This is a genomic window from Massilia sp. R2A-15, from assembly GCF_030704305.1.
Classification (GTDB): Bacteria; Pseudomonadota; Gammaproteobacteria; order Burkholderiales; family Burkholderiaceae_D; genus JAFCUW01.
In genome coordinates this window covers 854,692-1,080,141 of record NZ_CP131935.1, presented here as the reverse complement: position 1 = coordinate 1,080,141, position 225,450 = coordinate 854,692, and the positions used below count along the sequence as shown (strand labels likewise).

Annotated in this window: 209 protein-coding genes, 2 tRNA genes, 1 other RNA gene and 1 riboswitch (2 of these 213 cut by a window edge); of the genes, 94 read left to right on the top strand and 118 right to left on the bottom strand. The window is 64.4% G+C overall.

Annotation, left to right across the window (positions count from 1 at the left end; genetic code table 11):
• A protein-coding gene (locus tag Q4S45_RS04900) for a hypothetical protein (RefSeq protein ID WP_305509684.1) crosses the window boundary here: on the top strand, positions 1–400 show its 3' portion. It extends 86 nt beyond the left edge of the window; only the last 400 of its 486 coding nucleotides appear in the window; its start codon lies beyond the left edge, outside the window; it ends in the stop codon at positions 398–400.
• A gap of 201 nt (positions 401–601) precedes the next feature.
• Positions 602–964 (top strand): TraR/DksA family transcriptional regulator, encoded by a 363-nt coding sequence (locus tag Q4S45_RS04895; RefSeq protein WP_305509682.1) that lies wholly within the window; start codon positions 602–604, stop codon positions 962–964.
• A gap of 143 nt (positions 965–1,107) precedes the next feature.
• On the opposite strand, the gene phbB is transcribed toward Q4S45_RS04895, so the two are convergent.
• From phbB to Q4S45_RS04875, 4 genes are all read right to left on the bottom strand, one after another.
• Positions 1,108–1,854: an acetoacetyl-CoA reductase gene (phbB, locus tag Q4S45_RS04890; protein WP_305509680.1), complete on the bottom strand. Its 747-nt coding sequence runs from the start codon at positions 1,852–1,854 to the stop codon at positions 1,108–1,110.
• Between the two features lie 132 nt (positions 1,855–1,986).
• Complete coding sequence (locus tag Q4S45_RS04885; protein ID WP_305509679.1) at positions 1,987–2,538, bottom strand: hypothetical protein; 552 nt, start codon at positions 2,536–2,538, stop codon at positions 1,987–1,989.
• A 71-nt stretch (positions 2,539–2,609) separates the two neighbouring features.
• Positions 2,610–3,473: a zinc-dependent peptidase gene (locus Q4S45_RS04880; protein ID WP_305509678.1), complete on the bottom strand. Its 864-nt coding sequence runs from the start codon at positions 3,471–3,473 to the stop codon at positions 2,610–2,612.
• Between the two features lie 214 nt (positions 3,474–3,687).
• Complete coding sequence (locus Q4S45_RS04875; RefSeq protein ID WP_305509677.1) at positions 3,688–4,299, bottom strand: ArsR family transcriptional regulator; 612 nt, start codon at positions 4,297–4,299, stop codon at positions 3,688–3,690.
• Between the two features lie 308 nt (positions 4,300–4,607).
• Here Q4S45_RS04875 and Q4S45_RS04870 point away from each other — a divergent pair, with 308 nt between their 5' ends.
• The 4 genes from Q4S45_RS04870 (at position 4,608) to Q4S45_RS04855 (ending at position 8,550) form a co-directional block, all read left to right on the top strand.
• Positions 4,608–4,862, top strand: a complete 255-nt coding sequence (locus Q4S45_RS04870; RefSeq protein WP_305509676.1) for a hypothetical protein — start codon at positions 4,608–4,610, stop codon at positions 4,860–4,862.
• A 121-nt stretch (positions 4,863–4,983) separates the two neighbouring features.
• Complete coding sequence (locus Q4S45_RS04865; protein WP_305509674.1) at positions 4,984–6,351, top strand: MipA/OmpV family protein; 1,368 nt, start codon at positions 4,984–4,986, stop codon at positions 6,349–6,351.
• 134 nt (positions 6,352–6,485) lie between these two features.
• A complete protein-coding gene (locus Q4S45_RS04860; RefSeq protein WP_305509673.1) occupies positions 6,486–7,517 on the top strand; it encodes an OmpA family protein in 1,032 nt (343 codons plus the stop codon).
• 79 nt (positions 7,518–7,596) lie between these two features.
• Entirely contained in the window at positions 7,597–8,550 is a 954-nt protein-coding gene (locus tag Q4S45_RS04855; RefSeq protein ID WP_305509671.1) for a YihY/virulence factor BrkB family protein, read from the top strand.
• A gap of 83 nt (positions 8,551–8,633) precedes the next feature.
• On the opposite strand, the gene Q4S45_RS04850 is transcribed toward Q4S45_RS04855, so the two are convergent.
• The 8 genes from Q4S45_RS04850 to Q4S45_RS04815 form a co-directional block, all read right to left on the bottom strand.
• Positions 8,634–8,822, bottom strand: a complete 189-nt coding sequence (locus Q4S45_RS04850) for a PAAR domain-containing protein (RefSeq protein ID WP_374046097.1) — start codon at positions 8,820–8,822, stop codon at positions 8,634–8,636.
• Between the two features lie 146 nt (positions 8,823–8,968).
• The gene (locus tag Q4S45_RS04845) at positions 8,969–10,216 is read right to left on the bottom strand and encodes a DUF2875 family protein (RefSeq protein WP_305512049.1); all 1,248 of its coding nucleotides are present in this window, start codon (positions 10,214–10,216) and stop codon (positions 8,969–8,971) included.
• A gap of 248 nt (positions 10,217–10,464) precedes the next feature.
• The gene (locus Q4S45_RS04840) at positions 10,465–11,916 is read right to left on the bottom strand and encodes a DUF2875 family protein (RefSeq protein WP_305509667.1); all 1,452 of its coding nucleotides are present in this window, start codon (positions 11,914–11,916) and stop codon (positions 10,465–10,467) included.
• 10 nt (positions 11,917–11,926) lie between these two features.
• Positions 11,927–14,170, bottom strand: a complete 2,244-nt coding sequence (locus Q4S45_RS04835; protein WP_305509665.1) for a DUF3274 domain-containing protein — start codon at positions 14,168–14,170, stop codon at positions 11,927–11,929.
• Positions 14,167–16,668 carry a type VI secretion system Vgr family protein gene (locus tag Q4S45_RS04830; RefSeq protein WP_305509663.1) on the bottom strand — a complete coding sequence of 834 codons (2,502 nt, stop codon included), beginning with the start codon at positions 16,666–16,668 and terminating at the stop codon, positions 14,167–14,169. The genes Q4S45_RS04835 and Q4S45_RS04830 overlap by 4 nt, the downstream gene beginning before the upstream one ends.
• 251 nt (positions 16,669–16,919) lie before the next feature.
• Entirely contained in the window at positions 16,920–18,134 is a 1,215-nt protein-coding gene (locus Q4S45_RS04825; protein ID WP_305509661.1) for an AI-2E family transporter, read from the bottom strand.
• Between the two features lie 72 nt (positions 18,135–18,206).
• Positions 18,207–18,521, bottom strand: a complete 315-nt coding sequence (locus Q4S45_RS04820; RefSeq protein WP_305509659.1) for a BON domain-containing protein — start codon at positions 18,519–18,521, stop codon at positions 18,207–18,209.
• Positions 18,522–18,575: 54 nt separating this feature from the next.
• A complete protein-coding gene (locus Q4S45_RS04815; protein ID WP_305509658.1) occupies positions 18,576–19,118 on the bottom strand; it encodes a hypothetical protein in 543 nt (180 codons plus the stop codon).
• A 202-nt stretch (positions 19,119–19,320) separates the two neighbouring features.
• Between Q4S45_RS04815 and Q4S45_RS04810 the strand changes: the two genes are divergently transcribed.
• The 4 genes from Q4S45_RS04810 (at position 19,321) to Q4S45_RS04795 (ending at position 20,783) form a co-directional block, all read left to right on the top strand.
• Positions 19,321–19,803, top strand: a complete 483-nt coding sequence (locus Q4S45_RS04810; protein ID WP_305509656.1) for a glycine zipper 2TM domain-containing protein — start codon at positions 19,321–19,323, stop codon at positions 19,801–19,803.
• A 76-nt stretch (positions 19,804–19,879) separates the two neighbouring features.
• Positions 19,880–20,032 carry a DUF3309 family protein gene (locus tag Q4S45_RS04805; RefSeq protein ID WP_305509655.1) on the top strand — a complete coding sequence of 51 codons (153 nt, stop codon included), beginning with the start codon at positions 19,880–19,882 and terminating at the stop codon, positions 20,030–20,032.
• Positions 20,033–20,099: 67 nt separating this feature from the next.
• Positions 20,100–20,477, top strand: coding sequence for a hypothetical protein (locus tag Q4S45_RS04800; RefSeq protein ID WP_305509653.1), 378 nt, complete (start codon positions 20,100–20,102; stop codon positions 20,475–20,477).
• A gap of 48 nt (positions 20,478–20,525) precedes the next feature.
• Positions 20,526–20,783, top strand: a complete 258-nt coding sequence (locus Q4S45_RS04795; protein WP_305509651.1) for a DUF6582 domain-containing protein — start codon at positions 20,526–20,528, stop codon at positions 20,781–20,783.
• A 22-nt stretch (positions 20,784–20,805) separates the two neighbouring features.
• Here the strand turns inward: Q4S45_RS04795 and Q4S45_RS04790 are convergent, their stop codons facing one another.
• From Q4S45_RS04790 to Q4S45_RS04750, 9 genes are all read right to left on the bottom strand, one after another.
• Positions 20,806–21,333, bottom strand: coding sequence for a DUF3592 domain-containing protein (locus Q4S45_RS04790; RefSeq protein WP_305509649.1), 528 nt, complete (start codon positions 21,331–21,333; stop codon positions 20,806–20,808).
• Between the two features lie 83 nt (positions 21,334–21,416).
• Positions 21,417–21,842, bottom strand: a complete 426-nt coding sequence (locus tag Q4S45_RS04785; RefSeq protein ID WP_305509648.1) for a hypothetical protein — start codon at positions 21,840–21,842, stop codon at positions 21,417–21,419.
• Positions 21,843–22,289: 447 nt separating this feature from the next.
• Entirely contained in the window at positions 22,290–23,438 is a 1,149-nt protein-coding gene (locus tag Q4S45_RS04780; RefSeq protein ID WP_305509647.1) for a patatin-like phospholipase family protein, read from the bottom strand.
• A gap of 211 nt (positions 23,439–23,649) precedes the next feature.
• On the bottom strand, positions 23,650–24,024 hold the full coding sequence (locus tag Q4S45_RS04775; RefSeq protein WP_305509646.1) for a hypothetical protein: 375 nt from the start codon (positions 24,022–24,024) through the stop codon (positions 23,650–23,652).
• Between the two features lie 24 nt (positions 24,025–24,048).
• Entirely contained in the window at positions 24,049–24,435 is a 387-nt protein-coding gene (locus Q4S45_RS04770) for a phage holin family protein (RefSeq protein ID WP_305509644.1), read from the bottom strand.
• 18 nt (positions 24,436–24,453) lie between these two features.
• Positions 24,454–24,807 (bottom strand): YqjD family protein, encoded by a 354-nt coding sequence (locus Q4S45_RS04765; RefSeq protein WP_374046096.1) that lies wholly within the window; start codon positions 24,805–24,807, stop codon positions 24,454–24,456.
• Between the two features lie 42 nt (positions 24,808–24,849).
• Positions 24,850–25,389, bottom strand: coding sequence for a bacterioferritin (locus tag Q4S45_RS04760; RefSeq protein ID WP_305509640.1), 540 nt, complete (start codon positions 25,387–25,389; stop codon positions 24,850–24,852).
• A 30-nt stretch (positions 25,390–25,419) separates the two neighbouring features.
• Positions 25,420–26,334 (bottom strand): OmpA family protein, encoded by a 915-nt coding sequence (locus Q4S45_RS04755; RefSeq protein WP_305509638.1) that lies wholly within the window; start codon positions 26,332–26,334, stop codon positions 25,420–25,422.
• Between the two features lie 82 nt (positions 26,335–26,416).
• Positions 26,417–26,803 carry a DUF4398 domain-containing protein gene (locus Q4S45_RS04750; protein ID WP_305509636.1) on the bottom strand — a complete coding sequence of 129 codons (387 nt, stop codon included), beginning with the start codon at positions 26,801–26,803 and terminating at the stop codon, positions 26,417–26,419.
• A 190-nt stretch (positions 26,804–26,993) separates the two neighbouring features.
• On the opposite strand from Q4S45_RS04750, the gene Q4S45_RS04745 reads away from it, so the two are divergent.
• From Q4S45_RS04745 to Q4S45_RS04735, 3 genes are all read left to right on the top strand, one after another.
• Positions 26,994–29,069 carry an AsmA family protein gene (locus Q4S45_RS04745; RefSeq protein WP_305509631.1) on the top strand — a complete coding sequence of 692 codons (2,076 nt, stop codon included), beginning with the start codon at positions 26,994–26,996 and terminating at the stop codon, positions 29,067–29,069.
• A gap of 160 nt (positions 29,070–29,229) precedes the next feature.
• A complete protein-coding gene (locus Q4S45_RS04740) occupies positions 29,230–29,547 on the top strand; it encodes a BON domain-containing protein (RefSeq protein ID WP_305509629.1) in 318 nt (105 codons plus the stop codon).
• A 25-nt stretch (positions 29,548–29,572) separates the two neighbouring features.
• Entirely contained in the window at positions 29,573–29,794 is a 222-nt protein-coding gene (locus tag Q4S45_RS04735) for a glycine zipper 2TM domain-containing protein (protein ID WP_305509627.1), read from the top strand.
• A 233-nt stretch (positions 29,795–30,027) separates the two neighbouring features.
• On the opposite strand, the gene Q4S45_RS04730 is transcribed toward Q4S45_RS04735, so the two are convergent.
• Positions 30,028–30,759 carry a Crp/Fnr family transcriptional regulator gene (locus Q4S45_RS04730; RefSeq protein WP_305509625.1) on the bottom strand — a complete coding sequence of 244 codons (732 nt, stop codon included), beginning with the start codon at positions 30,757–30,759 and terminating at the stop codon, positions 30,028–30,030.
• 226 nt (positions 30,760–30,985) lie between these two features.
• Between Q4S45_RS04730 and Q4S45_RS04725 the strand changes: the two genes are divergently transcribed.
• The 4 genes from Q4S45_RS04725 (at position 30,986) to Q4S45_RS04710 (ending at position 33,132) form a co-directional block, all read left to right on the top strand.
• Positions 30,986–31,726, top strand: a complete 741-nt coding sequence (locus Q4S45_RS04725) for a glycine zipper 2TM domain-containing protein (protein WP_305509623.1) — start codon at positions 30,986–30,988, stop codon at positions 31,724–31,726.
• A 165-nt stretch (positions 31,727–31,891) separates the two neighbouring features.
• Positions 31,892–32,107: a hypothetical protein gene (locus Q4S45_RS04720; RefSeq protein WP_305509621.1), complete on the top strand. Its 216-nt coding sequence runs from the start codon at positions 31,892–31,894 to the stop codon at positions 32,105–32,107.
• 90 nt (positions 32,108–32,197) lie between these two features.
• Entirely contained in the window at positions 32,198–32,344 is a 147-nt protein-coding gene (locus Q4S45_RS04715) for a lmo0937 family membrane protein (protein WP_305509619.1), read from the top strand.
• A gap of 110 nt (positions 32,345–32,454) precedes the next feature.
• On the top strand, positions 32,455–33,132 hold the full coding sequence (locus tag Q4S45_RS04710) for an OmpA family protein (RefSeq protein WP_305509617.1): 678 nt from the start codon (positions 32,455–32,457) through the stop codon (positions 33,130–33,132).
• A gap of 71 nt (positions 33,133–33,203) precedes the next feature.
• Here the strand turns inward: Q4S45_RS04710 and Q4S45_RS04705 are convergent, their stop codons facing one another.
• Together Q4S45_RS04705 and Q4S45_RS04700 are read right to left on the bottom strand one after the other, a co-directional pair.
• Positions 33,204–33,809: a response regulator gene (locus tag Q4S45_RS04705; protein WP_305509615.1), complete on the bottom strand. Its 606-nt coding sequence runs from the start codon at positions 33,807–33,809 to the stop codon at positions 33,204–33,206.
• Positions 33,806–34,930: a sensor histidine kinase gene (locus Q4S45_RS04700; protein WP_305509613.1), complete on the bottom strand. Its 1,125-nt coding sequence runs from the start codon at positions 34,928–34,930 to the stop codon at positions 33,806–33,808. The genes Q4S45_RS04705 and Q4S45_RS04700 overlap by 4 nt, the downstream gene beginning before the upstream one ends.
• Before the next feature lie 160 nt (positions 34,931–35,090).
• Between Q4S45_RS04700 and Q4S45_RS04695 the strand changes: the two genes are divergently transcribed.
• From Q4S45_RS04695 to cls, 3 genes are all read left to right on the top strand, one after another.
• Entirely contained in the window at positions 35,091–35,624 is a 534-nt protein-coding gene (locus tag Q4S45_RS04695; RefSeq protein ID WP_305509611.1) for a DUF3617 domain-containing protein, read from the top strand.
• A 279-nt stretch (positions 35,625–35,903) separates the two neighbouring features.
• Positions 35,904–37,994: a site-specific recombinase gene (locus tag Q4S45_RS04690; protein WP_305509610.1), complete on the top strand. Its 2,091-nt coding sequence runs from the start codon at positions 35,904–35,906 to the stop codon at positions 37,992–37,994.
• Complete coding sequence (gene cls / locus Q4S45_RS04685; RefSeq protein WP_305509609.1) at positions 37,991–39,379, top strand: cardiolipin synthase; 1,389 nt, start codon at positions 37,991–37,993, stop codon at positions 39,377–39,379. Before Q4S45_RS04690 ends, cls begins: the two co-directional genes overlap by 4 nt.
• A 104-nt stretch (positions 39,380–39,483) precedes the next feature.
• On the opposite strand, the gene Q4S45_RS04680 is transcribed toward cls, so the two are convergent.
• From Q4S45_RS04680 to Q4S45_RS04670, 3 genes are read right to left on the bottom strand one after another with little or no spacing between them, the layout of a single operon-like run.
• Positions 39,484–40,320 (bottom strand): metallophosphoesterase, encoded by an 837-nt coding sequence (locus Q4S45_RS04680; RefSeq protein ID WP_305509607.1) that lies wholly within the window; start codon positions 40,318–40,320, stop codon positions 39,484–39,486.
• Positions 40,321–40,336: 16 nt separating this feature from the next.
• A complete protein-coding gene (locus Q4S45_RS04675) occupies positions 40,337–41,218 on the bottom strand; it encodes a diacylglycerol kinase family protein (protein ID WP_374046095.1) in 882 nt (293 codons plus the stop codon).
• A 5-nt stretch (positions 41,219–41,223) separates the two neighbouring features.
• Positions 41,224–41,958, bottom strand: coding sequence for a phosphatase PAP2 family protein (locus Q4S45_RS04670; protein WP_305509605.1), 735 nt, complete (start codon positions 41,956–41,958; stop codon positions 41,224–41,226).
• 127 nt (positions 41,959–42,085) lie between these two features.
• Between Q4S45_RS04670 and Q4S45_RS04665 the strand changes: the two genes are divergently transcribed.
• Both Q4S45_RS04665 and Q4S45_RS04660 read left to right on the top strand, forming a co-directional pair.
• The gene (locus Q4S45_RS04665; protein ID WP_305509603.1) at positions 42,086–42,298 is read left to right on the top strand and encodes a hypothetical protein; all 213 of its coding nucleotides are present in this window, start codon (positions 42,086–42,088) and stop codon (positions 42,296–42,298) included.
• A 113-nt stretch (positions 42,299–42,411) separates the two neighbouring features.
• On the top strand, positions 42,412–43,419 hold the full coding sequence (locus Q4S45_RS04660; protein ID WP_305509601.1) for a sulfate ABC transporter substrate-binding protein: 1,008 nt from the start codon (positions 42,412–42,414) through the stop codon (positions 43,417–43,419).
• Between the two features lie 79 nt (positions 43,420–43,498).
• Here the strand turns inward: Q4S45_RS04660 and Q4S45_RS04655 are convergent, their stop codons facing one another.
• A complete protein-coding gene (locus Q4S45_RS04655) occupies positions 43,499–44,071 on the bottom strand; it encodes a hypothetical protein (protein ID WP_305509599.1) in 573 nt (190 codons plus the stop codon).
• A 154-nt stretch (positions 44,072–44,225) separates the two neighbouring features.
• On the opposite strand from Q4S45_RS04655, the gene Q4S45_RS04650 reads away from it, so the two are divergent.
• Complete coding sequence (locus Q4S45_RS04650) at positions 44,226–45,116, top strand: dienelactone hydrolase family protein (RefSeq protein WP_305509597.1); 891 nt, start codon at positions 44,226–44,228, stop codon at positions 45,114–45,116.
• Between the two features lie 230 nt (positions 45,117–45,346).
• Here the strand turns inward: Q4S45_RS04650 and Q4S45_RS04645 are convergent, their stop codons facing one another.
• On the bottom strand, positions 45,347–45,793 hold the full coding sequence (locus Q4S45_RS04645; RefSeq protein WP_305509595.1) for a hypothetical protein: 447 nt from the start codon (positions 45,791–45,793) through the stop codon (positions 45,347–45,349).
• Between the two features lie 85 nt (positions 45,794–45,878).
• Entirely contained in the window at positions 45,879–46,955 is a 1,077-nt protein-coding gene (locus Q4S45_RS04640) for a porin (protein ID WP_305509593.1), read from the bottom strand.
• Between the two features lie 258 nt (positions 46,956–47,213).
• On the opposite strand from Q4S45_RS04640, the gene Q4S45_RS04635 reads away from it, so the two are divergent.
• Positions 47,214–47,603, top strand: coding sequence for a hypothetical protein (locus Q4S45_RS04635; protein WP_305509591.1), 390 nt, complete (start codon positions 47,214–47,216; stop codon positions 47,601–47,603).
• Positions 47,600–48,361, top strand: coding sequence for an MGMT family protein (locus Q4S45_RS04630; protein ID WP_305509589.1), 762 nt, complete (start codon positions 47,600–47,602; stop codon positions 48,359–48,361). The genes Q4S45_RS04635 and Q4S45_RS04630 overlap by 4 nt, the downstream gene beginning before the upstream one ends.
• A gap of 204 nt (positions 48,362–48,565) precedes the next feature.
• Here Q4S45_RS04630 and Q4S45_RS04625 read toward each other — a convergent pair whose 3' ends face one another.
• From Q4S45_RS04625 to ilvD, 4 genes are all read right to left on the bottom strand, one after another.
• On the bottom strand, positions 48,566–50,572 hold the full coding sequence (locus tag Q4S45_RS04625) for a DUF262 domain-containing HNH endonuclease family protein (protein ID WP_305509587.1): 2,007 nt from the start codon (positions 50,570–50,572) through the stop codon (positions 48,566–48,568).
• Positions 50,573–50,662: 90 nt separating this feature from the next.
• A complete protein-coding gene (locus Q4S45_RS04620; protein ID WP_305509585.1) occupies positions 50,663–51,031 on the bottom strand; it encodes a hypothetical protein in 369 nt (122 codons plus the stop codon).
• 147 nt (positions 51,032–51,178) lie between these two features.
• Entirely contained in the window at positions 51,179–52,198 is a 1,020-nt protein-coding gene (locus Q4S45_RS04615) for a sulfurtransferase (protein ID WP_305509583.1), read from the bottom strand.
• A gap of 140 nt (positions 52,199–52,338) precedes the next feature.
• Positions 52,339–54,201: a dihydroxy-acid dehydratase gene (ilvD, locus tag Q4S45_RS04610; protein ID WP_305509581.1), complete on the bottom strand. Its 1,863-nt coding sequence runs from the start codon at positions 54,199–54,201 to the stop codon at positions 52,339–52,341.
• Positions 54,202–54,404: 203 nt separating this feature from the next.
• Between ilvD and Q4S45_RS04605 the strand changes: the two genes are divergently transcribed.
• Together Q4S45_RS04605 and Q4S45_RS04600 are read left to right on the top strand one after the other, a co-directional pair.
• Positions 54,405–56,600, top strand: coding sequence for a tetratricopeptide repeat protein (locus Q4S45_RS04605; RefSeq protein ID WP_305509580.1), 2,196 nt, complete (start codon positions 54,405–54,407; stop codon positions 56,598–56,600).
• A 395-nt stretch (positions 56,601–56,995) separates the two neighbouring features.
• A complete protein-coding gene (locus Q4S45_RS04600) occupies positions 56,996–57,304 on the top strand; it encodes a YdhR family protein (protein WP_305509578.1) in 309 nt (102 codons plus the stop codon).
• A gap of 278 nt (positions 57,305–57,582) precedes the next feature.
• Here the strand turns inward: Q4S45_RS04600 and Q4S45_RS04595 are convergent, their stop codons facing one another.
• The 5 genes from Q4S45_RS04595 to Q4S45_RS04575 all read right to left on the bottom strand — a co-directional run bounded on the left by Q4S45_RS04595 (position 57,583) and on the right by Q4S45_RS04575 (position 63,049).
• The gene (locus tag Q4S45_RS04595; protein WP_374046077.1) at positions 57,583–58,077 is read right to left on the bottom strand and encodes a phospholipase D family protein; all 495 of its coding nucleotides are present in this window, start codon (positions 58,075–58,077) and stop codon (positions 57,583–57,585) included.
• A 377-nt stretch (positions 58,078–58,454) separates the two neighbouring features.
• On the bottom strand, positions 58,455–59,135 hold the full coding sequence (locus Q4S45_RS04590; RefSeq protein WP_305509576.1) for a hypothetical protein: 681 nt from the start codon (positions 59,133–59,135) through the stop codon (positions 58,455–58,457).
• The gene (locus tag Q4S45_RS04585; RefSeq protein ID WP_305509574.1) at positions 59,132–60,772 is read right to left on the bottom strand and encodes a PspA/IM30 family protein; all 1,641 of its coding nucleotides are present in this window, start codon (positions 60,770–60,772) and stop codon (positions 59,132–59,134) included. Before Q4S45_RS04585 ends, Q4S45_RS04590 begins: the two co-directional genes overlap by 4 nt.
• On the bottom strand, positions 60,769–61,584 hold the full coding sequence (locus Q4S45_RS04580) for a hypothetical protein (RefSeq protein ID WP_305509572.1): 816 nt from the start codon (positions 61,582–61,584) through the stop codon (positions 60,769–60,771). The genes Q4S45_RS04585 and Q4S45_RS04580 overlap by 4 nt, the downstream gene beginning before the upstream one ends.
• Complete coding sequence (locus Q4S45_RS04575) at positions 61,577–63,049, bottom strand: hypothetical protein (protein ID WP_305509570.1); 1,473 nt, start codon at positions 63,047–63,049, stop codon at positions 61,577–61,579. The genes Q4S45_RS04580 and Q4S45_RS04575 overlap by 8 nt, the downstream gene beginning before the upstream one ends.
• Positions 63,050–63,862: 813 nt before the next feature.
• Between Q4S45_RS04575 and Q4S45_RS04570 the strand changes: the two genes are divergently transcribed.
• The gene (locus Q4S45_RS04570; protein WP_305509569.1) at positions 63,863–65,707 is read left to right on the top strand and encodes a bifunctional 2-polyprenyl-6-hydroxyphenol methylase/3-demethylubiquinol 3-O-methyltransferase UbiG; all 1,845 of its coding nucleotides are present in this window, start codon (positions 63,863–63,865) and stop codon (positions 65,705–65,707) included.
• Positions 65,708–65,953: 246 nt separating this feature from the next.
• On the opposite strand, the gene Q4S45_RS04565 is transcribed toward Q4S45_RS04570, so the two are convergent.
• The 5 genes from Q4S45_RS04565 to Q4S45_RS04545 all read right to left on the bottom strand — a co-directional run bounded on the left by Q4S45_RS04565 (position 65,954) and on the right by Q4S45_RS04545 (position 70,736).
• Positions 65,954–66,043 (bottom strand) — tRNA-Ser (locus Q4S45_RS04565).
• Between the two features lie 56 nt (positions 66,044–66,099).
• Entirely contained in the window at positions 66,100–68,133 is a 2,034-nt protein-coding gene (locus tag Q4S45_RS04560) for a bifunctional diguanylate cyclase/phosphodiesterase (RefSeq protein WP_305509567.1), read from the bottom strand.
• Entirely contained in the window at positions 68,134–69,270 is a 1,137-nt protein-coding gene (locus Q4S45_RS04555) for an HDOD domain-containing protein (protein WP_305509565.1), read from the bottom strand.
• Between the two features lie 288 nt (positions 69,271–69,558).
• Entirely contained in the window at positions 69,559–70,407 is an 849-nt protein-coding gene (locus Q4S45_RS04550) for an IS3 family transposase (RefSeq protein WP_305512046.1), read from the bottom strand.
• 17 nt (positions 70,408–70,424) lie between these two features.
• Entirely contained in the window at positions 70,425–70,736 is a 312-nt protein-coding gene (locus tag Q4S45_RS04545; RefSeq protein WP_305505222.1) for a transposase, read from the bottom strand.
• 382 nt (positions 70,737–71,118) lie between these two features.
• Here Q4S45_RS04545 and Q4S45_RS04540 point away from each other — a divergent pair, with 382 nt between their 5' ends.
• Positions 71,119–74,022, top strand: a complete 2,904-nt coding sequence (locus tag Q4S45_RS04540; protein WP_305509563.1) for a response regulator — start codon at positions 71,119–71,121, stop codon at positions 74,020–74,022.
• Between the two features lies 1 nt (position 74,023).
• Positions 74,024–76,165: a bifunctional diguanylate cyclase/phosphodiesterase gene (locus Q4S45_RS04535; RefSeq protein WP_305509561.1), complete on the top strand. Its 2,142-nt coding sequence runs from the start codon at positions 74,024–74,026 to the stop codon at positions 76,163–76,165.
• Here the strand turns inward: Q4S45_RS04535 and Q4S45_RS04530 are convergent.
• Positions 76,158–78,479, bottom strand: coding sequence for a penicillin acylase family protein (locus tag Q4S45_RS04530; RefSeq protein WP_305509559.1), 2,322 nt, complete (start codon positions 78,477–78,479; stop codon positions 76,158–76,160). The two genes, Q4S45_RS04535 and Q4S45_RS04530, sit on opposite strands and share 8 nt — an antisense overlap.
• 196 nt (positions 78,480–78,675) lie before the next feature.
• On the opposite strand from Q4S45_RS04530, the gene Q4S45_RS04525 reads away from it, so the two are divergent.
• Positions 78,676–78,957: a hypothetical protein gene (locus Q4S45_RS04525; RefSeq protein WP_305509558.1), complete on the top strand. Its 282-nt coding sequence runs from the start codon at positions 78,676–78,678 to the stop codon at positions 78,955–78,957.
• Here Q4S45_RS04525 and Q4S45_RS04520 read toward each other — a convergent pair.
• From Q4S45_RS04520 to ubiD, 8 genes are all read right to left on the bottom strand, one after another.
• On the bottom strand, positions 78,875–79,702 hold the full coding sequence (locus tag Q4S45_RS04520; protein ID WP_305509556.1) for a polysaccharide deacetylase family protein: 828 nt from the start codon (positions 79,700–79,702) through the stop codon (positions 78,875–78,877). The genes Q4S45_RS04525 and Q4S45_RS04520 overlap by 83 nt on opposite strands.
• On the bottom strand, positions 79,689–80,822 hold the full coding sequence (locus Q4S45_RS04515; protein WP_305509555.1) for a glycosyltransferase: 1,134 nt from the start codon (positions 80,820–80,822) through the stop codon (positions 79,689–79,691). The genes Q4S45_RS04520 and Q4S45_RS04515 overlap by 14 nt, the downstream gene beginning before the upstream one ends.
• A gap of 208 nt (positions 80,823–81,030) precedes the next feature.
• Positions 81,031–81,621, bottom strand: coding sequence for a recombination mediator RecR (gene recR, locus Q4S45_RS04510; RefSeq protein ID WP_305509553.1), 591 nt, complete (start codon positions 81,619–81,621; stop codon positions 81,031–81,033).
• 2 nt (positions 81,622–81,623) lie between these two features.
• On the bottom strand, positions 81,624–81,914 hold the full coding sequence (locus tag Q4S45_RS04505) for a YciI family protein (protein WP_305509551.1): 291 nt from the start codon (positions 81,912–81,914) through the stop codon (positions 81,624–81,626).
• A 1-nt stretch (position 81,915) separates the two neighbouring features.
• Positions 81,916–82,242: a YbaB/EbfC family nucleoid-associated protein gene (locus Q4S45_RS04500; protein ID WP_305509549.1), complete on the bottom strand. Its 327-nt coding sequence runs from the start codon at positions 82,240–82,242 to the stop codon at positions 81,916–81,918.
• A gap of 43 nt (positions 82,243–82,285) precedes the next feature.
• Positions 82,286–84,415, bottom strand: a complete 2,130-nt coding sequence (locus Q4S45_RS04495) for a DNA polymerase III subunit gamma/tau (RefSeq protein WP_305509547.1) — start codon at positions 84,413–84,415, stop codon at positions 82,286–82,288.
• Between the two features lie 107 nt (positions 84,416–84,522).
• Positions 84,523–84,621: signal recognition particle sRNA small type (gene ffs / locus Q4S45_RS04490), an RNA gene on the bottom strand.
• A gap of 154 nt (positions 84,622–84,775) precedes the next feature.
• Positions 84,776–86,260, bottom strand: coding sequence for a 4-hydroxy-3-polyprenylbenzoate decarboxylase (ubiD, locus tag Q4S45_RS04485; protein WP_305509545.1), 1,485 nt, complete (start codon positions 86,258–86,260; stop codon positions 84,776–84,778).
• Positions 86,261–86,728: 468 nt separating this feature from the next.
• On the opposite strand from ubiD, the gene Q4S45_RS04480 reads away from it, so the two are divergent.
• Positions 86,729–87,625 (top strand): transglycosylase SLT domain-containing protein, encoded by an 897-nt coding sequence (locus tag Q4S45_RS04480; protein ID WP_374046076.1) that lies wholly within the window; start codon positions 86,729–86,731, stop codon positions 87,623–87,625.
• Between the two features lie 185 nt (positions 87,626–87,810).
• Here the strand turns inward: Q4S45_RS04480 and nusB are convergent, their stop codons facing one another.
• The 3 genes from nusB to ribBA are packed head-to-tail and all read right to left on the bottom strand — an operon-like array spanning position 87,811 to position 89,939.
• Positions 87,811–88,281 carry a transcription antitermination factor NusB gene (gene nusB / locus Q4S45_RS04475; protein WP_305509543.1) on the bottom strand — a complete coding sequence of 157 codons (471 nt, stop codon included), beginning with the start codon at positions 88,279–88,281 and terminating at the stop codon, positions 87,811–87,813.
• Positions 88,282–88,300: 19 nt separating this feature from the next.
• Complete coding sequence (gene ribH / locus Q4S45_RS04470; RefSeq protein ID WP_305509542.1) at positions 88,301–88,780, bottom strand: 6,7-dimethyl-8-ribityllumazine synthase; 480 nt, start codon at positions 88,778–88,780, stop codon at positions 88,301–88,303.
• A 46-nt stretch (positions 88,781–88,826) separates the two neighbouring features.
• Positions 88,827–89,939 carry a bifunctional 3,4-dihydroxy-2-butanone-4-phosphate synthase/GTP cyclohydrolase II gene (gene ribBA, locus Q4S45_RS04465; protein WP_305509541.1) on the bottom strand — a complete coding sequence of 371 codons (1,113 nt, stop codon included), beginning with the start codon at positions 89,937–89,939 and terminating at the stop codon, positions 88,827–88,829.
• A gap of 172 nt (positions 89,940–90,111) precedes the next feature.
• Here ribBA and Q4S45_RS04460 point away from each other — a divergent pair, with 172 nt between their 5' ends.
• Positions 90,112–92,928: a pitrilysin family protein gene (locus tag Q4S45_RS04460; RefSeq protein ID WP_305509540.1), complete on the top strand. Its 2,817-nt coding sequence runs from the start codon at positions 90,112–90,114 to the stop codon at positions 92,926–92,928.
• Positions 92,929–93,077: 149 nt separating this feature from the next.
• On the opposite strand, the gene Q4S45_RS04455 is transcribed toward Q4S45_RS04460, so the two are convergent.
• Positions 93,078–95,030 carry a S9 family peptidase gene (locus Q4S45_RS04455; protein WP_305509538.1) on the bottom strand — a complete coding sequence of 651 codons (1,953 nt, stop codon included), beginning with the start codon at positions 95,028–95,030 and terminating at the stop codon, positions 93,078–93,080.
• Positions 95,031–95,155: 125 nt separating this feature from the next.
• Between Q4S45_RS04455 and Q4S45_RS04450 the strand changes: the two genes are divergently transcribed.
• Complete coding sequence (locus Q4S45_RS04450) at positions 95,156–95,638, top strand: GNAT family N-acetyltransferase (RefSeq protein WP_305509537.1); 483 nt, start codon at positions 95,156–95,158, stop codon at positions 95,636–95,638.
• A 4-nt stretch (positions 95,639–95,642) separates the two neighbouring features.
• Here the strand turns inward: Q4S45_RS04450 and Q4S45_RS04445 are convergent, their stop codons facing one another.
• The 10 genes from Q4S45_RS04445 to glyA all read right to left on the bottom strand — a co-directional run bounded on the left by Q4S45_RS04445 (position 95,643) and on the right by glyA (position 103,128).
• Positions 95,643–96,290, bottom strand: coding sequence for a hypothetical protein (locus Q4S45_RS04445; protein WP_305509536.1), 648 nt, complete (start codon positions 96,288–96,290; stop codon positions 95,643–95,645).
• Positions 96,291–96,462: 172 nt separating this feature from the next.
• Complete coding sequence (locus Q4S45_RS04440) at positions 96,463–97,080, bottom strand: riboflavin synthase (RefSeq protein WP_305509534.1); 618 nt, start codon at positions 97,078–97,080, stop codon at positions 96,463–96,465.
• Positions 97,081–97,096: 16 nt separating this feature from the next.
• Positions 97,097–98,164, bottom strand: a complete 1,068-nt coding sequence (gene ribD / locus Q4S45_RS04435; protein WP_374046094.1) for a bifunctional diaminohydroxyphosphoribosylaminopyrimidine deaminase/5-amino-6-(5-phosphoribosylamino)uracil reductase RibD — start codon at positions 98,162–98,164, stop codon at positions 97,097–97,099.
• Between the two features lie 53 nt (positions 98,165–98,217).
• Positions 98,218–98,781: a GspH/FimT family pseudopilin gene (locus Q4S45_RS04430; RefSeq protein WP_305509530.1), complete on the bottom strand. Its 564-nt coding sequence runs from the start codon at positions 98,779–98,781 to the stop codon at positions 98,218–98,220.
• On the bottom strand, positions 98,769–99,218 hold the full coding sequence (locus tag Q4S45_RS04425; protein WP_305509528.1) for a type IV pilin protein: 450 nt from the start codon (positions 99,216–99,218) through the stop codon (positions 98,769–98,771). The genes Q4S45_RS04430 and Q4S45_RS04425 overlap by 13 nt, the downstream gene beginning before the upstream one ends.
• Before the next feature lie 22 nt (positions 99,219–99,240).
• Positions 99,241–99,849, bottom strand: coding sequence for a PilX N-terminal domain-containing pilus assembly protein (locus tag Q4S45_RS04420; protein ID WP_305509526.1), 609 nt, complete (start codon positions 99,847–99,849; stop codon positions 99,241–99,243).
• Entirely contained in the window at positions 99,846–100,712 is an 867-nt protein-coding gene (locus Q4S45_RS04415; RefSeq protein ID WP_305509524.1) for a PilW family protein, read from the bottom strand. Before Q4S45_RS04415 ends, Q4S45_RS04420 begins: the two co-directional genes overlap by 4 nt.
• The gene (gene pilV / locus Q4S45_RS04410) at positions 100,709–101,242 is read right to left on the bottom strand and encodes a type IV pilus modification protein PilV (RefSeq protein ID WP_305509522.1); all 534 of its coding nucleotides are present in this window, start codon (positions 101,240–101,242) and stop codon (positions 100,709–100,711) included. The genes Q4S45_RS04415 and pilV overlap by 4 nt, the downstream gene beginning before the upstream one ends.
• Before the next feature lie 149 nt (positions 101,243–101,391).
• Positions 101,392–101,850: a transcriptional regulator NrdR gene (nrdR, locus tag Q4S45_RS04405; RefSeq protein ID WP_305509520.1), complete on the bottom strand. Its 459-nt coding sequence runs from the start codon at positions 101,848–101,850 to the stop codon at positions 101,392–101,394.
• 30 nt (positions 101,851–101,880) lie between these two features.
• Positions 101,881–103,128 (bottom strand): serine hydroxymethyltransferase, encoded by a 1,248-nt coding sequence (gene glyA / locus Q4S45_RS04400; RefSeq protein WP_305509518.1) that lies wholly within the window; start codon positions 103,126–103,128, stop codon positions 101,881–101,883.
• A 100-nt stretch (positions 103,129–103,228) separates the two neighbouring features.
• Positions 103,229–103,336: riboswitch (ZMP/ZTP riboswitch) on the bottom strand.
• A gap of 126 nt (positions 103,337–103,462) precedes the next feature.
• On the opposite strand from glyA, the gene Q4S45_RS04395 reads away from it, so the two are divergent.
• From Q4S45_RS04395 to Q4S45_RS04335, 13 genes are all read left to right on the top strand, one after another.
• Positions 103,463–104,209: an SDR family NAD(P)-dependent oxidoreductase gene (locus Q4S45_RS04395; RefSeq protein ID WP_305509516.1), complete on the top strand. Its 747-nt coding sequence runs from the start codon at positions 103,463–103,465 to the stop codon at positions 104,207–104,209.
• A 321-nt stretch (positions 104,210–104,530) separates the two neighbouring features.
• Positions 104,531–104,935, top strand: a complete 405-nt coding sequence (gene ybgC / locus Q4S45_RS04390; protein ID WP_305509514.1) for a tol-pal system-associated acyl-CoA thioesterase — start codon at positions 104,531–104,533, stop codon at positions 104,933–104,935.
• Between the two features lie 32 nt (positions 104,936–104,967).
• The gene (tolQ, locus tag Q4S45_RS04385) at positions 104,968–105,651 is read left to right on the top strand and encodes a protein TolQ (RefSeq protein ID WP_305509512.1); all 684 of its coding nucleotides are present in this window, start codon (positions 104,968–104,970) and stop codon (positions 105,649–105,651) included.
• A gap of 12 nt (positions 105,652–105,663) precedes the next feature.
• On the top strand, positions 105,664–106,098 hold the full coding sequence (locus tag Q4S45_RS04380; RefSeq protein WP_305509510.1) for a biopolymer transporter ExbD: 435 nt from the start codon (positions 105,664–105,666) through the stop codon (positions 106,096–106,098).
• 2 nt (positions 106,099–106,100) lie between these two features.
• Positions 106,101–107,039, top strand: a complete 939-nt coding sequence (gene tolA / locus Q4S45_RS04375; RefSeq protein WP_305509509.1) for a cell envelope integrity protein TolA — start codon at positions 106,101–106,103, stop codon at positions 107,037–107,039.
• 145 nt (positions 107,040–107,184) lie between these two features.
• Positions 107,185–108,447 carry a Tol-Pal system beta propeller repeat protein TolB gene (gene tolB / locus Q4S45_RS04370; protein ID WP_305509507.1) on the top strand — a complete coding sequence of 421 codons (1,263 nt, stop codon included), beginning with the start codon at positions 107,185–107,187 and terminating at the stop codon, positions 108,445–108,447.
• A 35-nt stretch (positions 108,448–108,482) separates the two neighbouring features.
• Positions 108,483–109,004 (top strand): peptidoglycan-associated lipoprotein Pal, encoded by a 522-nt coding sequence (gene pal, locus Q4S45_RS04365; protein WP_305509505.1) that lies wholly within the window; start codon positions 108,483–108,485, stop codon positions 109,002–109,004.
• An 85-nt stretch (positions 109,005–109,089) separates the two neighbouring features.
• Positions 109,090–109,851, top strand: coding sequence for a tol-pal system protein YbgF (gene ybgF / locus Q4S45_RS04360; protein WP_305509503.1), 762 nt, complete (start codon positions 109,090–109,092; stop codon positions 109,849–109,851).
• Positions 109,852–110,005: 154 nt separating this feature from the next.
• Positions 110,006–110,081 (top strand) — tRNA-Lys (locus tag Q4S45_RS04355).
• Positions 110,082–110,263: 182 nt separating this feature from the next.
• Positions 110,264–111,757 carry a vanadium-dependent haloperoxidase gene (locus Q4S45_RS04350; protein ID WP_305509502.1) on the top strand — a complete coding sequence of 498 codons (1,494 nt, stop codon included), beginning with the start codon at positions 110,264–110,266 and terminating at the stop codon, positions 111,755–111,757.
• Between the two features lie 247 nt (positions 111,758–112,004).
• Entirely contained in the window at positions 112,005–113,414 is a 1,410-nt protein-coding gene (locus tag Q4S45_RS04345; RefSeq protein ID WP_305509500.1) for a PxKF domain-containing protein, read from the top strand.
• 75 nt (positions 113,415–113,489) lie between these two features.
• Complete coding sequence (locus tag Q4S45_RS04340; RefSeq protein ID WP_305509498.1) at positions 113,490–113,993, top strand: hypothetical protein; 504 nt, start codon at positions 113,490–113,492, stop codon at positions 113,991–113,993.
• Between the two features lie 17 nt (positions 113,994–114,010).
• The gene (locus tag Q4S45_RS04335) at positions 114,011–114,847 is read left to right on the top strand and encodes a hypothetical protein (RefSeq protein ID WP_305509496.1); all 837 of its coding nucleotides are present in this window, start codon (positions 114,011–114,013) and stop codon (positions 114,845–114,847) included.
• Between the two features lie 9 nt (positions 114,848–114,856).
• Here the strand turns inward: Q4S45_RS04335 and Q4S45_RS04330 are convergent, their stop codons facing one another.
• Positions 114,857–115,156 carry a BrnA antitoxin family protein gene (locus tag Q4S45_RS04330; protein ID WP_305509494.1) on the bottom strand — a complete coding sequence of 100 codons (300 nt, stop codon included), beginning with the start codon at positions 115,154–115,156 and terminating at the stop codon, positions 114,857–114,859.
• Positions 115,116–115,388 (bottom strand): BrnT family toxin, encoded by a 273-nt coding sequence (locus tag Q4S45_RS04325; protein WP_305509492.1) that lies wholly within the window; start codon positions 115,386–115,388, stop codon positions 115,116–115,118. Before Q4S45_RS04325 ends, Q4S45_RS04330 begins: the two co-directional genes overlap by 41 nt.
• 187 nt (positions 115,389–115,575) lie before the next feature.
• Here Q4S45_RS04325 and Q4S45_RS04320 point away from each other — a divergent pair, with 187 nt between their 5' ends.
• From Q4S45_RS04320 to Q4S45_RS04300, 5 genes are all read left to right on the top strand, one after another.
• Positions 115,576–116,079 carry an arsinothricin resistance N-acetyltransferase ArsN1 family B gene (locus Q4S45_RS04320; RefSeq protein WP_305509490.1) on the top strand — a complete coding sequence of 168 codons (504 nt, stop codon included), beginning with the start codon at positions 115,576–115,578 and terminating at the stop codon, positions 116,077–116,079.
• A 164-nt stretch (positions 116,080–116,243) separates the two neighbouring features.
• On the top strand, positions 116,244–117,644 hold the full coding sequence (locus Q4S45_RS04315) for an L-cystine transporter (RefSeq protein WP_305509488.1): 1,401 nt from the start codon (positions 116,244–116,246) through the stop codon (positions 117,642–117,644).
• Between the two features lie 75 nt (positions 117,645–117,719).
• Complete coding sequence (locus tag Q4S45_RS04310) at positions 117,720–118,484, top strand: histidine phosphatase family protein (RefSeq protein ID WP_305512044.1); 765 nt, start codon at positions 117,720–117,722, stop codon at positions 118,482–118,484.
• 13 nt (positions 118,485–118,497) lie between these two features.
• Positions 118,498–119,397: an NAD(P)H-hydrate dehydratase gene (locus Q4S45_RS04305; protein ID WP_305509486.1), complete on the top strand. Its 900-nt coding sequence runs from the start codon at positions 118,498–118,500 to the stop codon at positions 119,395–119,397.
• Positions 119,398–119,504: 107 nt separating this feature from the next.
• Complete coding sequence (locus Q4S45_RS04300) at positions 119,505–119,762, top strand: hypothetical protein (protein WP_305509484.1); 258 nt, start codon at positions 119,505–119,507, stop codon at positions 119,760–119,762.
• A 277-nt stretch (positions 119,763–120,039) separates the two neighbouring features.
• Here the strand turns inward: Q4S45_RS04300 and Q4S45_RS04295 are convergent, their stop codons facing one another.
• The 3 genes from Q4S45_RS04295 to Q4S45_RS04285 form a co-directional block, all read right to left on the bottom strand.
• A complete protein-coding gene (locus Q4S45_RS04295; RefSeq protein ID WP_305509482.1) occupies positions 120,040–123,276 on the bottom strand; it encodes an efflux RND transporter permease subunit in 3,237 nt (1,078 codons plus the stop codon).
• 1 nt (position 123,277) lies between these two features.
• On the bottom strand, positions 123,278–124,423 hold the full coding sequence (locus tag Q4S45_RS04290; protein WP_305509480.1) for an efflux RND transporter periplasmic adaptor subunit: 1,146 nt from the start codon (positions 124,421–124,423) through the stop codon (positions 123,278–123,280).
• A gap of 201 nt (positions 124,424–124,624) precedes the next feature.
• Positions 124,625–125,050: a divergent PAP2 family protein gene (locus tag Q4S45_RS04285; RefSeq protein WP_305509478.1), complete on the bottom strand. Its 426-nt coding sequence runs from the start codon at positions 125,048–125,050 to the stop codon at positions 124,625–124,627.
• A gap of 149 nt (positions 125,051–125,199) precedes the next feature.
• Between Q4S45_RS04285 and Q4S45_RS04280 the strand changes: the two genes are divergently transcribed.
• Together Q4S45_RS04280 and Q4S45_RS04275 are read left to right on the top strand one after the other, a co-directional pair.
• Positions 125,200–126,258, top strand: a complete 1,059-nt coding sequence (locus Q4S45_RS04280) for a DUF475 domain-containing protein (RefSeq protein ID WP_305509476.1) — start codon at positions 125,200–125,202, stop codon at positions 126,256–126,258.
• A gap of 36 nt (positions 126,259–126,294) precedes the next feature.
• Complete coding sequence (locus Q4S45_RS04275; RefSeq protein WP_305509474.1) at positions 126,295–126,666, top strand: hypothetical protein; 372 nt, start codon at positions 126,295–126,297, stop codon at positions 126,664–126,666.
• 3 nt (positions 126,667–126,669) lie between these two features.
• Here Q4S45_RS04275 and Q4S45_RS04270 read toward each other — a convergent pair whose 3' ends face one another.
• The 3 genes from Q4S45_RS04270 to Q4S45_RS04260 form a co-directional block, all read right to left on the bottom strand.
• Positions 126,670–127,392 carry an ABC transporter substrate-binding protein gene (locus tag Q4S45_RS04270; protein ID WP_305509472.1) on the bottom strand — a complete coding sequence of 241 codons (723 nt, stop codon included), beginning with the start codon at positions 127,390–127,392 and terminating at the stop codon, positions 126,670–126,672.
• Between the two features lie 193 nt (positions 127,393–127,585).
• A complete protein-coding gene (locus Q4S45_RS04265; protein WP_305509470.1) occupies positions 127,586–129,853 on the bottom strand; it encodes a hypothetical protein in 2,268 nt (755 codons plus the stop codon).
• A 223-nt stretch (positions 129,854–130,076) separates the two neighbouring features.
• Positions 130,077–131,063 carry a serine/threonine protein kinase gene (locus tag Q4S45_RS04260; protein WP_305509469.1) on the bottom strand — a complete coding sequence of 329 codons (987 nt, stop codon included), beginning with the start codon at positions 131,061–131,063 and terminating at the stop codon, positions 130,077–130,079.
• Between the two features lie 235 nt (positions 131,064–131,298).
• On the opposite strand from Q4S45_RS04260, the gene Q4S45_RS04255 reads away from it, so the two are divergent.
• The 3 genes from Q4S45_RS04255 to Q4S45_RS04245 all read left to right on the top strand — a co-directional run bounded on the left by Q4S45_RS04255 (position 131,299) and on the right by Q4S45_RS04245 (position 135,005).
• Positions 131,299–131,994 (top strand): UPF0149 family protein, encoded by a 696-nt coding sequence (locus Q4S45_RS04255; RefSeq protein ID WP_305509467.1) that lies wholly within the window; start codon positions 131,299–131,301, stop codon positions 131,992–131,994.
• 234 nt (positions 131,995–132,228) lie between these two features.
• Positions 132,229–133,761 carry a helicase HerA-like C-terminal domain-containing protein gene (locus Q4S45_RS04250; RefSeq protein ID WP_305509465.1) on the top strand — a complete coding sequence of 511 codons (1,533 nt, stop codon included), beginning with the start codon at positions 132,229–132,231 and terminating at the stop codon, positions 133,759–133,761.
• A 269-nt stretch (positions 133,762–134,030) separates the two neighbouring features.
• Positions 134,031–135,005, top strand: a complete 975-nt coding sequence (locus tag Q4S45_RS04245; RefSeq protein WP_305509463.1) for a VirK/YbjX family protein — start codon at positions 134,031–134,033, stop codon at positions 135,003–135,005.
• 108 nt (positions 135,006–135,113) lie between these two features.
• Here the strand turns inward: Q4S45_RS04245 and Q4S45_RS04240 are convergent, their stop codons facing one another.
• Positions 135,114–136,313 carry an HPP family protein gene (locus Q4S45_RS04240; protein WP_305509461.1) on the bottom strand — a complete coding sequence of 400 codons (1,200 nt, stop codon included), beginning with the start codon at positions 136,311–136,313 and terminating at the stop codon, positions 135,114–135,116.
• Between the two features lie 218 nt (positions 136,314–136,531).
• Here Q4S45_RS04240 and Q4S45_RS04235 point away from each other — a divergent pair, with 218 nt between their 5' ends.
• Positions 136,532–137,476 carry an MBL fold metallo-hydrolase gene (locus Q4S45_RS04235; RefSeq protein ID WP_305509459.1) on the top strand — a complete coding sequence of 315 codons (945 nt, stop codon included), beginning with the start codon at positions 136,532–136,534 and terminating at the stop codon, positions 137,474–137,476.
• 105 nt (positions 137,477–137,581) lie between these two features.
• Here Q4S45_RS04235 and Q4S45_RS04230 read toward each other — a convergent pair whose 3' ends face one another.
• From Q4S45_RS04230 to orn, 6 genes are all read right to left on the bottom strand, one after another.
• Entirely contained in the window at positions 137,582–137,755 is a 174-nt protein-coding gene (locus tag Q4S45_RS04230) for a hypothetical protein (protein WP_305509457.1), read from the bottom strand.
• A gap of 62 nt (positions 137,756–137,817) precedes the next feature.
• On the bottom strand, positions 137,818–139,575 hold the full coding sequence (locus Q4S45_RS04225; protein ID WP_374046075.1) for a chloride channel protein: 1,758 nt from the start codon (positions 139,573–139,575) through the stop codon (positions 137,818–137,820).
• Complete coding sequence (locus Q4S45_RS04220; protein ID WP_305509455.1) at positions 139,568–139,999, bottom strand: MarR family winged helix-turn-helix transcriptional regulator; 432 nt, start codon at positions 139,997–139,999, stop codon at positions 139,568–139,570. The genes Q4S45_RS04225 and Q4S45_RS04220 overlap by 8 nt, the downstream gene beginning before the upstream one ends.
• 108 nt (positions 140,000–140,107) lie before the next feature.
• Positions 140,108–140,524, bottom strand: a complete 417-nt coding sequence (locus Q4S45_RS04215; RefSeq protein ID WP_305509453.1) for a DUF1828 domain-containing protein — start codon at positions 140,522–140,524, stop codon at positions 140,108–140,110.
• A gap of 22 nt (positions 140,525–140,546) precedes the next feature.
• Positions 140,547–140,981 carry a hypothetical protein gene (locus Q4S45_RS04210; protein WP_305509451.1) on the bottom strand — a complete coding sequence of 145 codons (435 nt, stop codon included), beginning with the start codon at positions 140,979–140,981 and terminating at the stop codon, positions 140,547–140,549.
• Positions 140,982–141,094: 113 nt separating this feature from the next.
• The gene (gene orn, locus Q4S45_RS04205) at positions 141,095–141,679 is read right to left on the bottom strand and encodes an oligoribonuclease (RefSeq protein WP_305509449.1); all 585 of its coding nucleotides are present in this window, start codon (positions 141,677–141,679) and stop codon (positions 141,095–141,097) included.
• A gap of 47 nt (positions 141,680–141,726) precedes the next feature.
• On the opposite strand from orn, the gene Q4S45_RS04200 reads away from it, so the two are divergent.
• The 14 genes from Q4S45_RS04200 (at position 141,727) to Q4S45_RS04135 (ending at position 158,892) form a co-directional block, all read left to right on the top strand.
• Positions 141,727–142,983 (top strand): M48 family metallopeptidase, encoded by a 1,257-nt coding sequence (locus tag Q4S45_RS04200; protein ID WP_305509447.1) that lies wholly within the window; start codon positions 141,727–141,729, stop codon positions 142,981–142,983.
• A complete protein-coding gene (locus tag Q4S45_RS04195) occupies positions 142,980–143,312 on the top strand; it encodes a 4a-hydroxytetrahydrobiopterin dehydratase (RefSeq protein WP_305509445.1) in 333 nt (110 codons plus the stop codon). Before Q4S45_RS04200 ends, Q4S45_RS04195 begins: the two co-directional genes overlap by 4 nt.
• Positions 143,309–144,202 carry a ribosome small subunit-dependent GTPase A gene (gene rsgA, locus Q4S45_RS04190; protein ID WP_305509443.1) on the top strand — a complete coding sequence of 298 codons (894 nt, stop codon included), beginning with the start codon at positions 143,309–143,311 and terminating at the stop codon, positions 144,200–144,202. Before Q4S45_RS04195 ends, rsgA begins: the two co-directional genes overlap by 4 nt.
• A gap of 9 nt (positions 144,203–144,211) precedes the next feature.
• On the top strand, positions 144,212–147,043 hold the full coding sequence (locus Q4S45_RS04185) for an ATP-binding protein (protein ID WP_305509442.1): 2,832 nt from the start codon (positions 144,212–144,214) through the stop codon (positions 147,041–147,043).
• A gap of 84 nt (positions 147,044–147,127) precedes the next feature.
• Positions 147,128–147,979 (top strand): hypothetical protein, encoded by an 852-nt coding sequence (locus tag Q4S45_RS04180; protein ID WP_305509440.1) that lies wholly within the window; start codon positions 147,128–147,130, stop codon positions 147,977–147,979.
• Between the two features lie 70 nt (positions 147,980–148,049).
• Positions 148,050–148,976 carry an ornithine carbamoyltransferase gene (argF, locus tag Q4S45_RS04175; RefSeq protein ID WP_305509438.1) on the top strand — a complete coding sequence of 309 codons (927 nt, stop codon included), beginning with the start codon at positions 148,050–148,052 and terminating at the stop codon, positions 148,974–148,976.
• Positions 148,977–149,014: 38 nt separating this feature from the next.
• The gene (locus tag Q4S45_RS04170) at positions 149,015–150,247 is read left to right on the top strand and encodes an argininosuccinate synthase (RefSeq protein ID WP_305509436.1); all 1,233 of its coding nucleotides are present in this window, start codon (positions 149,015–149,017) and stop codon (positions 150,245–150,247) included.
• Between the two features lie 233 nt (positions 150,248–150,480).
• Complete coding sequence (locus Q4S45_RS04165) at positions 150,481–152,295, top strand: methyl-accepting chemotaxis protein (RefSeq protein WP_305509434.1); 1,815 nt, start codon at positions 150,481–150,483, stop codon at positions 152,293–152,295.
• A gap of 7 nt (positions 152,296–152,302) precedes the next feature.
• Positions 152,303–152,743, top strand: coding sequence for a chemotaxis protein CheW (locus Q4S45_RS04160; RefSeq protein WP_305509432.1), 441 nt, complete (start codon positions 152,303–152,305; stop codon positions 152,741–152,743).
• The gene (locus tag Q4S45_RS04155) at positions 152,740–153,972 is read left to right on the top strand and encodes a protein-glutamate O-methyltransferase CheR (RefSeq protein WP_305509426.1); all 1,233 of its coding nucleotides are present in this window, start codon (positions 152,740–152,742) and stop codon (positions 153,970–153,972) included. The genes Q4S45_RS04160 and Q4S45_RS04155 overlap by 4 nt, the downstream gene beginning before the upstream one ends.
• Positions 153,969–154,640, top strand: coding sequence for a chemotaxis protein CheW (locus tag Q4S45_RS04150; RefSeq protein ID WP_305509425.1), 672 nt, complete (start codon positions 153,969–153,971; stop codon positions 154,638–154,640). The genes Q4S45_RS04155 and Q4S45_RS04150 overlap by 4 nt, the downstream gene beginning before the upstream one ends.
• On the top strand, positions 154,637–156,844 hold the full coding sequence (locus Q4S45_RS04145; protein WP_305509424.1) for a hybrid sensor histidine kinase/response regulator: 2,208 nt from the start codon (positions 154,637–154,639) through the stop codon (positions 156,842–156,844). Before Q4S45_RS04150 ends, Q4S45_RS04145 begins: the two co-directional genes overlap by 4 nt.
• On the top strand, positions 156,841–157,845 hold the full coding sequence (cheB, locus tag Q4S45_RS04140; RefSeq protein ID WP_305509422.1) for a chemotaxis-specific protein-glutamate methyltransferase CheB: 1,005 nt from the start codon (positions 156,841–156,843) through the stop codon (positions 157,843–157,845). Before Q4S45_RS04145 ends, cheB begins: the two co-directional genes overlap by 4 nt.
• 30 nt (positions 157,846–157,875) lie before the next feature.
• On the top strand, positions 157,876–158,892 hold the full coding sequence (locus Q4S45_RS04135) for a diguanylate cyclase (protein WP_305509420.1): 1,017 nt from the start codon (positions 157,876–157,878) through the stop codon (positions 158,890–158,892).
• Here Q4S45_RS04135 and murB read toward each other — a convergent pair.
• Entirely contained in the window at positions 158,889–159,917 is a 1,029-nt protein-coding gene (murB, locus tag Q4S45_RS04130; protein ID WP_305509419.1) for a UDP-N-acetylmuramate dehydrogenase, read from the bottom strand. The two genes, Q4S45_RS04135 and murB, sit on opposite strands and share 4 nt — an antisense overlap.
• 107 nt (positions 159,918–160,024) lie before the next feature.
• On the opposite strand from murB, the gene Q4S45_RS04125 reads away from it, so the two are divergent.
• From Q4S45_RS04125 to Q4S45_RS04095, 7 genes are all read left to right on the top strand, one after another.
• Positions 160,025–160,510: a YajQ family cyclic di-GMP-binding protein gene (locus Q4S45_RS04125; RefSeq protein WP_305509417.1), complete on the top strand. Its 486-nt coding sequence runs from the start codon at positions 160,025–160,027 to the stop codon at positions 160,508–160,510.
• Between the two features lie 259 nt (positions 160,511–160,769).
• Positions 160,770–162,035 (top strand): nitronate monooxygenase, encoded by a 1,266-nt coding sequence (locus tag Q4S45_RS04120; protein WP_305509415.1) that lies wholly within the window; start codon positions 160,770–160,772, stop codon positions 162,033–162,035.
• Positions 162,036–162,164: 129 nt separating this feature from the next.
• Positions 162,165–164,558 carry an EAL domain-containing protein gene (locus tag Q4S45_RS04115; RefSeq protein ID WP_305509413.1) on the top strand — a complete coding sequence of 798 codons (2,394 nt, stop codon included), beginning with the start codon at positions 162,165–162,167 and terminating at the stop codon, positions 164,556–164,558.
• Between the two features lie 283 nt (positions 164,559–164,841).
• The gene (locus Q4S45_RS04110) at positions 164,842–166,092 is read left to right on the top strand and encodes a sensor histidine kinase (RefSeq protein ID WP_305509411.1); all 1,251 of its coding nucleotides are present in this window, start codon (positions 164,842–164,844) and stop codon (positions 166,090–166,092) included.
• Between the two features lie 75 nt (positions 166,093–166,167).
• Positions 166,168–166,929, top strand: coding sequence for a LytTR family DNA-binding domain-containing protein (locus Q4S45_RS04105; protein ID WP_305509409.1), 762 nt, complete (start codon positions 166,168–166,170; stop codon positions 166,927–166,929).
• A 119-nt stretch (positions 166,930–167,048) separates the two neighbouring features.
• On the top strand, positions 167,049–167,273 hold the full coding sequence (locus Q4S45_RS04100) for a hypothetical protein (protein ID WP_305509407.1): 225 nt from the start codon (positions 167,049–167,051) through the stop codon (positions 167,271–167,273).
• 45 nt (positions 167,274–167,318) lie between these two features.
• Entirely contained in the window at positions 167,319–168,455 is a 1,137-nt protein-coding gene (locus tag Q4S45_RS04095) for a PAS domain-containing sensor histidine kinase (protein ID WP_308633167.1), read from the top strand.
• 14 nt (positions 168,456–168,469) lie between these two features.
• Here the strand turns inward: Q4S45_RS04095 and Q4S45_RS04090 are convergent, their stop codons facing one another.
• From Q4S45_RS04090 to Q4S45_RS04080, 3 genes are all read right to left on the bottom strand, one after another.
• A complete protein-coding gene (locus Q4S45_RS04090; protein WP_305509405.1) occupies positions 168,470–169,495 on the bottom strand; it encodes a porin in 1,026 nt (341 codons plus the stop codon).
• A 181-nt stretch (positions 169,496–169,676) separates the two neighbouring features.
• Complete coding sequence (locus Q4S45_RS04085; protein WP_305509403.1) at positions 169,677–170,327, bottom strand: class I SAM-dependent methyltransferase; 651 nt, start codon at positions 170,325–170,327, stop codon at positions 169,677–169,679.
• Between the two features lie 14 nt (positions 170,328–170,341).
• Positions 170,342–171,283 (bottom strand): CysB family HTH-type transcriptional regulator, encoded by a 942-nt coding sequence (locus Q4S45_RS04080; RefSeq protein WP_305509401.1) that lies wholly within the window; start codon positions 171,281–171,283, stop codon positions 170,342–170,344.
• Between the two features lie 175 nt (positions 171,284–171,458).
• Here Q4S45_RS04080 and Q4S45_RS04075 point away from each other — a divergent pair, with 175 nt between their 5' ends.
• Genes Q4S45_RS04075 through cobA form a run of 6 tightly spaced genes read left to right on the top strand, consistent with a single transcriptional unit; the run spans position 171,459 to position 177,458 of the window.
• Positions 171,459–173,147, top strand: coding sequence for a nitrite/sulfite reductase (locus Q4S45_RS04075; RefSeq protein ID WP_305509399.1), 1,689 nt, complete (start codon positions 171,459–171,461; stop codon positions 173,145–173,147).
• The gene (locus Q4S45_RS04070; RefSeq protein ID WP_305509397.1) at positions 173,140–173,697 is read left to right on the top strand and encodes a DUF934 domain-containing protein; all 558 of its coding nucleotides are present in this window, start codon (positions 173,140–173,142) and stop codon (positions 173,695–173,697) included. The genes Q4S45_RS04075 and Q4S45_RS04070 overlap by 8 nt, the downstream gene beginning before the upstream one ends.
• A 9-nt stretch (positions 173,698–173,706) precedes the next feature.
• A complete protein-coding gene (locus tag Q4S45_RS04065; RefSeq protein WP_305509395.1) occupies positions 173,707–174,423 on the top strand; it encodes a phosphoadenylyl-sulfate reductase in 717 nt (238 codons plus the stop codon).
• A gap of 33 nt (positions 174,424–174,456) precedes the next feature.
• Positions 174,457–175,395: a sulfate adenylyltransferase subunit CysD gene (gene cysD, locus Q4S45_RS04060; protein ID WP_305509393.1), complete on the top strand. Its 939-nt coding sequence runs from the start codon at positions 174,457–174,459 to the stop codon at positions 175,393–175,395.
• Positions 175,395–176,702 carry a sulfate adenylyltransferase subunit 1 gene (locus tag Q4S45_RS04055; protein WP_305509391.1) on the top strand — a complete coding sequence of 436 codons (1,308 nt, stop codon included), beginning with the start codon at positions 175,395–175,397 and terminating at the stop codon, positions 176,700–176,702. Before cysD ends, Q4S45_RS04055 begins: the two co-directional genes overlap by 1 nt.
• A gap of 9 nt (positions 176,703–176,711) precedes the next feature.
• On the top strand, positions 176,712–177,458 hold the full coding sequence (gene cobA / locus Q4S45_RS04050; RefSeq protein ID WP_305509389.1) for a uroporphyrinogen-III C-methyltransferase: 747 nt from the start codon (positions 176,712–176,714) through the stop codon (positions 177,456–177,458).
• Here cobA and Q4S45_RS04045 read toward each other — a convergent pair.
• Complete coding sequence (locus Q4S45_RS04045; RefSeq protein WP_305509387.1) at positions 177,455–177,913, bottom strand: hypothetical protein; 459 nt, start codon at positions 177,911–177,913, stop codon at positions 177,455–177,457. The two genes, cobA and Q4S45_RS04045, sit on opposite strands and share 4 nt — an antisense overlap.
• A gap of 163 nt (positions 177,914–178,076) precedes the next feature.
• Positions 178,077–178,433 (bottom strand): helix-turn-helix domain-containing protein, encoded by a 357-nt coding sequence (locus Q4S45_RS04040; protein WP_305509385.1) that lies wholly within the window; start codon positions 178,431–178,433, stop codon positions 178,077–178,079.
• Between the two features lie 61 nt (positions 178,434–178,494).
• Between Q4S45_RS04040 and Q4S45_RS04035 the strand changes: the two genes are divergently transcribed.
• Positions 178,495–179,058, top strand: coding sequence for a hypothetical protein (locus Q4S45_RS04035; protein ID WP_305512041.1), 564 nt, complete (start codon positions 178,495–178,497; stop codon positions 179,056–179,058).
• Here the strand turns inward: Q4S45_RS04035 and Q4S45_RS04030 are convergent.
• Genes Q4S45_RS04030 through lptF form a run of 3 tightly spaced genes read right to left on the bottom strand, consistent with a single transcriptional unit; the run spans position 179,034 to position 181,719 of the window.
• Positions 179,034–179,405 carry a sirohydrochlorin chelatase gene (locus Q4S45_RS04030; RefSeq protein WP_305509383.1) on the bottom strand — a complete coding sequence of 124 codons (372 nt, stop codon included), beginning with the start codon at positions 179,403–179,405 and terminating at the stop codon, positions 179,034–179,036. The two genes, Q4S45_RS04035 and Q4S45_RS04030, sit on opposite strands and share 25 nt — an antisense overlap.
• Positions 179,405–180,589, bottom strand: coding sequence for an LPS export ABC transporter permease LptG (lptG, locus tag Q4S45_RS04025; protein WP_305509381.1), 1,185 nt, complete (start codon positions 180,587–180,589; stop codon positions 179,405–179,407). Before lptG ends, Q4S45_RS04030 begins: the two co-directional genes overlap by 1 nt.
• Positions 180,586–181,719 carry an LPS export ABC transporter permease LptF gene (gene lptF, locus Q4S45_RS04020; RefSeq protein WP_305509380.1) on the bottom strand — a complete coding sequence of 378 codons (1,134 nt, stop codon included), beginning with the start codon at positions 181,717–181,719 and terminating at the stop codon, positions 180,586–180,588. The genes lptG and lptF overlap by 4 nt, the downstream gene beginning before the upstream one ends.
• 56 nt (positions 181,720–181,775) lie before the next feature.
• Between lptF and Q4S45_RS04015 the strand changes: the two genes are divergently transcribed.
• Positions 181,776–183,272, top strand: coding sequence for a leucyl aminopeptidase (locus Q4S45_RS04015; RefSeq protein ID WP_305509378.1), 1,497 nt, complete (start codon positions 181,776–181,778; stop codon positions 183,270–183,272).
• A gap of 84 nt (positions 183,273–183,356) precedes the next feature.
• Here the strand turns inward: Q4S45_RS04015 and Q4S45_RS04010 are convergent, their stop codons facing one another.
• From Q4S45_RS04010 to ftsH, 7 genes are all read right to left on the bottom strand, one after another.
• Positions 183,357–183,809, bottom strand: coding sequence for a hypothetical protein (locus tag Q4S45_RS04010; protein WP_305509376.1), 453 nt, complete (start codon positions 183,807–183,809; stop codon positions 183,357–183,359).
• 67 nt (positions 183,810–183,876) lie between these two features.
• The gene (locus tag Q4S45_RS04005; protein WP_305509374.1) at positions 183,877–184,350 is read right to left on the bottom strand and encodes a CreA family protein; all 474 of its coding nucleotides are present in this window, start codon (positions 184,348–184,350) and stop codon (positions 183,877–183,879) included.
• Between the two features lie 26 nt (positions 184,351–184,376).
• The gene (locus Q4S45_RS04000; protein ID WP_305509373.1) at positions 184,377–184,565 is read right to left on the bottom strand and encodes a DUF1653 domain-containing protein; all 189 of its coding nucleotides are present in this window, start codon (positions 184,563–184,565) and stop codon (positions 184,377–184,379) included.
• On the bottom strand, positions 184,565–184,951 hold the full coding sequence (locus Q4S45_RS03995; RefSeq protein WP_305509371.1) for a hypothetical protein: 387 nt from the start codon (positions 184,949–184,951) through the stop codon (positions 184,565–184,567). Before Q4S45_RS03995 ends, Q4S45_RS04000 begins: the two co-directional genes overlap by 1 nt.
• Before the next feature lie 337 nt (positions 184,952–185,288).
• A complete protein-coding gene (locus Q4S45_RS03990) occupies positions 185,289–186,287 on the bottom strand; it encodes a CapA family protein (protein WP_305509369.1) in 999 nt (332 codons plus the stop codon).
• Positions 186,288–186,291: 4 nt separating this feature from the next.
• The gene (locus Q4S45_RS03985; protein WP_305509367.1) at positions 186,292–187,296 is read right to left on the bottom strand and encodes a ribose-phosphate pyrophosphokinase; all 1,005 of its coding nucleotides are present in this window, start codon (positions 187,294–187,296) and stop codon (positions 186,292–186,294) included.
• Positions 187,293–189,179 (bottom strand): ATP-dependent zinc metalloprotease FtsH, encoded by a 1,887-nt coding sequence (gene ftsH / locus Q4S45_RS03980; protein WP_305512040.1) that lies wholly within the window; start codon positions 189,177–189,179, stop codon positions 187,293–187,295. Before ftsH ends, Q4S45_RS03985 begins: the two co-directional genes overlap by 4 nt.
• A gap of 205 nt (positions 189,180–189,384) precedes the next feature.
• Between ftsH and xth the strand changes: the two genes are divergently transcribed.
• The gene (xth, locus tag Q4S45_RS03975; protein WP_305509365.1) at positions 189,385–190,149 is read left to right on the top strand and encodes an exodeoxyribonuclease III; all 765 of its coding nucleotides are present in this window, start codon (positions 189,385–189,387) and stop codon (positions 190,147–190,149) included.
• Positions 190,150–190,444: 295 nt separating this feature from the next.
• Here the strand turns inward: xth and Q4S45_RS03970 are convergent, their stop codons facing one another.
• The 7 genes from Q4S45_RS03970 to Q4S45_RS03940 form a co-directional block, all read right to left on the bottom strand.
• Positions 190,445–193,336: an EAL domain-containing protein gene (locus tag Q4S45_RS03970; protein ID WP_305509363.1), complete on the bottom strand. Its 2,892-nt coding sequence runs from the start codon at positions 193,334–193,336 to the stop codon at positions 190,445–190,447.
• A gap of 121 nt (positions 193,337–193,457) precedes the next feature.
• Positions 193,458–194,900 carry a bifunctional 2-methylcitrate dehydratase/aconitate hydratase gene (locus tag Q4S45_RS03965; RefSeq protein WP_305509362.1) on the bottom strand — a complete coding sequence of 481 codons (1,443 nt, stop codon included), beginning with the start codon at positions 194,898–194,900 and terminating at the stop codon, positions 193,458–193,460.
• A 170-nt stretch (positions 194,901–195,070) separates the two neighbouring features.
• A complete protein-coding gene (gene prpF, locus Q4S45_RS03960; protein WP_305509360.1) occupies positions 195,071–196,261 on the bottom strand; it encodes a 2-methylaconitate cis-trans isomerase PrpF in 1,191 nt (396 codons plus the stop codon).
• Between the two features lie 103 nt (positions 196,262–196,364).
• The gene (acnD, locus tag Q4S45_RS03955) at positions 196,365–198,959 is read right to left on the bottom strand and encodes a Fe/S-dependent 2-methylisocitrate dehydratase AcnD (protein ID WP_305512039.1); all 2,595 of its coding nucleotides are present in this window, start codon (positions 198,957–198,959) and stop codon (positions 196,365–196,367) included.
• Positions 198,960–198,976: 17 nt separating this feature from the next.
• Positions 198,977–200,140 (bottom strand): 2-methylcitrate synthase, encoded by a 1,164-nt coding sequence (gene prpC, locus Q4S45_RS03950; RefSeq protein ID WP_305509358.1) that lies wholly within the window; start codon positions 200,138–200,140, stop codon positions 198,977–198,979.
• Between the two features lie 20 nt (positions 200,141–200,160).
• Entirely contained in the window at positions 200,161–201,045 is an 885-nt protein-coding gene (prpB, locus tag Q4S45_RS03945; RefSeq protein WP_305509356.1) for a methylisocitrate lyase, read from the bottom strand.
• A 233-nt stretch (positions 201,046–201,278) separates the two neighbouring features.
• Positions 201,279–203,072, bottom strand: a complete 1,794-nt coding sequence (locus Q4S45_RS03940; RefSeq protein WP_305509354.1) for a patatin-like phospholipase family protein — start codon at positions 203,070–203,072, stop codon at positions 201,279–201,281.
• Between the two features lie 151 nt (positions 203,073–203,223).
• Here Q4S45_RS03940 and prpR point away from each other — a divergent pair, with 151 nt between their 5' ends.
• Positions 203,224–204,825, top strand: a complete 1,602-nt coding sequence (gene prpR / locus Q4S45_RS03935; protein ID WP_305509352.1) for a propionate catabolism operon regulatory protein PrpR — start codon at positions 203,224–203,226, stop codon at positions 204,823–204,825.
• A 50-nt stretch (positions 204,826–204,875) separates the two neighbouring features.
• Here the strand turns inward: prpR and Q4S45_RS03930 are convergent, their stop codons facing one another.
• The gene (locus Q4S45_RS03930) at positions 204,876–206,399 is read right to left on the bottom strand and encodes a dienelactone hydrolase family protein (protein WP_305509350.1); all 1,524 of its coding nucleotides are present in this window, start codon (positions 206,397–206,399) and stop codon (positions 204,876–204,878) included.
• A 258-nt stretch (positions 206,400–206,657) separates the two neighbouring features.
• Between Q4S45_RS03930 and Q4S45_RS03925 the strand changes: the two genes are divergently transcribed.
• Together Q4S45_RS03925 and Q4S45_RS03920 are read left to right on the top strand one after the other, a co-directional pair.
• Entirely contained in the window at positions 206,658–208,034 is a 1,377-nt protein-coding gene (locus tag Q4S45_RS03925) for a cystathionine beta-synthase (protein ID WP_305509348.1), read from the top strand.
• Entirely contained in the window at positions 208,031–209,203 is a 1,173-nt protein-coding gene (locus Q4S45_RS03920; RefSeq protein WP_374046074.1) for a PLP-dependent aspartate aminotransferase family protein, read from the top strand. The genes Q4S45_RS03925 and Q4S45_RS03920 overlap by 4 nt, the downstream gene beginning before the upstream one ends.
• Here Q4S45_RS03920 and Q4S45_RS03915 read toward each other — a convergent pair.
• The 3 genes from Q4S45_RS03915 to clpS form a co-directional block, all read right to left on the bottom strand.
• Positions 209,200–212,460: a S41 family peptidase gene (locus Q4S45_RS03915; protein ID WP_305509346.1), complete on the bottom strand. Its 3,261-nt coding sequence runs from the start codon at positions 212,458–212,460 to the stop codon at positions 209,200–209,202. The two genes, Q4S45_RS03920 and Q4S45_RS03915, sit on opposite strands and share 4 nt — an antisense overlap.
• Before the next feature lie 206 nt (positions 212,461–212,666).
• Positions 212,667–214,967 carry an ATP-dependent Clp protease ATP-binding subunit ClpA gene (gene clpA, locus Q4S45_RS03910; protein WP_305509344.1) on the bottom strand — a complete coding sequence of 767 codons (2,301 nt, stop codon included), beginning with the start codon at positions 214,965–214,967 and terminating at the stop codon, positions 212,667–212,669.
• Positions 214,964–215,266 carry an ATP-dependent Clp protease adapter ClpS gene (gene clpS / locus Q4S45_RS03905; protein ID WP_305509342.1) on the bottom strand — a complete coding sequence of 101 codons (303 nt, stop codon included), beginning with the start codon at positions 215,264–215,266 and terminating at the stop codon, positions 214,964–214,966. Before clpS ends, clpA begins: the two co-directional genes overlap by 4 nt.
• A gap of 320 nt (positions 215,267–215,586) precedes the next feature.
• Between clpS and Q4S45_RS03900 the strand changes: the two genes are divergently transcribed.
• Positions 215,587–215,790 (top strand): cold-shock protein, encoded by a 204-nt coding sequence (locus Q4S45_RS03900; RefSeq protein WP_010395943.1) that lies wholly within the window; start codon positions 215,587–215,589, stop codon positions 215,788–215,790.
• 56 nt (positions 215,791–215,846) lie between these two features.
• Here Q4S45_RS03900 and Q4S45_RS03895 read toward each other — a convergent pair whose 3' ends face one another.
• The 3 genes from Q4S45_RS03895 to icd form a co-directional block, all read right to left on the bottom strand.
• On the bottom strand, positions 215,847–216,122 hold the full coding sequence (locus Q4S45_RS03895; protein ID WP_305509329.1) for a type II toxin-antitoxin system RelE/ParE family toxin: 276 nt from the start codon (positions 216,120–216,122) through the stop codon (positions 215,847–215,849).
• Positions 216,091–216,402: a hypothetical protein gene (locus Q4S45_RS03890; RefSeq protein ID WP_305509327.1), complete on the bottom strand. Its 312-nt coding sequence runs from the start codon at positions 216,400–216,402 to the stop codon at positions 216,091–216,093. Before Q4S45_RS03890 ends, Q4S45_RS03895 begins: the two co-directional genes overlap by 32 nt.
• Before the next feature lie 126 nt (positions 216,403–216,528).
• The gene (icd, locus tag Q4S45_RS03885; RefSeq protein WP_305509326.1) at positions 216,529–217,782 is read right to left on the bottom strand and encodes an NADP-dependent isocitrate dehydrogenase; all 1,254 of its coding nucleotides are present in this window, start codon (positions 217,780–217,782) and stop codon (positions 216,529–216,531) included.
• A gap of 124 nt (positions 217,783–217,906) precedes the next feature.
• Here icd and Q4S45_RS03880 point away from each other — a divergent pair, with 124 nt between their 5' ends.
• Complete coding sequence (locus Q4S45_RS03880; RefSeq protein ID WP_305509324.1) at positions 217,907–218,467, top strand: pseudouridine synthase; 561 nt, start codon at positions 217,907–217,909, stop codon at positions 218,465–218,467.
• 103 nt (positions 218,468–218,570) lie between these two features.
• Here the strand turns inward: Q4S45_RS03880 and Q4S45_RS03875 are convergent, their stop codons facing one another.
• Positions 218,571–220,802 (bottom strand): NADP-dependent isocitrate dehydrogenase, encoded by a 2,232-nt coding sequence (locus Q4S45_RS03875; protein ID WP_305509322.1) that lies wholly within the window; start codon positions 220,800–220,802, stop codon positions 218,571–218,573.
• A gap of 275 nt (positions 220,803–221,077) precedes the next feature.
• Positions 221,078–221,341 (bottom strand): 30S ribosomal protein S20, encoded by a 264-nt coding sequence (gene rpsT / locus Q4S45_RS03870; RefSeq protein WP_305509320.1) that lies wholly within the window; start codon positions 221,339–221,341, stop codon positions 221,078–221,080.
• 239 nt (positions 221,342–221,580) lie between these two features.
• On the opposite strand from rpsT, the gene murJ reads away from it, so the two are divergent.
• Complete coding sequence (murJ, locus tag Q4S45_RS03865) at positions 221,581–223,125, top strand: murein biosynthesis integral membrane protein MurJ (RefSeq protein WP_305509318.1); 1,545 nt, start codon at positions 221,581–221,583, stop codon at positions 223,123–223,125.
• A gap of 7 nt (positions 223,126–223,132) precedes the next feature.
• On the opposite strand, the gene Q4S45_RS03860 is transcribed toward murJ, so the two are convergent.
• The 4 genes in view from Q4S45_RS03860 to Q4S45_RS03845 are tightly spaced (each overlapping or abutting the next) and all read right to left on the bottom strand, a layout consistent with a single transcriptional unit that may run on beyond the window.
• A complete protein-coding gene (locus Q4S45_RS03860; RefSeq protein ID WP_305509317.1) occupies positions 223,133–223,789 on the bottom strand; it encodes a type II secretion system protein in 657 nt (218 codons plus the stop codon).
• Entirely contained in the window at positions 223,776–224,162 is a 387-nt protein-coding gene (locus Q4S45_RS03855; RefSeq protein WP_305509315.1) for a type II secretion system protein, read from the bottom strand. Before Q4S45_RS03855 ends, Q4S45_RS03860 begins: the two co-directional genes overlap by 14 nt.
• On the bottom strand, positions 224,156–224,620 hold the full coding sequence (locus Q4S45_RS03850; RefSeq protein WP_305509313.1) for a type II secretion system protein: 465 nt from the start codon (positions 224,618–224,620) through the stop codon (positions 224,156–224,158). The genes Q4S45_RS03855 and Q4S45_RS03850 overlap by 7 nt, the downstream gene beginning before the upstream one ends.
• Positions 224,617–225,450, bottom strand: partial view of a secretin N-terminal domain-containing protein gene (locus tag Q4S45_RS03845; protein ID WP_305509312.1) — the 3' portion only. The gene runs 1,074 nt beyond the window's last position; only the last 834 of its 1,908 coding nucleotides appear in the window; the start codon falls outside the window, past its right edge — the gene reads right to left on this strand; its stop codon occupies positions 224,617–224,619. Before Q4S45_RS03845 ends, Q4S45_RS03850 begins: the two co-directional genes overlap by 4 nt.

Genomic DNA, 225,450 nt, shown 5'->3' with positions numbered 1-225,450 from the left:
GCTGCACGCGCGCGTGATGAAGTCGATCAAGTCGCACCAGGGCGATTTCAGCGATGCCGAGCAGGCCACCGCCCGCGCGCTGCTCGACGATGAAGTGCTGCTGCGCCAGCGCGCGAACAGCCTGTATGCGGACGCCGCCACTTATGTCGTCAAGACGCTGGGCCAGTCGCAGCAGCACGTGATGGCGCTGACGGCGGACGCGGCCGAAAAGATCCGCAAGATCGCGATGGTGGGCGACGTGGTCGGGCTGGTGGGCGGGCTGCTGTCGCTGGCCGGCGCCGCAGCGACGGGCCAAGCGGCGCCGATCCTGGCTGCGCTGGAAAAAATCCGCACCCACGTCAAGGCCGTGCAGGCCGATATGCCAAAAAAACCAGCGACGGCGCCGCCGCCACCGGCGTAAGCTGTCGCACCTGCGAAGGCAGGTGCCTATTCTGAGCTCGCTTTAGCGCTTCAGTTTGCTCAGCATGGGTACCTGCCTGCGCAGGTACGACACCAATGCGCCGCAAGCGTGCGCCCATATTCATCCCGGCGCGATCGCGCTACACTGGTGACAGCCCAGTGACCACCGTCGACTCCCATCCCGCCCCCGAAAGGTCTTCCGATGAACGGCCTAGACCAGGAGCAACTTGCGCTCCTGAAATCGATGCTCGAACAGCGCCGCGACGCGCTGTCGGGCGCCTTCGATCCCGACCATCCCGGCGTCCACGACCTGGCGGTGGAGGAAGTGGAAACCTCGCCGGCCGACAAGGCCACGGTGCGCCTGCTCAACGACCTGGCCCAGGAAGCGGCCGACCACAACGTCGCCCAGATGGCCGTCGTACGGCACGCGCTGTCCAAGATTGTCGACGGCAGCTACGGCGAATGCGAGGAATGCGGCAACCCGATCGGTTTTTCGCGCCTGCAAGCCCGTCCCGAAGCGCGCCTGTGCATTGGCTGCCAGACGCGCGCCGAGAAATCACGTTGAGTATTGGCGCGGCGCGCAGCACCGGGGTCTGGTCCCGCGGAGCGACGGGGACGCCGAGTCCCCATCTTGATTTCGCCACAAACTATGTAAACAAGGTGTTCGCAACATGGGGTCAGGTCCGCAGGACCAGACCCCGGCAAGCGCTAGCACATGTGCTGCCCGCCGTTGATGGCGATGTTGGCCCCGGTGATATAGCCCGCGGCGTCCGACGCCAGGAAGGCCACCAGCGCGGCCACTTCGTCGGGGCGGCCCAGCCTTCCGGCCGGAATCTGCGGCAGGATGGTCGATTTCAGAATCTCGTCCGGCACCTGGGCCACCATCTTCGTGTCCAGGTAGCCGGGCGACACCGTGTTGACCGTGATCCCGTGGCGCGCCACTTCCAGCGCCAGCGACTTGGTAAAGCCGTGCATGCCGGCCTTGGCCGCAGCATAGTTGACCTGGCCGAAGGCGCCCTTCTGGGCATTGACCGAGGAAATATTAACGATGCGGCCCCAGCGCTGTTCGAGCATCGGCTCGAGCGCCTGCTTGCTCACGTTAAATACGCTGTCGAGATTGGTGCGCAGCACGCCGGCCCAGTCGTCGGGCGACATCTTGCGCAAACTGCGGTCGCGGGTAATGCCGGCGTTGTTGATCAGCACGTCGAGCCGGCCCATTTCGGACAGCAGCTTCTGCATCATCCATTCGACGTCGGCATAGTCGCCCACGTCGACCTTGTAGGCCTTGCAGCGGCAGCCCTCGTCGCGCTGCGCCGCCAGCCAGCCTTCCGGGCTGGTGTTGTACGGCGAATAGGTCGTTGCCACCCTGAACCCGGCCGCGTCCAGTTGCCGGCACAGCGCCGTTCCCAGTCCGCCCATGCCTCCCGTCACCAATGCCACCCTGACTTTTTCCATCGCCCCGCCCCCAAAATAGTTGTCCGTTGCACACCGCAGCCGCGGCGCGAACAACAAGTCTAGGAGTGCTAATGAGGCGCAATATTGAGCAAGATCAAAGCCTGGATGACAGGAAACTAACAGTTGACAAGATCAGGGAATCAGCACAGGCACGCTGAGCGGATCGAAGTCGACCCAGTCGCCGTCGACGATGCTGCCGTCGCCGCGTTCGATATGGTGAGCGCCCAAGTCGCGCAGCACTTCCAGCGCGCGCGCTTCGCGGGCAGGATCGTCGATGGCGACGGCCACCAGCATGCCCGGCTTGCGCGGCTCGACGTTCTCGCCGCCCTCCTCGTCCTCGTCGCCCTCTTTCATTTTGGCAAGACTGTACAGCGAGCCGACGTGGGCGCCGACCAGCCCGCCGACAATCGGGCCGACCGGGCCGGTGACGATCGAGGTCGCCGCGCCCAGCGCCACGCCGACCACGCCGCCGGCCGCCGTGCCTTCGAGCACGCCGATTGGGGTTTCCTTGGCGCCCGGCGACTGCAGGTGGTCGCCGCCGATCGGGGTCATGTCGTGCTGCCCCGGCTGGTTGACGAAGAAGGCGCTGATGGATTGCTCAGGAAAGCCGGCGCCGATCAATTCTTCGCGCGCGCGGTCGATTTCCTCCTGGAGTTGAAAGTGGCCTGCAATGATCATCGACATGGCTGCGCTCCTCCGTTGTTGGTATCACAATCATGCGCCGGCGCCCGGCCGAGTTCTGTACGCCAGCGTACCTAGCGCCACTGGCCGTAGCCCGGCTCCACATACGGCTCGGGCGCCGGCGCGTCCTGCCACTCGCGCGGATCGACCCGATAATATTTGGCAAATTCGTCAAACAGGGCCGGATGGCGCTCCGAAAGCTGCCACGGCTTCTCGAAAAACGTCTCGGTGGCAACCGCAAAGAACTCCGCCGGACTGGAGGCGCCGTAATGGTCCAGGACACTTTGATGATGGAACATCGCATCGGCGCGCAAATCCTCGAAGTGGCGCGACAGCACTTGCGACCAGCTGCGGTAGCTTTCCTGGCTGCCCAGGTAAGGCGCGCCATTGTTGCTGCCCGACTCGCTGTCTAACTGGTGGGCGAATTCGTGCAGCACCACGTTCTGGCCGTCGGTCCAGTCCTGAGCGCCGCGCCGCACGTGGTCCCACGACAGCACCACTCGGCCGTCGCCCCAGGATTCGCCCAGCAGATCCTGGCGCGTCTCGGTGACGACGCCGGCCTCGTCAACATGCTTGCGCGGCACCAGGAAAGCGGTCGGATACACCAGCACCGCGTGCAGGCCCGGGTACACCTTGCTAGGCCGGTTGAGCAGGAGCAGGCAGGCCAGCCCGGCGATCGTCACCCGTACCTCGTCGTCGACGTGCTGCCCTTCGCAGCCGACGAATTTTTTCTGATGGAGAAATTGCTGCACAAGCTTGTGCAGCTGCTGCTGCAAAGGGGGCGCCATGCGCGAATAGATGGGGATGTTGCGTCGAAGGATGGCGCGAAATTCCAGCGGCATCGGCCGCTTGAGGGCGCGTCGCAGGTTCCAGCCGGGATACAGCATGGCTGCGGCGATCAGCGTGGTGATCGCGGTGCTCCAGACCCAGGCTTGCATCGGTAAGACCTTTCTGTCGGCAATTGAAAAGCGCGTGGCCGCGCACTATCCCGAAGGTGGGGATCGTTATTTGCTTTTCAATTGGGGATGCAAAACAGAAAGATGGAGCGGTAAACAGCAGATGGGGTCAGGTCCGCGGGACCAGACCCCGGCTTCGTGCCGCGGCGCCGGCTTTATCGGGGTCTGGTCCTGCGGACCTGACCCCATCTTGCCGTTAAGCGTGTTCCTTGGTCGCCGACGGCGCCGCGCCGAACAGGGCGGCGACCAGCGGATCGCGCGCCACCGGGCTGCGGTTCACGCGAATCGCATAGTGGGTGTCGTCCGCCAGGATGTGGAAGTGGCGGCCGGTGCCGGCCATGCTCTGCTCGCGCAGGCCCGGACGCTCCTTGCGCGGGGCGGCGCCTTCGCGCTTCGGCTGGACAATCGCGGCCAGGAAGGCCTTGACCCGGTCTGGATCCGGCGAAATCTGGTACACCGCCTTGCCCAGGTAGGTGGCCGTGCCCTCGATGTAGCGCGCCAGCTCGATGACGCCCGCTTCGCGCAGGTCGCGGATGTATTTACGTGCGCCGGACGGCGAGAACTTCAGGAACCAGGCGATTTCGTCGGCCAGCATTTCGTGAGTGGACAGTTCGCCGATCAGCTTTTGCATGTTTTCAATGCGGCGCTGGGTGGCCGAGGTGGAGCGTACGCGCTCGATCGGCGCCATCGAAATCGGTGCGCGTTCGGCCGGCTGTGGCGCTACGCGCTCGATCAGTGCCGAATTGCCGGAAGAGTGCATTACGCCCAGGTCGCTTTGCGTTGCGTTTTGCTTGGTCGGTGCATGCATGTTGGTACTCCATGAATGAGATGTCATTGGTCCGGATCGCGTCGTTTTGTCGTGTGTCTGTTTGACCAGTACAACAACTTTGCGGTTCCCCTTAGCTTGATGACAGCTTGCCTGTGTCAAGGACAACGGTCTGTGCGCCATCGAACATTTCCCAAAATTACTTTTATCGCCACAAGAAAGTCTCCGCACGCAACTGTGTGCGTTGGCGTACAGATTGCCTGTAATGACTTCATTAAGCTGGGGCCGTTCGCGTGCAATTGCGTCCGCTTCACGATTGAGAAGTAAAAACTTAACTAAAGGAAACCACCATGAAAACCACCGTGCTCGTAGCAATGCTCGCTGTGATCGGCCTGACCGCCTGCGAAAAAACCACCGTCAACCCGCCTGCGACCACCGTCGTCCAGCCGACCACCACCGTCGAGAAGCCAGTGGCCGTGCCTGGCCCGGCAGTGCCGGTGCCAGTGCCTGTTCCAGGCCCGGCCGGTGCGCCTGGCGAAAAAGGCGAAAAGGGTGAGCCAGGCAAGCCAGGCGACGCCGTGATCGTGGTTCCAGAGAAGCACTAAGCAACTCCTTGCAGCGCCGATCGCGCCGCCCCGGACTTCTTGTCCGCGGCGGCGCGATTTTTTTCGCGGTCGCCTTATTCCCGATAAACTTGCATCTTTGAACAGTATTACCAGGAATTTGATGCGCGCCAGATTTCTCCTCCCTGCCCTGCTGCTGCCTCTGACCGCCATGGCCGGCCCCGCCGGTTCCGACGTGCTGGTCGATCTGCTGGCGGTGCCCGGCAGCGCCGGCTTGGGCGCCCTCCAGCGCCTGGCCTACCAGCCTTATCGCGGCGCCACCGTCAGCCAGGACCTGGTGCCGCTGTACATGTACGAGGGCGAGCAGTTCTACCTGCACGCCACGCGGGTCGGCATGAAGCTGAGCGAGCGGCGCGACCACGACCTTGAGGTGTTCCTCGACTACCGCTTCGAAGGTTTTCCGGCCGAACAGACCCCGGCGGTGCTGGCCGGCATGATGCGGCGCAGTTCGGGCATCGACGCCGGAATCGCCTACCGCAAGCGCGAACCCTGGGGCAACCTGGACGCCGAAGTGCTGCACGACGCCAACAACCTGAGCCACGGCACGGAAATCCGCCTGGGCTACAGCGTGGACGCCCATTCCAGCCGGCTGCACCTGCGTCCCAGCATCGCGCTGGCGCACCGCAATTCCAGCCTGAACAACTATTATTACGGCGTGCGCCCCGGCGAGACGCGCGCGGACCGCCCGGCCTACCAGCCCGGCCCCGGCGTCGATCTCACGCTCGGCCTGTTTGGCTACTACGAGGTGACCGAGCGCTGGCGCCTGCTGGCCGGGGTCGGCGTGACCCTGCTCGACGCCGGCGTGCGCAACAGCCCGATCGTGGACGACAAGTGGCAGCCCAACGGCCTGGTCGGCGCGGCCTACGATTTCGGCAGCCACAAGCCGTATTCCGAGCCGGGCCTGCCGCTGCGCATGAAGGTGTACGGCGGGCGCGCCACCGAATGCAACTTCCTGCCGGCGGCGACGTTCCGCTGCGGCTCGACCCGCACCCCGGACGACACCCGCATCTGGGGCGTCGATTTCGGCCGGCCTCTGATCGAGCAGGTCAACCGCTGGCCGCTTGACTTCGTCGCCTGGGTCGGCCTGCAGGCGCACGACGAACGCGGCCGCAGCCCGGACGCGCTGCAGCTGAACGCCCACATCAAGGCCTACTACTATGGCTTCCCGTGGCGCGAGCGCATGCGCACCCGGGTAGCGTTCGGCGCCGGCTTTTCGATGGCGCAGCGGGTGCCGCTGGTCGAACTGGAAGACCAGGCGCGGCGCGGCCGCGAGACCTCGCGCTTCCTGAACTATCTCGACCCGTCGCTCGACGTCAACGTGGGCGACCTGTTCCGCGCCAGGCGCCTGAAGCAGATCTGGGCCGGCATCGGCGTGTCGCACCGCTCGGGCATCTTCGGCGCCTCGCAAATCCTCGGCAACATCAACGGCGGCTCGAACTACCTGTACGGCTACGTCGAATCGACCTTGTGAGCTGTGGCGCAAACGCGACACCGGGCGGCCCTGGGTGCGCCAACGCACCGACCCACGGAACTCTCGACCTTAATCTTCATCCAACAGCCTCGATAGACGCTTTGATAATCGATTAATAAATTCGGGAGTATTCAGTGAAAAAAGCTAACAAAATCGCCATGGCGGTTGCCGTTTTCTGTTGCGCCGGGGCCACCCTGGCGCAGGAAATCAATCCATCCTGGTACATCCAGCCTAACGTCGTGGGCGTCAAGCCCGACCGGGATTTCGGCACCGACAAGCGCCATGCGGGCGGCGGTCTCAAGTTCGGCAAGGCAATTTCGCCGATGTGGGACCTGCAGTTCGGCGCCAGCCATGTGCGTGACGAAGACGGCGCTTTCAACTACCACCAGACCCTGGTGGGCGCCGACGCCTTGTGGATGCTCTCGCGCAAAAACTTCCGTCCCTTCGTGCTGGTTGGCGTCGGCGCCCAGCGCGACAAGGTCGATAACCCGCTGCGTCACAACAGCGCCACATCGCCGTACGCCAAGGCCGGCGTCGGCTTCCAGCTGGGCTTTAACGACCAGTGGGCAATGCAGGCCGACTTGTCGACCGTGCGCGGGCGCCTGGACCAGGACGAATTTGGCTTTAGCCGCAGCAACAACAAGTACCTGACGGTCGGCCTGAACTACGCGTTCAGCAAGCCGGCGCCGCCGCCACCGCCGCCAGCGCCGCCGCCTCAGGTGATCGAGCAGCCGGCGCCCGCCCCGGTCGCGCCGCCGCCACCGCCTCCGCCGCCACCGGCGCGCTTCGAGAAAGTCACGATGTCGTCGACCGAACTGTTCGAGTTCAACAGCTCGCGCCTGCGCATGCCGCAGCCGAAGCTCGATGACATTGCTGCCGCGCTGACCGCCGACCCGAGCATCACCGACGTCGACATTACCGGCCACGCCGACCGCATCGGTTCGTCCGCCTACAACATGAAGCTGTCGACGGCGCGCGCCAATTCGGTGCGCGACTACCTGGTCTCGAAAGGCATCGACGGCAAGCGCCTGAAAGCCTACGGCAAGGGTGAAACCATGCCGGTCGTCACCTGCAACAACAAGAAGCGCGCCGACTTGATCAAGTGCCTCGAGCCGAACCGCCGCGTGGAAGTCGAGCAGATCACCGTCGAACGCCGCGTGCAGTAACTTCCTGCGCATCGACGTCACTGATCTGACCTGAATGGGCCCCGCGGGGCCCATTTTTTTGCAATCCGAGGAGAGCGGGATGGAAATGAAACAATGGATGCCGTACTCGCGCCAGCTGGTGACGGTGATGCGTTGCGCCGTCACCGAATGGTTCGAGCATCGCTGCGGCAGCAAGGGCGCGGCGCTGGCGTTCTACACCCTGTTTTCGATGGCGCCGATCCTTGTGCTGGTGCTGGCGGTGGCCGGATTCTTCTACGGCGCCGAGGCGGCCCAGGGCCAGCTGTTCGGCCAGCTCAAGGGCTTGCTGGGTGAAAAAGGCGCGGCCGCGATCCAGCTCTTGCTGGCCGGCGCGCGCAGCCACGACAGCGGCCTGAAGGCGACCTTGATCGCCTCCGTGCTGCTGCTGGTGGGCGCCACCACCGTGTTCGCCGAACTGAAGGACAGCCTGGACGAAATCTGGGGCGCGCCCAAGCTGACCGGTTCGACCTGGTGGGACGTGATCCGCACACGGCTGTTCTCGTTCGGCCTGATCCTGGTGCTGGCATTCCTGTTGATCGTCTCGCTGTCGGTCAGCGCCGCGCTCGCCGTACTGGAAAACTATGTCGGCGGATTGTGGAAGGAAGCGACCGTGGTGCTCAGCTGGGTCGCCAAAGCGATCAGCTTCGCGGTCATTGCCGTGCTGTTCGGCGTGATCTACAAGCTGCTGCCGCGCATCAAGCTGGCGTGGCGCGACGTCATGATGGGAGCGCTGGGCACGGCGGCCATGTTCGAGCTGGGCAAATTCGCGATCGGCCTATACATCGGCAACAGCGGCGTGGCCGACAGTTTTGGCGCGGCCGGCTCGACCATCGCGATTTTGCTGTGGGTGTACTACTCGGCGCAGATATTCTTTCTCGGCGCCGAGTTCGCGCGCCAGTACGCGGCGCAGCTGGGCAGCCTGCGCCACAAGTCGGACGCGGAGACGGGTGTCGACACGACAAAGAGCAAGAGCGCTGGCCGCGCCGCGCGCACCGCCTATCCGATCGAGAAGTAGCAGCATGGTGTGTCGGAGTCGCGTGCCATGCCGGGGTCTGGTCCTGCGGACCTGACCCCATCTTCAGACTCTCCGCCACACTATTAGCCGTCTCTCATAACGTTCTCCAGCGCCGAAATGAGGGTCGCGCCGCAACTGACCTTATGCCCATGCAACGCCACTGCCCTGCCGTCGATCGTCCAGTGCGGATCGCCCTCGATGATGACGCAATTCGTGTGCCCGGCTATCGGACAGCTGCACGTATCATTCATTCGCGCCAGTGGTTTCCCCATGACGTCTGTTTGTTCCGCGGCCGAGGTCACCTTGCCGCCGTGACTAGTCGCATCGTCTAAACGTATTGGAGCGGGCATCGGATTACCTCATGCGGTGTTAGCCTCGTCCCGACCTCCAGGGACGGGAGCGAACCGGCAGGCCGGCTTCATCGGGCCGGATTGAAGTCGAACACAAAGAAATTCTTGCGCACCCCGCTGGGCGGGCTCGGCGTGACGACCGTAATCGTGGCCTCGTCGTTCTGGCGCAGGTTCAGCGTCATGCTGGTGTCGTTCTTCTGATAGCCCGCCATGGCCGCCAGGGCCCACTGCACGAACGGGCTGGCCGCGCCGGTATTGCCGATTCGCGCGGAAATGTCATATCCCTGCTCCGGCTTGAACAGGTCGAAGCCTGGAAGGCTGTGGTAGGCCGCGACTGTGAAAGGCACAACATGCCGACCGCTTGCGGGGCCCGCGGTGTCGTAGAACACGCGCGCCGGTTTGCCGCCGGGGACGTCGCGCAATGCGGCGTCGAGCCCAACCTTAAATGCAGCTTGCTGCTCCTGCTCGTGCATCAGGCTGGCCTTTTGCGCCGGGTCGAACGTCGGCTTGCCGTGTTTGTCTTTACGGTACGTGACACGGACCGGCCGGTGCACAACCGCAATCGTAGGCAGCCGATCGAACTGGCTGAGTTGCTCGGCGGTCCAGGGCGTGGGCAGATATTGGCTCGGCTTGAACACCACCTTTGTCGGCTCAGGCTTGCCAGCACCGCGGGCGGCGGCGCGGGCGGCGTTAAGTTGCCGGTCACGTTCGGCGAAGAATTGCGCATTGCGATCTCCATTCGCAGCGGTCGCGTACGGGCGCAACGCGTCGACGCGTTCGCGACGGGCCAGTACTAGGGTAACCATCGACTCAGTCATGCTGTCGAAACGGCGCGGGCCTTCTTCCCAATATTTCTCACGAGTCATGTCGCCAGTCATGGAACGAGTCATATCGCCATCCGCGGCAAAGATCAGCAAGGCCGGCACGTCCGGATTCTGATCGAAGAACTGAAAGGCGCGTTCCAACACCTCTTCCGGTTCGTCGAGGAAGACCGATCCAAGCGAAGCAATCCGGTGATAGTGCATTCCCGCAGGCATCCTCAAATCATTGGCCCGGTCATTAAAATAGTCGAAGTTTGTTTTACCGAAAATACTCGGGACCTCGGGATCATCGCAGTGCGACCACGCGCTGATGCTCGGAATCGGCCACCATTCAACAAAGTGGTTCGCACCTGCTTCAAATGCATCTGCGCTGCGCTTTCCCGTCGCAAGATCTTTAATCGTGACGTTTGTTGGGTAACGACTCAAATCAGAAGGTAATATCGATCCACCCGGATGCTTTTGCATCTCAATCCATACCTGCGCCTGCCGAAACATTTCAACGGATAGCCCGACGCCCATTACATCGAGAGTAGTAACACGGGGATTCGAATTGGTGTCTGAGGCAGTCATAACAGCCGTCATCCTAAAGGGATTGGTTGTCGCCGCGCTGGAGTGGCGAGATGCCGGTTGTACCGCTAGCGCCGTACACGCCGTGAGCGATGCAAGAAATCCAAGAGCAAATCGGGAGCATTCCATGGCGACTCTCGCGTTCCAGTGGTCAACGGCGAGTTGATGGATCGACATCATCGAGTTGGATTGAAGTCGAAGACAAAGAAATTCTTGCGCACCCCGCTGGGCGGGCTCGGCGTGACGACCGTAATCGTGGCCTCGTCGTTCTGGCGCAGGTTCAGCGTCATGCTGGTGTCGTTCTTCTGATAGCCCGCAATGGCCGACAAGGCCCACTGCACGAAGGGGCTGGCCGCGCCGGTGTTGCCGATTCGCGCGGAAATGTCGTATCCCTGCTCCGGCTTGAACAGGTCGAAGCCAGGCAGGCTGTGGTAGGCCGCGACCGTGAACGGCACGACATGCCTGCCCGTTGTCGGGCCGGCGGTATCGTAGAACACGCGTGCCGGTATGCCGCCGGGTACGTCGCGCAGCGCCGCGTCGAGCCCAACCTTGAATGCAGCCTGCTGCTCCTGCTCGTGCATCAGGCTGGCCTTTTGCGCCGGATCGAATGTCGGCTTGCCGTGCTTGTCTTTACGGTACGTGACACGGACGGGCCGGTGCAGGACCGCAATCGTAGGCAGCCGATCGAACTGGCTGAGTTGCTCGGCGGTCCAGGGCTTTGGCACGAACCGGCTGGGCTTGAACTCAAGCTTCGTCGGCTCAGGCTTGCCGGCAGCGCGCGCAGCGGCGCGAGCTGCATTCAGCAGGCGGTCACGTTCGGCGAAGTACTGAGCATTGCGGTCACCCATAGCGTTCGCCACAAATGGGCGAATCGCATCGACGCGATCGCGGCGCGCCAAAACTAGCGCCACCATCGACTCCGTCATGCTACCCACGCGGCGTGGGCCCTCTTCCCAATAAGGACGGCGGCTTACCTCTCCAGTGTATTGGCGGATCATATCGCCATCGGAGGCGTAAAGAAGTAAAGCAGGAACTTCGGGGTTTTGTTCGAAAAACTGAAAGGCGCGCTCAAGAACGTCCTCTGGGTCGTCCAAAAAAATTGAGCCGAGCGACACAATCTGATGATGATGCATGCCCGCCGGCATCCTCAAATCGTTGACACGATCATTGAAGAAACCGAATGAAGTCTTTCCACCAAAGTAGGTTTTAGTGGTTTCTTTTTTGTCGCAATGCGCCCATATACTGATGCTGGGAATCGCCCATTGCTCCACGAAACGGCTCGCGCCCCGCTCCAGCACATCGGCGCTGCGTTTCTCAGAAATCAAGTCCTTCATCGTATAGTTAGACTCAAATGCACTCAAGTTTTCCGGCAAAATCGATCTTCCCGGATGCTTTTGCATCTCCACCCACGCATGTGCTTGCCTGAACATCTCGACGGACAATCCAACTCCCAAGACATCTAGGGTTTCGATGGGTGTCGCCATGCCGGCGTTTGCGGGGACCATAATTGCCTTATCCTTGAATGGGGAAATCGTTACGTTGCTGAATTCAGTTGTTGGCTGTAAGGCGAACGCCGTACACGCGGAAAATGAGGCAATGAATCCAAGAGCAATTCGAAATAGTTTCATAGCGTCTCTCCTACCTCAGTAGCTTGCCGGAAGCCCTTTCTGCAACCGTATGGCTTACCATCAATTTGGGCGGTGGCAAGCTAGCTTTGTCGTTCTTGACGATGTCGTCCGGCAGAACACCGTTTGTGAAATAAGCAAATGTTGCGACGATCAGGGCCTTCGCACTTTCGTCCTTTTCCAGTGAGTAGTGCTTCAGAATATTTTTCGATTTCGGATTGTCTTCGTTCACCTCCATCTTTCTCCAATTGGTCCGCCAGTCAGCCACCGCACATAAATAATCCAGATACGCTTTGTCGTCGTCCGAAACGGGAAACGGCGCGCCGAGCGACAGGTCGTATGCAGTCACCCCAGCCGCGTGTGCGGGATTGCCCGGGACCGCCGAGTGATAAGAGCTGGCGTCCGTCTTCGCCTGCCAGCGTGCTCGCGCCTCGTTCGCCGTTTCGGTGCTGTAGGTGCACTTCATTGCGTCAATGTCCACGTAATCGACGCTGACCACGCGCAACCGGTCATCGTCCGATCTCGCCCCCGCGCGTTGACCAGGAAGGCTGGATTCCAATTGACGGATTTCATCGGGAGTGAGCGGAACCGCCCCTCGCCGCGCGCCCGTGCGGAACTCTTTAGCGCGACAGGTGCTGGTGGGGATCGCATCCGTGCCCGCAGCCGTTGCAATGGCCGCATCGATCGGGCTGACGGCCAACTTGCCCGCGTGCCCGCCCTCCCCCGCGGTGAGGATTGCATGGACTTTCGGATTAAGCTCCTCACCAGTTATCTGCCGCGTCGCGCCGCGCTCGATCTCCGCGACGGATGCGGACATCTTGCCGGTTGTCGAATTATCTTCAGTCACTAACCAGACGCCCGACTTCGAACGCAGTTCGTACCGGCACTCAGGCGCCCCTACCTGCAGGATTTTTCCGTCAACCTGACGCGAGGTGAATACGCGCTGGCGAAATCCCTTGCCCAGCGTCGACAACACCGGGATGCGAATATTTTTCTCGATGGACGTATATTCCGCGCCGCCGTCCATGGAGAAGGAACGCACCAATCGAACATCCTTTACCTTGATTTCGTCGGGAACACCCTGCCAGCCTATTCCCTGGACGCTCTTTAAGGCCACCGTGGAATCGTGCGGACAGAAATAGAGATACACCTTGCCCCGATTGTCGCGTTCGGTGAACGGATGGACCTCGCCCATCGCCCATTGTTTCGCGCCTTGCCCGGACTTCCAGTTCGGCCCCGCCACGGCGCTGCCGCACGCGGGGGGGAACTCCAACTCCTTCAGACTGGGCGTAGAGGATTTTCTACCGTAGATGTAGCCTACGATATTGCTGAGCGTCTTGATGCGCGACTGCGTCGTTTGCTGTTCGTAGCCGGTAACGCCGTCCAAGAATTCGAGGGTGGTCTCCTCGACGCTATACGGGGGATCCTGCACGATGAGGGTGTCTGCTGCGTACTGTCCGCCGTCGGCGTCAAGCAAGGCGTGGGCCGCCAGCGAAACCATGCTTCCCTGGCTGTGACAAACCAGGTTGATCGCGACATTCTTGTACCTGGGGTTGTTGCGAATGATCTTGATCAGCATTGCCAGCCGCTTGGCAGCGAGCAGCATATAGTGGCGCGGACAGGCTTTTCTGAGGTTGTGCAACGGATCGCCGACGAACCTTGCCAATATTTCGGAATCCGCGACCTTGCCGTTGAATCCTTCGCCCCACATCGCGTTAAGGCAGGTGGTGGCGTTGGCAAACGGCCCGCCATTCTTCGCGCCGTTCTTATCCAGGCGGTTGCCATAGCGGTCGGTCCACTGCCCATGCCAGTTGTCCTTCTTGATATACGGCTGCCCGGTCTGCGGGTCGATGCCGCCATTCTCGCGCGAGCCCCAGTAGAACGGCACCACCGGACTGTGGGTGTTCCGGTCGGTCGCACGCCGAAAATAGACCGCATCCGGGTCGCTCACGATGCCCTCTTTCCTTGCTTCCGCTGCCGTCGCGGGCGGCATCTTGTAGGTCGCCGGACGCAAGTCGGGCCGCGCGTTCATTCCAAGCTCATGCGCGCGGTCGAGGCGCGCATTCAAGCCTTGGCACAGCCCGGTCTCCTGCGCCGCGTAAGCTTCGCCGACGTCATTGACGCCGTGAACCAGGATGGTGATGCACGGCAGCGGCATCGGTAGCGGCACGTGCTTGACGTCCTTGCCGGGCGTCGTGGTGGCATAGGCGCACGCATCCACCTTGGGTTGTTTGGCCGGTGCAGTCTTAGCGGTCACGTTGGTTCGTCCTTGAGGAATTCAATCAACGCAACGCGCATCTGGTCGTTTTCGGCGAGCGCGGTGCGGCCCTTCGCATCGGTGACGCCTTCATGGACCTGGCCATCGTCCATCGTGATCTTGTATTTTTTGCCGGCGACCGGATTCTTGCTGTTGCCGTAATTGAGCTGGAAGCGCTTGCCGGTATCGGCCTTGCCAAACGCCGGCAGGTCCGCGCCCATCGAGGTCGGCCCCTTGATGCTGTGCGATGCGCCCTTGATGCTGACGTTGCCCGGGCAGTGGATTTCAATATTGCCGCCGGCGAGCTTGATGTAGGCGCCGCCGCTGGTCAGCGTCACATGCTGGTCGGCGGCGATCATCACATGCTTGTGGCTGGACGTGATCCTCACGCTCTGGTCCGCGGCGATCTCGATGTCGTCGTGCTGCGCCTGGATGATGTGCTTGCCCTGGTGCGCGATGCTCTTGATGCCGCCGCCGAAGGCGAACTGGTTGATGCCCTGCCCGGCGTGCAGATGGATGCGCTGTCCCGCGGTGAGGTGTTGGTTGCGGTCGGCGACCAGGTCAAGATGGCCGCCGGCGGCGAAGGTGCCGCTGTCGGGCGTGCCGAGCGCAATCCCGCCCGGCGAGCTGACCGCGAACAGCGGCGTGCCCCCGTTGCCGCCCTTTTCCGCGTTCGAGCCGTGCCCCCAGTCCTTCACCGCCTTGCTCAATTTGCCCTGCGCGGCCTGGTCGCTGGCGCCGCCCTCATGCTGCGCGGCGCACTCGCCCAGGCTCTTGGCCAAGTTCAGCGCGGCCTCCAGGCATACCACCAGTTCCTCGCGCGAGAGCGCGCCTCCGCTCGCCGCGGTGCGCCCGTCGGTGCTGATCAGCAGGCCCTTGTCGGCGCGCAGCGCGCCCCATGCGTCGGTGCGCAGCTCGAATCCTTCGCCGCGCGGCGCGGCGCTACCGGCGTCGCGCGGGTGGCTCAGGTAGCCCAGATTCAGCTGGGTTTTCGCGTGCTCCGATTCGAGCTGGGTCCGGATCTCGCCGGTCGTGTCGTCGAACAGCAGCTGGTTGTAGCCTCGGCCCTGGTGCTCCTTGCTCTTGATGCCGCCCAGCGCCTGGTTGTCCGGCAGCTTGCCAACATTGCTGAACGCGGTCGGCATCTCGAACTGGTTGTTGACGCGGCCGGTGATCAGCGGCTGGTCCGGGTCGCCGTGCAGATGCTCCACCACCACCTCCTGCCCGATGCGAGGAATCAGCGACTCGCCCCACGTGGCGCCGGCCAAGCTGCTGGCGACCCTGATCCAGCACGAACTGTTCTCGTCGTCCGGCCCGTGCCGGTCCCAGTGGAAGTGGACCTTCACCTGGCCGTACTCATTGGTCCAGACCTCGCGCCCGGCCGGCCCGGTGACCACCGCCGTTTGCGGGCCGCTCGCTTTCGGCCGGCGCGCCCGGCGCGCGGGGCGGTACTGTTCCGCGGCGCGCTTGACGACGAAATCGGTGTTCCAGCGCGTGCCCTCGCCGGTCCCCGACCGTTCGCAGTTCTCCTCGAACAGGTAGTTCGCCTCGATGATCAGGTAGGCGTCGTTGCTGGCCGCGTGCGGATGCCGGCACAGGTCGAAGACATACCCCGGCGCGATGCCGCGCACGTTGGTGCTGGCGCGTACCAGTTGCTGGTCGAGCTGTTGCTGCTGGCGCCGCACCAGGGCCAGGCGCTCGCCCTGTGCGCGCTCGGTGTACGCGCCCGACCATTCATAGACTTGCTGATCGCCGTGCTCATTTCGGCAAAGGGCGTTGTGCCCCGTCAGCTGAGCGCGCGCGCGCCGGAAGTCGTAGGAATCGGTGGCGTAGCGTCCCGGCTTGAGCGTCTGCGCGTCGAGCCAGGCATGCACATACTCGCCGCGCATCCCGGCGCTCTGCCCGGGACACAGGAAAGGTATCGACGCATATTGCGCCAGCTTCTCGTGGCTGTAATCGGTGAACACGATGGTGTGGCGGTCCTCGGCGTGCCGGCAGAAATGGTAGATGCCCGCGTCCTCGCACAGGCGCGTCACAAAATTGAGGTCGCTCTCGCCGTACTGCACCACATACGGCCGCGCCGCGTACTGTTCGGTCAGGTTCAATTCGAACGGAAACGGATAGGCGCTCAGGACTTCCTTGACGATGTCGGGCACGCTCTTGTGCTGGAATATCTTGTAGTCGGCGTTCTGGTCCGCCAGCACCAGCCAGCTGCGCAGGCTGGCGTGGTAGCGGTGCTGCAGCTCGGCGCTGCTGTCGGGGCCGAGATAGGCGAAGCCGGTGACCAGGGCGTGGAAGTAGCGCGTGCCGCCGCCGAAGGTCTCGATTTCGATGACGACTGCGGTGCCGAGCAGTTGGCCGGGGTCGAGGTCGGACGCGGGCGACAGCGCTTCGAGCTCGAATTCGCCCACCTGGGACAGGGCTTCGACGCCGCGCAGCGAAGCGAAGCGAAGCTGCTCGCTGCCCAGCGAACTGTGCAACTCGATCGTGCGAAACATGGATGCTCCAGGATGAAGACCGGCGGCGGACGAAACCAAAATTGCGAATCGTTATTGTTGTCTTCGGTAAATCACAAGACAATCCAAAACCGACGGCGGCATGACCACGGTCAACACAGGCCGAGAAACAAAAAAGGGGACAGGTCTGCAGACCTGTCCCCGGTTTTGTCGGCGCCATTCGCTACTCCACGATGCTGCCGAAGCCGCGTTCAACTGCGGGGTCAGGTCCAAGGGACCTCACCCCAAACTCGTCACTCTCCCAACAATTCGGCCACCACTTCCATCCCCTCTACCCGCTCGGCCACGACCTTGAGGATCACCACCACCGGCACGCCCAGCAGCAAGCCCCACACGCCCCACAGCCAGCCCCAGAACAGCAGGCTGACGAACACCGCTGCCGGATTCATGCGCGCGATGCGCCCCGTCATCCAGGTCGCCACCACCGTGCCCACCAGCGTGGCGATCGCCAGCGAGGCGCCCGACACCAGCAGCACCATGCGCAGCGACTCGAACTGCATGAACGCCACCCCGCCAGTGGCAATCGTGATCAGAAGCGGCCCGAAATACGGCATGATGTGCATCAGGCCGGCGAAGATCGCCCAGGCGCCGGCGTTCTCCAGCCCGATCGCCGACAGCGCCATCCACATCAGCAGCGCCAGCAGGCCGTTGGTCACTAGCAGCATGAACATATAGGCCTGGATCGAGGTGTTGATGTCTTCCAGGATGTGCACGGTGACCTTCTTGCGCGTGAGCGAAGGCCCGGTCAACTTGACCAGCTTGCGCTTGAAGGTGTCGCCCGCCAGCAGCAGGAAGAACACCAGGAAAACCACCATCGTCGCCTGGCTGAGGAAAGTGGCCAGGCCCATCGAGCCGGCCAGCACCCAGTCCATCACCTTGAACGTGCTGCCGGTCGCCGCCGCAGCCGGCGCTGCGCGCCGGGCCGCGGCGCGCGCCGCTTCCGCCCCGCCCGACGAGGCGGCCCGTTCGATCTCGCTGGCCGCCGCCTGCACCTGCTGAATCGTGCTCGGCTGCCCGCCCTTGTTATCGGTCAGCAGCTTGGTCACCTTGTGGGTAATCGTCGGCAGCTCGTCGATGATGTTGACGAACTCGTCCTGCACGCGGTACATCGTGCCCGCCAGCGCCGCCAGGATCAGTACGGTAACGAGGGTGGCGCCGATGGCGCGCTTGATGTGCCAACGCTCCAGCCATTGCACGACCGGGCTGAGTGTGTAGGCGATGAACACGCCCAGCAGCAGCGGCACGAGGAATTTTTCCGACCATTGCAGGGCCCACACGAAAGCGACGGTCGCGACGATGCCGATGGCGGTCCCGCGAGCGTTCACGTGCAGGGGGAATTTGAAGGAATGGCCTGGGGCGACGACTTCATCGTCCGGCGCCGGCGCGGGCGCGGTATTGGCGACTGCGGTTTCAGTGGCGGGCGGCAGGTTTGGATCTGCAAGCTTCATCGGTGATCTTTACAAAAAAAATCGCCGCCCACATCACCGGCCCCGAAACCGGGGCAGGCGCGGACAGCGGGGTTATTTAACGCGGATGTCGTTCTTCACCGATACTACACCTTTGACGCCGCGGGCGATGTTGGCGGCCTTCTGGGCGTCCTCAGGCTGGGCCACGAAGCCCGACAGCTGCACGTCGCCCTTGAACGTCTCGACATTGATTTCGGTTGCTTTCAGGGTCGGCTCGTTGAAGATCGACGCTTTCACCTTGAGGGTGATGGCGGCGTCGTCGATGTACTCGCCGGTGCCCTCCTTGGTCGGGGTGGAGGCACAACCGGCCAGGGTGGCGACGAGCGAAGCGGCAAACAGCATGGTAGCGAAGCGGCGTGCGATGTGCATGATAGAACTCCTGGTGGTGGTGGTGGTCAAAAAAGTTCGATGAAACCGCGCGGCTTATTTGCCGAACTGGGTCTTGGCGGCCGACACGCAGCTGTCCTTTGCCGCACCGGCAAACGCGTCGCATTTTTCGCGCGCGACCTTGTACTCCGCCGTACGCTTGTCCTCACGCGCATCGGCGCGCGCCTCGATCGCGCGCTTGTCGGCCTTGGCGTCGGCCTGCGCCGCCACCAGCGCCGCCTTGGCCTGGCTGATGCACACGTCCTTGTCATTGCCGGCCAGCGCGCCGCACTTGGCCCGGTCGAGGTCGTAGTTGGCCGAGGCGATCTTCAGGCGCGACGCCGTGTACGCCTTCAGCGTGTTCTTGTAATAGGCTTCGGCCTCCTGCTCGGCGCGCACGCGCGCCGCTTTCGCTTCCTCGACGCACACGTCTTTCGGGTTGCCGGTGATGGCGTCGCATTGCGCCCGCGCGGCCTTGTAGGCGACCGCGGCATTGTCCTTTGCCTGAGCGTAGGCTGCCTTCGATTCGGGCGTTGGGGCTGCGGCGTGGGCGCCGCCGCAGAAGGCGGCAAGCATGATGATGGCGTGAATTTTTTTCATTATGGTGTGCTCCGTTGGTGTCGATTAGCTACCGTTTTACGCGGAAAGACGGAGCCCTTCTGTACGCTGCCGAACACTGCAATATGGAATCGGCCGGGTCCGCGGCGGGAATGTCAAATGAACACTTTCTGGGTGCGGCACCGCACAGACCGAGGAAATGTTGCCGACTATTCTGAACCTACACTTTTGCCAGGAGAACAATATGAAATCGACTCACACCATTGCCGCACTGATCGTTGCCAGCACCGCCGTCTTGAGCGGTTGCGCCAGCACCACCTCCACCCCGTACGGCTACAACAACGCCGGCTACAACAGCGGCTACAACTCGGGCTACACCAGCAACGTCTCGTCGGGCTACGGCACGATCGATTCGATCCAGGTAGTGCGCGGCACGGCCAGCACCAGCGGCTCCGGTGCAGTCGTTGGCGGCCTCGTCGGCGCGCTGGTCGGTAACCAGGTCGGCAGCGGCAGCGGCCGTACCGCGGCCACCGTCGCAGGCGGCGTAGCCGGCGCGGCGATCGGCAACAACGTCGAAGCGAACCGCAACGCGAACGGCATGGACATGTACCAGATCAATATTCGCATGGACAACGGCGAATGGCGCAGCGTGACCCAGGACAGCGCCTATGACCTGCGCGTGGGCAACCGCGTGCGCCTGGTCGACGGCCGCGTCTACCGCTATTGATCGTGATGGGCCGGCCTGGCCGGCCCTGTACTTGTTCCCACCACATGAAACACCGCATTTATTTTAGGAGCCTCCCATGGGAACCATTCTGCTGATTATTCTTGTCCTCGCGCTGATCGGCGTGCTGCCAACCTGGAACCACAGCCGCAACTGGGGTTACGCCCCGGTCAGCATCACCGGCATTCTGGTGCTGGTGCTGATTTTCATGCTCGTCACCGGGCGCTTGTAAGCAACACCGATGGCCGGCCTTTGCGCCGGCCTTTTGTTTTCGCATCCAAGAACAATAAGGAGCTGCCATGACACAGCCTCACCTGTTTTCCTTGCGCGCCCTGGCTGGCGCCTGCGCCCTGCTCGCCGCGATCGGCGCCGCACATGCACAAACGAGCCAGGAACCCGTATCGACCGACTCCAACGTGCCGCCCGCCACCGCCGCCAAGCAGGCGCGCGAAATGGCCCAGGGCGACCCGGCCCGCTGGTTCCGCGAGAATCCAAGCATGGGTGCGCGCCTGCGCAACCTTCAAAAGGAAATCGGCGCCGCGCTGCAGGAATCACAGGGCGCCTGCCGCAAGATGGCCGGCAGCGAACGCGCCGCCTGCATGCGCGACGCGCGCGCGACCTATCAGCAAGACATGGCCGGCGCCCGCGCCCAGGTCATGGCCGAATTCCAGCAGTAAGGCACGAGCGAGCCACTTCTTTTCACCAACCGATATCGAGGAGGCCTCATGAGCAAGCTGGATCAGGAAGACAGGAAGGAAGTCTCCACAGAGCACTTCGCGTTTCCCAAACAGCGCAAGGAACCGCTCGAGGACGCAAGCCACGTACGCAACGCCATCGCCCGCTTCAAACAGGTCGAGGACGTGACCGACGCGGAGCGGGACGAAGCGTGGAAGCGCATTCGCGCCGCAGCGCGCAAGTTCAATGTGGAACTGCACGAAGGCGACTGGCGCGAGGTCGGCAGCGGCGCGAAGAGCAAGCGCTGAATTGAGACTTCGTGTTCCGCTGTCAGGAAAGGCCGCTGCCGTCCGCAAGCGCGCCGTCGCTCCGGTGCTTTGTCTTCTTCCGCGCTAACGCCCTTGGGACAAACAGGCCGTAGACGATTAGTCCGAAAGCCAGGACGATATAAAAGACGTCGGTGAAATCTACATCTTCAGGATCGACGAACGACTTCCCCGGATCGGTCGGGTCGTAGCGAATCCGGATCGTGGCGTCTGGCTGAAGCTGTTCCAGCGCCGCATCGACAAGGTGCTTGTCGCGGTTACAGGCGACTCTGCTCTTCAACGTCCACCGGGTGGATGAAAATTCCTTGCCAGCGATCGCGTATTGGTAACGCAGCTGGAAACAATATGCTCCGGCTCTGGTCGACTTGTACGCCTCCGTCTGGATGACTTTTGCGTCCGCGCCCGGCCACGCTTTGGATCTTGCCTTGTCGATGACCGTCATCAGCGAGTAGTAGGCGAGTGGCAGCGCGATGATGATACATAGCCATCCGAAGCGCTGAGTCTTTTTCAAATTGAAAGGCTTAGCGCCCATACGAATTCGATCCTCGCATTTGGAACTTCGATCAATTGGGCTGCTTGCTCAAGGGCCAATATGCATCCGAACCGACGCAGCGTTCAATGCGCTGCCCATATGACTTTGACCTGCCCATCCGCCCCGTAACTTTTCAACTGAGACTTCACACCATCAGCAGCTCTGCTAAACACGATGTCCCCTTCCACTCGGTCGCCGGTCCAGTTGAGGGCGACTAATCCGTCGCATGCCCCAGTAAATATTTCGTTATCCGTGTCGTTCCTGTCGAATTTCGCACGCGCTGGCAAAACGTACACCTGCTTGATACACACCGAACCTGGAGATCCCGCAAGCTGTTCGGTGATGACAATCCGGTAGGGCCCCAGAGGGGAAAACAACTCGGTCTGCTTGTCGGGAGCGCCATTTCGCACTACGTGAAGAATAGATAAAGCGGTCAAATATAGAACCGTTGCGCAGCCGATCAGTGACAACGCAATGAGCAGACTCTTCTTTGCGATTCGCATTTTCATCGTCCAGTATCTTTTAACCTTCTACGTTTGAAACTATTAAAAACAGCACAGCGGCGCACCACCGTGGCTAACCAAACAGCTGATCGGCCGCTGCGACAGCAATGAAGATATAACCACACCACACCGACCAGGTGCGGTAACGCCACCCGGTTGCTGTAAAGCTGTCGCGCTTGCGAGACCACAGCGGCAAAAACCACGGGCCGCTGCTATTGCGGGCCGCGATCATGGATAAGACCGCTCCCACGGATGCTACTGTGATCATCAGAGGAAATGTCAGATGGTAATGAATAGGCAAGGCTATGTCCTCAGTTCGATTTATTGACGATGTAATTCCTCTACGGGGCGCAACTACGCGCGACGCACGTGCCCTTATGGCCGATTGCGGGTCCGCCGAGCAGTGTACGGCTTAGGTTGTTAACATGGCAAGTGGAGGTGTTTTCCGGGTGCTCAATCGGCCTGGCGGCTGCCCACGTCGTGGGTCGGCAATTCATGCACCACCACCGCGGTGTCTTCACTGTAAGAACGCAGCCAGCCCGCGTGCTTCAGCGCGCGCAGCGCATCGCGGTAGCCCTGATCCCAGCGCCACTCGATCGATCCTTTTGAAAAATTCACGTCCTTGGCGGCCATGTGCCAGTCGGTGCCGGCGTACGGCAGGCGCACGATGTGCAAGGTGGCGTCGGCGCCCAGCGCGGCCAGCTCCTGGCGGTCGGCCGCGCTGCGCGCCCCTTCCGGCAGGCGCGCGTACAACTGCCGCAGCTTCTGCTGCATCGTGTAGGTACTGACGTAGTCGTCGATGTGTCGCTGCGTGCGCGAGGCGTACGTCACGTCCTTCTGGCGCGTGCTCACCTCCTCCATCGTTGCCGGCTCGGCGCCGTGTGCGCTCCACAGGTCGACCAGGAAGCACAGCGTGTCGCCCTCGGGCAGTTCGGCCAGCACCGATTCGAGCGGCGTGTTCGAATACAGGCCGCCGTCCCAGTACAGGTCGCCGTCGATACGCACCGGCGGGAAAGCCGGCGGCAGGCTGCCGCTGGCGCGCACGTGGTCGGCCGACAGCTCGCCGTTGATGCTGTCGAAATGCACCAGCTCGCCCGTGCAGACCTTGACCGCATTGACGGTCAGGCGGATCCCGCCAGGCTCGTTCAGGTAGTCGAAATCGACCAGCTCCTCGAGCGTCGCGCGCAGCGGCGTGGTGTCGTAGTAGGACGCGGCCTCCGGCGCCACCGGCAGGCCGGCCGCGAAGCCGCTGAAATAGCGCGGCGTAAAAAAGCCCGGCGCGCCGCGCATCACTGTGTCGAGCGTGTTCATCCAGATGTTGGAGCGGCGCTGCTCGTCGCTCACCTGCGCCATGTCGATCCGGTCGGGATGGGCAACCCGGTCCCAGAACGCCTTGACCCGCGCCAGCCGGTCCGCCGGCTGGTTGCCCGCGATCAGGGCCGCGTTGATGGCGCCGATCGAGGTGCCGACAATCCAGTCGGGCGCCAGGTCGTGCTCGTGCAGCGCCTGGTAGACGCCGGCCTGATAGGCGCCTAGCGCGCCACCGCCCTGCAGCACCAGCACGATGCGCAGCTTGTCCGGATTGAGGGGATTGGTTTTCATGAGGTCCCGATAAGGTTGTCGTACCTGCGCAGGCAGGTGCCCATGCTGAATACGCTTTACCGGCCTTGCCAGCTCAGTATAGGTACCTGCCTGCGCAGGTACGACACACTAACGGTGAGGTCAAAAAAAGCGGCGTCGAATCATTGATCGCGACGCCGCTCAAGCCCCACCATTTTACTAGTTTCCGGTCTGCGCCGGCTGCACCATCAAATCAGTACGCGGTCGTATCCGGATGCGTGCGGCGGTACTGCAGGTAGGCCCCTGCCGCACCGAGCAGCACCGTCACGCCCAGCGCCGCCTTGCCCATCCGCCGATGCCGGACAAACTGGATGATCTTCAGCGCGAACGGCAGCATTGTCGCCACGTTGGCGCCAGACGGCTTGAGCAGGCTGTCGACCTTGGAGCGCAGCGACCAGGTCGCGTGGTCGATGGCCGAATGGAACAGCGCTTCCGGCCGCGCGGCCTGCTTGACCTGCGCCTTCGAGTGCACCACACCGATACGATAGAACTCGCCCTGGCGGATCAGTTCTTCCTTGCGCTCCTTGTCGGTGCGCTGGTCCTTGATTTCTACGGTTTGTGTTTCCATGCCAGCTCCTGGTGTCAATGCCGCTTACAGCAGCATCTCGCGATCGTTCTTCAGTTCGTTCATCGTTTCCGGGAACGCCAGCTTGCCCTGCTTGAGCATCGACATTCCCTTCCAGACCAGGCCGGCGGTGATGACGGCGAACACCCCGAACATGATCAGCAGGATCTTCCATCCCATCGATTCCCACGCCAGCGCCACGATGGTGGCGGTGCCGTAGGCGAGAGCGAACCAGACGGCCAGCGCGGCGCCGGCGAAGATCGCCACCAGTTCGATCACGTGGTTGCGCACCTCCGACAGCTCGAGCGCCGCCAGTTCGACGCGCGACACCAGCAGGCCGAACAGGTTCTTCGCAAGGCCCGTCAGGCCACCCATGAGACCGGGGCCATGAACGATAGTTTCAACTTTTTCCATGGCTGCTCCCGGCGTGGTTTATTTGCGGCCCAGGATCACGCCCACCAGCAGGCCCACGCCCGCAGCGGCGGCCACGGTGCGCCATGGGTTGTCCTGCACGTAGGTGTCGGCGGTCTTGGCCAGTTCCTTGCCCTTGACCAGCGCCTGGCCCTGCACCTCGCCCGCCTTCTTCATTGCCACGTCCAGCAGTTCCATGCCGCGCTTGCGCAGGTCGTCGGCTTTCTCGCCGGTCAGTGCGGCGGCCGCGGTCAGCAGCGACTGGGCGTCCTTGACCAGCGTCTTGACATCGGTCTGGGCGTCGCTCAGGGAGCTCGACACCGACGAGGCGGCCGACGAAGCGGCGTTGGTGGCATTGCGGGTGGTGTTGTCCATCATGATGATTCTCCTTGTGGTGGGTGGTGGGGTTTCGTTCAATTATTTCGGCAGCAGGTCGCGCATGTCGTCGGCATGCTCTTCCTCGACGGCCATGATTTCGATCAGCAGGTTGCGCGTGGTCGGATCCTTGTCGCCGATCGCCGCGATCATCTGGCGGTACGATTCGATCGCCACGCGCTCGGCGATCAGGTTGGCGCGGATCATCGCGTTGACGTCATCCGAATCGTCATATTCGGCATGACTGCGCGCGACCAGCGAGGCCGGATTGAAGTCCGGCGAACCATTGAGCTGGACGATGCGCTCGGCCAGCCAGTCGGCGTGCTCCTGCTCCTGGGTTGCGTGCTCGAGGAATTCGGCCTTGACCTGGCCGTTGCCGCGACCGCTGACGGTGAAGTAGTGACGCTTGTAGCGCAGCACGCACACCAGCTCGGTGGCCAGCGCGTCGTTGAGCATGCGGATCACCGCCTCGCGGTCGGCCTGGTAGCCGTCGGTGACGGCGCCGTCGTCCAGGTTGGCGGCGGCTTTCCGGATAGCCTCTTTGTCGAAGCCATGCGCCAGGTTCGATTGATTCTGTTCCATGATGATTTCCTTGTTCAAAAACTTCAGCCTTTAACGGCGCGGCGGAATTGCCGCACCTTCGTTCGAGAGCACGATTTCCACGCGGCGATTCAGCTGGCGGTTGCTGGCCGAATCGTTGCTGGCCACCGGATACGACTGGCCGTAGCCGCGCATCGCGATGCGGTCGCGCGCAATGCCCATGCCGGACAAGGCGCTGGCGACGGCGCCGGCGCGGCGTTCGGACAAGTCCTGGTTGTGCGCGGCCGTGCCGGTGCTGTCGGTAAACCCTTCGACCAGCACGGTGCGCGCCGGGTTCTGATTCAATACGTCGGCCAGCTTCTGCACGGTGGCCACGCCATTCGGTTTCAGGCGCGCCTGGTCGGTATCGAACAGCACGTCGCCGATCGTGATGATCATGCCGCGCTCGGTTTTCTTCGCCTGCAGGTCGGCCATCTGGGCTTCGAGCTGGGCCGCGCGGGCCTGCGCTTCGCGGGTCTGGGCCTCGGCGTTCATCGCCTTGCGCTGGGCGTCCTCGGCGCTGGCCTGGGCGGCATTGGCGTCGGCCTTGGCGCGGTCGGCCTCGTCCCTGGCTTTGTTGGCCTCGATGGTGCGCGCCTCGAGCTGCAGGCGGTCGCGCTGGCGGCCCGAATTGGCGATGTCGGCTTCGGCCGCCTTCTGGCTGGCCACCTGGCGCGCCGTCGCGATCTTCTGCTTGGCGATGTAGGCCAGGCGGTCGATCGTGTCGAGGCTCTCACGCTTGGCCGCGGCGGCGTTGGCCTGGTCGAGCGCGTCGCTGGCCTGCTTGAATTCGAGCGGCGCGTAGGTCGACACCGCCGGCGTGTTGTTGGCGGCAACGAAGTCGCCGCGCGCCTGGTCCAGCATCGAGGTAGTGGTTGGCGTGGTGCTGCACGCCGCCAGCAATACGGCGCTGGCAAGGACGGCGGTGCGGAAGAATTTCGTGTTCATGGTCTATCCTTTTTCTTGTGGCGCGCGCGCGGCGCGCAGAGATCGATTTCGAATTGTTATCGGGCAGCTCCGGCCGCGCCGCTTAACGGGCGCGGTCGACTTCCTCGCGCAGCACGCGCAGGTCGGCGTCGAGCGCGTTGGCGGCGGCGTTGGCCTTGGCCGAGTTGGCCTTGCTCTGGGCCAGCTTCGCGTCTGCCTGGGCTTCGGTGGCCAGCTGGCGAGCCAGCACATAATCCTTGGCGGCCAGCGCTTCGTTGGCGCGCATCATCTTGGCGCGGGCCGCGGTGATCTCAGCGGGCGCCAGGTCGGCGGCGCCGGCGCTGACGGCGTTGTCGACAGCATTGCGGGACACGGCCACGTCGGCGGTAGCGGGGGCTTTTTGCGACGTGCCGCAGGCAGCCAGCAACGACAGCAAGGCTGCGGCGCAGGCCACTTTGATCGACTGGTGATGTTTCGTTTCCGTGCTCATGTGCTCTCTCCATTCCGTAATAAATGACGTCGTGATAAGGTTATATGCTGATTCTTTGGCAAGTTCGGTACGCTGACGCACATACGCAAAAGTTCCCCGCCCCGGCTTGCGCTGGGTGCGTCAGCGCACATCAAACCATTGCCATTTGCGCTAGGCTGGCCCTTACTTTATATGAAGAGAAGGATCGGCCATGCCCGACAGCCAAGCGCAGCGCAGCGCCCCGCCCAATCCGTCCGCCAGCCCGCGCCGCAAAGCCCGCACCACCAAAATCGTCCTGTGGGTAATCGGCCTGCTGGTTGCGATCCCGGCCATCGCGCTGGTAATCCTGCTCAATTACGACTGGAACAAGGCGCGCCCCTGGCTGAACGCGCGCACCAGCGAAGCGATCGGCCGCCCGTTCGCCATCAATGGCGACCTGTCGCTCACGTGGGAAAAGCAGATCACCGGCCCGGCCGCGACCTGGCGTGACCACATCCCCTGGCCGCACCTGGTCGCAAAGGATGTCCACGTCAGCAATCCCGAAGGCATGCCGGCGCGCGACACCGCCAGCGTCAGCGAGCTGTCGTTCTCGCTCAACCCGTTCGCGCTGCTGCGCCACACCATCCAGGTGCCGGTGCTGCAATTCCAGTCGCCCGCGGTGGACCTGCTGCGCAAGGCCGACGGATCGAACAACTGGACCTTCCACCACCAGGAAAAGCCGTCGCCATGGACGCTCGACCTCGAGCGCGTTGTGTTTACCAAGGGCGTGGTGCATGTGGCCGACGCGCTGGAAAAAGCCGACGTCACCGCCGACATCGACACCCTCGACAGCGATCCCACGTACGGCGTCAGCTGGAAGCTGCGCGGCACCTTCAAGGACGCGCCGGTGGCCGGCGGCGGCAAGGCGGGCGCCGTGCTGTCGCTGAAAAACCAGGACACGCCGTTCCCGATCAAGGCCGAATTTCATTCCGGCGCCACCCACGTCAGCGCCGAGGGCACGGTCACGCGTCCTGCGAAACTGGCGGCGATCGACCTGCGGCTCAAGCTGGGCGCGCCCAGCATGGCGCGGCTGTACAACTTTACCGGCGTGCTGCTGCCGGAGACCCCGGCGTTCACCACCGAAGGGCGCCTGATCGGCACGCTCGACGCGAAAAGCAGCCGCTGGACCTACGACAAGTTCAAGGGCAAGGTCGGCGGCAGCGACATCGCCGGCCATCTCGAGTTCCAGACCGGCAAGCCGCGCGGCATGCTGACCGGTAACGTGGTGTCGCACCTGCTGCGCTTCTCCGACCTCGGCCCGATCATCGGCGCCGATTCGAACGCCAGCAAGACTGCGCGCGGCGTGGCGCCGGTGCAGCCGGCCGGCAAGGTCCTGCCGGTCGAAAAATTCCGCACCGACCGCTGGAAGACGGTGGACGTGGACGTCAAGTATTCGGCCGACCAGATCGTCCGCGACAAGCAGCTGCCGATCACCAAGCTGTCGACCCACCTGGTGATGAATGCCGGCGTGCTGACGCTCAACCCGCTGAACTTCTCCGTCGCCGGCGGCAATATGGTGTCGAACATCAAGCTCGACGGCAGCGGGCGCGAAGGCAAGGATGCGATCAAGGCCACCGCCAAGGTCACCGCGCGCCACCTGCAGATCAAGCAGCTGTTCCCGACCATCGAGAAGATGCAGGCCACCGTCGGCGAAGTGAATGGCGACGCCCAGCTGTCTTCGACCGGCAGCTCGGTGGCGACCCTGCTGGCCGGCTCGAACGGCGAAATCAAGACCCTGATCAACCAGGGTTCGGTGAGCAAGCTGCTGCTGGAAGAAATGGGCCTGAACGTGGGCAACATCATCCTGACCAAGATGTTCGGCGACAAGGACGTCAAGCTCAACTGCATGGCCACCGATTTTGCGGTGACAAACGGACTGATGCAGACGCGCACCTTCGTGGTCGACACCGACGAAGCGGTGATCACCGCCGACGGCACGATCAACCTGGCAGACGAGCAGCTGAACCTGACCTTGCGCCCGGAGACCAAGAGCCTGCGCATCTTCTCGCTGCGCGCGCCGCTGCATGTGACCGGCCCGTTCAACGCGCCGCGCGTGGGCATCGACAAGGGCGTCGTCGCGCTCAAGGCCGGCGGCGCGGTGGCGCTGGCGGCCGTGGCCGCGCCGGCGGCCGCCCTGCTGCCCCTGATCAACGCGGGTCCTGGCGAGAACAGCGAGTGCGGCAAGCTGCTGGCGGCCGCGCGCGTCAAGCCGGTGGCCCCACCGCCGCCGGCCCACGCGAAGCGATGATCTTGGGGAATTTGTAAGGAAATGTATTGCACACAACAAGTGTGCGTTGCCGAACAGACCAGAAACGGGCGGCGCTTTACTGTGTGACTTATCGGTGAGGCAATCACGCTTTGCCGGCTAGCTCAACAACAATAACCTGCCCACCACTGAGGACAACAACATGAAGAACCTGAAAATCGTATCGACCCTGCTGGCTGCGCTGATGCTGACGACCGTGGTCGGCTGCGCGTCCACCACGACCGAGAAGCATGAAACCCCAGGCCAGTACATCGACGATGCGGCCATCACCACCGGCGTCAAGGCGGCAATCCTGAATGCCCCGACGCTCAAAGTTTCGGAAATCAACGTCGAGACCTACAAAGGCGTTGTGCAGCTGAGCGGCTTCGTGAGCTCGGCCGAAAACATCGCGACCGCATCGTCGGTGGCGCGTTCCGTGAACGGCGTGAAATCGGTCAAGAACGACCTGCGCCTGAAGTAACCCAACCACCATAGGAGATACAACCATGAAAACCATCAAACAACTGATCGTTACCGCTTCGCTGGCAACCGTTGCACTGGGCCTGACCGGCTGCGCCGGCATGTCGGGTCAAGACAAGAACACCGCGATCGGCGCTGGCGTCGGCGCGGTAGCCGGTAGCGTCCTGACGGGCGGCTCGACCGTCGGCACCGTTGGCGGCGCAGCTGTCGGCGGCGTGATCGGCAACCAGGTCAAGACCACCAAGTAATTCTCGCTTCCGCGAAACGCAACGCCCCGCTTGCCGGGGCGTTTTTGCGTGTGCACCAAAGAAAAATGGGGTCTGGTCCTGCGGACCTGACCCCATCTTGTTGGCTCCCGCGGGAGTCGACCGCACCCAACGCGCGGCCGCCTGATTGAGACCATCCTGCCCTGGCAAGCAAAGATGGGGTCAGGTCCGCAGGACCAGACCCCGATGCGCATGTGTTGCGTAATGAAACGACGTCAAACGAACGCCGTCGCCAGCGCCGCCTCCCCCGCTTCCTTGACGATCTCGTAGCACTTGCACGAGGCCGCCACCAGGCCCGGCAGGTCGATGATCTCGATATTGCCGCGGCTGTAGTTGATCAGCCCCTGCTGCTGCAGCGCGCTGGCGGCCTTGGTCACGCCGACCCGCCGCACTCCGAGCGCGTGCGCGAGGAATTCGTGGGTCAGGTGGAACTTGTCCGATTGCAGGCGGTCGCGCGTGATCAGCAGCGACCGCGCCAGGCGCGCTTCGAGCACATGGAAGCGGCTGCACACGGCGATCTGGATCGCCTGCGCAAGCAAGGTGTCGGTGTAGCGGTAGAGCACGCGCTGCAAGGCCGCGTTGCGCGCGAACTCGGCGCGAAACAGGGCGCTGTCGATGCGGCTGGCGCGGCCGGCGCGCTGCACCACCGCGCGCACCTGGGCCTGCTCGTGGCCGAGCGCAACCGTCGCGCCCAGCATGCCTTCGCGCCCCACCAGCCCCACTTCGAGCGTCATGCGGCCCTCGGCCACGCCGAGCAGGGACACCAGGCAGTCGTGCGGGAAATAGATCTGGCGAATCTGCTCGCCCGGCTCGAACAGCACGTCGCCGACCTCGACATGGACCGGCTCGAGCAGCGCCGCAAGCCGGGCCAGGTCGGCTTCCGGCAAGGCTGCCAGCAACAAGTTACCGTTCGGTTCTGCCGCCGTCTGGACGGCCGCAAAATTCATCGGCCCCTCGCGGCTCGGTGGCGTGTGTTGAAACATTTTTCTCGTCTGGTGGCGATCATTGGGAGAGGCCATTTGTTAAATGGTGCGTGCTTACATTTGCAAACAATTTAAGTCAGCGTAACGGCTCTAAAACTGAAAGTATGTACGGTGACGCACGGAACACGGGCATGTTCCCAGACAGAATGACTCACATCGAGCACGACCATAACAACCAAAAGGAATCACCATGCAAACTCCCCTCACCCACAAGACCGGCCATCACCCGATGATGATCCTCGCGGCGATCGCCATCATCCTGTTCTGCCTGGTCGGCACCGCCGCCATCATGGGCTGGCTGCCGTCTTCGATCGGCGGCAACAGTGCCGCCTCCCGCAGCGATCTGACCGAAGCCGACCGCGCCGCGCTGGCCATGAAGATGGACGCGCCGAACCAGGCCCTGCAGCCGGGCCAGCAGCCCTACGTGCAGGCGCCGGTGAGCCAGCCGGTGCAGCAGCGCTTCGCCGACGAGCCGGTGCGCCCGCTGCGTGATCCGGCGCCGCGCTACACCGAACCCATGCCAGCGCCGGCGCCAAGCATGCGCGATGCCAATTACCGTCCCGTCCAGGTCGCCGCGGCGGCGCCCGCGAAGAACTGGTGCGACAACTGCGGTAACGTCGAATCGGTGCGCGAAATCACCACCCGCGCCCAGGGCAGCGGCGTCGGCGCGGCCGGCGGCGCGATCCTCGGCGGCCTGCTGGGCAACCAGGTGGGCAGCGGCCACGGCCGCCAGCTGGCCACCGTCGCCGGCGCGGTCGGCGGCGCCGTGGTCGGCAACCAGGTCGAAGGCAACATGAAGGCCAGCCACAGCTACGAGATCCGCGTCCGCATGGACAACGGCAAATACCGCACCTTCCACCAGTCCTCGCCGGGCTGGCACCAGGGCGACCGCGTGCGCGTCGTCAACGGCGCCCTGCACTCGGTACGCTGACGGCGGCGGGGCTCGCCCCGCTGGACCGGTCAAAAGAACGCCATGCCGGCAAATGCCGCATGGCGTTTTTCTTTTGTGCAACGTGCGCTGGCGAACAGAGCTACTGATGAGCTCGGCGACAGAATGATTGCGTGCCCAACATCGGGCGGCCATCAGGAGATTCGCATGAACAGCTTGCACTGGATCGGCATCATCATTTGGGGACTTTTTGTCGCTGGCTGCGGTCTAACCGGAGCAGGCGCCGGGGATTCCGCGCCGCCGCAGGATGTGATGTTGCTGATCGCCGGCGGCCTGGTCACCTGCCTGATCGGCCTGGTCGGGCTGATGGGCTTTGCGGGCTGGATTCCTGGATTGCGAACTGAGCAAAAAAGTTATTCTTAATGTACGGCACCGTACGGATCGATGACGGTCAATTGGGGATACTGAATTCACGACGAACCTGTCGCTATCACAACTAAATGAGGACACATCATGCTCTATACCATCGCAATTATTCTCCTGATCTTGTGGGTGCTTGGCCTGGTAACCTCCTACACTGTAGGCGGCTTCATTCACATTCTGCTGGTCGTCGCCGTCATCATGATCCTGGTCAAGCTGATCAGCGGTCGAGGCATTTAGCACGTCACTGCACTCGGACATCCGCACTGATGCCCGATCCGTTTCGCGGTCGCTCCCGTTTTGACGGATGCGACTACGAAACGGATTTTTTTCAATTGAGGAGACAGAACATGAACAAAATCAACAAACTCACCCGTTCCGTCATCGGCGCCGCCATCGTGGCGCTGGCAGCGAGCGGCTGCGCGGACATGAGCCCGACCCAGCGCGGCACGGCGCAAGGGGCCGGCATCGGCGCGGGCCTGGGCGCGATCCTCGGCGCCAGCACCGGCGGCGGCGGCGGTGACCGTGCGGCCAAAGGCGCGGTCATCGGCGGCGCCGCGGGCGCGCTGATCGGCAACGTCTGGTCCAAGCGCATGGAGCAGCAGAAGCAGCAGATGGAACAGGCCACGCGCGGCACCGGCGTCCAGGTCAGCCAGACCCAGGACAACCGCCTCAAGCTCGAAATTCCGAGCGACGTGTCGTTCGATACCGGGCGCTCGGACATCAAGCCGAATTTCCGTCCCGTGCTCGAACGCTTTGCCGGCACGCTGAACGAAAATCCGGGCACCACCGTGACCATCATCGGGCACACCGACAGCACCGGCAGCAGCGCCGTCAACCAGCCGCTGTCAGTCGACCGCGCGGCGCATACGCGCGACTACCTGACCACGCGCGGCGTGTCGCCGAGCCGCATCGCCATCGACGGGCGCGCCGACCGCGAGCCGATTGCCTCGAACGACGATCCGTCGGGTCGCGCACGCAACCGCCGCGTCGAGATCTTCGTGGCGGAGCGCGATCCTCGCGGCTAAATGGCGGCGGTTTGCGAACCGCTACACCTGGGTCTGACCCCGCAGGTCAGACCCTTTAACGCCTAACTTCCTTACAGCCACCCCGCGTCGCGCGCCAGCCGGAACGCGTCGATCCGGTTCGCCGCATCGCACTTGCTGATCGCCTCCGACAGATAATTGCGCACCGTCCCTTCCGACAAGTGGATCGACTTCGCGATCTCCGCCGAACTCTTGCCCTCGCCCGCCAGCCGCAGCACCTGGCGTTCGCGCTCCGTGAGCGGATCGACGCGCCCGCGCCAGTCTTCCAGCGCCAGCTCCGGCGCCACCGCGCGCCCGCCCGCATGCACGCTGCGGATCGCCGCCGCCAGCGCGTCGGCCGGCGCATCCTTCAGCAAGTAGCCGCGCACCCCGGCGTCCAGCGCGCGCCTCAAATAACCCGAGCGCGCGAACGTGGTCACGATGATGACCCTGCACGCCAGCTTCTGCGCCGCCAGCGCCGCCGCCAGCTCCAGCCCCGTCATCTGCGGCATTTCGATATCGGTCAGCACGATGTCCGGCGCCAGCGACACGCACAGGTCCAGCGCCTCGCGCCCGTTGCGGGCGCAGCCGACCACGTCCAGGTCCGGCTCAAGCTTGAGCAGCGCCGCCAGCGCGCCGAGCACCAGCGCCTGGTCCTCGGCGATCAGCACGCGGATCACGCCGCCGCTCCCGCCGGCAGGCGCAGCTCCAGCGCGAGTCCGCGCTCGACCCGCAGCGCCAGCTTGCCGCCCAGCGCGGCGATGCGCTCCTGCATGCCGGTCAGGCCGTTGCCGGGCCTGACCGCCGCGCCGTCGGCCAGCCGCGCGCCGTTGTCGGCCACGCGCAGCACGATCATGCCGTCCTCCAGCGCCAGGCTGAGCGCGCATTCGGTGGCGCCGGCGTGGCGCACGATGTTGGTGACCGCTTCGCGCAGCGCCAGCGACATCACGTTCTCGCAAGCGGGCGGCAGCGCAAACGCCTGCACCTCAGCGCGCAGCGCGATCCCGGCCGCCGCCAGGCTGGCGCGCGCGCCGGTCAGCTCGTGGGCGAAGCCGGTCTGGCGATAGCCGCTGACCGCGCTGCGCACCTCCGACAGCGCCGCGCGCGCGCTGTGCTCGATGTCGCCGATCTCGCGCCGGCACGCATCCGGGTCGCGCTCGAACAGCTTGCCGGCCAGTTCGGCCTTGAGCGTGATCAGCGACAGCGTGTGCCCCAGCAGATCATGCAGGTCGCGCGAGATGCGCTCGCGTTCGGCGATGGTGGCCATCTGCTCGACCTCTTCCTGCTTGCGCAGCAGCTGGTCGCGCGAGCGCCGCAGTTGCGCCTCCATCACGCCGCTGAAGCCAAGCGTGGTACCGACGATCAGCACCGGCACCAGGAAATTGAAGCCGGCGCCGGGCAGGCGCCAGGCGGTGGCGACGGCCAGCGCCACGATCGCCAGCACGGTGCAATAGGCATTGCGCGGGGTCTTGATGGCCGCGGCCATCGCGCAGGCAAAAATGAAAAAGGTGCTGGCGCCGAAATTGAACGGCGCCCACACGACGCCGAACAGGCAGGTCAGCGCAATCACCAGCGCCTGCGCGGAGCCCAGACACCAGTAGCTGGCGAAATACACCGGAACGAACAGCAGCGCCGTCGCGGCCAGCAATCCGATTTCGATCCAGGTCGGAGCCACGACCATGTACTTCCAGAACAGGAAAGACAGCATCAGGAGCCACAGGTAAGGCGCCTTGCCGCGGCGCGGCGGTATCCAGGGCCGGCCGGCCAGTTGCCGCAGCCGCTGCAACGAATTGATGAGCATATGGTTTTCCCGATAATCGATGAGTCGCACCCCGAACGCTACCATGCGCGCCAAGTCGGGCGCCAGTGACAATCGTCATGCGGCCAGGCCGCTGCGGAACGCTTGGGCGCGGCGTTTTGGTTTATGCTCTTGCCCGAGCCCATCAAAACCCGGAGCGACCATGAAATTGCACTATCTGGCCCTGCCCTTCGCCGTCCTCGCCGTCAGCGCCCACGCGGCCGAGATCATCAAGCCCGGCTTGTGGGAAACCAATAACAAGATCAACTCCGGCAACGGCAAGCTCAAGGATGCGATGGCCATGGCGCAGCAGCAGCTGGCCAGCATGAATCCCGAGCAGCGCGCGAAGATCGAAGGCATGATGGCGCGCCAGGGCGTGGTGTTGAACAACGACGGCGTCGTCGCCAAGGTCTGCATCACGAAGGAAATGGCGGCGAAACAGCAACTGCCGGTGCAGCAGCGCGGCAACTGCAGCTTCCAGAATTCGCCGATGACGGGCAAGACCATGCACTACTCGTTCACCTGCACTAATCCCGATGGCCGCGGGGAAGGCAGCGCCACCTTCACCAGTCCGACTGCCTACACTTCCAGCACGCGCATGACCACCACCGCGACCGGCGCCAGCGAAACGGTCAGCGTCGAATCGACCGGCCGCTGGCTGGCCGCCGACTGCGGCGCCGTCCGTCCGCCACAGTAATCGCCTGTCGTTCCTCCGAAGGCAGGAACCTATGCTGAGGATGCCGAACAGGCGGCCGCTGGCTGGCCGCCGATTGCGGCGCCGTCCGTCCGCCACAGTAATCGCCTGTCGTTCCTGCGAAGGCAGGAACCTATACTGAGGATGCCGGACAGCTAACGCACGCTCAGCATGGGTACCTGCCTTCGCAGGTACGACAACCAAGCTGTTCGTACGCTAGCGTACAAAGAATATTGGCATGCGCCCGGTACACTGTCCTTTTGTACCAGCACCAATATTTCCATGCTTCCCACGCTAGAGCGCATCGCTCCCGACACCGGACGGATCGACCTGCTCGTCGAGCTGGTGGACAAGTTGCGCCCGCCCCATCCGAGCCAGGGCGAGGTTGCCAGCGCCAACGTGCGCGCCCTGACCCGCCTGCTGGCGTCCCACCCGGACCACGCCGCGCGCCTCGGCGCCGCGCTGTGCACCCTGCTCGAACAGCGCCGCCACACCAGCCTGTACACCGACATCGGCATCCTGTCGAACGACGGCTTCGTCGTCGAACTGAAGCGTCGCATCGCCTACCGTTTCCTGCCGCCGGCGCTGGACGACAGCTACCTGGCCGACGCCATCGACGAAGTGCTGTACCTGGAAACCGACTGGCGCTGGATCAACGCCGTGCCGACCGCCGACTGGCTCGCGCTGTTCGACGCGATCGCCGCAGCCACGCCGCGCGAACACGCCGCCGCGGCCCGCCGCACCACCCTGCTCGGCATGCTGGACGCGATCCGCACCCTGTCCTGCCGCGTCTGCGCGCTGGGCCTGGAGCCGCGCCTGATCCGCAGCAATCCCGACATCGAGACCTTCGACTCGCCCTTCCTCATGCAAAACATCGAGGTCAACGACTACCTCGACGGCTACGCGCGCATGCTCACCGAGGGCGAGGCCGCGCCGGAAGACGCCAGGCACCTGCTGGTGATGCTCGACCAGTGCGAGGCGGCGCTCGGCAAGATCCGCAAGAACGCCGCCGCGCAAGGCACCAGCGTGGCGCTAACCTACCTGCTGGTGGCGCTGGCGCAAAGCATCGACCGCCTGCGCAAGCTGCTGTTCCTGGTGGACGTCAGCGGCGAATTGCCGAGCGCGCCCACGGTGGACCTGGAGGCCGTCGCCGCCGAGGCCACGCCGCCGGCCGAGCCGCCCACCAGCCTGCGCCGCGCCGGCGCCATCGCGCTGGCCGAGGAACTGATCGAGGCCCACAACGCCAAGTACGAAATCCGCGGCCTGCTGGCCGACAACGTCGACCTGCTGGCGCGCAACGTGACGGAAAACGCCAGCCGCACCGGCGAGCACTACATCGCCGAGACGCGCGCCGAGCTGCGCGGCATGTTCCTGTCCTCGGCCGGCGCTGGCCTCATCGTCGGCTTCATGGCCATGATCAAGATCCTGCTGGCCTGGTTGCGCAGCGCGCCGTTGGTTGAAGCCTTTCTGTTCAGCATGAACTACTCGTTCGGCTTCATGCTGATCCACCTGCTGCATTTCACAGTCGCGACCAAGCAGCCGGCGATGACGGCCGCGCGCATCGCCTCCGGCCTGTCGTCGAAGGACGGGCGCCACATCGACCTCGACAACATGGCCGAGCTGATCAACAAGGTGTTTCGCACCCAGTGCGTCGCCGTGCTGGGCAACCTGGCCACCGTGCTGCCGACGGCGTGGGCCATCGCGATGGTGTGGAAGAGCGTCAGCGGCGCCCACCTGGTGAACCCGGCCAAGGCGATGCACCTGCTGCACGACATCGACCCGTTCCACAGCCTGGCGCTGATGTATGCGGCCATTGCCGGCGTCTGCCTGTTCGTCGCCGGCCTCATTTCCGGCTACTACGACAACAAGGCGCTCTACACCCGGATGGCCCAGCGGGTGCGCCAGCTGCGCGGCCTGGGCCGCTGGCTCGGGCAGGAGCGCCTGGCGCGCCTGTCGGTGTACCTGGAAAACAACCTCGGCGGCCTGATGGGCAACTTCTACTTCGGCATCCTGCTCGGCTGCATGGGCACCCTCGGCTACCTGCTGGGATTGCCGCTCGACATCCGCCACGTGACCTTTTCCGCCGCCAATTTCTCCACGGCGCTGGTCGCCCTCGATCATCGGGTAAGCTGGCAACTGGCGGCCACATCCATAGCCGGCTTCCTGGCCATCGGCGCGGTCAACCTGCTGGTCAGCTTCTCGCTGGCGCTATGGGTCGCGCTGCGGGCGCGCAATATCCGCTTCGAGCACGGCATCCGCCTGCTGCGCGCGCTGGGACGGCGTTTCATTGCCGCCCCGCTCGACTTTTTTATCGGGCCCAAGGATCTGCCATCCGACCAGCCCACCGTTGAACTACCCAAAGGAATGACATGACAAGAACGCGCAGCGGCAAATGGTGGCTCCCGATGGTGCTGTCCCTGGCGGTAGCCTCGTGCGCCAGCCTGCCCGACGTCGGCGCTGGCGGCGCGGCGTCCGCGAAGGCCACGCCGACCGTCGCCACGCCGAACGGCACGCTGCAGTCGAAGCAGGCCGCCGCCCTGCTGGCCAAGCGCTGGGCGCACGCGACGCCCGACATGAAGGCGCTGGCGGTGCAGGAAGAAGCGGCCACCGGCGTGCCCCTCATCGCCGGCAACAAGGTCACCTTGCTGATCGACGGCCCGGCCACGATGAAGGAAATGATCGCCGCCGCGCGCGACGCCAAATCGACCATCAACCTCGAAACCTACATCTTCGACCAGGATCCGGTCGGCATGGAGTTCGCCGAGCTGCTGATCGAAAAGCGCCGCCAGGGCGTGACCGTCAACGTGCTGTACGACAGCGTCGGCACCATCGGCACGCCGCAGGCCTTCTTCGACCACATGAAGCAAGCCGGCATCACGCTGGTCGCGTTCAACCCGGTCAACCCGGCCAAGGCCACGGGAAAATGGGAGGTCAACAACCGCGACCACCGCAAGCTGATGGTCGTCGACGGCAAGGTCGCCTTCACCGGCGGCATCAACATCAGCAGCGACTACGCCAACAGCTCCTTCTTCGGTTCGCGCCGCAAGCCCAATCCGGCCGAGAAGAAAAAGGTCGGCTGGCGCGACACCCACATCAAGATCGAAGGGCCGGCGGTATCGGCGCTGCAGTGGTCCTTCGTCAACAACTGGGTGCGCCAGGAGGCGGGCGAACTGCCCGAGGCGAACTACTTCCCGCCGTTGGCGCCGGCCGGCGACAAGATCGTACGCGTGCTCGCCAGCGATCCCGAGAAGGGCTTCGAGATCTACAAGTCGCTGGTGCTGGCGATCCAGGAAGCGAAGAAGACCATCCACATCACCTCGGCCTATTTCGTGCCCGATCCGCAGATCGTCGACGCGCTGGTGGCCGCCGCCAGGCGCGGCGTGGACGTGCGCCTGGTGCTGCCCGGCGTGACCGACCATGGCCTGGTGATGCACGCCGGCCGCGCGTTCTACGACCAGCTGCTGGCCGGCGGCGTCAAGATCTTCCACCTGCAGGTCGCGGTACTGCACGCCAAGACCGCGGTGATCGACGGCACGTGGTCCACCATCGGCTCGGCCAATATCGACCGCCGCAGCTTCATTCACAACTACGAGCTGAATGTGATCGTGCTCGACCCGGCCTTCGGGCAGGACATGGAGAACGCCTTCAATGAGGATTTGCGCGACTCGAAGGAAGTGACCCGCGAAGAATGGCGACACCGGCCATTCGCCGACCGCATCAAGGAATGGGCGTCGCGGCTGACCGAATACTGGATCTGACCTAGCTTGTCGTTCCTGCGGAGGCAGGAACCCATACTGAGCTTGAGTTCATCGAGCTGCACGCTCAGCATAGGTTCCTGCCTCCGCAGGAACGACACCCGCCTTTAGATGCCCGCGGCCAGCATCCCGTCGTTATGCGCCGCCCACACGTCGCCGCTGCGCATGAACGCCTCCGTCGTCATCAGCGAGAACGCTGAGCTGAGCACATCCCACCCATAACGGTCCACTTCGATCCGGTCGTGCTCCACGCGCAGCACATTGAACGAATTGACCTCGCCGCGCCCGCGCGTGGACGTCGCCGTGCCGGCCTGCACCACCAGCGCCGCGTACTCGGACATCCCGTAGCGTTCCTCGGTCGTGTCGGCGTGGCTGGTGTGCAGGTGGCCCGCCAGCAGCAGGTCGACGCCCACTTCGGCGAACGCCTTCATCGCCATCGGCGCGCGATCGACCAGGTCGTCCTCGTCGGCGGATTGCGGCAGGTCGAACGGATGATGCGTCACCACGATGCGCGTGACGTGCGGGGCAAGGCCGGCGAATTCTTCCTTCATCTTCGCTACCTGCTCCTCGTTGATCCGCCCATCCTTCCACGTCAGCGAGCGCGCCGTGTTAATCCCCAGCACCGCGATCTCCTCGTCCACGTGGATCGGATCGAGGTCGTCCGTGATGTAGCGCTGGTAGCGCTCGAGCGGTTTGACGAAGCGGCGAAACACGTTGTACAGCGAAATGTCGTGGTTGCCCGGCACGATGATCTGCGGTCCCGGCAAGGTGTCGAGCCAGGCGCGCGCCTGCTCGAACTGCTCGCTCTTGGCGCGCTGGGTCAGGTCGCCCGACACCACCACCACGTCCGGCGCGATGCGTTCGACGGTCTCGCGCAATGGCGCCAGCAAGACGTCGTCGACGCGGCCGAAATGCAGGTCGGATAAATGAACTACTGTGCGCATGATGTCTCCTCGATGCTTATTGCGGCACGATCACCGTCAGCGCGCCCGGACGGATCCGGTAGCGCAGCGGCGTCGCCATGATGTTGACTTCCCCGTCGGTGGCCACGCGCAGGCGCTGATGGCGCGTTTCGATGTCGAACCGGTCCGACAGCATCGCATCGAAATCGCGCTCCTGCGCCAGCCGCCCGAACAGCGCGCGCCAGGCGAAGCGGATCAGGCCCAGCCGGCCCGGACGCTGGGCCACGTACAGGCTCAGCTTGCCGTCGGCCAGGCTGGCGCGCTCGCCGATCGACAGGCCTTGCATGGTGTACTCGTTGTTGCCGATAAAAACGAACGGCGTGCTGCGTGCCAGCTCCTTGCCATCCACGCACAGGTTCACGTGGAGAAACGGATAACGGCGCAGCGCCGCCACGGTCGCCCACACGGCCGCCGGCCACTTGCCGCGGCCGAGACGGTGCTGCTGCCTCTCGCGGTCGCGCACGATGTCCGGATACAGGCCGAGGCTCGAGTTGTTCAGGAAAATCTTGCCGTTCACCTCGCCCACGTCCACCTGCTGGCGCTTGCCTTTGGCGACGGTGCGCACCGCTTCGTCAAGATCGAGCGGCACCCCGACATCCTTGGCAAAGTGATTCAGCGTGCCCATCGGCAGCACGCCGAAGGCCACGCCGCTGTCCGCCAGCACAGACGCCACCGCATTGATGGTGCCGTCGCCGCCGCCGGCCACCACGGCATCGACGCCCTCCCGCACCGCCCGGCGCGCGGCGTCGATCATCTCCGCGCCGCTTTTCGCCAGGGTCACCGACGCCTCGCAGCCATGCGCGGCGAACTTGTTGCGCAGGTCGCTGGCGGCCTGGTCGTCGTGGCCGCTGCCGGCCCCGCCATTGATGATCACTTCGATGCGCTTCAGGTGTCTCTCCCGGGTTGATTCAGCGAATGGCCCTGCCGGCGCCGGCGCAAGGTCGAAATCGCGGTGATGCAAACCGCCAGCCACGCGCAGCCTTCCGCCGCCGCCGCCAGCACGTCGCTCAGATAATGTACCCCCAAATACATGCGGCTGATGCCGACCAGCGCCACCATCGTGCAGGCGCCTGCCACACAGGCCGCACGCGCGCCGATGCTGCGATGGTGCACCCACAGCCAGCACGCCACCAGCCCGTACAGCAAGGCCGCGTTCGCCGTGTGCCCGCTCGGAAAACTGTAGGTCGTCAGGCTCAGCAGCGGATCGTCGAAACTAGGCCGCGCGCGATGGAAAACATACTTTAGCAGCACATTTAGCAACATGCCGCCCGGCACGACAGCGAACAGCGCCATCATCCAGTAATGCTGCCGCCTCCTGTAGAAAAACAGCGCCAGCAGCGCCGCCATGATCGGCGCGCCCACCATCCCGTGCCAGTTCGAAATGAGCAGCATGAAGCGGGTCATCGACGCGGTGGCGTTGACGTGGAACCAGTGCGCCAGCCGCACGTCGAGCAAGGTGATCGACTCGTTGTGGACCACATCCTCGGCGATGTCGCCGAACAGCCAGGCGGCCGCCACCATCAGCAGCACGCCGACGGTCAGGTGCAGGCCGGTTTGCCCTTCGGGCGACAGACGAGCCGCGAGAAAACGCCGCAGGCGGGGAAAAGAAGACGTCGACATGGGCACCTTGGTGAAAAAACCACACTTCTAAAAAATACTGTGAATTCGTACAGTAACTGTAGATTTATACAGTAGTTGTGCTATTCTGGAATCTCTGGACCAACACAACAACATTAAGGAAATCGTCATGACCACCTTGAACAGCTCTTTCGGCATGGAATACGCTCCCACCCCTTTCATGCTGCGCCTCGGCCGCCGCGAAGTGCTGGTAACCCGCGACTTCCGCAAGCGCTTCTATGCGGTCAACCCGGTGATCGAATGCGATACCGGCGTCGAGCCTGGCCATGTTGAAGTGCTGCTGATGCGCCGCTGGTTGCTCATCCTGTCCAAGGCGCACTAAGCGCCTCGCTTGCACCGTTCTTTAAAAATCGCATATCGACAACTGATTTCCTTCGTTCCCTTTCCGATGAGGCCGTTTTAGGCTAGAGCTTCCTCCCCATCGAAAGAAATCAGATGTTGCTCAAAAAAATAAGCCAGGCGCTGGTCGCGCTCGTGCTGTTGGCGCAGGCCGCATCGGCCGCCGACATCACCCTGCTCAATGTGTCCTACGATCCGACGCGCGAGCTGTACCAGGATTTCAATGCGGCGTTCGCGCGCCAGTGGAAAGCAAAGACCGGCGACAGCGTCACCGTCAAGCAATCGCACGGCGGCTCCGGCAAGCAGGCGCGCTCGGTCATCGACGGACTCGAGGCCGACGTCGTCACGCTCGCGCTCGCCAGCGACCTCGATGCTATCAGCGAACGCGGCCTGCTCGCGCACGACTGGCAAAAGCGCTTGCCGCATAACGCATCGCCCTACACCTCGACCATCGTCTTCCTGGTCCGCAAAGGCAACCCCAAAGGCATCAAGGACTGGGGCGACCTGGTCAAGCCCGGCGTGGCGGTGATCACGCCCAACCCCAAGACCTCGGGCGGCGCGCGCTGGAACCATTTGGCGGCATGGGGCTATGCGCTGCGCCAGCCCGGCGGCTCCGAAGCCACCGCGCGCGACTTCATCGGCAAGCTGTACCGCAACGTGCCGGTGCTCGACTCCGGCGCGCGCGGCGCCACCACGACGTTTGTCGAGCGCGGCATCGGCGACGTGCTGATCGCATGGGAAAACGAAGCCTTCCTGGCCATCAAGGAACTGGGCCCGGACAAGGTCGAGATCGTGGCGCCGTCGGTCAGCATCCTGGCCGAACCGCCCGTGTCGGTGGTCGACAAGGTGGTCGACAAGCGCGGCACGCGCAAGGTGGCGCAGGCCTACCTGGAATATTTGTACAGCGACGAAGGCCAGGAAATCGCCGCGAAGCACTACTACCGTCCGGCGGTCGACAAGTTCGCGAAAAAGCACGCGGCACAGTTCCCGAAATTGAAACTGTTCACGATCGAGGAAGTGGCCGGCGGCTGGACCAAGGCCCAAAAAGCGCACTTTGCTGACGGCGGCGTGTTCGACCAGATCTACCAGCCCGGCCGCAAATAATCTCGCCGTATGACTTGCGGCGCCAACAGCACCGGGGTCTGGTCCTGCGGACCTGACCCCATCTTTAAGTGTCGCTGATTTATTTCGCCACGCGCGACGCGGACAATGTTGAATCAAGCTGATCCGCGCTTGCATGAATCGCAGGCCCTATCGACCTCATGTAGGAAAACATCGCCAGTTGAGCGCTCAAAAGGGCAATGGCGATGACTAGCATCCAACCCTTGAGGTTCGATTCCATCGCCTTCATCTCCGCCTTCAGCTCCTTCAGATCTTCTTTCTTTGCACAGTGCGACAGTTCGGTGTTCATACGTGTCATTTCACTGCGAAACAATCCGAACTCTTCCTTAAGTTTCGTCAAATCGCTCTGAAGGGTCGCTACCGCGATTTTCAATAGCGCGACATCTTCCTTCAGAATCGCCACGTCGATTTTCAGTTCCGCAACGTCGATCTTCAATTGCGCCACGTCCTTCTGCAACTGCGTAACATCCTTCTGCAGTTGCGCAACATCGCCCTTCAAAATGGCTATGTCCAATTCCATGCGCGACGTGCGCGCCGTCAGATCGGCAGCGTCGGCGCACTCGCGTCTGATTACCTCAAGTTCGGACTTGATAGTGGCGACATCCCGTTCCAGCACTGCAATGCGATCCTGCATTTCACGCCCTTTCTCGCGGTCGTGAGGTTAGCAATCACAAAGTTTTTTCGCCCTGCCCAACCCGTCCGCAACCGGGTTATCATCATGCCACCGCGCTCTCGCAGGCGAGCGCGACGCCGTCAATACAACCAACCAACCCCAGGAGCCCGACGCGATGACGAAACGCCTGACCGCCAAAGACTTTGACCCAGAAGTGCTGAAACTGTTCGACCAGTATGTGCATGGCCAGCTCGACCGTCGCGGCTTCCTGGCGCAGGCCGGCCGCTACGCCGTCGGCGGCGCCACCGCGGCCAGCCTGCTTTCCGCGCTGTCGCCGACCTTCGCAGCGCAAATCGTGGCGCCGGCCGATCCGCGCATCAAGGCGACGTATGCCGAGTACCCGTCGCCGAATGGTTACGGCAAGTTGCGCGGCTACCTGGTGCAGCCAGCCCACGTCAAAGGCAAGTTACCGGTGGTGCTGGTGGTGCACGAGAACCGCGGCCTCAACCCGCACATCGAAGACATCGCGCGCCGCCTGGCGGTGGACGGATTCATCGCCTTCGCGCCGGACGCCCTGTTCACGTTGGGCGGCTATCCGGGCGACGAAGACAAGGCGCGCGCGCTGTTTGCCAAGCTCGACCAAACCAAAACCCGCGCCGATTTCGTCGAAGCGGCGCACGTCGCCAAGTCCCTGCCGAACAGTAACGGCAAGGTCGGCGTGGTCGGCTTCTGCTGGGGCGGAGGCATCGCCAATTTTCTGGCCACTGCCGTACCCGACCTGGCCGCGTCGGTGCCGTTCTACGGCCAGCAGGCGCCGGCTTCGGAAGTCCCGAAAATCAAGGCGCCGCTGATGATCCACGACGCGGAAAAGGATGAGCGGGTGCGGGCGGGATGGCCGGCCTACGAGGCGGCGCTGAAAGCGGCAGGCGTGAATTACCAGTACTTCGTGTACGCGGGAGCCGAGCACGGCTTCAACAACGACACCACGCCGCGCTACGACGAGGCCGCCGCGAAGCTGGCGTGGCAGCGCACCGTCGACTTCTTCAAGGCGAAGCTGGCCGGCTGAACGGCGGCGGAGCAAGTCATCGGGGTCTGGTCCTGCGGACCTGACCCCATCTTCGATGTTCGGGCGCCACGGTGCGAAGGCGCTACAGGAAAAATCACGCAGCGCCAACAAACCCGGGGTCGGGTCCGTCGGACCTGACCCCAGCCCTTGGGCTGCGGCGCGTTCCCCACTTCACGCTGACCGAGCCATTGAAAATGGGGTCAGGTCCGCAGGACCAGACCCCAGCGCCGCTACTTGCCGCGTGGCGCCTTCTCTGCCTTGTCCGGCGGATTGGTTTGCATGAAGTCGATGTCCTCGTCGCTCAGCGGCACGTCCTCGAACGACTGAATCGAATCAGTGTCGATGTCGGCGCCGTCGCGCGTTGACGAATCGCGTCCCGCACTGGCGCGCTCGCCCGTGCCGCCCGAATCGCTGTCGCTGTCGAGGTTGGCGTCGCCCATGTCCGGGCCGGCGCTGTCGGTGCCGTGGCCGCGTTCGCTGTCCTCGCTGGTGCCGCGGTCCAGGTCCGGCAGCAGGTCGTCATCGACGCCCAGCGCGAAGCCCGGTCCGCCAACGACATCGCTGCCCGAATCGGAATTGTCGCTCGGTCCGAGCGCATCGGTGCCGTGCCCCTTGCCCAGGCTGCGGTCCGGCGGTTCCGGAAAATTGTCCGGATCTAATGTGCTGCTGCCACTCATAGGAACTCCCGAAAGGTTAGACAAATCATGATGGGAGCTTAACGAAATTTCCATTTTCGCGGCGCGCTCCACACGTCCGCCGCGCTCAGAACGCGTGCCGCATGCCCACGTTCAGCGCCGATGATCCATTGCCGTGCGACGAGGCGTTGCCGACCGTATAGCCGGCGCCGTTGCGGTTGGTGATGCGCGAATACGCGGCATAGAAATCGGTGCGGCGCGACATCGCATAGCTGGCGCCGAAGGCGACCTGGTTGGCGTCGAGGTTGGCCGGATCGCGGTCGTTCTTGCGAATGTACGACGCGAGGAAGGTGGTCGCGCCGACGGGCACCGCCAGGCCGACCAGCACGTCGCGGCTGTCGGTCGACGGTACCGATGCGATCGCGGCACTGTAGGGATTGTCCGGATTCCACAGCGGCGAACTGCCGGTCCCGCGGCTGATGCTGTACGCGGCGTAGGCGGTGGCGATCCCCACGCGCAGGTTGGCGGCGATGATCGAATTTTTCGCGTCCATGTTGTTGCCCATCGGCGTGGACGGCGCGATCTTGGTGAAGTTGCGGTTCTGGTGCGCCGCGCGCAGCGTCAACGGTCCCCGCTCGAGCCCGATCGACACGCCCCACGCGCGATTGCCGGACGGATCGCCCACCACCTCGCCGAAGCCATACGAGGCCGCGGCGGACACGCCGTGCACCTGGTTGGTGTAGTAGTGGATGCTGTTGTCGTCGCGGCGCCCGGAGGTGCCGATCAGGTTGGTCGCGCTGCCGGCTGTGCCGCCCTTGAACGGATCGCCGACATCGGTCAGCGCCGCGTGCTCCAGATTATCCTGGCGGCCCAGCGTCACGGTGCCCGCCTTGCCCTTCAGGCCAACGAACGCCTGGCGCAGCAGCCTGCCGTCCGGGCCGGAGCGGCCGGTGTCGGGCTGGACGCCCGCTTCGAGGGTGTAAATTGCCGACAGGCCGTCGCTGATCTGTTCGCTGCCGCGCACTCCGATGCGCGATTCGGTCGCGATACCGCCGTCGATGCGGGTCGTACAGCCGCCGTTGCAGCCGCGTTCGCTGACCACGCCGGCGTCGAGCACGCCGTACACGGTCGGCGGCGAACTTTGAGCCCACGCGCTGCCAAGGCTAGCGCCAAGCAGGGCGGCAACAAGGGCGGATTGTTTCATGCGTATGCTCCAAAACCAGGCAAAGTTGCCTGTACGCTTGCAATATCCGCTTTTATTGTCCCCCCATCTGTCGCCCAGACCACATAGCAGCCTCAAGCTTTCCTGTAAAGATGTCGGCCTTGTCTGACACTATTGCTCCTCAAAAACTCTCCCGGTTCGATGCGCCTCTGGCGCCCGCGCCTACACGTTAGCTGCCGCACAGACCATGGGGACGCGTGGCCGCATGCTGTTCGCATAGATCCAAAGGAGAAGCAATCGATGACAACCGACCCGTCCACCATCGGCGCGGCCAGCCCGGACGACGACAAAGCCCACCTCACCAGGAGCGAGGCGAAGGAAATTACGCGCGACGAAGGCGACACCGAACTGACGGCGTTCGTCGCGGCTTTGCAGATGCAGCGCCCGGTCAGCACCGACAAGGCTGCACTGCTGCTCGAGCACGTCATCAAGGAAACGATGTCGGCGACGGTCGGCTGGCTGGAGGGCCAGATGCGCGCCGATCACTGGGACCAATTCCTGAGCGAGGGTGAAACCCTGACGGATGTGGCGCAGCGCGCGCACAAGTACCTGGAATCGAACCAGGGCGTCGAACTGTTCAACCTGTTCGCCAAGACCTTCGCCAAAACCACCGGCGAGATGTTCGATTGACTGCCCCGGGTTCGCCCCGCGCTCACGGAAAGGTTCGACACCTCTTTGTTAAAACTTTCCATGGCCGGGAAGCGAGCGAATTATCTGGCGGCGAATCTTTGCTGTGCGTCCAAGGCTGGGGCATCGAAGGGGATGTACACGCCAACCGCTTGAGCCCGCGGCAAATTCTGATCGCGCTCGCGTCCGACTTGGAAAAATTCGCGATTGCGCCCGGCTCGCTGCACGAAAACATGGTGGTGTCACTTACGCCGGAACACATGTTTCGGCCCGGCGCCGCAATCCTCACCGACCGTGGTGTCGAGATCCGGCTGACCATGTACTGCGAACCATGCAGTCGCATCTCTCATTTGATTCCCAAGCTTCGCGACCTCGTTCAGCGCCGCGGCATTCTCGGTACGATTGCAAAAGGCGGCTCGATCAGCGCCGGCGATCTCTTCACGCTGCTTCCGGATCGGTACGCCCTGTTACCCGAGTCGCCCACTCGACGGTTCCGGGATTTTGTCGCCGCAATTCCGCCGGGAACAGTTGTTCGCTATGCCGACATAGCGGTCGGAATGGGAGTGGCGCACAGCTTCGTGCGTGCAATGCCTGGATACATCAAAAGGAATATCCACCAGGGTTTGCCCATGCACCGAATCGTCAACGCCAACGGCCAGTTGCTCGCCTACCTTCCAAATCAGGCAGAAAAGCTCACTGCCGAAGGCGTTCAGATTGAACGGGCCAAGGTGGATCTGCGAAGTTTTCTTTGGCAAGGGTGAGTACGACGACGTTCCCGCGCTCACATACGAGGCGGTGGCAACACGGCCAGGATCGCGTAAACCAAGGCGATCACCTCTGCAAAAACCCGCTTGCTGACGCTCGCCTCGACATCGGCAATGCAAAAGGCCGGATACAGCTTGTTGCCGCCGCCGGACCTCCGATCGACAGCTTCGGCGCCGGCCGCGCGAATAATTTCCCGTGCATCACGATGGCAAGGGCCACAAGTTGAGCGCCTGTCCAAACAAGATTTCGGCCCGCTCGGTTATTTCTGCTTCAGTCCATTTTTCCTTGCTTTGCAAATACCAATTCAAATTCAATAGGCTGTGCTTGCCTATTTGGGATCGCTTCCCTTCAACGAACTTAGCGTCCGCGGTCGCCGGCACATCCAGGAAGGGGCCATTGCTGACCGAGCTATTCAACTCTTGCGTGAGCAAGGTCAGATTTCCAAAACATTGGAGCACGTGATTTCGCCGCGCCAGCTCGTCATCTGAATCGATCAGCAATGGGTAGTGGGCCGTGCCCGCCCAGCCCTGCGGCAAGATGTGTTCGACGGTGAGCTTGTCCACGGTCGGGACAAGTATGGACTCGGTTCTGCTGGTGCGGCCGGCGACTTCGAGCGCGCGCAGGATGGCTGCGGTCTTCGCAGGTCGCAGCTCCTTGTATACCGGTCGGCGCATCCAGCTGTCGCGAAATTCGGCGTCGGTCGGCCAGCTCCCGCTGTGTCCCTGCAAACCGGTCAAATAGGTTCGCAATGCCTGGGCCGGGCGATTGGTTCCAGGCTGCGAGATTACCTCGAGCATGCGAAGAAAGATTCGGTTATACCCTTTCGCCGTAAATCCGCAGACATAACGACGGGTCAGATAGGAAGCCAAATCCTTCACCGCCTGCTCGAGCTCAGGATCGTCCGCGGCGTAGTGCTCGCGCAAGAATAAGTAAACAGGGGTTAAGGTGCTCACGTCCAGCACCTTCACCAGCCGGGCGAATTCAGCCAGGTAACCGCCTCCCTCGGGCGAAATTAACTCGCTGAAGTACCTGCTGGTAGTGACGATCTGCGCCAACGCGGTGTCGATGTCGCAGCGCGACGACTGCCACCATTCCTTGAATGCCTGGAATACATGACTCACCTTGGTTTCCTGCTTCCGACGAAGCACCGTATAGTGGAAGAAAAACAGGTCGATGCGCGGATGAGTGATGCGACCCTGCGTCTGTTTCTCTCTCCAGTACTTGTTGGCCGTCACCTTGTCGTTCTGGTCGCGTTGCTCGTCAAAGCCTTTCCAGAATTTCTCGTAGAGCCTCCCCACGTCCAATTCGCGGCGGGCGGCATCGAGGAAGACGAAGTTCCGCACCAGGTCGGACGCTAACAAAGGCTCCCCGCGCGCGTTCAGCGTTTCAAAGATGACCTGCGGATCGTCGTCGCCCTCGAGTGTCAGCGTCATGATCTGCACCGCTTCGAGCAGCGCCATGTACAGCGCCTGGGCCCGCTCGGCAGACAACGGCGGAAGATCGGCGACCGGGAGCCGCGGCGCGTTCTCGCGGCGGATGATGTGAATGACCGCGTCGGACAAAGTATCGTCGCCTTCAGCATCCATCAGGTCATCCAGCGGAACCCCGGCCAGGAAAGCGACGATCGCCTGGTGCAAGTAGAGGTAAGCCTGCACCATCAAGGGCCGATCGAACTTCTGTTTACCCGCTTTCACAGGAAATTCCGCGCAAACGGCGTCGGCCCCTGCTGCCTGGTTCAGGAAACCCATTTCGTCACGGCCAGCCTTGGTAGGCCATACTTTGTGAAAGTCGGACTCAACGGCGAACGGTCCCGAATTACGTACCAGCCCCGACAACATCTGCGAAATTTGAACGCTCCCCAGCTGTTCAGCCGCGTGACGAAACGCCAGCAACAGCAGGTGCAAGGTCGTGGTCCGCTGTTGGCCGTCAATCACCTCGTAAGCGTTGACCCTGCCGAAAGCGCTGGTAATGGGCGTGAGCACCACGGAGCCCAGAAAGTGCTTCCGGAGCGGCGCCAGCTGAGATGGGCTCGAAGATTTCAACAGCTCCTGGCGCTCGAGCCAGGCCGTGGCCCGCTCTTCGATATCCGCCCAAAGCGGCGCTACTTGTTTTTCGAGTGTCCAGACGTATCCGCGTTGGAACACCGGAATCAGGTATTGGCGAGGTGCGCTAAAAAGATTAATGGCTGAGGTTTTATCGGGTTGCAATTGGTTTTTCTCGTTGAAAGCTAAAGGCCGCGCGCTTGCGAATGAGCCCGGGTCCCGGAAGATTTTTTTCGCGTCGAATTTTCTGCAGGATCAGGCAGCCGTCGGGCGTTTCAGCACCGACGGTCTTTTGAAATTGCCGTTCTTGTCGAACATATGCTGATATCTCGCGTCGCACGCCGCCTCGATCTTGGACAACGATTCCGACTTGTTCAGTACGCCGCGCAAAACGCGCGCGGGAGTGCCCTTTTCGTCGAGCTGGTTCGTCTCCTCGGTGAAGCTGTACCAGGAGAAATCGACGACGGTCCGTTCCTTGTCGCCGTATCGAGCCACAATGCAGATATCGCCCGGCTGCAGCTCCAGCGCGAGTGCGGCTTGCGAACCCCTTGCCTCCAGGTCAAAAAATGCACCCGGCCCGAACAGCTTCTGATGGTCCCGGTTCACACAATTATTAAAAAACATCCCGTCTCCGCAATGAATAACCGGCCCAGCCTATCGCCCCGCCGCATTGCTGACAAAGTTACCATACAGATACAAACCGCGCATCCAAAAATGAAGGAACATTTCGCTCGAAAGAAACGAACCGTGATCATTCGCGCCGACGCGCGGTCAACGCTTTGCAGTGGAAAGGGTCGGGCCTGAATCGATCCGGCACAGTGCTGGATTGCCTTCATCGCGACTCCATTCGCACCAGCCGCCGTCATAAACCGCGATGCGGTCCCAGTTCATCAGCCACGCATAAAAGAACGCCAGCGAAGCGCGCCAGCCGGTGCCGCAATAGAACACCGTCTGGCGATCGGCATGGATGCCGGCGGCGTGCCACATCCGGCTGATGTCCGCCGCCGGTTTCATGCGGCCATCGTCATGGTGGAACTCGGTCATGCTATTGACGTCGTCGTCATCGCCGGCGCGGCCCCACAGGGCGCCGGCGATGTCGCCCCTGGCGTCGATGTAGCTGTAGCCTGATGTCTTGCCGATGTATTCGTTCCAGGTGCGGGTGCTGACCAGTGCGCCATCAGGCTGCTCCAGCAGGCTGCGCGCCTGCGCCATGTCGAACAGGTACTCGGGACGCGCGGGAAAGTCCGTGCCGAAATCCGCAGCTGCCGGATAGCGCCGCGGAAGCCCTTGCGAGACTGCCAGCCCTGCTCTGTTCCACCCAGCGAAGCCGCCATCGAGCAAGCGCACGTCGGTAACGCCGGCATACAGCAGCAGGTGCGCGGCGCGCGCAGCCGCCAAAGAATTGCGGCCGTACAGCACCACGGTGACATCGTGGCGAATGCCTTCGTTCAGCAGCAGCTGAAGCAGTTCGCGGTCGGACACCTTGTTCCACAGCGGGCCATGTTCAAGCTGCGCGGTGTCGATGTAGCCGGCGCCGGGGATATGGCCGGCGGCGAACGCGTCCGCCTCGCCGAATCCGATTTCGAACAGGCGCCACTCGCCAGCCGGCGCCGCGGTGATTGGCGCGCCCGCGACCAGTCCGGCCAGCCAGGCAGGCGTGACCAGCTGCCGCCAGCGATGCAGGTCGCGGCGGAAGCCGAAGGGCGCGATGGTGGCGGTGGTGTTCAAATGCGTGGACAGATAGGAAACGGCAGAATTCGCCTGTGGACGGCGGATTATACCGGTGTCCATCGAGGGGTCTGGTCCTGCGGACCTGACCCCATTTTGCTCCGGGCCTCTGAACTGACCGCTGCTGCATCCATACCTGCGACAAAAAACGGGGTCAGGTCCGCAGGACCAGACCCCAAACCCGCTGTTCCGCTGCTAGCCGCCTACCGCTTCAACTGCGACAGATCGCGCACGGCGCCGCGGTCGGCGGAAGTGGTCAGCGCCGCATATGCCTGCAGCGCCTGCGAAACGAAGCGCTGGCGGTTCACCGGCCGCCACGCGTCGTGGCCGCGCGCTTCCATCGCCGCGCGGCGATGCGCCAGGTCTTCGGGCGACACGCGCAAGTTGATCGTGCGCGACGGGATGTCGATGTCGATCATGTCGCCCTCCTCCACCAGCCCGATCGCGCCGCCCTCCGCCGCTTCAGGCGATGCGTGGCCGATCACCAGCCCGGACGAACCGCCGGAGAAGCGCCCGTCCGTGAACAGCGCGCACGCCTTGCCGAGGCCCTTCGACTTGATGTACGAGGTCGGGTACAGCATCTCCTGCATGCCCGGCCCGCCCTTCGGTCCTTCATAGCGGATGATGACGACGTCGCCGGCCTGCACCGCGTCGCCCAGGATCGCGTCCACCGCCGCGTCCTGGCTCTCGAACACGCGCGCCTTGCCGGAGAATGTGAGGATGCTCTCGTCCACGCCGGCTGTCTTCACAATGCAGCCCTTCTCCGCGATGTTCCCGTACAGGACCGCCAGGCCGCCGTCCTGCGAATATGCGTGCTCGCGATCGCGGATGCAGCCGGTCTTGCGGTCGATATCGTTCGCCTCATAACGCGCCGCCTGCGAGAATGCCACCTGCGACGCCACGCCGCCCGGCGCCGCGCGGAACAGCTTGTGGACCGCGGGATCGTCGCTGCGGCGGATGTCGTACTTCTCGATCGCCTCGCCCATCGACTTGCTGTGCACCGTCGGCAACGAGGTGTCGAGCAGGCCGGCGCGCGCCAGTTCGCCCAGGATCGCGATGATGCCGCCGGCGCGATGCACGTCCTCGATGTGGTACTTGTCCGTCATCGGCGCCACTTTGCACAGGCACGGCACCTTGCGCGAGATGCGGTCGATGTCGGCCATCGTAAATTCCACCTGCGCCTCGTGCGCCGCGGCCAGCAGGTGCAGCACCGTGTTGGTGGAGCCGCCCATCGACACATCCAGCACCATCGCGTTTTCGAACGCCGCCTTGGTGGCGATGCTGCGCGGGAGGACGGAATAATCGTCCTGCTCGTAATGGCGCTTGGCCAGTTCGACGATCAGCCGGCCGGCGCCCAGGAACAGCTCCTTGCGGTCGGCGTGGGTGGCGACGATGGTGCCGTTGCCCGGCAGCGCCAGGCCCAGCGCCTCGGTCAGGCAGTTCATCGAATTCGCGGTGAACATGCCGGAGCAGGAGCCGCAGGTGGGGCATGCCGAGCGCTCGATCTCCGCCACGTCCGCATCCGACACGGTGCTGTCGCCGGCCTTGATCATCGCGTCGATCAGGTCCAGCTTGATGATCTTCTTGTCGCCGTTGACGACCTTGACCACCTTGCCCGCCTCCATCGGCCCGCCGGACACGAACACCACGGGGATATTCAGGCGCATGGCGGCCATCAGCATGCCTGGCGTGATCTTGTCGCAGTTCGAGATGCACACCATCGCATCGGCGCAGTGGGCGTTGACCATGTACTCGACCGAGTCGGCGATCAGGTCGCGCGACGGCAGCGAGTACAGCATGCCGCCGTGGCCCATCGCGATGCCATCGTCGACCGCGATCGTGTTGAATTCTTTCGCCACACCGCCCGATGCTTCGATCTCGCGCGCCACCAGCTGGCCCAGGTCCTTCAGGTGCACGTGGCCCGGCACGAACTGCGTGAACGAGTTCACCACCGCGACGATCGGCTTGTCGAAGTCGCCGTCCTTCATGCCGGTGGCGCGCCACAGTGCGCGTGCGCCCGCCATGTTGCGGCCTTGGGTGGTGGTGTGGGAACGGTAGGTGGGCATGTGTATCTCCTGAGTGCTGCGAAAGAATTAAGAACCCAAGGGTGCCAAGTTATCATTGATATGTCCAATATGCGTTTCAGGCATCTGTGAGTCGCTCAACATATCAGCGAGCCTACCGCCCTTATTCGCATTGGCCAATTATTAATGTTTCCGTGTGGACATAGTGTGTTAGAGTCGATTGTCTTTCACCCTCTCGTTCACCGATGACCTTGCCTGCCCCGACTGCCGAAGACGACTTCCGCGCTGCGGTCCTTCATTTACGAGCGAACGATGGCGATGCGGTCGCCGCCCGTGCATTGTTTTCACGGGCAGCCGAGCGGGGACACGGACGTGCCCAGTTCAACCTCGCGCTGATGCTGCAGCGTGCATTGGGCGGCCCCGCAGATGCGGTCGGTGCGCGGCAATGGCTGACGCTCGCTGCTGAAAATGGTCATGCCGCGGCGCTTGAGGCGCTCAACAAACTGGCGCCGGAGACAAGTGCTGAGCACGTGGAGCGCCGCGAATTGTCGGCCAACCCGGAGCCGGCGACCGAAGCACCGGCAGAAAATAATACCGATCACGAAGCAAGTTGCGAACAGCCTGCCCCAGCTCCTTCCGCCACTGTTCCCCCGTCACCGGCGCCGGCCCGACGTTTTCGCACGCCGCTGTTCCTGCTCGCCGCAGCCCTCATCGTCGCAGGCGGCGCCGGCGCCGGCGCGAGCTATGGTTATCGGGCCTGGCGCAATGTCCAGGTTGTCGCTGCCGAAACTGGCCTGCAAGAACTGCTTGCCCAGCCTGTGTCTCTGGCATGGCTGTGGGCTCCGAATTCGCCGCGCGCACTTGCGGGTGTGCTGAGCGAGCCTGCGGTTAGTGAAGACCGCGTCGCTGCCGCAAACCTGTCGGCACTGTTCGCGCAGGTGCCCGCGAAGGCCGCCAACGCCGACTTCGTCCATGAAGCGTTTCTGTTTCCTTATCGCGTCGCGAGGCTGCACGCCTCCCTGGCGCTGAGTGTCGCGGCCGCTACTCCTGACGCGGCAGATGACGCCAGGAAGCAGCTTGCGGCTTTACATACGGGCCTGTCTGCCCTTCAGGGGTTCCGCCCGGAGTGGGTGACTGCGCACTACGACAACACTTGGCAGGGAAATCCCGAATTGCCTGACAGCCAGGCGAATGCCGATTTTCAGCGTCTGCCGAGCCTGGTAGATGAGATCAAGGTCGCGCTGGTCGGCCGCCTCGGCACCTATGGTCCCGCGCTCGAGGCCGACGCGCGGCAGATTGCGTCCGCAACCGCGCGACCGGCCCCGGTCGCATTTGCGACGCTTGCGCCGTCGCTTTTCGCTGGCGCGGATGCGGTCAGCGCGCGTCTGGCGGATACGCCAACCGACGCGGCCCGCATCGCCTCCCGTGACATTGTTTGCGACGTATTATGGTTGGCGCACTGGGTGGCGAGTACCAGGACCCTGGCCGATTCGCGGGTTCCTGCGTCCGATGTCTCCTATCGGCTTAACCGCGTGCGGCAGGCAATTCAAGCCGACACCTCGGGTGTTTACGGCCCCATGCGCGTGCCTGCCATTGCGTTGCTCCAGATGGCCGATGCGCTGTCGGCGCCAGTTGCGCGTACCACTTTCGAAGCAGAACTGGCTCGCAACAGCGCGCTGCTCCAGACGCTCAAGGCAGATCCCACGACCATCGTCTGGCGCCAGCGGCTGCCGGGCACGCCTGTGCGGCCCAACGAGGGTGACGAATATGAGCGTCTCGACGACGCCTTCAATGCGCTTAACGCAGCGCGAGACGGCGACCAGAAGCCAAACGACGCCATCGCACAAAATTTGCGGACCACGGTGGGCGAACTCAAGGTGGCGAATGTCGGCGTGGAAGGCGACGGCCCGTGGCGGGTCACTATCGGAACATCCGCAAGTCCGTTCCGCATGCAATGGCTGGTGCCGAGCGAACTGATCAGTCCGGACGAAATAACGAAGGCCGAGCCAGTTATCCTGTTGAAATACAAGAACGAGCGGCTGTCGATTACTGGTGTTGCACTGGTAACTAAAAATTCGATCGCCTTCCAGACGCTCAACCGCACGCTGCCGCTCGAAATGAACGAAGCGACAGCCCAACGCTGGCGCCAGGATTTTGTCGCGCGCATGAATGCTGAACGCGACCGCATCAAAGCTGAAGAGGAAAAGCTGGCGCGCGAACAGGCGGCGGCTGAGAAGGAGCGCGTCGCAAGACTGCGCAAGGACGAGGTTTACGAGTACGCCTTCCAGATCACGCAGTCCATGAATCGCCATCCCGGCTGCCAAGGCATCGGCCAGCAGTTGCTCTTGCTGGCCGAACCGGATGCGCGCATTCCCGATGATTTGCGCATGAGACGGGTAAACAACACGATCAACCACATGCCGGCGATGTGTGTGCAATGAGGCGATAAGAAGAACGTCTGATCTGACCGGCCGTGGGGCGCGCGTCGACGCCATTCGCGCCCGGCTTGGTGACGGGCATGAAAAAAGCCCGCTGCGTGCGGGCTTTCAAACAGTTTGCTGGCTTGCCAATCAGGCGCGCTTATTCTTCGCCGATTTGCGCCGCGACGCAACCACGCCGAGCAGGCCGAGGCCGAGCAGCGCAACGGATTCGACACACCAACGAAGGCGGCGTAGCATGAAAGCGGGCTATCTCCCGCGCCGCCTCCAGCCCAACAGAAGGGGCTGGGAGCGGCAGCGGGAATAACCCTTCGTCGCATCTCAACATTTATTCAGTAATCGCTAATCCAGGCATGCGGCTCGAGGTTCACCGTCGAGCCACCTCTCACGGAGGAATTATGCAAGCGCAACTTATCACCTATCATTTAAAAGATATCTCGCAAGCAGAATATTTTAAACAAATGGTAGAGCCAGACGCCCCAGTGCTGGCCAAAGTACCTGGTTTGATTTCAAAAGTTTGGCTGGCGGATGAAGAGAAGAATACTTTTGGAGGTTTCTACTTGTGGGAAAGCAAGACTGCAATGGAAGACTTTATGCATTCCGATCTTGTCAAAGCAGTCGTGAGCCGACCGTTCGTGATCAACGTTTCTTCGGTGGACTTCGAAGTAAATCAAAAGGCATCATTAATTACCAGGGGACTCAAATAGGGGCAGCAAAGGCGGCAAACATGAACAATTGCTAACCGCCTCTCTTCTTCCCACTCGATGGAAGGGGAGCTTACTGATGTGCTGACGCCGGAAGCGGTGTCAATAGAATCCTCCTATGAAAAAAGCGCCTCATAAATCATCTACCCAGCTTTCTACCCATGTTTGTCGCAAAGAGAGACTATGGCCGTTTAGGGCCATACTTAACAAATATATGAGTCAATATTTACAACTCATAGTGAAGATGTCCACACATCGACAGCCGTTCTCGAATAGTCGACTTAATATGTAGATCTCACATCCGTACCTTTATCCCACCTCGACTGCCAGTGGCTTAAAAAGGAATTTGCCAATGGCGAATTATTCCAAACGACTAGAACATTTTCACTATTAGACTTAGCGGCCGCACGACTATAGTTAAAACTACCATTTTGCACCGTTCTATCGTCGCAAACTATGAATTTGTCATGATGAATCGGGTACGCGGAAATAGTTCGCGCCGGTATATTCGAGTTCACAAGAAGGTTGAGCGCCGCGATGCTCGCCTTACCTTTATTTCCCTTTTCGTCAACCACTACTTGGACATCGACTCCCCGCCTCTTGGCAGCAATTAAGGCGCTAACAATTGCCGGCGAAGTGAACGAATAGGCAGCCAAACGAAGCCTTTTTTCAGAGGAATCGATTACCTTCACAACCAATTCCTCACTTCCTCCATTTGGAGAGAATGCTGTCTCGATAACGCCTTGCCCCTGAACCTTAACACCTGGGTTTTTCATGCCAGACGCGAGGGCGTTTATCGGATGTGGTGACCCACCGTGCGCCGGAAGAAGTGTAAACAATAAAAGAAGGCTAGCACAGAGGCGTTTCATTACCATTTCAAAGTCGCTTCCAAGGAAAAACAAAAAAACACCCATCCATTCATAGCAGTATCCCATCTACTTTTAGCTGTTGCCACGGAGGAGTCTTGCGAAAAATTCGCGCAGTGTCCCTGCAACGGGCATTTGATGTTCTGATACGCTCGAACGCAATGGAGCGCTGCTCGCTTCCTTCGCGTCAACCTCCCCCTTACTCTGATGAATTTTCGAAATATGAACCGTCATTTCATCAAGCTTGTTGCAAAGCGACGCAAGTCTAGGATCGATCGATTGGGGCATTATGGCTTCTCAATGTTCAAATAAAAAGCAAACCGCGCTGCATCGCGGGCGTCTACAATTCGAGTTCTCTCTAAAAAACGGAGAGTGTAACGACAATCCGATTTATGTTGAATTATGGGAGAAAAGGTCCTTCGGAAATCGCTTAGTGAAAGCTCTCTGACAGCCGAAAATCTGACATTTAGCAGCTCGAGAACTTTCCTTAGCTCATCCCCCTCACTCTGAAACTCAATTGTAGTGTCAGTAGCAACCACGGTGGCAAGGGGTTTAACCACCTTCTTTTCCCCCACGACGTCGAAAAGGCAAGGCGGCTTCCCTAATCCATCCTCCAATTTTTTTAAGCGCATCAAGCCCGCCTTCAAATTTTGCATCCCGCCGGCGTCGCGAACTACTTCGTTAGCATTTTTAATCGCAGATACCCCTCCATTCCGGTTAATAAAATCGGCCATTCCCTTAAGCTGGTCAATGGGAGCCATATTTGTCAAATCATCAGTCAATTCTGTGATTGTCGAAACCCCTGTTGCGTCAAGCAACTTCTTTATCTGGTCGGCAACTTCTTTCTGTTCACGCTCTTTGTTTGCTTGGGTGGACTGGCCCAAAACATATAGAACCAATCCAAAGAAAAAGACCTGAACCAAAAAATCAATTAAAGTGAAGAAAAAGACGTCATCAGACCTTTTCATCGGACCGGCTCCGGTTTAGTTCTATCGATGATATTTTGTGCGACCTGCGAAAGCCTTTCAGTGAACATTGAAGCAGCTTCCGCAGAGCGTTTGATATCCCCTTCGAGAGCAAGGGTCGATCCATGAATCGCAGTTTTTATGCCAGTCGAGGATGTTAAAATTGCGTCTTGGGCGAGTTGGAGTGAGTTAGTAAAGCCATGGAAATCCCTGTGAAGATGCTCAATTAACTTCTGCAATCCATCCGCTGTTTCAAGAAGTTTTGTTGCACCTTCCACTGTTTTAGCGGTCCGCACGGAATTTTCGGATAGTCTTTCACTGTGCGTGGCAGCTACCTCAATAACCTCGAAAATTCGTTGAAGGCCCGCCGCGATTTCATTCGCTGTGTCGTGAAGAAGCGCCGTGCGTGCAGGCAAATCGCCGATACTCCTATCAAATTCACTTGAGATTTTCGTTATTTCAGTGAACCGTAACGCAAGAATATTAGAGCCGGATGCTAATGGTTCCATGGCAGAAGTAACCTTCGACATCCCAACGGCTAATGAATCGGAAGCTACTGCAGCACTTGCGATCTGGTCTAAGGAAGTATTAATTCTTCCAGAAGCCTCGGCTAACGCTTCAAGCTGTTCCGTGGCCTTCTTGGTAAGCGTTCGCATTTGCTTGAAGGTCGGCCCGGTATCGCTCACAGTGCTGACCATTTGGCTCAAGCCCTCTGCGGCGACAGACATCGTTGTGTTGCATTCGGACATGCTAGCCGTAGCTTCCTTAAGCGTTTCCGCAGACTTGATAAAGGCTCCATCGTCGCCACCTAGTGCATCAATTTGAGCGGCCAAAGTTCGCACGGTCTCCTGAAACCCATCTGTCGCGACGACTGATTCCTGAGTCGATTGTGCGCTCACCCGCGCCTTTGATGCCAGATCGGTAAGGGCTGCATTCAAGAGTGAAGTTGCTTCTGAAGTCGATTTGAGGCTACGCGCCAACTCTTCCCGTTCAGCTACGAAAGAGGTTTCGGAAACAAGTCCACGTATTTCCGCAAGACTATCCCGAGCCGATGCCAGAGTATTTTTCATTTCTGCGTCGAACGCTCTTGCCGCATCCATCATCATTCGTTCGGAAGAACTCCTCGTTGATTCCGTCATCTCTACGGTTCGTCTAATAATGTCCTTCGAGAACTCAGCGAGCTGACTAGACGCCATTTCGACATTGCTCACCAATTCGACGGAGCGTTTCACGTATCGGTCCATGAGAGCTTCTGGACTAGCCTCATCCACCATTGATGCAGAGCTAGTAAGATGCATACGGGCTACCACCGCGTAACCAGTCGCGAATAATCCCACTCCGAATTGATAGATAACCGTGTTTAAATTTCCCTCGGACCCTCGAAATGCAATTGAAATCGCGCTAATTCCCAAAGCCGACACCGTGACCAAGAATCCAAAGTAATAGACGCTATCGATCGCCGTCCCACTGAGCCCCTTCGAAGCCTGAGGCCATAAAAATAATAAATGATAGTAAACCAACGGCAGAATACCGCCCAACATAGCCACCCAGGGCGGTAGACGGAAAAAAGTGCTACTAGCAAGCACAACAATAGAAACGACGATACACTTGAATAGCGTTAAGAAATAGTTGCGATTCATTTGGAATGCCTAGGAATAAGCTGAGCGTGGCCGGCTCCGCCGGGAAGGTAACGGATTGAAAGTGCCGCGTCAGCGCCAGGATTGTCACCAAAAAACCATGGCCAGAATTTATCTCTGCATTTTAACGTTCCCGCAGTTTGCCCGAGCCTTGGGATCAGGTTAATATCGATTCGCGCATTTGAAAACTTCGGCCGTTCCATGGCACCGTGACGCGATAGGCGGTAACGATCTATGATATTTGCCGATGATTCGCAACCATACATCGTGAACTTCTCCGTATTTTCCAACATATCTGAAAAGATTAATAAAGTGCTTCGATCGCCTGCTAAATATTCACTGAGGGCAATATCAGTTAGCGTCTGCGCAATTGGAGATTCTTTGCTTTCGGCTGGGTTCTTTTGCAATATCTCTCGGAGAGGCTTTTCAAAAGTTGCGTGGAACCGCTTCTGAATTGTTTGGATTCCCTCGACCATTCTATTTCCATCATTAGGCGGTTTGCAAACCGAGAGTACGGGTCTCAGTGCGCGCTGCGAATCATCCGAAACAGTAAAGATCGAAACACGTTCATTGACCTTTACTTCCCCTATTATCCGAGCCATCGCACGTGCGGCAATTTCACTCTTTGTCTGCTCAGGTATCTCTTCTGAATAATCCAGAACAATCACTGTATTTCCTACCGGCGTACCCACACAATTGTCGCCCCCCGGCTTTGCGTGCTTATCGAAAGCAATTTTTACCGCAAAAATGACAATGAAAATTGCAGAGACCGCAGCGATCAGCCAAATCCCTTTCTTATCTTTTCGGCTAAGCATTGGTCGTCATTTCCAGATTGTCGCGATGAACAGTTGCCACTGCTCGGTTGATTCGTTCCTTGGCTTCGTTCTCCACGTCACGCAAGAAAGCCGAAAATGTAAAACTCAAGATTTTTGCCGAATCGCTCTGTAACGCCTGCAATTTTAGATTTAACGCGTCTTGATTTTCGTCACGCCAGATTTTGACATCCGTCTGAAGCCGTGCGAGTTGATCGAGGAACGGTGTGGCCGGAGAGACATCAATTTTCGCAATCAAATCCGGGATGATTTTAAAATAACCCGGCACAGCTGTCGCGCGGATCGATGCATTTGCGTTGCGATACGTGCTTAAAACCAGTGCAAAATCTCGTTGAATGGCCTGCGCTTGATTAATCAATGTAGATTTGGCGATCTGCAAATCTGATATTCGACGCGACGCGAGATTAATAATCTGCGCCGGTTCGTGAAGAATGGCTTGCGTTTCTGCTTTTCTGTGGTGCAAATATTCTTTTATTTTTTGTCGAAGCATCTCTTGTTGCACGGCTTCGGATTTTAACGCCTCCTTGCGCGTTCGATCCAGCGCACCGTATCCTGGAAATTTATCGTCCAGTGTATAGCCTTTATAAAACGCCAAAAAACTTAAAACTAAACCAAGCCCGAACAGAACAAAACTTGTTAAATCAGAAAAGCCCATTCCCAAATAGAATATCTTTTTTGCTTCGGCAGCGGCAATTGCAAACCCGTGCCTCATCTGAATTCCATCAGACGGATCCAATATTAATTGATATTCTGAACGAAACGCCGCAAATAGTGCGTTGCAATAGATAGCCAGAACCAGAAAAGCAATTAAACATCCGTAACCCACAAACCGATAATCGATCTTTGATAGATTTTTATATCGAAAACCATAACCCAAGATCAACGCGCCTACCATATTAATAAATGAAACGCCCAGCGCTACAGTAAATCCCCCCAATAACCCTTGAGAATTTTCGTAGAAAAATGCATTAACAATGGTTTCAATAAGAGCGAGAGCGAAAATTAAGGCCAGATGCCATATCACACTCTCCGGATAACTGGCTTGAATTGTGATACCATTAATTGCACGAAGGTGGCGCCAGTCCACTTCCGTTTTCATTCGATTTTCGGTCAACAATACTAATGCGTCCCGCTCTGCCGACATGTCGGCCTCGATTGTCGCCAATAGTGTTGTGTCAAGTAGTAGCTGATCTGCCCGACCTTGGAGCTCTACCACTTTTTGCCCCGATTCCGCAATCGCGCGAGAGGATTCCGTCAACACTGCATCGAATAATCGCTGTTCAGACCCGATCCATTTTTCCGCCTCCGCTTGCAGCGTCGTCTCATTCTGGTCCATCTGTAACGCGTCACCAGGCGGTCTATGGTGAGCCGCCTCCTTTTCGCCGCGTTTTCGGTAGGCATCGAGCTCGGTGGAAAGTTCGCCGGCATAATTCGTGTAGGTAGGCATTTATGAATATCTCTGGTGTTGATCGATTGGCAACTTATCGCACTTGGGCAACTGTTCCTGCGTGCAATTTATTATAACGGTTGGTTTATCTTTTAGCATCATCTTGTTTGATATCAATGGAGCTAACACAGCATTCAACTGCAAACTCCTCGCCGTTCCCGCTTATGTCTCGCTAACGAAAGACGAATGTGGTGCGCTATCTTGAGTAGAAGCGCAACGTTCTGCGGACACGTACCGATGCGTCCCAGGCTCGGCTACTGCTGCGGCGTAATCGAAACACAGCCTGTAACGCAGTGCTACATTTCTTCAATGAGCGAGGTGCCATCTAGATGGGGCGCCGCGCTTGCAAGATGAGGACTGCTTCCGCCTGCGGCCAGCGTCCTCAGACAAGTTAGGATTTCGTCACACGGGGCGCACAGATATTTTTGTGCATGCGGTCGCTTCCACGGGCGGCGCCGCCGGAGCGCCAACTCCTTCGACGAGCGTCGCGAAGATGCTAAGCAGCGCTTCGTCGGGGGGTTGATCGAGAGCGCCTTGCAGGGTTATGCGCGGGCCGCGTGTAAGCGTCCAGGTCGATGCTCACTCCGTTCAACCGGAAAATAGCGCCCATGGGGGTGTCGCGCCGTAGTTAAATCGATAAATGCGTCCAATTAAAGTTAGCCTTGCGCGGAGCACGTTCTCCGGCGCCAGCCTATCCCGCATTACGTTGGCGACTCTGCTTTTACTTGATACTGTCAAAGCCGCGTGGGATGAATTTGCGTGCTCGGGACAGAATCATGTAACGCTTTTCCCGGCTGAGAGCGATGTAGCATCGTGCGTGAAGCCGGCGCCGATCACCGACATCCGCGTGCTGTTGCACCAGATAGCGAAACGAATGTTTCAATAAAGACAGAAAAATGGCAACATAGTCGAATGACGCCGATCCCCTACTACGATCAGAACGCACCAGCACTGGTGACTCAATATGAATCGTTGGCGTTCGAGGACGTGCATGCGGCGCTACTCAATCTGCTGCCCCAGCCTGGCGCCACTATTCTGGACATTGGCGCCGGCTCCGGTCGCGACGCTGCCTGGTTTGCGGCCAATGGATACGATGTCGTTGCGGTCGAACCGTCCGACGCAATGCTGCAAAGGGGACGGACGTTGCACCCGTCATCCCAAATTCACTGGTTGTCTGACAGCCTTCCCGAGCTCTCCCAGGTACGGCGCCTTGGACTGACCTTCGACCTCATTCTCCTGTCCGCGGTATGGATGCACATTCCTCCGGCGTCTCGTGCGCGAGCCCTGAGAAAGCTCGCCACGATGTTGGCGCCTGGCGGCCGCATTGCCATCACTCTCAGACTTGGTGCGCCTGATCGCGAACGCGAGATGCACGAAGTCTCGCTGCAGGAACTATCGTCACTCTCGCAGCAGTTCGGACTCAGAGTGGTTCACGCGAGCGAAAGCGCCGATCGATTGGGCCGCGTCGGCATTTCTTGGACCACTGCGGTCCTTGGGCTGCCTGACGACGGACTCGGCGCCTTGCCTCTTCTCCGCAACCTGGTTCTGGTGGACGACAAATCTTCCACATATAAAATCGCCCTATTACGCATACTGGCTCGGATCGCGGACACTGCGAACGGTACGGCACGCCACGAATCCGATTTCGTCGCCGTCCCCATGGGCATGGTCGCACTGTTCTGGATGCGCATGTACAAGCCCCTGATCGAAAGCGATCTGCCGCAGATGCCGCGTACGCGCTTAGGCACACGACCTGGCTTTGTCACGGACAGCTTCAACGCCCTACGGATCATCAATCCCTTCGAACTGCGTGTGGGGGCAACCTTCAGTGGCGACACGGCGAAGCATCTCCAACGCAGTCTTTCCGAGATCTCGCAATTAATTCGCCGGATGCCGGCCACCTATTTGCGCTGGCCGGCGAGTGACCAGCCCATATTCGAAATTCAATCTGGCCGACGCACCACTACCCCATCGCCGCTCTCGATTGACGCGCCCTTCCTCTGGAGCTTCGGCGAACTACGCGTGCCTCCCCAGATCTGGCTGGCCCTCACTCGCTACAACGTTTGGATTGAACCAGTCCTCATATCTGAGTGGGTCAGGCTGATAGAAGTCTATGCGGGGAGCGGCCAGCCGAACGCACGTCAACTAGCCCAAACAAAGTTGGCATGGTCAGATCCTGAGCGCGACACCCGAATCGCGCGCGAAGCCGTTGTGCGTCTCCGTTCGGCGGGGAAGGCTGTCTACTGCGTGTGGTCCGGCCAGCGATTGCGTGACGACTTCGATATTGACCACTGCTTTCCGTTTGCAGCCTGGCCTTGTGGCGACGCATGGAACCTGATGCCCGCGTCAAAACAAATCAACAATCAAAAGTCGAACCGCCTCATTACGCAGGGTGCACTTGAGCGCGCGAGTGATTACATCACCAACTGGTGGGAAGACGCATTCTTAGCCGACGGTCAAACCTCCAAACATTGCTTTTATCTTGAAGCCGCACAAACTCTGCCCCTCCTGATAGAACACCCGGCGCCGGCGGATATCATCGATGCGATGAAGATGCACCGCATCCGTCTCTCCAAAGATCAGGGACTGCGGCCATGGGAGCCTACACCGACGGCCACGCTGAGAGGCCCCAGGGCCAGCATCATCGAGCAGGTTTGATCGGTACTCTCCTCGTGAACAGTGGAGGACATCCGCGCACATTATCCCGATGAAGAGGCGAAAAAAAGCTCCCGTCAGGGAGCACCGATATGCTGCTGGCGGAAGCGGTGAGATTCGCCTACCTTCGGCAGGCCGCTCCACCGCGAGTACGCGGATGGCCTTCGAATCTCACCCGTGAGCCACGCAGGTGGCTCACTCGCTTCCGCCAAAAAATAAAAAAGCCCCATTCGGGGCTCATTTATTTCTTGGCGGAAGCGGTGAGATTCGAACTCACGAACAGGTTCCCCCGTCGCCAGTTTTCAAGACTGGTGCCTTCAACCGCTCGGCCACGCTTCCTGCAAGACCCGCATTATACATAAATCACCTCCCCGCCGGTAGCGCAGGGCCCGCCATCACAGCAGCCAGTTCTCCCGCAGCGCCGTCTCGAACGCCCCCGCCGCCAGCGGCCGCGAGAACAGATACCCCTGCACTTCATCACAACCCGATGCGCGCAGGAATTCCAGCTGCTCGACCGTCTCCACCCCTTCCGCAATCACCTGGTGCCCCAGCTTCTGGGCCATGCCGATGATGGTGGTGGCAATCGCGCAATCGCTGGCGTCATTCGGCACACCGGTGGTGAACGAGCGGTCGATCTTCAGCGTGTGAATCGGAAAGCGCTTCAGGTACGACAGGCTCGAATAGCCGGTGCCGAAATCGTCCAGCGACAAGGTCACGCCCAGCGCGTTGATCTCGCCCATGATGTCGATCACGCGCTCGATGTCGTGCATCAGCGCGCTCTCGGTAATTTCCAGCTCCAACCAGCTTGGCGCCAGCTCATAGCGCCTCAAGGTCGCCGCCAGCCGCCCCGGCAAGGTTGCGGTAAATTCGCGCGCCGACACATTGATCGCAATCCGCAGCGGCGGCAGCCCCGCCCTCTGCCAGATCGCCGCCTGCGCGCACGCCGCTTCCAGCACCCACTCGCCCACCTGCACGATCAGGCCGGTCGTTTCGGCCAGCGGAATGAACTCGGCCGGCGGCACCAGGCCGCGCTCCGGATGCATCCAGCGCACCAGCGCCTCGGCGCCGATGATGCGATGGCCGTCGATCTGGAACTTCGGCTGGAAGTGCAGCAGCAGTTCGCCGTGCCCCAGCGCATGGCGCAGGCCCGACTCGATCCGCATGCGCTCATGCATGCCTTGGTTCATGTCGAGGCTGTAAAACGCCACGCTGTCCTCGGGATTATCGTGATGGCCCTGCTTGGCGCGCGCCATCGCGATGTCGGCCAGCCGCAGCAGGGTTTCGGCATCGCCGCCGTCCTGCGGATACACGCTGATGCCAACGCTGGCGCCCACGCGCAGGTCGTGTCCTTCGATCAGGAACGGCCTCCCGAGCGACGCCTGCAGCTTCTGCGCCACCGTGGTCGCCTCGAAATGCTGGCGGATGTCGAACAGGCCGACGACGAATTCGTCGCCCGACAGCCGCGCCACGATGTCTTCCTCGCGCAGCGCGTCGCGGAAACGCAGCGACACCTGCCGCAGCAGTTCGTCGCCGATGCGCCGCCCGAGCGTGTCGTTGATCCACTTGAAGCGGTCGAGGTCGATGAACAGCACGCAGCCGGTCGCCTCGTTGCGCTGCGCCACCATCAGCGCCTGGTCCAGCAGCTTGGTCAGCAGCGTGCGGTTCGGCAGGCCGGTCAGCGCGTCGTAATAGGCCAAATGGTGCAGGCGTTCCTCTGCCTGCTTGCGCTCGGTGATGTCGCTCAGGTAGGCGATCAGGCCGATCGGGCGCTCGTCGAGGTCCACCAGCGGCGTCAGGGTCATGCTGGCCCAGAACACTTCGCCGGATTTCTTGCGGCGCCGCACTTCCATCAGGCGCCCGCCCTGCTCGGCAAAGCTGTCGTGAAAATTTTCGTCCTCGTCCACATACAGGAACAGGATGTGATTGCCGATCGCTTCCACCGCGCTGTAGCCGAACAGCCGCTCGGCGCCCTTGTTCCAGCTGGTGATGTAGCCGGTCCGGTCGAGCGTGAGCACCGACTCCTGAATCTGGTCGAGCACCTGCAGCTGGTGCGCAAGCTGCGCCTCCACCTGCACGAAGGCGTGCGTCGAGCGCTGCGCCAGCGAATGCACCTGCATCAGGCTGGCCGTCAGCCGCGCCAGGCTGGCGAGGTGATGGCGGTCTTCCGCGTTGTAGCCGAGCCGGCCGAACACGCGGTAGCTGCCGAAGCGGTGGCCGTCGCTCGCGACTTCCTGGCGCAACTGTTCGCCGATCGGCGCAAACGATTCGTGCTCGCCGTCGCCTGCCTCGAACACGCCGTACGGGCAGCCCAGCAGGGTGCGCGCGATGCGGCCCAGTTCTTCGTGCAATACCTTGCCGCGCAGCCGCATCACCGCGTCGCACAAGGCGTCGCTGCTGGTGATGAAATCGGACACTGGCTGCGCGCGCATCTATAGGTTCCTGCTGACCTGGATCGCCCAGTGGTAGGCGTGCAATTGGCTCTGCCACCAGTGCGCCGGCGTGACCCCGGCGGCCAGCAGCGCGTCGCGCGATGGCGCCTCGACCAGCGCCAGCAGGCGGCCCATCGAGCCGTCGCGCGCAATCAGCGCCGCGGCCGGATCGGGCGCCAGGCGCAGGGCGTCGGCGATCTCTTGCATCGAAATGCCGAGCAATACGTCGAGCAGCGAGAACACGCCCACCATGAACGCCAGGTCCTGCGTTTCGCGGTCGCCGCCGCGCTGCTTGCACAGCGACTCCATCTGGGCCGCGCGCAAGGCGGCCACCGGGAGCAAGGGATTGGGCAGACCGTCCGCCCGCTGGCGCACGTACAGCAGCAATTGCAGCCAGCGTTGCAGCTGGCGCCGGCCCAGCAGGCCGATGGCCTGGCTGAAACTGCTGATCGGGGTGCTGGGGGCGAAGGCGGCGGAATTGACCAGCTTGAGCAGATGGTAGGACAGTGTCGGGTCTTGCTTGAGCAGCGCTTCGACCTCGCGCGTGTCGGCGTCGTCCGCCAGCAAGCCCAGCAGGTTCAGCAGGCGCTTGCGCGAACTGCCGTCGTCCTGCTCGTCCGATTGCGGCGGACGGATCGGGTAGTCGCCGCAAAACCAGCTGAAGCCGGCGCGCGCGCATTCGTCGCGGCGCTCGGCACTGTCGACGCCGCGCGCCAGGTGCGGGCCGAACAGCGGCGCCAGCGTGCCGGGGGCCGGCGCCGCGGCGCTGCAATCGAGGGAGATGGCGCGCAGCGTTGGCGCATCTGTCACGCCGTCGCGGTCGGCGCCGTCGAGCAGGACCCGGTAGCCCTGCTGCTGCAGCGCCGCGGCGGCCTGGCGCTCGGCCTGGCCGGCCATCGCCGCGGCGTCGATCGCGAACATCACGCGGGTGGACGGCATCAGGGCCAGCAGCGCCGGGGTGAGCAGGGTTGGCGTCGATATCAGCAGCAGGCAGTCGAGCGGGGCCATTGCCGACAGCAGGTCGCCGGAGGCGAACACGGCGTGCCAGGCGGCGGCCTCGTCATCTTCCGCCTGGCTGGCGTCGATGCGCAAGGTCAATGCAACCCATTGGTTGCCCGCATTGGCAGCAGCTTGCATGTCAACCAACGGGAACGGGAGGGTTTGCAACACGGTGGTTTGAAAGAAGGTAGGAATACCGCCAATACTAGTTCAGCAATTGACGGAAAGCAACATTTTATTACTCCGCGAGCGCGCAATCAGGTCAAAAAACCACGTCGGCGGCGCTCGCTGCTCCTGGGGTCTGGTCCTGCGGACCTGACCCCGTTTTGGACGCGGACGCGTACCACATCGGCGATCGGACTGATTTGCTGGCGCCGACAAAAATGGGGTCAGGTCTGAGATGCACCGGTTTGGTGGACAGGTTAATTAGCAACACATGTGCTGCGCCTGGACCTGCGCCGGCGTTTTGTAGCCGAGCGATTGATGAAGTCGGATTGTATTGTAGTACACCTCAATATGATCTTTGACGGCGGCAACTGCGGCAGCGTGATCTTCATACACGAAGTGATGCGTCAACTCGTTCTTCAGGTTCGAGAAGAAGCTCTCCGCAACCGCGTTATCGTGACAGTTCCCTTTGCGGCTCATGCTCGCAATTGCGCCCTTCGACTCGAGGTAGTCGCGAAACTTCTTCGAGCCGTAAGGCGATCCCTGATCCGTGTGGCAAACGAGCCCTGGCGGCGGGCGATATCGCTCCATGGCCGCTTCGATCGTCTGCACGGCCAGGGCGGCGGTCTGGCTCGTTCCCATCGCCCAGCCAATGACAGCGTGCGTGGACAAATCCAGGAATATCGACAGATGGCTTATCCCCGTCCGCGTGGTGATTTGCGTCATGTCGCCCACCCACACGCGGTTTGGAACGGCGACCTTGAATTTCCGGTTCACCAGATTCGGGGCTGGCGGTTCTTTTTGTTGCGGTGCTGGTTTGCTTTGCAGTCGTTGGGTTCGAAGCGTCTGAATGCCGGCGCAACGTCGTAGACGTGCCACTCGATTTCGCCCGCATGGATTTTTTTCCGCGCGTAGCACCCGCCACATCTTGATGACGCCTGCAGCGCGCCGGTGTTCCGCGTCGATCTCGTGAAGCCTCGCAATCAAGGCGATGTCCGCGCTATCGCGCGGGCTCATAGGGCGACAGCGCGAGGCATGGTAGCCGCTTCGGCTTACGCCAAGTAAGCGGCACATCAGCCCGACCGGATACATCTCGGCATGCTCGCGAATGAAGGCGTACCTCAGCGCTATCGGCGCATGAAGTACGCCTCGGCTTTTTTTAGAATTTCGAGCTCCAGTGCCAGGCGAAGATTCTCCTTGCGAAGCCGAGTCAGCTCGTCTTCCTCGCCAGCTGGCGGGCGCCCAGGCGGTCGAAACGCCAAGTCCGGGCCGACCAAGTCGACCCGCTTCGCCCATTTATAAAGCTGATTTCGACGCACGCCGAGCTCTCGCGCCAGCGCCGCGGCGTTATCGCATTGCTTCAGACGTTCAACCGCTTGGAGCTTGAACTCCGGGCTAAAGACCTGGTTTTCAGATGATTTTACGAGTTTGGTATCCATGGAACGTATTGTCCCCTATTTGGATGTCCACCAAACTCGGTACATCTCAGGTCCGCAGGACCAGACCCCGCCACTTCGTGACGCGGCGCCGGACAAGCGCGGCCGCTGCAGCCAACCAGTCGGAGGCTGGGCCAACGGATCGACGAGGACGCGCCCCATTTCCCTTGCGGCCGCCGTATGCATGAGCGCGCCGCATCCCGCTGCGCTCCATTCGTTTTTCCGCAGTGAAATCCTATCTGTTTCCCAGCGGCCCGGCCTCTTTTGCGACACATCAAGCGCGCGCCGGATCTTTCCTCGTATATTTTTCCAATCGGAATTTGCATTCTTCCGTGCAGCGCGTCGTCCTTTCGCTTTTCAACCGTGTTCCGCCGCCGGGTTAGCCATGCTGAACTTCGAGCGTTCCAGCCTCAACCAGAAACTGACGATCATCTCGTTCCTGTCGACGGGCACCGCCTTGCTGTCGGTGTTCCTCGCTTTCGCGGTGACGTCGGTGCTGAACCACCGCAAGGACGAGGGCATGCAGCTGTCGTCGTTCGCCGGCGTGATCGGCGCCAACAGCGTGGACGCGCTCGTCTTCAACGACCGCAACGGCGCCCAGAACACGCTGTCGGCCCTGAAGGCGAAAGAGGAAATCTCGAACGCGACCCTGTTCGACCGCAACGGCAAGGTGTTCGCGCGCTACGTCGCGCCCGGCCGCGCCGAGGAGGTGTTCGCCAACGTCGATCCGGTCGGTCCCGGCGAGGACGCGCTGGCCGAGGCCAACGCCCAAGGCCGCTCGTTCTGGAGCACGCGCATGCGCCTGTACCGCGAGGTGACGGGCAACAGCCACCAGGTCGGCGTGGTGATGATCGAAGCGGACCTGACCAATATGTGGCTCGACATCTTCAAGAGCCTGGGCGTGATCGCCGCCGCGATGGGCGCCTCGCTGCTGGTGGCGATGATGCTCGCCAGCCGCTTCAAGAGCAGCATCGCCGATCCCGTCACCAAGCTCATCAACGCGGCGCAGAAAGTGTCGGCCAGCCAGAACTACACCTTGCGCATCGCGCACGAGCGCACCGACGAGCTGGGCACCCTGATCGACAGCTTCAACGACATGCTGGCCCAGATCGAAGGCCGCGGCGCCGCCCTCACCCACCATCGCGACGAACTCGAACGCCAGGTCAGCGTGCGCACCGAGCAGCTGGAGAAGGCCAAGAACGCAGCCGAGGCCGCCAGCCGCGCGAAGAGCGCCTTCCTCGCTACCATGAGCCACGAGATCCGCACGCCGATGAACGGCGTGCTGGGCATGACCGAAATGCTGCTGGGCACCAGCCTGTCCGAGACCCAGCGCAAGTACACCAAGCTGGTCAAGAGTTCTGGCGAGCACCTGCTGGTGATCATCAACGACATCCTCGACTTTTCCAAGATCGAGGCGGGCAAGCTGTCGGTCGAGTACATCAATTTCAACCTGTGGGACCTGCTCGACGACATCAACAACGTGTACACGCCGCAAGCCCAGGGCAAGGGCATCGCCCTCGACTTCGATATTGCCAGCAACATTCCGGTGTCGATCTGCGGCGACCCGAACCGGCTGCGCCAGATCATGGCCAACCTGCTCGGCAACGCCCTCAAGTTCACCGACCAGGGCCGCATCATGGCGCGCGTGCAGGTCAACCAGGAGGACGCCCAGGCCGTGGCGCTGCGCTTCGAGGTGCACGACACCGGCATCGGCGTCTCGCGCGAGGCGCGCGGCCGCATCTTCGAGGCCTTCTCGCAGGCCGACGGCTCGACCACGCGCAAGTACGGCGGCACCGGCCTGGGCCTGGCGATCTCGAAACAGCTGGTCGAACTGATGGGCGGCAAGATTGGTGTGGACAATGCTTCAACGCAAGGCTCGATCTTCTGGTTCACGGTAAGTTTCGACAAGCGGCGCGTCGCCCCCGACGAGCCCGGATTCTCACTGACCGCCATCGAGGGACAACGCGTGCTGATCGTCGACGAACATCCGTCCAGCCGGGAAGAACTGGAGCGCCAGATCCTCGCGTGGAACCTGGACTGCGACAGCGTCGCATCGGCCCTGCAGGCTTCCGAGCGGCTGCTGTCGGCCGCGCGCGCCGGCCAGCCCTACGACGTCGCCATCCTCGACATGGAGCTCGAGCGCACCAGCGGCCTGTCGCTGGCGGCGCAGATCAAGGCCGATCCGGCCAGCCGCGCCACCCGCATCCTGCTGCTGAGCGAAGAGCGCCTGGCGGCCGATCCGGTGCAGCGGCGCGAGGCCGGCGTCGCCTACCAGCTGATCAAGCCGGTGCGCGCCGGCGACCTGTTCGAATGCATCGCCGCGCGCCGCCGCAAGCCCATCGCCGCGCCCGTGCCGACAGAGGCGCCGGCGCCGGTGCGCGCTCCCGCCGCCGACCCCGGCGCGGCGCGGCAGCGCAAGGTGCTGCTGGCCGAGGACAATCCGGTGAACGTCGAAGTGGCGACCGCAATGCTCGACAGCCTGGGCCTGGCCGTGAGCTGCGCGCGCAACGGCGAGGAAGCGCTGCAGGCGGTGCGCGAGGGCGGCCAGTACGACATCGTGCTGATGGACTGCCAGATGCCGGTGATGGACGGCTTTGCCGCGACCAAGGAGATCCGCCGCCACGAGCGCGAAGGCGGGCGCGCGCGCAAGCTGCCGGTGATCGCCATCACCGCCAATGCGCTGCAGGGCGACCGCGAGTCCTGCCTGGCCGCCGGCATGGACGATTACCTGAGCAAGCCGTTCACGCAGCAGCAGCTGGCCGCCCTGCTCGGGCGCTGGATCGCGCTGCCGCTGGCCGGCGCAGCGCCGCAGGAGGCGCCGTATGAGCCGGAGCCGCGGGAGGCGCCGCGCGCGTCCGAGCCGCTGGTGGCCATGGTCCACCACGACGACGAGCGCCCGGTGCTGCCTGCCGCGGCGCGCGAGCAGATCGCCCGCGACGTGATCAACCTGCACGCGCTGGAGAACATCCGCGCGCTGTCGGCCGACCGCGGCGGCGCGCTGGTCCAGCGCGTCATCAACGCCTACGTGGACGACACGCCGCAACACCTCGACAAGCTGCGCCAGGCCATCGCCGGCCTCGATACGACCAGCGTGCGCAAGGTCGCGCACAGCCTGAAGTCGAGCAGTGCCAACGTCGGCGCCGAAACGCTGGCGCAGATGTGCAAGGACCTGGAGATCCTCGGCCGCAACGACAGCACCGAAGGCGCGGCCGGCATCCTCACCGACATGGAGCATGAATTCCAGGCAGTCCGGCATTCGCTCAGTGCCATCCTAGAGAAGGAAACTTGACATGGCTTCCCCCAATCCCACCAAGCGCGGCGTGGTCCTGGTCGCAGACGACGACCCGGTGATGCGCCTGTTGATGCTGGAAATGCTGGGCCAGGTCGGCCTGGACGGCATCGAAGCGGAGGATGGCGAGCAGGCCGTCGCCACCTTCCAGGGCATGGCGCCGGACCTGATCCTGCTCGACGTCGAGATGCCCAACATGGACGGCTTCTCGGCCTGCCGCGAGATCCGCCGCATCGAAACGGGCGCGCCGGTGCCGATCATCATGGTCACCGGCGGCGACGACATCGAGGCGGTCACCCACGCCTACGAAGTGGGCGCCACCGATTTCGTCTCCAAGCCGATCAACTGGCCGATCCTCGGCCACCGCGTGCTGTACGTGCTGCGCGCCTCCGACGCCATCGTGCGCCTGCGCATGGCCGACGCCCACAACCGCGCGGTGCTGGCGGCGATCCCCGACACCTTCTTCCGCCTCAACCGCGACGGCTTCTACCTCGATTACGAGCCTGGCCACGAGCGCCATGGCCGCGACGCCAGCGCGCCCTTCCCCACCGAGACCTGCATCGGCAAGCACATCACCGAAGTGCTGCCGCGCGAGATCGCCGAGCGGCTGCTCGAACAGATGCGCGCCGTGCTCGACACCCAGCATATCCGCTCGGTCGACTACGAGCTGGTGCGCTTCGGCGCCGTGCATCACTTCGAAGCGCGCCTGGTGGCCACCGGCGCGAGCGAGGTGCTGGGACTGGTGCGCGACATCAGCGAGCGCAAACGCACCGAGGAACAGATCCGCCGGCTGGCCTATTGCGACAGCCTGACCGGCATCCCGAACCGCCAGGCTTTCCTTGAAACGCTGGAACGCGAACTGCACCGCTCGAAAGCCGGCAACAAGAAGTTCGCCGTGCTGTTCATGGATCTCGACGCCTTCAAGCGCATCAACGACACGCTCGGCCACAACGTCGGCGACAACCTGCTGAAGGTGGTCTCCGAGCGGCTGCGCGAGACCATCCGCCCGAGCGACCTGGTCTCGCGCGGCGACCAGTCCTCGCGCGGCGACCAGTCGCACAACCTGGCGCGCCTGGGCGGCGACGAGTTCACCATCCTGATCCCCGACCTGGAACGCGTCGACCACGCGATGAACGTGGCGCAGCGCGTCAAGGAAGCGATGCGCCGTCCCTTCCTCATTGAAGGCAACGAGATCTTCGTCACCGCCAGCATCGGCATCTCGCTGTTCCCGGAAGACGGCGACGACTGCAATTCACTGCTCAAATTCGCCGACACCGCGATGTACCATGCGAAGAACTGCGGCAAGAACAACGCCAAGCTGTACTCGTCCTCGCTGACGATGCAGATCATGAGCCATGTGAAGCTCGAAGTGGGCCTGCGCAAGGCGCTCAAGAACCAGGAACTGTACCTGCTGTACCAGCCGCAGATCGAGGTGCGCAGCGGCCAGATCGTCGGCGTCGAGGCGCTGGTGCGCTGGCGCCATCCCGAGCGCGGCATCATCTCGCCGACCGAATTCATCCCGCTGGCCGAGGAGACCGGGCTGATCGTGCCGATCGGCGAATGGGTGATCCGCACCGCCTGCAACCAGGCGCGCGCGTGGCAGCGCCTCGCCAAGCGCTCGCTGCGCATGGCGGTGAACCTGTCGGCCAAGCAGTTCAAGGACGAGAACCTGACCCAGATCGTGGTGTCGGCGCTGCACGAGACCGGGCTCGATCCGAAGCTGCTCGAGCTCGAGCTGACCGAGGGCACGCTGATGGACGACGCGCGCGCCACCATGTCGACGCTCGAGCAGCTGCGCGGCATCGGCGTCTACCTGTCGATCGACGACTTCGGCACCGGCTATTCGTCGATGAACTACCTCAAGCGCTTCGACGTGCGCGCGCTCAAGATCGACAAGAGCTTCATCAGCGGCCTGCCGCAGGACTCCGAGAACGCCGCCATCACGCGCGCCATCATCGCGATGGCGCATGGCCTGAAGATGGTGGTGGTGGCCGAAGGCGTCGAGACCGACGAGCAGCTGGTGATGCTCCAGCAGTACGGCTGCGACATGGTGCAGGGCTTCTACCTGGGCCACCCGCTGCCGCACGACGCCATCACCCAGCTGCTGCTGCATCCGGTGGTCGATCCGGCGCCGGCTAAATAGGCTTCTCGAAGCGCAGCGTGTGGATGGCCGGCCCGGGCAGCAGCGGGCCGGGCCTCCCCGCCACCCAGTCTGCGTGCCCGCGCAGGAAAAACGGCGACAGCGGATGCCCGCTCTGCCCGCCCGGCATGTTGAAGACTCCCTGCTCCTCGCGCCCCGGCGCCACCGTCATCCGCTCCGACTGGCCGAATCTGGCGCCCGCCACGCGCGGCATGTTGGCGTCGCCGGCCAGCATGTCGGGCGGCGCCGACAGCCAGGGCCGCAGCGCCGGCACCGCCATGCTGATCGGATGGGCGATGGCGGCGGTATTGCGCGCGCCCCAGGTCGCCGCCGCCAGCGGCTTGCCGTCCTTGGTCAGTTCCAGGATCACCTGGTCGATCGCGGCCAGCTGCACGTCCTGCCAGTTCGAATAGCCGGCCGGTAGCCAGCCCTCCGGCTTCGCATCGAGCAGGCGCGCCAGTACCGCCGGCCAGCGCGTGCTCGCCGAATGCATGGTGGCCTTCTCGTCGAGCGCGGCCATCTCCGTGGCGGCGACGCCGAACAGCATGTCCTGCAGTCCCCACATGAACGCGCGCGCCAGCCGGTAGCCGGCCGAATCCACGCTGGCGCGCCCGCTCCAGCCGTCCTTCAGCAAACGCAGGAATTCGGCGCGCTGCGGCCGGTCCTTCAGCGCCGCGCCGTCCAGCGCGGCCATCGCGCGATCGCGCCATGACTGCATGAATATCGCCCGGTCGTCCATCGTGATCGCATACACGCTTTTCAGGTCGGTCTTCGGGCCCAGCGCCAGCAGGTCGTCGCGCACCTGGCGGGTTCGCGCGCCCAGGTCGAACCCGCCGTCGCCGATCAGTTCCGCGCCGGCGCCCATCAACTGGCGCGAGTTCGCAGTCCATAACTGGCCGCCGGCCGGATTGATCACTTTCGGATAATCGGCCGGCGCCAGCACCCCGTTCCAGCCCGTCGCGCCCTGCCTGGGCAGCGCGCCCGTGATGGTCCAGCCGATGCTGCCCTTGTCGTCGCCGGCGACGAAATTCTGGGCCGGGATGCCAATCGTGGCCGCGATCGTCAGTGCGTCCGCCACCGTGTCGGCGCGCTCCAGTTCGATCTGCCGCAGGTTCACCGCGGCCGGATCGTGCGCGATCCAGTGGACCGCGTAAGCGCGCTCGCCGACCTGCCGCACAGGCCCGAACGCGCTGTCGCGCACCACCATCCTGTATGCCGGACGGCCCTTGACCAGGATGGTCTCCTCGTGACTGGTCAGCGCAGCGTCCGCATCCAGCGGGACCAGGTCGAGGTACTTGCCGTTGCTGTTGGTGTAGCCCCATGCGACGTGGCCGTTGCTGCCGACGATCAGCAGCGGCGCCCCCGGCAAGGTGACGCCCGCCATGCGCCGGGATCCGCCGCGGCCATCGGGGAACTGCAGCGCCAGCCGATACCACGTGGTCGGCAGTTGCATCCCCAGATGCATGTCGTCGCTCACGATGGCGGCGCCGTCGCGCGTGCGGCTGCCTGCGACCGCCCAGTTGTTGCTGCCGACCGAATCGGCGAATTCGTTCAAGGCATATACCTTCAACGCGCCCGAGCCGTGCCCGCCCCACCAAGCGGGCGCGGACGGCGGGATCGGCGCTTCCGGCGCGCCGCCCGCAGCCCCGTCGAGCGGCGCGTCCCATCGCGTCGATTCCGGCAGCAGGAAGGCGCGTTGCGCCGCGTCGCTGTGCTCGGCGATCCACCCGCGCGCCAGTGCCCGCGTCTCCTGGCTGCCCTGCAGGTCGAAGAACATGGCCCACACCACCAGCAGCGAATCGGCGGCGGTCCACGCGCGAGGCGAAGTCCCGGTCAGCACATATTCGAACGGCCGCGCGCCGAGCGCGTTGACGCCATCGTTGACGCCGGCGACGTAGCGGTCGAGCAGCCGGCGTTCGGCAGCGGGCATCGCCGCCAGCACTTGCGCGGCGCGCGCGCGAAAACGATGCAGGCGATGCGCGCGGTCGGCCGGCAGCGCCTTTTCGCCGAACAGTTCGGCCAGCTCGCCGGCGCCGACGCGGCGCAGCAGGTCCATCTGGAAAAACCGGTCCTGGGCGTGAATGAAGCCGGTGGCGTAGGCCAGGTCGAGCCGGTCGGCGCCCTGCAGCAGCGGCACGCCGCGCTCGTCGCGCGCGACCGTAACGGCGCCCGCCAGTCCGCCCACGCGGCGGGTGCCGTCAAGCTGGGGCAGGCTGGCGCGCAGGTACAGCCAGCCTGCCAGCAGCGCCAATGCGAGCAGCGCCAGCAGCGCGAACAGGATCCGCGCCGCCAGGGTTTTCAAGCGACGATCACGCATGCATTTTCCCCGAGTCGATGTGGGGCAAATAGTGCCAGAAAAATACTATTTTCGGGATTTTTTGGCGCGGCGACTCTGCATTTGGTTCCCGGCGCCAGATTGATACGGATCAGTGTTCTCAAGAGGCGCACTCTTAAGCTGGATCAAAGGGCGCTGCCCTGCCGCGCCTGTCCAAGTTCTGCGGAAAGGAATCGACATGCGCCCGTTCATCGTTCTCGCCGCCAGCACGCTCCTGCTGGCCGGCTGCACCACCCCGCAGGAGCGCGCCGCGCGAATGCAGGCCGACATGGACCGCGTCATCGTCGAGTACGGCCCGGCCTGCTCTCGGCTCGGCTACCAGACCAACTCCGACGCCTGGCGCAACTGCCTGCTGCAGCTGAACACCAACGACGAAATCATTCGCTCTGGTTACTCCACCCGCTTTTATGGAGGCTGGGGTCGGTCGCACTGGGGAGGCGGCGGCGTATGGGGACCGTAGCGCCGAACGCGGCGGCGAAGCCGGCCTTGGTGAGCGGCTGCCGGTCGGCCAGCAAGCGCGCCACCAGCCGCTGCGCATGGCGCACCAGCGCCGGGTGGCGCGCGTCGGCCGGATGCAGGCTCAGGCGCACCAGCGGCGCCGCCGCCAGCCAGGCCGCCAGCGCATCGGCCATGCGCGGCGAGACCAGCCGCCCCGCCGTGTTGCGCGCCGTATAGACCAGCGAGGGCGACCACAGCGATGCGCCGGCCTTGAGCAGATGGAAGCGCGTGAAGGTGGTGGTGTAGTCGAAGCCGGCCTCGCGCACCGCGTTCCACGCGCCGCCGCTCAGCAGCCACGCCGGCGGCACGAAGCCGTGCGCCGGCCAGCCGCGCTCGGAGAACCAGGCCAGCCCGAGCGCGATGCGCTGGCGCGCCTCGGCCGCGTCGATGGCGGCGAACTCGCCCTCGCCGGTGGTGTACACATTGCGCAGGAAGCGGCCGCGCCAGCCGCCGCCGGGCGCCGCGCTGTCGAGATGTGTGTAGCCGTGCAGCGCCAGTTCGTGCCCCTGCGCCAGCATGGCGTCGAGCGTGCGCTCCATCGCCGGGGCGGCGACCGCGCTGCCGTGGTAGCGCGGCACCACCAGCCAGGTCAGCGGAATGTCGGCCACCGCCTCGATCGCGCGCTGCAGGCAGGCGCAGTCCGGCCACGTCTCGGGCGCGACGTCGTGGATCGAGACGCACAGCGCCCTGGGCTCAGTCGGTGGCACAGACACGCTCGGCGTCGAAGGCCGCGCGCTGGCCGCTGGCCAGCAGTCCGGCATAGCGGTTCAGCAATTGCGGCATGATCAGGTTCCAGTCGTACAGCTCGCTGGCCTTGCGGCGCGCGTTCGCGCCCAGCGCCGCCAGGTCCTGGCGGAAGATCGCGGCGATGCCCTCGGCCAGGCTGTCGACGCTGTCCGGCCGCACCACCAGCCCGGTATGCTCGTCCACCAGTTCGGCCACGCCGCCGCCGGTGGCCACCACGGGCAGGCCGCAGGCCATCGCCTCGAGCGCGATCAGGCCGAAGGTTTCGCAGTCGCCCGGATGGACCAGCACGTCGCAGCTGGCCAGCAGGCGCGCCAGCACGCGCTGGTCGCGCCGGAACGGGATGCAGGTGAGCTGCGGAAAGGCCGGCAGCGTGGCGCCGCCGCCGACCAGGACCAGGTGGTAAGGCGGCCCCAGCTTGCGCACCGCCTCGATCAACACCGCGAGTTTCTTTTCGGGCGTGAAGCGGCCTGCGTACACCAGCAGGCGCGCGCCGGGCGCCAGCCGCAGGTGCTGGCGCAAGGTCGAGATGCGCCGCTGCGGGCTGAACACGCCGGTATCGATGCCCAGCGGCTGGTGCACCGCATCGGCGATGCCCAGCTGGCCGAGCTGCTGCACCATCAGCCGGCTCGGCGCCATCACCATGTCGAAGCGGCGGTACAGCTGGGCCAGGTAGCGGCGCGCGCCAGGCAGCACGAGCGGGCCAAACCGGTTCGCCAACAGACGCTGCAAGTCGGAATGGTAGAACGCCACGGCGGGAATGCCGAGCTGGTCCTTGGCGCGCAATGCGGCCCACGCGCAGGGGCCGGCGTCGCCCGCCTCGACCAGGTCCGGCCGCAGCGCGGCCAGGATGCGCGCGGCGCCGCCGATCGAGCGCGGCATGCGATAGCCGTTCAAGCCGGGAACCTGCATGGACGGGATCGAGACCAGGGCCGGCAGCGTATCGCCGCTGCGCACGCTCGGGCTGACGATGGTGTGATGGATGCGGCTGCGACTGGCCAGCCAGCGCGATTTGGCGTTCAGGTAGGTGTTGACGCCGCCACCCTCGGGGGCGTAGAACATCGTGATATCGACGAGATGCATGCTGGTAGGCCCCCTGGGTGAGCCCAACAATAGCAGCGCGCCGCCGCCAGCGATTGCGCACACTCAAACGGATACTAACAGGGTGATTTTACGCCGATTGGACGGAAATATTCTGCTGTCGCACCTGCGAAGGCAGGTGCCTATACTGAGTACGTTTTGCCATCTCGCACGCTCAGCATGGGTACCAGCCTCCGCTGGTACGACAAACCTACGTAGCGCGCCGGTCGAGCATGGCGCGGGCGATGGTGCCCGCATCGACGTATTCGAGCTCGCCGCCCACCGGCACGCCGCGCGCCAGGCGCGACACGCGCAAGCCGCGCGCCTTGAGCATCTCGCTGATGTAATGCGCGGTCGCCTCGCCCTCGTTGGTGAAGTTGGTGGCTAGCACCACTTCGGTGACGACGCCATCGGCCGCGCGTCCGATCAGCTTTTCAAGGTGAATATCTTTCGGCCCGATGCCGTCCAGCGGCGACAGCCTGCCCATCAGCACGAAGTACAGCCCCTTGTAGGTCAGGGTCTGCTCGATCATGATCTGGTCGGCCGGCGTTTCCACTACGCACAGCAAGCTGCGGTCGCGCGTGTCGTCCTGGCACAGCTCGCACACCTCGGTCTCGGAAAACGTATTGCACAGCGCGCAGTGGTGCACCGTGTCGACCGCCTGGTATAGCGCGCGCGACAGCATCGCGGCGCCTTCGCGGTCGTGCTGCAGCAGGTGAAACGCCATGCGCTGCGCCGACTTCGGACCGACGCCGGGCAGCCGGCGCAGGGCTTCGGTCAGAAAATCGAGCGACTTGGCCATGATCAGTCCCGGCGCAAGGCGGCCAGCGCATCGCTGGTCATGCTCGGCACGAACTCGGTGATGTCGTAACGGGCCACGCCGGCGACGTGAAACGGATCGCGCCGCACCAGCGCCTCGACCTCGGCGCGGCTGGCGGCGTCGGCGATCAGGATGCCGCCGTCGCGCGGCACCTTGCGTCCCGACATCAGCAGCACGCCCTTGTCGTAGTGCTCGCGCAGGAACGCGCGGTGCGCCGCCAGGTGGGTGTCAACCTGATCGAGCGGCGCCACGTAGCTGAGCGAAATGATGAACATCTCAGAACGGCATCTTGAAGCCTGGCGGCAGCGCCATGCCGGCGGTCAGGCCGCTCATCTTTTCGGCCGAGGTCGCTTCTGCCTTGCGCACCGCATCGTTGAACGCGGCGGCGACCAGGTCTTCGAGCATGTCCTTGTCGTCGGCCAGCAGCGACGGGTCGATCGTCACGCGCTTGACGTCGTTCTTGCAGGTCATCACGACTTTGACCATGCCGGCGCCCGACTGGCCTTCCACTTCGACCAGCGCCAGCGCTTCCTGCGCCTTTTTCATATTGTCCTGCATGGCCTGGGCCTGCTTCATCAAGCCTGCGAGCTGGTTCTTCATCATGGTGGTCTTCTCCGAAAATCTAATTGTTCAATGAAAGGGGAAATCAGTTCAACGCGGGCGGGCGTACCGAGCCGGGCACGACGAAGGCGCCCAGCTGGCGCGCCATCTCCTGCACCCACGGATCGGCGGCGACGGTCTGCTCGGCCTCGACCAGACACTTCTCGCGGTAGGCTTGCAACTCGACGCTGGCCGTGTACCAGACCTGGCCGACGTCGATCTCGACGGCGACGCGGGTGTGCGGGAAGCGGTCCTGCAGCGCGGCCGACAGTTTTTCGGTGTTGCCGCTGGCGCGCAGCGTGTCGATCGGCGCGCGCAGGCGGAACGTGCTCTGGTGGCCGTCGCTGCTGCACTCGACCAGCTCGGTCTGCATCGCCAGTTGCTGGGCGACGCCGCGCAGCGGCAAGGTCGCGGCCAGCGCCGGCCAGTTGCCGTCCCATTCGATTTCGGGGACCGGCGTGATCACGTAGGGCGGCGCGGGGACGCGAACGCGCGTGGCGACGGGCGCCGCGGCGGGCGCTGCGGCAGCTGCGGGCGCGTGCTGGGCGACTGCGGTGTCGTCGGAAAATTCGGTGACCCACGATGGCGGGCCGTCGTCATCCTCTGGTTCCTGCTTAACGGCCTGCACGGCCGGCGCGACGGCTTTCGCCTGCGGCTGGTCCCATGGCGGCGGCGTCGACGGTGCGGCGGCGGGGGCTGGCGGAGCAGGCGCTGGTTCAGGCGCGGCGGGCGCTGGCTGTGCTGCCGCAGCGGCCTGGTTCGACATCGCGGTCGGCCGCTTGGCCGCGCCGGCGCGTCCGCCGCTGGCCGCGCGCGCCGCTTCCAGCGCGGCGTTGATTGCCGCGCGCGCCGAATTCATCGCCGGTGCCGGCGCGGCCGGAGCGGCTGGCGCCGGCGGTGCCGGCGGTGCCGGCGGACGCGCTTGCTGAACCGGTGCTGCCGGCGGCGGCGTCACCGCGGCATGGCTTGCCACCGCCACGCTGGCGGCGCGCGCCGCGGTCGCGGCCGGACGCGCGGGCGCCGCCGCGGCGCGGGCCGCTGCCGGGCCGGCTGGCGCCACGCCCTCGTCCCCGCCCTTGCCGGGGCGGAACGCGAGCATACGCAACAGGGTCATGGTGAAGCCGGCGTACTCGTCCGGCGCCAGGCCGATCTCGTTGCGGCCGTGCACGGCGATCTGGTAGAACAGCTGCACTTCCTGCGGATCGAAGGCGGCGGCCAGGCGCACGATGTCGGCCAGTTCCGGCAGGTCCTGCGGCACCGCGCCCGGCACCGACTGCGCCAGCGCGATCCGGTGCAGCAAGGTGCCCAGGTCCTGCAGCGCGCCGTTGTACGACAGGCTGCGGCTGGCCATCTCGTCGGCCACCGCCATCAGGTCGGCGCCGTCCTGCGCCAGCAGCGCGTCGAGCAGGCGCACCAGGTAGGACTGGTCGAGCGCGCCGAGCATGCCCTGCACCGCTTCGAGTGTCACCTGGCCGGCGGCATACGCGATCGCCTGGTCGGTCAGCGACAGCGCGTCGCGCATCGAACCGTGGGCGCCCTGCGCCAGCAGGCGCAGCGCCGGCTGGTCGAAGGTGATGTCTTCCTGGCCGAGGATATTGTCGAGGTGGCTGATGATATGGCCGGGCGGCATCTGCTTGAGGTTGAACTGCAGGCAGCGCGACAGCACGGTCACGGGAATCTTTTGCGGGTCGGTGGTCGCCAGGATGAACTTGACGTGCTCGGGCGGTTCCTCCAGCGTCTTCAGCATCGAGTTGAAGGCGTGGTTGGTCAGCATGTGCACCTCGTCGATCATATAGACCTTGAAGCGCGCGTTCGATGGGGCGTACACCGCCTGCTCCAGCAGCTGAGCCATCTCGTCGACGCCGCGGTTCGACGCCGCGTCCATCTCTATATAGTCGACGAAGCGGCCGGCGTCGATCGCGGTGCAGGCGTCGCACACGCCGCAGGGGGTGGCGGTGATGCCGCCATTGCCGTCCGGGCCGGTGCAGTTGAGCGACTTGGCCAGGATCCGCGACAGCGTGGTCTTGCCGACGCCGCGCGTGCCGGTAAACAGATACGCGTGGTGAAGGCGGCCGGTTTGCAGCGCGTGCGACAAGGCGCGCACGACGTGCTCCTGGCCAACCAGCGTTTCAAAGTTGCGGGGACGGTATTTGCGGGCGAGTACTTGATAGGACATGCTGGGATTTTACCGTAGATAGCGGGCGCAGCGAAGAATCATGCTGCGAGGGCAGCAATTGTAGCAAGACGGTAAGGGAATGGGGGTGCAGCGGGAGATAAAACGAAGGAGGCGAGCCTGATCTGCGGCACTCATGGTTAATAGCCGTGGCTGCTTCGTTCCCGACCTGACCAGGTTAGCCATGCCACGATGCGCAGGGGCCCGCCAGACTGCATTATAACCGACCCGCCGCGTTTGGGGGAAACTCGACTGGCACCAATCAAGATGGGGTCAGGTCCGCAGGACCAGACCCCGTGCAGCGGCGTGTCACGAAGCGGGGGTCTGGTCCGGCGGAGCGACGGGGACGCCTGGCCCCCATTTTCAGATGCCCAGTTCCTGCCAGATGTTATCGATGCGCGCCTTCACCTCCGGCGTCATCTCGATTGTGGTGCCCCACTCCCGGTTGGTCTCGCCCGGCCACTTGTTGGTCGCGTCGATGCCCATCTTGCTGCCCAACCCGCTCACCGGCGAGGCGAAGTCCAGATAATCGATCGGCGTGTTGTCCACCAGCGTGGTGTCGCGGATCGGATCGACCCGCGTCGTGATCGCCCAGATCACCTCTTTCCAGTCGCGGATATTCACGTCCTCGTCAACCACCACGATGAACTTGGTATACATGAACTGGCGCAGGAAGCTCCACACCCCGAACATCACACGCTTGGCGTGGCCGGCGTACTGCTTCTTCATCTGCACCACCGCCATCCGGTAGCTGCACCCTTCCGGCGGCAGGTAGAAATCGGTGATCTCGCTGAACTGCTTCTGCAGCAGCGGGATGAACACTTCGTTGAGCGCCACGCCCAGTACCGCCGGCTCGTCGGGGGGCTTGCCTGTATACGTGGAGTGATAGATCGGGTCGCGCCGCATCGTGATGCGCTCGATGGTGAACACCGGGAAGCTGTCCTGCTCGTTGTAATAGCCGGTATGGTCGCCGAACGGCCCTTCCATCGCGTGCTCGTAGCCGGACGGATGGTTCGGGTCGGCCAGGATATGCCCTTCCAGCACAATCTCGGCCGAGGCCGGCACCCGCAGCTCGCTGCCCAGGGCCTTGGTCAGCACCGTGCGCTGCCCACGCAGCAGGCCGGCGAACTGGTACTCAGACAGACTGTCGGGCACCGGCGTGACCGCTCCTAATATAGTGGCCGGGTCGGCGCCCAGGGCGACGGCCACCGGATACGGCGCCCCCTTGGTGGCGATCGCATGCTCGCGGAAGTCGAGCGCCCCGCCGCGGTGCGCCAGCCAGCGCATGATCACCTTGTTCGGCCCGATCACCTGCTGACGGTAGATGCCCAAGTTCTGGCGCTTCTTGTTGGGCCCCTTGGTGATCACCAGACCCCAGGTGATCAGCGGCGCGGCGTCGCCCGGCCAGCAGTGCTGGATCGGCAGCTTCGCCAGGTCGACGTCGGCGCCCTCCCACACGATGTCCTGGCAAGGCGCGCCCTTCACCTCCTTGGGCGACATGTCCCACACCGCCTTGACCAGCGAGCCCAGCCCCATCAGGTCCTTGAAGCCCTTGGGCGGCTCCGGCTCCTTCAGGCGCGCCAGCACGTGGCCGATCTTGCGCAGTTCGCTCACGTCCGACGCCCCCATGCCCAGCGCCACCCGGCGCGGCGTGCCGAACAGGTTGCCCAGCACCGGCATGTCGTAACCGGTGGGATGCTCGAACAACAAGGCCGGGCCGCCGGCGCGCAACACGCGGTCGCACACTTCGGTCATCTCCAAATGTGGCGAAACTGGCATGGAAACGTGCTTTAATTCGCCCATTTTTTGCAATTGGGAAATAAAATCACGCAAATCTGAATAGTTCATCGGTTTTTAATTTTTTATTGTTGAGGACAGAGTTGTTGAATATGCCATCCCAAGTGGTTGATTTAACAGGGATTTGCTGCAATGCCGCATAAAAAGCTATATCTAAAAGTAATAAGAGCCGTTCGTGCTAGTATTGACTTGATATATGCGAGCTTCTACAATTTGTTCACTTGATGAGATAGCTGCGTCCAATGACGTGATTCTAGCCTGTCTCATACATTCACGGGGTCGGGGCCCCAATGACATTTTTAAGGAGTGTTTTCAAAAGGCGTCTGCCTTATCCCCCGAAAAAAGTTGTTTAGCCACTGGTTCAATACCACAGGGAACGACCAGCTGAAGCAAGCAATGACGGCGTTTGATCGTACGCAGCAGCGGCGATAGACGATATTTCTGATGCACGGCATTTGAGGTCCGATGTGCGCTGTGAGCGCCGTGGGGACAGCATTTTCCGCGACAAAGGGGAATTCGATGAGTAATCGTTTCAACGGGGCGACAGCAAAGCTCGCCCAAACCATGGCCAGCCAGCCAGTTACGTGGGCTTCCGTAACGAAAACGGCACGTGGCCTTGCCACCACCGCGCAGCACACCCTGACCGTATTTGGTCTGTCCGCAGTCACCATCGCCGCCGTGCTGTATGCCCGCCCGGACGTCGCGAAACAGGTTTCCCAGTTCATCGCACCGGCTGCGGTCGTGGCGCCTGTGGCCGCCGCACCCGCGCCCGCGCTGGCAACCCTGATGGAATCGCATCCGGCGCCGGCTCCTGCGAAAGAAGCGCCTGCAGTTGTCAGCGCCGAAGAAAAGGCCATGCTGGGCAACCAGAAGCAGCAGAAGTTCGTCACCTCCTGGCTGTCGAAGCGCTACCGTGTTGCCGGCGACGCCGCCAACATGCTGGTGTCGACCGCCTACATGACGGCGCACGACATCAAGCTCGACCCGCTGCTGATCCTGGCGGTGATGGCGATCGAATCGGGCCTGAACCCGTTCGCCGAAAGCCCGGTCGGCGCGCAGGGCCTGATGCAGGTGATGTCCAAGGTCCACCATGACAAGTTCCAGCAGATGGGCGGCGTGCAGGCAGCGCTCAATCCGGTGGCCAACATCCGTGTCGGCGCGCTGATCCTCAAGGATTACGTGCAGCGCGGCGGCTCGGTGGAAGCCGGCCTGAAGACCTACGTCGGTGCGGCAGCGTTCGAGACCGACTCGGGCTACGGCTCGAAGGTGCTGGCGGAATATCGCCGCCTGAAGCAGGTTGCGACCGGCAAGAACGTGCCGACCGTGACCCCGGCAGCGCCGGCGCAGCAGGTCGCCAAGGCCGAGAAGAAGGCTGACGACGTGGTCCATCCTGCCGAGGCAATCGCCGGGCTGTAAGCTGAAAATGGGGTCAGGTCCGCAGGACCAGACCCCGATACTAAAAAAGCCACCGGCATTTCCGCGGTGGCTTTTTCGTTGTTGGGGTCGTAAAAAAACCACCGGCATCGCTGCGGTGGCTTTCGGTGTCGGGGTCTGACGGGGACGCCGAGTCCCGCGGGGCAGACCCAGGTGTCACTGTCAAATCAACGGCGCGTATCGGCCGCCACTTCATCGGCGCGGAACTTCGGCGCCAGCTTGTCGAGCACGCCATTGACATACTTGTGCCCGTCGATGCCGCCGAACGACTTGGTCAGCTCGACCGCCTCGTTGATCACGACGCGGTACGGAATCTCCAGGTTGTTCTTCAGCTCGTAGGCGCCGATCAGCAGCACGCCGTGCTCGATCGGCGACAGCTCGGACACGCCGCGGTCGATCAGCGGCGCCAGCGCTTCGCGCAGCGACACCGAATCCTTGATCGCGCCGTACAGCAAGGCGGCGAAATGGTCCGAATCGGCCTTCTCGAAGCCGTGCGCGGCGCGGATATTGTTGACGACGGTGGTCGCGTCTTCATTGTTTAGCAGCCACTGGTACAGCCCCTGCAAGGCGAACTCCCGCGCGCGGTGGCGCGGCGTGCGGTTCTTGCTGGGATTGGCGTGCAAATTCTTCTCGGTCATGATGTTCTTCTGTGCTTGATTAATCTTCGTCGGCTTGCAGCTCTTCGAGCGCGAGCAGCAGGTTGGCCATCTCGACCGCGCAACGCGCCGCCTCGGTGCCCTTCTCTTCCATGCGCGCCTCGGCCTGCTCGTCGTTCTCTGTGGTCAAGACCGCGTTGGCGATCGGCATGCCGTAGTCCAGGCCGATGCGGGTGATGCCCGCGCCCGACTCGTTCGACACCAGCTCGAAATGGTAGGTCTCGCCGCGGATCACCGCGCCGAGCGCCACCAGCGCATCGAACTGCTGGGTTTCGGCCATCTTCTGCAGCGCCAGCGGAATTTCGAGCGCGCCCGGCACGGTCACGTGCAGCACGTCCTCGTCCTGCACGCCCAGGTGCTTGAGCTCGGCCAGGCAGGACGACAGCAGCCCGTGGCCGACGTCGGCGTTGAAGCGCGCCTGGACGATGCCGATCCGCAGTCCGCTGCCGGTCAAATTGCTCTCATAAGTTCCTACGGTCATGGCTGGCCCCTTCGTGTTGTGGTGTTTGTTGGCTCAATAGTACGCTTCAGGCGCCCGGCTTGGCGAGATATCCCGTCACTTCCAGGTCGAAGCCGGTCATCGACGGCATCTTGCGCGGGCTGGCCAGCAATTGCATCTTGCCCACCCCCAGGTCCTTCAGGATCTGGGCGCCGATGCCGTAGGTGCGCAGGTCCATGCTGGCGGCGCGGCCCTGCGGCCGGGCCTGCGGCGTGTCGAGCGCGGCAAATTGTTCGAACAGCTGCTCGGCCGACTCGCCGCAGTTCAGCAGCACCATCACGCCGCGCTCGGACTGCTTGATCGCCTGCATCGCCGACGCCATGGTCCACGAGTGCGTGGTGGCGCGGTTTTCCAGAAGGTCCAGGATCGACACCGGCTGATGCACGCGCACCAGCGATTCGAGGTTCGGCGCCAGTTCGCCGTGCACCATCGCCAGGTGCGCCGAGCCGCTCGGCTTGTCGCGGAAGGCCACCAGGCGGAAATCGCCGAACACGGTGTTCATCTGGCGCTCGGCAACGCGCTCGACCAGCGATTCGTTCTGGCTGCGGTAATGGATCAGGTCGGCGATGGTGCCGATCTTCAGCTTGTGTTCTTCGGCAAACTGCAGCAGGTCCGGCAGGCGCGCCATGGTGCCGTCTTCGTTCATGATCTCGCAGATCACCGACGCCGGCGTCAGGCCGGCCATCTCGGTCAGGTCGCAGCCGGCTTCGGTATGGCCGGCGCGCATCAGCACGCCGCCCTTGACCGCCTTGAGCGGGAAGATGTGGCCTGGCTGCACGATGTCGTTCGGGGTGCTGTTCTTCGCCACCGCCACCTGCACGGTGCGCGCGCGGTCGGCCGCCGAGATGCCGGTGGTGACGCCTTCGGCCGCTTCGATCGACACGGTGAAATTGGTGCCGAACGAGGTGCCGTTACGGGCCGTCATCATGCCGATGTTGAGCTCGTCGCAGCGCTGCTCGGTGAGGGTCAGGCAGATCAGGCCGCGCGCATGGCGGGCCATGAAATTGATGGCTTCGGGCGTGACGAAATCGGCCGCCAGCACCAGGTCGCCTTCGTTCTCGCGATCTTCTTCATCGACCAGGATGACCATGCGCCCCGCGCGCAGTTCGGCAACGATTTCCTGGGTGGTGGAGATAGACATATGGGATTCCTATGGGTCGGGCGAAAGATGCGCAATCCGCTATTTTAAAGGATTTGGCGGCATCCGGCCGCTGCCGCAACGGATTGACTGGCCGAAATTATGCGCGTGGCACGGAAATATTGCTGATAGACTAATCAAATCGACCACTCCCGTCCTTGCGACACCATCCCCGATGAAGCGCACATTCCTGGCCACTGCCTGCTTTGCCCTCCTGCTTGCGCAAGCCCCTGGCGCGCTGGCCGACATCCGGCTGAGCGACACCATCCCCATCGGCCCGCAAGTGAAGGTGGGCAAGCTGCCCAACGGCCTCACTTATTACATCCAGAAGAACGGCCGTCCCGAGAAAAAGCTCGAACTGCGCCTGGTGGTCAAGGCCGGCTCGATCCTGGAAGACGACGACCAGCAGGGACTGGCCCACTTCCTCGAACACCTCGCGTTCAACGGCTCGGCCCATTTCAAGCCGCACGAACTGACCGACTACCTGCAATCGATCGGCGTCAAGATCGGCGCCGACCTGAACGCCACCACCAGCTTCGACGAAACCGTCTACATGCTGCCGATCCCGACCGACAAGCCGGACAACATCGACAAGGGATTCCAGGTGCTGGAAGACTGGGCCCACGGCCTGACGCTGGCCGACGCCGACATCGAAAAGGAGCGCGCCATCGTGCTCGAGGAAGCGCGCCTGGGCAAAGGCGCCGGCGAGCGCATGAACAAGATCGTGATGCCGAAGATGTTCAACGGCTCGCGCTACGCGCAGCGCCTGCCGATCGGCCAGGAAGCGGTCATCAAGACGTTCAAGCCCGACGTGGTGCGGCGCTTCTACCGCGACTGGTACCGGCCGGACCTGATGGCGGTGGTGATCGTCGGCGACATCGAACCGGCGCGCGCCGAGCAGCTGGTCAAGGCGCACTTCGGCGCCATGAAGAATCCTTCGCCGGAGCGGCCGCGCAGCTACGCGCCGATTTCCGCGCGCGCCGCGACCGAGGCGGTGGTCGCCACCGACAAGGAGGCCTCGGGCAACGCGGTGATGATCCGCTATCCGGTGCGCGAGGCGCGCGAGCGCAGCACCTTCGGCGCCTACCGCGAAAAGCTGGTCGACCTGCTGTTCTCGTCGATGCTCAACCAGCGCCTGCAGGAACTGTCGCAGCAGGCCAATCCTCCGTTTATCGGCGGCGGCAGTTCGCTCGGCAAGCTCACGCCGCGCTACAAGTCGTACGGCGCGGCCGCGGCGCTGGGCAAGGACGGCGCCGCGCCGGCCCTTGCCGCGCTGGTGCAGGAAAATGAGCGCGCACGCCAGTTCGGCTTCGGCGAAGCGGAGCTCGAGCGCAGCAAGAAGAACTTCATGCGCATGATGGAACGGCAGTACAACGAGCGCGACAAGACCAACTCGATCTCCTATGTGAACGAATACACGCGCAACTTCCTCGAGCGCGAAGAGATCCCGGGCATCGAGAACGAGTACGCCTACGCGCGCGAACTGGTCCCGGGCATCACGCTGGCCGAGGTGAACCGCTACGCGCGCGCGACCATCCCGTCCAACAGCGCCAGGCTGGTGGTGTACACCGGCTCGAGCAACGGCGCCACGCCGACGCCGTCCCCCGCCGAGCTGCTCGCGTGGGTCGATGCAGCGGCAAAGGCCAAAGTGACGGCGCACGAGGAAAAGCAGGTCGCCTCAAGCCTGATGGCCAAGGCGCCGGCGCCCGGCGCCATCGTCGCCGAGACCGCGGACAAGGCGCTCGGACTGACCACGCTGACGCTGTCGAACGGCGTCAAGGTCATTCTCAAGCCGACCGACTTCAATAACGACCAGGTCTTCCTGAGCGCGTCGCGCCCTGGCGGCCTGACCCAGTTCGCGGAAAAGGACATCGTCAACGCCCGCTACGCCAGTGCGATTGTCGACAGCATGGGCCTGAACGGCCTGTCCCCGCTCGACGTGCAGAAGGCGCTGGCCGGCAAGGTTGCCGGCGCCGGCCTGGCGATCGGACAGTACATCGACAGCGTCGGCGGCAGCGCCGGCAGCAGCGACATCGAACTGATGCTGCAGATGGTGCACCTGCGCTTTACCACCGTACGGCGCGACGAGGACCTGTACAAGTCCTATCTCGGCAAGCACGTGGAAGCGGCGCGCAATGTGATGGCGCAGCCGGCCGCGGTCTTCAGCGACGCCCTGATCGGCACCATGTACAAGGACAGCCCGTGGGTGGCGCGCCCGCCGCGGCCGGCCGACTTCAGCAACCTGGACATGGACCGCGCCATTGCGCTGTACAAGGAACGCTTCGCCAGCGCCAGGGGCATGACTTTCGTCCTGGTCGGCAGCTTCGACGTGGAAAAGGTCAAGCCGCTGGTGGCGACCTACCTGGCTAGCCTGCCGACACCCGACCTGCCGCTGGCGGTCAGGGATGTCGGCGTGCGCCCGGTCCGGGGCGTCGTCAAGAGGGAGGTCTTCAGCGGCACCGAGCAGAAGAGCCAGGTGGCGATCAACTTCAGCGGACCGGCGCCCTTCTCGCCGGACGAGCAGATGCGCGTGCAGGCGCTGATCGATGTAATGAACCTGCGGATCAACGACATCCTGCGCGAGAAGCTGACGCTCATTTACAGCGGCCGCATGAGCGGCTCGCTGGAAAAGGTCCCGTACGAGCACTACGCGATCGGCATGTCGCTGCCGACCGGACCTGCCAATGTGGACAAGACGATCGCCGCGGCGTTCGCCGAAATCGCGCAGATGAAGGAGAGCGGCCCGTCGGCGGCGGACCTGGCCAAGGTCAAGCAGAACTGGATCCAGGTACACCGCAGGGCGCTGCGCGAAAACGCCTACTGGCTGCATGAACTGCAGTCCGCGGTGATGCTGGGCACCGATCCGGCGGCCATCCTGGCGTATGAAGAGAAGGTCGCGGCGATCACCGCGCAGGATGTGCAGGCCGCGGCGGCGCGCTACCTGGACACGAACAACTACGTGCAGGTGGTGCTGTACCCGGAGAAGAAGTAAGTCAAGATGGGGTCAGGTCCGTAGGACCAGACCCCGATGCTGCATGCTGAGGCTGGCCCTGCGGAGCGACGGGGACGCCGAGTCCCCGCCCTTGGGACGCGGCGCATCACGAAGTGGAGGGGTCTGGTCCTGCGGACCTGACCCCATTTTTATTGTTTCAAATAGCGGTCGAACCAAGCCAGCGTGCGCGCGCGCTGGTCGCGCTGGTGTTCGGGCTTGCGGATCGAGTGCCCTTCCCCATCGTAGATCACCAGCGAAGTGGGCACGCCCATCGCCTTCAGTCCATGCCAGAACTCGGCCGATTGCGCCGGCGGGCACTCCACGTCGCGCTCGCCCACGTAGATCATGGTCGGCGTTTTGGCCGACTTGATCGACTCGATCGGCGAGGCCGCGCGGTAGATCGCCGGGTCGTCATACGCCGACGCGCCGAAGAACGGAATCATCCACTGGTCGATGCCGTTCTGGCCGTAATAGCTGATCCAGTTCGCGATGCCCGCGCCGGCCACTGCCGCCTTGAAGCGCTGGCTGTGCGTCACACCCCACATCGTCATGAAGCCGCCGTAGGAATGGCCCATCAGCCCGAGGCGCTGGCCATCCACGGGCGCTACCTTCTCGACCGCGTCAACGCCGGCCAGGATGTCGCGCCAGTCGCCGCCGCCGAAGTCGCGCTTGTTGGCGCCGCTGAAGGCCGTTCCCTGGCCGAAGCTGCCGCGCGGATTCGGCATGAACACGAAGTAGCCCTTGCCGGTCAGCTCGCGCAGCAGCGCGTTGCCGCCCTCGCCCTGCGACACAAAGCGGGGACCGGCCGCGGCGGCAGGTCCGCCATGCACCATCACGATCATCGGATACTTCTTGCCCGCTTCGATCTTCAGTGGCTGCACCAGCCAGCCCTGCACGTTGAAATGATCGCTGGTCCAGCTGATGCTGCGCGCGGACACCTGCGGCGCGTGGCCCTCGTTGTCGTGCGTGATGCGCGCCAGGTTCGGCAGGCGCCCGGCGACGATGCGCGCCGGATGCTGGAAGTCTTCCTGGACCGAGGCAGCGATGGCGCCGTCGGCGCTGAACACGAAGCGGCCGTCGCGCGAGCCGCTGGCCGACACCGGCGCCGACCACAGCGTGCGCTGCGTGCGTGCCGACGGATCGATCGCCACGATCGCCTGGTCGCTGCCGGCCAGCGCCGACGCGACGATCTGCCTGCCCTGCCACGACAGGCCGTTGAACGAGCCCTGGTAGCCTGGCGTCGCGCTGACCGGAACACCACCGGCGGCGGGCACGGTGAAGACGTCGCCGCCGACCGAGCCGAAGTCGCTCATCAGGCCGCCGATGAAGGCGACGGTCTGGCCGTCCTTCGACATGCGCGGCATATTCATCTGCATCTTCGGCGCCGCCAGGATGCGCAGCGCGCCGGTGGCCGCATCGACATGGCCGAGCGTCGCCACCCACCAGTTGTTGTCGCCGTCGCCCTTGGCGCTGGTGACGACGAAGCCCTTGCCGTCCGGCGTCCAGTCGTATTCGTAGATGAAGGTGTCGGCTGGGGACACCAGCTTGATGTCGCCGCCGTTGCGCCCGACGACGGCGATGCGCTGCTCGTCTTCCTCGGCGCCGATTTCGCCGACCAGCGCGGCGCCGGCTTCGGTCGCTCCGGTCATTTTCTTCGCGCCGACCGTCGCCAGCAATGCCAGTCTGGCGCCGTCCGGCGACCAGCGCGCGGTGCTGGCGACGCCCTTCACCGTCGTCAGTGCGGCGACCTTGCCGTCGGCGGCGACATACAGCGTCGCGGTGCCGACCTTGCGGTCGGATCCGATGAACGACAGCGCGTTGCGGTCCGGCGACCAGGATGGGAAATCGTAGGTGCAGCTCGCGCATGGGTCGAAGGTGGCGACGACCTTGCCGCTGGCGGCGTCGCGCACGTTGATGACGCCATGCGGCCGCGTGGCGGAATCGCCCTGCTCCACCGATTCGATCGCAGCCAGGCGGTCGCCGGCGCTGCTGATCGCCAGCGCGCGGTAGCCACGCATCCCTTGCGGCGCCGCGGCCGCCACGCCGGCGCAGAACAAGGCGCCCAGCATCACGATATTTACACCCGATTTCAATTTGCTCATTCCGCTTCCTGTATCCGATTAGGCGAGGCCCGCCTCAGCATTTTTTGCCACCGAGAGTCTACGCCAAAACGGCTGAGAATTGCGTGGTGGTATGCTGGCAAACTATTCTTAGAAAGGACAAACATTTGTTGATCCGCCCTACCACGGAAGAAGACTGGCGCGCGCTGAAAGCGATCCGCCTGGCCGCGCTGATCGATGCGCCGACCGCATTCGGCGTGGACTACGCCTCGGCGGCCGCGAACAGCGACGATCAATGGCGCAATCGCGCATCAGGCCGCGGCCCTGCGCGGTTTTTCATCGCGGTCGAAGAGAATGAAGCGGTGGGGCTGATCGGCGGCGTGGTGGATTGCGCCAATGAGACCGAATTGATCGCCATGTGGGTGCGGCCCGATAGCCGCGGTGGCGGCGTCGCGGACCGCCTGGTCGATGCGGTGAAGGCGCTGGCCGTGGCGAACGGCCATGCGCGGGTCGTGCTGGACGTCTCGCCCGACAACGCACGCGCGGCCAGCTTCTATCGCAAGCAGGGCTTCGAGTTCCTGCCCGAATGGGAAGCGCTGGCCAGCCACCCCGGCATCACGGTGCAGAAGATGGCGTGGCGCGCGCGGTGAGCGCCTACATCGTCCCGGCGGCCTGGGACACCTCTGGCGCCAGCGCGATATTGTTCGACTTTGCAAACTGCGCGGCCGCCTGCAATTCCTGGCGCGCCTGGGCGACCGTGGCCGGCATGGTCTTCGCCGCGTACAGCGCGAGGCGGCCTTTGGCGCCGGCGTCCGACAGCGACTTCTTCACCGCGGCCAGGTCCCCGGTCAATTCCACGTAACCCTTGACCGCCTGCGCCAGGCTGAGCGCGCCCGCCGCAAACGCCGCCTGCTTTTCCGCGCTAAGCACGGGGCCGCCCGCCAGCCGGTCCATCACCTTCTGGTGAGCCGCCGCTGCGGCGCCGACCGTCGTTTCGATCCTGCCTGGCGTGGTCTCGACGGAGAAGCCAGCGGACTGGGACGCGGCCGTGCCCGCATCGCCCTCCAGATCGAGCGCGGCCAGCATCACCGCGTTGGCTCCCAGGTCCGCCCGCGTCAGTTCGACGAACCGGGCCAGGAACTCCGCCGGCGGACGCGTGGTCGGCGCCAGGTCGCTGTACAGCGCGCCTCCATTGCCCTGGTTGGTGCCCATGGCCTGCCCCATCGCCAGTGCCGATGCGGGAATTGTCGCGCAGCCGGCGGCGAAGGCGGCGATAAACCAGAAGTTGCGATGTGTCGTCATTGTCTGCCCCTGAGCGGTGATCGATGGTGTTGCCTGCGCGAGGCAACCTTTTCGAAACGCTAACATAACGCTTTCACTCTGGCAACTTAATTGTTGTCGGGCAGAAAATGAACGCGCCGCCGGCCAAAGCCGGGGCGGGTCGACGGCGCCGATTTTCACGGCGCCGCGTGCGTCAGGCGGTGGTCAGCGACAGCATCCGTTCCACATAGCGCGCGATCAGGTCGATCTCGAGATTGGCCTTGCTGCCGGCGCGCAGGTGCTTGAGCGTGGTGACCGCGATCGTGTGCGGAATCAGGTTGATCGAAAAACGGCACACGTCGCCCACATCCTCCACCCGGTTCACCGTCAGCGACACGCCATTGACCACCACCGAGCCTTTGAAGGCGAGGAACTTGGCCAGTTCGCGCGGGGCGTCGATCACCAGCTCGAACGATTCGCCGATCGGCTCAAAGCGCTGCACCGTGCCCAGTCCATCGACATGGCCCGACACCAGGTGCCCGCCCAGCCGCTCGGCCAGCGTCAGCGCCTTCTCCAGGTTCACTTCGCCGACCGCATCGAGCCCCGCCGTGCAGTTGAGGCTTTCGCGCGACACGTCCACGCTGAAGCCGCTGCCGGACTTTTCGACCACGGTCATGCAGGCGCCGTTGATCGAGATCGAGTCGCCCAGCGCGACATCGGCCAGCGGCAGGCCGCCCGCATCGATGTCGAGGCGCACGCCTGCATCGAGCCCGCCCGGCTGCGGCGTGACCGAATTGATTTTTCCGACGGCGGCGACAATTCCTGTAAACATAAAAACGGTTTCCTAATTATTTGGTGATGCGTGCAAGGATACGCAAGTCGTCGCCGACTTGCTGGATGTGGTGAAAAGCGAGGCGCTGGCGCTGCTCGAGCGACTCGAACGGCCCCAGCGCGAACATGCCCTGGGCCTGGCCGATCAGGCTTGGCGCGAGGTACACCAGCAATTCGTCGACGCAGCCTTCGCGCACCAGCGAGCCGTTCAGCTTGAAGCCGGCTTCGACGTGCACCTCGTTGATCTCGCGCCGGCCAAGCTCGCGCATGAGCGCCGCCAGGTCGACCTTTCCCGCCTCGTTCGGCAGCATGATGATGTCGTGGCCGGCCTCGCGCAGCGCCGCTTCTTTCGCGGGATTGGCGACGGCGGCGACGATCCAGCATGGCTCGCCCGCCAGCACCCGCGCATCGAGTGCGATGTCGAGCCGGCTGTCGACGACGATGCGGCGCGGCTGGCGCGTCGTCTCTACGCCGCGCACTGTCAGTTGCGGATCGTCGGCCTTGACGGTGCCGATGCCGGTCAGGACGGCGCAGGCGCGCGCGCGCCACGCGTGGCCGTCGGCGCGCGCCTCGGGCCCGGTGATCCACTGGCTGGCGCCGTTGTTCAGCGCCGTCATGCCGTCAAGGCTGGCGGCCGCTTTCAGGCGCACCCACGGCAGGCCGCGCCGCATGCGCGAAAAGAAGCCAATGTTCATTTCGTAGGCCGCGTCGGCAAGTACTCCGGACGCGGTTTCGATGCCGTGGGCGGCCAGCCTGGCCATGCCCTGCCCGGCCACCAGCGGGTTCGGGTCTTCGATCGCCGCCACGACGCGGCCAAGGCCGGCGCGCACCAGCGCCTCCGAACATGGCGGCGTGCGGCCGTGATGATTGCACGGCTCGAGCGTGACGTAGGCGGTGGCGCCGCGCACGTCGTGGCCGCGCGCCGCGGCGTCGCGCATCGCCATGATCTCCGCGTGCGCCTGGCCCGCGGGCTGGGTATGCCCGGCGCCGATGACCTGGCCGTCGCGCACGATCACGCAGCCCACGCGCGGGTTCGGGGCGGTGCTGGTCATGCCTTTCGCGGCCCATTCCAGCGCCAGTGTCATGCCATCGATGTCGTTCAGTATTTGCACAGTGTTCCAGTATGGGTGGCGGCGGCTCACGGATCGTCGCCGGCGCAGCTGGCGCCGTCGCGCGCCGGATCGCAGATGCGCGCGCGTCCGAGCATGTTGATCTTGATGCGCCTTATCTGGCCGCCGTGCGCCAGCGATAGCGTGCCGAAGCGCGCCGCCTGGCTGCTGGTGTCCGAGCAGCTGCGGCCCATACTATTATAAGCAAGATACGGCGCCCCCTGCTGGCCGGTGAAGCTGGCGCCGATCTCGATCCCCGCCGCGAGCGGCCCGTGACGCGCGATCACCTCCTCGCCGGCGTCCGGCCGGCGGTTGCCGTCCTGGTCGATGAACACGACCCAGCCGCCGCGCCAGCCCACGTTTGCGTCGGCCGGCGCCAGCAGGACCTTGCGCCCGCGCGCGATCGCCTGCATGCGCGCCAGGCCGATTGCGCCAAACAGGTCGCTGGTTCCCGCCTTGAGCTGCTGCGAGCGCACCAGGTGGTGCAGGCCGGGCATCGCCATGCCCATCATCACCGCCGAAATGGCCAGCACGGCCATCAGTTCGAGCAGCGTCGCGCCGCCCCGCCTCCGCCCCGGTTTCATGGCCAGCATCCCTCCTTGGGACCGGTGGCGCCGCGCTCGCCGGCGCTGTTGAGGCTCAGCGTTTCGCATTCGGCGTCGCGGAACCGCGCGTCCACGTTAGTGGTGCCAGGCAGCGCCTTCACTTCGACGCATTCGTTCAATTCGTGGCCGGGACAGGCGTAGGCGCGCAATTCGTACGCGCTGCGCGCCGCCGCGGAGCCCGACCACCATTTGAAGCGCATTGCCTCCGGGTCGGTCGAGGCGGACGAGAAGGCGATGTAGGTGTGGTGCGCGCTGTAGAAGCGCTCCTGCTGCTGCAGTGCGTCGATCAGCGCCATCTGTCCTTCGATCCGGCGCGACTTGGTGACGTAGCCGGCGTAGGCGGGGTACGCGATCACCGCCAGCACCGACAAGATCGCCAGCACGATCATCACTTCGATCAAGCTAAATCCGCTAGCCCTTTTCATTGGCCCCTCCTCCATCTTATGGTTATGTGGCGGCGTCGTGCAGCTCCTGCCAGTTGGCCACTTCGCGCCAGCTGATGCGCAGGTGCGCCGCGCCGGTCTTGCGGTAAAACGACTGCAGTACGACCTGGGTGCCGGCCCGCATGCCATAGCCGATGGCGGTAATGCGATACAGGTGGCCGGTCGCCGGCGCCGGCTGCGGAATCAGCTCGATGATGTAGCGCGGCGGCCGCCCGGGCAGCGCGGCGCCGGTGAAGGCGCCGTAGGGCACGGCAGCTCCCAGGTCCGCCGCCTGCCAGGCGGGCGGAGCGCCGGCGGCCGCGCATTTGCACAAGCCGAATCCGACGCTGCCCGCGGTCCGGCCGCAACCCTCGGCGAAGCCGGCCGCATCGCCGCTGGCAAACAGCGCCGCGCGCGCCGAAGCGGGGTCGAAGCCGCCGGCGATGTCGCGCTCGGCGTCGGCCAGGGCAGCTTCGGCCGACTGGAAAGCGAGATGGCGGTCGCGTTCGGCGCGCGCCGATTTTTCGGCGTTGAGCGCGGTCTGCGCGGCCGACGCGGCGAGCAGCATCACCGCCACCGTCACCACCAAGGCGGCCAGCAGTGCGGCGCCGGACTGGCTGGGGCAGCGGCTCATGGCGGCGCGTGCAGGTAGATCGTCGTGGCAAACAGCTTGCGCTCGCGCCGGCGCAGTGCGGCCGGCAGGTCCTGTTTCGCCAGGCGCACGCCGCGATCGACGCCGGCAAAGGCGTCGCTGTAAGCGCTGCCGAACAGGTCGAATACCCGAGGCTGGGCATTCGCGTCGTGCGCGGCGTGCAGGACCAGCGCCACGCGGATGCTGGCGACGCGTTTCCAGGCCGCGGCGCCGCGTTCGTCGAGCGCGGTGGCGCTGAGGTATTCGTTGGCCAGGCCGTCCGGCGGTTCGTCGGTGTCCACGCCGTACAGCAGCTGGAAGGAATCGACGCCGGCGACGATTGCATCCGCACCCCAGCTGTGCGCGCCGCGGTACTTGCAGCGCAATTCGGCTTCGCCCCGTGCATCGCGGCCGACGTAGAAAATGCTCCAGCCATCGTCGGCTTCGCCCACGCCAAAGCCGGCGCAGTTGACGGCGCTGCCGTCGCCGCCGCCCGCCGCCCCCGATCCGGCAAAATGCACCGCCAGCACGTCGCTGCCGTTGACCGCTTCGGCGAGCGCGCCATCGAGACCGGAGGTGGCGCGCGGCAGCGAACGCGCATCGAGCCCGGCGATGCGCGCCGGCCCGGCCGATAGCGCCGCGCCGGCGCCGGGCTGCTCCCAGTTGACGTAGCCCGCCTGGCGCACGGCCCGCGCGACCGAGTCGAGCGCAAACCGGCCGCCCTCGTCGAGCGCCACCGCGTCCACCTGCGCCAGGTAGGCGGCGTTGGCGGACACCAGCAGGCCGGCCGCCATCAGCATCGCGCCCATGCCCACGGCGAGCGCCACCAGCAGTTCGGCCAGTGTGGCGCCGTGCTGGCGCTTCATCCGGCCGCTCCGGGCAGCGCGAGCGCCACGCGCGGCTGCGCCGCGGCGCCGGCTTCCTGGCCGCGCCAGCCGATCTTGATGACCACTGGCGCGCCGGCGGCGCCATCGCAGGCCCAGTTCAATTCGGCGGCGGAGTCGCGGCAGACCACCACCCGGCCGCCGGGATATTGCGTGCGCAGCGCATCCTTGATGTGGTAGGCCTCGGCCTCGGCGAGCTGCAATGCGGTGCAGGGAGCGCCGGCGTGGCACAGCGCGCCGGGCGGCTGCGGCGGCCCGTCGGTTTGCGCGTCGTAGCGCAGCTGCAGGTAGGGATTGAGTGCGTCGCCGGCCTGCATGGCCACGCGGTTGGCGCGCATGCTGTCGGCCAGGCTGCCGGCCAGCTGCACCGCGCTCGATGCGAGGCCCGATTGATGGCGGGCGCGCAGTGCCGAGAGCTGCATCGCGGCGGCGCCGAGCGCGCCGATGGTCAGCACGCACAGTGCGACCAGCACTTCGATGAGCGTGAACCCGCCGGCGAGCCGCGATCGCATCACTGACCTCCCCCTTGTTGAGTCGCCCAAGTTATCAGGCGCGACCCGGCCAGCCGTGAGATGGCTCAACAGTGCGGGAGGGGTGCTGGGGAACTAAAAATCAGGGCGCCGCTTGCAACAAAATGGGGGCAGGTCCGCAGGACCAGACCCTACTTGCGCGGCTGGCCGACTTCGGCGATGGCGTCCTGGAATTCGGCCAGGTCCTCGAAATTCTTGTACACCGAGGCGAAGCGGATGTAGGCGATCTTGTCCAGGCGCTTGAGTTCCTGCATCACCAGCTCGCCGACGTAGCCGCTGTCGACTTCACGCCGGCCGCTGGTGAGCAGCTTCTCTTCGATCGTGGCGACCGCGGTGTCGATCGCGTCGGCCGACACCGGCCGCTTGCGCAGCGCCAGCATCAAACTGGCGCGCAGCTTGGCCGAGGCGAACTCGGTGCGGCTGCCGTTCTTCTTGACGATGATCGGCATCGAAAGCTCGATGCGCTCATAGGTGGTGAAGCGCTTGTCGCATTGCGCGCAGCGGCGCCGCCGCCGCACGGCGTCACCCTCCTCCGATACGCGGGTATCGAGGACCTGGGTTTCGTCGTGCTGGCAGAACGGACATTTCATGGCGGCGCCGGTGCGGGGGCTGCGATTGGCTTACGCCGCGTAGACCGGGTACTTGTCGGTCAGCTTCTTGACTTCGGCCTTCACGCGGTCGATGGTCGCTTCGTCGGTCGGATTATCGAGCACGTCGGCGATCAGGTTGCCCACCATCGTTGCGTCTTCTTCCTTGAAGCCGCGCGTGGTGAACGCCGGGCTGCCCAGGCGGATGCCGGAAGTGACGAATGGCTTCTGCGGATCGTTCGGGATGCCGTTCTTGTTGCAGGTCATGTGGGCGCGGCCGAGGATCGCTTCGGCTTCCTTGCCGGTCAGGTTCTTCGAACGCAGGTCCACCAGCATCACGTGCGACTCGGTGCGGCCGGACACGATGCGCAGGCCGCGCGCGATCAGGGCCTTGGCCAGCGCGTCGGCGTTCTTGATCACCTGCGACTGGTATTCCTTGAACGACGGGTCGAGCGCTTCCTTGAACGCGACGGCCTTGCCGGCGATGACGTGCATCAGCGGGCCGCCCTGGATGCCGGGGAAGATCGCCGAGTTGATCTGCTTCTCGAATTCGGCCTTCATCAGGATGATGCCGCCGCGCGGGCCGCGCAGCGACTTGTGCGTAGTCGAGGTGACGAAGTCGGCGTGCGGCACCGGGTTCGGGTACAGGCCGGCGGCGATCAGGCCGGCGTAGTGCGCCATGTCGACCATGAAGTAGGCGCCGACGGCCTTGGCGACCTTGGCGAAGCGCTCGAAATCGATCTTCAGCGAGAACGCCGAGGCGCCGGCGATGATCAGCTTCGGCTTGTGCTCGTGCGCCAGGCGCTCCATCGCCTCGTAGTCGATGTCTTCCTGCTCGGTCAGGCCGTACGAGACGACGTTGAACCATTTGCCCGACATGTTCAGCGCCATGCCGTGGGTCAGGTGGCCGCCTTCGGCCAGCGACATGCCCATGATGGTGTCGCCTGGTTTCAGCATGGCGAAGAACACGCCCTGGTTGGCCTGCGAGCCGGAGTTCGGCTGCACGTTGGCCGCCTCGGCGCCGAACATCTGCTTGACGCGGTCGATCGCCAGTTGCTCGACGACGTCGACGTATTCGCAGCCGCCGTAGTAGCGCTTGCCCGGGTAGCCTTCGGCGTACTTGTTGGTCAGCTGCGAGCCCTGGGCCTGCATCACGGCCGGCGAGGTGTAGTTCTCCGAGGCGATCAGCTCGATGTGGTCCTGCTGGCGCTTGTTTTCCTTCTGAATCGCGTCCCACAGGTCCGGGTCAACGTTGGCGAGCGTGTGATCTTTTGCAAACATGAAAAACTCCAATCGGGTATCGGTGCAAGCACCAGGCAGTATGGAACGAATGAGGGAGAACGGAATAACCGAAGAGGCAGCCTCATCGCGCGCTTCCATCGATGGCTGCCCAGGCGAACGGCTAATGAAATCTCACGTTCCCCGGTGGAAGTCCACCTTTCGCCGAACGGTGGGAGGCCGCGGCTTTTCGCCAGTCACGTGAGACGTAATGGAGCCCAAATTGTAAGTTAAAGCCCAGGAATGGGCAAGGAAGGTGGTGACAAACTATCATCGCCGCCATCGAAACTGGCCAATTCGGCTACAATTTACGACGTTTCCCTTTTCGGACCTCACCATGATCGTATTTATCACCGGCGCATCTTCGGGCTTCGGCGCCGAAATGGCGCGCACCTTCGTCGCCAACGGCCACCAGGTCGTGCTCAGCGGACGCCGCAAGGACCGCCTGGACGCGCTCGCCGCCGAACTGGGCGACCTGGCGCTGCCGCTCGAGATGGACGTGACCGACAAGGCCTCGATCGAGGAAGCGCTGTCGCTGCTGCCCCAATCGTGGCGCCAGGTGGACGTGCTGATCAATAACGCCGGGCTGGCGCTGGGCACCCAGGGCGCGCACGAAGCGTCGCTGGCCGACTGGGAGACCATGATCGCGACCAACTGCACCGGGCTTGTGACGATGACGCGCGCGCTGCTGCCGGCCATGGTCGAGCGCGGCAGCGGGCTGATCATCAACCTCGGCTCGGTGGCCGGCTCCACGCCCTACCCGGGCGGCAATGTGTACGGTGCGACCAAGGCCTTCGTCGACCAGTTCACGCTGAACCTGCGCGCCGACCTGGTCGGCACCGGCGTTCGGGCGACCAACATCGCGCCGGGCCTGTGCGGCGGCACCGAATTTTCGAACGTGCGCTACAAGGGCGACGACGCGGCCGCGGCCAAGGTGTACGAAGGCACTCAGCCGCTGACGGCGCAGGACATCGCCGCCACCGCGTTCTGGATCGCCACCCTGCCGCCGCACATCAACATCAACTTCATCGAGATGATGCCGACCTGCCAGGGCTACGGGCCGCTGGCGATCAAGCGGGTCTGACCATTGGCCGTTGTAGCCGTGCAGGCAGGTTCCATGCCGAGTTTCCGGCCACTTTTGCCCGCTCAGCATGGGTACCAGCCTTCGCTGGTACGACGACCTGAAAGTTACTCGGTCGAAAATAGATTTGTACCAATGTATCGAATGATGTTAACCTGTTAGGAATTGTTTCAGCACTTGGCGCAATTGTGGACATAACGTCTACTACGGACGCGAAACCGCCCCAACCCTGCGGATCGCGCCTTGCCATCACTATGTACGCTGGCGTACTTATGGCAGCCAATTCGGGTAAAATGTTTCCCAATATCATTTATGGCAACAGCAATGCCCTCCGTTTTTAACTGGACAGTCCGTGTGTACTACGAGGATACCGACGCCGGCGGCATTGTCTTCTATGCCAATTACCTGAAATTTTTCGAGCGCGCCCGCACCGAATGGCTGCGTGCGCTGGAAGTGAACCAGCAGCAGATGGCCGAGCAGCACGACGCGATTTTCGTCGTCAAGTCAGCCAGCGTCGACTATCACGCGCCGGCCAGGCTCGATGATGTAATAACATTGACCCTGTCGATCGAGAAGCTCGGCCGGGCCTCGGTCGTATTCATGCAGCACGCTTCCTGCGGCGACGCCCTGCTGGCCAGCGCCCGCGTCAAGGTCGGTTGCGTCGACCGCGCCGGCCTCAAGCCGCGCCCCTTGCCCGACTCCGTGGCCGCCAAGATGCGCGCCGCCTGACTCACCACACATAGAAAAACCCTAGCCGCCCAATGAACGCAGCCCAAGACCTTTCCTTCATCGCCCTCATCGCCAATGCGCACCTGATCGTCAAGCTGATCATGCTGCTGCTGGTGGGAGTCTCCCTCACCAGCTGGACCTACATCTTCCGCAAGATGTTCGCGATCCGCGCCGCGCGCCGCCAGACCGAGCTGTTCGAGCGCAGCTTCTGGGCCGGCGGCAATCTGCACACCCTGCACCAGAGCGCCAGCAGCCAGCGCGACCAGAGCGGCGCCCTGGCCCGCATCTTCGAGTCCGGCATGGGCGAATTCATCAAGGGCAAGCAGGCTTCAAGCCGCGAGCTCGACATGGGCGCCGTGCTCGACAGCTCGCGCCGCGCCATGCGCGCCGCCTTCCAGCGCGAACTCGACGCGCTCGACATCCACCTGAACTTCCTCGCCTCGGTCGGCTCGGTGTCGCCCTACATCGGCCTGCTTGGCACCGTGTGGGGCATCATGAACGCCTTCCGCGGCCTGGCCAACGTGCAGCAGGCCACCCTGGCCGCGGTCGCGCCCGGCATCGCCGAAGCGCTGATCGCCACCGCGATCGGCCTGTTCGCCGCGATTCCGGCCGTGGTCGCGTACAACCGCTTCACCCACGACATCGACCGCCTGGCGATCCGCTTCGAGAGCTTCGTCGAGGAATTCTCGAACATCCTGCAGCGCCAGGCGCGCTGATCGGAGCACCTGATGGCATCCCTTTCGAGCAGCATGCGCGGCGGCCGCGCCCGCAAATTCAAGTCCGACATCAACGTCGTGCCCTACATCGACGTGATGCTGGTGCTGCTGATTATTTTCATGGTGATCCCGCCGGCCAACAGCCCGAGCGTGATCAACCTGCCGAGCGCCGAGAAGTCCGCGCTGCCGCCTGACGACTATATCCAGGTGGTGCTCAAGCCGAATGCGACGCTGTCGATCGGCGTCAACGGCAAGAACAGCCAGCCGGCGCAGGACATGCCTGACCGCGCCGGCGTGCTGCGCGCGCTGCGCACCCTGCACTCGGAGCATCCGGAGTATCCGGTGATGATCGCCGGCGACAAGGACAGCAAGTACGACGACGTGATCCAGCTGATTTCCGAAGCGAAGAAGATGGGCATCAACCGCGTGGGGCTGGCGACTAAGTGAGCATGAAGCCCGTCACCGCCGGCGCGCCGTACATCGTGCCGCCCGAACCGAAGCGCTGGCCGGCGATCGCGCTGGCCGCGGCGATGCACGCCGGCCTGCTGGCGTTCCTGTTCATCGGCGTGAACTGGCAGAACACCGAGCCGGTCGCGGTCGAAGCCGAAGTGTGGGACATGAAGGCCCAGTCCGCGGCGCCGCCGCCACCGCCGCCGCAAGAGACGGTCGAACCGGAACCGGCGCCGCCGCCCGAGCCGGCGCCGAAGGCCGTGGAGCCGCCGCCGGTGGAGCAGCCGGTCGCGCCGAAGCCGCCCGATATTGCGCTGGAAAAGCGCAAGGCCGAGAAGAAGCGGCTGGAAGAGGAGCGCCTCGAAGAGCAGCGCCAGGAAGAAAAGCGCCTCGCCAAGGAAGAAAAAGAGCGCAAGAAGGCCGAGAAGCTGGCAGAGAAAAAGGCAAAGGAAGAAGCCGAGAAGAAGGCGCAGGAACTGGCCGACAAGAAGCTCGAGGAGAAGAAGCTGGCCGAGAAGCTCAAGGCCGACAAGCTCGCCAAGTCCAAGCTGGCGGCCGCCGAACAGGCCAAGCTCGACAAGCTGCGCGCCGAAGAAATGAAGCGCATCACCGGCAGCGGCACGGTGGGCGACGCGGCCAAGTCGACCGCGCCGCGCATCGACAGCGGCTACCTGGCGAGCATCCGCGGCAAGGTCAAGAGCACGACCTCGTATGCGGGCGATACCGACGTTACGGGCAACCCGACGGCGGAATTCAAGATTGAGCAGCTCCCTACCGGCGAGATCATCTCGGCTCGGCTGGTCAAGAGCAGCGGCATCGCCGCGTTCGACGATGCGGTCGAAAAAGGCATTGTCAAAGCGTCACCACTGCCAAAGAAGAAAGATGGTACCGTGGAGCGAACACTTGTGATCGCTTTCAAGATGAAGGATTTGAATTGATTGTTGCAGTTTGTGCTTGTCGTTTCTGCGGAGGCAGGAACCTATACTGCGTCGACTCAGGTTCGGCATGGGTTCCTGCATGCGCAGGAACGACAGCGTTGAATTGATATCGCATTCCGTCACCAACCAAGGACCGAACCGACAAATGAAAAAAACCCTCACCACCCTGATGTTTACCGCCGGCGTGCTCGCCGCCCTGCCCGCCTTCGCGCAAGTGCGCGTGGAGATCGCCGGCGTCGCCAGCAACCAGATTCCGGTCGCCGTGGCCACCTTCGCCGACGAATCGGTCGCGCCGGCGCAGATGTCGGCCATCATCCGCGCCGACCTCGAACGCAGCGGCGTGTTCAAGGTGATCGACGCCGGCACGGTGCTGTCGGAGACCTCCGCGGTCGACTACGGCCAGTGGAAATCGCGCGGCGCCGACGCGCTGGTGGTGGGCAGCGTGCACCACAACGCGGACGGCCGCTACGAAGTGCGCTACAAGCTGTTCGACACGATCAAGTCGGCGCAGCTGTCGACGCTCTCGCCGGTAGTGGGGCCGAAATCGGCCCGCCTGGCGGCGCACCGTATCGCCGACGACGTCTACGAAAAGCTGACCGGCACGCGCGGCGCTTTTGCCACCCGCATCGCCTACGTCACCAAGGCCAGCAACAACCAGTACCGCCTCGAAGTGGCGGACGCCGACGGCGAAGGCATGCAGGTCGCCGCGTTCGGCAAGGAGCCGATCATCTCGCCATCGTGGTCGCCCGACGGCACCAAAGTCGCCTATGTGTCGTTCGAGCTGCGCAAGCCGGTGATCTATGTGCAGGACCTGGTGACCGGCGCGCGCCGCATCGTCTCCAACGAAAAAGGCAGCAACTCGGCGCCGGCCTGGTCTCCTGATGGCACGCGCCTGGCGGTGACTCTGTCGCGCGACGGCCACTCGCAGGTGTACGGCGTGAACGCCGACGGCAGCGGCCTGCGGCGCCTTTCCAACAGCAACGGCATCGACACCGAGCCGCAGTTCTCGGCCGATGGCCAGACGATTTACTTCACGAGCGACCGCAGCGGCGGTCCGCAGATCTACAAGATGAGCGCCAGCGGCGGCGCGGCCAGCCGCGTCACCTTCAACGGCAGCTACAACATCAGCCCGCGCCTGTCCTCGGACGGCAAGACGCTGGCGTGGATCTCGCAGCGCGACGGCGGCTTCTCCCTTTACGCGATGGACCTGGCCAGCGGCCAGGAACTGCGGCTGGCCGATGGCGCCAGCGAACCGAGTTTTTCGCCGAACGGCAAGTACATCATGTACGCGACCAAGGGCAGCGGCTCCGGCCTGGCCGTGGTCTCTGTCGATGGACGTGTCAAGCAGCGACTGACGACCCAATCGGGAAATATACGGGAGCCCAACTGGGGCCCGTTCATGAAGTAAGTAGTAGTCCTTAACTAGACCAGGAGAAGAAAATCATGCGCAATTTTAAGAGTTTAGCTTTCATCGTGTCGAGCGCCGCCCTGCTCTCAGCTTGCAGCTCGCCAGTCAAACTGAACGAAGCGCCGGTCGTCGAGCGTGCCCCTGAAAAAGTCGCGCCGGTGGCCGACACCAACGCCGTGCGCCCAGTCGAAACCGGCACCGCCGATCCGCTGAACGATCCGCAAGGCGCGCTGGCCAAGCGCAGCGTCTACTTCGACTTCGACAGCTACGCCGTGCGCGAAGACGGCAAGCCGGTCGTGGAAAACCACTCCGCCTACCTGAACAAAAACAAGTCGCGCAAGATCCTGATCCAGGGTAACACCGACGAGCGCGGCGGCACCGAGTACAACCTGGCGCTGGGCCAGAAGCGCGCCGAAGCCGTGCGCAAGGCGATGGCCTCGATGGGCGTGGCCGAGTCGCAGATGGAAGCGGTCTCGCTGGGCAAGGAAAAGCCGAAGGCAACCGGCAGCAACGAAGCGGCATGGGCTGAAAACCGCCGCGCCGACATCGTCTATTAATCGATTGGCCTGAACCGGCCGATTGACAAGGGGGCGGCGTGCGGTGCAGACTGCACCCGCCCCGATTTTTTAGAAAGTCACGTCCATGAAACCAATTTCCAAGTCCCGCATTGCAGCGGCCTGTTTCGCGCTCGCCGCCTGGTTCCCGCTGCACGCCGGCGCCGGCATTCTTGACGACGACGAGGCGCGCAAGGCGATTCTCGATTTGCGCTCCAAGGTCGAGAACCTGTCGCGCGAACTGAATGCGCGGATCGACACCAAGTCCGACAAGAGCGCCGCGCTCGACCTGGTGAACCAGCACGAGCAGACCATGCAGGAGATCGCGCGCCTGCGCGGGCAGATCGAAGTGCTGGCCAATGAAGTGGCCACCGCGCAGAAGCGCCAGAAGGACTTCTACGCCGACCTCGACGCGCGCATCGCCAAGCTCGAGCCGCGCAAGGTCAACATCGACGGCAAGGAAGCCGAAGTCGAAGTGAGCGAGCTGAAATCGTACGAGGCCGCGATGGCGCTGTACAAGGCGGGCGACTTCAAGGGCGCATCGACCGCGCTGTCCGAGTTCGTGCGGCGCTTCCCGGAGTCGAGCTACGCCTCGAGCGCGCAGTACTCGCTGGGTAACGCCTACTACGCGCAGAACGACTACAAGAACGCGATCGTGGCGCAGGAAAGCCTGACGTCCAACTACAAGGACAGCCCGCGCGCGCCGGACGCGATGCTCACCATCGCCAGCAGCTACATCGCGCTGAAGGACAAGAAGAACGCCAAGAAGACGCTGCAGCAGGTGGTGGCGAAGTATCCCGGTTCGTCGGCCGCGCTGGCCGCCAAGGACCGTCTGGCGACGCTGAAGTAAGCTACGCCGAGTTCGGGGGTAAGGTCCGCCGGACCTGACCCCGGGTTTGTCGGAGCCGCGCGAGCTTTCCTGGTAGCGCGTTCGCGCGTTGCCAACAATCTGGCCTTGGGCATTTGACAGGATCGCCGATGCCCCCTATAATCTTGCTTCTTTCGGGTCGTTAGCTCAGCTGGTAGAGCAGCGGACTTTTAATCCGTTGGTCGCAGGTTCGAATCCCGCACGGCCTACCACGAATAGCAGCAAGAAATCAGGAAATTACGAGCAATCGTAATTTCCTTTTTTTTCGTCCATGTTTTCGGCCTGGCGAAGCTGAAAAAAGTTGGCCCGGGCGGTATGACGCACCGCAAGCCCGAACAGTTGAGCTCCACGATACTGGTGTCTACCTATGATGCCAGTCGACTTGGAGACAACCATGCAGCGCAGAACATTTTTGAAAATCGGGACCGGTGCGGCGGTCGGAAGTGCGCTCGCCGCGTGCGGCGGCGGCAGCGGTATCGCGCCTCCGCCACCGGAGCAGGCGCCACAGTTCAAGGCGGTGATGGGCTGGAACCAGACAGCGCTGCAGGCGATCCGCACCGTCAAGCCGGGTCCGCCGATGGCGGCGCGCTCGCTCGCCGTGCTTCACACCAGCATGTACAACGCGTGGGCAGCTTATGATCCGGTCGCGCTCGCCTCGCTTCCGTCGGACCTGCGGCGCCCACCTGCGGAGCGCAACGCCGCCAACCGCCTGCAGGCGATGAGCTATGCCGCCCACGTCGCGCTGGTCGATCAGTTCCCAACCCAAAAGGCCGCGTTCGACGCCTACCTGCTCTCGCTGGGCTTCGCCGCCTCCCCCGCTTCGACCGATAGCACGACGCCATCGGGCATCGGCATCGGCGTAGCGAAGGCGATGCTCGACAAATGCCACGCCGACGGAGCCAACCAGCTCGGCACACTGACGCCAGGCGGCGTGCCTTACGCCGACTACACCGGCTACTCCGCAAAGAATCCGCCGATGTCGGTCACCCTGCCGACACCGGTCGCTGCAATCCCGGCCCCGGGCAATTGGCAACCGCTAACCTATACGGACGCCGGCGGCACCGTCAAAACCCCTGGCTATTTGGCCGCCTGCTGGGACCGGGTAGCGCCATTCGCGCTGGCGTCGGCAAGCCAGTTCCGGCCGGCCGCCCCTGCCGCCTTCGGAACCGAGGAATACGCCGCCCAGGCCTACCATGTAGTCGCAGTGCAGCAGGCGCTTACCGAACGACAGAAAGTCATCGCCGAATACTGGGCCGACGGACCCAACTCGGAACTGCCGCCCGGCCATTGGTGCCTGCTCGCCCAGCAAGTCTCGGAACGCGACCGGCACACCGACGACGAGGACGTCAAAATGTTCTTCGCGCTGGCCAATGCGCTGAACGACGCCGCCATCGCCGCGTGGGATGCCAAGCGCGCCTACGACTCGGAGCGCCCGATCACTGCCATCCGCTACCTGATGAACGGTCAGACCATACTGGGCTACGGACCTGAAGGTCCGGCTGGCGGGCTGCGCCAGATTGCGGGCGAGGCGTGGGTGCCTTACCAGCCTACCACCTTCCCCACTCCCCCTTTCCCCGAGCATGTGTCCGGCCACAGCACCTTCAGTGCGGCCGCCGCGGAAGTATTACAGCGCTTCACCGGCAGCGATGCGTTCGGCGCCAGCTACACCAAGGCCGCCAAATCGATGGCGCTCGAGCCAAACCTGCCTGCTGCGGACCTGACGCTGACCTGGCCCACATTCACCGACGCCGCGATCGAGGCCGGCCTGTCGCGAATCTACGGCGGCATCCACTTCGACAACGCCAACACTGCAGGACAGGATCTGGGGCGCAAGGTCGGGGCCACCGTATTCGCGAAGGCACAGCAGTATTGGCAGGGCTCGGCCTGAGCATTCCGGCACGATCAGGTGGTGTGCGCCGCCGGAATGAGCGGCGCACAAACCGCCTGCGAGAAATGCGGGCGCAGCAATTCCCTCGAGACGATTTCTCGCGATCGGCTATTGACCCACATCAGACATCCCGTGGTTCATTCGGTTCGCCATTTCTATCCCGTGACGCGTACCTATACTGCCTTGACGGCGCTGTTCCCGGCTAACCGCCAGTTCGCGGAACCGATCAGCGCTGTTCAAGGAGACTATGATGACGCCCATCTCGAGAGGCAACATCGCGCGCCGGCTATTGCTGTGGACCGCTGCATGGGCGATGTCGGCGGCAATGGGTGCGGCACACGCCCAAATTTCCAGCACCCCGAATTCGATGTATGTGATCGCTGGCGGCACCGAGGGGGCCGGCGATGGCGTCGGCCCGGCCGCCCAGTTCAGCCGCTCCCTGTACGGCGTCAGTGCAAATCCCGACGGCAATCTGTATGTGGTGGACGCGGATGCGTCCACCATCCGCAAGATCACGCCCGCCGGCGTCGTCACCACTCTGGCAGGGTCGCCCGGCGTGGAAGGCAACGCCGATGGGGTCGGCCCGGCCGCCCGCTTTCGCGTCCCGATTTTCAGCGCCACGGACAGCGCGGGCGTGCTGTACATCGCCGATCAATTGAATCACACGATCCGCAAGGTCACGACGGCCGGCGTGGTCACCACCCTCGCCGGCCTCGCCGGCTCATCGGGTCACGTTGACGGCGTCGGGGCCGCGGCGCGATTCGCCTCACCCTGCGGCATCGCGGTCGATGCTTCCGGCAATGTCTTCGTCAGCGATTCGAATTCCTACACGATCCGAAAGATAAGTCCCGCAGGCAGCGTGACGACCGTGGCCGGAACGGCATATGTGTACGGCTACAGCGACGGGCCGGGCGCAAGCGCCCTGTTCTCGGTTCCGCTCGCCCTCGCGACCGATGCGGCCGGCAATGTGTATGTGTCCGACACCCTCAATCGCACCATCCGCAAGATCACGCCCGCCGGCATGGTCAGCACGCTCGCCGGCTCCGCGGGCATGAGCGGCACGGTCGACGCAACCGGCGCGGCGGCCCGCTTCGAAGAGCCGCTCGGGCTGGCCGCCGACGCTGCAGGCAATGTGTACGTTGCCGACAGCAACAACATTCGCAAGATCACCCCCGCCGGCGCGGTCACGTCGGTGGCGTTTTATGCCAGCTCGATGCGCGGCGTGACGCTCATCAGCCAAACCCAGCTGGCGGTCACCACCGCCGGGTTCAACGTCATCGGGATCAATTTCGCCAGCCCGCTCCAGTACACCTTCACCGGCTTCATGCCGCCGGTCGACAACCTGCCCGTCGTCAATACCGTGAGGGCGGGCAGCGCCATCCCCGTCAAGTTCAGCCTGAGCGGCGACAAGGGGCTCAACATCTTCGCACCGGGCTTCCCCGCGTCCCAGGGCGTGGCCTGCGTTTCGGGCGCGCCGACGGATGCCATCACCGAAACCGTCAATCCCGGCAGCAGCACGCTCAGCTACGACGCCGCCGCCGACCAGTATGTCTACGTCTGGAAGACCGAAAAAGCCTGGGCAGATACCTGCCGGCGCCTGACGGTAAAACTGGCGGATGGCAGCGAACACAGCGCCATGTTCAGGTTTGGAAAATAGGACAGCAAAAAAATTCTCGACGGCAACGCAACAAGATGGTCTAATCTGCAATATTTTCCGCTCGCAGAGGACTGTATGGCAAAGCAACGCTTGTTGATGTTGATCCTGGCCGCGTCGTGCTCGCTGACCCAGGCCGAGGAAATCCTCGTCGTCGGTACCGTCGAGCGGATCTTGCTGCTGCCGTTCGGCAGCGAACAATGCCCTCCAGTTTGTCAAATGGCGACCCCGCTGCCTGACGGGGGCACTCGCGTCTGCATTTCCAACGCTTGCGGCTGCGAGGTCACCGAGCTGAAGGTCGACAAGGTTCTGGCCGGTGGCGCCAAGGGAGCAACGCTGCAGGTCAAGTCGCATGTGGGAGAATGGTGCCGGCCGACGTTTCCCATCTCGTCGAAGCCTTTGCTGGTGCAGGTGAAGGACGGCCAGCCGCGCTGGTCGCGCATCGAGGCGCATGACGGACGCGATTACTTCGACGCCAAGCCATTCTCGACGATCGGCGCCGTCGCCGTGGGCTCCCTGCAAGACGCCCAAGGCAAGGTGCGTCTCGATACACTGCTCGAACATCTGTCCCAACAACGCTGATTGCAACAGGACCTTCCTTGATTCCAGATTATTCCAAGTACGATCTCGCGCAGCTGCGCCAGGTGCTTCGTACCATTGACGTCGAACGCTTTCCCGAGCGCGTGGCTGAAGTCCGCGATCGCATCGCCCAGCTCGAACAAGCGCCGCCCGACCTCGAACACGCTCCGCTGCCCCAGGCCGCGCGAACCGCGCTGCGCAACGCCGGCAAGGTTTTGTTGGCGGTGGGCGCCGTCGATGCCATCTACGGCATTGCCAACTTCTTCCTCCACCCGGGGAACGGTTTCTACATCAATTTCACCATGCTGCTCGGCGCAGCAATGCTCTGGTCATGCAACCTGCGGGCCGTCGCGCTGGTGCGCTGGTTCGCCTGCGTCTACCTGCCGATTCCACTGCTCTGGGCGGCGTCGCTGGGCTTTCCGCCGCTCGACCTGACCCTGAGCTACCTGCGCTTGTATCCGCTGGAGGTGCTCGTCATCGTGGGCCTGCAAGCCGGCCACTGGCTCGTTGCGCTGTGGCTGGTGCGGGCCTTGGGCCTGCCGCCTGTTCTTGCCGCCCGCAGCGCCGCCGGCAAGCCTGTGCGCGACATGCGCATTCCGCTCGCGCTTGGCACGCTGGGCGCCGTGGTCAGCATCGTCCTGATGGTCAAACTGCTCGGCAGCGAACGGGCCATCCACGCCGAATCGATGGCGCAGCAGTCTTTGGGCAAGGGCTATCGCGTCTACACCGAGGGCCTTAACATCACGAAGACCGCCTCCTTGAGGGCGGGCGAAAGCGCCACCATCGTCACCGCTTCGGTCGCCGCGTGGAACGACGGCGTGGTGATGCATGTGCCGGTGCGGTGGCGCGAAAACTGAGGGCAATGGCTACTGTTGACGGGACTTGAGCCAGTCCCTCAGCGCGTCGTTCATGCGAGTTTGCCAGCCGTCGCCTTGGGCCTTGAAGGCAGCCAGGATGTCCGCATCGAAGCGGATTGTGGTGCTGATTTTGGTGGTGTCTGCCGCCGGCCGGGCGCGACGTTTTTTGTCCTCGATGCTGGCCTCTTCACGCGTCACCACCCGGTCGCCGATGCGCCAAACTCCTTTTTCGAAGAACTCGTCCGTCAGTTCGGGCGCCTCGTCGGGATCAACCCAGGGCTGCGATGAATTTTTTGATCTCACGCTCATTTGCTTTCCTCATACTGATGATCCTGCGGGCAGGTCCACGAGGCGTCCAGACCACGACAACGATTCGTCCGTCGAGTCGACCGGATGTCACGAAGCGCGGCTCACCATAATCTTTACGCTCATCGCTGCGTGTCACCGTCACGCCTTCAAATACTTCTGCCGCCCTCGCGAAATCAAGGCCTCTCTCGGCACGATTGCTTTCGCGCTTGGCAGCATCGAAGGTAATCTTCATCGTCTTTTTTATTGTAGTAACAAAAAATTGGAACTGCCAGCGCTGTTTCGAATGACGCCAGGGCCCTTACGTGCTTCGCTCCAGGTCGCACCTTCTGCCCAGAAGAGCGCCGGTGTTGCCGGCGAGATGCCACTCGACAAGATCGCGTAATTGCTGCAAGAATGGTTCCATCGTCAAAATTGGGAAAATGTCAGTGAACATACGCGCCGCCAACGTGGAAGACGCCGAGATCATCGCTGCGATCTACAAGCACTATGTCTTGAACACGTCCATCAGTTTTGAGGAAGCCGAAGTAACCGGCATCGAGATGGCTGGCCGCATTGCCGATGTCCACGCGGCGGGCCTGCCATGGCTGGTCGCTGAAGTCGATGGCGTCGTCGCCGGTTACGCTTATGCGACCAAATGGCGAGTGCGGCATGCTTACCGCTTCTCGGTCGAGACCACGGTCTACCTGGCGCCGGATCGCGCCGGACAAGGCATCGGCACGACGCTGTACAGCGCCCTGTTCGATCGGCTGCGCGCCGGCGGCTATCACCTGGCGATCGGCGGCATCGCAATGCCCAATCCGGCCAGCGTCGCGCTGCACGAAAAGCTCGGATTCGAAAAGGTGGCCCAATTCCGCGAGGTCGGATTCAAGTTCGATCGCTGGACCGACGTCGGGTATTGGCAGCTGGCGCTGGCGAAGTCGTAGGCGGCGTCCCAAATGGGGTCAGGTCCGCAGGACCAGACCCCGGCATGCAGATGCCGCGTGTCAGGGGTCTGGTCCCGCGGACCTGACCCCATTTTCAGCAGTTCGCACCGAATGTGGATAGAATGCTGCCAACCATTGCTTGAACGAACCATCCCGGGAAACCCATGAATATGCCCCTGATCCTGAACCTGCTCGTCGCGCTCGCCGTGTGCTTCGCGCTGTATCGCATGCAGGCCGTCCACGTGTCGTTCACCAGGCGCGTGTTCGCCGGCATGGGCGCCGGCGTGCTGCTCGGCGCGGCGTTCCAGGCGCTGTACGGCGCCACCTCGCCGATCGTCAACGACACCGCCGCCTACCTCGACATCGTCGGCTCCGGCTACGTCAAGCTGCTGCAGATGATCATCATGCCGCTGGTTATGGTGTCGATCATCTCGGCCATCCTCAAGCTCAAGGACGCGTCCTCGCTGGGCAAGATCAGCGTACTGACCATCGGCACCCTGATGGCCACCACGCTGGTCGCCGCGCTGGTCGGCATCCTCATGGCCAAGCTGTTCGGCCTGACCGCCGTGGGACTGACCTCGAGCGCGACGGAACTCGCGCGCGGCCAGTATTTGCAGGGCAAACTGCCCGACGCCCAGGCCATCAACCTGCCGTCGATGATCCTGTCCTTCATCCCGGCCAATCCCTTCCTCGACATGACCGGCGCGCGCAAGACCTCGACCATCGCGGTGGTGCTGTTCTCGATCTTCATCGGCATCTCCGCCACCGGCATCGCCGCCAAGAAGCCGGACATCTTCGGCTCGTTCGCCCATTTCATCAAGGTCGCCCACGTGATCGTGATGCGGATGGTGACGCTGGTGCTGCGCCTGACCCCGTTCGGCGTGTTCGCGCTGATGACGCAAGTAGTTGCGCAGTCAAGTATCTCCGACATCCTCAAGCTGATCAGCTTCGTGGGCGCCTCCTACAGCGCGCTGGCGATCATGTTCTGCGTGCACCTGGCGATCATCGCCGCGGTCGGCCTGAACCCGCGCCGTTACCTGCAGAAGATCTTCCCGGTGCTGGCCTTCGCCTTCACTTCGCGCACCAGCGCAGGCGCCATTCCGATGAGCGTGCAGACCCAGACCGGCCGCCTCGGCACGCCGGAAGGCATCGCCAACTTCGCCGCCTCGTTCGGCTCGACCATCGGCCAGAACGGCTGCGCCGGCATCTACCCTGCGATGCTGGCGGTGATGATCGCGCCGACCGTCGGCATCGATCCCTTCACCAGTTCCTTCATCCTGCAGCTGGTGGCGATCGTCACGGTGGGATCGGTCGGCGTGGCCGGCGTCGGCGGCGGCGCCACTTTCGCCGCGCTGATCGTGCTGTCGGCGATGAACCTGCCCGTCGCTCTGGCGGGCCTGCTGATCTCGATCGAGCCGCTGATCGACATGGGCCGCACCGCACTGAACGTGAGCGGCTCGATCACCGCCGGCACCTTCGCCAGCCGGGTGCTGGGCCAGACCGACATGGCGGTCTTCAACAACGCAGAAGAAGTCGAACTCGATAGCGAACAGCTGGTCGCCTGACCGGCCTATCGTGCGCTGAGAGGCCGCCGAATCCGTCTATCATGACGACGTGTCAACATGAGCGGCGGACAATCGATGGAACAGAAGTGGCCTCAGGATATCTGGCTGGTGCGGCACGGCCAGAGCGCCGGCAATGTCGCGCGGGACGCCGCCGAAGCGGCCAAGGGTCTGATGATCGACATCGCCGAGCGCGACGTCGACGTGCCCTTGTCCGACCTGGGCGTGAAGCAGTCGAAGGCGCTGGCCGCCTGGTTTGCCGCGCTGCCGGAGGAGCAGCAGCCCAACGTGATCCTGCACTCCCCTTACCTGCGCGCCGCTGAAACGGCGCGCATCGTCAAGTGCGGCTTCGACCAGGAAAGCCTGTTGATGGCCACCGTCGACGAGCGCCTGCGCGAAAAGGAATTCGGCATCCTCGACCGCCTGACCACCCACGGCATCTCGGCCCGCTACCCCGACCTGTACGAGCAGCGCAAGCACGTCGGCAAATTCTATTTTCGCCCGCCCGGCGGCGAAAGCTGGTGCGACGTGATCCTGCGCCTGCGCAGCGTGGTCGATACCATCACCCGCGAATACGCGCGCGAACGCGTGCTGATCGTCGGCCACCAGGTCACCGTCAACTGCTTCCGCTACCTGCTCGAACGGCTCGACGAATCGACCATCCTCGAATACGACCGCAGCGGCGACGTGCCGAACTGCTCGGTCACCTCGTACCGCTTCGATCCCACCCAGGGCAAGCGCGGCAAGCTGGCGCTCAACCTGGTCAACTTCGTCGCGCCGCTCGAAGCGACAGGAACGCCGGTGACGGTATCCAAAGATGTCCCCACTGCTCCGAAAGCGTAGGCGCCCGGGGCCGATGGAAACGCCATCTTCCAGCACCTATTCCGTCGACGCGACGGCCCTGCGCGCCTGGCCGCTGCCGATGCCGTCCGGCGACGGCGACAAGGAAGCGCGCGGCCACGTCTTGATCCTGGGCGGCTCGCGCGAGATGCCCGGCGCCGTGATCCTGGCCGCCACCGCGGCGCTGCGCGCCGGCGCCGGCAAGCTGACGATTGCCACCGGCGCCAGCGTGGCGCAGCTGGTGGCGCTGGCGCTGCCCGAAGCGCGCGTGATCGGCCTGGCCGAGACCGACCAGGGCGGCTTCACCGAGGCGGCGGTCGGCAAGCTCGATCCGCTGGCAGACAAGGTCAACGCCATCCTGATCGGCCCCGGCATGCAGGACGAGGAAGCGACCGCGGTGCTGGTGCGCGCGCTCTTGCCGCGGCTCGACGGCAGCGACGTCAGCGTGGTGCTCGACGCCTGCGCGATGGGCATCGTGCTGGACGAATCGTTCCGCTTCAGCGTGCCGGTGATCCTCACCCCGCACGCCGGCGAGATGGCGCACCTGACCGGCGCCACCAAGGAAGCAGTCAGCGCCGCGCCCGACGAGCATGCGGCGCAGGCGGCGCGCGACTGGAACGCGGTGGTCGTGCTGAAAGGCGCGCGCACCGTGATCATCGCCCCCGCCGGCGAACGCTGGCAGCATGAAGGGGGCAACGTCGGCCTGGGCACCTCCGGCTCGGGCGACACGCTGGCCGGCATCATCGCCGGGCTGGCCGCGCGCGGCGCCGCCCTGCCCCAGGCCGCCTGCTGGGGCGTCGCCCTGCACGCGCGCGCCGGCGAAGAGCTGGCCGAGCGCTTCGGCGTGCTGGGCTACCTCGCACGCGAAATCCCCGAGCATATTCCCGCGTTGATGGAAAGCTTCGCGCGTCCATAGTTTGAGCTGCATCAAGCGGCGTTTGATTGTCTGGCAATGCATGAACCTGCCCGGCGGTTCTCAGTCTAATTTCTTCATTCCTGTAGACCAGAACGAGGAGTAAAACGATGAAAGCGATTACCGGTGCATCGAAACTGCTGCTGGGCGTGGCCGTGATGGCCGCCATGCTCGGCGCCTGCAAAAAAACCGAAACGACGGTGGTGCCGCCAGCCGGAACCTCCACCACAACCGTGGTGACGCCGCCAGCCGTGCCGCCGGCCGTGTCGCCGGCCGACACCGCACCGGCGACGACCACGACCACGACCACGGTGCCGCCGGCAACCGAGCCGCCACCGGCATCGGCGCCGCCGTCAAAAAATCCCTGATGCGCTGGTGAAAAAATGGGGTCAGGTTCGCGGAACCTGACCCCGATGCTGCCGGAGCCGGGGGTCTGGTCCTGCGGACCTGACCCCATTTTGCGCTGTGCTGCGCAAATGACGCGCTTCATGCGCCGCGGCCAAAGGGCTGGGGTCAGGTCCGCCGGACCTGACCCCGGGCTTGCTGGCGCCGCGGAGTTTTGCCACGCCGGCGCCCTGTTCCCGCGGTGTAAAAAAAAGCGCCAGGCCTGTTCGGGCCTGGCGCTTTTTTGACGCTGAAGTTTGCTTACGCCGCTTTGTCGAGCTGCACGGTCGCCGGACCCACCGCCTTGGCGCGGCCACGGCCGGTCGCGAAACGCACCAGCTTGACGATGCCCCGGTACACCAGACGCACCAGAATCAGGGTCAGGATCGCTTCGATGAAGGTCAGCACGAAGGCGACCAGCGCATTGAAGCGCACCACGCGGCGGCCGAACTTGGCGGCCATGCGGTCGCGCGCGATCTCGATGCTGTCGTAGAAGGTCGGCACCACCAGCAAGGTCAGGATGGTCGAGGTGATCGTGCCGCCGATGATCGAGATCGCCAGCGGACGATAGAACTCGCCGCCCTCGCCCAGCCCCAGCGCCACCGGGAACATGCCGGCGATCAGCGCGAACGTGGTCATCAGGATCGGGCGCAGGCGCATGCGGCCGGCGTCCATCAGCGCGTCCTCGCGACCGAAGCCCTCGGACTCGCGCTTGCGCGCCGCGTCGAGCAGCAGGATCGCGTTCTTGGCCACCAGGCCCATCAGCATGATGATGCCGATGAAGCTCATCAGGTTGAGCGTGCTACCGGTCAGGAGCAGCGCCAGCACCACGCCGATCAGCGACAGCGGCAGCGACATCATCACCGCCAGCGGCGCCGTGAACGAGCCGAACTGCATCACCAGGATCAGGTACATCAGGCCGATGCCCGACAGCAGCGCGATCAGCATCTGCGTAAACAGCTCGGCCTGGTCCTTGCCGGCGCCGCCCAGCGCCAGCCCGTAGCCCGGCGGATAGTCGAACGTCTTGGCCAGCTTCATCGCCTCGGTCGTCACTTCGCCGTTCGAGCGGCCCTGAACGTTGGCCGACACCGTGATGGTGCGCTTGCCGTCAACGTGCTCGATGCCGGACGGTCCCTTGCCCATCGTGACCTTGGCGATCTGGTCGAGCGGCACCATGTCGTTGGTGCCGCTGACGGCGATCGGCAGGCGCTCGATGTTTTCCAGCCCGACCCGGTCGTCCGGATGCAGGCGCACCGCGACGTCGCGCGTCTCGCCGGTCGGATCGACCCAGTCGCCCACTTCCACGCCGGCGAACGCCACCCGCAACGCCTGCGCCGCGTCGTTGACCGAGATGCCCATCGAGTTCGCCAGGCCGCGGTTCAGTTCGATCTTCAGTTCGTTCTTCGGATCCTGCTGCGACAGCCCGACGTCCACCGCGCCCGGCACCTGGCGCAGCTTGTCCATGTAGGCGCTGGTAATTTCCAGCAGCTTGCGCGAATCGGGGCCGGTAAATTCGATCTGCACCGGCTTCTGCGAGCCGCCGTTCACCTCGTCGATGACGACATACTCGGCGCCCACCAGGTGGCTGATCTTCTCGCGCAGTTCGACCGCGATCTGCTTGGCGCTGCGCTTGCGCTCGGCGCGCTTGCCGATGTCCACATACACGCGACCGCCGGCGGCGTTGATGGTGCTCTGGGTATCCTTGGTCTCGGCGATCGAGCGCGCCAGTTCGGCCGCCTTCTCGACCTTCAGGCGCCCGTATTCGACGCTCGACGAGGCCGGGGTGCGCACCGTCACCAGCACGAAGCCGGCATCGGCGGCGGGCAGGAAGGACGAGCCGCCCTTCCAGATGTGCAGGCCGATGGCGCCGGCGAAACTGAGCACGGCGATCGCCGTCATCGAGCGGCGGTGGTGCAGCGCCCAGCCGATCACGCGGCCGTAGCGGTCGGCCTGGTGGTCGAACCAGTCGTTAAAGCGCTGCAGGATACGGCCCAGGCCTTTTTTCGGCGCGTGGTGGTGGTCCGGCGGGTCGCCCCAGTAGGCCGACAGCATCGGGTCGAGCGTAAACGAAATGGCCAGGCTGACGATCACCGAGCACGTCACGGTCAGCGCGAACGGCCGGAACCATTCGCCGGAGATGCCGGGCATGAAGGCGACCGGGACGAACACCGCCATGATCGAGAACGTGGTGGCGGCGACCGCCATGCCGATTTCGGCGGTGCCTTCGAGTGCGGCCTTGCGGCGGTCGGAGCCGTTCTGCATGTGGCGCACGATGTTCTCGCGCACCACGATCGCGTCGTCGATCAGCACGCCGATCGCCAGCGACAGGCCGAGCAGGGTCATGAAGTTGAGCGTGAAACCGCACAGCCACACGGCGATGAAGGCGGCGATCACGGAGGTCGGCAGCGACAGCGCGGTGATCAGGGTCGAGCGCCACGAGTTGAGGAAGGCGTACACCACGAAGATCGTCAGCACGGCGCCGAACACCAGCGACTCGATGACGTTGTTCAGGCTGCGCTGGGACTGGTCGCCGCCATCGCGCGTGACTTCCAGCTTGGTCCCTTGCGGCAGGTCCTTGTTGATCTCCTTGACCATCTCGCGCACCCGCTTGGCCACCGACACCGTGCTGGCGTCGCGCGCGCGGGTGACGTACAAGCCGACGTTCGGCTTGCCGCTGCGTACACTGAGGCTGTTGATCTCGGCAAAGCCGTCCTTGATCTCGGCCACTTGCGACAGGCGCACGATTTCGGAGCCGCGGCGCTTGACGACGATCTGCTGGAACTCCTCCGGCGACTCGATGCGTCCGACCAGGCGGATGCTTTTCTCGTCGAGCGCGGCGGTGACCTTGCCGACCGGGGAGTTGGTGTTCTGGTTGCGCAGCGCGGTGACGACCTCGCCCACCGACACCTTAAATTCGCGCAGCTTCTCGGCGCGCAGCAGCACCGACAGCTCGCGCCGCAGCGAGCCGCTGATGTTGACCTGCGAGACGCCGTCGATGCCGCGCAGGCGGTCGGCCAGCTGGTCTTCGGCGATCCGCGAAATCTCCGCGTGGCTCTGGGTGTTCGACGACAGCGCCAGGTTCATGATCGGGTCGGCCGACATTTCCTGGCGCTGCACGATCGGCTCGCGCATCTCGAGCGGCAGCTTGTAGCGCACGCCCGCGATGGCGTTGCGCACGTCGTCGGACGCTTCGATCAGGTTCTTCTTGAAGTCGAACTGCAGGTAGAAGCTGGCATTGCTCTCGCTCGCGCTGGCGTTCACCTTGGTCACGCCGGCGATCGCCAGCAGCGGCTTCTCGAGCCGGTTGATGATCTCGCGCTCCACCGTTTCGGGCGAGGCGCCGGGGTAGTTGATGTTGACGAACAGGGTCGGGAACTCGACGTCGGGATTCTGGTTGACGCGCAGCTTCGACAAGGCCATCAGGCCGAGCGCCATCATCGCCAGGATCAGCACGATCGTGACGATCGGCCGCTTGATGGAGAAATCGGAAAGGAACATATTATTTCCCCTGCGCGGCCGCGGCCGCCGTGGTTGCCGAAGTGCTGGCCACGCGGGTCGCGGCCAGCGCCACCGGCTGGCCGTCCTTCAGGCTCGAAGTCGGATTGCGCATGACCGTGTCGCCGGCGGCCAGGCCGCCGCGCACCTCGTAGTTGCCGGTGCGCGCGTCGCGCATGCCCAGCGTCAGGTCGACCCGGTTGAGCGTGCGGTCCTTGACGCGCCAGGTATAGGCCTTGTCGCCGGCCTTGACCAGCGCGCCTTCCGGCAGGGTCAGCGCCGCGACATTTTCCGCTTCAACGCGGCCTTCGGCGTACAGGCCCGACACCTTCGGCTGCGTGGCGTTGGCGAAGCTGACCAGCACCTCGACCTGGCGCGTCACGTCGTTGGCGGCAAAGTCGATGCGCTTGATGGTGCCGCGGAATTCCTGGTCGCCGTAGCCGTTGACGCGGAAGCTGACCGGCAGGCCGACCTTGAGCTGGCTGACCTTGTCGCTCGAGACGCGGCCTTCGAAGCGCATGCTCGACGGATCGATCACCTTCAGCATTTCCTTGCCCACGGCGGCGGTGTCGCCGGCCGATACCTTGCGGTCCGACACCACGCCGTCGAACGGCGCCCGCACCTGGGTGCGCGCCAGCTGCTGGCGCGCCTGCACCACGCGGGTGCGCGCGGCCGCCACTTCGCTCTGGGCGCTGTTGCGGCGCACTTCGGCGTCGTCGAGGGCCTGGGCCGAGGTCATGCCCGAGGCGCGCAGCGTCTTGAGGCGCTCGAGCTGGCGCTCGGACTGTTCCAGCGCCTGGGTGGCCGAGCGCGCCGACGCTTCGGCCGAGCTCAGGCTGTCGCGGATTGCTGTTTCATCGAGCTTGACCAGCACGTCGCCGCGCTTGACCGCTTCGCCGTTCTCTTTCAGAACCTGCAGCACGACGGCCGACACTTCGGCGCGCAAGTCGGCCTTGCGCTCGGGCTGGACCGAGCCGGTGATGACCGGGCCCGAGGCCAGCGCGCTGCTCTGCACGGTCAGCAGGTCTTCCGGGGCGACCTGCAACTGGACGGCCTTGGTGTCCTTGGCGTCCTTCGGGTCCTTGCCCTGCTTACTGCAGGCGACGAGCGCCGAGGCGACAGCGAGGACGAGCATGGTTTTGCGCAGCATTGTATTTCTCCGGAAATATAGATTTTTTAGACGTGAAAGCAGCCCGAACGAACGGTCAGCGTGAAAGTATCCTTGAGCGCCAGAGGCCAGTCAATCGGCGAGACTTGTAATGACGATTTGATGGGATGAAATGCAGATAAGCGCGACAGCCTGCATTTCCAGCGGCAAATTGTCGTACCTGCGGAGGCAGGTGCGACATCCTTAAAACAGACGAGTGGAAACGTAGTTGATGGCGAAGCCGACCAGGATGCCGGTGCAGACGCCCCCGCTGATCTCGACCAGGGTGTGGCCCATGCGCTCGCGCAGCGGCTTCACGCCCTCGCCCGCGCCGCCGAGGCGGTTGATCGCCGCAGCCTGGCGCCCGACGTGCTGGCGCAGGCTGTTGGCGTCGATCATCACGATGAAGGCCAGCGTCACCGCCACGCCGAAGGCCGGGTCGGCCATGCCCTCGCGCAGCGCGATCAGGGTCGCCATGCTGGTCACCACCGAGCTGTGGTTGCTCGGGAAGCCGCCGTTGCCGACCAGGTCGAACGCCAGGCGGCGCTGGCGCACGCTGGTGATCAGGAATTTGATCGGCCCGACCAGCATCCAGGTGATGACGGGGGTGACGAGATAGGTGATGTCCATCGAATTCTTCCAGGAATAGTTGCATTAATTAATGCCGTGCAGAATTATCGCAGAAGCAAGCCCCGGCGGCGACCATCAAAACGCCCCGGCCGCCTCAGACGCGTTAAACTTCTGTCCAGTGTGGCGTTTCAGTCAATTAGAGGAGAAGCATGCAATATTTCAAACTATCCATCCTGGTCACCGTGGTGCTGATGGCGCTGGCCGGATGGTGGGGTTATTCGCACGGCGGCCCGGGGACCATGCTGCAGGCGCTGTGGATCGCCGCCGTGCTGGGCGTGCTCGAAGTATCGCTTTCGTTCGACAACGCGGTCGTCAACGCCACCGTGCTACGCCATTGGAACGAGAAGTGGCGCAAATTGTTCCTCACCGTCGGCATCCTGGTCGCGGTGTTCGGCATGCGCCTGCTGTTCCCCCTGGTGATCGTCGCCGCCGCCACCGGCCTGGGCCTGGTCGATGTCTGGAGCATGGCGATCAACACGCCGGCCGAGTATGCGCGCCACCTGGGCGACCACCATGCCGAAGTGTCGGCGTTCGGCGGCGCCTTCCTGCTGCTGGTGTTCCTCAACTTCCTGTTCGACGACGAGAAGGAGCTGCACTGGCTGGGCTGGATCGAGCGCAAGGTCGGCCAGTACGGCACCGAGGGCCTGGCCATCCTGCTGACGGTGGGCGCGGTGTTCGGCTGCATGACGCTGGTGCCCGAGGGCCGCAAGCTGGCCGTGCTCACCGCCGGCATCGTCGGCGTGCTGGTCTATGTCGGCGTGGACTGGATCAGCGGTTTGCTCGAAGAAGAAGAGTCGAACGACCCGGCGGTCGGCAAGCTGATCTCGCAAGGCTCGATCGGCGGCTTCCTCTACCTGGAAGTGCTGGACGCCTCGTTCAGCTTCGACGGCGTGATCGGCGCCTTCGCCATCACCAACGACGTCGTCATCATCATGCTGGGCCTGGCGATCGGCGCCATGTTCGTGCGTTCGCTGACGGTCTACCTAGTCCACCGCGGCACGCTGGACGAATTCGTCTTCCTCGAGCACGGCGCCCATTACGCGATCGGCATCCTCGCGCTGATCATGTTCGCCAGCGTCGAATACGAGATTCCCGAATGGTTCACCGGCCTGTCGGGCGTGGCCTTCATCGTCGTCTCGCTGTGGTCGTCGATCCGCCACAAGCGGCGCGAGGAGCGCGAGCTGGCCGACAAACACCTGCGCGCCTGATGCGCAGTCATCCTCAACCAACCATGAAAGCCCTCCATGCCCACGCCTAAACGCGTATCGCTCATCCTGCTGCTCCTGATCGCCGGCGCCGTGGCGCTGTTCGCCGCCTATACCTGGGTGACCCTGACCATGTCATATGCGGACGGCGAACGGGCCGGCTTCCTGCAGAAATTCTCGCGCAAGGGCTGGATCTGCAAGACCTGGGAAGGCGAGATCCTCCTCACCAGCATGCCGGGCGCGATTCCCGAGAAGTTCGAGTTCTCGGTGCGCGACGACGTGGTGGCCAAACAGCTGATGGATGCGATGGGCAAGCGCGTTAAACTGAGCTACGAGCAGCACAAGGGCGTGCCGAGCGCCTGCTTCGGCGAGACCGAATACTTCGTCGGGAAGGTCGTCGTCACGCCTTGAGGACTAGCGGTAGCGCGCGGCGATCGCCGGGACGGCGCCATCCTTGACGATGCGCGCGATGGCGCGGTTGACGTCGGCGACGCCGACCTTGCTCTTCGGCGACACGGCGCAGCGGGTCATGTAGGTGGTCACCACCAGCGGCGGGTGCAGGGACAGGCCCGGTTCGCTGGTCTTGATGCGATAGTCGGACCAGCTTTTCATCGTCACCATGTGGCGCAGCCGGCCGGCCGCCAGCTTGCGGAAGTTCAGCTCGATGCTGGGCGCGTCGGCGCGCACGAAATCCTTGCCCAGCGCGCGATCGAGTTCCGGATAGCTGAAGCCGAACACGGTGCCAATCTGCTGGCCGGCCAGCTCGGCGACAGAGGACGGGCGCGGGGCGGCGCGGTCGCTGAGCACCACTTCGACCTGCGGGTAAAACGGCTGGCTCCAGCCGAACCGGCCATCCAGCCACTCTGGGACGTACCCGCACAGCACATCGGCCTCGCCCGAATCGAGCGCCAGCGGAATGCGCTTGCGCGGCAGCGCCAGGAACTTCGGCGTGCGTCCCATGGCCCTGGCCAGCGCCTCGCCGATATCCTTGTGGACGCCGGCCACCAGGCGGTAGTGGTCGAAGCGCGCCATCGGCATGTCGGTGCCGGTATCGACCAGCACCACCAGTTCGCCGGACCGGGCGAACAAGGGCGACAGCAGCGCGCAGCAAAGCGCGAATCGACGGAGGGCTGGCATGGAGGCAGTTGGGGAAAAAGCGAAAAAAGAATAAATGGTACGCGATCCGGCCGTGAAGATGGCTGAGATTTCGATACTGTGTGAACAAATTGGGGTCAGGTCCGCGGGACCAGACCCCGGCTTCGTGACGCGGCGCCGGCACATCGGGGTCCGGTCCTGCGGACCTGACCCCATTGTAGCTCAGCGTCGGGTGCTATTTTTCCGGGGTTGACGACGACGGCTGCGTGAGCAGGCGGCCGATGACTTCGCGGGTGATGGTTTCGGAGGCGACGCGCTGCTTCGCTTCGGACGAGCGCTGGGCCACCGCCTCGCCGGTCGCGGCCAGCGCGCGGCGTTCGGCCGCCAGGCGCGAGGTTTCCAGCTCCAGCAACTGCTGCTTGGCGTCGGCCATCGCCTGGGTCGTCATCGCTACCTTGCGCTGCATCGCCGCGTGCGCCTGCGCGCTTTCCAGCAGGATGCGCTGCGCGTTGAGCTTGTCGCTCATCGCTTCGGCCGCCTGCTCTTCCGCGGCCTGCACTTCCAGCGCAATGGCCGCCTTCTGGTGCTCGGCGTCGGCGCGCAGTTGCACCGCTCCGGTCGTCGCGCGCTCCGCTTCCACGCGCGCGGCCATCGCCTCGTTTTCCTTCGCCTGCGCGGCGGCGGTCTCGCGCTGGGCCGCCAGCAGCTGTTCGGCCAGCGCCAGCGCGGCGCGCTCGGCGTCGGCCGCGGCGCGTTCGGCCGCCAGCGCTTCTTCGGCCAGCGCCAGCTTTGCGCGTTCCAGTTCGGCGCGCTGCGCCTGCACTTCGGCCAGTTCGGCCGCGGCCCGCACCTGCGCGGCAACGGCCTCGCCGGCGGCGCTTTGCTGCGCGCTTTCCAGTTCGGCCTGTTCAGCCAACAGGCGCGCCGCTTCGTTCTCGGTCAATTGCGCCTGTTCGGCGCGGCGTTCGGCGTCGGCTTTCTGGCGCAGCAGCGCCGCCTGTTCCTGCTGCGCGGCGGCGCGCGCCTCGGCGGCGGCCGTCAACTCCTGTTCGGCCGCGAGCTTTTCCTGCAGCGCCAGCAAAGCCTGCTGCTCCGCCTCGGCGCGCGCGCGTTCGGCCGCTTCCAGCGCGGCGGCCTGTTCGGCCTTGCGCGCGGCCAGTTCGGCCGTCTCGGCGTGGCGCGCCACCTGGGCGGCCAGCGCTTCGCGTTCCGCCTCGCCCGACGCGTTTTCGGCGGCGGCCAGGTCGGCGGCCTTCTGCGCCAGCGCGGCGCGTTCCTCGGCCAGCACGCGTGCGCGCTCGTGCTCCTGGGCTTCCAGTTGCGCGGCGGCGGCAGCGGCCTGCTCGGCGGCGGCGCGCTGGCGTGCCTGCTCCGCGGCGGCTTTCTCCGCCTCGACCCTGGCCTGCGCCTCCTGGGTTTGTTCTTCCTCGGCCAGCGCGCGGCCCAGCGCCACTTCGCGCAGCTGCCGGTCGACCTGGATGCGCGCCTCGGTGGCGGACATGATGCGCGCCTCGGCATCGCGCCGCGCCTCGGCGGTGGCCAGCGCCATCTGCTCGACGCGTTCGCGGTGCACCGCCGCCTCGCGCAGCTCTTTTTCCGTCTGCAGGCGCAAGTGGATCGCCTTGGCCGCCATCCGCTCGGAATCGGCCTGGGCCTGGGCGATCGCCTCGCGTTCCTGCTCGATGTGAGCCAGCGCGCGGGCTTCCTCCAGCGCGCGCGCCTCCGCCATCGCGCGGGCGAACGCCGCGGCCAGCGCGACCTGGTCGGCCTTTTCGCGCTGCACGGTCAGCTCGAGCGCCTCGGCTTCGGCGTCGGCCAGCTGTTCGGCGGTCTGGCGCGCGCCCTTGGCCTGGCGTTCGCGCTCGCGCGCCAGCGTGGCCATGCGCGCGTCGGCGCTGGCGATCTGCAGCACTTCCTCTTTCGCGGCGTGGACGGCGGCGACGCGTTCGACCGCCTGCAGCCTGGCCTGCTCGGTGTGCGCCTCGAGGTCCTCGGCGGCAAGCGCGGCGCGCCTGGCCATTTCGGCTTCGGCTTCGATCTGTTCGGCGGCGCGGCGGCGCGCTTCTTCCTCGGATTTGGCGCGCGCTTCGGCGGCCAGCTTGATTCGGGTGTCGGCTTCGACGCGGGCGCGCAGTTCGGCGGTCTCCTGGCGCACCGCTTCGAGGCGCTCCATGCTCGCCTGTGCGGCGGCGCGCAGGGTTTCGACGCGGTCGCGGTTGGCCTCGATCGCGTCTTCCGACGCCTGCGCGTGCTCGAGCGCGGCCTGGGCGGCGGCGGCGTCCATCGCGGCGCGCTCCTCGGCCAGGCTGCGCGCGCGCGCTTCGGCGTGGGCCCGGCTTTCGGCCGCGCAGGTTGCCTTCGCTTCGGCTTCGACGCGCGCGATGCCCTCGCGGATGGCGCGCATCTCCGACTGCGCGCGGTCAGCCGGCTCCGGCGCGCCCGGGGCGGCGGGAAGGTCGATGCTGATGTTGGCGTCGTCGTGAGGTGGCAGAAGCGGTTCCATGATCGTGCTCGCAATGTCGTCTTCCAGGACGGAAAACATACACGATTATCACGCGCGGCGGCGCTCGGCCGAGCACCGAGCAGACGGGGGAAAGTGCCCTATTTCGTTATTTCGAAGAGGCCGTGGAGGTTGTGCCTGGGCGCCGACGGCGGCATGTCTCAGCGGCGCCGACAAACCCGGGGTCAGGTCCGGCGGACCTGACCCCAGACCTTGGGTCGCGGCTTCACACAGGCCACAGCGGCGGCTCGTCCATCAGCGCCACCTGCTCGCGCAGTTCGAGGATGCGATCCTGCCAATACCGTTGCGTGTTGAACCACGGAAACGCGACGGGGAACGCCGGGTCGTCCCAGCGCATCGCCAGCCAGGCCGAATAATGGATCAGGCGCAGGGTGCGCAGCGCCTCGACCAGGTACAGCTGGCGCGGATCGAAATCGGCGAAGTCCTCGTAGCCGGCCAGGATGTCGGCCATCTGGCGCACCATGTCGGCGCGCTCGCCCGACAGCAGCATCCACAGGTCCTGCACGGCCGGGCCGGTGCGGCTGTCGTCGAAATCGACGAAATGGGGGCCGTCGGGGGTCCACAGCACGTTGCCGGCGTGGCAGTCGCCATGCAGGCGCAGGGTCGGCTGGCTTCCCGCGCGCTCGAAGCAGCGGGCCACGCCCTCGAGCGCCTGGTCGACCACGCTGGTCCAGGCCGGCGCCAGTTCGGTCGGAATGAAGCCGTTCGCCAGCAGGTAGTTGCGCGGCTCGTAGCCGAAGGTCTCGATGGTCAGCGCCGGACGCTCGCGGTACGGCGCCAGCGCGCCGACGGCGTGGATGCGGCCGATGAAGCGGCCGATCCATTCGAGCGTGGCGGGGTCGCCCAACTCCGGCGCGCGGCCGCCGCGGCTGGGGAAGACGGCGAAGCGGAAGCCGGCGAATTCGTGCAGGGTGCGGCCGTCGACTGTCAGGGCCGGCACGACGGGAATCTCGCGCTCGGCCAGTTCGGCGACGAAAGCGTGCTCCTCGAGGATGGCGGCGTCGGTCCAGCGTTGCGGGCGGTAGAACTTCACGACGACCGGGCCGCCCTCTTCGCGGCCGGCCTGGTACACGCGGTTCTCGTAGCTGTTCAGGGCCAGCAGGCGGCCGTCGCCGAAGAGGCCGACGCTGTCGAGGGCGTCGAGCACGCAGTCGGGGCCGAGGGCGGAAAATGGGTGGGTAGTATCGGTCATCGCCTATTGTAAGTCCTTAAACCGGGGTCAGACCTCAAAAGCCGGGTCAAACCCGCTTATTCGCTTGCCGGATCGGATATCGCAATCGTCTCGTCGCCTGGATCGATCGTGCCGGCGAACTTTTCGTGAAAAATCTCTCCGTTTGACGGTTGTTGACGATTTTAATTGTGGTCTGGCCCCGGTTTTGGGGGCGCAGGCGTTAAACTAGCGCCTTCACTTCAAGAAAGAGCACGCCATGCAATACGATCAGCCCCTGTCGGAAAAAGAATTCGACGAACTCGACAAATTCCTGCTGTCCGACCGCAGCTCCGACGACGCGATGACGATGGATACCCTCCACGGTTTCCTCACCGCCATCATGATCGGCCCGGAAACCATCATGCCGTCCGAGTGGCTGCCGAAGGTCTGGGGCGAAGACGGCGCCAGCGAGCCGAAATGGAAGAACCCGAAGGAAGCCGAGCGCATCTTCGAACTGATCATGCGCTTCATGAACGAAGTCTCCGTCACCTTCGAGGTCGCGCCAAAAGAATTCGAGCCACTGTTCTGCGAACACGAGCACGGCGACCAGACCCTGATCGACGCCGAAGCCTGGTGCTGGGGCTTCTGGGAAGGCATGGAGCTGCGTCCCGGCTCCTGGGATCCGATCTGGGAGTCGGACCTGGCGCCGCTGATGCGCCCGATCTACCTGCTCGGCGCCGACGAGATCGAGGAAGAGGAACTGAAGGAAGTGGACGACCCGGTCAAGGGCCACAAGCTGGCGCTCGAGATCGAGGCGAACCTGCCGGCCATCTACAAGTTCTGGCTGCCGCTGCGCAAATCGGCCGTGCAGACCATCAAGCGCGATGAGCCGAAGGTCGGGCGCAACGACGACTGCCCTTGCGGCAGCGGCAAGAAGTTCAAGAAGTGCTGCGGAGCTGCTGAAGCGGAATAAGCTTTGATTGGGCCGCGGCCCAACACCTGGGGTCAGGTCCGCAGGAGCGACGGGGACGCCGAGTCCCCGATTTTAGCGCCGCCGCGTGCAGCATCGGGGTCTGGTCCCGCGGACCTGACCCCATTTCCAGATCCTCCACAAATCCAAGATGGGGACAGGTCCGCAGGACCAGTCCCCGCCCTCGCTCTCCCGCATAGTAGAATCGTCAACATCGCTATTGCAACGGAGAGCCCCATGCCCACCCTTCTGCCCCTCGCCACCAGCATCGACAAGCAGCCGGCCGTCGTCTACGGCCTGCTGTCGAATCTGGCCAACCGGCACGGCTGCATCACCGGCGCCACCGGCACCGGCAAGTCCGTGACCTTGCAGGTGATGGCGCAGGCCTTGTCGAACATCGGCGTGCCGGTGTTCATGGCCGACGTCAAGGGCGACCTGTCCGGCCTGTCCCAACCCGGCGCGCTTTCCCCGAAAATGGAGGAGCGCCTGAAGATGCTGGGCGTCGAGGCGCCCGCCTGGGCCGCCTGCCCCGTGACGTTCTGGGATGTGTTCGGCGAACTGGGCCACCCCGTGCGCGCAACCATTTCCGATCTCGGCCCGCTGCTGCTGGCGCGCATGCTGAACCTGAACGACACCCAGGAAGGCGTGCTGCAGCTGGTGTTCAAGATCGCCGACGACAACGGCCTGCTGCTGCTCGACACCAAGGACCTGCGCGCGATGCTTCAGCACGTGGGCGACAACGCGGCGGATTTCCGCACCAGCTACGGCAACATCTCGGCCGCCAGCATCGGCGCCATCCAGCGCGGCCTGATCGGCATCGAGGAGCAAGGCGGCGACAAGTTCTTCGGCGAGCCGATGCTCAACATCGACGACCTGCTGCAAACCGACGCCGCCGGCCACGGCGTGGTCAACATCCTCGCCGCCGACAAGCTGATGAATTCGCCGCGCCTGTACGCGGTGTTCCTGCTGTGGATGCTCTCCGAGCTGTTCGAGCACCTGCCCGAAGTGGGCGACGTCGACAAGCCGAAGCTGGTGTTCTTCTTCGACGAGGCGCACCTGCTGTTCGACGACGCGCCCAAGGCGCTGCTCGACAAGATCGAGCAGGTGGTGCGCCTGATCCGCTCGAAAGGCGTGGGCGTGTTCTTCGTCACCCAGAATCCGCTCGACATTCCCGACACCGTGCTCGGCCAGCTGGGCAACCGCGTCCAGCACGCGCTGCGCGCCTACACGCCGCGCGACCAGAAGGCGGTGAAGGCCGCGGCCGACACCTTCCGCCCGAATCCCGCGCTCGACACCGCCCAGGTCATCACCGAGCTGGGCGTGGGCGAGGCGCTGGTGTCCTTTCTCGACGAGAAGGGCCGGCCCAACATCGTCGAGCGCGCCTTCGTGCTGCCGCCGGCCTCGCGCATCGGCCCGGTCGATCCGGCCGAGCGTCAGGCGGTGATCGCCAAGTCGCTGGTGGCCGGCGTGTACGAGCAAGCGGTCGACCGCGAATCGGCCCACGAAAAACTCAGCGGCCGCACCGCCGCCACCGCCCGGCCCGCGGCGCCGGCGCCCACACCTGCCGGCCAACCGGCGCCCGCACCGGCCGGCATACCTGCGCCCGCATCGGACAACTCCCTCGGCGGCCTGCTCGGCGGTTTATTCGGAGGCAGCAGCCGGCGCGACTCGCCGGTGCAGGCGATGGTCAAGTCGGCCGCGCGCAGCATCGGCTCGCAAGTGGGCCGCGAAATCATCCGCGGCGTGCTCGGCTCCATCCTCAAACGTTGACGCAAAGTTACAACACATCGTTTAAGTTTCCCCATCGTATTGACACCCGATACAATGTGATACATTATGTTACACATCGTAGTAGATCAATAAGATAACGAGACTTCCCGCCGGCGCCGCCGCCGTCCCGCACCCACGGACGGCACGCCCCGCTGACCGGGTTATGCGCCCAGCACCACGCGCTGAATTCCGACCGCCACTTCCGATCCCGACTTGCCGCCTCGCCGCGGCCCGGGCTCTGCTATGCCGGTTTTTGTCGAGCAGTATTCATGAATCAACTTATTACCCTCCGCTGCGGTCTGCGCTCCGAACTGTCCGGACTGGCGCTGCTGCGCGAATCGATGAAGCTATCGGCGCGCGCTATGCTGCACCGGCGCCAGACCGGCCGCTGGCTCGAATTGCTCAACTCCCACCCCTTGTTCCGCCAGATGCTGCCTGCCTGCCCGCGCCTGGTCAACAAGATTTACCGCTCCTATTTCAGCACCCGGCTCGGCTGCGATGACCGCCTCGCCGTGCTGCAGGCCCATTACCAGACCGTGATACAGCGCGGCCTGGCGCCGCTGGTGGCGCGCGCCGCCGAAGGCCCCGTCGAACTGTGCCGGCTCGACGGCAAGACCGGCCAGGAATACCGCATCGAACTGCGCGCCGGCGGCGTGCTGTGCCGCGAAGGCGAACTGATCCTGCAACTGGCGCACGGCGATCAGGTCCTGTATTCGATCGCGTTTTCATTTTTGCACCATTTTGGTGCAGTTGCGGTCGGCGTCGGCTGCCTGCAGGGCAAGCACGGCGGCGGCGGCCTCGACCAGGTGCGCGACGCCACCCGCGAGTTGCACGGCATGCGTCCGAAGAATCTGCTGGTGCGGCTGGTGCGCCAGTTCGGCCACGATCATGGCTGCGCACAGATGATCCTGGTCGGCAACGCAAACCGCGTCGTCACGACCTCGATGAAGCAAGGGAAAGTGCACGCCGACTACGACGCGCTGTGGCTGGAACTCGATGCGGCGCGCCAGCCCGATGGCGATTTCAGCCTGGCCTGCGAGCACCTGCCGGAGCCGGACATGGCGCAGATAGCGTCGAAAAAACGCTCCGAAGCGCGCAAGCGCCACGAGATGCTGGCCAACGCCATTGCCGCGATGCGCGCGCAGGTGGTGCGCTCGCAGCGCGCCGCGACGCCGCTGCGGCTGGTGTCGATCCGCGCCACGGCGCCGTCCGGCGTGTCCGCTCCCTTGCTGCAGCTCGGATAAACGCAACGTCGTTCCTGCGCAGGCAGAAACCCATGCTGAGTTGGCATGTCGTCGGCCAGCGTGAAGCAAGCGCCGTATGGGTTCCTGCCTGCGCAGGAACGACGGCCTTCAGACTGCCTGGGCGGACTGCAGCGCCTTGCCCTGCTCGTTGAGCCGGCTTTCATACAGCGCCGCCAGCAGGTCCGACTGGGTGACCATGCCGGCGAAGCGCTCCTCGCTGTCGAGCACCGGGATGTGGTGCAGGCCCGAGTTCGACATCAGCGGCACCAGTTCGACGATCGGTGTGCTGGCCTTGGCCGTCACCACGTTCTCGCTCATGATCTGGCCCACCACTTCCGGCTTTTCCGAATGGCTGTCCGGGCTGCGCCCGAGGAAGCGGCGCAGGCGGTGCGCGAACGACACATATTCGTCGAGCTCGCTGTGCCTGAGGAAATCGCTCTGCGAGACGATGCCGATCACCCGGCGCGCCCGGTTCAGCACCGGCAAGGCATGCACCTTGTGGTGGCGCATCAGACGCCACGCCTCATCGAGGCCGCTGGAGAAGTCGAGCGTGACGGCGTCTTTCGACATGATGTCGCCGCAGGTGATGATGCCGAAGCGCCGCTCGTAGGCCTGCATCTCGGTGGCCAGAATGATGTCCTCGAGGTCGTCGCGGCTAACGTCGAGCACCTGGCCGTAGCGCTTGAGCACCGCGTCGAGGTCGTCGCTGGTAAAGCCCACGCGCGCCGTCGGCGCCAGGTCGCGCGTGTCGTGCGCCGGCGCCAGGCTCGATTGCTGGGTGTGCGGATAGCGCCGGCCGGTCAGGTTGTTGTAGAGCAGCGCGGCCAGCACCATCAGGCCGGTGTTGAGCGCCACCTGCTCGAAGGCGAACTGGTAGCCCGACGCGTGCACGGCCGGGCCGGCCAGCACCGCGGTCAGCGCCACCGCGCCGCCGGGCGGGTGCAGGCAGCGCAGCAGGAACATGCACACGATGGCCGAGCCGCCGGCCACCGGCGCGGCGAGCATCGGATCGGGAATCAGCATGGCGCAGGTGACGCCGACGAAGGCCGACACCACGTTGCCGCCGAAGACAGACCACGGCTGCGCCAGCGGGCTGGCCGGCACGCCGAACAGCAGCACCGACGAGGCGCCCATCGGCGCGACCAGGAAGGCCATGCCGCTGTGGTCGCGCAGCAGCAGGTGCGTGATCAGCGCCGTCAGCAGCAATCCGAAGATCGCGCCGGCGCCGGCGCGGACCTGCTCGGTCCGGCTTGCCGTGTTCGGCTTCGGTAAGAACGATTCCAGCCACTCCCTGCGCAATACCGCCATGCTTGTATCCTGAATTTCACGAGAGCGCAATTATGCGCAAGTTTGCGCAGGAGCGCACTGAACAGGTGCATTTTTGTGGTGCCCCCGCAGCGCCACGGACTAGTTATCAAAATCATGACGCAGGGCATTGACGGACGTTGATGGATGCGATCCATTCCGCGGTCGCCGGATTGATGTAGGATGTACAACACCTTCAACCCGCCCGAAAAGGAAAAACAATGATCAAGCAAACCGCATTGGCCGCACTCGCCGCCGCCCTGTTCGCCGCGCCCGCCTTCGCCGCCGCGCCGATGGTCAAGACCCAGGCGCCGGGCTATTTCCGGATGATGCTGGGCGACTTCGAGATCACCGCCATCAGCGACGGCACCACCGAGCTGCCGGTCGACACGCTGCTGCAAGGGATGAAGAAAGGCGAGATCGACAGCGAACTGAAGAAGCACTTCGTGCAAAGCCCGCTGGAGACGTCGATCAATGCCTTCCTGATCAACACCGGCAGCAAGCTGATCCTGGTCGATTCGGGCGCGGCCGGCGTGTTCGGCCCCAACACGGGCAAGTTCGCGGCGAACCTGAAAGCGGCCGGCTACCAGCCGGAACAGGTCGACGAGGTCTACATCACCCACATGCACGGCGACCATGTGGCCGGCCTGGTGGCCAACGGCCAGCGCGTGTTCACCAACGCCATCGTGCGGGCGCAGAAGCAGGAATCCGACTTCTGGCTGAGCAAAGAAAACATGGAAAAGAACCCGGCCAAGGCCGACTTCTTCAAGGGCGCGATGGCATCGCTGAACCCCTACGTCAGCGCCGGCAAGTACAAGCCGTTCGAAGGCGACGTCGAACTGGCGCCTGGCGTGAGCTCGCACTCGGGCAAGGGACACACGCCGGGACACGCGACCTACGTGGTGCAGAGCAAGGGGCAGAAGCTGGTGCTGATCGGCGACCTGATCCACGTGGCGGCGGTGCAGATGGACCATCCGGAGGTGACGATCAGCTTCGACAGCGACCAGAAGGCGGCGGCGGCCGAGCGGCGCCAGGCGTTTGACGCGGCGGCGCGCGGCGGCTATCTGATTGGCGCCGCGCACCTTCAATTCCCCGGCATCGGCCACCTGGAGAAGGAAGGCAAGGGCTACGAGTTCATTCCGGTCAACTACAGCATTCCGCGCTAACGAAAAATGGGGTCAGGTCCGTCGACCTGACCCCGGTTTGGTCGCCGCAGCTTGAATAATCGAAAGGCAGGGGTCTGGTCCTGCGGACCTGACCCCATCTTGACATTACTGTCCGCGCGGCCCCTTGTCGGCGCCCTTGTGGTCCTTCTGACCATCCTGCCTGTGGCGCCCGGCGACCTCGTTCTCCTCGGCCTTCTGCTGGTTCTTCTGCGCTTCCTGCTGAGCCTGCTGCGTATCGCGCTGCTGCTGCTCGCGTGGATCCTTGCTTGGTTTCGACATGGCAGTCTCCTTGTTTAAAAGCACACAGTACCCGCGCCGCCCGCCCCCGACCGTTCGCCACATCACATAGGCTGGCGATTCGATCCAATCCGGATGCGCCGGAACGCCTGGCGCTGGTGCTCTTCCTCGTGCAGGGTCAGCGACGCCTTGATCAAGTCGCTGCGGCTGACCAGTCCCACCAGCTTGCGCGACTGCCCGTCGTCCACCACCGGCAGGCGTTCGAGCTGATGCACCGCCATGCGCGTGGCCACCGTGCGGCAGGTTTCGCCGGCTAGCGCGAAGACCGGCACATTCACGCCATACAGGTCGCCGACAAAACACTTGCCCTCTGCCGCCACCAGCGCTGCGCGGTCGAGCATCCCCACCAGCGTGCCGTCGCGCGTGACCGGGAAGGCGCGATGCACTTGGCCTTCGCCGAAATGACTGTGCAGCACCGCGTCGATGGCGGCGCCGGCGTCGATGCGCACCGGCTGCGCCGTCATCACCTCCGCCACGCTGTGGCGCTCGAGCGGGTCGATGCCGTATTCGCGGTAGATGTGATAGCCGCGCCGTGCGATCTTCTCGGTCAGGATCGAGCGCTGCATGGTGAGCACCGTGAAGCCGTACGCCACCACCGACGCCGCCAGCACCGGCAGCAAGGCGTTGGTATCCTGCGTGAGTTCGAACGCGAACACCACCGCCATGATGGGCGCGCGCATCATGCCGCCCAGGGTGGCAGCCATGAACACCAGCGGCCACACCGCCGGTTCGCCGCCGGGCAGGTACGGCGCCATCAACGCGCCCAGGCCCGCGCCGAGCATCAGCAGCGGCGCCAGCACGCCGCCCGAGGTGCCCGAGCCCAGCGCGATCAGCCACATCACCATCTTCGCCAGCAGCAGGCCGGCCAGCACGCCGGCGCCGATGTGGTTATGCAGCAGGTCGGCGATGACGTCGTAGCCGACGCCCAGCGCGCGCGGCTGGAAGTAGCCGCCGACGCCCACTGCCAGGCCGCCGATCGCCGGCCACCACATCCAGTGCAGCGGCAGCTTGTGAAACAGGTCCTCGACCTTGTACAGCATGGTCGACATCAGCCAGGCCAGCATTCCGCACAGGAGGCCCGCCAACGCGCACGACGCCAGGCCGAGCGGCTGCAGCGGCATGGTCTGCAGCGGGAACAGCGCGCCGCCTTCCATGATCAATGGCCGCAGCACGCCGGCCACGGCGCACGCCACGGCGACCGGCAGCAGGCTGCGCGGACGCAGTTCGAACAGCAGCAGTTCGACCGCGAGCAGCAGCGCGGCCACCGGGGTGCCGAATACCGCGGTCATGCCGGCCACCGCGCCGGCGACGAGCAGCGTCTTGCGCTCGCTGCCGCTCAGGTGAAAGTGCTGGGCCAGCAGCGAGCCGACCGCGCCGCCGGTCATGATGATCGGGCCTTCGGCGCCGAACGGGCCGCCGCTGCCGATCGCGATCGCCGAGGCGAGCGGCTTGAGCACCGCGACCTTGGGCGACATCGCGCTTTTCTTGAACAGGATCGCCTCGATCGCCTCGGGGATGCCGTGGCCGCGGATCGCCTCGGTGCCGTAGCGCGCGATCAGGCCGATGATCAGGCCGCCGAGCACCGGCACCGCGATCACCCAGGCGCCCAGCGTGTTCAGCGCCGGCGACACCGGCTTGTCGGACAGCGCCTGGAAGAAGAACAGGTTGGTGAAGAAGCTGATCGCGTGCAACAGCAGCCACGCGGTGCAGGTACTGAGCACGCCGATGACGGCGGCCATGCAGGCGATGCGCAGCAGGCGCGCCTCGCCGTTGAAGTCGCGCCGGGTGTCCATCTTACTCATGCGGATCTTCCTTTTCGATGACCGGCACCGCGAAGATGCCGTCGAGGGACGCCAGTTCGGCGCGGTGCAGTGCGGCCAGGTGGGTCAGGATCGCCTCGCCGGCCGGCAGCAGGTGGATCTCGACGCGGCGCCGGTCCACCGTGCTGGGGCGGCGCACCACCAGGGCACTGGCCTCGCAGCGCGACACCAGCGCAACCACGCCGTGCGGCTTGGCTTGCAGGCGCTCGGCCAGTTCGCCGACGGTGGCCCAGTCGCGGCCCTTGAAGCCTTTCAGGTGCAGCAGCAGCAGGTACTGCAGGGGCGTGATGCCCTCGGCCTGCACGGCGTTCTCGGAAAAGCGCTCGAAACGGCGCATCTGGTAGCGGAACTCGGACAGGACGCAGAAATCGTCCTTGGCGAGCGAGCGCTTCGGGGGTGAGGTCATCGGAGGGTTCGAAAATCGGAAAAGCGAGAATATATCACGACATGATATAAATTGTTCGTAAAAAAACCGCGTGCGCAATGTGCGACGCGGCTCAGCGCAAATATCGGCCTATTTGCCGGCAGTGACCAGTCTTAGTTCCACCACTCTCGCTACCCACGCTTTTTCCCAGGTGACAAAGGCCAGCATGGCAGCCATAAACTTGGCGAACGCTGCGGCGGCATCTTGCGGCGTTGCCGCTATCTCAATGATGCATTCGTCGGTGAAGCGAAGGCCGTTGGCCGTTGCAATTTCGGACAGAAACCCGAGGTCGTGATGTTTTCCATAAAACACACCCCGGCCATCGAAGTGGTCGTACACCTCGCCATCGTCGAAGAAGCGCACAAAATCCTGTCCAAATTCAACATAAGCAAAAATGTCATCTCCGTCCTCGTATTTAAACGGAGTCGCAATCTCGGCGACAGTCTCGTCCTCGCTCAGCGGATAGCACTCGTAGCCGGTCATTTCCGAAATCGCGGCGCAGTTCATAATTACCTCGCGAAAAAAATGCTCATGGATGTGAAGGAACGGGATCAAAAGTAATGTTCGTCTGGGCACAAAAATACGCCAACACTTCATGATAGCTCCAACGCCGCCATCGCGCGTGACCGATCGAGCGGAGGTCGCCGATGTGCTCGTGTGATCTTCGATGAACATCCTTGGGGTCGCGCGGCGTCTGCGTTACCTCGAGTTGATAAACCCGTTGCAGGCCATAGCGTTCGCGAATTTTGACCGAAAATACATACTTGGTCGTTGCGGCTTGTGCGCTATGCATATAGCGAAGTTCGACCACCAGCGGGGTTGCGAGGCCCGTTTCGTCGAGCAAGCCGACAGCCAGGATCCGCCCTTTCCGTCCGTCAGCGCGAGGCTCCCACGCGAGATCGCCCTCGCAACGCAAAGGACGACTCAGGAGCAAACGTGCTTCTGCCTCGGAAATATCGGACATGGAAAGGTGGGAAGTTAATCGGCACGGCCGCACCTGGCGGACGATTGCCAGGCTTCCCGGAGTATGAGCGGCCCGCGGGCGCGGCGATTTGCCGCACCACACGGGACGTCGATTTACAGCTTGATGAAATGCTCGCGGTAGTACTTCAGCTCTTCCACCGACTCGATGATGTCGGCCAGCGCCGTGTGCTTCTGGTGCTTCTTGAAGCCGCCCACGATCTCCGGCTTCCAGCGACGGCACAATTCCTTCAGCGTGGACACGTCCAGGTTGCGATAGTGGAAGAACGCCTCGAGCTTGGGCATCGTGCGCGCCATGAAGCGGCGGTCCTGGCAAATGGTGTTGCCGCACATCGGCGACTTGCCGGCCGGGACGAACTGCTTGAGGAAGGCGATCAGCGCCGCCTCGGCCTGCTCTTCCGACACGGTCGAGGCCTTGACCCGGTCGATCAGCCCGCTGCGACCGTGCGTGCCCTTGTTCCACGCGTCCATCTTGTCGAGCGTCTCGTCCGACTGGTGGATCGCGAACACCGGGCCTTCGGCGATGGTGTTCAGGTGCATGTCGGTGACGACCACGGCGATCTCGATGATGCGGTCGGTGTCCGGCTCCAGGCCGGTCATCTCCAGGTCCACCCAGATCAGGTTGAATTCATTCGGGCGGTGCGCGACCGCGCCTTCGGTTGTTTCAGTGGCTTGTGACATAATTCTCTCTTGGCCTAATCAATCCTGCATTTTCTCACAGGCACAGAATGTATTCACTCGCGTTTTCGGTTTTGTTTGTCGGTTTCTTGATTTTTACCTTGATCCTGCGTTTCTGGCTGGCAAACCGCCACGTGCGCCACGTGCTGGCCAACCGCGCCGCGGTGCCGGCCGAATTTGCCGCCAGCATCCCGCTCGCCGCGCACCAGAAGGCCGCCGACTACACGGTCGCCAAGACCAAATTCGGCCTGGCTTCGCTGCTGTTCTCCAGCATCGTGCTGGTCGGCTTTACCCTGCTGGGCGGCCTGCAATGGCTGGCCGCGGCCCTGCTGCCGCTGACCGGCCCCGGCATGAAATACCAGATCGCCCTGCTCGCCGCCTTCGCCGCGGTCTCCGGCCTGCTCGACCTGCCGTTCGACTGGTACCGCCAGTTCGTCCTCGAAGAGCGCTTCGGCTTCAACAAGATGACGCCCGGCCTGTGGCTGGCCGACATGGTCAAGGGCGTGCTGCTGGGCGCGGCCATCGGCCTGCCGCTGGTGTGGGTGGTGCTGACCCTGATGGACAAGACCGGCCCGCTGTGGTGGCTGTACGCCTGGCTGGTGTGGAGCGGCTTCCAGCTGCTGATGATGGTGCTGTTCCCCACCGTGATCGCGCCGCTGTTCAACAAATTCAGCCCGCTCGAAGACGCCAGCCTGAAATCGCGCATCGAAGGCTTGATGCAGCGCGTCGGCTTCGCCTCCAAAGGCCTGTTCGTGATGGACGGCTCCAAGCGCAGCGCCCACGGCAACGCCTACTTCTCCGGCTTCGGCGCCAACAAGCGCATCGTGTTCTTCGACACCCTGCTCGAGCGCCTCGCGCCGCAGGAGATCGAAGCGGTGCTGGCGCACGAACTGGGCCACTTCAAGCTCAAGCACATCATCAAGCGCATCGCCGTGATGTTCGCCGTCTCGCTCGGCTTCCTCGCCCTGCTCGGCTACCTGAAGACCCGCACCTGGTTCTACGCGGGCCTCGGCGTCGATCCGCTGCTCGCCAGCGACGCAATGGCGCTGATCCTGTTCATGCTGGTGCTGCCAATCTTCACCTTCGTGCTCTCGCCGCTGACCTCGATCAGCTCGCGCAAGCATGAATTCGAAGCCGACGCCTTCGCCGCCACCCACACCGACGCGCGCGACCTGGTCTCGGCGCTGGTGAAAATGTACGAAGATAACGCCTCGACCCTGACGCCCGATCCGCTGCACTCGGCGTTCTACGACTCCCATCCGCCCGCCTCGGTGCGGATCCGTCAACTCAACCTGGCGGCCCCATGAACCTGCTCGATCAATTCTGCGTCGAAGGCGCCCCGAAACTGGATGCCGGCCAGCTCGACATGCTGCTGCCCGAAGTCCCCGGCTGGGCCATCGAGGACGGCCAGTTGCGCCGCAAGTTCGCCTTCCGCGACTTCCACGAGACCATCAGATTCGTCAACTCGCTGGCCGAGATGATCGACCAGGAAAACCACCACCCGACCCTGACGGTGACGTACCAGCACTGCGCGGTCGCGTACCACACCCATTCGGCCGGCGGCGCGGTTTCGCTGAACGATTTCATCTGCGCCGCCAAGGCCAACGCAATCTACGCGCAGCGGGCCGGCGCATGAGCGGCGCGATCACCGGCACCATCATCGCCGCGCACGGGCGCCACTACCTGGCCGACGTCGATGGCCGCAAAATCCAGTGCGTCACCCGCGGCAAGAAGACCAACATCGCGGTCGGCGACGTCGTCCACCTGCAGATGACGTCGGCCGACCAGGCCAGGATCGAATCGACCGCCGAGCGCAAGACGCTGCTGTACCGCTCGGACCAGTACAAGTCCAAGCTGCTGGCGGCGAATCTGACGCGCTTGTTCATCGTCGTCGCCACCGAGCCGGGCTTCGCCGACGACCTCATTTCGCGCTCGCTGGTCGCGGCCGAAGCGGCCGGCATCGACGCCCACCTGATCCTCAACAAGACCGACGTGACCGAGTCGCTCGATAAGGCGCGCGAACGCCTCAAGGTCTATACCGCGCTCGGCTACCCTCTGCACGAAGTGTCGGCGCGCGCCAACCCGGAGCATGCGGTCGCTACCCTGATGCCGCTGCTCGAGGGCCAGTCGTCGATTTTCATCGGCCAGTCCGGCATGGGCAAGTCCTCGCTGATCAACCTCTTGGTGCCGGACGCCGACATCGCCGTGCGCGAGATCTCCGCCGCGCTCGACACCGGCAAGCACACCACCACCTTCACGCGCCTGTATGCGCTGAAGGACGGCGCCTCGATCATCGACTCGCCCGGCTTCCAGGAGTTCGGCCTGTACCACCTGACCGAAGGAATGCTGGAGCGCGCCTTCGTCGAATTCGCGCCGTATCTGGGGGGCTGCAAGTTCTACAACTGCCGCCACCTGATCGAGCCGCAGTGCGCCGTGCTGGCCGCGGTCGCCGACGGCAAGATCGCCAAGTTCCGCCACACGCTGTACGGCCAACTCTTGCACGAGTCGTCGCAGACTTTATATTAGGCAGTCCGGATGGAGATGTTCGTTGTCGATGAAGATGTGGCGCGCTGGGAGCAGTCCCTGCCCGCGCTGCACGGCGCCGAACGCCTGCACGCGCTGCTGCCGCTGGCCTGGCACCTGCGCCAGCGCGATACCGTGCGCGCGCTCGCCCTGGCCCGCGAAGCGCTGGACCTGCTTCCCGGCGCCGCCCTGCCCGCGCCGGAACGCGCGCTGGCCGAGGTGCGCATGGCGCTGGTGTTTGCCGAGTCTTGCTGGCTCAATGGCGCGCTCAACGAGGCGCTGGCGCGGGCAGGCGCCATCCTCGCCACCTGCACCGACCCGCTCGCGCGCGCCGACGCATACTGGCTGCTCGCCGCGATCGCGCTCGATCGCGGCGACCATGGCGACGTCGAACAGCAGTTCGGGCTGGCCGCGGAGGCGGCGCGCGACGGCGGCGACGAACTGCGCGCCCGGCTCGCCGAGGCCGCGCTGGCCCGTTCGCTCCTGTTGAAAGATCGCGACGCCGCGCTGGCCCGCTGGGGTGACCGGATGAATGCATCAGGGGCCGCCGGTCACCCCGCGCTGACCGCCTGGATCAGCGACTTTCAAGCGGTCGCTGCCAACCTGGCGGCCGATTTCAGCGTCTCCGCTACCTGCTTCATGCGCTCCCACGAAGCGGCGCTGCAAAGCGGCCAGCTGCGCAGCGCAATTAACGCCGCCTCGAATATCGGCGAAAACTTCACGATGCTGGGCGACCACCAGACCGCGCTCGAATGGCACCAGAATGCGCTGGCGCTCGCGCGGCCGACGGTCTGGCCGAAGACCGTGAGCGGCTGCCTGATGCAAAGCGCGAACACCCTGCGCCGCCTGGGCCAGCTCGCGGCCGCCCAGGACATGCTCGACCAGGCGCTGGCCACGCTCAAGCCGGTGGAGAACACGCGCAGCTACGCCATCGCACTGCAGTACCAGGGTGAGCTGTCGCTCGACCGCGATGATTTTCACGCCGCGCTGGCCACGTTCCAGGCCCTCGAGGCGCGCGCCGAAATGCTCGGCCAATCGGATTTCCAGAGCACTGCCAAGCGCGGGCAGGCCCACGCGCTGCTGCGCCTTGGGCGCGCCGACGAGGCACTCGAGGCGGCGGCCAGCGCCATGACCCTGGCGGCCGAACGGACCCTGGCCCACAGCCGCATCGATGCGCTGCGGGTGATGGCCATGATCCACGCCTCCCACAGCCTGCCGGCGCCGCGCGGCATGGTGGAACCGACCGCTTCGCTGCACTATCTGCGCGAGGCGCTGGAGGCCGGCGCCGGCATCGACCAATATTGCGCACCCGCGGGTCTGCATGACACGATGGCGCGCGAATATGCAGCCGCGGGCGACTTCGCCCGCGCCTACGAATCGGCCTTGGCCGCCGGCGCCGCGCGCGAGAAAACCCACGGGCAGGAAACCACCAACCGCGCCATCGCGATGCAGGTGCAGCACCAGACCGCGCAGGCGCGCAGCGAGGGCCAGCATCACCGCGAGCTGGCCAGGGTCGAAGCGCTGCGCGCCCGGCAGCTGCAGCGCACCAGCGAGACGCTGGCGCGGCTGTCAGCGATCGGCCAGGAGATCACCTCGCAGCTCGACGCGCGGGCCGTGTTCGACGTCCTGGCCGGCCACACCGGCGCGCTGCTCGGCGCCAGCACGCTTACGGTCTACCTGACGGACGAAAGCGGCTCGCACCTGCAGCGCGCGTTCGGCGCCGAGCCGGGCTGCCCGCTGCCGCCCAGTTCCATCCCGCTGTCGAACGAGCAGGCCGTGTCGGTGCGCTGCCTGGGCGAGCGGCGCGAGATCTACATCCCGCACTGGCCCGACGCCGACCAGCGCATGGTGGCGCGCGACGATCGCCTCTGCGCCCTGTTCGTGCCGCTGGTCGTGGGCGAACGCGCGATCGGCGTGATGGCGGCGCAGGCGCCCCACTCGCACGCCTACGGCGAGGAAGAGCGGCTGGTGTTTCGCACCCTGTGCGCGTACGGCGCGATCGCCCTCGACAACGCCGCGGCCTACCGCCAGCTGAAGGACGCCCAGTCGCAGCTGGCGTCGCAGCAAAAGCTGGCCGCGCTCGGATCGCTGATGGCCGGCGTCGCCCACGAACTCAATACCCCGATCGGCAACAGCCTGCTGATCGCCAGCACCATGCAGGCCAAGACCGAGGACATGGAGGCCCTGCTGAACGGGCGCGGCCTGCGCCGCTCCGACCTGGCGGCCTATCTGGCCGAGACGAAGACGGCGTCGGTGCTGGTGCTGCGCGGCCTGGCCAGTGCGGCCGAACTGGTCAACAGCTTCAAGCAGGTCGCGGTGGACCGCACCACCGAGCAGCGGCGCCAGTTCAATCTGCTGCAGGTATGCCGCGAAAGCGTCGCGACGATGATGAACCGGATCCGCGGCGCGGGCCACGAGATCGAACTGCGGATCGGCGAACAGATTGTCCTCGACAGCTATCCGGGCCCGTTCGGCCAGGTCGTCACCAACTTCATCAACAACGCGCTGGTGCACGCGTTCGGCGGCAAGCGGGGCGGCCGAATGGTGCTGTCGGCCGAAACAAGGGTCGCGGGCCGCGTGCTGTTCGAATTTCGCGACGACGGCGTCGGCATCCCGCCCGAGCACCTGAACCGCATCTTCGATCCCTTCTTCACCACCAGGCTCGGACAGGGCGGCAGCGGGCTGGGGCTGTCGATCAGCTACAACATCGTCACCGTGCTGCTGGGCGGCCAGGTCGCGGTGAGCTCCGGCGCGGCCGGGGGCGCCTGCTTCACGCTGGACCTGCCGCTGGTGGCGCCGCGGCCGAAACCGGGCGCGCACGACCAGGATGACCCGTCGATCTGACGCGCCACCCGGGCCCTGGTCAAGCGGCGCCGGCTCCATGGAAATAAGTGGCAAATCCTGCAATCCTGCCCGATAATCCAGCGCATGAAATCCGCCAAACATCGCCCGATCGCGCTGCTGACACTGCTCCTTGCGGCCGCTTGCGCGCCGGCCAGCGCAACAGCCGTCACGCCGGCCCAGGACTGCACCGACATCCGCGGGACGGAGAGCATCATTGCCGGTCACCGGATCGTCATGGTCGGCGAATTGCACGGCACAAAAGAGATGCCCGCCATGTTCGCTCGCCTCGTTTGCGCCGCGCTGGCGCGCGGGAACGCGGTCGCTGCCGGTCTCGAATTGCCGGCCGCCGAGCGCAAACCGCTGGCGGCCTTTCTGGCTTCCGACGGCGGCGAAAGTGCGCGCAGGTCCTTCCTCGCGACGCCGTTCTGGAAGCAGTGGCTGCCCGATGGCCGGAGCAGCCGCGCCTACGTCGAGATGGTGGAGTCGTTTCGCGCGATGCGCCGGCGCGGACTGCCGCTGACTGTGTTCGTGCTGGAGGAGCAAGCCGGCGCCGTTTCCCCTTCAACGAGCCGCGATGAAATCATGGCGGCCAATGTGAAGCGGCGCTACCAGGCAAATCCGCGGGCGCTGGTCATGACGTATTCGGGAAATATTCACAATATGCTCAACATCCCCCGATATATGCCCGACCTTCCGGCGCCCATGGGATTCGAACTGCGGGACCTGAAACCGGTTTCGATCAACTTGACGGCGTCCGGCGGAACCGCCTGGAACTGCCAGCCTGAATGCGGCATCCACGCCCATCCATTCGGCGCATCCGCCGCCCTGGTTCGCGACCCCGCCCTGGTCTTGGATGCACCCTCCGACGCATATTCCGGCCACATCGACATCGGCGCCACCACGGCATCGCCGCCGGCGGCCGCAACCGCGCCCTAACCCACCGAGTTTCCCGAAGAGCAGCAAACCCCTTATAATTGTCTGCTAGCCGCCTCAAAAAGTTGCCTGTATGTCCACCAATAAACCCATCAAGCACTTCCTCCAGTTCTCCGACTTCACGCTGGCCGAATTCGAGTACGTGATCGAACGCGCCAAGATCATCAAGCGCAAGTTCAAGAGCTACGAGATCTACCACCCGCTGATCGACCGCACCCTGGTGATGGTGTTCGAGAAGAACTCGACCCGCACCCGCCTGTCGTTCGAGGCGGGCATGCACCAGCTGGGCGGCGCCGCGATCTACCTGAACACGCGCGACAGCCAGCTCGGACGCGGCGAGCCGGTCGAAGACGCCGGCCAGGTCATGAGCCGTATGTGCGACATCATCATGGTGCGCACCTTCGGCCAGGAGATCATCGAGCGCTTCGCCGCCAATTCGCGCGTCCCCGTCATCAACGGCCTGACCAACGAACACCATCCGTGCCAGGTGCTGGCCGACGTGTTCACCTTCGTCGAGCACCGCGGCTCGATCGCCGGCAAGACCGTGGCCTGGATCGGCGACGCCAACAACATGCTGTACTCGTGGCTGCAGGCTGCCGAGGTGTTCGGCTTCCACCTGAACGTGTCCACGCCGAAGGGCTACGACATCGACATGTCGCAGGTGGCCACCAAGCGCTTCACCTTCTTCGACAATCCATCCGACGCCTGCGAGGGCGCGCACCTGGTCAACACCGACGTCTGGACCAGCATGGGCTACGAGAAGGAGAACGCCGAGCGCCTGCAGGCCTTCGCCGGCTTCATGGTGGACGCGCCGAAGATGGCGCGCGCCAGCCCCGACGCGCTGTTCATGCACTGCCTGCCCGCCCACCGCGGCGAGGAAGTGTCGGCCGACGTCATCGACGGCCCGCAGTCGGTGGTGTGGGACGAGGCGGAAAACCGACTGCACGTGCAGAAGGCGCTGATCGAATACCTGCTGCTCGGCGAAATCTCCGGGCGCTGATTTATCAAACTACTCAAGCAATTCAACGGAAAACCATCATGAGCGATATTAAAAAAGTAGTCCTCGCCTATTCGGGCGGCCTCGACACCTCCGTCATCCTGAAGTGGCTGCAGGATAACTACGGCTGCGAAATCGTCACCTTCACCGCCGACCTGGGCCAGGGCGAGGAACTCGACCCGGCGCGCGCCAAGGCGCTCAAGTTCGGCATCAAGCCGGAGAACATCTACATCGACGACGTGCGCGAAGAGTTCGTGCGCGACTTCGTGTTCCCGATGTTCCGCGCCAATACCGTGTACGAAGGCGAATACCTGCTCGGCACCTCGATCGCCCGTCCGCTGATCGCCAAGCGCCTGATCGAAATCGCCAACCTGACCGGCGCCGACGCCATCTCGCACGGCGCCACCGGCAAGGGCAACGACCAGGTGCGCTTCGAGCTGGGCGCCTACGCGCTGAAACCGGACGTCAAGATCATCGCCCCGTGGCGCGAGTGGGACCTGCTGTCGCGCGAGAAGCTGCTGAAGTACGCGGAAGACGCCGGCATCGACATCGACATGAAGCACAAGCAAGGCGGCGCGCCGTACTCGATGGACGCGAACCTGCTGCACATCTCCTTCGAAGGCCGCCACCTCGAGAACCCGAGCGCCGAAGCGGAAGAATCGATGTGGCGCTGGTCGGTCAGCCCGGAGAACGCGCCGGACCAGGCCGAATACCTCGACCTGGAATACGAGCGCGGCGACATCGTCGCACTGAACGGCGTGCGCATGTCGCCGGCCGCGGTGCTGACCGAACTCAATCGCCTCGGCGGCAAGCACGGCATCGGCCGCCTCGACCTGGTCGAGAACCGCTACGTCGGCATGAAGTCGCGCGGCTGCTACGAAACCCCGGGCGGCACCATCATGCTCAAGGGCCACCGCGCAATCGAGTCGATCACGCTGGACCGCGAAGTGGCGCACCTGAAGGACGACCTGATGCCGCGCTACGCCTCGCTGATCTACAACGGCTACTGGTGGGCGCCGGAGCGCGTCGCGCTGCAGACCCTGATCGACCACACCCAGGCCACCGTGAACGGCTGGGTGCGCGTCAAGCTGTACAAGGGGAACGTGATCGTCGTGTCGCGCGACTCAAAAACCGACTCGCTGTTCGACATGAACATCGCCACCTTCGACGAAGACGGCGGCGCCTACAACCAGGCCGACGCCGGCGGCTTCATCAAGCTCAACGCCCTGCGCATGCGCATCGCCGCCAAGGCGCGCGCCAAGCGCGGCCAGTAAGCCTGGCTGTCGCCGCGAAGGCCGCCTGCGGGCGGCCTTTTCTATAGGTATCGTTTTCGCTCCTGCGCAGGCAGGAGCCTATGCTGAATCCGCTCACACTCAGCATGGGTTCCTGCCTGCGCAGGAACGACAACCCGCCCCCTTAAAACATCACCGCACCCCGCTATCGCGCCCCATCCCCACCGGCAAAATGGTACATTGTCGGCGATCAACATATGCACCCCGGAGATTTCATGTTTAAAGACCTGAGCATCAAGAACAAGCTGGTTTTCGGCCTCGGCTCGATCGTCGCCATCATGCTGTTACTGCTCGCGCTTGCCTACAACAACTTCTCCCGCCTGTCCGAAGCAAACCGCTGGGACCGCCACACCCTCGAGGTGCTGCTCGAAACCAACCACATCACCACCTCCCTGCTGCAGGTCCAGACCGCCACGCGCGGCTTCATGTTGACCGGTAACGAGACCCTGGTGACGCCGATCGAAAAGGAAGAGGCCGAAGCACGCGCCCACCTGGCCAAGTCGCGCGAGCTGACCAGGGACAATCCGAACCAGCAGGAACGCCTGCGCCGGCTCGAGCCGATGCTCGATAACTGGATCAACAACGTCATCACGCCGCTGATCGAAAAGCGCCGCGAATTGAACAAGACCGCCGGCGTGTCGCAGCAGGTCGCCAGCGCCGCCGATGTGCTCAACGGCGCGCGCACCATCGCCGAGATCCGCAAGCTGATCGACGACATCGCCGACGAAGAAAACCGCCTGCTCGCCGCGCGCAGCACGGAATCGGCCGCCCTGCAGCAACACCAGTTCCTGCTCCTGAGCGCCGGCGGCGTGTTCTGCCTGGTGCTGGCGGCGGTCATCGCCTGGCTGCTGATCAAGGCGCTGCTGCACCCGCTGAACAACCTGACCGGCGTGGTCGGCCAGATCGCCGCCGGCGACCAGTCGGCGCGCGTGGCCATCGCGTCGAACGACGAACTGGGCAAGGTCGCGGTCGAATTCAATCGGATGGCGCAATCGATCCAGGACAGCCAGGCCAAGGAACTCGCTTCCACCAACGAGTTGCGCGCCAAGGTCGACGCGCTGCTCGGCACCGTCTCGAAGGCGGCGTCGGGCGACCTGACCGGCGAGATCACGATCAGCGGCGCCGACGCCATCGGCCGCCTCGGCGAAGGCCTCAAGACCATGTTCGACAACCTGCGCATCCTGCTCAACAACGTGCAGAAGGCCGGCATCCAGGTCACCACCTCGGCCACCGAAATCGCCGCCTCGGCCAAGCAGCAGGAAGCGACCGGCATCGAGCAGGCCCAGACCAGCGTCGAGATCCTGTCGACCACCAAGGAAATTTCGGCCAACACCACCCAGCTGCTGCGCACCATGGAAGACGCGACCGCGGTGGCCGATTTCACCACCACCGCCACCGCCGAGGCGCAGGGAAACCTGAAACGCATGGACCTGACCATGCAGCACATGGTCGCGGCGACCGACTCGATCAACGCCAAGCTGGCCGCGCTGTCCGAAAAGGCCAGCAACATCAACAGCGTTCTGATCACGATTACCAAGGTGGCCGACCAGACCAACATCCTGTCGCTGAACGCCGCGATCGAAGCGGAGAAGGCGGGCGACGCCGGCCGCGGCTTCTCGGTGGTGGCCACCGAGATCCGCCGCCTGGCCGACCAGACCTCGGTATCGACCTGGGACATCGACCAGATGCTCAAGGAGATGCAGTCGGCGGTGTCGGCCAGCGTGATGGGCATGGACAAATTCTCCGAAGAGATCCGCCGCAGCGTCGGCGAAGTGCGCCAGGTCGCCGAACAGCTGTCGTCGGTGATGGACCAGGTGCAGAAGCTGGCGCCGCAGTTCGACCTGGTGCTGCAGGGGATGCAGTCGCAGGCGGTCGGCGCCTCCCAGATTTCCGACACCATGATGCAGCTGAACGACGCGACGCAACAGACCGTCGAATCGCTCAAGGCCACCAGCGAAGCGGTGCACCAGCTGCAGTACGCGGCAAGCGACCTGCAGTCCTCGGTCGCCACCTTCGCCGTGAACGCCTGAGACGGCGATGAAAGTGCTGGCGTTTTCGATCGGGCCTGACCGCTACGGCTTGCGCCTGGGGTCGATCGCGCGCGTGCTGCCGGTGGTCGAACTCAAGCAGATTCCGCTCGCGCCGCCGTTCGTCGCCGGCCTGATGGACCTGCACGGCGAGCCGGTGCCGGTGATCGACCTGTCGCGCCTGGCCGGCTTCACGCCCGATGCGGTCTGGTTCGATACGCGCATCGTGCTTGTCGACTACGGGCCGCACCAGCTGGGCCTGCTGGCCGAGCACGTGACCGGCGTCGAAACCATCGACGACGCCGCGCTGGCCGGCAGCGGCGTCGATGGCGCGCCTTTCCTGGGACAAGTCGCGCCCGGCGCCGCCGGCATGCTGCAGCTGGTCGAAGTCGAGGATTTGCTGGCTCCGGACGTGCGCGCGCTGCTGTTCCCCGCGGGAGCGCCGGCATGAGCGCGCGCGCCATGCTGCAACGCGCGACCGGGCTCGAAGTGAGCCAGCAGGCGGTCGACCGCGCGCTGCGCGAGCGCATGGCCAAATGCGGCATCGACGACGCCGGCCGCTACCTGAAAACAATCTCCCCTGAAGAACTGGCGGCGCTGGTCGAACTGGTGGTGGTGCCCGAGTCGTGGATGTTCCGCGACCCCGAAGCGTTCAAGGCCGCCACCGCCTTCGTCCAGCGCCGGCTGGCCGAACGGCCCGAGCGCATCGTGCGCATCCTGTCCCTGCCCTGCGCCGGCGGCGAGGAACCCTACTCGATGGCGATGTCGCTTGCCGACGCCGCGGTGGACCCGGGGTCGTTTCGCATCGACGGCATGGACCTGTCGTCGGTGGCGCTGGAGCGCGCGATGGCGGGCCGCTACACGCGCAACGCCTTCCGCGGCCGCGACCTGGCGTTCCGCGAGCGCCATTTCACCCGCGTCGGCGACGAATACCAGATCGGCGACGCGCTGCGCAGTCAGGTCAGCTTCGCGCAGGGGAATCTGCTCGAGTTCGATGTCAGCGCCGCGGCCGGACGCTACGATGTGGTCTTCTGCCGCAACCTGCTGATCTACTTCGACGAGCCGACCGCCGCCGCCGCGATCGCCATCCTGCGCACCTTGCTGGCCGACGACGGCATGCTGTTTGCCGGTTACGCCGAGGTGCCCTCCTTCGTGCGCAACGGCTTCGCGCCGCTGCGCGTGCCGGGCGCATTCGCCTTGCAGAAGACCCCGGCCGCAGTCGCTCCTCCGGCTCCCGCAGCAAAACGCGTAGCACGCGTCGCCGCAAAACATGGGGTCAGGTCCGCCGGACCTGACCCCGTCCTTGTCGCGAAGGCCGCTCCGCAGAAAGCGCCCGCCCCCGCCGCTCCGGTCGACCTGCTGGCGCAGGCCAGGAGCCAGGCCGACCGCGGCGACTACAAGGACGCGGCCGCTTCCTGCCACGCCTTGCTGGCGAAGGAACCGAACGCCGCCGAGGCCTACTACATCCTCGGCCTGGTCAGCGAAATCGAACGCAAGCCCGGCGCCGCCGACGGCTACTGGCGCCGCTGCGTCTATCTGCAGCCCGACCACTACGAGGCGCTGTGCCACCTCGCCCTGCTGGCCGACCAGGCCGGCGATACCCGCCAGGCCGACACCTTGCGCCAGCGCGCCGCCCGCATCTACGGGCGCCGCCAGCATGACGGAGGCGCGGCGCGATGAACACCATTCCGATCCAGATCGACGACTGCTGGAACCGAATAGGCGTGAGCGGCGACCAGAGCTGCGGCAAACTTGAGCAGCACGTCCACTGCCGCAATTGCGATGTCTATTCCGGCGCCGCCCAGCGCAACCTGCAGCGGCCGGTCGGCGACGCCTATCGCCAGGAGTGGGCCGAGCATTTCCGCCAACCCGCCTCGCGCGACGCCGCCAACGACCAGTCGGCGCTGGTGTTTCGCATCGGTCGCGAATGGCTGGCGCTGCCGACCGCCACCATCGGCTCGGTCGCGCCGATCGCGTCCAGCCACAAGCTGCCGCATCGCGCCAGCCGCGCCCTGCTCGGCATCGCCAGCGTCGGCGGCAAGCTGACGCCGTCGATGTCGCTCGGCGCCCTGCTAGGCATCGACGAGCACGATGCGCCGGCCACCGTCGGCCGCCACGTATTCGCGCGCCTGCTGGTGATGCGATGGGAAGGCCAATCGTTCGCGCTGCCGGTGGCCGACCTGCACGGCATCGCGCGCTACCCGCAGGCCAGCCTTGCGGCGCCGGCCGCCACCATCAACAAGGGCCTCGACCGCTTCCTCACCGGCGTGCTGACGCTCGGCGAGCTGCGCGTCGGCGTGCTCGACGCCGCGCTGGTCGGCCACCAACTGACAAGGCTGCTGCGATGACCCAGGAAGACCTGAGCCAGTTTTCGATGCAGGACCTGTTCCGCATGGAGGCGGAGGGCCAGACCCGCACGCTGACCGACGGCCTGCTGGCAATGGAGCGCGGCGCCGGGGACGCCGCCACCATCGACTCGATGATGCGCGCCGCGCACTCGATCAAGGGCGCCGCGGCCATCGTCGGCCTCGACGTCGTGGTTCAGCTCGCGCACGCCATGGAAGACGCCTTCGTCGCCGCGCAGCGCGGCGCGCTCCAGCTCACGCCGCGCCGCATCGATGTGCTGCTGGCCGGCGTGGACCTGATCGTGCAGGTGTCGGCGCTCGGCGAAGAAGGCCTGCCGGCCTGGTTCGCGCAGAACGCCGAGCGCATCGCCGCCGCGATGCAGTCGATCGCGCAGATCGAACACATCGAGGAGGCACCGGCGCCGCCGCCCGCCCCCGCCGCCGCGCCGCCCGAGCCGGAACCGCCGGCGCCGGCGCCGCGCGCCGCCCAGCAGAACTACGACCAGCTGCTCGCGCTGGCCAGCGAAACGCGCATCAACGCGCACCAGCTGGTGCCGGTGGTCGAATCGCTGCAGCGCTTCAAACGCCACCAGGCCAGCCTGTTCCAGGCCATCGAGCAGCTGCATGAAGCGCTGGTGCGCACCGCCGATCCGGGCCTGGTCGAGCAGTCGGCGCTGGCCCTGCAAAAGACCCACCCGCTCAAGCAGATCCTGCACGACCACATGGCGGAACTCGACAGCTACGAGCGGCGCGTCCTGACCGTGTCGAACAACCTGCTCGACGAAGTGCTGGAACTGCGCATGCGCCCCTTCCGCGACGGCGTGCACGCGTTCGGGCGCATGGTGCGCGACCTGGCGCGCAGCCTGGGCAAGGAAGCCGGGCTGACCATCAGCGGCGAGGACACGCTGGTTGACCGCGACATCCTGGCCAATATCGAAAACCCGCTGAACCACATGCTGCGCAACGCCGTCGACCACGGCATCGAGACGCCCGCGCAGCGGCTCGCCGCCGGCAAGCCGGCCGCCGGCGCGATCCGCCTCGAAGCGCACCACCGCAACGGCATGCTGTCGATCGTGATCAGCGACGACGGCGCCGGCGTCGATCTCGAAAGGATTCGCCAGGCCGTGGTCGCGCGCAAGCTCGCCAGCAGCGCGATGGCCGCAGCCATGTCGCCGGCCGAACTGATGGAGTTCCTGTTCCTTCCGGCGTTCAGCCTGAAGGAAACCGCCAGCGCCATTTCCGGCCGCGGCGTCGGCCTCGACATCGTGCAGCAGGCCATCCGCGCCCAGAACGGCAGCGTGCGCATCGAGTCCGAGCCCGGCCGCGGCACCCGCACCTTCATCACGCTGCCGCTGACCCAGTCGATCGTGCGCGCGCTGGTGGTCGACGTGCGGGGCGAGGCGTACGCGATCCCGATCGTCAAGGTCGAGCGCGTGCTGATGCTGCCGCAGTCCGAACTGCACACGCTGGAGCGCAAGCAGTTCTTCGACCTCGGCGGCGAGCACCTGGGTCTTGTCTCTGCGGCGCAGGTGCTCGAGCTGGGCCAGATGGAACCGTCCGCCGGCGACCTGCCGGTGGTGGTGATCGGCTCGGGCGCGCGCCGCTACGCGCTGGTGGTCGACGCGATCCGCGGCGAGCAAAGCCTGGCGGTGCAGCCGCTCGACGCGACCTTCGGCAAGCTGCGCGACATCGCCTCGGCCGCCCTGCTCGACGATGGCGCCCCGGTGCTGATCCTCGACGTGGCCGACCTGCTGCTGTCGATCGACAAGCTGCTGCACGAAGGCGGCCTGCACCAGCTGGCGCCTACGGGCGGCGAGGAACAGGCGAAGGTCAAGCGCGTGCTGGTGGTCGACGATTCGCTCACGGTGCGCGAGATGGAGCGCAAGCTGCTGCAAGGCCGCGGCTACCAGGTCGATGTCGCGGTGGACGGCATCGATGGCTGGAACGTGGTGCGCAGCGCCGACTACGACCTGGTCGTCACCGATGTCGACATGCCGCGCATGGACGGCGTCGAACTGGTGGGACTGATCCGCAAGGACCCGCGCCTGCACAAGCTGCCGGTGATGATCGTGTCGTACAAGGACCGGCCGGAAGACCGCGCGCGCGGCATGGCGGCCGGCGCCGACTATTACCTCACCAAGGGCAGCTTCCACGACGAGACCCTGCTCGACGCGGTGCTCGACCTGATCGGGGAGGCCGGCGCATGAAGATAGGCATCGTCAACGACATCGCCATGGCCGCCGAGGCGCTGCGCCGTGTAGTCGCCGGCAGCGGCAAGCACGAGGTGCTGTGGGTGGCCCGCAGCGGCGAGGAAGCGGTGCGCCTGTGCGCCGCGCAGCGCCCCGACCTGGTGCTGATGGACCTGGTCATGCCGGGCATGGACGGCGTCGAGGCCACCCAGCAGATCATGCAGGCGTCGCCGTGCGCGATCCTGATCGTGACCGCGCAGCCGCAGGACAATGTCGGCCAGGTGTTCCGCGCCCTCGGCGCCGGCGCGCTCGACGTCACCGCCACCCCGCTGCTGATGAAAGGCGGCGCCGGCGACGCCCACCTGCTGGCCAAGATCAAGACCATCGGCAAGCTGATCCGGGTAAGCCTGGCCGAGCCGGCGCAGGCGCCCCGCCCGGCCGGCGGCGCGGTCCGGCACCTGCTGGCGATCGGCGCCTCCACCGGCGGCCCCGGCGCGATCGCGAAGATATTCGGCGGCTGGACGCCGGCGCCCGGCACCTCCATCGTGGTGGTGCAGCACATCGACGCCAACTTCGCCGGCCACTTCGCCAAATGGCTGGGCGACCAGCTGACGATGCCGGTGCGCGTGATCGAGGAAGGCGACGCCCTCGAGGCCGGCGTCATGCACGTCGCCCGCACCAACGACCACCTGGTGCTCGACGCCGGCCACCGGATGCATTACGATGCCAACCCGCGCGACTATGCCTACCGCCCGTCGGTGGACGTGTTCTTCCGCTGCATCGCGGCGCACTGGGAAGGCGAGGCGACCGGCGTGCTGCTGACCGGGATGGGACGCGACGGCGCCGCCGGCCTGCTGGCGATGCGCCAGGCCGGCAAGGCCACCATCGCCCAGGACCAGGCCAGCAGCGCCGTGTACGGCATGCCGCGCGCGGCGGCCGAGCTCGACGCGGCGCAGCGCATTCTCTCGCTCGACAACATCGGCGTCGCTTTGCGCAGTAGAATTGGCGATCACCTGTAATCCCGCATAGACGAAGAGAACAAACGATTCATGTCAGCAGTCACCGCCAACACCAGCACCGCCGACCCGGCCGTCACCCAATTCAAGGTCCGCGTGCTGCTGGTCGACGACCAGCCCATCATCGTGGAAGCGGTGCGCCGCATGCTTGGCGAGCAGACCGATATCGAATTCCACTATGTCACCGACGCGACCACCGCGCTGGCGATGGCGCGCCAGCTGCAGCCGACCGTGATCCTGCAGGACCTGGTGATGCCGGAAGTGGACGGCTTCACCCTGATCCGCGACTACCGCGAGGACGAGGCGCTGAAACACGTGCCGGTGATCGTGCTGTCGGCGAAGGAAGACCCGAAACTGAAGGCGCACAGCTTTGCCGTCGGCGCCAACGATTACGTGGTCAAGCTGCCCGACCGTCTCGAACTGCTGGCGCGCATCCGCTACCATTCGTCCGGCTACATCTCGCGCCTGCAGCGCGACGAAGCCTTTGCCTTCCTGCGCGCGAGCCAGCGCAACCTGGCCGACGCCAACATCGAATTGCAGAAGCTCGCCGCGCTCGACAGCCTGACCGGCATCGCCAACCGGCGCCGCTTCGATGAGGTGATGCGCGCCGAATGGCAGCGCGGCCAGCGCGAAAAGAAGCCGCTGTCCTTGATCATGTGCGACCTCGATTGCTTCAAGGTCTACAACGACAGCTTCGGCCACCTGGCCGGCGACCTGTGCCTGAAGAAGGCCGCGGCGGTGCTGACCGAACACCTGAAGCGCCCGGCCGACGTGGTGGCCCGCTTCGGCGGCGAGGAGTTCGCCATCGTGCTGCCGGCCACCGGCCCGGAAGGCGCGCTGCTGATCGCCAACGCCTGCCGCGACCACCTCGAACGCCTTTCGATCGACAATCCCCAGGCGCCCGGCGGCCTGGTCACGATGTCGCTGGGCGTGGCCACCATCGTGCCGTCGAAGGCCAGCTCGCCCGAGGCCCTGATCGAGAAGGCCGACAAGGCGCTGTACGCCGCCAAGAACGACGGCCGCAACCGCGTCGTGGTCGCGCCGGACTAGACGAACACCGGTTCCGGCTCGAGCTGCACGCCGTAGCGCGCGGCGACGTCGGCCTCGATGGCGCGCGCCAGCGCCAGCACGTCCTCGCCGCGCGCCCCGCCGTTATTGACCAGCACCAGCGCCTGCTTCGGATACACCCCGGCCGCGCCGAGGCTCCTGCCCTTCCAGCCGCACTGGTCGATCAGCCAGCCGGCGGCCAGCTTTTCGCTGCCGTCCGCCTGCGCGTGGTGCACCAGCGCCGGGAACCGCGCCAGCAGCTCGGCGCAGCGCTCGCCCGTCACCACCGGATTCTTGAAGAAGCTGCCGGCGTTGCCGATCACCGCGGGGTCGGGCAGCTTGCGGCGGCGGATCGCCACCACCAGGTCGCTGACCTCGCGCGCGCTCGGAGCAAGCAGGCCGGCCTGCTGCGCCGCCTGCGCCAGTTCGGCGTAGCGCAGGTTCGGCTGCCAGACGGTAGGCAGCGCGAACGTCACGTCGACGATCACCAGGCCGGCGCCGGCGGCGTGCTTGAACACGCTGTCGCGGTAGGCGAAGCGGCACTGCTCCGCGTCCATGCTGCGCAATTCGCCGCTCGCGGTGTCGTACGCCGTCAGCGAATGGAATACGTCCTTCGTTTCGACGCCATACGCGCCGATGTTCTGGATCGGCGCCGCGCCCACGGTGCCGGGGATCAGCGACAGGTTTTCCAGCCCGCCCAGCCCTTGCGCGAGCGTCCACTTGACGAATTCGTGCCAGTTTTCGCCAGCCGCCGCGCGCACCAGCGTATGCCCGCCACGCTCGCCCAGCACCTCGCGCCCCTTGATCGCCATGTGCAGCACCACCCCGTCGAAGTCCCCAGTGAGCACGATGTTGCTGCCTCCGCCCAAGACCAGGCGCCGCATGCTTGCGAGCCGCGGCTCGGCCAGCGCGGCGGCCAGTTCGGCGACGCTGGCTATCTTCACGTAGCAGCGCGCGCGCGCATCGATGCCGAAGGTGTTGCAGGTCTGGAGGGAGAAATCGTGGGAAATGGCGAGGTCTGGAAGCATGGCTGGCATTCGTGGTTTCGAAGATTATAAGTGGAAACTATGGGCCAGCCCGCCCGTTGTCCGTTAAAATATCGCCATTCATAATCAGCAAGAAAAAGGAATTCATCATGCCCTCGTTTGATGTGGTCTGCGAAGCGGACATGGTCGAAGTGAAAAATGCGGTCGAACAGTCCAACAAGGAAATCACGACCCGCTTCGACTTCAAGGGAAGCTCGGCCAAGGTGGAACAGAAGGAAAACGAGCTGACCGCCTACGCCGACGCCGATTTCCAGCTGTCGCAAGTGCGCGACGTGCTCACCAACAAGCTGGCCAAGCGCAAGGTGGACGTGCGCTTCCTCGACGAGGGAAAGATCGAGAAGATCGGCGGCGACAAGGTCAAGCAGGTCATCAAGATCAAGAACGGCATCGAGACCGAAGACGCCAAGAAGATCGTGCGCGTCATCAAGGACAGCAAGATGAAGGTCCAGGCCAGCATCCAGGGCGAATCGGTGCGCGTCACCGGCGCCAAGCGCGACGACCTGCAGGCCGCCATGGCGATGCTGCGCAAGGACGTCGCCGACCTGCCGCTGGAATTCAACAATTTCCGCGACTAGTTGGACTGTCGTACCAGGGCTCGGCGCCCCCCTTGGCTGGTACCCATGCTGACCCGGCGCTTGCCACTTTGCCCGCTCGGCATGGGTGCCAGCCAAGGGGGCGCCGAGCCCTGGCACGACAACCATTAAAAGTGTTGCTTCGTATAACACCTCGTGAAACCCTCACCTGCTTAGGGTAGAATTGAGGATGTGCAAACTCGTCTGCTTCCGACTGTGTTAGCGCGCTAAGAACAAACGCCGTAGTAGTTTAAGGATTGCAATGAAACGTGTTGATGATTTCCGCCTGCGTCTGGGCAACAAGGATTACGTGCCCATCATGATCGGCGGAATGGGCGTCGATATTTCGACCTCCGAGCTCGCGCTCGAAGCATGCCGGCTGGGCGGGATCGGCCATATCTCCGATGCGATGGTGCAGGACGTTTCAGACCGCAAATTCGACACGAGCTTCGTCAAGGAAAAAACCAAGACCTACAAGTTCAACATCAACAACATGGACAAGGCGGTGGTCCAGTTCGACCTGGCGCGCCTGGCCGAAGCGACCATGCTGCACGTGGGCAAAACCATGGAAGCGAAGCGTGGCGACGGCCTGATCTTCGTGAATTGCATGGAAAAGCTGACCATGAATTCGCCGAAGGAAACGCTGCGCACCCGCCTGTCGGCCGCGCTCGACGCCGGCATCGACGGCATCACCATGTCGGCCGGCCTGCACCTGGGATCGTTCGCGCTGATCGCCGACCATCCGCGTTTCCGCGACGCCAAGCTGGGCATCATCGTCTCGTCGGTGCGCGCGCTGCAACTGTTCCTGCGCAAGGTCTCCAAGCTCGACCGCCTGCCCGACTACATCATCGTCGAAGGCCCGCTGGCCGGCGGCCACCTCGGCTTCGGCCTCGACTGGAAAGACTTCGACCTGCACACCATCATGGACGAGATCCATGCCTTCATGCGCGCCGAGCAGCTCAATATCCCGATCATCGCGGCCGGCGGCGTGTTCACCGGCTCGGATGCGGTCGGCTTCCTCGAAAAAGGCGCCGGCGGCGTCCAGGTCGCGACCCGCTTCACCGTTACCCACGAGTGCGGCCTGCCCGACGACGTCAAGCAGGAGTACTTCAAGGCCAGCGAAGAGGACATCATCGTCAACGGCATCTCGCCGACCGGCTATCCGATGCGCATGCTGAAAAGCACGCCGGCGATCGGCTCGGGCATCCGTCCTGGCTGCGAATCCTACGGCTACCTGCTCGACGCCACCGGCAACTGCTCGTACATCAACTCGTACAACCGCGAAGTGCTGGCCAATCCGGACACCAAGAACATCGTGGTGATGGACAAGACCTGCCTGTGCACGCACATGCGCAACTTCAACTGCTGGACTTGCGGGCACTATACCTACCGCCTGAAGGACACCACTCACAAGCTCGACAACGGCCAGTACCAGATCCTGTCGGCCGAGCACGTGTTCAAGGACTATCAGTTCAGCACCGACAACCAGATCGCCCTTCCGCCGAAGGAAGAAGTCGCCGTCGCGTAAAGCGCGCGCGCCCGGCAAAAACCACGGTTCGCCGTGGTTTTTTTTCGCCCGGTTTTCGGCAATTGTCGGGAACCAGCGGTCACATAATTTGTCCAATTTGTAATATCGACCAACAACGCACAGGACACCATGGCAACCAGCGAGTCGACGGTGCACGCCGCCTTCCTTGTCAACGATTCCTGCGCCATCGTGACCTGGAACGCCGGCTGCGAGCACTTGTTCGGCCTGCGCGGTGGAAGCGCCCTGAGCCGGCCGCTGGCGGCACTGCTGGTCGACTCAAGCGCGGCGATCGTGGCGCGCGAATGGCCCAAGCTGCGCTTCCAGTCCGAACCCCTGCGTCTGCACATCCGGATTGCCAGGCTCGACGGCAGCAACCCCTCCGCCGACCTGGTCCTCACGCCGCAGACCAACGTCACCGGCACGCCGGCCGGCTGCGTCGCCCAGTTCAGCGCGCGGGCCGACCATTCCGAGCACGCGCTGATCGGCGGCCTTCCACTGCGCTCGATCATCGACGTGCTGCCCGGCACCTTCTACATGCTGCGCCGCGACGGCACTTTCGCGCTGTGGAACAAGACCGTCGAGGCGGTCACCGCGCTCTCGAGCGAAGAAATGCGCACAGTGCAGGCGCTCGAGATGTTCGATCTTACCGAGAAAAGCAAGATCAACGAGAAGATCCAACAAGTGTTCGAACGCGGCGAACAAGTGTTTGTCGAAGCGAACCTGCTCGACAAGGATGGGCATGGCACGCCCTACCTGCTGACCGGCGCGCGCATTGAATGCCACGGCAAGTTCTACCTGTGCGGCATGGGCATGGACATTTCGGTGCGCCACCAGCAGGAAGAGCAGCTGCGCCTGCGCGAGCGCGCGCTGCACGCGGCCAGCAACGGCATCGTCATCACCAGCTGCCACGGCCATGACAATCCGATCGAATACGTCAATCCCGCGTTCGAACGCATCACCGGCTACTGCAGCGACGAAGTGATCGGGCGCGACTCGCGCTTCATGGCCGCGCCCGGGCTCGACGCCGACGCGCGCGTGCAGCTGCGCCGCGCGATCGACCAGCACCACGAGGTCAACGTCACCTTGCGCAACCAGCGCAAAAATGGCGAGGTGTTCTGGAACGACCTGACCATCACCCCGGTGGCCGACGAAAAGGGCCGGGTCACGCACTTCATCGGCGTCATCAACGACGTGACCGAGCACAAGCAGCGCACCGCCCACCTCGAACACGAGGTCAACCACGACGCCCTCACCGGCCTGGCCAACCGCACCTTGCTGTGGGACCGGCTGGAACAGGCGATCCACATGGCCCAGCGCAGCAAGGCGCTGGTCGCCACCGTGCTGCTGGACCTGGACGGCTTCAAGCAGATCAACGACACGCTGGGGCACGAGGCGGGCGACGAAGTGCTCATCGTGGTGGCCAACCGGCTGGTGTCGGCGGTGCGCGAGAGCGATACCGTGGCGCGCCTGTCCGGCGACGAATTCGTGCTGGTGCTGGTCAACCAGCCGTCCTTGCGCTTCACGCTGCGCATGGTCGAACGCGTGCGCCACGGCATGCAGAAGCCGATCCTGTTCAACGGCACCGAAATCGCCGTACGCGCGAGCATCGGCGTGAGCGTCTACCCGCATGACGGCGATACCGCCTTCGACCTGGTACGCGCGGCCGACGTGGCGATGTACCACGCCAAGGGCACGCGCAAGAACGATGTTCATTTCTTCTCCGCGGAAATGAAAACCACCAGCGAGGCCAAGCAGCGGCTGGAGGACACGATGCGCGTGGCCGTCGAAAAGAACCAGCTGTTCGTGGTGTTCCAGCCCAAGGTGTGCCTGCAGACCGGGCGCATCCGCGGCTTCGAAGCGCTGCTGCGCTGGAACCATCCCGAGCAGGGCCTGCTGCTGCCGCCCGCCTTCCTGCCCGAGGCGGAGGAAAACGGCGCCATCATCCCGTTTGGCGACCTGGTGCTCGAGCACGTCTGCGCCTTCCTGCAGCGCCTTGGCGCGGCCGGCTTCGGCGACGTGCCGGTGTCGGTCAACGTGTCGCAGCGCGAATACCTGCGGCCCGATTATGTCGAGCACGTGGCCGGCGTGCTGGCGCGCTTCCGGCTGCCGCCCGCCAATCTCAATGTCGAGGTGCGCGAGGAAGGCCTGGCGCGCAACCAGCACCGCGCCGCCGAAGTGCTGGAGCAATTGAGCGAGCTGGGCGTGCTGCGCACCGTGGACGCGTTCGGCGACGGCCTGTCCGACCTGAACTACCTGCAAAAGCTGCCGCTGTCGCACGTCAAGCTGGCCAAGGCGGCGGTGCACCAGATTTCACCCGAAACCCGGCGCGGGCCGATCGCCAAGAGCCTGATCGACATTGGCCACAACATGAACCTGACCGTCATCGCCGAGTGCGTCGAAACGCGCGCCCAGGTGGACTTCCTCAAGTCCAATGATTGCGACGAAATGCAGGGCTTGTATTTCAAGGAGCCCTTGTCCGCGGCCGCTGCTGAAGAATTGCTGGGCGCCACCGTCAGCGCCTGACGCCAGATGGGGTCAGATCCGCGGGACCACACCCCGATAAATCAGGCGGCGGCGACAAACCCGGGGTCAGGTCCGGCGGACCTGACCCCATTGTGCGGCACGGCACGCAGCCCACTCCCCGATTCGTGCAGCCTGTCGCATGCGGCTGGCCGCGCCCCGCCCTTGCCGATACAGTTGCATCATCCCAACAGTGCTTGCACGGGCGATGCCTTTTTTACAGCACGCCGCGGTGGGAGCAGTTACACTCGCCGCTTGCATCGCAATTTGACTCACACGGAACACCATGGAAGCTCGGCGCAACAATCCGCAACACCTGACCGCCATCCTCGGATGGCTGCACCGTTTTTTCGACGCGGTCGCCACCTGGGTCAGCCAGCTGTCGTGGTGGAAGTTTTTCCTGTTCGCCCTGCTCGCCCTGGTCGCCGGCAAGATCCTGCAGGACGAACTGTTCTCCGGCGGCGGCGAGGAAGTGGTCGTGCGCAACGACAAGAAGCTGCACAAGAAGGAACCCGAGAGCAGCATCCTGATCGACGACAGCGGCATCCGCTTCAATCCCCGTCCCAAGGACAAGCGCGGCGCCGCCGTGGTGCCCGAACCGCCGGTCCCTGGCGAGGCGCCCGCCGCGCCGGCCGTGCCGGCGCCGCCGAAAGGCTCGGCGGCCGTGCGCGCGGCCAGCGGCGAGGAAGTCCACATCGCGCTGCCGCCGCAAATCGGCGAGGAGCTGTCGAACGCGATCGAGGCGGCGGTCGATGACGCCGCCGAAGCGAAGGTGTCGCGCTACCACAAGCAGGCCTCGACCTGGTTCAAGAGTTTCGTCTCGCTGCTGGTGATCGCCCTGTTCGCCACCAAGGCGCTGATGGGCGGCAAGAAACGCGCCGAAGCGCAGACCCAGAGCGCCAACGCGGCGGTCGAGCGCGAATCGATGCAGCGCCAGCTGTCCGAGGCGAAGATGCAGATGATGCAGGCGCAGGTCGAGCCGCACTTCCTGTTCAACACCCTGGCCTCGGTCGAATACCTGATCCAGACCGACCCGCCGCGCGCCTCGGCGATGCAGCGCAGCCTGATCCAGTACCTGCGCGCGGTGCTGCCGCAGATGCGCGACAACGCCGTCGTCACCAACCTCGGGCGCGAAGTGGACATGGTCACCGCTTACCTGAACCTGCTCAAGATGCGCATGGAAGAGCGCCTGACGGTCGACATGCAGATCCCCGAGCAGCTGCGCAGCGCGGCCTTCCCGCCGATGATGCTGCAGTCGATGGTGGAAAACGCGATCAAGCACGGCCTCGAATGCAAGCCGGAGGGCGGCACCCTGAAGATCATCGCCGAAGTGGCCGGCGGCAAGCTGCGCGTGATCGTGGCCGACAACGGCGTCGGCTTCGGCGTGGTGCCCAGCGACGGCACCGGCCTGGGCCTGCCGACCATCCGCGAACGCCTCAAGCTGCTGCACGGCGACGCCGGCCAGCTGCACATCGCCGCCAATTCGCCCAGCGGCGTGATCGCCACCGTCGAAGTGCCCTACCAGGTGTCGAAGTAAGCCCCACGCAGCGATTGATTAACGCGCCAATTCATTGAATAATTGGCATTTCCACTCTCCTTGCCCGAACCGACTATGCCAACAGCAATCATTGCCGACGACGAAAGACTGATGCGCGACCAGCTGCGCATGCGACTGGGCCAGGTATGGCCCGAACTGGAGATCGTCGGCGAGGCCAAGAACGGCGAAGAAGCGGTCGAGCTGGTCAAGCAACTGAAGCCGGACCTGACCTTCCTCGACATCCGCATGCCGGGCACGACGGGAATGGAAGCGGCGCGCCAGATCGGCGGCCAGAGCAACATCGTGTTCGTCACCGCCTACGACCAGTACGCGGTCGAAGCGTTCGAGCGCGGCGCGGTCGATTACGTGCTCAAACCGCCCGAGCCGGAGCGCCTGCAGGTGACGGTGGACCGGCTCAAGGAGCGGCTCAACAAGCCGAAGGAAGCGGTCAGCGACAGCGTCACGCAGATGCTCTCGCAGCTGGCCGAGAAGATGGCGGCGCCCAAGCCGACCTACCTGCAGTGGATCCAGGCCAGCATCGGCCAGGACCTGCGCATGATCCCGGTCGAGGACATCCTGTTCTTCCGTTCCGACGAAAAATACACCTGCGTGCAGACGGATAAATTCGAGGCACTGATCCGCAAGCCGGTGCGCGACCTGGCCGAAGAGCTCGATCCATCGCTGTTCTGGCAGATTCACCGCGCCACCTTGGTCAACGTGAATGCGATCGAAGGCGTCACGCGCGACATCCGCGGCCGCCACCTGGTGCTGATCAAGGGCAAGCCGGACAAGCTCGAAGTGAGCCGCAGTTTCCTGCACCTGTTCAAGCAGATGTAAAGCCGGGAATCTGGTTAGCGGTGTTTGCGCCAGATCAAACGCGCGGCGGCTGTATTTGGCGCTGAGCTTGCTTTTGCACGGCGTAGAATCGATGGATATCCTTTTCGATCGAAACCGCCATGAGCAATGCGATTACCGTCCTGCCCCTATCGGCGCAAGATGAATTGGCACTGGACGGATGCACCGCCGACTCCAGTTCATTTATCCTGCAGGTGCATGAAGGAATGTCGCCGCAATTGCGCGCGCGGCTGCGCGATGCACTCGATGAGCTCGGCATTCTCTACACGCTCGTCGCGGTCGACCTGATTGCGGCCCCTCAAGCCCCGGTTCCTGCCACACTCTAAAGTAAGCGACGGGCTCGCGTTCGCGGGCCATCCACGGCGCGCGCAATGAATCGAGTCCTGAAGTCCCTGCTTTCCGGCCCGGCCATGCTGGCCATCGGCATGGCCGCCGGCCGTGCGCTGGCGCCGCGCCCGCGCATCGCCCACGAGCATGGCGACGACATCATCGAGCACGCCAGCGAAGCGATCATTTCCACCGACGACAGCAACACCATCATCATGGCCAATCCCTCGGCCGCGGCGATGTTCGCCACCACCATCGACAAGATGCTCGGACGCCCGCTGGGCAATTACCTGACGCCGGCGCCGACCACCCACGACGGCCCGGCCGCGTATTTCGGCGACAGCAGCCGGGTCGGGCGGCGCGCCACCGATTACGCCGTCAGCGGCATCCGCGCCGGCGGCGAAACCTTCCCGCTGGAAGGCTCGGTGTCGACCGTGCGCGAGGACGATCTGCCGATCCACACCATCATCCTGCGCGACGTCACCGGCCGCCACCAGGTGCAGGAAAAGCTCTCGCGCTCGCACGCCCAGCTGCGCCAGCTGTCGGCGGCGCTGCAGACGATCCGCGAGGAAGAACGGACCCACATCGCGCGCGAACTGCACGACGACCTTGGCCAGCTGCTGGCGTCGCTGCGCATGGATCTGGCGCTGCTGCAGCAGCACCAGGCCGGCAACGGCAGTGCGCGCCTGATCAAGGGCATGGAGCAGAACCTGCTGACGGCCATCACCTCGCTGCGCCGCATCGCCACCAACCTGCGCCCGCGCTCCCTCGACGAGGGCGGCCTGTTTTTCGCGCTGCAAGGCCTGCGCGACGGTTTCGTCGAACGCTACGGCATCGCCTGCATGCTGTTCGCCGACGAAGCCGAACTGCGCCTCGACGACACCGCCAGCACGGCGATCTTCCGCATCGTGCAGGAAGCGCTGACCAACATCGCGCGCCACGCCGACGCGCACAACGTCACCATCACGCTGTACCGCATCAACGGCGAAGTACTGCTCACGGTGCGCGACGACGGCCGCGGCATCGCCGCCTCGGACATGGAAAAGGCCCAGTCGCTGGGCCTTGTGGGAATGCGCGAACGCGTCTGGGCGATGGACGGCGAGATCACGATCACCTCGGACGAGGCGCCGGGAACCCGGATCGAGATCGTCCTGCCGCTGCCCAGGCCTGCGGAGCATTAGCCCCGTGCGCGACCTCAGAAGTTGTGGTGCACGCCCACGCCGTAGTACTTGACGCTGGTTGCGGCCTTCTTGTCCGACACGTCGGCATAGAGGAAGGTGCGCTTCGACAGGTTGTACTCGTAGCCCAGCGAAGCCTGTTTGGTCTTGACGGCGCCATCGGGAGTCTTCTGGCCGTAGCCGAACAGGACGCGGCCGGCGCCGACCGTATAGTTCGCACCGACCAGCCAGCCCTTGGTATCAGGATTGACCGCCTTGGTGTGGCCCTGGTCCTGGCGCGCGTAGGTCGCCATCAGCTTCAGTTCAGGCATCGGGTTTACGGAGACGCCCGCATGCAGCAGCTTGGTTTCGATGGCGTTGCGCTCATAGCCGAGCATGGCGGCCATCATGCCGAGCTTGTAAGTGCCGGCGACCGAAAACGGATTGGCCGACGCTTCGGCGTTGGCAGGGTACTGCGGCGCGGCGGAGCTGCCGAGGCCGGTGATGGCCGCACCGCCATTGGCTTCCTTGGTGCCGGCCGTCACGTTCAGGGCGAAGCCGCCCATGACCGGGCTGTTGTACCACACGGCATTGTTGAACCGGTCGTTCGAGCTGCCGGCCGGATCGAGCGGCTGGCTGGTGTAGCCCGCCACTTCGACGTCGCCCTTGAAGCCTGGCGTGCCGGAAATGCCGTTGAACGGATCGAAAGCGTCCTTGGCGTCCTGCACGGCAGTCACGCCGCGGCCGATGCGCAGCATGCCGAAGTCGCCCTGCAGGCCGACCCGGGTTTGTCCCTGGAACAGCGGACGGGAGCCGGACTCGACGGTGCCGGTGTCCGGCTCGTAGCGCATCTCGATCTGGAACAGTGCTTTCAAGCCGTTGCCCAGGTCTTCGGTCCCGCGGAAGCCAAGCTTGTTGGCGTCGCGCTTGGTGACGGCCAGGGTCTTGTCGGTGACTTTGGCGATGCCGGCGTCAATGGCGCCGTAGACGGTGACGCTGGTCTGGGCGGTGGCGGAAGTGGCGAAGGCTGCGAGCGCGATGGCTGCGAAAGAAGTATTTTTCACTTGTCGTTTTCAGGTTGAAGTTAAGAGGATCTACCGGGATCGAATAATGCCCGGCAAATACTTCAACATGATGACAAGCTAAAAACTTGGGTTGTCGTTCCTGCGGAGGCAGGAACCTATACTGAGCATGCTTGGCATGGGCTCCTGCCAAGGGGGGCGCCGAGCGCAGGAGCGACAACCGTTACTTGAGGCGCGCGGTCAGCATCCAGTAATACTCGAGCCGCACGATCTTCAGTTCGCGCACCGACGACGCCAGCTTCTTGCGCAGCGCGCTGTCCGACGGGTACGTCTTCGGAATCTCGTAGCGCTCGCCGTCCGGCGTCGCCAGGATCTGGTAGGTGTTGCCTTCCAGGTCGGTGCGCGCCACGGTCGGGCTGCTGCCCTCTACATAGGCATCGTCGGCCAGCACGATCACGACATCCTTGCCGACCTTGCTGCGCAGATGCGCCAGGAATTTTTCCTGCTGCTCGCGCTTGATGTGCGACCACCAGAAGCCGATGAACACGGCGGTGAAGCTGCCCAGGTCGTCGGGCAGGTTCCAGGCGTCGGCGACGCGGAATTTCACCTTGCCGGCCGGCAGCCCGCGCGAGACGGCCAGCGCCAGCATCTCCGGATTGATGTCGACGGCCACCACCGAATCGGCACTCGCGGCAATGATGCTGGTCCAGTAGCCGGTGCCGCAGGCCAGTTCCAGCACGACGTGGCCGCGCAGCGCGCCGGCGACGTGCGTGCGCAATTGGGCCAGGTCTTGCTGGCGTTCAGGCTTGTCGTACACCTGGTCGTGGACGGAAGCGCTCTTGGCGTAATACTGTGCGGATTGTTCGGTGATCATGGATATCTTAAAAATTAAAGCTCGTAGGTTTCTTTGGCGCCGTTCATGGCCGACTCGACCATCTTGCGGTTCAGCGTGGGCGCCAGCAGTTCGATGAAGGTGTACACATAGCTGCGCAGGTAGGCGCCCTGCTTGACCGCCACCCGCGACACATTCATGCCGAACAGGTGGCCGACCGGGATGGCGCGCAGGTTCTTGTCGCGCTCGGCGTCGAACGCCATGCCCGCTATGATACCAATCCCCATGCCCAGCTCGACATAGGTCTTGATGACGTCCGCGTCGATCGCCTCGAGCAGCACGTCCGGCTTCAGGCCGCGCAGGCCGAACGCGTGGTCGATCTTGTTGCGCCCGGCGAACGCGGTGTCGTAGGTGATCAGCGGATAGGTGGCGATTTCCTCCAGCGACACCGCCTTCGACTTGAGCAGGGGATGGTCGGGCGCCACCACGACGACGTGCTCCCACTGGTAGCACGGCAAGGTGATCAGCCCGTCCACGCTGGCGATCGACTCGGTGGCAATGGCCAGGTCGGCCTGGTCACTCTTGACCATGTCGGCGATCTGCTTCGGATTGCCCTGCAACAAAGACAGGCGCACCTTCGGATACTTCAGCATGAAGCCCTGCACCACCTTGGGCAGGATGTAGCGCGCCTGGGTGTGCGTGGTGGCAATGGTGAAACTGCCGCTGTCCTGGGCCGCGTATTCCTTGCCGATGCGCTTGAGGCTGTCGATCTCCTGCATGATCAGCTCGACCGATTCGAGCACCAGCCGGCCGGGCTCGGTCAGGCCGCGAATGCGTTTGCCATGCCTTGTGAAGATATCAACACCGAGTTCCTCCTCCAGCTCAATAATGGCCTTGGACACGCCTGGCTGCGACGTGAACAGCGCCTTGGCCGCGTCGGTCAGGTTGTAATTCTGGCGTACGGCTTCGCGGACGAAGCGCAGTTGGTGAAGGTTCATCGGTGTTTTCTGGAAAGTCGTCGCATGCCGGGCGCATGCCACAAACGCATTTTATAAGAATGCTTATGCCCGATACGAATATAAGCAAATAAATACTCGGTAGTTTGGAATAAAGGCAGAGTTTATTACCATTGAGTCTAGTTTGGGGCTCCAAGCGCCACTTTAGGATCGACTTATGTACCGTTACGACCAGTATGACCACCTCATCGTGCGCGAACGCATCGCCCAGTACCGCGACCAGGTGCGGCGCCGCCTTTCCGATGAGCTGACCGAAGCGGAGTTCCTGCCGCTGCGCCTTCAGAACGGACTGTACATGCAGCGCCACGCCTACATGTTGCGCATTGCCGTGCCCTACGGCCTGCTGGCGTCGAAGCAGATGCGCATGTTCGCCCACATCGCGCGCAAGTACGACCGCGGCTACGGCCACTTCACCACGCGCCAGAACATCCAGTTCAACTGGATCGAGCTGGAAAACACGCCCGACATCCTGACCGACCTGGCTTCGGTCGAGATGCACGCGATCCAGACTTCCGGCAACTGCATCCGCAACACCACGTCCGACCCGTTCGCCGGCGTCGCGGCCGACGAGATCATCGATCCGCGTCCGTTCGCCGAAATCCTGCGCCAGTGGAGCACCTTCCACCCCGAATTCATCGCCCTGCCGCGCAAGTTCAAGGTCGCCATCAACGGCGCCGAAGAAGACCGCGCCGCGATCGCCGTGCACGACATCGGCCTGACGATGGTGCGCAACGAGGCGGGCGAAGTTGGCTTCAAGTTCATGGCCGGCGGCGGCATGGGCCGCACCCCGATCCTGGGCAGCGTGATCCGCGACTTCCTGCCGTGGCAGCACATGCTGACCTACACCGAAGCTGTCATGCGCGTGTATAACCAGTACGGCCGGCGCGACAACAAGTACAAGGCGCGCATCAAGATCCTGCTCAAGGCGCTGGGCGTGGAGGAATTCACGCGCCAGGTCGAAGCCGAATGGGCCGACCTCAAGGACAACGCCGAAACCCTGACGGCCGAGGAACTGGCGCGCGTTTCGGCCTACTTCACCGCGCCGCCCTACGCCGACCTGCCGAACGTCGATCCGGCCGCCGGCAATGAAGACAACAAGGCTTTCGCTAACTGGATGAAGCGAAACCTCCATCCGCACAAGGTCCCGGGCTACAGCGCCGTCGTGCTGTCGCTCAAAAAAACCGGCGTGCCGCCGGGCGACGCGACCGCCGCACAAATGGATTTCATGGCCGACCTGGCCGACCGCTACAGCTTCGGCGAACTGCGCGTCACGCACGAGCAGAACATCGTGCTGGCCGACGTCGAGCAGCGGCGCCTGTTCGAACTGTGGACCGAAATCAAGGCCAAGGGCCTGGCCACGCCGAACATCGGCCTCCTGACCGACATCATCTGCTGCCCGGGCGGCGACTTCTGCTCGCTGGCCAACGCCAAGTCGCTGCCGATCGCCGCGGCGATTGCCGAACGTTTCGACAACCTCGACTTCCAGCACGACATCGGCGACATCGAACTGAACATCTCCGGCTGCATCAACGCCTGCGGCCACCACCATGTCGGCTCGATCGGCGTGCTGGGCGTGGACAAGGACGGCGCCGAGTGGTACCAGGTGTCGATCGGCGGCGCCCAGGGCAACGCGCCGGCCATCGGCAAGATCATCGGCCCGTCGTTCTCGGCGCTGCAAATGCCCGAGGTGATCGACCGCCTGCTGCAGGTGTACGTGCGCGAGCGCTACGAAGACGAGCGCTTCGTCGACACCGCCCAGCGCCTGGGCATCGCGCCATTCAAGGACCACGTGTACGCCACGCCGATCAATTCCAGCGGCACCGTCGGGGAAGACCACTATGCTTGAAACGAACACCCGCATCATCAAGGGCCGCGAGGTCGTCGCCGACGACTGGAGCGTGCTGCGCCTGGACGAGAACGACGCGCCGGAAAGCGCCGTCGTCCCCGAAGGCAAAGTCATTGTGCCGCTCGCGGTATGGCAATCGCAGCGTGAATCGCTGGCCGGCCGCGCCGACCTGGGAGTGTGGATCGGCGCCGACGAGCGTCCCGAAACGCTGAAGGGCGAACTGGATAACTTCGCCGTCGTCGCGGTCGATTTCCCGAAATTTACCGACGGGCGCGGCTATTCGATCGCGTTCAACCTGCGCAAGCGCCTCGGCTACACCGGCGAGCTGCGCGCCATCGGCGACGTGCTGCGCGACCAGCTGTTCTCGATGCACCGCGTCGGCTTTGACGCCTTCGCCACCCGCCCCGACCGCAGCATCGAAGACGCGCTGAAGGGCCTGACCGACTTCTCCGAAACCTACCAGGCTTCGGTGGACCAGGACCTGCCTTTGTTCCGCCGCCACCAGCGCGACGTGCGGGTCGAATCGACCGACGTCGGCTACGGCATCTGAGGAGCGCGCATGAATGATCTGAACGCCCTTGTCGCCGCCACCCAGGCCACCCTGCAGCGCATCGCGCGCGACTTCACGCCGGCGGTATTCGCATCGAGCCTGGCCGCCGAAGACATGGTGCTGACCGACCTGATTCTGAAGGCCGGCCTGCCGATCGGGATCTTCTCGCTCGACACCGGCCGCCTGCACCCCGAAACGCTCGCCGTGCTGGACGCGGTGAAGGAACGCTACGGCTACGACATCGAGCTGTACCACCCGAACGCGCAGGCGGTCGACAGCTACGTGGCCGAGAACGGCCTGAACGCCTTCTACGACAGCGTGGACATGCGCCGCGAGTGCTGCCGCATCCGCAAGGTCGAGCCGCTGGGCCGCGCCTTGGCCGGCAACAAGGCCTGGATCACCGGCCAGCGCCGCGCGCAATCGACCACGCGCGCCGAACTGGCGGTCGAAGAAATCGATGCGGCGCACGGCATGACCAAGTTCAATCCGCTGGCCGACTGGTCGGAGCAGGATGTGTGGGACTACATCCGCGCCAACGACGTGCCGTACAACGCGCTCCACGACCAGGGCTTCCCGTCGATCGGCTGCGCGCCGTGCACGCGCGCCGTGCAGCCGGGCGAGGATGTGCGCGCCGGCCGCTGGTGGTGGGAAAACCCGGACTCGAAGGAATGCGGCCTGCACATGGTGGACGGCAAACTGATTCGCATTAAATCCGTGGCTGCCTGAAGCCACATCAGCCACACGACAGGGCAACGCCAAATGAACACAATCACCGACACCCCGAACGTACTGACCGACGTGAATGCGCGCCACCTCGATGCGCTCGAATCCGAAGCGATCCACATCATGCGCGAAGTCGCGGCCGAATGCGCCAACCCCGCCCTGCTGTTCTCGGGCGGGAAGGACTCGGTGGTGCTGCTGCGCCTGGCCGAGAAGGCCTTCCGCCCCGGTAAATTCCCGTTCCCGCTGGTGCACATCGACACCGGCCACAACTTCGCCGAAGTCATCGAATTTCGCGACAAGCGCGTGGCGGAACTGGGCGAGCGCCTGATCGTCGGCTCGGTCGAAGACTCCATCAAGCGCGGCACGGTGCGCCTGCGCAATCCGGCCACCGACTCACGCAACGCGGCGCAGGCGGTGACGCTGCTCGAGACGATCGCCGAACACGGCTTCGACGCCTGCATCGGCGGCGCCCGCCGCGACGAGGAAAAGGCGCGCGCCAAGGAACGCATCTTCTCCTTCCGCGACGAATTCGGCCAGTGGGATCCGAAGGCCCAGCGCCCCGAACTCTGGGACCTGTACAACACCCGCGTGCACCCGGGCGAGAACATGCGCGTGTTCCCGATCTCCAACTGGACCGAGCTCGATGTCTGGCTCTACATCCAGCGCGAGCAGCTGGCGCTGCCGCCGATCTACTTCGCCCACGAGCGCCAGGTCATCCCGCGCAACGGCCTGCTGGTGCCGCTGACGGACCTCACGCCGCCGCGCGAAGGCGAAACGGTCGAGACCCAGGTCGTGCGTTTCCGCACCGTCGGCGACATCTCCTGCACCTGCCCGGTGTCGTCGAACGCATCGACGGTCGACGCGATCATCGCCGAAACCGCGATCACCCAGATCACCGAGCGCGGCGCCACCCGGATGGACGACCAGACCTCCGAAGCCTCGATGGAAAAACGCAAGAAAGCAGGATACTTCTGATGAACGCCATGAACGAAAAACTGACGGAACGGGGACTGCTGCGCTTCATCACCGCGGGCTCGGTCGACGACGGCAAGAGCACCCTGATCGGCCGCCTGCTGTTCGACAGCAAAGGCATCTTCGCCGACCAGCTCGATGCAATGTCGCGCTCGAAGCACAAGCGCACCGTGGGCGACGCGGTCGACCTGTCGCTGCTGACCGACGGCCTGGAAGCCGAGCGCGAACAAGGCATCACGATCGACGTGGCCTACCGCTACTTCGCCACGCCCAAGCGCAAGTTCATCATCGCCGACACGCCGGGCCACGAGCAGTACACCCGCAACATGGTGACCGGCGCCTCCACCGCCGACGCGGTGATCATCCTGATCGACGTGTCGAAAGTGAAGCTGCGCGAGGATGGCGGCGTCGACCTGCTGATCCAGACCAAGCGCCATTCGACCATCGCCCACCTGCTGAAAATCGAGCACGTCGTCGTCGCGGTCAACAAGATGGACCTGGCCGGCTACGACCAGCAGGTGTACGAGCGCATCGTCAAGGCCTACCGCGAGTTCGCGGCGACGCTCGGCCTGCACGACATCACGCCGATTCCGCTGTCGGCCCTCACCGGCGACAACGTGGTCGAAAAGAGCGAGAAGATGGCGTGGTACCAGGGCCCTACCCTGATCGAGCTGCTCGAATCGCTGTCGGTGTACGACGAGTCGCACCACGCGCCGTTCCGCTTCCCGGTGCAGCTGGTGGCGCGCCACAACGGCCACGAGGCCAACGACTTCCGCGGCTACATGGGCCGGATCGAAGCGGGCAAGGTCAGCGTCGGCGACAGGCTGGTGGTGCAGCCGTCCGGCCAGAGCGCGACGGTCAAGGACATCGTCACGCTGGAAGGCTCGCATGAGTCCGCGGTGGTCGGGCAGTCGATCACGCTGCTGCTGAACGAGCATCTCGACATCTCGCGCGGCGACCTGCTGGCCGGCGCCGGCCAGCCCGCGACGCTGCTCAAGAACGTGGTCGCCGACGTGTGCTGGATGTCGGACGAGCCGCTCGATGTGCGCCGCAAGTACTGGATCAAGCATGGCACGCGCCAGACCGCGGCCAAGGTGACGAAGGTCGATTCCATCCTCGACATCAACACCCAGCAGCGCCATCCGGCCGAAGGACTGAAGCTGAACGACATCGCGCGCATCGGCCTGACCGTGCAGCAGCCGCTGGCGGCCGACGCCTACGACGACATCCGCGCCACCGGCGCCTTCATCCTGATCGATGAAGTCACCCACCAGACTGTCGCCGCGGGCATGATCCGCCTCGACGCTTAAGGAGACGGCATGGGCGGAAAAGTCTATCTGATCGGCGCCGGCCCCGGCGCCCAGGACCTGATCACGCTGCGCGGCGCGCGCCTGCTGGCGCAGGCCGACGTGGTGCTGCACGACGCGCTGGTCACGCCCGAGATGCTGGAACTGTGCCCGCAGGCGCTGAAGGTCGCGGTGGGAAAGCGCTGCGGCCAGCTGTCGACCGCGCAAGGCTTCATCAACAAGCAGATGCTTGACTACTCAAGTAAATTTGACCTCGTCGTGCGCCTCAAGGGCGGCGACCCGATGCTGTTCGGCCGCGCCGACGAGGAACTGCGCGCGCTCGAGCAGGCCGGCGTCGAGGTCGAAGTCGTCCCCGGCATCACCACCGCGCTGGCCGCGGCCGCGGCGACCAAGCAGCCGCTGACCAAGCGCGGCGTCTCGCGCAGCGTGGCCTTCTTCACCTCGAGCACCGCGCCGGAACATGCGGACCAGCCGGCCGTGCCGGACACCGACACCCTGGTGCAGTACATGGGCGGGCGCGAGGCGATCGCCACAGCGCAGCGCATGCTCGACCAGGGCCGCCGCGCCGACACGCCGGTCGTGGTGGTCGAAAACTGCAGCCGGCCCGACCAGCGCATCCTGCGCCTGACCCTGTCCACGCTGGCGCGCGGCCTCGACGCGGCGCACGGCCCGGTACTGGTGATGATGGGCGAGGCACTGAGGCTGCGCGAGCACCAAGCGGCGGACGACGCCCGGCACGGGCAAAGGCTGTCGGCCTAAGCCGGCAGGCCGCGCACGCGGCCGCGCTCCGCAAGCTCCCACAGCAGCTGGTCGGCCTGGGTGAAAATGCGCTCGCTGATGACGGCGATCGCCGCCAGCGCCCGCTGCAGGCGCGCGCTGCCCAGCGCCGCCGAATCGCACTGCCAGCCCGCCACTTCGCAGCGCAGCGCGCGCATGTCCTGTTTCAGTTCGGTGAGCATCACGAGAAAACCGGCGTCGGAATCCACCGCATCGGGGTAGCTGGCGCCGCGCACGTGCACGCGCAGCGACTCGATCTTGCTGCCCATGCGCGTCAGGCGCAGCGCCAGCGCTTCGACGCGGCGCGCGCAGCGGGCGTCGGCGAACAGGGCGGGCAGCCACCACGCGCGGATCGGCAAGCGCGGCGCCCGCGCCGATTCACGCTGCGCGACGACACCCAGCCGGCGCAGCCACTCGCGCGCGGTAAGAAAAAGCAACTTGCAAAATTCGAGGAACATGGAGGCGCCCCAGCTGGCATGTCATCCAGTGTGGCCGCCTGAAAACGGGGTGTCAAACGTATGCGGGCGCGCGCGACTGATGCAGCGCAAAGCTCGTGCCGAAGGTGAAAAAAACCGGCGTGCGACTACCAAGAGTCGACACTCAGCCCTTGGTGGCGTTCACCAGGCAGTTGGACAGCCGGTCGAAATGGAGCAGCGCCGCCTGGGTCAGCTCGATCTGCTTGCGCCGCGTGTCCTCGGTATCGGCCAGCATCAGCCAGCCCTTTTCGCGCATCGACTTCAGACGGCTGTGCACCGTGGCGGGCGATCCGAATTCGGCGTGAGCCATCATGTCGCGTACCGAAAGTCGATCATTCGCTTGCGCCTTCACCGCCACAAATGCCAGAATACGCTCTTCCAGCGGATCGAGCGAAGGCAGCGAGGGCAAGCCGCGCAGCGCGTCTGCGAGTTGCAGGAAGCGCAAATAAATGTCTGCGGGACGGACGGGCGACTTTGTCATCGAACTCCAATAGGACCGAATGGCGATAATGCCATTGTATACTACAGGAAGCGGTGATTTGATGACTCAGTGGCGGTTTCAGGCAGCGATGGTCGCGACGACCATGATCGCATTTGTCGCCATGCTGGCCGCGAACGAATGGCTGTTTACGCAAATCGAATTCGTCCCCGGTATCGCCTGGATCTACCTGCCGGCCGGCATGCGCCTGCTCTGCGTGCTGCTGTTCGGCGACGCCGGCGCGATCGGCCTGCTGCTGGTGTCCTGGCTGGTGTGCTTCTTCCACTTCTTCCCGAACGACTTCATGCGCTCCTTCATGGGCGGTATCCTGGCCGCGGCCGCACCGTGGCTCGCCAACCGCGTCGCCCAGCATGCGTTCGGACTGCGCGCGTCGCTGACCAACCTGTCTCCGAAGCGCCTGCTCGGCTGCATCCTGCTGTATTCGCTGGCGAGCCCGCTGCTGCACCATATCTGGTTCTTCGTCCACGGCGACTCCGGCAACCTGCTGCGCGGATTTTTCGTCATGTTCATCGGCGACCTGAATGGCACGCTGATCGTCGTCTACACCATGAAAGGGCTGCTGGCGCTGTTCCCGCGCCCGCCTCAGCCCAGGGACGCGACGCAGTAAGCGGTCATCGCATCGAGCACCGCCGGATCTTCACCGACCGCGCCCACCACCTTGATGTCGATCGAGGGGTGAGCGAGCTTCATCTGGTCCACCAGCAGCGGCAGGTCGCGCAGCAGATGCCCGCCCTGCCCCAAAAATACCGGCACCACCGTGACCTGCGTGACGCCGGCGGCCGCCAGGCGCGCCACTTCGGCAGGCAGGCGCGGCTCCATCAATTCGAGGAAGGCGAGCGACACCTGCACGTCCGGCAGGCGCGCCTGCGTGAGGTCGCGCAGCCGCTCGAACGGCGCCGCCCACGACGCGGCGCGCGCGCCGTGCGCGAACAGCACCAGCGCGCGCGCGTCCATCAGTGGCGCTCCACCCGCCACAGCGCGCCCAGCGCCAGCAGCAGGTACAGCAGGCTCGGTGCGACCGCGGTGAGAAGCGGCGGCCAGGTCGAGAGCAGGCCGAGGTGCGAGAACAGCGTGTTCACCAGCAGGAAGCTCACGCCGATCATGATGCCGATGAAGATCTTCAGGCTCACGCCGCCGCTGCGCATCTGCAGGTAAGCGAACGGCAGCGCCAGCGCCATCAGCACGAAAATGGCGAGCGGGTCGATCAGCTTTTTCCAGAATGCGATCTTGAAGCGGTCGTTTTCCTGCTTGTTCTCGGCCAGGTGGCGCGTGTACACCGCCAGCTCGTTGGCCGACATGCGGTCCGGATCGGCCGACGACACCGACAGGATCTTCGGCGTCACTTCCGACACCAGCTGCATCGTGGGCAGCTTGCGCGTCGAGACGGCGCTGGTCTCCTGGCCGAACATGCCCTGGACAGCCGCTCCGGACCGCGCCAGTTCGCCCGGCGCCGGCAGCACGCGGCTGTTCGAAAACAGCGTCTCGGTGACGTCCGTCAGGCGCCAGGTATTGTTCCCCTCGAACGCGGCACTGGCCGCAGTCACCAGGGAGCGCAGGCGGAAACTGGTATCGAATTCGTACAGCTTCACGCCCGCCAGCTGGCCGTCCGGCTTGAACTGGTTGACGTTGAAGAAGCGCGAGCCGGTGACCGGCCCGTTGACGCCGTCGCGGTGCACCACGTCCTTGGCCCACAGCCCCGACCGGAACTGCTGCGACACGGTCGATCCCTTGGTCGAAAGCTTGAGCCGCTCGGCCAGCGGCGCCGTGCGCGGCGTGATCAACTCGCCGAACACGAAGGTGATCAGGACGAACACGATGCCGATCCTGAACAGCATCCAGGCGGCCATCGCGGTCGACATGCTCGAGGCGCGCATGATGGTAAATTCCGAGCTGGCCGCGAACTGCGACATCGCATAGATGGTGCCGATCAGCGCGGCCACCGGCATCACTTCGTACACGTGGCCGGGCAGCAGCATCAGCACGTACAGGAAGGCGTGCTGGATCATGTAGCCGCCCTGCCCCACCGAAGGCAGTTCGGCGGTCAGGTCGTTAAATGCCGTCAGGGCGAGAAAGGCGACCAGCGCGAAGGCGACGGCCTGCATGATGTTGACCGCGAAGTAGCGTTGCAGGATCTTCATTTGGCGCTCGCCTTCCCAAGGATGCGCGAGCGCTTCCAGGCATTGAGCAGCACCAGCGGATGATAGCGGTGGTTGACGTTCAGGCGCCAGGCGAACAAGGCCATCACCAGCAGCCCCACGGTCAGGTGCAGCGGCCACCACGCGGTGCCGAATTGCGCCTTGCCTTGCTTGACGCTGCCTTCGAACACCTTGACCAGGTTAATGTAGGTGAAGAAGATCAGCAGCGCGAGAATCAGGTTGACCGAACTGCCGGCCCGCGGATTGACGAAGCCGAGCGGAATGGCCAGCAGCATCAGCACCGCGCACATCAACGGCGACGCCAGCCTCCACAGCAGTTCGGCCATCGTATAGCGGTTCGGCGCGGCGATCAGCGCCATCGTGGTGAAGGTGTCGACCGGCAGGTCGGCGCCCAGCACGGGCACCTTGGTCGCCACGCGCATGCTGTAGCGCTCGAACTCCATCGACTGGAAATCTGCCTGGCCCGGCACGCCCTGGTAGCGCCGCCCGTTTTTCAGCACCAGCAGCTGGCCGCCCTTGCCGTCGCCTTCGATCACGCCTTCCTTCGCCACGACGACCGTGTTGCCGTTCTTTTCCACCGTGTTGACGAAGACGTTCTGCACCGCGTTCGAGCCGGAGGCGGCGCCTTCGACGAAGAAGACCCGGTTGGCGGTGGTCGATTCCTTGAACTGTCCCGGCGAGACCTTCTTCAGGTCTTCGCGCTTTTCGAAACGCTGAATGAACTCGGTGCTTTTCAGCTTGGCCCACGGCGTGGCGACCAGGCTGAGGGAAGCGGTGGCCAGCACGATTGGCAGGCCGAACGTCATGACCGGGGCGATCCAGCGCAGCAGCGACTGGCCCGATGCGAACCAGACCACCATCTCGGAGTCGCGGTAGCTGCGCGTCACGGCCATCAAAACTGAAATAAAGCTGGTGAGGATCAGGATAGTTGGCAGATAATTCAGCACTGCGAAGAAGATCAGCGCGACGACGTCGCCGGATGCGATCTTGCCGCCGGCGGCTCTGCCCAGGAGGGTGATCAGGGTCCAGGTGACATAGATCGAAAACAGCACCGTGAAAGTGGCGCCGGCGGCACTGGCAAGTTCACGTCGAAGTGCGCGTTGAAAAATCATTCGAAAGTTATAATCACAGGTTAGGCAGTGCGCGTCATATACATACGGAGAATCAAATGGACTTTAGCATAAAAGCATTCGACACAAAAAACACCATCGCGTCGGCCAAGACTGGCTGCGTCGCGGTCGCGGTCTACGAAAACAAAAAACTGTCGCTTGCCGCCCGCGCCTTCGACCAGGGTGGTGAAATCACGGCTGCGCTGAAGTCCGGAGACATCACTGGCAAGGCCGGTTCGACCCTGCTGCTGCGCGGCGTGACCGGCGCGAAGGCCGAGCGCGTGCTGCTGGTGGGCCTGGGCGCCGACGAAGACGTCAGCGAAAAGAGCTTCACCACGGCCATCGGCGCCACCCTCAAGGCATTCGCCCAGCTGGGCGCGGCGGACGCCATTATCGCATTACCGATGATGGAAGTGAAAGGCCGCGACCTGGCCTGGGCCGTGCGCGCCATCGTCTGCGCCGCCCACGAGAGCGTGTTCCGCACCGACGGCCAGAAGAGCAAGAAGGATCCGGCGCCGACCGGCGTGCGCAAGATCACTCTGGCGGCCGATTTCGTCGACTCCAAGACCAAGATCGCGCTGGCGCAGGCCGAAGCGATCGCCAACGGCATGGACCTGACCAAGGAACTGGGCAACCTGTCGGCCAACGTCTGCACCCCGACCTACCTGGCCAACACCGCCAAGAAGCTGGGCAAGGACTACGGCTTCGACATCGAAGTCCTCGAGCGCAAGCAGCTCGAAGCGCTGAAGATGGGCAGCTTCCTGTCGGTCACCAACGGCAGCGAAGAGCCGCCGAAGTTCATCGTCCTCAAGCACATGGGCGCCAAGAAGAGCGACGCACCGGTGGTCCTGGTCGGCAAGGGCATCACCTTCGACACCGGCGGCATTTCGATCAAGCCGGGTCCCGCGATGGACGAGATGAAGTACGACATGTGCGGCGCCGCTTCGGTGCTGGGCACCTTCCGCGCGATCGGCGAGATGAACCTGAAGCTGAACGTGGTCGGCATCATCGCCGCCTGCGAGAACATGCCGTCGGGCCGCGCCACCAAGCCGGGCGACATCGTCACCTCGATGAACGGCCTGACTATCGAAGTGCTCAATACCGACGCCGAAGGCCGCCTGGTGCTGTGCGACGCCCTGACCTACGCCGAGCGCTTCAAGCCGGCGGCTGTCGTGGACATCGCCACCCTGACGGGCGCCTGCATCGTCGCTCTGGGCCACCATAACAGCGGCCTGTTCACCCGCAGCGACGACGCGCACGAGGCGCTGGCCGCCGAACTGCTCGCCGCCGGCAAGGAAGCGTCGGACACCGCATGGCGCCTGCCGATCGAGGAAGCCTACAACGAGCAGCTCAAGTCGAACTTCGCCGACCTGGGCAACATCGGCACGCCGGGCGGCGCCAGCGTCACCGCTGCCTGCTTCCTCGAAAACTTCACCCGCAACTACACCTGGGCGCACCTCGATATCGCAGGCACCGCGTGGAAATCGGGCGGAGCGAAGGGCGCGACCGGCCGTCCGGTGCCGCTGCTGTCGACCTTCCTGATCAACCGCACCTAAGAAGCAAAATGGGGTCAGGTCCGAAGGACCAGACTCCGATGCGCCGACTCTGGGGTCTGGTCCTGCGGACCTGACCCCATTTTTTTAGTACACGGTATTGCCAGGCTCGCTGGTCGGCGCTGCCTGCGCCGCGGCGACTGGCCGCATCAGCACCGTGATCGTCGACTGGTAGTCGAAACCGGCGCCCGAATGGCGATCGACGTACTCCCCCAGTCCCGCGGTGAGCAGCGCATTGCCGAGAATCTTGTCGGTGCCGTAATGCGGATGCCACAACTCCGCTCCCATCGCCACCCCATCCTTCTTGCACGAGACGCGCAGGTCGGAATCGTTCTTCTGCACCGTCACCCGTCCCGGCGCCATAACGAACCAGCGCCCAACTCTGTTCGACAGCACGCAGCCGACTCCGGCCAGCTCGCGGTGGTCGAGCACCGCGTGCACGGTCACTTCCTGCTGTCCGGACTCGGACAGGGTCGCGCAGCCGGCCAGCGCGCCGCAGGCGAGCGCCAGCAGCGCCGCGCCGGTTCGTTTGAAAGGCATGATGTGGGTTCCTTGATTCATCCAATGCTGTTTACGGCAGGCGCCGCGCATTCATGAATCGATACGCTTATTGCAGCGGGATGGGCTGGTTGGCGGGCACCGGCACCGCGGTGACGCTGTTTTTCGGGCTGCCGTCGATCAGGCGGTCGGAATACACCAGGTAGACCAGCGCATTGCGCTTCGCGTCCACCATGCGCACCACGCGCACGTGCTTGAAGAAGATAGAGGCGCGCTCGGAAAACACTTCTTCCTGGCGCGGCACCTTGCCGGGGAAGGACAGCGCGCCGACTTGGCGGCACGCCACCGACGATTCGGCCTTGTCCTCGGCGATCCCGATGGCGCCCTTGATGCCGCCGGTTTTCGCGCGCGACAGGTAGCAGCTCACGCCCGCCACCTTCGGGTCGTCGAACACTTCGACCACCACCTTGTGATCGGGGCCAATCAGCTTGAACGCGGTGTCGACCGATCCCACCGTCTCCGCGGAGGCGCACAGCGCGGCGCCCGACAATGCCGCGCACAGGGCGGCCCTGGTCCCTTGCATACGCGCTCCGGGGAAGGAAAGGAAATTCAGCATACCGGCGCGAAGCGCGGCACCATCTGGCCGTCAACGTCGACCAGCTGGAAGAATACGTCTTTCGGACGGGTCCAGATCGAACCGTCGGCCGCGCGGTACACGACCATCTCGGACAGGTCCGATTCGAGCGTGGCCATGCAGACCAGCTCGTACAGACCGCCCTTGTAGTGCCGGTACTGCATCAGCTCTCGGCTTTTTGCTCGGCCAGCGCCTTCTGCTTTTTCTTCAGGTTCTGGATCACCCGCAGCGCGCCTTCGATGCCGGCTGCGTCGTCCAGGTCGCTGAACGCATCGAGCACTTCATTGAGCACCCGGTTGCGCATCGACGCTTCGTCCGCGCCGCCCTGCAAGGCCTGCGGCGCGCTGGCGCGTGCCGGTTCGGCTTCCTTGGCCGCGGACTTGGCGGAAGCCTTCGGCGTTGCCGCCGCGGTCTTTCCATGCGCCAAAGCCGCCTGCCAGATTACCCAGCGGCGTTGCGTTTCGAACACGAGATATTCTTCCGGCTTATCTTCACGGCGGCGGACGATGTGTCCATCGCGCTGGGCCCATGCCTCAAATGCATTGCGCATTTTTATCCTTTACAAATGCTGTGGTCGCATTTCACAAAATTGAAACTGCAACATTTCAAAAATGAATCACCTTTTGGAGCAATTTCAGCTTGAAACTGTTCCGTCAGGGCCAGTTGCTGTTGCTGAGATAAAAAAAGCCACTGCTATTTCAAGTGCAACGATCGATGTATTCGATAATACACCGAGCGTTATAATTATGCAATTTTTAATTCCCTGTCAGTAACAATAGGCTAGTTTCGGGGTTTTGTCTGCTTTTTGTTACACTTTGCTACAGTTATAGCCCCGGTGGGTCAAAATGACAACACATTTTGGCGAATAGATATTTACCGACCACAAGTTACTCCGCGCTTATCCAGCTTTCCCCGTCGCTTCGTTCGATTCGCGTGTTCAATTCGCCACACAGCAGCGCCATCCGGTCGATGATCGCCTTCGCCATGTCCGGGGCCGCCGGCCTTGCCTGGCAGGCGTCGATCCAGACCGGGTGCAAGCGGATCCTGCGCAGCGCCGTGCGCGACAATTCCATGTCGAACAGCAACTGGCGGTCGTTGCGCAGTTCGGGATCGACCGCGTAATCGTCGACCAGATCGCCGGCCGCATAAAGGATCGGACATCCCCGGTACAGTTCCACGCCCTGGTACACGTGCGCGCTGTGGCCGAACAGGATTTTCCAGCCCATCGCGATTGCGCCATGCGCCAGCCGTTGAAACCGCGGCGACGGCCGCAGCACCATGTTCGGCCCCCAGTGCAGCGACAGGATCGGCCAGTCGGCGCCTTTTTCGCGCAATGCCGCGAGCCGCGTTTCGAACACGGACAGCGCCGCGCATTCGTCCGTCAGGTCCATATACGCCATGCCGGGACGTGCGCGCTGCGCGGAAAAGTCGGCCTGATGGTCGCACAGCGCGACCATGCCAAAGCGGATTCCGCCGCGCTCGACGATGACCGGCGCCGCCGCTTCGGCGATATTGTTGCCGGCGCCGGCGGCCTGAATGCCATGCTCGTGCAGCGCGCGCCGGGTGTCGCGCAGGCCGGCGACGCCGAAATCGAGTACGTGGTTGTTGGCCAGGCTAACCAGGCCGATGCCGGCATCGGTCAGCGCGTCGATCGCCGCCGGCGGCGCGCCGAAGTAGAAGGCCTTGGGCGCTCCCGGCCAGCGCGCGGTGGACGCGGTGATCGCGCATTCGAGGTTCACCAGCGCCAGGTCGGCGCCGCGCAGCAGGCCGGCCAACGCGCCTAGAGGATACTTCGGGCCATGGCGCGCGATCGCGCGTCCCACCAGGCGTCCGAGCATGACGTCGCCGCCCGCGACCAGCCTGACCGTCCGTCCGTTCGGCGCCAAAGTCTCACCTTCCGGGCGCCATCAGCGCACTGACCGATTCGCCGGCGTGCATCCGGGCGATCGCCTTGGCGAACAAGCCGCTGCAACTGAGCACCCTCACCTTGGTCTGCGCGGCGCTGTGCTCGAGCCGGAATGGCGGCACCGTGTCGGTGACCACCAGCTGCTGCAGCTCGCTGTCGGCCAACACGGCGGACGCGTCGCCGGTGAACAAGCCGTGCGTGGCCGCCCCCATGACCCCGGCGGCACCGCGCTCGATGCAGGCGCGCGCGGCGCGGGTCATGGTCGTGCCGCTGCTGACCAGGTCATCGACGATGACCGCGTGCTTGCCGGCCACCTCCCCCACCAGCAGGTCGCCGCTGACGACGCCGCCGCTGCGGTGCTTTTCCGCGAACGCCATGCCGACCGGCTTGCCGAGCGCTTCGGCCAGCGCCACGCGAAAATGTTCGGCGCGCTTGATGCCGCCCGCATCCGGCGACAGCACCACCGCATCGCGATCCTTCAGCAGCGGGGCGAACCACGCGACGAACATGCGGGTGGCTTCGAGGTGCTCGGTGCGGCAGCGGAAGGCATTCTGGAACGCCGACAGGTTGTGAACGTCGAGCGTGAGCACGGCGTCGGCGCCGACCGCCTCGAACATCGCCGCGACGTAGCGCGTGACGACCGGGTCGCGCGGCTTGGTCCGCTGGTCCTTGCGCGCGTAGGCCAGGTAAGGCACGACGGCCGTCACCCGCGCCGCGGCCGCATCCTTCAACGCGCCGATGAAAAACAGCAGCCGGCACAGTTTGCCTTCGCCGCTTTGCGCGGAGTCGGCGTACAGCGAATGGATCACGTAGACGTCGCGCCCGCGCACGCTGACCAAGGGCCGCGCCTTGTGCTCGCCGTCTTCGAATTCGCGCTCGTCATGCGCAGCCAGAGTCACGCCGAGCTGCCGCGCCACCAGTTCGCCGAAGGGCCGGCTGCCGTTCAGCGCGAACAGCATCAATCCGTCTTCGTTCAGCAGGGACGTCATGGCGCCGCTCCCTTCATGAGGTGGACCTGCGCCTGGTGCCGCGCAATCAGCGCATCGAGCGCGCCCCGCTCCACCGTTTCCTGCGCCAGCAGCATGCGGGCCAGCGCATCAAGCAGCTCGTGCCTGGCGCTCAGCGTCTCCCTGACCCGCAGGTGCGCCTGATTGAGCAAGGCGGCGATTTCGGCATCGATCGCGCGCGCCGTGCTTTCGCTGTAGGCGCCGCGCTGGCCCGGGCCTGCCGGCGGGTACGCCAGGTAAGCGGGCGGCGGCGCTTCGAAGGTGCCGAGGCCGATGCGCTCGCTCATGCCGTACTGGGTGACCATGTGGCGCGCCAGGTCGCTGGCCTGCTGCAGGTCGTTGGTGGCGCCTGTGGACACGTCGCCGAACGCGATTTCCTCGGCCACGCGTCCGCCCAGCAATACGTCCAGGCGGTCGAGCAGCTCGGCCTTTTTGAGCAGGTAGCGGTCTTCGGTGGGCTGCTGCTGGGTGTAGCCGAGCGCCGCGATGCCGCGCGGGATGATCGATATCTTGGCGACCCGGTCGGCGTGGCGCCGGAACTCGGCCACCAGCGCGTGCCCCGCCTCGTGCCACGCCACGGTTTCCTTTTCCAGCTTGTTCATCACGCGCGTGGTCTTTTTCAAGCCGGCGACGATGCGGTCGATCGCCTCGTCCACGTCGCCCATGTCCACCTGATCCTTGCCCAGCCGGCCGGCCAGCAGGGCCGCCTCGTTGATCAGGTTGGCAAGGTCGGCGCCCGCAAAGCCGGCCGTGCGCGCCGCGATCGCGGCCAGGTCCACGGTGCGCGCCAGCTTGACGTCGCGCGCGTGCACCGCCAGGATCTTCTCGCGCCCTTTGAGGTCCGGTCGGTCGAGGGCGACGTGGCGGTCGAAGCGGCCGGGCCGCAGCAGCGCCGGATCGAGGATCTCCGGGCGGTTGGTCGCGGCGAGGATGATCACTCCCTTGTTGGTGTCGAAGCCGTCCATCTCGACGAGCAGCTGGTTCAGGGTTTGCTCATGCTCGCTGTAGCCGCCGCCGGCGATGCCGGCCACCCCGCGCGCGCGGCCCAGCGCATCGAGTTCGTCGATAAAGATGATGCACGGCGCCTTGTCCTGCGCCTGCACGAACAGGTCGCGCACGCGCGCGGCGCCGACGCCGACGAACATTTCGACGAACTCGGAACCGCTGATCGAAAAAAACGGCACGCCCGCCTCGCCCGCGACGGCTTTCGCCAGCAGCGTCTTGCCCGTGCCTGGCGCGCCGACGATCAGCACGCCTTTCGGGATGCGCCCGCCCAGGCGGCGGTAGCGCTCGGGGTCCTTGAGGAAGGCGACCACCTCCATCAGTTCCTCCTTGGCTTCGTCGATGCCGGCCACGTCCTTGAAGGTGACGCCGGTCTTGCTGGCCACATAGACGCGCGCGCGGCTCTTGCCGATGTCGAGCAGGAAGCCCGAGCCCATGCCCGAGCGCTGCGCCATCGCGCTCATCATCCACAACAGCACCGCGAATGGCAGCAGCCAGGACAGCAGCGTGGACACCCAGGTGCTGGCGGGCTGGCCGACGTAGCGCACGCCGGCGTCCTCCAGCTCTTCCACCAGGTTCGGGTCGGCCACGCGCACGGTCGAGAAGCGGCAGGGCTTGTCGCCGGCGCACTTGATGCTATCGAGCCGGTCCTTCGGTATCACCTGACCGAGGCCGGACGCGGTGAGCGTGCCGCTGATCGTCTGCTCGCCGACGGTGGCCTCGATGACCTTGCCGGCGTGGACGAGTTTTTTGAAGTCGCTGTAAGGAAGCGCCAGCACGTTGACCGAACCGGCAAGGGTCTGGAACAGCAGGAAGACGGCCGGGATGACCAGCCACATCCACAGCGGTATTCGTGGCGGCATCGGCAGTTGCGGCTGGGCTTTCACGCGCCCTCCAGTGCAAAATCCTCAATACGATGCTATATCAATAGCGGGCGGGCGGTCGCACTTTTCAAAAGATGGGGTCTGGTCCCGCGGACCTGGCCCTATCCTGACTGATGCATTGCGCGCCGCGCCTCAGCCGTATATGCTCCCGGCATCGCAATCACATCAGTACGAGGCTGGCCGAATGAAAATAGCAACCTGGAACGTCAACTCCCTCAAGGTCCGGCTGGCGCACCTGCTGCAGTGGCTGGCCGACAATCCGGTCGATGTCCTGTGCCTGCAGGAGACCAAGCTCACCGACGACAAATTCCCGGTGGCCGAGATCAACGCCGCCGGTTACCACGTCGTGTTCAGCGGCCAGAAGACCTACAACGGCGTGGCCATCCTGTCCAAGCTGCCGATCACCGACGTCGTCAAGAACAATCCGCGCTACGAGGACGCGCAGCAGCGCATCCTGGCCGCCACCATCGACGGCATGCGCATCGTCTGCGCCTACGTACCGAACGGCCAGGCGGTCGACTCGGACAAGTACGTGTACAAGCTGGCGTGGCTCGAATCGCTGCGCGAGTGGCTCGACGAGGAGATGCGCACGCACGAGCATCTGGCGATCCTGGGCGACTACAACATCGCGCCGGACGACCGCGACGTGCACGACCCGGCCGAGTGGGCCGGCCAGGTACTGTGCTCGGACAAGGAGCGCGCCGCGCTGCTGGCGCTGAACGAACTGGGGCTGGTGGACTCGTTCCGCATGTTCGAGCAAGACGAGAAATCGTTCAGCTGGTGGGACTACCGCATGCTGGGCTTCCGCCGCAACCGCGGCCTGCGCATCGATCACATCCTGCTGTCGAAGACGCTGGCCGCACGCTGCACCGCCTGCGCAATCGACCGCGTGCCGCGCAAGTGGGAGCAGCCGTCCGACCACGCGCCGGTGATTGCCACGCTGGACTGACGGGCACGGTCGAAACCCAAGGTCTGACCCGAATGCCGTTAAGTTAAGCATCGGCAGCGCGCGCATCGTCGGGGTCTGGTCCTGCGGACCTGACCCCATGTTGAGAATTTCGACGACATCGAGAGCACTTCGATGTTTTTAGTACCGAAAAATACTGTTTCGATAGTTAGCGGCCAAATCAAAATGGGGTCAGGTCCGCAGGACCAGACCCCGATTCTACGATCCGCGCCAATTTTCACCTTAACTTAACCGCATTAGGGTCTGACCCGGCGGGTCAGACCCAGAGCTGCCGGGGTCAGGTCCGCAGGGATGCGGCCAGCATTGCCTGCGCGTCTTCGGCGTCGCGCGGCATCGAAAACAGGTAACCCTGCGCGTACTGGCAGCCGCTCGCCCGCAGCAGCGCGTACTGCCCTTCCGTCTCGACGCCCTCGGCCACCACCGACAGCTGCAGGCTGTCCGACAGCGCGATGATCGCGCCGACAATCGCCCGGTCTTCCGCGCTGTCCTCCAGGTCCTTGATGAAGGCGCGGTCGATCTTGACCTTCTTCACCGGGAAGCGCTTCAGGTAGGCCAGGCTCGAGTAACCTGTGCCGAAGTCGTCGATCGACATGCGGATGCCCATGCTGTTGATCTGCCCGAGGATTTCCAGGGTCTGCTCGCCATGCTGCATCAGCGCCGTTTCCGTGATCTCAAATTCGATCAGCGCCGGGTCGATCCCGGTCTCGTCGAGGATGCGCCGGATCGATTCGGTCAGGCCGCCGTGCATGAACTGGCGCGGCGACAGGTTCACCGCCAGCGGCACCGGCCGCAGCCCCATGCGCGCCCACGCGACGCTTTGCTCGCAGGCGCGCCGCATCACCCATTCGCCCACCGGCACGATCAGTCCGTTTTCTTCCAGCACCGGGATGAAATGGTCCGGCAGGATCACGCCCTGGCCGGGCCGGCGCCAGCGCAGCAGCACTTCCATCGCATGCACGCGGCGCGTGGCGATGTCGATGATCGGCTGGTACAGCAGCTCGAACTGTTCGTTGGCGAGCGCCTGGCGCAAGCTGCTTTCGATTTCGAAGTGCTGCGCCGCCGCCAGGTTCATGCGCTCGGTGAAGAACTGGTAGTTGTTGCGGCCGCTCGCCTTGGCGTGGTACATGGCGGCGTCGGCGTGGCGCATCAGCGTTTCGACGTCGGCGCCGTCGTCGGGATACATGCAGATGCCGATCGACGGCGTGATGTGCAGCGCCCTCCCCTCGAACGGGAACGGCGCGTCGAGCGCGTCGATCACCTTCTCGGCTACCTGAATGCATTCGTCGGCGCTGCGGATGCCCGGCACCAGCACGACGAATTCGTCGCCGCCCAGACGCGCCACCGTGTCGCTGGCGCGCACCGCGCGGCACAGCCGGCTGGCCACTTCCTTGAGCAGGTGGTCGCCCGTCAGGTGGCCCAGCGAATCGTTGATGGTCTTGAAGCGATCCAGGTCGATGAACATCACCGCCAGCTTGCGGCCGGTGCGCTGCGCCGCGAGCATGGCGCGGTCAAGGCGGTCCGACAGCAGCGCGCGGTTGGGCAGTCCGGTCAGGCCGTCGTGGTATGCCATGTGATGCACGCGCGCCTCGGCCTGGCGCCGCTCGACGATCTCGCCCTGTAGCAGCGCGTTGGCGCCGGCCAGTTCGGCGGTGCGTTCGAGTACGCGCAGTTCCAGTTCGTCGCGCGCGCGGCGCACCGCTTCGGCCGCCTCGCGGCGCGCGGTGACATCGTCGACCAGCCACACCGAGCGGCCGGTGTGGCGCGACAGGTCGAACGGCCGTCCCGACAGGCGCGCCCAGAACAGGCTGCCGTCCTTGCGTACCAGCTGGTGCTCGGACATGCTCACGCGCCCGGCGTGGAAGTCGCGCGACGTTTCGGCGCGCGCCGCTTCCCAGCTGGCCAGGTCCGGGTACAGCCCTTGCACCGACATGCCGTCCATCTCGCCGGGGGCGTAGCCGAACAGCTCTTCCATCTTGCGGTTGCAGCGCAGGTTGAAGCCGCGCTCGGCCACGGTGATGCCGAGCACCGCGCTGTCGAGGATCGCCTGGTTCTCCAGCAGCGTGTTGCGCAGCGATTCTTCGGCGCGTTTGTGCTCGGTGCGGTCCTCGATGATCCAGATCGTGCCCTGCGCCGGTTCGTCCGGATTGACAACATAGGCGATCAGCTGCGCCCACATCGTGCTGCCGTCCTTGCGCGCCATTTCCAGTTCGGTCTGGAACGGCTTGCCGACCGAAAGCAGCGGAAAGGCGGCGGCGCCGACTTCGGCGTAGATCTCGTCGCTCGGGTACAGCGCGCGGCCAGGCAAGCCGAGTCCTTCGTCGCCTTCGTAGCCGAACATTTCGGCAAAGCCGCGGTTGTAGCGCGTGATCAGGCGGTTCTTGGTGAACAGGATCGAGACCGAGGCATTGGTCATGATCGCCTGCACTTCGACCAGGGTCTGGCGCGACTCGGTCACGTCTTCGAGAATCCAGATGGTGCCCGCTTCGCTGCGCTCGGGGTCGAGCGCCTTGGCGCGCACCCGGCACCAGAACAGCGAGCCGTCGCGCCGGCGGAACTGCGACTCAGCGCGCTCGAACGGCAGGCCCACGCCCAGCAGCGGGCCGGCCTCGAGGCCGAAGCGGCGGTACATCTCGAGCGAGGGGAAGACCTCGGCGGCCGGCAGGCCGGTCATCTGTTCGCGCGTGTAGCCGAACATTTCGGCCATGCGCGGATTACACGACATCATCACACCGCCCTTGCTGAACAGGATGCCGACCGAGGCGTTGTCGAGGATCGCTTTCTGTTCGAGCAGGGTCTGGCGCAATTCGGCCTGGTGGCGCTCGAACGGGCGCAGGTCGGTAAAGACGATGGTGAAGCCCGGACCGCCGGCGTCAAGCGGCAGCGGCTTGGCGCGCAGCTGCACCGCGATCTCGGCGCCGCCGGCCAGCAGCACGGCGTCCCAGCGCTGCGCGCCGGCGCCCGCATCGCGCAGGGCCGATTCGCCGGCCGCGATACTGGCCGGGGTGAAGAAGTCGAGCAGCGCGCGGCCGACGATGCCTGCGCCGAGCAGCGCGCCCAGTTCGCGGTTGGCCGCGATGATGATGGCGGCGCCGTCGCACGCGCACGCCGGCGCGCCGATCAGCTCCAACGCCGCCGCGACGGCGGGCTGCCTGGTGAGTGGTCGATCCATGTCTGTCGCTACTGCGATATTAAATAGGCATGCAGCCTCCGCGCGGGCCGCTTTCGAGCACGATCATAAACCAGAACATCGCCCCATCGCGAAAAACATTGCTTCACGTCAGCGACGTTAATCAGATCGCAAACATGTCCAAAAATTCATCGACGGCCATCGCTTCGAGCGTCGCCTGGTCGAGCGTGGCGGCGAGGATCGCCCCCTGCTGGCGTTCGGGAAACCGGCGCGCCAGGTTGGTCCTGAATTTGTCGAGCAGCAGCGGCATGCCCTCGGCGCGCCGGCGCGCGTGGCCGACCGGGTATTCGACGACGACTTCGTCGAAGCGGCTGCCATCCTGGAATTCGACCGCCAGCGCATTGGCGATCGAGCGTTTGGCGGGATCGTGGTAGTCAGCGGTGAAGGACGGATCTTCGAGGCAGGCGATCTTGGCGCGCAGGATGTCGATGCGCGGATCGGCGGCGATGCCGTCCTCGTAGTCGGCGGCCGTCAGCCGGCCGTGGATCAGCGGCACGGCGACCATGTACTGGATGCAGTGGTCGCGATCGGCCGGATTGGCCAGCGGGCCCTGCTTGTCGATGATGCGGATGCAGGCCTGCTGCGTGCGGATGGTGACGCGCGCGATGTCGTCGGCGCGCTTGCCGACCTTCGCCATCGCCGCGTTGACGATCATCGCCGCTTCCACCGCGGTCTGCGCGTGGAATTCGGCCGGGAAGGAAATTTTGAAAAGGACGTTCTCCATGACGTACGCGCCGTAGGGGCGCTGGAATCGGAACGGCCGGCCCTTGAACTGCACGTCGTAGAAGCCCCAGGTCTTTGCGCTGAGCGCGGACGGATAGCCCATCTCGCCGGTGCGGGCGATAAGCGCCAGGCGCACGGCGCGCGATGTGGCGTCGCCCGCCGCCCACGATTTGCGCGAGCCGGTGTTGGGCGCGTGGCGGTAGGTGCGCAGCGCCTGTCCATCCACCCAGGCCAGAGAGACGGCTGCCAGCATCTCGTCGCGCGACAGCCCGAGCAGGTGCGCGACCACCGCGGTCGACGCGACCTTGACCAGCACCACGTGGTCCAGGCCGACTTCGTTGAAGGAGTTTTCCAGCGCGATGCAGCCCTGGATTTCGTGGGCCTTGATCATTGCGGTGAGCACGTCGCGCATGCGCAGCGGCGGCTTGCCGGCGGCGCGGGCAATGCGCGAGAGCCAGTCGGCGGTGGCGAGGATGCCGCCCAGGTTGTCGGACGGGTGGCCCCACTCAGCGGCGAGCCAGGTGTCGTTGAAATCGAGCCAGCGGATCATGGCGCCGATGTTGAACGCGGCCTGCACGGGATCGAGCTGGAACTGGGTGCCGGGAACGCGCGCGCCGTGCGGCACCACCGTGCCGGGAACGATGGGGCCGAGCAGCTTGGTGCAGGCGGGATAGGAAAGCGCTTCGAGGCCGCAGCCGAGGGTATCGAGCAGGCAGTGGCGCGCGGTGTCGTAGGCGAGGCTGGAGTCGACCTGGTAGTCGCGGACGTAGTCGACGATGTCGATCAGTTCGCGGTCCCAGTCGGGGCGGTTGGCGGAGTCCAAATCGGTTGCCTCCTCGGGGTCTGGTCCTGCGGACCTGACCCCATATTGAGAACCTCGAAGACGCCGAATCTGTGGCGAAATCAAAATGGGTCAGGTCCGCAGGACCAGACCCCCAATTCTGCCGCGGCGCGTATCTAAAGTTAGACCGCTAATTGGACTCCTGCGTTCACTTAAAACGCGTCGCCGGGGACGCGCACCCACCCTTCCATCAGGACCCGCGCGCTGCGGCTCATGATGGCTTTGCCGACGCTCCACTGGCCGTCGGTTTCGGTGGCTTCGGCGCCCACGCGCAAGGTGCCCGACGGATGGCCGAAGCGCACCGCCGTGCGCGCGCCGCCGCCGGCCGCCAGGTTCACCAGCGTGCCAGGGATCGCCGCCGCGGTGCCAATGGCGACGGCCGCGGTGCCCATCATGGCGTGATGCAGCTTACCCATCGACATGGCGCGCACCAGCAGGTCGACGTCCGTCGCCGCCACCGGCTTGCCGCTCGACGACACGTAGTCGGCCGGCTTCGCCACGAAGGCGACTTTCGGCGTGTGCTGGCGCTTTGCGGCATCGTCGATGTGATTGATGAGGCCCATGCGCAGCGCTCCGTGGGCGCGGATGGTTTCGAAGCGGGCCAGCGCGTCAGGGTCGCCGTTGATGGCGTCCTGCAGTTCGGTGCCCGTGTAGCCAATGTCCTCAGCGTTGACGAAAATGGTCGGGATGCCGGCGTTGATCATCGTCGCCTTGAAGGTGCCCACGCCGGGCACCGACAATTCGTCCACCACGCTGCCGGTCGGGAACATGGCGCCGCCGGCGCCCTCTTCTTCCGCCGCCGGGTCGAGGAATTCGAGCTGCACTTCGGCCGCAGGGAAAGTGACGCCATCGAGTTCGAAGTCGCCGGTCTCCTGCACCGCGCCGCCGGTCATCGGCACGTGGGCGATGATGGTCTTGCCGATGTTGGCCTGCCAGATGCGCACGGTGGCCATGCCGTCCTGCGGAATGCGCGCCGGTGCGACCAGGCCGGAGCTGATGGCGAAGGAACCCACCGCTGCGGACAGGTTGCCGCAGTTGCCGCTCCAGTCGACGAATGCGGTGTCGATCGACACCTGGCCAAACAGGTAGTCGACGTCGTGGTCCGGCTTGCTGCTGGCCGAGAGGATCACCGTCTTGCTGGTGCTCGAGGTGGCGCCGCCCATGCCGTCGATCTGCTTGCCGTAAGGGTCCGGGCTGCCGATCACGCGCAGCAGCAAGGCGTCGCGCGCCTTGCCGGGTACCTGCGCGGATTCCGGCAGGTCCTGCAGGCGGAAGAACACGCCCTTGCTGGTGCCGCCGCGCATATAGGTGGCGGGGATTTTGATTTGCGGTGCGTGTGCCATGAATGAATCCTGTTAGCTAATGACTGTCGTTCCTGCGAAGGCAGGAACCCATGCTGAGCATATTCAGTATAGGTTCCTGCCTGCGCAGGAACGACAAACTTTATTACGCGGCCTTCGACGATTCGAGGAAGTCCTGGGCGAAGCGCTGCAGCACGCCGCCCGCTTCGTAGATCGACACTTCTTCGGCGGTGTCCAGGCGGCAGGTGACCTGCACTTCTTCCGAGTCGCCGTTGTGGCGATGGATCACCAGCGTGAGGTCGGCGCGCGGCGTGCGCTCGCCGATCACGTCGAAGGTCTCGGTGCCGTCCAGGCCCAGCGTGACGCGGTTGACGCCCAGCTTGAACTCGAGCGGCAGCACGCCCATGCCGACAAGGTTGGTCCGGTGGATGCGTTCAAAGCCTTCGGCGACGATCGCCTCGACGCCGGCCAGGCGCACGCCCTTGGCGGCCCAGTCGCGCGACGAACCCTGGCCGTAGTCGGCGCCGGCGATGATGATCAGCGGCTGCTTGCGGTCCATGTAAGTTTCGATGGCTTCCCACATGCGCGTGACTTTGCCTTCCGGCTCGATGCGGGCCAGCGAGCCGGCCTTGACCTTGCCGTCTTCCTTCACCATCTCGTTTTTCAGGGTCGGGTTGGCGAAGGTGGCGCGCTGCGCGGTCAGGTGGTCGCCGCGGTGCGTCGCGTAGGAGTTGAAGTCCTCTTCCGGCAGACCCATTTTGGCCAGGTATTCGCCCGCCGCGCTATCGAGCATGATGGCGTTCGACGGCGACAGGTGGTCGGTGGTGATGTTGTCGCCCAGGATAGCCAGTGGCCGCATGCCCTTCAACGTGCGCTCGCCGGCCAGCGCGCCTTCCCAGTACGGCGGACGGCGGATGTAGGTGGTCTGCGGCCGCCAGTCGTACAGCGGGCTGACCTTCTGGCCGTCGTCGTGCTGCTGCGCGAACATCGGGATGTAGACCTTGCGGTACTGCTCCGGCTTCACGCTCGACGCGACGATGGCGTCGATCTCTTCGTCGGTCGGCCAGATGTCGGCGAGGCGCACCGGCTTGTCGTCGGCGCCGTACCCGAGGATGTCCTTCTCGATATCGAAGCGGATGGTGCCGGCGATGGCGTAGGCCACCACCAGCGGCGGCGAAGCGAGGAAGGCCTGCTTGGCGTACGGGTGGATGCGGCCGTCAAAGTTGCGGTTGCCCGAGAGGACGGCGGTGGCGTACAGGTCGCGGTCGATGATCTCCTGCTGGATCACCGGATCGAGCGCGCCCGACATGCCGTTGCAGGTGGTGCAGGCAAAGGCGACGACGCCGAAGCCGAGCGACTCGAGTTCCGTCATCAGACCGGCTTCTTCGAGGTACAGCGCGACGGTCTTGGAGCCTGGCGCCAGCGAGGACTTGACCCATGGCTTGCGCTGCAGGCCGAGGCGGTTGGCGTTGCGGGCGATCAGGCCGGCGGCGATCATGTTGCGCGGATTGTTGGTGTTGGTGCAGCTGGTGATGGCGGCGATGATCACGGCGCCATCGGGCATGAGGCCCGGCTCGTTTTCGACCACGCCGCTGATGCCGCGCGCGGCCAGCTCGGAGGTCGGCACGCGCTTGTGCGGGTTGGACGGGCCGGCGATGTTGCGCACCACGGACGACAGGTCGAACGTGACCACGCGCTCGTACTCGGCGGTCTTGAGGCTGTCGGCCCACAGGCCGGTTTCTTTGGCGTAGGTCTCGACCAGCTTGACCAGTTCGTCGTCGCGACCGGTGAGCCGCAGGTACTTGATGGTCTGCTCGTCGATGTAGAACATCGCGGCGGTGGAGCCGAATTCGGGCGCCATGTTGGAGATGGTCGCGCGGTCACCCAGGGTCAGGTTCGCGGCGCCCTCGCCGAAGAATTCGAGGTAGGACGAGACGACTTTCTGGTTGCGCAGGAATTCGGTAAGCGCCAGCACGATGTCGGTGGCGGTGATGCCAGGCTGCGGCTTGCCGGTCAGTTCGACGCCGATGATGTCCGGCAGGCGCATCCACGAAGCGCGGCCCAGCATCACGCTTTCCGCTTCCAGGCCACCGACGCCGATGGCGATGACGCCCAGCGCATCGACCATCGGGGTGTGCGAGTCGGTGCCGACCAGGGTGTCCGGGAAGGCCACATTGTCCTTGACCTGCACGACCGGCGACATGCGCTCCAGGTTAATCTGGTGCAGGATGCCGTTCCCCGGCGGGATCACGTCGACGTTCTTGAACGCCTTCTTGGTCCAGTCGATGAAGTCGAAACGGTCTTCGTTGCGGCGGTCTTCGATGGCGCGGTTCTTCTCGAAGGCGTCGGGGTCGAAGCCGCCGCATTCGACGGCCAGCGAGTGGTCCACCACCAGCTGTGTCGGGACCACCGGATTGACCAGCGTCGGGTCGCCGCCCTGCGCGGCGATGGCGTCGCGCAGGCCGGCCAGGTCGACCAGCGCGGTCTGGCCGAGGATGTCATGGCAAACAACCCGAGCCGGAAACCACGGGAAGTCGAGGTCGCGGCGGCGTTCGATCAGCTGGCGCAGCGAGGCGTTCAGCGTGTCGGGATCGCAGCGGCGGACCAGGTTTTCGGCCAGTACGCGCGAGGTGTACGGCAGTTTGTCCCAGGCGCCAGGCGTGATCGCGTCGACGGCGGCGCGCGCGTCGAAATAGTCCAGCGAAGTGCCGGGCAGTGGTTTGCGGTTCAGGGTGTTCATCATGTTCTATTACCAGGTTACTTGCGTTCCGAGATCGGCACGAATTTGAGGTCTTCCGGACCGACGTAGTTCGCGCTCGGGCGGATGATCTTGTTGTCGATGCGCTGCTCCATCACGTGCGCCGACCAGCCGGAGGTGCGCGAGATGACGAACAGCGGCGTGAACATCGAGGTCGGCACGCCCATCATGTGGTACGACACGGCGGAGAACCAGTCGAGGTTCGGGAACATCTTCTTGATGTCCCACATGACGGTTTCCAGGCGCTCGGCGATGTCGAACATCTTGGTCGAACCGGCTTCCTGCGACAGCTTGCGGGCCAGTTCCTTGATCACCTTGTTGCGCGGGTCGGAGATGGTGTAGACCGGATGGCCGAAGCCGATCACGACTTCCTTGTTCTCGACGCGGCGGCGGATGTCGGCTTCGGCTTCGTCGGCGTTTTCGTAACGCTCCTGCACTTCCAGCGCAGCTTCGTTGGCGCCGCCGTGCTTCGGACCGCGCAGCGCGCCGATCGCGCCGGTGATGGCCGAGTGGATGTCCGAACCCGTGCCGGCGATGACGCGCGCGGTGAAGGTCGAAGCGTTGAACTCGTGTTCCGCGTACAGGATCAGCGAGGTGTGCATCGCCTTGACCCAAGACTCGGACGGCTTTTCGCCGTGCAGCAGGTGCAGGAAGTGGCCGCCGATCGAGTCGTCGTCGGTCTCGACGTCGATGCGCTTGCCGTTGTGGCTGAAGTGGTACCAGTACAGCAGCATCGAGCCGAACGACGCCATCAGGCGGTCGGCGATGTCGCGCGCGCCCGGCATGTCGTGGCTGTCCTTTTCCGGCAGCGCGCAGCCGAGCGCGGAGCAGCCGGTGCGCATCACGTCCATCGGGTGGGCGGCGGCAGGCAGCGCTTCGAGCGCCGACTTGACTACCTGCGGCAGGCCGCGCAGCGATTTGAGCTTGGTCTTGTAGGCTTTCAGTTCGGCGGCGTTCGGCAGTTTGCCGTGCACCAGGAGGTAGGCGATTTCTTCGAACTCGCTGTTGTCGGCGACATCGAGGATGTCGTAGCCGCGGTAGTGCAGGTCGTTGCCGGTCTTGCCGACCGAGCAGAGGGCCGTGTTACCGGCGGCGACGCCGGACAGCGCCACGGATTTTTTCGGCTTGAATGCGACGGCTTCGGTTGGTGCTTTATCAGTCATCTTGCAAATCTCCAGTGTGATTATTTCTCTTTACCTTGGGCGAACAGCGAGTCGAGCTTCTTCTCGTAGTCGTGGTAGCCGAGGTAGTCGTACATTTCCATCCGCGGCTGCATGGTAGGCACGACGCTCTTCTGGGTGCCTTCGGCGCGCAGCGTCTTGTAGAAGTTCAGCGCGGCCGCGTTCATGGCGCGGTAGGCGCCGCAACAGTACAGGGCGATATCGACCTTGTTTGCGCGCAGTTCGTCGAGCGTAAACAGCGGAGTGGCGCCGAATTCGGTGAGGTTGGCGAGGATCGGCACGCCGACCGCATCGCGCACCTGGCCGTACATTTCGAGCTTGGTGATCGCTTCCGGGAAGATCATGTCGGCGCCGGCTTCGACGTAGGCGCAGGCGCGGTCGATCGCCGCATTCAGGCCTTCGACGGCCAGTGCGTCGGTGCGGGCCATGATGACGAAGTTCTCGTCGTGGCGGGCATCGACGGCGGCCTTGATGCGGTCGACCATCTCTTCCTTGGTGACGATTTCCTTGCCCGGACGGTGGCCGCAGCGCTTGGCCGAGACCTGGTCTTCCATGTGGACCGCGGCGACGTCGGCGCGGATCATGTGGCGGATGGTGCGGGCGATGTTGAAGGCGCCGCCCCAACCGGTGTCGATATCGACCATCAGCGGCAAGCCGCAGGTGTCGGTGATGCGCTGGGCGTCGGTGATGACGTCGTCCATGGTGCTGATGCCGAGGTCCGGCATGCCGAGCGAATTCGCGGCCACGCCGCCGCCGGACAGGTAGATCGCCTTGTAGCCGGTTTGCTCGGCCATGCGCGCGGTGTAGGCGGTAATGGTGCCGACCACCTGCAACGGCGATTCTTCGGCAACTGCGCGGCGGAACAGCGCGCCTCGGGATTCTCTCATCGTATTCTCCTGGTATGTTTCATCGAACTGCGTCAGGGATGGTATTGCAAGCGGCGTGCCAGCCTTGCAAGCAGGCGTCGGCGCCAGCTCACCGAGGCGGCGGCGGGGATAAGTCCTTTGAAATCAAGATTATGCAAAATATTGCATAATTGCCATGCGATCCACGGACGTTTGACATTACGTTTCAATGTGAAACGATGAAACACCGTGCATCGCAGGCACGCCGCGCCATTCTACATCCGGCGCCCCTTCGGTGGCGGACGCACGCCGCGAGGCGGGCGCGCCGGCAGGCTGGCGCGGGCGGGGCCGCCCTTCTCCATTTTCACTTCGGTGATGCGCATCTCCAGCACGTCGATCGGATCGCTGCGGTCGTCGATGAGGAAATCGATCGCGCCCTCCAGTTGAACGCCGGCGCCATCGTCCAGGATGCCGCGGGCGTGCCAGCGCGCCGTCGCCCGCAGGGTCGAATTGTCGGCGATGGCCGACGTGGGCAGGATGGTCTGATCGAAGTTCAGGTGCAGCTCACTGTCGCCCGACTGGTCCTTCACATTACGCAGGACCGCGAAGGCATCGGCCGAGTCGGCGCGGGATTGGCCGTCGAGGGGCCCGCTGGCCAGCCTCAAGGCGTCGCGCATGCGAAAGAAACGCTGCGCCTGCATTTCGCCATGCGCCATCAAGGCGTCCTTCAGGATGGGACTGCGGTCGGACTTGGACAAGGCATTGAGTTTCACGGGGGCGGATTTTTCGATGGCGCAGCGGTCCAGGATGACGCGGTGGACCTGCACCGGCTGGTGCTTGTGATCGTCGCCGCGCGTGATGCGCTTGTTGACCGCCTCGATGAACGAGATTTCCTGGTTCAGCGACAGATTGCCCGACAACTCGTTGCGGCGGTCGCCGATATCGAATTTCAGCTGATCGACGTCGAAGTCGCGCGGATTGATTTGCAGGACCCACAGCTCGGCGGGCATGCGCTCCGCCTCGACGCCGGCGAGGAAGTTCTTGATGGGCGGGTTTTGCGAGAACAGGCCATCCCAGAAGCTGCGCTTCGATCGCGCGCCGTCCGGGCCAATGAACGGGACCTCCACCGCCTTGAACATCCACGGCAGCGCGGCCGAGGCCAGCACCGCCTGCAGTGAAATGCCGCCGTCGGTCGCCGCCCGCTCGGAACTGAAGGCGACGAATTCGCCGTCCTCGATGTCGACGGCGCCCATCAGCAGGTGCGGAATCTGCGCCATGAGGTCCATGCCGGCGGCGTCCAGGATGTCGAACGAGGTGGGATCCGCGGCCACCTGGCCGGACCATCGGCTCAGCGCAACGTCGAGCGGGCAGCCTTCTCGAAAGCCGGCGGGGCCCATCAAGCGCCTGAGCGCCGCCGGCTGTTCCTCGACGGTCCGGTGGATACGTTCGGCGAGCTGCCGCTTGAGCTTTTCGTTGTCCGCCGGAGCGAGCGGAGGTTTCATGCGCGACTGGATGTCGGCCTCGCGCCAGCGCGCGATGTCTCTCGAGACGCCGAGCAGCGCGCCGAGCGCGGCGACCAGATCGAAATCGACTTGCTGGGCGATCAGGCGGTCGAGCTGGAAGTAGTCGCCGCGTCCCCAGGTGTTGAAGGGACCGAGCGTGTCGGCCAGTTGCGGCCAGGTCGAGGTGAGCAAGTCCACACCGTCGCGCAAGGGCGGAACGTAAGGGCTGAACGAGAGGTCGAACGGAAGCGCGCTGGTGGCGGCGATCGTCGCGGCGTTCCACAGCGTTTCGCCGGGCGTCTGGGCGCAGTTCGCGTGCCAGAACGCTTCGAGCTTGCGGCAGGCCTGGTCGGCGCCGCCCTGCAACAGGCCGTACCACGCGAGCAAGGCGCACAAGCCGCCGCCGGAGGTGCCGCTGATGCCGACCAGCTTCATCGGGTGGAGATCGCCGCGGCTTTTCTCGATGAGCGGCAGCCAGCGTTTCAGTGCGCCGGCGGCATAGGCCGCGTGGCTGCCGCCGCCCTGGCATGCGATGACGATCTTCCTGGTGTCGGCAAATGAACTCATGGCGCCCTCCCCGTTTTGGATAGCCTTATTAGACCCGCTTCGTTCGGATACGTCCGTGGTTTTTTTGGCACTGTTGATATAAAAATGGTGGCGCGTCGGCAGGATCCGGCGTCGGTTTCGCGTGTTTCACGCTGAAACGGTACAATGAAACATGAGCTATCCAATCAACGACGCCGAGGCGCGGCCGGTCATCTGGACCGTTTCCGTCTCGCGCCTGTCCGACCTGTTTCGCGACATCACTCTCGAATACGACCATTTGGCGTCGATCGAGCCGATCAACCTTGGCTTCGACGAGGCCGCGCGCGCCATCCGCGAGCGCATGGCGGCCGAACGCTGCGACGTGATCATCGCGGCCGGGTCGAACGCGGCCTACCTGAAGGGCCGCGTATCGGCGCCGGTGGTGATCGCCAAGGCCAGCGGTTTCGACATGATGCAGGCGCTGGCGCGCGCGCGCCGCGTGTCGGACCGGATCGGCGTGATCACTTATCAGGAAGCGCTGCCGCAGCTGGCGGAGTTCAGCGCGACGTTCGGCGTGCCGATCGCGCAGCGCACCTACGTGACCGAGGAGGACGCGCGGGCGCAGATCAACGAGCTGAAAGCGGCCGGCATCGAGGCCATCGTCGGCGCGGGACTGATCACCGACCTGGCCGAGGAAGCCGGGCTGACCGGGGTGTTCGTGTATTCGGCCGCGTCGATCCGCCAGGCGTTCGACGATGCGCTCGAGATGGCGCGTCAGACCCAGCTCGAAGCGAACCGCAGCCGGCGTACCGTGGTGGCGGACACGCTGCGCGCGCGCCACGGGCTGGCCGACCTGCGCGGCGAATCGGCGGCGATGGAAAAGCTGCGCCAGGCCGTGGTGCTGTTCGCGAAATCGCCGGCGACGGTGCTGATCGAAGGCGAAACGGGCACGGGCAAGGAGCTGGCGGCGCAGGCGATCCATCGCGAGAGTCCGCGCGGGCTGGGCGCGAACCGGCCGTTCGTGGCGGTCAATTGCGGCGCGGTGGCCGAGTCGCTGCTGGAGTCGGAGCTGTTCGGACATGAGGAAGGCGCCTTCACCGGCGCGCGCCGCGGCGGGCACGCGGGCTTGTTCGAGGCGGCCAACCACGGCACCCTGTTCCTCGACGAGATCGGCGAAATGCCGCTGGCGCTGCAAACGCGGCTGCTGCGGGTGCTGGAAGAGCGCGAGGTCGTGCGGGTCGGCGGCACGCGTCCGGTGCCGGTCAGCGTGCGGGTGATCAGCGCGACGCATTGCGACCTGGAGGCGCGCGTGCGCGAGGGACGCTTCCGCGCCGATCTGTATTACCGATTGGCCGTGCTGCGCATCGCCCTGCCCCCGCTGCGCGAACGGCGCGGCGACATCACGGCGCTGGCCGAGTGGTCGCTCAAGAACGCGCTGGCGGCGCTGGGCGCGCGGCCGCATCCGAACCTGCATGCGGAGATCGGCGCGTGCGCGCCGCTGCTGGAACGCTACGAGTGGCCCGGCAACGTGCGCGAACTGCGCAACCTGATGCAGCGCCTCGCGCTCTACCTGGCGGCCGAGCCGCTGCAGGCGCTGACGCCGAGCTTCGTACTCAGTGTGGCGCCGGAACTGGGGCGCAACGCGGCGCTGCCGGAGCCGGCAGCGCCTGCGCGCACGGAGTCGATCCAGGAAGTGCTGACGCGCTTCGGCGGCAAGCGCGATGAGGCCGCCGAGTACCTGGGGATCAGCCGCACCACGTTGTGGCGAAAGCTAAAGTCCTTGAACCTGACCTGACTCGCACGCCGCCATCAGGCCTGACGGCTGCGAAAAATCGATGGATCGGCCTAGCCGCCCGCGCGAAGTGCCTTGATCCGGGCCACCGCGTTGACCTGCCGCTTGTCTACCGCAACCGCCTTTTCGTAAGCGGCAATCGCCAGCTCTTTTTCACCCAGCGCTTCGTACGCTTCCCCCTCGCTGTCGAAGGCATTGCCATATTTCGGCTCGATAAAGGTGGCCAGCTTGAACAGCTCCACCGCGCCGCGGGCGTTTTTCCCGCGCAGCAGCTGATAACCTAAAGCGTTCAGGTTCAGGGGGCTGAGCTTGAAGTCGGGAGACTCCGCGCTCATCTGGGAATAAATTGATTGCGCATCCTTGTAGCCGGCTTTGACAAAGCTGCGCAAAAAGTCGGCTTCGCCAAGGAGTGCAAATTTGGCGGGGCGGAATTCCATCGACATCACTTGCGGGCCGATTCCGTGCCGTGCCGGCGATTCCCTCAGGAACGCCAAGGCCGTGGCATCGTTCTTCAGATAAGCGTCCAGGAACCTGTGCACGTACAAGGCGCCGCTGCGGTAAGCCTGCAGCACGTCCGCGCGCTGGTAGTCACCGAACGCGTCGTCCCGGGCGAAGCGCAGCTGCCACGAACTGAAGTCCGGGTGCGTCATCGGTTGCATCGTGGTGACGTAGACATCCGAATATTTCATGGTATTGAGATAGCTCGGACCCAGTTTGTCGCTCAGCTCCATCGTCTCGGCCGTTGGCATGCGCGCACCGAGAAACAACATCGGCACCGCCGTGCGCGCCGGACGCACGTAAGTTGCCGCGCTCCAAATTTTTGGGTGGAAGCGAATCGAGCCGTCGAGGCTGACCAGCGCCTTGATGCGGCTCGAACGTGCCGCGGCGAATACGTTGGCCATGCCGCCCCAGCTGAAACCGGCTGCCGCAACCTTGCTCATGTCAGCTTGCGGCAGGGTTTGCGCGTAATTGGCGAGGAAGGCGATATCGGTCGCCTGCGCCTCCACGCCTTCGATGTCATCGGTCATTATGGCTGAGCGCGCTCCCAGGCTGCGGCTGGCAATGACGACGTAGCCGTGGCTGGCCAGGTATTCGCACAGGTCAAGGTTTTCCTGCGCGAAGGACGCAAAGCTCGGGGCGTAAATCACTACCGGAAACTTGCCGGCGGCAGGAGCGGCATCGCGTATCGCCAGGGTGGAGGCGCCATATTGCGCCTTCTGCGGTCCAGCCATCCAGGCTGCCCGCTGCTTCGCTGCGTCGGCGCCAGACAGGGAGAAGTCGACATCGGCCAGGCTGGCCTGGCGATAATCGGCAACCTGCATGTGCGCCCCCGTGCTGTTCTTTGCCGGATACCAGACGAGGGTCTGGATTGGCCGGGCGGGCCCGACGTTGCCAGCATTGCCGAAGGCATCGACGGGCGCATCCAGTACGCGGCTATAGTCGTATTGCTGCACGACGCGCAGGCCGACCGCATGCGGGCCGACGTCAGGCATCAGGTCAGGCGTGACCGCATTGGGCAGGGCTGCCTGCGCGGAGCCTGCGATTGCAAGGAGGATCAGAAAGGGCCGGAGGGACATTGGAATTTATCCTGTTGTGTAGATGATTAAAAATAACATTACAGGATTGCAAAGAACGCGGCCGTGCGACCAACTGTCGAAACAGCGGGATGAAGTGCAGGATGTGACGCCGTACCGCGACCGCCTCCCTCGTCCGTGCGTTTAAAAAAGGCAATGCGGACACAGCGCAATTGGCGCAGAATCGTGGTTCGTGATTTCACGTTGATAACGCCGCCGGCCCGCTCATGAGGTGTCGCCATGCGGCCACTGGAGGCAACTATGCATCATGCATCGCAAGCGGCATTGTTCTCTTTAATCGGCAACACCCCGGTCATGGAAGTGACCCGCATCGACACCGGCCCGTGCCGGCTGTTCCTCAAGCTTGAATGCCAGAACCCGGGCGGTTCGATCAAGGACCGGATCGGGCTGGCGATGATCACCGCCGCCGAAAACGACGGCAGCCTGAAACCGGGCGGCACGGTGGTCGAAGCGACCGCCGGCAATACGGGCATCGGACTGGCGCTGGTCGCGCGCATCAAGGGCTACCGCGTGGTGCTGGTGGTGCCCGACAAGATGGCGGTCGAAAAAATCCTGCACCTCAAGGCGCTCGGCGCCGAGATCCACCTGACCCGCTCCGACGTCGGCAAGGGCCATCCCGAGTATTACCAGGACGTGGCGGCGCGGCTGGCCAAGGACATTCCCGGCGCCTGGTACGCCGACCAGTTCAACAATCCGAACAACCCGCTGGCGCACCAGCACACCACCGGCCCCGAGCTGTGGAACCAGGTGGGCCGCAAGCTCGATGCGATCGTCGTCGGCGTAGGCTCGGCCGGCACGCTGACCGGCCTGTCGCATTACTTTTCCGAAGTCCACTCCGAGCTCGAATTCGTGCTGGCCGACCCGAAGGGCTCGATCCTCGCGGAGTACATCCGCACCGGCAAGGTATCGGATGTATCGGGGTCGTGGGCGGTGGAAGGCATCGGCGAAGATTTCATTCCGTCGATCGCGGACATGTCGCGCGTGAAAACCGCTTATACCATCAGCGACGAGGAAAGCTTCCAGACCGCGCGCCTGCTGCTGCGCGAGGAAGGCATCCTGGGCGGCTCGTCGTCCGGCACGCTGCTGGCGGCCGCGTTGCGCTACTGCCGCGCGCAGACCACGCCCAAGCGCGTCGCCACCTTCGTCTGCGACACTGGCACGCGGTATCTCAGCAAGGTGTACAGCGACGGCTGGATGTTCGACCAGGGCCTGCTGACGCGCCCGCGGCTGGGCGACCTGCGCGACCTGATCGGGCGCCGCTACGATGGCGGCGATGTCGTCACGGTGGCGCCGACCGATACGCTGCTCACCGCGTTCAACCGCATGCGCAGCGCCGACCTGGCGCAGCTGCCGGTGATTGACAACGGCAAGCTCGCCGGTATCATCGATGAATCCGACCTGCTGCTGCACATCACCGCCGACGGAGGCGGGTTCGGCGGACCCGTGTCCTCGACGATGACAGCGCAGCTGCAGACACTGGCGCCCTCGGCCAGCATGCAGCAGCTGCGCGACATCCTGGACCGCGGCCTGACCGCGGTGATCGCCGACAGCGACAGGTTCTACGGCCTGATCACCCGCTTCGACCTTCTCAATCATTTGCGCAGGAATTTATCGTGACCGACAAACGACAGCATCTCGCCACCCGCGTCATCCATGCCGGACAGGTACCCGACCCCAGCACCGGCGCCGTCATGCAGCCGATTTACGCCACCTCGACCTTCGTACAGGAGAGTCCCGGCGTGCACAAGGGGCTCGATTACGGCCGCTCGCACAATCCGACGCGCTGGGCGCTGGAGCGCTGCGTGGCCGACCTCGAAGGCGGGTCGCGCGCGTTCGCGTTCGCCTCGGGCCTCGCGGCCATCTCCACCGTGCTGGAACTGCTGGAGCATGGCTCGCACATCGTGGCCGGCGACGACATGTACGGCGGCACCTACCGGCTGTTCGAGCGGGTGCGCCGGCACAGTGCCGGGCACGACTTCACCTACGTCGACCTGTCGAATCCCGATGCGCTGTTGGCCGCGCTGAAGCCCGAGACGCGCATGGTGTGGGTGGAGTCGCCGACCAATCCAATGCTCAAGCTGGCGGACCTGAAGGCGATCGCCGACATCTGCCGCGAGCGCGGCATCATCACCGTCTGCGACAACACTTTCGCCAGCCCGATCGTGCAGCGGCCAATCGAGTCGGGCATCGACATCGTGGTGCACTCGACGACCAAATACATGAACGGGCACTCGGACGTCATCGGCGGGATCGCCGTGGTGGGCGGCGCGCCGCACCAGGCGCAATGGGCCGAGCGGCTGGGCTTCCTGCAAAACTCGGTGGGCGCGATCCAGGGGCCGTTCGACAGCTTCCTGGTGCTGCGCGGGATCAAGACGCTGGCGCTGCGGCTGGAGCGCAGCTGCGCCAACGCACTGGCGCTTGCCGAGTGGCTGGAGCGCGAGCCGAAGGTGCGCAAGGTGTACTACCCTGGCCTGGAATCGCATCCGCAGCACGCGCTGGCGAAGCGGCAGATGGATGGTTTCGGCGGCATCATCTCGATCGAGCTCGAGACCGACCTCGCGGGCGCGCGCCGCTTCCTCGAGCGCTGCCACGTGTTCACGCTGGCCGAGAGCCTGGGCGGGGTCGAGAGCCTGATCGAGCACCCTGCCCTGATGACCCACGCGACCATTCCGGCCGAGCAGCGCGCGCAGCTGGGTATTAGCGACACGCTGATCCGGCTGTCGGTCGGCGTCGAGCACGTCGACGACCAGCGCGAGGACCTGCGCCTCGCGCTGGCCGCAATCTAGCGTCCCAGCGCGGGAATGTCGCGCGGCTTGTACGGCGCGACCGGCTGCTCGGCGATCTTCTTGTCGAGCAGTTCGAGCGCGACTTCCAGTTGGCGGTCGCGTCCCGCGAAGGTTTCGTGCGGCAGGTTGTCCACTTCGACGTCGGGCTTCACGCCGACGCCTTCGATCAGCCATTCGCCCTGCGCCGAGAACTGCGTGAATTCGGCCACGCGCGCCATGCCGTTGTCCATCAGGGCATTGCCGTCGCTGAGCCACACGCCGGCGCCGGCGGTGCGCTTGCCAACCAGTGGCCCGAGTTTCAGCGCCTTGACGCCGGCAGCGAAGGTCTCGCCGTCCGAGTAGGTCAGCTCGTCCACCAGCACCACCAGGTGGCCGCGGAAGGTGCCCTGCATGTTCGGCGAAGGCAGGCTGCCGTGCGAGGTCCAGAACGCCCATGACTTGCGGAGCAGCTTCTCGATGATCCAGCTGTCAATGTTGCCGCCGCGGTTGCGGCGCACGTCGATGATCAGGCCCTGGCGGTTGATGTTGGCGTAGAAGTCGCGCGCGAAGGCGTTGATGTCGCTCGGCGTCATCGCGCGCAGGTGCAGGTAGCCGATCGTTCCCTTCGACGCCTTTTCGACCTGGTCGGCGCGGCCCTGCTCCCAATCCGAATAACGCAGGTTGCCCTGGCGCGCCATCGATACCGGCGTGACCATCACCGAGCGCGGCGCGCCGCCTGGCGTCTTCACCTGCAGCAGCACCTGCTTGTCGGCCTGGTTCAGCAGCAGGTCGCCGATGTCGCGCGCGTCGGCCAGCGACTTGCCGTTGATGGCGGTGAGGATGTCGCCTTCCTTGACGTTGACGTCGGGCGCGGCCAGTGGACCGCGTTCGGACGGCAGCTCCGGCTCGCCGCGGTAGATGCGGTCGACGCGGTAGCCGTCGGCCACACGCGTGAGCACGGCGCAAAGTCCGGCGGCGGCGCCCTCCGCTGGCGGACGACGCACGTCGCCTGGACGGATCTGCGAGTGCAGCGCGCCCACTTCGCCCACCATCATGCCCAGCACGTCATCGAGCTCGGCGCGGTCGGTGACGCGCGCGGCCAGCGGCGCGTAGCGCGCGCGCACGGCGTTCCAGTCGACGCCGCGCATGTTGGCGTCGTACAGGAAGTCGCGGTGCATGCGCCACGCGTCGTTGAACATCTGGGTCCATTCCAGGCGCGGGTCGACGCGGATTGCCCAATCCTCGACCGTGATCCTGGCCTTCGATACGTCGGCCGGCAGCTTGGCGCCGGCTTCGACGATCAGCATGTCGCCTGGTCCAGCCTTGGCGGCGGTGCGGTAGAACAGGTGCTTGCGATCGCCCGTGAGGCCGAACTCGCGCACGCCGGCGACGAATACTTCGGGCTTGGGCGACGTGCGGCTGATGGCGAGTGTCTTCAGCACGCTATCGCCATCGAGAAGGTAGAGCCGCTTGGCGTCGGCTTCGAGCTTCTTGTAGTTGCCCGGCTCGACCGGCACTTCGAACAGGCGGTCCTTCAGGCCGGCGTACGTGACGGCGGGCGACTCCGGCTTTTTCGGCGCGGCCTTGTCGGCCTCTTTTTCCTTGCCCTCTTCCGCCTTGGCCTCAGGTTTGCTCAATTCGTCGTCGGGCTTGAACGGGAAGCGCGCGCCCGGCTGCAGCGCCAGCGCGTACACGCCCACGCGCTTGTCGAACACCGGCCCCATGTTGCGGTCGCCCCACGGCGAGCCATTGGCCAAATTGAAGTGGCGCGCCGACAGGAAGTACAGCCATTTGCCGTCCGGCGCAAACGCCGGCGAGCTGGCCGAATAGCGGTCGGTGGTCACAAACGCGAGCTGCTTCGATTCGACGTTGAACATGCCGATCTGGCGGCGCTGCGCGTCGGTGCCCGTCCGCACGAACGCCATGTTGTGGCTGTCGGGCGACCACACCACCTCGTCGGATGTATCGAAGCCGCTCTTGCCGGCGTCGTCGATAATCACGTTGGTGCGCGCGGCCAGGTCGAGCAGCCAGGTGCGGCCGTGCTTGTCGGTGTGCGCGAGCCATTTGCCGTCCGGGGACGGATACAGGTTCAGGCGGTGGCTGGCGCCGTCGCGGGTCAGCTGCTCTCCGCGGCCGGAGCCGTTGGCGGCGTAACGCCATATCTCGTTTTCGCCGGTGGTGTCGACGATCGCGTAGATCCATTTGTCGTCGTGGCTGAACACGGCGCCGCGGGCGCGCGCGCCATCGGGAATGGCGATGTCGACGCGGCGCTGGCCGTCGGCCCCGGCCACCGTCACGCGGCCGCGCGCGGTCAGCACGATGCGCTCGGCCTTGTTCGCCGGTTCGATGCTCGTGAGCGCCTCGAGCGCCGGGCGGACCAGGCGGGTGCGCTGCTGGTCGAAGTCGGACATCAGGCTGGCCTTGATGACGCTGTCGGCGCCGCTCGCCAGGTCCAGCACGTGCAGGTCGGCGCCCAGCTGGTAGGCGATGCGGCCGTCGCCGAGCGAGGCGCTGCGCACGTCCCACTGCTTGTGGCTGGTGTGGGCGCGGCGGTCGCTGCCGTCGGGCAGAGAGGACCAGATGTTGTCGGCACCGCCGGCGTCGCTGATGAAGTAGAGGCGGCCTTGCCACCACATCGGGCGGCGATTGTTGGCGTCGTCCTTGAACAGCAGCTGGGCCTCGCCCTTGCCATTGAGGTCGTAGCGCCACAGCTGCGCATGGGCGCCGCCGCGATAGGCGCGCACATTGTCGCTGGTCTGGGACAGGCCCATGCGCGTGAAGTAAACCCAGCGGCCGCTGTCGTCCGTCGTCGCGTCGTTGGCTTCGGCCAGCGGCAGCACGCGGCGCTTGAGCGAGGACGGCTCGATCGCGACGACGATGCGCTGGCGCACCGGGCCGGTCGCGTGGTCGGTGCTGACCAGCACCTCGCCCTGCGGGGTCCAGCCGACGACCACCACGCCGCCGTTGTCGAAGCTGATCCGCTTCGGCAGGCCGCCTTCGAGCGGCATCACGTAGGCTTCCTGGGCGCCTTCGTACGAGGCGGAGAAGGCGAGCGATTTGCCGTCGGGGGAGATGGCCGAATTGGTCTCGGCGGCCGGATGCGTGGTCAGGCGCTGAGCCTTGCCGCCGGCGTCCGTGGTGCGCCACAGGTCACCCTCGGCGGTGAATACCACGGTGTCGCCGCGGATCGACGGGAAGCGGAAGTACGGTTCGGCGGCGAAGGCGTGGCTGGCCGCCAGCGCCAGCGAAACAGCGAGGGTTATACGGGACAGGATCATGGCTCGGTGCGTTTTAGTTGCGAGAGAGCATGAGTTTGCCATAAGCGCCACGGTGGTGGACGTGCATATATGCAAATAAAATCGGGACTGCAATGACTCAGCGGGCGGCGACAAAAACGGGGTCAGGTCGCGCAGGACCTGACCCCAACCCCGTAAAAAAACCCGCGGCACTTGCGTGCGGCGGGTTTCCGATGGGCGCGAGGCGCTTACTCGATTTCGACCGTCTCGGCCGGCGCGGGCGGCGGCAAGGCGTCGCTCTCCGGGAACTCGAGGAAGACCGTGTCCTTGTCGTCGAGGTCGACCGTCACGCGTCCGCCGTTGACCAGGCGGCCGAACAGCAGTTCGTCGGCCAGCGCCTTGCGGATCATGTCCTGGATCAGGCGCGCCATCGGACGGGCGCCCATCTGAGGATCGAATCCTTTCTTCGCGAGGAACTTGCGCAGCTTCTCGGTGAAGATGGCTTCGACCTTCTTCTCGTGCAGCTGTTCTTCGAGCTGCATCAGGAACTTGTCGACCACGCGCAGGATGATTTCTTCGTCCAGCGCACGGAAGCTGATGGTCGCGTCGATACGGTTGCGGAACTCCGGCGTGAACATGCGCTTGATGTCGGCCATTTCGTCGCCGGCCGCCTTCGACTCGGTGAAGCCCATCGAGCGCTTGGTCAGGCTTTCGGCGCCCGCGTTGGTGGTCATGATGATGATCACGTTGCGGAAGTCGGCCTTGCGCCCGTTGTTGTCGGTCAGCGTGCCGTGGTCCATCACCTGCAGCAGGATGTTGAAAATGTCCGGGTGGGCTTTTTCAATCTCGTCCAGCAGCAGCACCGCGTGCGGCTTCTTGGTGATCGCTTCGGTCAGCAGGCCGCCCTGGTCGAAACCGACGTAGCCCGGCGGCGCACCGATCAGGCGCGACACGGCGTGGCGCTCCATGTACTCGGACATGTCGAAGCGAATCAGCTCGATGCCGAGGATGAAGGCAAGCTGCTTGGCCACCTCGGTCTTGCCGACGCCGGTCGGACCGGAGAACAGGAAGGAGCCGATCGGCTTGTCGGTCTTGCCCAGGCCGGCGCGCGCCATCTTGATGGCCGACGACAGCGCGTCGATCGCAGGGTCCTGGCCGAACACGACGTTACGCAGGTCGCGGTCGATGGTCTGCAGCTTGCTGCGGTCGTCCTGGTTGACGGTCTGCGGCGGGATCCGCGCGATCTTGGCGATGATGTCCTCGATCTCGGTCTTGCCGATGGTTTTCTTCTGCTTCGACTTCGGCAGGATGCGCTGCGCCGCACCGGCCTCGTCGATGACGTCGATCGCCTTGTCGGGCAGGTGACGGTCGTTGATGAAGCGAGCCGCCAGTTCGGCCGCGGTGGACAGCGCGGACGACGAGTACTTGACGCCGTGGTGCTCTTCGAAGCGGGACTTGAGGCCGCGCAGGATCTGGATGGTCTGCTCGACGCTCGGCTCGTTGACGTCCACCTTCTGGAACCGGCGCGAGAGCGCGTGGTCCTTCTCGAACACGCCGCGGAACTCGGTGTAGGTAGTCGCGCCGATGCACTTGAGCTGGCCGTTGGCGAGCGCGGGTTTGAGCAGGTTCGACGCGTCGAGCGTGCCGCCCGAGGCCGAGCCGGCGCCGATAATGGTGTGGATCTCGTCGATGAACAGGATGCCGTGCGGCGTTTCCTTGAGCTGCTTGAGCACCGCCTTCAGGCGCTGCTCGAAATCGCCGCGGTACTTGGTGCCGGCCAGCAGCGCGCCCATGTCGAGCGAATACACGATGGCATTCTGCAGGATTTCAGGCACGTCTTCCTGGGTGATGCGCCAGGCCAGGCCCTCGGCGATCGCGGTCTTGCCCACGCCCGCCTCACCGACCAACAGCGGATTGTTCTTGCGGCGGCGGCACAGGATCTGGATGACGCGGTCGACTTCGTCCTCGCGCCCGATCAGCGGGTCGATCTTGCCTTCGGCCGCGGCCTTGTTCAGGTTCTGGGTGAACTGGTCGAGCGGGCTTTCCTTCGGCTGGCCTTCGACCTGCGCCTCTTCCACGCCTTCGGAGGTCTTTTGCGACTCGGCCTGCTGGTCCTTGCGCACGCCGTGCGAAATGAAATTGACCACGTCCAGGCGGGTGGCGCCCTGCTGGTGCAGGTAGTACACCGCGTGCGAATCCTTTTCGCCGAAGATGGCCACCAGCACGTTGGCGCCGGTGACTTCCTTCTTGCCGTTCGAGGCGGACTGGACGTGCATGATCGCGCGCTGGATCACGCGCTGGAATCCGAGCGTCGGCTGAGTGTCGACCTCGCCCGTGCCAGGCACGGTCGGGGTGTTGTCGCCAATAAAGTTGGTCAGCGTCTTGCGCAGATCGTCGACGTTGACCGCACAGGCGCGCAGGACTTCCGCGGCGGATGGGTTGTCGAGTAGCGCCAGCAGCAAATGCTCAACGGTAATAAATTCATGCCGTGCTTGCCGTGCTTCGACAAAGGCCATGTGTAGGGAAACTTCCAGTTCCTGCGCAATCATACTTCCTCCATCACGCATTGCAGGGGATGCCCTGCCTTACGTGCATGCGTTAATACAAACTCGACTTTGGTACACGCGATATCTTTGGAAAACACGCCACATACTCCCTTGCCGTGGCGGTGAACCGAAAGCATGATCTGCGTTGCCGTTTCCCGATCCTTGTTGAAGTACTCCTGGATAATGGCGACGACAAACTCCATCGGCGTGTAGTCGTCGTTCAACAGGGCCACCTGGTACAAAGGCGGTGGCTTGACGACCTGCCGTTCCAGTAGTTGCTCGGTATCTTGCTTGGTTGCCATACGCTTTATTCTAATGCTTTCAATGGTGATGCACTGCGTAAAGATCAGGGCTTTTACATTTGTTTTCCATCTTACGCGTTTTCCGCCTGATGCGCAGATGGCGACCCGATTCGGAAAATCAAGAGTTGCTTTGGATGTCACTGTGGCAAAAGAAGCAATACCAATTTAAAAGGTCTTGACTTCAATAGTCATTCCGCCAACAATGCAGTTATCGACGGTACTTATGTACTTGTTGATAAGAAGTGAGCAGGCTGAGGAGGGGGCAAGAAGCTTCTTGCTTTTATGGCTCGTGTGATTGGTTATTTTTGAAAGTTCTTTTTATGGCAACAGGTACAGTTAAGTGGTTCAATGATTCCAAAGGTTTTGGCTTCATCACTCCAGATGACGGCGGCGAGGATCTGTTCGCACACTTCTCCGCAATCAACATGAACGGTTTCAAGACCCTCAAAGAAGGTCAAAAAGTTCAATTCGAAGTAACGCAAGGCCCTAAAGGCAAGCAAGCTTCCAACATCCAGGCTGCTTAAGCAAACCCGAATGTGAAAAACCCCGCCGCTGGCGGGGTTTTTTTTCGTCTCGCCCTTCAGGGCTTACGCTCATATCGACGATATACCTCGTCATCATTTCGCTTGCCGATCAATACGATCCGAATTACGCCATCCTCAACGCGGTAGATCACCCTGTATTCGCCGATGTCGACCCTGCGCTCTCCGCGGCGCGCCCCCTTCAACGCCGCGCTGTCGTGCGGGGTCGGGTCACTCATCAGTTTCAGCATCGATACCGTGACCTGTTTGAATTGCTTGGGCGCCAGCGAGAACAGGAATTTTTCAACCTCCTTGCTGAGCGTCAACAGCAGCATTTTCGATCTCCTCGAGCCTGCCCACTATCAACGCCAAAGCATCACCCTCCACGTAGCCTCCCTGCTCGGCCAGTTCCGCCCGCGCGAGCCACAGCGCGTCGGTGATTTCTTCCACATGGTCGAGCATTGCATCGAAATCGTGCTTGGAAACCAGATACACAGCGGCCTTGCCGTCGTCGCCAATCCTGACCGGCCCTTCACATGCCGCCTTCACCAAGCCGGAAAGATGCCGGGCCGCCTCATCGATACCGAACACTCTGTCATTCGCTTTATCGTTCACTTCCGTCTCCCGGAAATAGCATCCTTCAATTATAAGTACGCCCACGGCGCGCACGCTTCAACATGCAAAAAGCCCCGTCTCCATCAAGGAGTCGGGGCTTTTTCCTTTGCCGCGCGCAGCGAAAAATTACATGTTTTCGATCATCACGTCACCGAAGCCGGAGCACGACACCTGGGTCGCGCCTTCCATCAGGCGGGCGAAGTCGTAGGTGACTTTCTTCGAGGCGATCGATTTCTGCATCGAGGAGATGATCAGGTCGGCAGCTTCGGTCCAGCCCATGTGGCGCAGCATCATTTCGGCCGACAGGATCAGCGAGCCCGGGTTGACGTAATCCTTGCCGGCGTACTTCGGCGCGGTGCCGTGGGTCGCTTCGAACATGGCCACCGAGTCCGACATGTTGGCGCCAGGCGCGATGCCGATGCCGCCGACCTGGGCCGCCAGCGCGTCGGAGATGTAGTCGCCGTTCAGGTTCAGGGTCGCGATCACGCTGTATTCGATCGGGCGCAGCAGGATCTGCTGCAGGAAAGCGTCGGCGATCGAATCCTTGATGACGATGTCGCGGCCGGTCTTCGGGTTCTTGAACTTCATCCACGGGCCGCCATCGATCAGCTCGGCGCCGAATTCCTTCTGCGCCAGCGCGTACGCCCAGTCGCGGAAGCCCCCTTCGGTGTACTTCATGATGTTGCCCTTGTGGACGATCGTGACCGATGGCTTGTCGTTGTCGATCGCGTACTGGATCGCCTTCCGCACCAGGCGCTCGGTACCCTGGATCGAGACCGGCTTGATGCCCAGGCCCGAGGTCTCGGGGAAGCGGATCTTGGTCACGCCCATTTCCTTGACCAGGAAGTCCATCAGCTTCTTCACGCCGTCGGACCCCTGCTGGTATTCGATGCCGGCGTAGATGTCTTCCGAATTCTCGCGGAAGATGACCATGTTGGTCTTCTCCGGCTCCTTCAACGGCGACGGCACGCCGGTAAAGTAGCGCACCGGGCGCAGGCAGACGTACAGGTCGAGCTGCTGGCGCAGCGCCACGTTGAGCGAACGGATGCCGCCGCCGACCGGCGTGGTCAGCGGCCCCTTGATCGACACGATGTAATCCTTGACCGCGGCAAGCGTTTCGTCGGGCAGCCACACGTCGGGGCCGTACACGCTGGTGGACTTCTCGCCGGCGTAGATTTCCATCCAGCTGATCTTGCGCCGGCCGCCGTAGGCCTTGGCCACGGCCGCGTCGACCACCTTGATCATGACCGGCGTGATGTCGATGCCGGTGCCGTCGCCTTCGATGAAGGGAATGATGGGATTATCCGGGACCGCCAGCGACAGGTCCGCGTTCAGGCCGATTTTCTGGCCATCGGCCGGGACGGTGATGTGTTGATACATTGTGCTCTCCCAATTGGACGCGCGGTGCGACAGTCCTGCATAAAACATAAGATGTGAATCTTGCATTATGCATCAGGCGTTGGCGAGGTGCTATGATTTTAGCTTCCCCGCTCTACGCCACGCCATGCCCCTGATTCTCTTCAATAAACCATTCCAGGTCCTGTGCCAGTTCACGCCGCAGGAAGGCCGCGAATCGCTGGCCGATTACCTGTCGATTCCCGGCATCTACCCTGCCGGGCGCCTCGACGCCGACAGCGAGGGCCTGATGCTGCTGACCGATGACGGCAAGCTGCAGCACAAGATTGCGCATCCGGACCACAAGGAAGCGAAGACCTACCTGGTGCAGGTCGACGGCGCCATCGACGCGGCCGCGCTGGCGCGCCTGCAGGCGCCGCTCGACCTGGGCGACTTCGTCACCAAACCAAGCAAGGCGGTGCGGATTGCCGAACCGGACTGGCTGTGGCCGCGCAATCCGCCGATCCGCGAGCGCGCCGACAAGCCGACCAGCTGGGTCGCCATCACGCTCGAGGAAGGCAAGAACCGCCAGGTGCGGCGCATGACGGCGGCGGTCGGCTTCCCTACCCTGCGACTGGTGCGTTCAAGTATCGGGCCGTTTTCGCTGGCGACGCATCCGTTGATGCCGGGCGACTTCATCGAGGTACCCGCGAACGCGATCCACAAATAAAAATGGGGACAGGTCCGCAGGACCAGTCCCCAGATGACGCCGGCGCCGCGTCACGAAGTCCGGGGTCTGGTCCTGCGGACCTGACCCCATTTTCATTTCCGCGTTACGCCAGCGTGTCGATCGCGTTGTTGAACGTCGCGCTAGGACGCATCGCGGCCGTCACTTTCGCCTCGTCCAGCTTGTAGTAGCCGCCCACGTCGACCGGCTTGCCCTGCACTGCCAGCAATTCGGCCACGATCTTCGCTTCGTTTTCCGCCAGCGACTTGGCCAGCGGCGCGAAATGCGCGGCCAGTTCGGCGTCGTCGGTCTGCGCGGCCAGTTCCTGCGCCCAGTACAGCGACAGGTAGAACTGGCTGCCGCGGTTGTCGAGCTCACCGGTCTTCGGCGACGGCGACTTGCGGTTGTCCAGCAGCTTGCCGGTCGCCGCGTCGAGCGTCTTGGCCAAAACCTTGGCCTTTGCGTTGCCGGTCTTGATGCCGAGGTCTTCGAAGGACACGGCCAGTGCCAGGAACTCGCCCAGCGAATCCCAGCGCAGGTGGTTTTCTTCCACCAGCTGCTGCACGTGCTTCGGCGCCGAGCCGCCCGCGCCGGTTTCGTACATGCCGCCGCCGGCCATCAGCGGGACGATCGACAGCATCTTGGCGCTGGTGCCCAGTTCCATGATCGGGAACAGGTCGGTCAGGTAGTCGCGCAGGATGTTGCCGGTCACCGAGATGGTGTCCAGGCCGCGGATGACGCGCTCGAGCGTGTAGCGCATCGCGCGCACTTGCGACATGATCTGGATGTCCAGGCCGCTCGTGTCGTGATCCTTCAGGTAGGTCTTGACCTTCTTGATCAGTTCGTTCTCGTGCGGACGGTACGGGTCGAGCCAGAACACGGCAGGCATGCCCGAGTTGCGCGCGCGCGTGACGGCCAGCTTGACCCAGTCGCGGATCGGGGCGTCCTTGACCTGGCACATGCGCCAGATGTCGCCCTGCTCGACGTTTTGCGACAGCAGCACTTCGCCCGTCGCCAGGTCGGTGATGTTGGCCACGCCGTCTTCGGCGATTTCAAAGGTCTTGTCGTGCGAGCCGTATTCCTCGGCCTGCTGGGCCATCAGGCCGACGTTCGGCACGGTGCCCATGGTTTTCGGATCGAATGCGCCGTGCCATTTGCAGAAGTTCAGGATTTCCTGATAAATGCGGGCGAAGGTGCTCTCAGGGATGACTGCCTTGACTTCCTTCAGGCGGCCGTCGGCGCCGTACATCTTGCCGCCGGCGCGGATCATTGCGGGCATCGAGGCGTCGACGATCACGTCGTTGGGCGAATGGAAGTTGGTGATGCCCTTGGCCGAGTCGACCATGGCGAGCGCCGGACGATTTTCCTGGCAGGCGTGCAGGTCGCGGATGATTTCTTCCTTCTGCGAGGCCGGCAGCGTTTCAATCTTGTTGTACAGGTCGGCCATGCCGTTGTTGACGTTGATGCCCAGGCTGTCGAACAGCGCGCCGTGCTTTTCGAACGCTTCCTTGTAGAACATGCGCACGCAGTGGCCGAACACGATCGGGTGCGACACCTTCATCATGGTCGCCTTGACGTGCAGCGAGAACAGCACGCCGGTATTCTTGGCGTCGTCGATCTGCTTTTCGTAGAACGCAAGCAGGGCCTTGCGGCTCATGAACATCGAGTCGATGATCTCGCCATCCTGCAGCGCGACCTTCGGCTTGAGCACGACGGTCTTGCCGCTCTTGGTGATCAGTTCCATCTTGACGTCGCGCGCGCCGTTCAGGGTCATCGACTTTTCGCCGGCGTAGAAATCGCCTTCGGTCATGTGCGAGACGTGGGTGCGCGAGGCGGCCGACCATTCGCCCATCGAGTGCGGGTTCTTGCGGGCGTATTCCTTGACGGCGCGCGGGGCGCGGCGGTCGGAGTTACCTTCGCGCAGGACCGGGTTCACTGCCGAGCCGATGCACTTGCCGTAGCGGGCCTTGATGTCTTTTTCTTCGTCGGTCTTCGGATCGGCCGGGTAGTCGGGGATGTTGTAGCCCTTGCCCTGCAGTTCCTTGATGGCCGCTTCCAGCTGCGACACCGAGGCGCTGATGTTCGGCAGCTTGATGATGTTGGCTTGCGGCTGAAGGGTCAGCTTGCCCAGCTCGGCCAGCGCGTCCGGCACGCGCTGCTCGGGCGTGAGGCGGTCGGCGAAGGCGGCCAGGATGCGCGCGGCCACCGAGATGTCGCTCTTCTCGACGGTGACGCCGGCGGCTTTGGCGAAAGTGCTGACGACTGGCAGGAAGGCGTGGGTGGCCAGCAGCGGCGCCTCGTCGGTCAGGGTGTAGATGATGGTCTGATCACTGCTCATGCGATTTTCCTCGGTGTTCGCGAACGGGCGCCGCGATGGGTGAATCTAATTAAGGGGTCGGGCCGGAAGGTCTTCTATAAGACATAAGAGGCGCGTTTCACATTATGCACCAGTATTTTACTAGGCGCTACGGTTTTAAGGCATCCGCTTCAATGCCGCGGCGCCCGTTTGCGGACGCCAAGCGAAAAAACCCGCCGGACCGAGTCAGGCGGGTTTCTTTTACCACAGGCAGTTCCAGGCGCCACCGCCGAAGCGGCCGCGCCAGCGCGGCTGAATTAAGCCAGCGCTTTCAGGGCAGCTGCCAGGCGGCTCTTGTGGCGAGCGGCCTTGTTCTTGTGGATGATTTTCTTGTCAGCGATGCTGTCAATGGTCGAAACCGACGATTGGAAGATCGACGCGGCAGCAGCCTTGTCGCCAGCCTGGATCGCTTTGCGCACTGCCTTGATTGCGGTACGCAGGGTCGAACGCTGGGACGAGTTGTGTGCGTTCTGCTTAACTGCTTGACGAGCGCGTTTGCGCGCTTGTGCGGTATTTGCCATGGAATTTCCTAAAACGGGGTCAAGTTGCGTTTGCAAACACAAGCGTCTGGCAAACCGGTGAGTTCATGCTGCTCGAACAACCTTGCTGTCAAACCAGTGCCTGTCAAACAAATGTGTCTGCGTAACAGAATTCTGTACAGCCTTCGATTATAGCGAATTATTCCGGCCGGAGCAATTCAAAAATCACACATGCCGGCCAAACCGGTGGCGACGGTGTTGCCGGGATATAATCTCGCGCCATGAACTTGCTCAAATCCCTCGCCGCCATCTCCAGCATGACCATGCTGTCCCGAATCACCGGATTGCTGCGCGAGAGCCTGTTCGCGCGCGCCTTCGGCGCCTCGGCCTATACCGACGCCTTCATCATCGCCTACCGCATCCCCAACCTGCTGCGCCGGCTGTTTGCGGAAGGCGCGTTCTCGCAGGCCTTCGTGCCGATCCTGGCCGAATACAAAATCCAGCAGGGCGACCAGGCCACCAAGACGCTGGTCGACCATGTGGCCAATTCGCTGATGTGGTCCACGCTGGCCGTCACCGTGGCGGGCATCATCGGCAGCGCCGGCCTGCTGGCGGTGATCGCCAGCGGCCTGGCGCCGGACGCCTTCAAGGACGCGGTGCTGATGACCCGCATCATGTTCCCCTATATTATATGCATGGCGTTCGCGGCCCTGGCCGGCGGCGTGCTCAATACCTGGCGCGAATTCAAGATCCCGGCCTTCGCGCCGGTGCTGCTGAACGTCTCGCAGATCCTGGCAGCGCTGTTCCTGGTGCATTACTTCGCGCAGCCGGTGTACGCGATGGTTGTTGGGGTGTGCGTCGGTGGAATTCTCCAGGTGGCGATCCAGGTGCCGGCCCTGATGCGCATCGGCATGCTGCCGCGCCTGTCGTTCAATCCCCTGTCCGGCCTGCACGATCCGGGCGTGCGGCGCATGCTCAAGCGCATGGGGCCGGCCGTGTTCGCCGTGGCCGCGGCGCAGATCAGCCTGCTGATCAACACCAGCTGGGCCGCCCACCTGGCGGCGGGCAGCGTGTCGGCCCTGCAGTACGCGGACCGGCTGATGGAGTTTCCGATCGGGCTGCTGGGCGTGGCGCTGGGCACGGTGCTGCTGCCCAGCCTGTCGAAGGCCAATGCCGAAGGCGACAGCACGGAATACTCCTCGCTGCTCGACTGGGGCCTGCGCCTGACCTTCCTGCTGGCCTTGCCCGCGGCCGTCGGGATGGCCGTGCTGGCCGAGCCGCTGATCGCGACCCTGTTCCACTACGGTAAATTCAGCGTTGCGGCGATTCACGGCTCGGCGATGCCGCTGATGGCCTACGCGGCCGGCCTGCTCGGCATCATCCTGGTCAAGACCCTGGCGCCGGCCTTTTATGCACGCCAGGACATCCGCACGCCGGTGCGCATCGCCACCGGCACGATCATCGCGACCCAGCTGCTGAACCTCGTCTTCGTGCCGCTGCTGGGCGTGGCGGGTCTGGCGCTGTCGATCGGCGTGGGCGCCTGCCTGAACTCGCTGTTCCTGTACATCGGCCTGCGCAAGCGCAAGATCTTCGTGGCGCAGCCCGGCTGGATCGGATTCTTCGCCAAACTCGTTGCGGCGGTGACGGTGATGGGCGCGCTGTGCTGGTACGGGCAGGGCCTGGTCGACTGGGCCGGCATGCGCGTGCACCCTTGGCTGCGCGCCGGAGCCCTGTTCGCCATCGTCGGGGCCGGCGGCGCTGCCTACTTCGCGGTGCTGTTCGCGCTGGGCTTCCGCTTCCGCGACTTCAAGCGCCGCGCGCGCTGACCTGCCCTCAGCGCTCGCCGCGCCGGTCGGGCGGCGGCGCCACCGGTTCGGGTTTTTCTTCCTCCGGTTTTTCTTCCTCGGGCGGAGGCGGAGGCGGCGGTGGTGGCGGCGGCGGCGCTGCCTGCGCTGGCGCCTCTGCCGGCACCACTGCATGCGGCATCTCGGCCAGCGGCTCACCTGGCTGCGGCGTGGTATTCGTGCCGGCCGTGAAGCGCCATTCGGACACGTGCTGGCGGTTCTCGAAGCCGACGAAGCGCGCGTCGAAATTGGCGACCTTGAACGGCGCCGCCTGCGACAGGCTGTACACCGCCACCACGCCGGTCCCGCCGCCCAGGTAGGCGACGCCCCACTCGTCCCTGCCGGTCATCGGGTCGACAAAAATCTTGCGCAGGTGGCGCCGCAGTCCGGGCGTGCGCGGGTCCTTCAGCAGATCGCGCAGGCTGGGCGGCTGCGTCGGCTGGCCGCGCGGCGTGGCGGCCGCATAGCTTTGCAACGCGGCGCTGAACGCGGCGCCGATCTCGAGCAGTTCCTCTTCCTTCGCCGCGCGCTGCAGCAGCGAATCGATCTTCAGCGTCGCCGCGCCGACCATGCCGATCACGGCGACCAGGATGATCAGCCCCATATAGGTGAAGCCGTCCTGGCGCGGCCGCTTACCAGTCCGCATAGGGCTTGCCGTGGCGGTCGTTGCCGGGCGCCCCGCTCTTGATGGTGTAGACGCCGCCCTTGGCGCCGTCTTCCGGCGGCACCACGATCCAGCTGGCGGTGCTGTCGGCGACCGGGTCGAGCGGCAGATTGCGCAGGTATTTTTTTTCGACCAGCTGGTCCAGCGAATCGGGATAGCGCCCGGTATCGCTGTAGTACTGGTCGATCGCGGCGCGCGTGTTGCGCAGGTTGTCGGCCAGGATGGTCTCTTTTGCCGAGTCGATGCTGGGGAAAAAGCGCGGCACCGCGAGCGTCAGCAGCAGCGCGACGATGCCCAGCACCACCAGCAGCTCGATCAGCGTGAAGCCTTTTTTTGCGCGCATGGACGTCACCATTTGCGGTACGGGATGCCGTTCAGGCCGGCCCGCTCCGATGTGGAATACACGTCGTACACATCGTCGCCCTCGCGCGGATCGGCCGCCTCGCTGGCGTAGCTGCGCTTGCCCCAGGTTTGCGCATCCGGGAGGTCCGCGTCGGGGTTGAAGGGGTCGCGCGGCAGCCGGCGCAGGAAGAATATCTTGGCGTGCTTCGGGCTGCGCTGGTCTGCCGCGCCCTCCACCAGGCTTTCCAGCTTCGGCGGGTAGCCGGTGGCGCCGGCCGTCTTGGCGATGCGCCCTTCGTCGCTGGCTTTCTTCCACGCGTCGATGCCGGCGCGGATCTCGCGCAGCGAGTGGCGCAGCTCGGCCTCCTGGCGGCGCTGCGTTACGACCTGCGCGGCCGGCGCGACGATCGTGCCGAGCAGCGCCAGGATCGCCAGCGTCACCAGCAGCTCGATCAGCGTGAAGCCTTTCATTGCGCCGGCAGCGGTACGACCGTGGTTGCGGGCGCTGGTGCTGGCGTCGGTGCCGGCGTCGGCGCCGGAGCCGGCTGCGGCGCGACCGGCGCCGGCAGCGCGGGCGCGGGGGCCGATGCCTTGACCGGGACCGGAACCGTCTCCGGACGGCGCCGGAAACTGGTCTCGGTGCCGGCGTTGAACTCGGACACGCCCACCGCCGGACGCTGGATGTTGCGCACCAGGTGAGGCGTGATCGACAGCACGATCTCGGTCTTGTCGGTCGAGTCGCGCGTGCTGCCGAACAGGCGGCCCAGGATCGGCAGGTTGCCCACGCCGGGCACCTTGCTGCCGCTGGTGCGGTCTTCGTTGTTGATCAGGCCCGCCAGCACCTGGTTCTCGCCGTCCTTCAGCTGCAGCATGGTGGTGGCCGAACGGGTGCCGATGCGGTAGGCGACCGAGCCTGACTTGGTGGTGATCGAGTCGACCAGGTTGGACACCTCGAGCGAAATGCGGATCGCCACTTCGTTGTTCAGGTAAATGGTCGGCTCGACGTTCAGGGTCAGGCCGACGTCGACGTAGTTGATCGACTCGGACGCGAAGCCGGCGCCGGTGCCGGCGGTGATGATGGTGGTGATGTTGGGGACCTTGTCGCCGATGACGACCTTGGCCTTCTCGCGGTTGCGCACGCGGATGCGCGGATTGGCCAGCGTATTGGAGTCGCCGTCGGTCTTGTTGGCGTTGACGGCGAGGGAGATGTTCGACACGCCGATCGTCGCGCCGTTCAGATGGCGCAGCGTGTCGATGGTGATGGCGCCGCCGGAATCGGTCTTCAGCGGCGCGAACCCGAC

Coding starts and splice junctions, on each gene's coding strand:
- Q4S45_RS04895 (WP_305509682.1), top strand. CDS start 602: ATGAACGGCCTAGACCAGGAGCAACTTGCGCTCCTGAAATCGATGCTC.
- phbB (WP_305509680.1), bottom strand. CDS start 1,854: ATGGAAAAAGTCAGGGTGGCATTGGTGACGGGAGGCATGGGCGGACTG.
- Q4S45_RS04885 (WP_305509679.1), bottom strand. CDS start 2,538: ATGTCGATGATCATTGCAGGCCACTTTCAACTCCAGGAGGAAATCGAC.
- Q4S45_RS04880 (WP_305509678.1), bottom strand. CDS start 3,473: ATGCAAGCCTGGGTCTGGAGCACCGCGATCACCACGCTGATCGCCGCA.
- Q4S45_RS04875 (WP_305509677.1), bottom strand. CDS start 4,299: ATGCATGCACCGACCAAGCAAAACGCAACGCAAAGCGACCTGGGCGTA.
- Q4S45_RS04870 (WP_305509676.1), top strand. CDS start 4,608: ATGAAAACCACCGTGCTCGTAGCAATGCTCGCTGTGATCGGCCTGACC.
- Q4S45_RS04865 (WP_305509674.1), top strand. CDS start 4,984: ATGCGCGCCAGATTTCTCCTCCCTGCCCTGCTGCTGCCTCTGACCGCC.
- Q4S45_RS04855 (WP_305509671.1), top strand. CDS start 7,597: ATGGAAATGAAACAATGGATGCCGTACTCGCGCCAGCTGGTGACGGTG.
- Q4S45_RS04850 (WP_374046097.1), bottom strand. CDS start 8,822: ATGGGGAAACCACTGGCGCGAATGAATGATACGTGCAGCTGTCCGATA.
- Q4S45_RS04845 (WP_305512049.1), bottom strand. CDS start 10,216: ATGTTTCGGCAGGCGCAGGTATGGATTGAGATGCAAAAGCATCCGGGT.
- Q4S45_RS04840 (WP_305509667.1), bottom strand. CDS start 11,916: ATGAAACTATTTCGAATTGCTCTTGGATTCATTGCCTCATTTTCCGCG.
- Q4S45_RS04830 (WP_305509663.1), bottom strand. CDS start 16,668: ATGTTTCGCACGATCGAGTTGCACAGTTCGCTGGGCAGCGAGCAGCTT.
- Q4S45_RS04825 (WP_305509661.1), bottom strand. CDS start 18,134: ATGAAGCTTGCAGATCCAAACCTGCCGCCCGCCACTGAAACCGCAGTC.
- Q4S45_RS04820 (WP_305509659.1), bottom strand. CDS start 18,521: ATGCACATCGCACGCCGCTTCGCTACCATGCTGTTTGCCGCTTCGCTC.
- Q4S45_RS04815 (WP_305509658.1), bottom strand. CDS start 19,118: ATGAAAAAAATTCACGCCATCATCATGCTTGCCGCCTTCTGCGGCGGC.
- Q4S45_RS04810 (WP_305509656.1), top strand. CDS start 19,321: ATGAAATCGACTCACACCATTGCCGCACTGATCGTTGCCAGCACCGCC.
- Q4S45_RS04805 (WP_305509655.1), top strand. CDS start 19,880: ATGGGAACCATTCTGCTGATTATTCTTGTCCTCGCGCTGATCGGCGTG.
- Q4S45_RS04800 (WP_305509653.1), top strand. CDS start 20,100: ATGACACAGCCTCACCTGTTTTCCTTGCGCGCCCTGGCTGGCGCCTGC.
- Q4S45_RS04795 (WP_305509651.1), top strand. CDS start 20,526: ATGAGCAAGCTGGATCAGGAAGACAGGAAGGAAGTCTCCACAGAGCAC.
- Q4S45_RS04790 (WP_305509649.1), bottom strand. CDS start 21,333: ATGGGCGCTAAGCCTTTCAATTTGAAAAAGACTCAGCGCTTCGGATGG.
- Q4S45_RS04785 (WP_305509648.1), bottom strand. CDS start 21,842: ATGAAAATGCGAATCGCAAAGAAGAGTCTGCTCATTGCGTTGTCACTG.
- Q4S45_RS04780 (WP_305509647.1), bottom strand. CDS start 23,438: ATGAAAACCAATCCCCTCAATCCGGACAAGCTGCGCATCGTGCTGGTG.
- Q4S45_RS04775 (WP_305509646.1), bottom strand. CDS start 24,024: ATGGAAACACAAACCGTAGAAATCAAGGACCAGCGCACCGACAAGGAG.
- Q4S45_RS04770 (WP_305509644.1), bottom strand. CDS start 24,435: ATGGAAAAAGTTGAAACTATCGTTCATGGCCCCGGTCTCATGGGTGGC.
- Q4S45_RS04765 (WP_374046096.1), bottom strand. CDS start 24,807: ATGGACAACACCACCCGCAATGCCACCAACGCCGCTTCGTCGGCCGCC.
- Q4S45_RS04760 (WP_305509640.1), bottom strand. CDS start 25,389: ATGGAACAGAATCAATCGAACCTGGCGCATGGCTTCGACAAAGAGGCT.
- Q4S45_RS04755 (WP_305509638.1), bottom strand. CDS start 26,334: ATGAACACGAAATTCTTCCGCACCGCCGTCCTTGCCAGCGCCGTATTG.
- Q4S45_RS04750 (WP_305509636.1), bottom strand. CDS start 26,803: ATGAGCACGGAAACGAAACATCACCAGTCGATCAAAGTGGCCTGCGCC.
- Q4S45_RS04745 (WP_305509631.1), top strand. CDS start 26,994: ATGCCCGACAGCCAAGCGCAGCGCAGCGCCCCGCCCAATCCGTCCGCC.
- Q4S45_RS04740 (WP_305509629.1), top strand. CDS start 29,230: ATGAAGAACCTGAAAATCGTATCGACCCTGCTGGCTGCGCTGATGCTG.
- Q4S45_RS04735 (WP_305509627.1), top strand. CDS start 29,573: ATGAAAACCATCAAACAACTGATCGTTACCGCTTCGCTGGCAACCGTT.
- Q4S45_RS04730 (WP_305509625.1), bottom strand. CDS start 30,759: ATGAATTTTGCGGCCGTCCAGACGGCGGCAGAACCGAACGGTAACTTG.
- Q4S45_RS04725 (WP_305509623.1), top strand. CDS start 30,986: ATGCAAACTCCCCTCACCCACAAGACCGGCCATCACCCGATGATGATC.
- Q4S45_RS04720 (WP_305509621.1), top strand. CDS start 31,892: ATGAACAGCTTGCACTGGATCGGCATCATCATTTGGGGACTTTTTGTC.
- Q4S45_RS04715 (WP_305509619.1), top strand. CDS start 32,198: ATGCTCTATACCATCGCAATTATTCTCCTGATCTTGTGGGTGCTTGGC.
- Q4S45_RS04710 (WP_305509617.1), top strand. CDS start 32,455: ATGAACAAAATCAACAAACTCACCCGTTCCGTCATCGGCGCCGCCATC.
- Q4S45_RS04700 (WP_305509613.1), bottom strand. CDS start 34,930: ATGCTCATCAATTCGTTGCAGCGGCTGCGGCAACTGGCCGGCCGGCCC.
- Q4S45_RS04695 (WP_305509611.1), top strand. CDS start 35,091: ATGAAATTGCACTATCTGGCCCTGCCCTTCGCCGTCCTCGCCGTCAGC.
- Q4S45_RS04690 (WP_305509610.1), top strand. CDS start 35,904: ATGCTTCCCACGCTAGAGCGCATCGCTCCCGACACCGGACGGATCGAC.
- cls (WP_305509609.1), top strand. CDS start 37,991: ATGACAAGAACGCGCAGCGGCAAATGGTGGCTCCCGATGGTGCTGTCC.
- Q4S45_RS04680 (WP_305509607.1), bottom strand. CDS start 40,320: ATGCGCACAGTAGTTCATTTATCCGACCTGCATTTCGGCCGCGTCGAC.
- Q4S45_RS04670 (WP_305509605.1), bottom strand. CDS start 41,958: ATGTCGACGTCTTCTTTTCCCCGCCTGCGGCGTTTTCTCGCGGCTCGT.
- Q4S45_RS04665 (WP_305509603.1), top strand. CDS start 42,086: ATGACCACCTTGAACAGCTCTTTCGGCATGGAATACGCTCCCACCCCT.
- Q4S45_RS04660 (WP_305509601.1), top strand. CDS start 42,412: ATGTTGCTCAAAAAAATAAGCCAGGCGCTGGTCGCGCTCGTGCTGTTG.
- Q4S45_RS04655 (WP_305509599.1), bottom strand. CDS start 44,071: ATGCAGGATCGCATTGCAGTGCTGGAACGGGATGTCGCCACTATCAAG.
- Q4S45_RS04650 (WP_305509597.1), top strand. CDS start 44,226: ATGACGAAACGCCTGACCGCCAAAGACTTTGACCCAGAAGTGCTGAAA.
- Q4S45_RS04645 (WP_305509595.1), bottom strand. CDS start 45,793: ATGAGTGGCAGCAGCACATTAGATCCGGACAATTTTCCGGAACCGCCG.
- Q4S45_RS04640 (WP_305509593.1), bottom strand. CDS start 46,955: ATGAAACAATCCGCCCTTGTTGCCGCCCTGCTTGGCGCTAGCCTTGGC.
- Q4S45_RS04635 (WP_305509591.1), top strand. CDS start 47,214: ATGACAACCGACCCGTCCACCATCGGCGCGGCCAGCCCGGACGACGAC.
- Q4S45_RS04620 (WP_305509585.1), bottom strand. CDS start 51,031: ATGTTTTTTAATAATTGTGTGAACCGGGACCATCAGAAGCTGTTCGGG.
- Q4S45_RS04615 (WP_305509583.1), bottom strand. CDS start 52,198: ATGGACACCGGTATAATCCGCCGTCCACAGGCGAATTCTGCCGTTTCC.
- ilvD (WP_305509581.1), bottom strand. CDS start 54,201: ATGCCCACCTACCGTTCCCACACCACCACCCAAGGCCGCAACATGGCG.
- Q4S45_RS04605 (WP_305509580.1), top strand. CDS start 54,405: ATGACCTTGCCTGCCCCGACTGCCGAAGACGACTTCCGCGCTGCGGTC.
- Q4S45_RS04600 (WP_305509578.1), top strand. CDS start 56,996: ATGCAAGCGCAACTTATCACCTATCATTTAAAAGATATCTCGCAAGCA.
- Q4S45_RS04595 (WP_374046077.1), bottom strand. CDS start 58,077: ATGAAAAACCCAGGTGTTAAGGTTCAGGGGCAAGGCGTTATCGAGACA.
- Q4S45_RS04590 (WP_305509576.1), bottom strand. CDS start 59,135: ATGAAAAGGTCTGATGACGTCTTTTTCTTCACTTTAATTGATTTTTTG.
- Q4S45_RS04585 (WP_305509574.1), bottom strand. CDS start 60,772: ATGAATCGCAACTATTTCTTAACGCTATTCAAGTGTATCGTCGTTTCT.
- Q4S45_RS04580 (WP_305509572.1), bottom strand. CDS start 61,584: ATGCTTAGCCGAAAAGATAAGAAAGGGATTTGGCTGATCGCTGCGGTC.
- Q4S45_RS04575 (WP_305509570.1), bottom strand. CDS start 63,049: ATGCCTACCTACACGAATTATGCCGGCGAACTTTCCACCGAGCTCGAT.
- Q4S45_RS04560 (WP_305509567.1), bottom strand. CDS start 68,133: ATGCGCGCGCAGCCAGTGTCCGATTTCATCACCAGCAGCGACGCCTTG.
- Q4S45_RS04555 (WP_305509565.1), bottom strand. CDS start 69,270: ATGCAAGCTGCTGCCAATGCGGGCAACCAATGGGTTGCATTGACCTTG.
- Q4S45_RS04545 (WP_305505222.1), bottom strand. CDS start 70,736: ATGGATACCAAACTCGTAAAATCATCTGAAAACCAGGTCTTTAGCCCG.
- Q4S45_RS04540 (WP_305509563.1), top strand. CDS start 71,119: ATGCTGAACTTCGAGCGTTCCAGCCTCAACCAGAAACTGACGATCATC.
- Q4S45_RS04535 (WP_305509561.1), top strand. CDS start 74,024: ATGGCTTCCCCCAATCCCACCAAGCGCGGCGTGGTCCTGGTCGCAGAC.
- Q4S45_RS04530 (WP_305509559.1), bottom strand. CDS start 78,479: ATGCGTGATCGTCGCTTGAAAACCCTGGCGGCGCGGATCCTGTTCGCG.
- Q4S45_RS04525 (WP_305509558.1), top strand. CDS start 78,676: ATGCGCCCGTTCATCGTTCTCGCCGCCAGCACGCTCCTGCTGGCCGGC.
- Q4S45_RS04515 (WP_305509555.1), bottom strand. CDS start 80,822: ATGCATCTCGTCGATATCACGATGTTCTACGCCCCCGAGGGTGGCGGC.
- recR (WP_305509553.1), bottom strand. CDS start 81,621: ATGGCCAAGTCGCTCGATTTTCTGACCGAAGCCCTGCGCCGGCTGCCC.
- Q4S45_RS04505 (WP_305509551.1), bottom strand. CDS start 81,914: ATGTTCATCATTTCGCTCAGCTACGTGGCGCCGCTCGATCAGGTTGAC.
- Q4S45_RS04500 (WP_305509549.1), bottom strand. CDS start 82,242: ATGATGAAGAACCAGCTCGCAGGCTTGATGAAGCAGGCCCAGGCCATG.
- Q4S45_RS04495 (WP_305509547.1), bottom strand. CDS start 84,415: ATGTCCTATCAAGTACTCGCCCGCAAATACCGTCCCCGCAACTTTGAA.
- ubiD (WP_305509545.1), bottom strand. CDS start 86,260: ATGAACTATTCAGATTTGCGTGATTTTATTTCCCAATTGCAAAAAATG.
- Q4S45_RS04480 (WP_374046076.1), top strand. CDS start 86,729: ATGAGTAATCGTTTCAACGGGGCGACAGCAAAGCTCGCCCAAACCATG.
- nusB (WP_305509543.1), bottom strand. CDS start 88,281: ATGACCGAGAAGAATTTGCACGCCAATCCCAGCAAGAACCGCACGCCG.
- ribH (WP_305509542.1), bottom strand. CDS start 88,780: ATGACCGTAGGAACTTATGAGAGCAATTTGACCGGCAGCGGACTGCGG.
- ribBA (WP_305509541.1), bottom strand. CDS start 89,939: ATGTCTATCTCCACCACCCAGGAAATCGTTGCCGAACTGCGCGCGGGG.
- Q4S45_RS04460 (WP_305509540.1), top strand. CDS start 90,112: ATGAAGCGCACATTCCTGGCCACTGCCTGCTTTGCCCTCCTGCTTGCG.
- Q4S45_RS04455 (WP_305509538.1), bottom strand. CDS start 95,030: ATGAGCAAATTGAAATCGGGTGTAAATATCGTGATGCTGGGCGCCTTG.
- Q4S45_RS04445 (WP_305509536.1), bottom strand. CDS start 96,290: ATGACGACACATCGCAACTTCTGGTTTATCGCCGCCTTCGCCGCCGGC.
- Q4S45_RS04440 (WP_305509534.1), bottom strand. CDS start 97,080: ATGTTTACAGGAATTGTCGCCGCCGTCGGAAAAATCAATTCGGTCACG.
- ribD (WP_374046094.1), bottom strand. CDS start 98,164: ATGACACTGGCGCTGGAATGGGCCGCGAAAGGCATGACCAGCACCGCC.
- Q4S45_RS04430 (WP_305509530.1), bottom strand. CDS start 98,781: ATGCTGGCCATGAAACCGGGGCGGAGGCGGGGCGGCGCGACGCTGCTC.
- Q4S45_RS04425 (WP_305509528.1), bottom strand. CDS start 99,218: ATGAAAAGGGCTAGCGGATTTAGCTTGATCGAAGTGATGATCGTGCTG.
- Q4S45_RS04420 (WP_305509526.1), bottom strand. CDS start 99,849: ATGAGCCGCTGCCCCAGCCAGTCCGGCGCCGCACTGCTGGCCGCCTTG.
- Q4S45_RS04415 (WP_305509524.1), bottom strand. CDS start 100,712: ATGAAGCGCCAGCACGGCGCCACACTGGCCGAACTGCTGGTGGCGCTC.
- pilV (WP_305509522.1), bottom strand. CDS start 101,242: ATGCGATCGCGGCTCGCCGGCGGGTTCACGCTCATCGAAGTGCTGGTC.
- nrdR (WP_305509520.1), bottom strand. CDS start 101,850: ATGAAATGTCCGTTCTGCCAGCACGACGAAACCCAGGTCCTCGATACC.
- glyA (WP_305509518.1), bottom strand. CDS start 103,128: ATGTTTGCAAAAGATCACACGCTCGCCAACGTTGACCCGGACCTGTGG.
- Q4S45_RS04395 (WP_305509516.1), top strand. CDS start 103,463: ATGATCGTATTTATCACCGGCGCATCTTCGGGCTTCGGCGCCGAAATG.
- ybgC (WP_305509514.1), top strand. CDS start 104,531: ATGCCCTCCGTTTTTAACTGGACAGTCCGTGTGTACTACGAGGATACC.
- tolQ (WP_305509512.1), top strand. CDS start 104,968: ATGAACGCAGCCCAAGACCTTTCCTTCATCGCCCTCATCGCCAATGCG.
- Q4S45_RS04380 (WP_305509510.1), top strand. CDS start 105,664: ATGGCATCCCTTTCGAGCAGCATGCGCGGCGGCCGCGCCCGCAAATTC.
- tolA (WP_305509509.1), top strand. CDS start 106,101: ATGAAGCCCGTCACCGCCGGCGCGCCGTACATCGTGCCGCCCGAACCG.
- tolB (WP_305509507.1), top strand. CDS start 107,185: ATGAAAAAAACCCTCACCACCCTGATGTTTACCGCCGGCGTGCTCGCC.
- pal (WP_305509505.1), top strand. CDS start 108,483: ATGCGCAATTTTAAGAGTTTAGCTTTCATCGTGTCGAGCGCCGCCCTG.
- ybgF (WP_305509503.1), top strand. CDS start 109,090: ATGAAACCAATTTCCAAGTCCCGCATTGCAGCGGCCTGTTTCGCGCTC.
- Q4S45_RS04350 (WP_305509502.1), top strand. CDS start 110,264: ATGCAGCGCAGAACATTTTTGAAAATCGGGACCGGTGCGGCGGTCGGA.
- Q4S45_RS04345 (WP_305509500.1), top strand. CDS start 112,005: ATGATGACGCCCATCTCGAGAGGCAACATCGCGCGCCGGCTATTGCTG.
- Q4S45_RS04340 (WP_305509498.1), top strand. CDS start 113,490: ATGGCAAAGCAACGCTTGTTGATGTTGATCCTGGCCGCGTCGTGCTCG.
- Q4S45_RS04330 (WP_305509494.1), bottom strand. CDS start 115,156: ATGAGCGTGAGATCAAAAAATTCATCGCAGCCCTGGGTTGATCCCGAC.
- Q4S45_RS04325 (WP_305509492.1), bottom strand. CDS start 115,388: ATGAAGATTACCTTCGATGCTGCCAAGCGCGAAAGCAATCGTGCCGAG.
- Q4S45_RS04320 (WP_305509490.1), top strand. CDS start 115,576: ATGTCAGTGAACATACGCGCCGCCAACGTGGAAGACGCCGAGATCATC.
- Q4S45_RS04315 (WP_305509488.1), top strand. CDS start 116,244: ATGAATATGCCCCTGATCCTGAACCTGCTCGTCGCGCTCGCCGTGTGC.
- Q4S45_RS04310 (WP_305512044.1), top strand. CDS start 117,720: ATGGAACAGAAGTGGCCTCAGGATATCTGGCTGGTGCGGCACGGCCAG.
- Q4S45_RS04305 (WP_305509486.1), top strand. CDS start 118,498: ATGGAAACGCCATCTTCCAGCACCTATTCCGTCGACGCGACGGCCCTG.
- Q4S45_RS04300 (WP_305509484.1), top strand. CDS start 119,505: ATGAAAGCGATTACCGGTGCATCGAAACTGCTGCTGGGCGTGGCCGTG.
- Q4S45_RS04295 (WP_305509482.1), bottom strand. CDS start 123,276: ATGTTCCTTTCCGATTTCTCCATCAAGCGGCCGATCGTCACGATCGTG.
- Q4S45_RS04290 (WP_305509480.1), bottom strand. CDS start 124,423: ATGCTGCGCAAAACCATGCTCGTCCTCGCTGTCGCCTCGGCGCTCGTC.
- Q4S45_RS04285 (WP_305509478.1), bottom strand. CDS start 125,050: ATGGACATCACCTATCTCGTCACCCCCGTCATCACCTGGATGCTGGTC.
- Q4S45_RS04280 (WP_305509476.1), top strand. CDS start 125,200: ATGCAATATTTCAAACTATCCATCCTGGTCACCGTGGTGCTGATGGCG.
- Q4S45_RS04275 (WP_305509474.1), top strand. CDS start 126,295: ATGCCCACGCCTAAACGCGTATCGCTCATCCTGCTGCTCCTGATCGCC.
- Q4S45_RS04270 (WP_305509472.1), bottom strand. CDS start 127,392: ATGCCAGCCCTCCGTCGATTCGCGCTTTGCTGCGCGCTGCTGTCGCCC.
- Q4S45_RS04265 (WP_305509470.1), bottom strand. CDS start 129,853: ATGGAACCGCTTCTGCCACCTCACGACGACGCCAACATCAGCATCGAC.
- Q4S45_RS04260 (WP_305509469.1), bottom strand. CDS start 131,063: ATGACCGATACTACCCACCCATTTTCCGCCCTCGGCCCCGACTGCGTG.
- Q4S45_RS04255 (WP_305509467.1), top strand. CDS start 131,299: ATGCAATACGATCAGCCCCTGTCGGAAAAAGAATTCGACGAACTCGAC.
- Q4S45_RS04250 (WP_305509465.1), top strand. CDS start 132,229: ATGCCCACCCTTCTGCCCCTCGCCACCAGCATCGACAAGCAGCCGGCC.
- Q4S45_RS04245 (WP_305509463.1), top strand. CDS start 134,031: ATGAATCAACTTATTACCCTCCGCTGCGGTCTGCGCTCCGAACTGTCC.
- Q4S45_RS04240 (WP_305509461.1), bottom strand. CDS start 136,313: ATGGCGGTATTGCGCAGGGAGTGGCTGGAATCGTTCTTACCGAAGCCG.
- Q4S45_RS04235 (WP_305509459.1), top strand. CDS start 136,532: ATGATCAAGCAAACCGCATTGGCCGCACTCGCCGCCGCCCTGTTCGCC.
- Q4S45_RS04230 (WP_305509457.1), bottom strand. CDS start 137,755: ATGTCGAAACCAAGCAAGGATCCACGCGAGCAGCAGCAGCGCGATACG.
- Q4S45_RS04225 (WP_374046075.1), bottom strand. CDS start 139,575: ATGAGTAAGATGGACACCCGGCGCGACTTCAACGGCGAGGCGCGCCTG.
- Q4S45_RS04220 (WP_305509455.1), bottom strand. CDS start 139,999: ATGACCTCACCCCCGAAGCGCTCGCTCGCCAAGGACGATTTCTGCGTC.
- Q4S45_RS04215 (WP_305509453.1), bottom strand. CDS start 140,524: ATGAACTGCGCCGCGATTTCGGAAATGACCGGCTACGAGTGCTATCCG.
- Q4S45_RS04210 (WP_305509451.1), bottom strand. CDS start 140,981: ATGTCCGATATTTCCGAGGCAGAAGCACGTTTGCTCCTGAGTCGTCCT.
- orn (WP_305509449.1), bottom strand. CDS start 141,679: ATGTCACAAGCCACTGAAACAACCGAAGGCGCGGTCGCGCACCGCCCG.
- Q4S45_RS04200 (WP_305509447.1), top strand. CDS start 141,727: ATGTATTCACTCGCGTTTTCGGTTTTGTTTGTCGGTTTCTTGATTTTT.
- Q4S45_RS04195 (WP_305509445.1), top strand. CDS start 142,980: ATGAACCTGCTCGATCAATTCTGCGTCGAAGGCGCCCCGAAACTGGAT.
- rsgA (WP_305509443.1), top strand. CDS start 143,309: ATGAGCGGCGCGATCACCGGCACCATCATCGCCGCGCACGGGCGCCAC.
- Q4S45_RS04185 (WP_305509442.1), top strand. CDS start 144,212: ATGGAGATGTTCGTTGTCGATGAAGATGTGGCGCGCTGGGAGCAGTCC.
- Q4S45_RS04180 (WP_305509440.1), top strand. CDS start 147,128: ATGAAATCCGCCAAACATCGCCCGATCGCGCTGCTGACACTGCTCCTT.
- argF (WP_305509438.1), top strand. CDS start 148,050: ATGTCCACCAATAAACCCATCAAGCACTTCCTCCAGTTCTCCGACTTC.
- Q4S45_RS04170 (WP_305509436.1), top strand. CDS start 149,015: ATGAGCGATATTAAAAAAGTAGTCCTCGCCTATTCGGGCGGCCTCGAC.
- Q4S45_RS04165 (WP_305509434.1), top strand. CDS start 150,481: ATGTTTAAAGACCTGAGCATCAAGAACAAGCTGGTTTTCGGCCTCGGC.
- Q4S45_RS04160 (WP_305509432.1), top strand. CDS start 152,303: ATGAAAGTGCTGGCGTTTTCGATCGGGCCTGACCGCTACGGCTTGCGC.
- Q4S45_RS04155 (WP_305509426.1), top strand. CDS start 152,740: ATGAGCGCGCGCGCCATGCTGCAACGCGCGACCGGGCTCGAAGTGAGC.
- Q4S45_RS04150 (WP_305509425.1), top strand. CDS start 153,969: ATGAACACCATTCCGATCCAGATCGACGACTGCTGGAACCGAATAGGC.
- Q4S45_RS04145 (WP_305509424.1), top strand. CDS start 154,637: ATGACCCAGGAAGACCTGAGCCAGTTTTCGATGCAGGACCTGTTCCGC.
- cheB (WP_305509422.1), top strand. CDS start 156,841: ATGAAGATAGGCATCGTCAACGACATCGCCATGGCCGCCGAGGCGCTG.
- Q4S45_RS04135 (WP_305509420.1), top strand. CDS start 157,876: ATGTCAGCAGTCACCGCCAACACCAGCACCGCCGACCCGGCCGTCACC.
- murB (WP_305509419.1), bottom strand. CDS start 159,917: ATGCTTCCAGACCTCGCCATTTCCCACGATTTCTCCCTCCAGACCTGC.
- Q4S45_RS04125 (WP_305509417.1), top strand. CDS start 160,025: ATGCCCTCGTTTGATGTGGTCTGCGAAGCGGACATGGTCGAAGTGAAA.
- Q4S45_RS04120 (WP_305509415.1), top strand. CDS start 160,770: ATGAAACGTGTTGATGATTTCCGCCTGCGTCTGGGCAACAAGGATTAC.
- Q4S45_RS04115 (WP_305509413.1), top strand. CDS start 162,165: ATGGCAACCAGCGAGTCGACGGTGCACGCCGCCTTCCTTGTCAACGAT.
- Q4S45_RS04110 (WP_305509411.1), top strand. CDS start 164,842: ATGGAAGCTCGGCGCAACAATCCGCAACACCTGACCGCCATCCTCGGA.
- Q4S45_RS04105 (WP_305509409.1), top strand. CDS start 166,168: ATGCCAACAGCAATCATTGCCGACGACGAAAGACTGATGCGCGACCAG.
- Q4S45_RS04100 (WP_305509407.1), top strand. CDS start 167,049: ATGAGCAATGCGATTACCGTCCTGCCCCTATCGGCGCAAGATGAATTG.
- Q4S45_RS04095 (WP_308633167.1), top strand. CDS start 167,319: ATGAATCGAGTCCTGAAGTCCCTGCTTTCCGGCCCGGCCATGCTGGCC.
- Q4S45_RS04085 (WP_305509403.1), bottom strand. CDS start 170,327: ATGATCACCGAACAATCCGCACAGTATTACGCCAAGAGCGCTTCCGTC.
- Q4S45_RS04080 (WP_305509401.1), bottom strand. CDS start 171,283: ATGAACCTTCACCAACTGCGCTTCGTCCGCGAAGCCGTACGCCAGAAT.
- Q4S45_RS04075 (WP_305509399.1), top strand. CDS start 171,459: ATGTACCGTTACGACCAGTATGACCACCTCATCGTGCGCGAACGCATC.
- Q4S45_RS04070 (WP_305509397.1), top strand. CDS start 173,140: ATGCTTGAAACGAACACCCGCATCATCAAGGGCCGCGAGGTCGTCGCC.
- Q4S45_RS04065 (WP_305509395.1), top strand. CDS start 173,707: ATGAATGATCTGAACGCCCTTGTCGCCGCCACCCAGGCCACCCTGCAG.
- cysD (WP_305509393.1), top strand. CDS start 174,457: ATGAACACAATCACCGACACCCCGAACGTACTGACCGACGTGAATGCG.
- Q4S45_RS04055 (WP_305509391.1), top strand. CDS start 175,395: ATGAACGCCATGAACGAAAAACTGACGGAACGGGGACTGCTGCGCTTC.
- cobA (WP_305509389.1), top strand. CDS start 176,712: ATGGGCGGAAAAGTCTATCTGATCGGCGCCGGCCCCGGCGCCCAGGAC.
- Q4S45_RS04040 (WP_305509385.1), bottom strand. CDS start 178,433: ATGACAAAGTCGCCCGTCCGTCCCGCAGACATTTATTTGCGCTTCCTG.
- Q4S45_RS04035 (WP_305512041.1), top strand. CDS start 178,495: ATGACTCAGTGGCGGTTTCAGGCAGCGATGGTCGCGACGACCATGATC.
- Q4S45_RS04030 (WP_305509383.1), bottom strand. CDS start 179,405: ATGGACGCGCGCGCGCTGGTGCTGTTCGCGCACGGCGCGCGCGCCGCG.
- lptG (WP_305509381.1), bottom strand. CDS start 180,589: ATGAAGATCCTGCAACGCTACTTCGCGGTCAACATCATGCAGGCCGTC.
- lptF (WP_305509380.1), bottom strand. CDS start 181,719: ATGATTTTTCAACGCGCACTTCGACGTGAACTTGCCAGTGCCGCCGGC.
- Q4S45_RS04015 (WP_305509378.1), top strand. CDS start 181,776: ATGGACTTTAGCATAAAAGCATTCGACACAAAAAACACCATCGCGTCG.
- Q4S45_RS04010 (WP_305509376.1), bottom strand. CDS start 183,809: ATGCCTTTCAAACGAACCGGCGCGGCGCTGCTGGCGCTCGCCTGCGGC.
- Q4S45_RS04005 (WP_305509374.1), bottom strand. CDS start 184,350: ATGCAAGGGACCAGGGCCGCCCTGTGCGCGGCATTGTCGGGCGCCGCG.
- Q4S45_RS04000 (WP_305509373.1), bottom strand. CDS start 184,565: ATGCAGTACCGGCACTACAAGGGCGGTCTGTACGAGCTGGTCTGCATG.
- Q4S45_RS03995 (WP_305509371.1), bottom strand. CDS start 184,951: ATGCGCAATGCATTTGAGGCATGGGCCCAGCGCGATGGACACATCGTC.
- Q4S45_RS03985 (WP_305509367.1), bottom strand. CDS start 187,296: ATGACGTCCCTGCTGAACGAAGACGGATTGATGCTGTTCGCGCTGAAC.
- ftsH (WP_305512040.1), bottom strand. CDS start 189,179: ATGCCGCCACGAATACCGCTGTGGATGTGGCTGGTCATCCCGGCCGTC.
- xth (WP_305509365.1), top strand. CDS start 189,385: ATGAAAATAGCAACCTGGAACGTCAACTCCCTCAAGGTCCGGCTGGCG.
- Q4S45_RS03970 (WP_305509363.1), bottom strand. CDS start 193,336: ATGGATCGACCACTCACCAGGCAGCCCGCCGTCGCGGCGGCGTTGGAG.
- prpF (WP_305509360.1), bottom strand. CDS start 196,261: ATGGCACACGCACCGCAAATCAAAATCCCCGCCACCTATATGCGCGGC.
- acnD (WP_305512039.1), bottom strand. CDS start 198,959: ATGAACACCCTGAACCGCAAACCACTGCCCGGCACTTCGCTGGACTAT.
- prpC (WP_305509358.1), bottom strand. CDS start 200,140: ATGACTGATAAAGCACCAACCGAAGCCGTCGCATTCAAGCCGAAAAAA.
- prpB (WP_305509356.1), bottom strand. CDS start 201,045: ATGAGAGAATCCCGAGGCGCGCTGTTCCGCCGCGCAGTTGCCGAAGAA.
- Q4S45_RS03940 (WP_305509354.1), bottom strand. CDS start 203,072: ATGAGTTCATTTGCCGACACCAGGAAGATCGTCATCGCATGCCAGGGC.
- prpR (WP_305509352.1), top strand. CDS start 203,224: ATGAGCTATCCAATCAACGACGCCGAGGCGCGGCCGGTCATCTGGACC.
- Q4S45_RS03930 (WP_305509350.1), bottom strand. CDS start 206,399: ATGTCCCTCCGGCCCTTTCTGATCCTCCTTGCAATCGCAGGCTCCGCG.
- Q4S45_RS03925 (WP_305509348.1), top strand. CDS start 206,658: ATGCATCATGCATCGCAAGCGGCATTGTTCTCTTTAATCGGCAACACC.
- Q4S45_RS03915 (WP_305509346.1), bottom strand. CDS start 212,460: ATGATCCTGTCCCGTATAACCCTCGCTGTTTCGCTGGCGCTGGCGGCC.
- clpA (WP_305509344.1), bottom strand. CDS start 214,967: ATGATTGCGCAGGAACTGGAAGTTTCCCTACACATGGCCTTTGTCGAA.
- clpS (WP_305509342.1), bottom strand. CDS start 215,266: ATGGCAACCAAGCAAGATACCGAGCAACTACTGGAACGGCAGGTCGTC.
- Q4S45_RS03900 (WP_010395943.1), top strand. CDS start 215,587: ATGGCAACAGGTACAGTTAAGTGGTTCAATGATTCCAAAGGTTTTGGC.
- Q4S45_RS03895 (WP_305509329.1), bottom strand. CDS start 216,122: ATGCTGCTGTTGACGCTCAGCAAGGAGGTTGAAAAATTCCTGTTCTCG.
- icd (WP_305509326.1), bottom strand. CDS start 217,782: ATGTATCAACACATCACCGTCCCGGCCGATGGCCAGAAAATCGGCCTG.
- Q4S45_RS03880 (WP_305509324.1), top strand. CDS start 217,907: ATGCCCCTGATTCTCTTCAATAAACCATTCCAGGTCCTGTGCCAGTTC.
- Q4S45_RS03875 (WP_305509322.1), bottom strand. CDS start 220,802: ATGAGCAGTGATCAGACCATCATCTACACCCTGACCGACGAGGCGCCG.
- rpsT (WP_305509320.1), bottom strand. CDS start 221,341: ATGGCAAATACCGCACAAGCGCGCAAACGCGCTCGTCAAGCAGTTAAG.
- murJ (WP_305509318.1), top strand. CDS start 221,581: ATGAACTTGCTCAAATCCCTCGCCGCCATCTCCAGCATGACCATGCTG.
- Q4S45_RS03860 (WP_305509317.1), bottom strand. CDS start 223,789: ATGCGGACTGGTAAGCGGCCGCGCCAGGACGGCTTCACCTATATGGGG.
- Q4S45_RS03855 (WP_305509315.1), bottom strand. CDS start 224,162: ATGGTGACGTCCATGCGCGCAAAAAAAGGCTTCACGCTGATCGAGCTG.
- Q4S45_RS03850 (WP_305509313.1), bottom strand. CDS start 224,620: ATGAAAGGCTTCACGCTGATCGAGCTGCTGGTGACGCTGGCGATCCTG.